Consider the following 220419-nt stretch of genomic DNA (forward strand, 5'->3'; position numbering starts at 1 on the left):
TCTACTTAGCGGCAACCCCGACGTTTGAACTTAGCAGCAACAACACATTGCATGTAGAAGCTTTTTAGATGGAACCCCGATATTTCAAAAAAGCCTCGACATTGACATGCACTGCGTCTTTGGCGTCGCGGCGTAGACCTGCGCGTCCGGCGATGGCCGGTCCCGCCGCACCATCCCATGCGACAATCCACGTCAGTTGGTGACGCCGGGTGGTGACCTTATGACGCAAACCCGCTGTGAGCGATGTCGCGCGGACAAGCCTGCGCACGATTTTGTGCGTGCCGGGTCGTTAGACGGCACTTGGCGCGTGCTCTGCAGTCGGTGTTTCAACGACGAGATGGCACAGTTCGCGGACCTTCGGAACTTCGAGCATCCGAACTTCACGCCGCTGCGCCTGCTCGATGCGCACGGCTACGAGCACGAGTTCCATTTTCGCAGTCTGCTACTCGGCGACCAGCTTTCGTTGGAAGCCTTCGAGCTCGTAGACGACGACTCTGTAGGCTACCGCTTCCAGAGCCTGGGTGATCCTGAATTGGAGCCGTTCGCGCTGTTGGCTCAGCTCATTCAGAAAATCAGGCGCGCATTGGCGACCACGCACCTCGTCGCGGAAGCTGGCGGGCTACAGGTCGCCGAAACGATGGTCAGAGGCCGGCTCGACCGGGACGGGGCCGAACACACCAGCCAACCCTGCGTGATCATCGACGGCCGGCGTGTCGACTGGCAGGATTTCGGCGCGATGCTTCTCGCCTTCGAGGGATGGCAATTTCGGCTTGAGTTGCTCGATCCCAGCGACGAAGCTTGATACCGTCGCGCGACACTCCCGACTGTACGCCTGCACTACAGGAGTTGATAGGTTACTGGATCAGCCGTCGTTCGATTTTATTAGGGTCGAAGCTGATTTGGTTTCACGGGAAACGCATCGGTGACCGTCTCGATCACAAAGATCCGTCGCGCTCCCCATGGTGCGTGATGTTTGATGTTTGATGCGGTCCAGCTGTAATTGTGGCATTTGCTGCGTCATGACAGGAGAGCCTCATGCGAACTACCCTCGATATTGATGACGATGTAATGGCAGTCGTACGCGCTCGCGCCAAGCGAGAGCACGTCTCTATCGGACGGGTGCTGTCAGCACTCGCTCGGGCAGCGCTGCAGCCGGTTGCCGCCTCACCAACGATGCGCAATGGACTGCCGGTCTTGCCAAACGCGCGCTCGGGACGCCCGGTGACCCTCGATCTCGTTAATCAGTTGCGCGACGAGACCTCCTGATGGCATATCTTCTCGACGTGAACGTCCTGATCGCGCTGCTCGACGCCTGCCACGTGCAGCATGAGGCGGCGCATGCATGGTTCGGCCAAGTCGGACACGCCTCGTGGGCGACCTGCCCACTGACCGAAAACGGCGTGCTGCGCATCATCGGCAATCCGCGTTACCCGAACACACTCGAGACGCCGGCCGCTGTCGCACCGCTCGTGGCGCAATTGCGAGCACATCCCAGCCACGATCTGGGCTGACGACGTAAGCCTGCTCGATCCACAACACGTCGATGCGAGCCGGATCCTTGCGACAGATCAAGTGACCCATACCTATCTGCTCGCGCGTGCGCATCGCGGCACGCTCGCGACGTTTGATCGTCGGCTGGTCGTCGATACGGTCCCCGACGGTGCTCGGCACGTCGAATTGATCACATAAGGGCCGACCACACCCCGAGGATTGGAAGCGCTCCTTCGTTGCGATGCCGAACACGAGACAGCCCTCCCGCTCTTCCTTTTGATTAGCTATGCTTTATAAATTCGGAAAATAGATTTATATCAAATACATAGGATTCCAAAATAGCTCAAATTGCTCTCCTGCCGCGCTTAGCACACGGTAGCGACCGGGTGGAAGCCTGCGCCTTCGATTGCAGAGGCAATCTGCCCCTGTTCCAGCGGGGACTCGACCTTCACCAGCTTCGCTGCGACATCGATCTCCACTTTGGCAGTCGCGTCCAGTTTGGCGATTGCCCTGCTGATGACGCTCGCACATCCGCCGCACGACATATCGGCTACCTTGAATTCCATTTGCACGCTCCTCGACTGGACTGTATTTAGCATGCACCTTCCCCCGGTGGGAAGGTCAACAGGAATTTCGTCGTCGACCTTTTAGCGCAACGCGACAAATGACTTGATGAACGTCAGAACGTGATGCGACCCGCGACCCTCGCGCGCGGCAGAGCGAACCGGGCGCCATACGGTTACACGCTGACATGTTCGCGCGCTTGCAGCGGTCTTAACCCGTGCTAGACTCTGCACCCATGTCTTACTGGCGCAAATTCATTCTCGTCGTGTTGCTGGCACTGAGCCTTCCGGTTCAGTCGTTTGCGGCCGTCTCGATGGTTTGTGCGCCCTCGGAGGTGGCCGATGACGAAGCATCGCCTCATCAACACCTCCATCAATCTGGGGCAGCAGACAGACACGCGGTCGTAGCCGACCATAATTACCATGCTGGTCATCATCACGACGGCGGCCGCCAAGTTCATGCCTGTTCGACCTGTGCTTCCTGCTGTGTCGGTGCGGCGCTACCCGTTGTGCCTACAGTGTCCGCTTCGACTGACCTGACGCATTTCTCCGTCCCACTGCCTCCGGATGCCGGTGTCGTGTTGTTCCTGACCGGCGGCATCGAACGGCCTCCCCGCTCCATTCTCGTCTAATCCGCGCACTCGCAGCCATTCGCTGCAGCCAGCTAGTTTTTCTGGGGTCCTTCACGGACGCCGGATGATTTACGACGAGAAGAATTCATGCGAACAATATCTGCGGCGCTCTTGGGCGCAAGCGCAGTGTTGCCGTTGCTCGCGCACGCCACGACGGCCGTACCCGAGCCGACAGATGCCGGCGTATCGGTTCCGGCCGTCACCGTGCAGTCCGCGTTTGACGGCTACAAGTCCTGGCAGGATGGGGAAGCCCCGAGCTGGCAGCAGTTGAACCGTGCTGTTGCGCCCAGCCGAGGCACGAGCGCCACGAAGCACAGTCAACAACCAGCTGCTACACCGGAAAGAAAGAGCGGTCACGAACACGGGAGCGAGTCGAAATGATTCGAACTCTCGCTCCACACCGTGTGGCATCCATCGCCATCGCGACGGTACTCCTGGCCGGCTGCACGACGTTTTCGAAAGACGGTGGATTCAACACGGTGTCGACGACCGCGACTGAGCGCCTTGGCAAGGAGGCGGTGTACATCAAGTCCGACGAAGACCGCGACGCCACATTCAAGCGCACTCAGGAGCTGCTTTCGAAGCCGCTCGGCATGGACGACGCTGTCCAGGTTGCGCTGCTGAACAACCGGGGACTCCAGGCTTCATACGGCGAGCTCGGTATTTCCGAGGCCGACCTCGTGCAGGCGGGCCGCCTGCCCAATCCGGGCTTTACATTCAGCCGGACCCACTGGAGCGATGGCTTTGGAATCAGCCGGACGTTCTCCGTGGGCGTATTGGGGATTCTCACGCTGCCCGTGGCGACGCGTATCGAGAGTAGCCGATTCGAACGGACGAAGCTCGAGACGGCCAATGCGATGCTCGTCGTGGCCGCCGACTCCCGCAAAGCCTACGTCAACGCTGTGGCTGCGGAGCAGGCGGCCCTTTACGCCGCCCAGGTCAAGGACTCGGCCGAGGCAGGCGCGGAACTCGCCTTGCGTATGCGCCACGCTGGCAATTTCAGCAAACTCGACTATGCGCGCGAGCAGGCCTTTTACGCGGAGTCGGTCGCGCAGTTGGCCAAGGCCCGGCAGCAGTCGGTCATGGCTCGCGAAAAGCTCACCCGCACGATGGGTCTATGGGGTTCGGGTACGCAGTACAAGTTGCCGGACCGCCTGCCTGACCTACCAAAGGACAAGCCCCGACTGGACCAGCTCGAGAGCTTTGCGATGCAGAACCGCCTCGACATTCAGGCGGCGAAGCTTCGGACACAAAGCGTTGCCACCTCCCTGGGGCTGAGCAAAGCGACCCGATTCATCAATGCGCTCGAAGTCGGCTATCTCAACAACTTCGAGACGGACAAGGGGCGCGAGCACGGGTTCGAAATCAGTGTCGAGATTCCCATCTTCGACTGGGGTAGCGCGAAGGTGGCACGGGCCGAAGCCATCTATTTGCAGTCGGCGAACCAGCTCGCCCAGACGGCAATTGACGCCCGCTCCGAGGTACGTGAGTCGTACTCCGCCTACGTGACGAGCTACGACCTAGCGAAGCACTACCGCGACGAGATCGTGCCTCTACGCAAGACCATCTCGGACGAGATGCTCCTGCGCTACAACGGCATGCTCACGAGCGTGTTCGAGCTGCTTGCCGATTCGCGCGACCAGGTCGCGGCCGTCAATGGATACATCGAGGCCCTGAAAGACTACTGGTCTGCGGAGACGGACTTGCAACAGTCGCTTGGCGGACGACTCCCACCCCTCTCCCTGGCACAGGGTCAAGGCGCATCCCAAGGCGAACCGACGTCTCCTTCCGCGCCGCAGACACCTCAGGCACCGATGCAGGATGCGCCGCTGCCCGCTCCCACGACACAACCGGCGTCGCCGACGAATTCAGAAGGTAATTGAACATGGTTTCACGTCGAAGTTTCCTCGGCGGCTCGGGCGCTGCGCTCCTCGGCGCGGCGTTGGTTAGCAAGGCTGGCGCGGCGTCGCTTCCAGAAGCGCCAACGATGCAAAAAGCCGCCACACAGCCACCGCTAGTGCCGCCCAATGGTCGCCCGTACACGCCCGTCGCAACGTTGAACGGCTGGTCGCTGCCGTGGCGGATGAAGAACGGGTGGAAGGAATTCCACCTGACGGCCGAGCCTGTGGTCCGTGAGATGGCGCCCGGCATGAAGGCGAACCTTTGGGGATACAACGGCCAGGCGCCGGGGCCGACCATCGAAGCGGTCGAAGGCGACAAGGTTCGCATCTTCGTGACCAACAAACTGCCGGAGCACACCACCGTCCATTGGCACGGAATGCTTGTGCCTTCAGGGATGGACGGCGTTGGGGGGCTGACGCAACCGCACATCCCGCCGGGCAAGACGTTCGTCTATGAGTTCCAAATCGAGAAGCACGGCACCTTCATGTATCACCCACATTCCGACGAGATGGTCCAGATGGCGATGGGGATGATGGGCACGTTCATCGTGCATCCGAGGCAGCGCAGCGTCATGCCGGTGGACCGCGACTTCGTGTTTCTGATGTCCGCCTACGACATCGACCCGGGCAGCTTCACGCCGCGAGTCAACGAAATGACGGACTTCAACATGTGGACGTGGAATTCGCGGGTCTTTCCGGGCATCGACCCGCTGCCCGTGCGCGCCGGCGAGCGCGTCCGCATCCGATTCGGCAATCTGACCATGACCAATCACCCGATTCATTTGCATGGGTACAGCTTCGAGGTCGCAGGAACCGACGGTGGATGGATTCCCCCCTCCGCACGCTGGCCGGAAGTGACTGCCGACGTTGCAGTCGGTCAGATGCGCGCCATCGAGTTCACGGCAGACCGGCCTGGCGACTGGGCGTTTCACTGCCACAAGTCGCATCACACGATGAACGCAATGGGACACCAGGTTCCGAACCTGATTGGCGTACCACAGAAAGACCTCGCGAAACGCATCAACAAGCTCGTGCCGGACTACATGGCGATGGGCAGTTCGGGCGGCTCGATGGGTGATATGGAAATGCCGCTGCCGGACAACACCCTGCCCATGATGACCGGTACGGGACCGTTCGGCGCGCTGGAGATGGGCGGCATGTTCACCGTCGTCAAGGTTCGTGAAGGACTCGGTCGCAACGATTACCGCGACCCGGGGTGGTTCAAGCACCCGAAGGGAACCGTGGCGTACGAATACACCGGTGAACTACCGGATAGCTGATTTGGTGGTGAGCCGTACATGACTTCGGCCGATGTTTGTAACTTCAACTATGGGAGAGAGCGTGATGAAGCACGCGATTGTTTCGATTGTGATGGGTTGTGCCGTGGCAATTTTCGGGACCGCCTCTGCGGCCGGTGAAACGGCAAACACGAATATGGCAAGCGGCGCGCAACCGAGCGCGGACGCAAAAAACAGCATGTCGCATGGCGAAGTGAAGAAAGTCGACACCGCCGCCGGCAAGCTGACCATCAAGCACGGCCCGCTCGAAAATCTCGACATGGAAGCAATGACGATGGTGTTCAAGGTCAGCGACCCGGCGATGCTGTCCCAGGTGAAGGTCGGCGACAAGATCGATTTCGTCGCAGAAGAAGTCGACGGCGCGCTCACCGTGACGAAGCTGCAGAAGCAGTGAAACTGAATGGGGCGCCAACGATATAGCGTGTCGAGCGCCCGAATCAATCTCGGGAGATAACAATCGTGAAAACCCAGACGTACAAGCTTTGTATTCGCGCAGCGGCGATCACTGCTATTGCGCTATCGCCCGCGCTTGCATTTGCCCACGGCAAACTCGAAAGCGCAACGCCGACGGCCGGCAGCACAATCGATGCATCGCCAGAGTCGCTTCGCCTGACGTTCAACGAGGACCTCGAGTCCACGTTTAGCACGATAAAGGTCGTCGATGCATCCGGGTCGCCTGCGACCAAGGAGAAGGCCAAGGTCGACTCGTCGAATCCGCGAGTGCTGACGATTGCGGTTCCGAAGCTTGCCTCAGGCTCTTACACCGTGCAGTGGGCCGCTATGACGCATGATGCCCACAAGACGAAGGGTATCTATACGTTTGCGGTGAAGTGATGGACGACAGTTCCCTCGGCGTTTTGCGGTTGGCGTTTGTGGCGCTTCAAAACCTCAGCTTGGCGATTGTTGTAGGCGCAATGCTGAGTGATACGTGGCTGTCTCGCCGCACGTCGCGATGGCAGACCCGACTCAGTTGGCACCTGCTTCTCACCTTGCGCCTAGCGTCGTTTGCAGTGCTTTTCTCCAGTGCAAGCGCATTCTGGATTCATTGCGCGCTGATGAGCGAATCAACGCTCGCGGAAGCGGGTCCCGCTGTCCGCTCGATGCTGGTGGAGACCGGCTTTGGTCACGCATGGATTGCAGGCGCAGGCTTCATGCTCGTCGTAATGATTCTGTCGCTTGCGCAGTCGGGCAATCCGATAAGCTTCAAGCGCGCAATCTGGCTCGCTCTAGGAGGGGTCGCATTGTCACGTAGCCACGCGGGCCACCCCGTCGATGCCGGCGTGCTGAGCGTTCCAGTGTGGGCCGACTGGTTCCATTTGCTCGCCATCAGCGTATGGGTCGGACTGGTACTGGTGGCAACGTATGTCGTTCTGCCACGCGTGCTTAGTGCACCAGCCCGTGAACGAGCGAACAGTGCAGCGTTCGTTCAGTCACTCTCCGACGCTGCGGCGGTCGCGCTGGTCATCCTGTTCGCCACCGGCGCCTACAACGGCTGGCGCGGAGTGAACACACCTGAGAGTCTCGGGACGTCGACGTATGGGCAGATATTGCTGCTCAAGTTCGCCCTAGTGCTCATTGCCGCTGCGCTTGGCGCACATAACCGGTTTGTCGAGATGCCGCGACTGCTTGCCTCTTTAAAGGAAGCACGTGCGGATGCCGCCGCTCGACCGCTGAAACGCTTTGCGGCTGTTCTGCATGTCGAGTCCGTCGTACTGGCTGGTGTGGTTGTCGCCGCTGCGGTTCTCGTCTACAGTCCTTTGCCGGGAACCACATAAAACGCTACGTGGTCAACCCTCGATGGCTCGCGTGACTGCTTGGCATCGAGACCGGTGCTTCGGCGTAAGGCACTGATCGAACTTGGCGCTTCTCGATGAAGAGTAGGATATGTTGCATCACCAATAGCCGGCCAGCAAATTCTGATGAAGGTGCTTATTATCGAGTGATTTTGGGCCTTCGGCAGCCTCATGGCTGCAAAACGAATGGTAGACGACCTGCTTTGCTGATGGAGTATCGCGATGGTTGGCGCCGCTCACAGTGTGTGCGTAGCGACCCACCATCCCGCCGCGGCCATCGCGGCGGACGCCGGGATCGTTAGCACCCAAGCCCACACGATGTTGCCCGCGACGCCCCAGCGCACCGCGCTCAGCTTTTGCGTCGCGCCAACGCCAACGATCGCTCCGGTGATCGTGTGAGTCGTGGATACTGGAATTCCGAGCCACGATGCGGTGAAAAGCGTCAGTGCGCCGCCCGACTCCGCACAAAAGCCGCCCACGGGCCTGAGCTTGGTGATCTTCTGCCCCATCGTGCGAACGATGCGCCAGCCGCCGAAAAGCGTACCGATGCCCATCGACAGATAGCAGCCGCCGATTACCCATACGGGAGGCGCATCGGCGGTGGCCGACGCGTATCCGGTTGCGATCAGCAGCATCCAGATGATCCCGATCGTCTTCTGCGCGTCGTTGCCGCCATGTCCCAGGCTGTAGAGGCCCGCCGAGAGCAATTGCAGCCGCCGGAAGCGGCGGTCCACCTTGCTGGGGGGTGTGCGGAAACACAACCATGACACGGCCAGCATGAAGCATGACCCGAGCACAAAGCCAAGCAGCGGAGAGATGAAGATGAACGCAACCGTTTTGAGTAGCCCGTCGTAGTTGAGTGCGCCCCACCCCGACTTCGCGAGTGCCGAGCCGACCAGGCCGCCGATCAGCGCATGTGACGAACTCGATGGAATGCCGTACACCCAGGTAATCACGTTCCATCCGATTGCACCAAAGAGCGCACCGAAGATCACGTAATGATCGACGATTGATGGATCGATCGTGCCCTTCCCGACCGTCTGTGCCACCTTCAGATGGAAGACGAAATAGGCAATGACGTTGAACGTTGCAGCGAAAGCCACGGCTTGTTGCGGCTTCAATACGCCGGTCGACACAACCGTTGCGATCGAGTTCGCTGCGTCGTGAAAGCCGTTCATGAAGTCGAACACGAGCGCGATCGCGACCAGCAGAACGACCACCCAGACTGCGAGCTGGACGGACTGCATCAGGCGTTTTCCAGTACGATGCCTTGAAGGATATCCGCGACATCCTCGCACTTGTCGGTGATGGTCTCGAGCAACTCATAGACTGCCTTGAGCTTGATCAGCGTCTTGACGTTGTCTTCTTCGCGAAAGAGCTTCGACATCGCTGAACGAAGGACGCGGTCCGCGTCCGATTCCAGCCGGTCGATGTCTTCGCAGGCCTTCAGGATCTGGGGCGTTTGCTTCATGTTCGATAGCAGGCCCACCGCGAACTGCACACGCTCCGCGGTCGCCGTGCAAATGTGCGCGAGCTGACTTGCTTCGGAGCCGAGAGCTCGTACGTCGTAGAGAGAAATAACGGTGGCGACGTCCTCCATCAAATCGAGGATATCGTCCATCGTGGTGATCAGCTTGTGAATGACGTCGCGGTCGAAGGGCGTGATGAAAGTCTTGTGCAACAGATCCATCGTCTCACGCGTGAGTCTGTCAGCCTCCTTCTCGGCCTTCTGCAGGTTCACCTTATAGATTTCTGCGTCCTGCAGATTGTCGACGAGCAACTCGAGTTCCTTGCCCGCCGCGACGATGCAGACTGCATGCGCGTTGAAGATCTCGAAAAACCTGCCCTCGGTGGGCATGAACTTACCGAACATGAAATCCCCCGATATAAGTCAGACCTTTGACTTTCACGAAAGGGACATATTGTAGCTGCTGAGTGAGGACGCCCTTCAAATCCGTGCCGATACCTTCATCCCGATTCTGAATGTGTCTCCCCACGCAGTCGTGGACTGATCATGCTCGTTTGTATCGAGCGTGAGGACGCTGTCGTAGGAAGAGCCGAGGCGAAGTCAGTGGGCGTCCTGGTACTTGAAAGACCGGCTTCACTCCTTGACGTGCAGCGTGTCGAGGGAGCGCCTGCGCAAGCGCGTATCATGCAATGCCCCCGCCGCGTCGAGCACGGGATACGCTGTCGAACAGAAGAGTGAGTTCAATCGCTTCATATTGCCGATCAGATCAAGGTGCAGCGCGCTGGTTTCCATGCTGCGCAGCGACTGTCCTGCGAGACGATCGAGATGCTTGTGCGAATACGCCCGCTCGAGATCGCGAAAGCGCTCCTTCTCGGCCAGCAACTGTTCGGCACATCGCAGGTCGTTGTTGAGAAAGACAGACAGTCCCAGCCGCAGGTTGCTGACGAGGCGTGCATGCAGATCGTCGAGTTCGCCGAGGCCCTGTTCCGAGAAAGCGAGGCGCTGGGAGATCTTCTTCTCCTCGATGTCGCTCACGATCCGTTCGATGATATCTCCCGCATGCTCGAGATTGATCGTCAACGAAATGATGTCGGTCCAGCGACGGCTTTCCGCCTCGTCGAGCTGCTCGCGAGAGATCAGCGTCAGATAGCTTTTTACTTCCGCATAAAGCTGATCGACATCATCGTCCATGCGCATCGTCTCGCGGGCGACGGCGAGATCGTTGCGTCTGAGGAGATCCGAAACGTTATCGAGCATGGCACGCACGATGTCACCGATGCGGAGCACTTCACGCGACGCATTCGCCAATGCCAGGCTCGGCGTTGCAAGACCGGCCGGATCCAGGTACAGCGGACGCAACTCACCCGTCGTCACCGTGCGATCGGGTAGTAGCCGGCAACTGATCGCCGCGACCCGATCGACGAGCGAGAGGCACGCGCAGCAGCGTATGGCGTTGTAGATCACATGGAATCCGACCACCGCTTCGCGTGGATTGGTGATCAGGACCGGCAATCCGCGTGCGAGCAGCGATGCAAACGGCAGAATGATGATCGCCCCAGCCAGCTTGAATGCGAAGCTGCCAGCGGATAGACGTCGTGCCGCCGCGTTCTGCGGCAACGCATTGAGCAAGGCGAGGAGGCCGCTGCCCAGATTCGCGCCGACAACCAGGCACAAGGCGACCTTCAGCGAAATCACGCCAGACGACGCCAGTGTCGCTGTCAGTAGCACCGCGGCGAGGCTCGAGTAGGACAACATCGCGAAACCGGCGCCCACGAGCGCGTCCAGCATCGTGTCGCCCGTGAGCGCGCCGAACATCACCCTGACGCCCGCGCCCTGCATCATGGGTTGCGCCGCTTCGACGATGAGATGCAGCGCCAGCAGGATCAATCCGAGTCCGATAATCGTGCGCCCCACCTGCCCCGCTCGCGTCTGTTTTCGAGTGAGGAAGAGCGGCACACCGACCAGGATCAGAATCGGCGAAAGCCATGACAAATCGAGCGTGAGCACGCGTGCCATCAGCGCGGTACCGACATCCGCGCCAAGCATGACCGTCAGTCCGGCCGCCAGCGGCACCAATCCCTGTGCGGCGAACGACGTGATGATGACGGCTGTAGCGTTGCTGCTTTGCACCAGGCTGGTGACGCCTATACCGGCCAGAAATGCCCGCATTTTGCTGCCGGTGCTACGTCCCAGAATGGCGCGGAGATCGGCGCCAAGTACCCGGAGAATGCCGGTACGGACGATATGTGAGCCCCAGACCAGAAGGGCGACGCCAGAGAGCAGATTAAGAAGAACCAGCACGGCGGATCGATTTCCTCTGAAATGGACGTGACGCTGACGCCAGGCTGTCGAAAACTGGATTGTGACAATAGTGTTACACAGTTCCCCCGCCATTTGAGTGAAGTTATCGGTGAACGCGTTGTGCGTGTGTTTCTCGAAGACAACACCGGGCGAGCCCGGCAGCCAGTCCAGCGGCTTCACGAAGCCCGATTTCTTCTTCAACGGATCGGCCTTGCCGACGTGCAGGACATGGATCACCGGAACGCGCGCTTCACGTGCGCCGCGGTCGAGGCGCAGCACGGCGTCCTGAAAGCCGGCAGATCGGAAGCGGATCAGTCGGGCATGTGTCGAAACGATTCCTGAACGTCGATGATGACGAGAGCGGAGCGGAGCGGCGCCGAGCAGTATCGGTCACTTTTGGCCTCGATGATTGAACGTGCGCTCATCTTAGTCCGGCTTACTGGAAGCGGGACAGGGCATCACGAGTCAGACCTGCGGACAAAATTCGCTATCGCCAGTGGTGTACTGCTTCGTTGCCTCGAAGCGGCGAAGGTTCGCGCGCGCGCGGCTCGTCGGCTATCTGAATGGTGCAACAGGCAGTCCTTCCGCGTCGTATGTCTTCATGGCCACAGCGCTGCTGGCGTCGGTCGTCCTCATGATGCTGGAGCCCGCACATATCGGCCAGCGCTCGACACCCAAGGGAGGCACGGGCAGCAAGTCCGATTCCGTGGCTTCTGCTCTCGTGAAACAACTCATGGCAACACTCATCACCGACATCAAGGTCATCCTGACTGCGCCAGAAGGCATCAATCTCATCGTCGTCAGGGTCGATACGAATCAGCCTGGCTTGTATGGACTCGGATGCGCGACCTTCGCGTATCGTCATCTTGCGGTCAAGTGCCTGATCGAGGAGTACTTGCGGCCTTTGCTCATCGGGCGCGACGCCGAGGCGATCGAAGAGCTTTGGCAACTGATGCATCAGAACGCATACTGGCGCAATGGACCGATCGAAAACAACGCGATCTCGGGTGTCGATATGGCGTTGTGGGACATCAAGGGCAAGCAGGCTAACATGCCCCTGTATCAGTTGTTTGGCGGCAAGGTGCGCGAAGGCGTACCGATTTATCGCCACGCGGATGGCCGCGATCTCAACGAACTCTGCGAGAACATTCAGCGATATCGCGAGCAAGGCATCGCGCATATCCGCTGCCAAAGCGGCGGATACGGTGGCGGCGCATTTGGCCGCGCGCCTTCGAATGCGCCCGAAGGTGCGGCCGAGGGCATCTATCTCGATAGCCGCAAGTACATCCGCGACACGCTCAAGCTGTTCGATGGAATCCGTAGCAAGATCGGGTTTGATGTGGCGCTGTGCCACGACGTGCATGAGCGTTTGAAACCCGTCGAAGCAATTCGCTTCGCGCGCGAGCTCGAGCCTTTCGAGTTGTTCTTTCTCGAAGATGCGATCGCGCTCGAAGAAGGCGAGTGGATGCGCCAGTTGCGCGGGAAGACCACGACGCCGCTGGCGCAAGGCGAGCTATTCAACAACCCGTACGAATGGCGGTTTCTGATCACGGAGCGGCTGGTCGATTTCATTCGCGTCCATCTGAGCCAGATCGGTGGAATCACGGCGGGGCGAAAGCTGCAAATTTTCGCTGAGCAGTTCGGTGTGCGGACGGCGTGGCATGGTCCGGGCGACATGTCGCCGCTCGCACATGCTGCGAACATTCATATCGACCTCGCATCGCGCAATTTCGGCGTGCAGGAATGGTCGGGCACGGCGCCGCCGAACTTCGTGATCCAGGAACTGAAAGGACCACGCGAGGCGCTGCTCGAGGTGTTCCCGGGCCTGCCGGAGTTTCGCAACGGCTTCGTCTATGCGAACGATAAACCGGGCTTGGGTGTCGATCTCGATGAGCGTGAAGCGGCAAAATACTCCTGCGAACGGGGTATCACCCGATGGACGCAAACACGCTTGATGGACGGTGGGCTGCAGACACCTTGACGCTGTCTTTCACGAACAGCAGCGCGTTCCAGCGGGCGCGCTTGATTACGACTCGCCAGCCCTCCTGCGCTAGCCACGACGACAGCCGTCTCTACTTCGCTACGTGGCGATCCTGTCTTCGTTCAACCAGATGGGGCTGATGCCGTTCGCGCAAATCTCTACGCGCGTCGTTCGGCCGCTTATTCCGCCGGCCCCGACAGCGGCCTGGTCGCCATCGCGCGCGTCAGGCCATGAACCGGACGGCGCACGGCCACATCGAACGGATTGATTTGCGGGCCGAGCGCCTGCGCCTGGCGCTTCAGCAGTTCGACCACCATCGGCAGGCGGTCTTCGCCCAGGCGCGTCGACAGCGTGCCGACGCTCAACGCGCCGAGCGCATTCCCCGAGCGGTCAAGAATCGGCACGGCCACGCCCGCCATCCCATCAATCAACCCGCTGTTGCGGCCCGCGTACCTACCCACAACGGCAGGGCGACGAGGTCCAACATGCCTGCGCAGTGGGAAATCATCAGTGTCATTATTCCGCGAGCACTCTCGATTCGTGGCAACTCGAGTACCTTCTGCATGATGACCTCCTGGTCAGAACGCATGAATCCAGCGCAGGTTCACGTGAGTGCCGGAGTACGTATTGCGCTCCACCACCGGGAAATAAAGGTTCGCAAACACGAAGTTCTTGCGATCGATCGTCCACTCGGCGCCGGGTCCCAGAGACAGGTTCGTCGTTCGAGCAGCGGGCTGGCTCGCCCCATTGACACGGTCATCCGTGATCTGGCGGAACCAGAAGCCGTTCAGGCCGACATCGAGGTTCGGCAAGACCTTGTACGATGCTGCAAAGTTGGCCCACACCGCCTGGCCGGCCTGGAAGTTCATCAGGCCCGGAACTTGAAACGGATTGTTGATACCCGGATTGGTGTTCTTCAAGTTGTACAGGTAGTGCATCCGCACCGACACTTCCGTCTTCGGCGTAGGCAAAACCGTCACCGACCAGTACGGGTTCAGCGACCAGAAGCCCGAACTCGGATTGACCAGCTTGTTCGGATCGTAGGCGCCGGTCGGCGCGATCACGTCGAATTCGAACCGCTGCACGAAGACAGGACGACCATCGCTGATCACCGGCGCCATCTGCAAAAACGGGCCGAACGTAACGTCACCGAAGCCCGAACGTGCAGTCAGCGTCGGCGCATAAGGATTGAATTCGGTCGAGTGTGCGTTCAACGACGTAACCGGCAGCATCGCCGTGAAGCCGAGTGCGCCTCCGAGTACGTGAATCGGCGACGTATACACCATCTGCGGCATCCACACGAACGCATTGAGTTGCGCATCCTTGAATGCGGAACTTTGCGCGCCCGTGTTCGTGTAGAACCTGGTGTTGTGCTTGTATTGCAGGAGCTGGATCGACGTCCAGCCCGGCTCCGTACTGCCAAACGCATCATTGAAAGTCGTCGCGCCGAGATCGATTCCTGCTGGCTGATAAGTCGATGCCTGCCCCGTACATGACATGGCGGTCAACGTCGCTCCAACAATGACCCGTATGGATCGCCGCATCCTGCTTTGATGATTAGACCCCTTTCCCATTTCGTCTCCATAATATAGGTGTACTACTTAGTTGTTATAAATCCATGCCTTGAAACATCTTCCTCTAACGCTCAAATCAAAAATATCGCGACGTAGCGTGGGACGCCTTCGTTATGCGTTGGGCCGTACATCGCGATGCCGTTTCAGGTTCGTCCTCTTCGAAACTCAGGCGGGCGCTAATCGATTCCGGCCCATTCGGCTGTCGTCAGCAAACCTTCGTTCATGTTCGGGCTGACGAAAACGGCAGCACGAGCCGCGACAGATGCGTGGCATCCCGATAGATCGTGTGTGTCACCGCCCGTCCAACGGGCAGATGAAATGCGTCGGGCGGCAACAGGGAATTGTGCTCATCCACCAGCGGCTCGTTGCACATGAGCTCGATTACCAGCTTATGGCCAGCCTTGAATTCATTCGCGAAGGGATAGAGCCGCACGACGTATTCATTGATCTCGCCGGGATCGACAGGCACACTGCGCGTGTGCGGGTGATATGGATTGCCTTCGCTGGATCGTTCGTCGAGTTCGCGATGCGATGCCTTGAGGAAGCCTGTCGTGACGAGCTGGCGCTTGCCGGTCGGCGCCTCGTCCCACACACGCAGGATCAGATTCGTATCGTCCTGGTCAATGGAAACGTAGAGATGCGCAGCGCTCACGCCATGGATCGACGTTGCGGCCTGGAACGGCTCCGTGGACCACGTCAGCTTCTCGACTCTGTCCACGATGGTCAGCGGCGCCTGATAAAAGCCTTCCGGATGCGCATGCTCCACGTCCAGGGGCTCCGGCTCGAACGCCAGCTTGCCACGGGTACGCAAGTACAGCGGCTTGTAGTCGACCGGCGTGACGGGCCAATGATCGGCCGTCATCCATGTGCGGCTGCCTTCGACATGCACCTTCACCGCCGGCTCGTCCATGATCCCGTTGTCGATGCCCTTCAACCAGTAGTCGTACCAGCGGAACATGGTGTCGTGATCATCGACCCAAGGGCGCGTCTGCATCGGCGGATAGGGCCCGATCTCCAGCTTCTTCGGGCCTTTCAGCACATCGAAGAGCTCGATCGTTCCGTCTACGGTCCAGCCGCGGCCCTGATTGATCTGCAGGTACACGGGGATATCGATGTTTCTGGCCAGATTGATCGGGTTCTGCGCTTCGTACCACTCGCCATCGAGATGATTCATGACGATGTCGAACCAGGACTCGTGGTGAATCGGATAGTTCAGCAGATGCACCAGGTTGGGCCAGGCCGCCACGTCGGGGTCGGCGAGTCGCTCGGCCACGCGCCGCTTGATTTCCTCTTTGGAGAAGGTCTCCAGCATGCGAGACTTGTGACGATGCGTGAAGGCCCAACCCGAGTCGCCACCACGCCCTTCTCGTGCAGCACGCGGCATGAACCACATGACACCGCCGTGATAGGTCGTCTCATAGAAATCAAAATGCCCCCCGCTGACGAAGATCGCCTTGAGATGCGGCGGGCGCTCGGCCGCAGCGAAGATCTGCATGGACCCGAAGTACGAAATGCCGATCATCCCGACCACACCGTTGCACCACGGTTGCGCGGCGACCCACTCGATGAAATCGTAAGCGTCCTGTCCCAGCGGAACGCCGCCGGCGTTGTAGTTGCCGATGTGCTCCCCCTCAGAACCGCCGGAGCCACGTACGTCGCCGATCACGTGAACGTAGCCTTCCTTCACCACGCGAGCGATGTCACCTGCCTCGATGCATCCGTCCCACAACGGTGAGGGACGTCGCTGCGGAGGAATGGTGAGCGCCAGCGCCTGTAATTCCTTGCCATAGGGGCTCAGCGCGACCAGTGCCGGGCGCGGCATATCGCCTTCGGCATGATAGGCGTCTGCAACGAGGTGAATGCCGTCGCGCATCGGCACACGCAGGTCTTTGTGTACAACCATCATGAGCGATAGCCCTTATTAAAGTATCCGTGCATCGTGGTAAAGAATGGCGAGGGTTCCAAGGTTGGATCGCCGTCGTAGCGCAAGTGATGCGCGATACAGCAAAAGGGCGAACAGACATCCATGGCAACGGCTGTGCCGTCGAGGCCGAATTGCTCGGTGGCGGCAAGCACCCTCGCCTCAACGTCGAGGCTTTCCTGGATCTTGGCTGCTGCCTGTTCGCGGTCCAGCACCACGCCCAGTGATTCGACACCCTGGCTGCGATAAGGATGACCGAGAAACAGGCGGTTCGGTTGGACGTGGTCGCGAAGGTGCTGCAGGCTGGCACGATACGCATCTGGATCGGCGTAGCTCGGAAATCCGTTGGCTGCACCGTGGATCTGCACGGCATCGCCGACGAAGACATCGCGCTGCCCTTCCACCACATACGCCACCGAACCTGCCGTGTGGCCGGGCACGGAGTGCACCGTAATCGTCACATCCGGCCCAAGCGATAGCTGGTCGCCATGGCGGACCACCTGGTGCGGTTCCATTTCACCGGAGATGGCGGCCTCACAGGCCGCCGTTATCCTGGCCTCCCCTTTCGGGTCGTCGATATAGCGGCCACGCGCTGCCAGATATTCCTCGACATGGGTGCGGCGTGAACGCAGGAACGGCGCATCGGCCTCGTGGATGACGACTTTGGCTTTCCGGCCTGTCAGCTCCCAAAGCGCATGCGCCCCACCGATGTGATCGATATGGCCGTGTGTAAGAAGAATCCAGCGCACATCTTCGATGCGCCGCCCCAGTTGCTTGAGCGCCGGCGCAATGCCAGCCGCTGGCGATGAGGCGATGCCGGTGTCGACAATCGCCGGCTCGCTTCCGTCGATGAAAAAGCTGTAGAGGCCGAACCGCCCCCACTGCGAAAACAGTGGCTGGATATCGACGGAGGTCATCGCTTTGCCTTCCTGATGAAGTCGGCGGTCTCGGCGAACACGCCCTGGAACTCGGGCAGCCAGGAGAAGTGCTGGACAAATCCATGCGCCGCCGATTCGTAGCGGCGGATCGTGGCAGGAACGCCTGCCTGCTCCAGCTTCTGGCCATACAACTCGCCTTCGTCACGAAGTGGATCGCATTCCGCCGTGACGATGAGTGTCGGCGGCAGCCCGGAAAGATCCTGTCTCTTGATGGGCGACACGAGCGGGTCAGCGGGGTTCGCACCGCTATCGATGTAGAACGCGTTGAATGGCTTCAGCATTGCCGTTTCCAGACCATTGCCGACGGCGTTGCTTGTCATCGACGCATAACGCTCGAGATCGAAGTCGAGATCGAGCGACGGGTAATAGAGCACCTGATGCGTGATGCATTTGAGGCCCGCGTCGACGGCCATCGCGGTGACCGCGGCCGCGAAGTTGGCGCCTGAACTGTCGCCGGCCACGACCAGGGTGCGGCCGTCCCAGCCGATGCCCCCGCTGGGACCGCGACCATGCTGTTCTATCCACTGAACCACGGCATAGCAGTCGTTCAGGCCCGCTGGAAAGGCATGCTCGGGAGCAAGCCGATAGCCGACCGAAACGACGACAGACTGCGTGGCACCGGCCAGTGCGCGCGCAATATGATCGTGGGTATTGAGGCTGCCGAGAAAGAACGCGCCGCCGTGGAAGTAAACCAGCACCGGATGGACGCCCGCGGCCGTCGGCTTGTAGACGCGTACTGGAATCTCACCGGCAGACGTCGACAGGTTCTGGTCGAACACGGAATGCGCGGGAAGCCGCTTCTCCAGCGGAGGAACGTGGCTCTCGTCCGCCGCTCGCATGGCCTCCGGATTGAGCGGCCCGGGTGACGGAAGCGGCAAGGAAGCAATGAACTCAGCGACTTTAGGATGCAGTGCCATGATTTAGCTCCTCGCGGCGATCTCGCCCTGATGCTGGTTGGGAAAGACACTCTGGACTTCGTCTTCGCTCCAGCCCTGGCGCGACAGGCGTTGCAGTTCATCGGTTACCGGCTTGCGGCTCGCCTGGAATTGCGCCAGTGCTTCGGGAATCGAATCGGCGTCGCGGAGTTTCTCGGCAAGCGCACCGGCATCCAGAACGGCCGAGTTCGCACCCTGCCCCTGGTGGTGCAACATCGCGTGAGACGCATCGCCGATCAGCACCACCGCGCTGGAATGCCAGAGGGGAACCGGGTCGATGTCATATACGGCTCGCAGGTTCACCTTGCTCATGTCGAGCCCCTCTGCGATCGCCATCAATTGCGGATCGAAGCCCGCCACGACGTTCATCAGCTGGGCCTTGCTGGCGATAGGCGCTGGCGTGGAGTCGGTCGCAAGACAGGTGACATCGAACGACACCTCGTTGCGATGGTGGAGCGGCAACAGGTAGATCTTGGTGCCGTGCCCGACGTACATGCGAAGGTTGCCGTCGGCCACCAGACCGAACGTGTCCGCCGCCGGGATCACTGCGCGATAGGCGTGTTCGCCGGCAAATATGGGGGGCTTGTCGCTGAACAAATGCTTGCGCACTTGCGAGCGAATGCCGTCGGCACCGACGATCAGATCGGCGTTCACCGTCACGCCGTTCTCGAAGATCGCCGTCGCACCGTCGCCGTTGTCGGTGATTCGGCTGAGACGGTGGTCCAGCTTCACCATGCCTGCGGGAAGCGTGCCCAGCAACGTCTCGATGAAGTCTCCACGGTGCACGAAATGCGTACTCGCACCAAACGCTTGTTTTTCCGGCCACTCCTCCATGGCGATTCGCTGACCGCGGGCGGTCAGAATCTCAAAGCAGTCGCTCGGCGAGGTCACGGCGGCGATACGGTCGAAGATGCCGAACTTGCGGAACTGGTCCATCGTGGAGGGACGTAGTCCGATCCCGGCGCCGACCTCTTTGATCTCTTGCGCCTGTTCGTACACGGTGACCGCAGCGCCCAACTGGCTGAGCGCCAGCGCTGCGGTCGCACCGGCGTACCCGGCGCCGATAACGGCGATATTCAAATCCTTTAAAGTGCCCGATGTCATGATGCGTCTCTTTGATCTGGTTCTTTTCACTGATTGGAGATCGGCGTCAAAGTCAGAAACTCGGCCGTGTTATGAACGAACAACTGGTCGATGACCGAGTCCTCGATACCTTCGGCGTGCAGATCCGGTATGAGCTGCTCGAACAGATAATTCACCGTGTGGCCTTTCACTCCAGGCCAACCCAGCGGTGAGCAGTTCGCATCCGCCGATGCAAGAACTTGCTCGACCAGGCCACTGTTGAGGAATCTCAGGAAGTGCTGGAGACGCTCCTGACGGTGGCGGCCCCAAAATGGCGGGTCGGGCAATTCGAGGTCATAGCCGAAAGTATCGAAGCCGATCCGCGCGCCCGCATCCAGAAGCGCTTTCTCGTTGATCAAGCCCTGACTCACGCCATCATCGGCATGTCCGAACAGCACCCTGTGGCAGGGCAATCCCTCTTCGGCAAAGATACTCAGTGCCGGCGAGGAGTCGACCGCGAGATGAGTGAAGATCGGCGCGCCGGTGATCCTGGAGGCACGTGCCGCTGCACGATAGATGCGCAGGTCGAGCTCTTTCATCTTGAAGCCGCGGCTGACCCCGACCTTGATGATCCCCGCCTTCGCACCGGTGTCGCCGATACCGACGCTGATCTCATGGACGAACTGAGCCGTCAGATACTCGACGCTCGCCCGCTCGAAGAACGGCAATGCCGTGTCGCCCCCGACGAAGCCCGTGCTGGCGACGATGTGCACGCCTGTCTTGTCGGACAGGGATTTGTAGTAGTCGATGTCACGACCGTTGCAGATACCGGTGGCTTCCACGAAGGTTGCGGCACCCCACGGCTTCGTGTTCTCGTGAAACTGGCGCAGTTTCGGCACCGTCTCTTCATAGCGCTGCTCCGGCGTCTTCCACCACTTGCTGTCGAGTTCGCAACCCGGCATGCCGTAGCCGATGTGCTCATGAATCGCGACAAACCCGAGCTCCGAAGCCGAAATCGTCCCCAATACCGTATTCACACGTGTCATTTGACTTCCCCATTTACGCTCAGCAGTTGCGCGGTGTTCGTGATCAGCATCTGTGCGATGTGCTCCTCGGACACTCCCGCCGCCTGCAGCATGGGCACGAACTTCGTCAGCACGTCGCTGTAGGGAAGGTCGTTGCCCTGTTCGCCGAATGCGGTCCCCGTGGCGCTTGACGACAGAAGAATTCGATCGGCATAGCCTGCGTCGATGAGCTCGGCGATCAATGCCGCCCGGTCGGAATCGCTGACGAAGCGCGCGTCGCTCGATCCAATGTGGTCGATGCCCACTCGGGCACCCGCGCGGGCCACGGCCACGGGCCAGCCATTTACAACGGCGTCACGGCGATCCATTCCGCCCATGACAATGCGTTCCGGCGCGAGGGCTTCGTCGATGGCCAGTTGCATGTCGGCCAAGGCGTCGGAGCCGCAACGGACCAATACGGGCACCCCGTAGCTTTCCCCGGCACGGGCTGCCCCGCGCACCAGGCTGCTATCGGTCGGCGTCATGCCGCTGTGGGAGACCGCCGTGACGACCATTCCGGCCGGAGCACGGCGTTCCCGGCGAGGAACCACCATGCCTTCGTTCACCTCTCGTCCGAACAGCTCGGCGAACTTGCTGGCCGGCCAGGGCGTGGGGGGATTGGTCTGCGGCGTAAGAAAATATCCGCCCAGCATGGACTCCGGGCCCTGCCCGGTGGACGCGACGATATGAACACCGGTGGCACGGGATAGCGCTTCGTACAGGCGCAGATCACGCCCCTGGAACATGCCCGTTGCATCGACGATCGTGCCCCCGCCTGCCGACTTGAACGCTCTCAGTTTGGCGGCTATCACCTCGAACACATCGGCGCGATCGATCCTGATGTCGTACGCGTACTGGGCTCCGGGCAGCACGTACATCAGCGATTCGCTGAAGAGCGTGACGCCAAGCCGCCGGGCATCGACCGGGCCGAGCACCGTGTTGACAAGGGTTGCATTGACGCCTTCGTCTTTGGGAGGATCAAGGATGAGGGACGTAAAAGGCGGCAAGGGTTCGAGAGCACCCTGACTGTGTTTAACGCACATGTGCGCCTCCCATAAGCGATGGGGCGCGATGCACGCTATCGGCAGTAGAAACGGTCATCTCACTCAAAACAATCTCTCCGATCTGATAAAAACAATGTTCTTTGTTATGCCAGTACGTGGGCCAAAAGCGGGAACCTATCGGTCGAATGTCGACCTGCATATGTTTCGCATACCTATGTAATACCGCGTCGTTTTATTGAGCTTTTTGTGGATTTATCGCCAACGCTTGCCGGCTACACGCTGCAGGCAGTCACGCGGCGCAGCTTCGGGATCGGAACGCGGTAGTCGAGCGCAACGGCAGTCACCGTGCCATCTGATTGCCGCCAGCGAAGCAGCCCCTTCTCACCGGTGCCTTCCACGATTTCCGCCCTACCCACAACCGGTGTTGGCCCGATGGCCTTTAGCGATATACCAAAAGCCTCTGTCCAAAAGTACTGCTGGAACGCGAGTTCGGGAGCATTCAGCCTGAGGAGCGCCGCAGCGGCCACTTTCGCTTGATCGATGGCGCTCGTCCACAGCGGAACACGTGCGACGCGTCCCGCGTGCGGGAATGCGGCGACATCGCCTACGGCCGCAATGTTCGGGCGAACCAAGCCGCGCCGGTCCACCACGAGCGCGCCGCCAGTGAGTAACCCGGTGGTGGCGAGCCACTCGACATTGGGGGCGTCGCCGATAGCAGAGACAATCACCTGCGCTTTGATTACCGTGCCGTCGCCAAGCGCGACCACGGATCCACCGTCGCGCATCACAAGTTCCGCGGAGTCAGTCGTGACAATCTTGAGGCCTTGCGCAAGAGCAGCATCGTGGAAGCGCGCCGCGACCAATGCACCCAGATGGGCAGCGAGAGGCACGCCTTTGGCGACGAGCGTCGTTGCACATCCCGCCCCGATCGCGCCGGATGCGATCTCCATGCCGAGCGGACCACCGCCCACCACTACGACCGAAGGCCTTGACGCGAGTCGTGCCCGCAGCGCCAACGCATCGGCGAGCGTACGAACGGTGTATTCGTCGCTACGACTACCAGGAGCTAGACGTCTGGCTCGTGTGCCCGTCGAGATAATGAGCGCGTCGTAGGGCACTTCATCGCCGTCCGCGAGCCGCACGCGCTGCCGATCGACATCGAGGCCAACGGCAGCGATGCCGCGCCGTTCGACTGCCTCGTGCGTCGCCTCCGGCAACAAGTGCGAGGTCAGATCATCCTCGTCGCGCAGCATGGCCTTGGACAAGGCAGGACGGCTGTACGGCGCAACCGGTTCGTCACCGATTACCGTGATTCGGCCATCGAATCCTTCGGCGCGAAGCGTGTCGCAAGCGGTCAAACCCGCGATGCCACTGCCCACCACTACGATCTCGCGTAGAGAATTTCGAAGGACGCTCATTAAGTCGCCTCGTCATCGACGAGCCTGAGCGCGGCTACCGGGCAGACGCGCGCCGCAGCCTGAGCGGTGGCCAAGGCAGCATCGCTGATCTCGTTCACATCGATGGCGGCATAGCCTTCGTCGTCGATGTGAAGAAGCTGTGTGGCCACCTCTTCGCACAGACCGTGCCCTTCGCAACGAGGGCGATCAAGAATCAGTTTGATCATGCGGCCTCCAACTTCAGGACGGGAACGATGTCGAACGACACCGTGACATTGCTCGGCACGCGAGCGACATCGCCGATGCTGAACGACTTGATTTGAGTCGCAAGCGCCTCGATGATTGCGGCACCCTCCATACGCGCAAGGCCTTGACCGGCGCAGCCATGCGGGCCATAGCCGAAGGAGAGGTGGTCTATCGGGTTGCGCGTCACGTCGAAGACTTCAGGGTCCTTGTAATGGCGCGGGTCATGGTTGCCTGCTCCCAGAATGATCGCAATGCGCGAGCCGCCTGGGATCCTCACATTCCTCACCTCCATGTCTTGCGTCGCAACGCGACTCCACACATGGACTGGCGAGTAGTAACGCAGCACCTCGTTGAACGCCGAGGGAACGAGCGAGAGATCGTCACGAACCTTGGCAAACTCTTCGGGAAAGCGCCCGAAGAGAGCGACGGTGTTGCCGATCGCGGCAAGGGTTGTGTCAAGGCCAGCGCCGAGATATTGGTGAATGATGTGGCGCGCGGCGCCTTCAGGAACTATCCCTTTTCTCTCCGCCTCGAAGACACCCCAGCCGACGGAGCCGGGGGTGAGCGCGTCCTGAGTGATCTGCGCGCAGTGGCCGTAAAGTTCACCCGCAATCGGAAAATTCTCTGCAGTGCGCCGATTCATCGGCCCGATAACTTCCATCGCGGCCTGCCCCCAGCGGAGCATGTTCGCCCTCACCTCACCCTGAAAGCCAACGAGGTCGGCGACAACCCCGATCGGAAAGCGCCGGGCGATGTCGTCGATTGCGTCGAAGGACTGTTGCTCAACCAGGCGGGCCACAAGTGCCTGCGCATCGGCCTTGATCTGCTCGCCGAGACCACGTAGTGCCCGTGGCGTGAGGTTCTCGGAAAGGGCAGCACGCAGCTGGGTGTGCTCCGGCGGATCGGAAGCGAGCGAGGTTCCCTGCAAAGCCCGGTTCACGCCGTCGTTGAAGCCGATGCCCTGAGCGGAAGAAAACCGCGTCGGATCGGCCAGCGCGTCCTTGATGACGTCGTAGCCAGTCAGGGCGTAGAGTTTCGAATGCGTGAGATAGACGACTTCGCCGAGTTCGCGCAATGCCCGATAAGCCGGGTAGGGATCGACGAGCACATCGTCGGCCCAAAGGTCGATGCCGGATTGGGGGACGCTAGTCACAGGCCATGCTCCACGTCGTTGATCATGGCCTGCATTATCAATTTGGCTTTACACCGTGTAAAGCCAAAGGATACCTTGATAGGGTAATCCCTTAAATCAAGGTGCGCCTAGCAATTTCCACCACAATTCGGTCAGCACCTCGAGCGCCGGTTCGGTGGTCAAATCCAGATCGCCGCGCATCCATGAGAGCGCGGTTTGGTCGAGCGCAACGAAGGCCAGTTCACCGCGGAAATGCCGCGTTTTCGGCTCATAGCGGTCAGCTGCATCAAGACCTTCGCGAATGTCTGCCACCACCTCTTCAATCCAACCGCGAAGCAGCGAACGCATTTCAGCATCGACAGCGGAAGCCTCGGTCGCCGCCAGCACATAAGGTTTGATCAACGGCCAGCGCGCAGCCTGGTCGCGCAGCCAGCCATCCAGTTTTTCGCGCGAGCCTTCACGCACCACCGCCACTAGCAAACTGGCCGTGGAGTTGCGACCGGGTTCCTCACGCCGCTCAAGGATGCCGTTGAGATCGTGAATCAACGCACGCATCAATTCGCGACGCGACTCGAAGTGAGAGTAGAAGGTGACGCGCGTGGTGTTGGCAGCCGCGGCAATGTCATCGACTGTAGTGACCACGTAACCGCGCGAAACAAACAATTCGAGCGCCGTTGAAAGGATGCGCTGCCGAGTCGCTTCCTTCTGAATTTCTCTTTGGTTTTTGGGTTGCTTTGTCATGGCGGCAACGATAACGCCGATCCTCGTTGTTCGACAACCCTCTCTGACCGCTCACACGAAAATCTCGGATGCGTAATCAAGCGCCTGAGCAATACCTCAATACCTGAGGGCTGGCGTAAGCCTTCGACGCCGGTACCGATATACAGGCGCCTCTGCGCTACTACGGCCGTTCGCCGATAGCCAGCCGCCGGTTGCAGACAAGATCGGTGCGTCACCACGAAGCGCTTCGGCGACAGCGAATCAGGGTTGTGCTCCCGTCAAAGGCGTCGGTTCGCCGTTCCGATAGTTATAGATTGTAATTGGCGAGTCTGTCAGATCGCGGTTGTTGTCGAACTGGTAGTGCCCCGAGACCCCGCGTGAATCAATGGAAGCGAGAGCCGCGCGATATTTGGAAGGTTCAATCGAGTTGACTTTCTGCATGGCCTGAGCGACGAGATTGACGCCGTCGTACAGCGCGGCGCTGTACGTCAAGGGTTCGGCATTGAAACGACGCTTGTAGTCCGCCTTGAACTGGCGGCCCTCTCGCGTTCGATCGAGCACCGGACCACCTTGCGGACAATACACGCGACTATCGACCGCATCGCCGCCGAGCTTCGCCAGCTCTGCATTACACATGGCGTCGCCGCCGAGCAGGTAGCCATTCATCGCGAGGCGCTTCATCTGTTTGCGAAGCGAGGCGGCCTGCGCATAGTAGCCACCGTAGAAAATGGCTTCCGCGTTGGCGCCCTTGACGTGCGTCAGAATCGAAACGAAGTCGGTGGCCTTGTCGGTCGTATATTCGCGATCGACGATTTCGAGGCCATTTGCTTTGGCCGCGTTAATGAACTCGTCGGCAAGGCCCTGTCCGTAGGCGGTGCGGTCGTCGATCACGGCGATGCGCTTGAGCTTCAATTGATTCGCGGCGAACATGCCCATGGCCGCGCCGAGTTGCGTATCGCTCGCGGAGATGCGAAACACGAAGGGATAGCCGTGCTGCGTGATCGATGGATTCGACGCGACGGTCGCCATCACGATGCCCGATCCATTCACCAGGCTCGAAATGGGGATCGCCACGCCCGAATTGAATGGCCCGAAGATGACCTTCACATCGGCGTCGACGAGGCTTTGCGCCACCGTCATGCCGGTGCGCGGGTCGGCGGCGTCGTCCTGCGAGATCAGTTCGAAGCGCGTCTTCTGTCCACCAATCACGACGCCCTCGGCATTCAGGCGCTCGATGGCCATTCTGACGCCGTTTTCGTCGTCCTTGCCGGTCGCCGCCTGCGGACCGGTGAGCGGCCCGGTCAAGCCGATACGGACCACCTGCTCACCGGCAATGGCGCCAAAGCACGCCATGCTCAATGCGGCCGCGATCGTCCATTTCGCACCTGCAAAACGCTGAGTCATGTTCCTCTCCTCTCGTCGTGACGCGCCATTTCGTGCGATCACCGTTATGGCGAGCCCACTCCGTTCTGACGCGCAAAATAGCCTTCTTGGGCCTGCTCGCCGAAACATCGGCGGCAAGGTGACCCAAGTCTCCGTAGCCAAATTCCCCAATAAAATGCACCATTGCTGAAACACATTTCGGTATTTGCCGAAGTAATCGCGAGGCCCCAACATGCAAGTTCAGGACACGGATCTGAAGCTGCTGCGCATCTTCGAAACCATCGTGCGGTGCGGTGGCTTCGCGGCCGCGCAACCGATTCTCAATGTCGGCGCGTCGAGCATCAGCGAATCCATGTCCCAGCTCGAGACCCGGCTTGGATTGCGCCTGTGCGAACGCGGCCGCGCCGGCTTCAGGCTCACCGATGAGGGCGCGGAACTGCACGCGGCCGCGCAACGTCTGCTCGGCGCCGTCGATACCTTTCATATGGAAGCGGGCGCGCTGCGCAACCAGCTCTCCGGCGTATTGCGCTTCGGCATGATCGAAGCCACGCTGACCGACAAGGATTCCCCGCTACCCATGGCGATCCGCGAGTTCGGCCAAATGGCGCCCGCCGTGCGCCTGCATGTGCAGATCGAGACGCCCGGCAGCATGGAGCAACACGTCCTCGACGGTCGGCTGCATCTTGCCGTCGGACCGTTTCCCGCGCAGATCCCGGGTCTCGACTACTCGCCGCTCTATCGCGAGGAACAGGGTCTGTATTGCGCGTCGACTCATCCGCTTCATGAACGGGCGCACGGCCGCGTCCCCGTTTCGTTGCTCAGCAAAGAACGGCTTGCCGCGCGTGCCTATCTCGGCAGCCATGAGCTAAGGCTGCTGCGCATTCCGCAGGCGGCGGCCATTGTCGACAACGTTGAAGGGCGCGCCATGCTGATCTTGTCGGGCAATTACATCGGCTTTCTGCCGCCGCATTACGCGCAGCCCTGGGTCCACAGTGGCCTATTGACCCGCATCGATGCCGCGCACTACGTGACGCACCTCGACTTTCACATCATCACGCGTAAGGGCGGCGAGCCGGCGCGCGTCGTGCGCGCCTTCTGCGACCGGCTGCGCGCCGCCGCAAACACGATCGGCAGCGCCGCGCCCCGCGGTGAATAGCCTTGGGCGGCGCTGTCGATCGATCAGGCTTTAGTTTTCCGGCAACGGCTCGCCGGCCGTCTCACGGCTCGCCAGCATCGCGATCAAGGCGACACCTGCCGCACCGACCAGATACCACGCGGGCGCGAGCTTGTTGCCGGTCACGTGGATCAGCCATGTCGCCACGAACGGCGCCGTGCCGCCGAACAGCGCATTGGCCGCGTTGAAGCACAGCGCAAAGCCGCTGAAGCGCACGCGCGTGGGAAACAGCTCGGTAAGGAACACCGGAAGCGTGCTGTCGTTCATGGTGAGAAGCGCGCCGAGTGCAATCTGGATCAGTACTACCTGCACGAAGCTGCCGGAAGCAAGCCCGCCGAACAGCGGCACGGTCAGGACGATGAACAGCAGCGAAGCGGCGATCAGCATCGGCTTGCGTCCAAACCTGTCGGACAGGCGGCCCATCACGAAGATCAGCGCGACGTAGGTCACGAGCGAAATGGTCGCAGCAACGAAGGACAGCGTCTCGCTCACGCCCAATTCGGTCGAAATGTAGGTCGGCATATAGCTGAGTACGAGGTAAAAGCCCACGGCGTTGAGACACGTCACGCCGAATGCAATCACCATCGCGCGCCGATGCGATTTCAGCAGCACCGAGACCGGCGCCGGAGCGACGTGGCGGTGCTCGCTCAACTCCCTGAACTTCGGCGTGTCCTCCAATTTCACGCGGATGTATCGCCCGATCAACCCGAAAGGCGCGGCCAGCAGAAAGGGCAGACGCCAGCCGAAGCTGTGCAGCTGGTCCGTGCTCAACACGGCATGAAGCACCGCGACGAACACCGAGCCGAACAGCAAGCCCGCTGCCTCACTTGCCGGCACGACGCTCGTATAGAAGCCGCGACGCCGCGCCGGCGCATACTCTGCGAGAAATGCCGACGCGCCCGCATATTCGCCCGACGCGGAAAATCCCTGCACGAGCCGAGTGGCCAACAGCAGGATTGGCGCCCAGATGCCGACTTGCGCATAGGTGGGCAGGAATGCAATGACGAACGTCGATGCCGACATGATCAGGATCGACAGCGACAAGGTGTTTCGACGCCCTACCTTGTCGCCGAAGTGTCCCCAGATCACGCCGCCGATCGGCCGCACGATGAACGACAACGCGAACACGGCATAGGCGGCCATGAGCCCGGTGGCCGAGTCCGATTGCGGGAAAAATACCGTGGCAATGATGGTGGCGAGAAAACCATACGACGCATAGTCGAACCACTCGACAAAGGTGCCGATGAAGCTGGCCGTCGCCGCCTTGCGCAACATTGGCCCGGCGTCCGTGCCCGAGCTCGCGGCCGCGCGTGAGCCGCCGCTCAGGCTTTCCCGCCGCTCTCGTGCCGATGTCAGATTACCGCTCGTCATACATGTCTCCATTAGTTGAGTGAGATGCCGGCGCGACCGAGTGCTTCTGATGAGACTGTCTGCGACGCGCGAGCGAGCAACCGGGCCGTGGCGATGCTGCCCGGGCGGCGTTAGCGTGTCGCGTGCCGTTTGACTTTGCGCTGGTGCATGACGCGACCGATTGTGTTCATCAGCAGTTGCGCCGCCAGAATCGAGGTGCAGGCGGAATGGTCGTAGTCCGGCGCAACCTCCACCAGATCGATGCCGATCACATCGCCCTGTTCGGCGAGGCCGGCAAACAGTTCGAGTCCTTCGTAGTACAGCAGGCCGCCGTGGCTCGGCGTGCCCGTGCCCGGCGCAATCGAAGGATCGAAGCCGTCGATATCTATCGTCAGGTAATACCGTACGCCCTTCGGAATCCGGTCCAGCACGCCCTGAACGCCGAGGCGACGCAGATCGCGCACCGAGATGATGTCCGAGCCCATTTCGCGCGCTTGCGCATAACCTTCACGCGCAGTGGACGAAACGTTGCGAATACCGATCTGCGTCATGCCGGACACGACGCTCTTTTCGGCCGCGCGCCGCAGCGGATTGCCGTGGCCATGACGCACGCCATGCCGCTCGTCGACGAAATCGAGGTGAGCGTCGATATGCACGATATGGAAAGGCGCCTGACCTTCAAACGCGTTGATGCAGGGAATGTTGATTGAATGGTCGCCGCCCATCACCACCGGCAATGCCCCCGCCGCGAGGATCTTGCGCACACCAAACTCGATGTTCGCGTGACTCTTCTCCGTGTCGGTGTGCACCATGTCCGCATCGCCGATGTCGACGATGCGCACTTCGCCGCTGGGCAGATAAACGACGTCGTCCTCGAAATCGTAGGCGCCGCCGTGCCCGAACGAGAAAAGTGTCGATGCATCGCGGATCGAACGCGGACCGAACCTTGCGCCCGCCCGCCACTGCGTACCGCAATCGAACGGCGCGCCCATCACGGCGACGTCGGCGTCGATCTTGTCCCAATCGAGACACAGCGGGGACTTCGCAAAGGTGCAGATTCCAACAAACGGCAAATTGAGCCGCCCTGTTTCGTAACTGTTGTCCGACATGATTGCCTCCGTCCTGTGAATGACTGAACTGGGTTTGGCGCCGGGGCACCGCCCGCATCGCGTTATCAGGGCGACCTGCGCGACGGGCCCGAACGGCGTATCCGCAACGGAGTCTAGGCAAACAAATTCAACGGAAAAATGCGAGAAACGAGAAATACACTTCAGGAAAGTGCGAAGTATCTGGCAGGAGCGCGAAGGCGGCCATGCGCGCCGCTCCACCGACGAAGCACGCGAGAGATCGTCCATCAATCATCAGCTACCTCTGTCTCGCCGCAGCAATGACGAGCGTCGGCAGCACGGTCCTTGCGAGCCGTCTTGCTGCCGACGGACTACCGCTCGACGTCGCTGCAACCCGGAGAAGAGCAAGTCGGGTTGAACGGCTCATCAGCCGACCTGTGCCCGGATTCGGGTCGTTGGCTCCCCATTGACCCGCTATCGGCGCCTGCCATCTTCGAAAAGCCGCATGAAGCCCGATTGCATCAATCAGCGTTGACGCCCTCTTGAAATCAGCCTATAACCATCCATATGGATGGTAAGGGAGGGTTCCACAGATGGCAAAAGAAGTGCCAGACCGCTCACGCGGCAGCGAGACCGAAAAAATCACAATCAATCTCGGTCCAATCGACCTGGGCCAGATCGATCTCCTCGTCGAAGAGGGCTTTTACTCGAACCGCACGGATCTGATCCGCACGGCCATTCGCAATCAGCTGTCGGTTCATGCTCCGACCGTCAAAGACACAGTGACGCGCCGTGAACTCGTTCTGGGTCTTCAGCATTTTTCGAAACAAGATCTCGAGGCCGCATGCGCCGCAAATCAGCGTCTAAGAATTCAAGTGCTGGGACTGGCGAGCATTGCGGCAGACGTCTCACCCGAACTCGCGCTGGCAGCGATCGACTCGATTCTGGTTCGAGGCGCGCTCCATGCATCGCCGGCGGTCAAGACCGCGTTGGCGGATCGAATCCGCTAAGGCTTCCGACACGTTTCCCGCTCACGGAAAAAACATGAAACTCAACGAAGGATTTCTGGACTCGATGAAAGAGGCATTCGCACTCTTTCGCAGCAACGATCCCGCTGCAGCCGCGGAGATCGTCAAGCGCGCCATGCGCGGCGAACGGACGGACGCTGCAGTTGCACAAGCAGACCCGCATGACGACACAACCACGACGCGCCTCGCCGACCTCCTGCAACCCCGGCGTAATGTCCATACGAGGCAAACCGAAGGGGACGTGCAGGATTGCGGGCACTTCAGCCTGCGACGCTACGCCGACGCCGCTGGTCAGCGTGACTACAAGGTCTACGTTCCCGGTCAATACCGCAGTGACCCTCTGCCGTTGATCGTCATGCTGCACGGCTGCACCCAGGATGCCGACGATTTCGCAGCCGGCACGCGAATGAACGCGCTTGCCGAAACGCACGGCTTTATCGTCGCTTATCCGACCCAGCCGCAGGGCGCGAATCAATCGAAATGCTGGAACTGGTTCAGGCCTGCCGATCAGCAGCGTGACCGAGGCGAGCCATCGCTGATCGCGGGAATCACGCGAGAGGTCATGGCAAATTACAACGTCGATCCGAAGCGCGTCTTCGTTGCCGGTCTTTCGGCCGGTGGTGCGATGGCGGCGATCGTGGCGCAAACTTATCCCGATCTTTACGCAGCAGCGGGTATTCATTCGGGTCTGCCCGTCGGATGTGCGCACGATCTGCCATCCGCGCTGGCGGCCATGCGCGGTGGCAAGGCCAAATCCAAAGCGCGAAACCCTGTGCGAGCGGACATTCACCACGCGCAGGCGCCTCAATGCCCGCTGATCGTTTTTCACGGCGATGCCGATGCGACCGTGCATCCTGCCAATGCCAACGAATTGATACGCGAGTTTTCGGCGAGTGAAACGAGCCCCGCTCGCGCGTCGAGCGGTGATAGCCGGGCGAGAAAGCATACGGTCCGACACATGACGTCACGAGCCGGAGTGGATGCCGAACTCTGGATCATCCACGGCGCACCCCACGCATGGGCCGGCGGCTCTTCAAGCGGAAGCTATACCGATCCATCCGGCCCCGACGCCAGTGCCGAGATGGTGCGATTTTTTCTCGAGCATCCGCGTCGTCCCTGAGCGCTCCGCACGCGGCGCTGCTGCTCAGTCCCGCGTCGGCCCCTCGCACGGAACATTGCTGCATCGGCGCGCCGTCCTTCCTCCGGTCCATCTAAGCGCTATTTCAGATGCGCAGAATTGTGCGTTTGGCAATGTATTGTTTTTCGAGCACGGGAAAATACCTGGACTTAGGCGCATATATTTTGAGGCTTCCAGCAGTACTTCAGATGACTCCCCGCCCAAAAGTAGGTATGTGAGAAACAGATTTTCGTGACGGCTGCACTCGCCTTGCTCGTCTATTTTCTCGTTGCTTCCTTCGCCCAAATTGAAACAGCGCGCGGGAAGCATCGTCATGTACGCATAGATCGTTCGCTGATACAGGAGCTCGTCGCGCAGAGTCTCGGCTTCCTTGACGTCGAGCCGGTTGCCGTTGTTGATCTGCTTCATCATTGGCGAGCGGGGCGCGTCGCTTTGCACCCAGGTCGCGGGCGCGATACACAACACGCTCGCGAGCAAACATGTGTCTGCAATTCGCCCTATAGCCGGCGTTCATGGAAGTTTCGTCGAACGCCACAGCGCAGCCTCTTCCCCGTTAGCGTGTCGAGCGGCTCGTACGCGGACATCTTTGCATGAAATCATCGGCATAGCGCGCGAGCAGATCTCCAAAGGTGGGCGTGAGCATCGACATCGCGCGCTCGATCCTCCGAGTGGTCTCACAACAGTGGTTCGACCTGAGCATCCCTCATCCAAACGTCTGCGCCGCTCGTATATCAGTGAGACTCGACGCCGCAATCGCCCTCCGTTCGCTTATTTCGTCGTGTCGTTGACTACCGGGAGAACAGAAATGAAAGTTTTCGCTTGCGCGATCCGTATGGCTTGCTTCGTGATCTTCGGGATCGGAGCGCTTGGTGCGACACCTGCTCGTGCCGGTGGCAACGGAAACGGAGGCAACGGCAGTGGAGGCGCACATGGCGCGGCCACGTCTGGGATGACTTATCACAGTGAGCCGATATCGAGTCCCTGGAACCGTCCCTTTGGTGAGGTATCGAAATCCTTAAGCCAGACCGAAGCTGAAAGGACCGCGGCCGCGCGCGGTGAAGCGAATCAGCCATCGAAGGTGGTCGAATGATCACGCGTGGTATGAATTGCTCGACGCAATAGCTCCTCTTCCGCGAGCTTTGCAACGCGAGCTCCAAAATCTGCGGTCGAAACCCTTCTCGGAACCGGGCCTGCCGATGCTTTCGAGGCTCGTTTTGCTCAACGCTCGCAATCTGGTAGCGGGCGTTGAGATCAAACACGGCGCACCTCAAACTTCACAAAATCATTCTTCCTCATTCCGCGGACATGGGCAGGCCGAGCCCTAACGTGGCCCCGATCAAGATCAGCCCCTGGATAGTTGGCCTGCGACACAATAAAGAAACCGGACCGGTCGACTTTACAGGTCGTTTCCATGGGCACATAAAAAGCGCCACGTAAGTATGGTTCCAAGTGAAAAAATCCGTTTCAACCTGAATCCAGTCCGCTTCTACGTGCGTACGCTGGAACGCGACGGAAATGAATCAAAGCACTAGATCGATACGCCGGGTTTCGCGAAAGGCGGACAATCGGCATCGCGCGTGCGTGGTGTCTAAGCTTTTTGTTTCGGAACGTCGAACTGGCATTCTTATCGACGCAAAGGAATAGACTGATGAATCGAATCTCTGGCCGCTTACTTATCATCGGTCTTTGCGCCGTTGCACTTTCGACCGCCGTTTCGCCGCTATTCCTTGAACACAGTGCACATCGACCGCCGGACCAGGCGTGGTCATCGCGCCAGCACGGTACCGTAACGCCTGACGCGTCTCCCACGGCGCCGCTGCCTGCGCCATCCGCAACGCCTGACGACGAGAAAAGGGCGCGTCAGCAAGCTCTCATTGATGAATTGACGAGGACCGGAAGAGCGGCATCCCAGCCATCAGAATCCGAGATCGATCTTAATTCCGCCTCGGATTCGCGTCGTCCGCAGGTGTACAAAACCGACTCTGCCCGATCAGCGCCGACAACACCGCCCGCGAAGAAGAAGAAACCGGCGGAACGCACGCGGAAACACAATGCAGAGTCATCGACAGTTGGCGAAACGAAGCCATCCGAGGCTCGAGTTGCGCCGGTCCCAGCGCCGGCCGCCCTTCAATCGGAAAGTGGGCAAACGGATCCAACAAAAGCGCCGACGCAATCGCGCGAGGAATCCGCAGCCGACGTGCAGGATCAGACGACCTCTCGAGCCTCGGACCCCATGGACCTGCCGACGGAAAGCGCGCAAAGCAGTGGCGGCGTCAAGGCAGAGACCCCTGTGCCGCCATCGACAAAATCCCGAAAAGACGTGCAAGACGAATTGCGCAGGGCCAGGTCGAATGGGTCCCTTCCGCGTTTTGGCAATCCGGATCCCTACGGACCTGGCGGCTCCCCAAGTACATCATCGAATGAGTAGACCGCAGCCGGCACACGGGCCGACGGCAGGACGAACGACCTGGCGTTCCGCGCTCGCTCTCTCGAACTCGTCCTGCCGATCGCCAAAGCGGTCTTCACGGGCGCCGCCGCGAGACCGCGTGAGCGTGACCCGGCTTCTGCCGCGCGCGCCGATCTGCGGGAGCACGCGGCCGCGCACTGGCTCTGCCACAGCACGGGCTCGCGTATGGCCGATCAGCAAGTCGACTTGCGATTGGTGCGCGACAACGTGGGACACGCGTCCCTGACAACGACCCGCCTTTACCTGCACCTCGATGATGACCGGCGCCATCGGGAAACCGACGAAACGCATTACATCGACCGGTGACCGACTTTGCAGGCGCGGTCGGTCATGCCGGCCTTGTCGCAACTCGTCATGCGTGAATCGTCCAGCGTTTCGGGCGCGAGGCTGCCGGAGTAGCCGCTCACGTTGCGCGGGATGCTTTCGTAGCTCCGCTCGTTGTCGCCCTTGGCATGCTGCTGCCTTGCACAAAAGTTGACTTTTTCACGCTAAGGACTAACCCCGATGCAAAAAAGTATCAGTCCGCGGTGTTATTTTAAGTAGTGAGATGACACCGAAAGGGCTACTTTTCAGTCATGGCAAGACGCGATGAAACGCGCTGCGCAAAAGCAAAAAGCAGTGGAGACGAGGCATGACAGCAAACCGGGAAACGACCGCGCGCAACGACGATGCCCGTCGCGCCAAAGCGACCGAGCCCGATCTGGAGCTGGTCGCCGTCCCGCGCGATGAGTCATTCAAGGTGTGGTCGCACGGCTATCCCTATCGCACCGTGCGGTGGCACTTTCATCCCGAGTACGAGATCCATCTCATCACTGCGACCACGGGCAAATACTTCGTCGGCGATCACATCGGCAATTTCGCGCCGGGCAATCTCGTGATGGTCGGATCGAACCTGCCGCACAACTGGGTCAGCAACGTCCCGGGCGGCGATCGCGTCGCCGAACGCTGCCTCGTGCTGCAATTCGATGCCGGATTCGTCACGCGCGCGACCGAGGCGTTTCCGGAGTTCAGGCGCATGGAGTCACTGCTCGATTCATCGCGCTGGGGCCTGCTCTTCGCACAGGAGACGGGCGCGGCCGCCGAACCGATCATGCGCGAAATGCTCGGCGCACAAGGCATGCGGCGCATCGGGTTGCTGGCGGCGTTGTTCGAGTTGCTTGCCCGGAGCGAGGAACCGCGAAGGCTCGCGAGCGCCGCGTATCGCGCCGATCCTGACCGTTACGGCGAGACCCGCATCAATCATGTGCTTTCGTTCATCGGGAAGAATCTCTCGCTGGAATTGCGCGAGACCGAGCTGGCGGAACTCGCTGGACAAAGCGCAAGCGCCTTCTCGCGGTATTTCCGCCGTCATACGGGAGTGCCGTTCGTCCAGTACGTGAACCGGCTGCGTATCAACCTGGCCTGCCAGTTGCTGATGTCGGATGAGCTGAGCGTCACCGATATCTGCTATCAGGTCGGCTTCAATAATCTTTCGAATTTCAACCGCCAGTTCCTGTTGCTCAAGCAAATGTCGCCGTCGCGCTGGCGCACCTATCAGCGGCTCAATGCCGCGAGCGCGGCTGATTCGATCGAACGGGTCGAGATACCGGAAATCGCCGGGTAGTGGCGCGATGGCGGCGTCAGGCGTCCGGTGACAGACCTCTTGAAAAGGATACCTAATCTGTTCAAATGCGCATGCGGTAGGCCAACCACGGTAGTACGACACTCAAATCCCAAGAACTCGGAGACATGCAATGAAAAAGCTCTCAACCCAATTGATCAGCGCGGGCGCGCTGAGTTTCGGCCTGTCGTGCAGCCTGCCGGCTCTGGCCGCGCCCAGCGGCACAGTTGCATTCCTGATGCCCGATCAGGCCTCGACGCGCTATGAGCAACACGACTTTCCCGGCTTCAAGGCCGAAATGGCGAAACTTTGTCCGGATTGCAAAGTGCTCTATCAAAACGCCAATGCGGCCGTCGCGACGCAGCAGCAGCAGTTCAATTCCGTGATTGCGCAAGGCGCGAAGGTAATCGTCCTCGATCCGGTGGATTCCACGGCTGCCGCGTCGCTCGTCCATATGGCGCAAAGTCAGGGGATCAAGGTTATCGCCTATGACCGGCCCGTGCCGTCGACGCCCGCGGACTATTACGTTTCCTTCGATAACGAAGGCATCGGCAAGGCAATCGCGACGTCGCTCGTCGATCATCTCAAGGCGACGGGTGTATCGACCAGCAAGGGTGGCGTGCTCGAAGTCAACGGCTCGCCCACGGATGCTGCAGCGGGTCTCATCAAGAAGGGCATTCACACCGGTCTGCAAAGCGGCGGCTACAAGACACTCGCGGAGTACGACACGCCGGAATGGGCGCCGCCCAAGGCCCAGCAATGGGTCAGCGGCCAGATCACGCGCTTCAGCTCGCAGATCGTCGGCGTGGTGGCGGCCAACGACGGCACGGCCGGGGGCACCATCGCAGCCTTCAAGGCGGCTGGCGTCAATCCCGTTCCGCCCGTGACCGGTAATGACGCGACCATCGCCGGCCTGCAGCTCATCATCTCGGGCGACCAGTACAACACCATCCTCAAGCCGAGCGAGATCGTCGCGGCGGCGGCGGCGAAGGCCGCGGTCGGCTTTCTCTCGGGACAGGCGCCGAAGGGCGACACCTCGCTCTTCAACACGCCGACGCAGTTGTTCAAGCCCGCGGTCATCACGGCGCAGAACCTGAAGGCCGAAGTGGTGGACAAGGGCTTCGCGAACGCGAAGGAGCTTTGCACCGACCGTTATGCGGACGGTTGCAAGAAGCTCGGCATCACGCACTGACCGGGACTGATCGCGGCGGACTCCGGCTGCCTGCGGGTTCCGCCGTACCGATGAGGAACATCATGAATGCAAACCCCACTCCACACGCCGGGCGCGGCGAGCTGGTGCTGAGCCTGCGCGGCGTCTCGAAGCATTTCGGCGCGGTGTCGGCGCTCACCGACATCGAACTCGACGTCCACGCCGGCGAAGTCGTCGCGCTGGTCGGCGACAACGGCGCGGGCAAATCGACGCTCGTCAAGATTCTCGCGGGCGTGCATCAGCCGAGCGCAGGCACCATCACCTTCGGCGGCAAGGAAGTCACGCTGTCGGATCCGGGCACGGCGCTCGACCTGGGTATCGCGACGGTCTTCCAGGACCTCGCGCTGTGCGAGAACCTGGATGTCGTCGCAAACATCTATCTCGGGCGCGAGCTCGCGCCCATGCGTCTCGACGAAGTGTCGATGGAAGTGCGCGCCTGGACCCTGCTGAATGAACTGTCGGCGCGCATTCCGAGTGTGCGTGACGTCGTCGCGTCGCTTTCGGGCGGACAGCGCCAGACCGTGGCGATCGCGCGTTCGCTGCTGCTCGACCCGAAGCTCATCATGCTCGACGAGCCGACGGCCGCGCTCGGCGTTGCGCAGACGGCGGAAGTGCTGAACCTGATCGAGCGCGTCCGCGACCGCGGCCACGCAGTCATCATGATCAGTCACAACATGGAGGACGTGCGCGCGGTCGCGGACCGCATCGTGGTGCTGCGGCTCGGCCGCAACAACGGCATCTTCTATCCCGATTCGTCGAACGCGGAGCTGGTGGCCGCGATCACCGGCGCGACCGAGAACGCCGTGTCGCGCCGCGCCGGACGCCGTCAGGCTCAACAGGACGCATGAAACAGAACATCGGGTCAAAGGATCGATCATGAGCAAGCACACTCCGGGCAGCGCGCCGCCCGACACGCAAAGCGCGCCCCAGCCTTCCACCCTGCTCGACCGCAGCGACGTCCGCGTCAAGCACGCGAGCGGCGTCGGTGAAAGCGTCTCCGCGTTCGTCGACCGCGTGCGCTCCGGCGATCTCGGATCGCTGCCGGTCATCGCGGGGCTCATCATCATCTGGACCGTGTTCACGAGTCTGAACCCGGTCTTTCTGTCCGCCAACAATCTCGTGAACCTGTTGTTCGACTGTTCGACGATCGGCGTCATTTCGCTTGGCATCGTCTGCGTGCTGCTGGTCGGCGAGATCGACCTGTCGGTGGGCTCGATGAGCGGCTTCGCCTCCGCGCTCGTCGGCACGCTGTGGGTCAATGAAGGCTGGCCCGTGCTGCTCGCATGCGTCGCGGCGATCGTGGTGGGCGGCGTGATCGGCGCGCTGTACGCGTTGCTGCTCAACCGGCTCGGCATGCCGAGCTTCGTCTCGACGCTCGCGGGACTGCTCGCGATTCTCGGAATGCAACTCTATGTGCTCGGCGCGAGCGGCTCCATCAACCTGCCGTATTCCACGACGATGGTGGACTTCGGGCAGTTGATGATCATCCCCGCGCTCGTCTCGCACGCGCTGGCGCTTCTGCCCGGGGCGACGATCCTCGTGCTCGGTCTGCGCACGCGCGCGCGCCGTCAGGCCGCGCGGCTCTCCGCGCCCTCGATGGGCGGCCTGCTGGCGCGCGCCGTCGCGATCACGCTGTTCCTGGAGATCGTCGTCGCCTACCTGAACACGGGGCGCGGCGTGCCGCTGATGTTCGGCGTCTTCCTCGGCCTCACCGTGCTCATGGACTACGCGCTCACACGCACGCGCTGGGGCCGCTCGATGAACGCAGTCGGCGGCAATCGCGAGGCCGCGCGGCGCGCGGGCATCAAGGTCGCCGGCATCTATACGAGCGCGTTCGTCCTGTGCGCGAGTTTGGCCTCGCTCGGCGGCATTCTCACCGCTGCCCGCCTTGCATCCGCGAGCCAGCAGGCCGGCACCGGCGACGTCAACCTGAACGCCATCGCGGCGGCGGTGATCGGCGGGACGAGCCTGTTCGGCGGCCGCGGCAGCGCGTATTCGGCGGTGCTCGGCATCATCGTGATCCAGTCGATCGCAAGCGGTCTCACGCTGCTGAATCTCTCTTCTTCGTTGCGCTTCATGATCACCGGCGCGGTGCTGGCCATCGCGGTGATCGTCGATTCGCTCGCCCGGCAATCGCGCGTGTCGCACGGTCGCGCCTGAGCGGACCCCTACAGGAGAATCGTCAATGTCAGTTTCCATCGCGGGAAAAGTGGCCGCCATCACCGGCGCGGCATCGGGAATCGGACTGGAGTGCGCGCGCGTTTTGATCGAGGAAGGCGCGAAGGTCGTGCTGATCGATCGCGCGCAGGACCGGCTCGCGGCCTGCTGCGCGGAACTGGGCGCGAACGCCCTGCCCCTGTCCGTGGATTTGCTCAAGCCGTCCGAAGTCTCGGCGATGTTGCCGAAAATTCTCGATCTCGCCGGCGGCCTCGACATCTTTCACGCCAACGCGGGCGCGTATATCGGCGGCGAAATCGTGGACGGCAATCCGGACGAGTGGGATCGCATGCTGAACCTGAACATCAACGCGGCGTTCCGCTCGGTGCACGCCGCACTGCCGCAAATGGTCGCGCAGAAATCGGGCGATATCGTGTTCACCAGTTCGATCGCGGGCATCGTGCCGGTCGTGTGGGAGCCGATCTACACCGCATCCAAGTTCGCCGTGCAGGCGTTCGTGCACACCACGCGGCGTCAGGTCGCGAAACATGGCGTCCGCGTCGGCGCCGTCGCGCCCGGCCCGGTCGTCACCGCCCTGCTCGACGACTGGCCGAAGGCCAAGATGGAGGAAGCGCTCGCCTCCGGCAGTCTGATGCAGCCGCGAGAGGTGGCTGAAGCGGTGCTCTTCATGCTGACGCGTCCGCGTAACGTGACCGTTCGCGATCTCGTGATCCTGCCCAACAGCGTCGATCTGTGACCAAGCATCGGGCGGGCGATGGCGCCTCGCCGTCATGACCCAACTCCACCACGGACAGAGAGATGAACGCAAGCAACCCGAGCGCAGGCGCACGCCATGTCATCGGCGTCGACGTGGGCACCGGCAGCGCCCGCGCCGGAATATTCGATGCCGCCGGCAATATGGCCGCCTCGGCGAAACAGGACATTACGCTGTTCCATGAGAGCGGCGGCATCGTCGAGCAATCGAGCGGCGAAATCTGGAGCGCCGTCTGCCACGCCGTGAAGGAAGCGCTCGCGCTGGCGGCAATCGCGCCCGAGTCCGTCGCCGGCATCAGCTTCGACGCAACCTGTTCGCTCGTCGTGCTGGGCGATGGCGGCATGCCCTTGCCCGTGGGACCGTCGGAGCGGGCAGAGCGTGACATCGTGGTCTGGATGGATCATCGCGCGCTCGAACAGGCGGCGCGCATCAACGCGACCGGCCACGAGGTGCTGAAGTTCGTCGGCGGCAGAATCTCGCCGGAAATGGAGACGCCTAAGCTGTTGTGGCTTCTGGAAAACCGGCCGCAGATCTTCGACGCCGCGTGGCAGTTCTTCGATCTCACCGACTTTCTGACATGGCGCGCGACCGGCGACCTGTCGCGGTCGGTCTGCACCGTGACCTGCAAGTGGACCTATCTCGCGCATGAGCGGCGCTGGGACGACAGTTATTTTCGGACCGTCGGACTCGGCGCGCTGGCGGACGAGGACTTCGCGCGCATCGGTCAGCGCGTGGTCGAACCGGGCACGCGACTCGGCAACGGGCTCACCGAACATGCCGCCGCGGAACTCGGCCTGATCGCCGGAACGCCGGTCGGCGCGGGTGTGATCGATGCTCATGCGGGCGGCATCGGCACCGTGGGCGCGCGAGGGAATCCGGAGTCTTGCCTGGCGTATGTGTTCGGCACTTCGTCGTGCACGATGACGACGACCGCGGAGCCGGTCTTCGTGCCCGGCGTCTGGGGGCCCTACTTTTCCGCGATGGTGCCGCAGGCATGGCTCAACGAAGGCGGTCAGTCGGTCGCCGGCGCCGCGATCGAGCGACTGCTCGCGATGCATCCCGCCGCCGCCGATGCCGGGAGGCGCGCGCAAGAGCGCGGCGAAACGCGCCCGGGCATGCTGGCCGGGCTGGCGGCCCAGGCGTCCCGAAGCCTGTCCGACGCGGTGAAGCTCGCGGACGGCCTGCACATCGTCCCCGAGTTCCTCGGCAACCGTGCGCCTTTCGCCGACCCGAACGCGCGAGCGGTCATTGCCGGTCTCGGCATGGAATCCGGCCTCGACAGTCTGGTCGCGCTGTATGTCGCCGGCGTGTGCAGCATCGGTTACGGTCTGCGTCAGATCATCGTAGCGCAGGCTCAGGCCGGCGCACCGATCGAGCGGGTGATGATCAGCGGCGGCGCGGGCCGGCTCGATCTGGTCAGGCAACTGCTCGCCGATGCGACCGGCAAGCCGGTGCTGGCCACACGGGCCGAGGAACCCGTGCTGCTCGGCGCTGCAATGCTCGGCGCCGTGGCGGGCGGCCTGTTCGACGACGTTCGCTCGGCAATGAGCGGCATGGCGCGCGTCAAGGAAACCTACTCGCCGGCAACCGGCGACCTCGCGCAATTGCACGAAGGGCGGTATCGCGCATTCATCCGCTTGCAGGATTGCGCCCGGGTGATTCGCGAGGGCTAGTGCTGGCGCGGCGCACGTGAGCAGACTGCCCTCGCAGGAAATCCGGATGACGGCCGATGCAACCCGCGCAACGCGGCGGCAGGAATGATGCACTGACAGGTTCGGCAGCCGACGCGTGTGTCATTGCGCGCGAGTGCCTATTCACTCACTTCGCCCCGATTGTCGTTACCGGCACCCATTTTCCGCCTTTGACTTGATATAGCGTTGAGGTCGGATTGTTCAAATCGCCATTCTTGTCGAATGAAATCTGACCTGTGATCCCGCCGTATTGACTCGAGCGCAGCGCCGGCATGAACACGGCAGGCTTTGTCGAATTTGCCCTTTTCATCGCGTCGATGGCTATCCATGCGCAGTCGTAAGAGAACGGCGAGTAAGTGAGGAGATCGGTGCCAAACCGTTTTTTGTATTTGTCGGCGAATGCCCGACCTTCGGGAGAGAGTCGATCGGGCGTCCGTACTCCCACGCCATGGCTCCTTCCGCAGCATCTCCGGCCGACTGAATGAAGACGGTATCCGCAATGCCTCCACTTCCGACGAACCGGGTGTGCATTCCAAGCTGCTTCATGCGCTTTACGATCAGACCGGCTTGAGCATTGCTGCCAGAGAAAAACAGAAGATCTGCATTGGCGGCTTTTTATTCGTCAACAGTGCATTGAATTCAACTGCCTTGTCGTTTGTATATTCCGGGAAGGCGACTCGACGGGGAGCATTGCAAGGCCGAATCGGACGTAACGGTCATGTATTCAGCAGACTCCGTGATGCGCTTTCGCAGCCGGTCCGGCTACTTCGTTTCGATTAAACCTTTAGATACGCAATACTGAACAATTTCGTTTTCCCAAAGCGCCAGGCCTTTTATCAACCTTCAAAGCATGAAATTCTTGATCGGACTAAACGCATGGCCCGACACCGGGCCCTGCTATCCGGACTTGTTCAGCCGTTCGACGGCATATCGGCTGATGATGAGATCCAGATACGCACTTCCGGCATTCTTGTAAACCGTTCGGTCCACGTCCGAGCGACGGACCGTCGACATCCGACACAGATCGAACAGATCTCCTTCGATTTGATCGGCTCGAATCACCTGCGCCTGCATCGGGATCTGGATGTCACCTGAATGTGCAGCGTTCTCGCGGTCATCCACGAAGATCCGAGCGCCCTCGAGCACATTGCAATCGGCCTCCTGCATGTCGGGCCGGTAACCGCCCACCAGATCGATATGGGTGCCGGGACGAACAAACTCACCCCGGATCCTGGGCGTGGATGCGCTGGTGGCCGCAGTCACGATGTCTGCGTGCGCTACCGCAGCGTCCAGGTCTTCGACGATGCGTACTTGAATGTGTCTTGCCTCGAGCGCCGAGCGCGCCGCATCCAGTCTCGACGGTGTGCGATTCCACAACAACACTTGGCGGATGGAAGGCCGAATGTGCAGGTAAGCATCCGTCAGTGACCGCGCGACCGGACCCGCGCCCAGCACGAGAAGCACCTCGCTGTTCTCGCGACTCAGGCGTCGTGCTGCAAGCGCGGAATCGGCCGCTGTCTTCCAGCGCGTGATTTCCGCGCCGTCCAGCATGGCGACGATGCCTTTCGTGCGCTCGTCCAGAACCAGAAACGCAGCCTGCTCGGTTGGCAGCGGCGGGCTGGCATAGCCATTGGCCGGATGGATAGAGGCGACTTTGAATCCTGCGCCCTGTCCCGGCAGAATGACACCCCGGCTGAACAGGCCAAAGCTGGCATCCCCGATGAAGTAACCATCGCCAATGGGCCGAGAACCCGAATGCCCCTTCTCCAGAGCGCCGAGAACGCCATCCCAGTCCAGCACCGACCTGATCTGCTCCGCTGAAATGATCTGCATGTTCAACTTTCCGACTGTTGCGGCCAGATGTCGCCCAGGGTGTAACCCTCGGGAAAAGGGTCGTCGTGGTCCAGCACGATGGTATTGATGCCATGGACCCAGCTCGTGCCGGCGAGCGTAGGCACGACAGCCGCCTTGTCGCCGATGTGGGTCTCGTCTTCCAGTCGGCCCGTGAAAACGGTACCCAGAATGCCCTGGTGCCTGAAATCCTGGTACAACGGCAATTCGCCCTTGGCGTGCAGCACCGCCATCTTGGCGCAGGTACCGGTGCCGCAAGGGCAGCGGTCTATCGCACCGGTCCAGGTGGAGGGATCATCCCAGGAGAGCGGTCCGGTGGGCATGGTGACCGCGTTCTTCCAGTCTGCCCGAGGGTCGTCCGCGGGGCCGGAAAGTTGAGAAATGGTGATGCCCACGCCGGGATATTCCGGGTGCGCGACAGGCAACTGCTCGATGGCCGCCTGCCGGATCAGGGCGGAAACCCGCGTGATTTCCTTGCCATGTTCGGGCTTGAGTTCGAGCCCGGGGAACTGGCGCACATCCGCAATGGCGTAGAACATGCCGCCCCAACCCACATCCACCCTGACCTTTCCAAGGTGCGGCACGTCGATCACGGCATCCAGGTGCGCAGCAAAAGCCGGCACGTTCTTGAACTTCACCTGCTTGACCTTGCCGTCCTTGCACTCGGCGGTGATGCGAATCAGCCCGGCCGGCGCTTCCAGCGTCAGTTCGGTCACCGGTTCTTGCATGGGCAACATGCCCATCTCCAGCAAAACCGTGGCCACGGAAATGGTGTTGCCGCCCGACATCATCGGGTATTCCACCTGCTCCAGAATGATGTAACCGGCATCCGCCTCCGGATGACAGGGCGGCACGATGATGTTGCAGCAATGCGCCGGGTAGCCGCGCGGCTCGCGCAGCAACAGCTTGCGCAAGCCGTCGTCATTGGCCTCCAGCCATTTCATCTTGGCCTGAACGGTGTTACCGGGAATGTGGGGAAGGCCGCCGGTGACCACGCGCATGGGAATACCCGAATGCGTTTCGACGGCGTGGATGGTTCTCTTGAATCCCATTGCTGATTTCTCTCTTGCGTGCCGCCGACCGAGTGCGGCGTGTGAGAGGAAATCTATGTCAGATTCGCGAATAATTTAAACGACATTTCCTCCGGCACTCCTTCAACTTTTAGTTGAAGGTCGACGCAGCAGAGGCAATCAGCCTCCCGACTTCCTGAGGACGGCGTCCGCCTCTTCGCCGGCGGCCGCCATGGCGAGTTGCTGCCTGATCCACCGGCAGAACTTCTCGCACACGCTGGCGTCAGCCTTGTCTTTCCGGACAGAAAGGTAGTGGCCGCGATTCTTCATAACGGTCTTATGCGGCAGGGGACGGACCAGATCTCCGCTCTCGACCCAGTGTTCCACGAGATGATGCCAGCCCAGGACGACCCCTTGGTGAGCCAAGGCCATCTGCACCAGAGCTGCGTAGTCATTGCTGGTGAATAGCTGACGCGGGATGTCGGCGCCCCAGCCGGTGTCTACATCATGAAGAGCCAGCCAGACTTTCCAGTCGATATGCTCCGAGATCTGCGAACGGCCGTAGGCGCTGATATCAAGCAGAGACATGTTCAGTAGTCCCTCGGGTGCTTCGATCGGGCCATGACTCTGCAAATATTGCGGCGTGCAGACAGGATAGACCTCGTCGTCGAACAGGTGCTCGCTGTCGTATCCGTAACGCATGCTCGCGAGCTTCGCGATGAATACATCCGGCTGCACACCGGCTTCCATCGAGATGAAGTTATTTGTGGCCAGCACCGTGAGTTCGATATCCGGATTCTCTTCAATAAATCCGGGCAGCCGTCTATGTAGCCAAAGCGCCGAAAACGCGGGTGAGCAGCAAACGATGAGCGTCTGACGCGCCGGCATTCTCTTGCGCAGCCGCTCGGCAGCCTGATGGAGATTGATCAATGACAGTTGGGCTGCATCTTTGAACATCTCGCCATCGGCAGTCAGCGTGACCGCTCTGCCTGAACGGACAAAAAGCTCCGTACCCAGATAGTCCTCTAGCTCCCGCACTTGCTTGCTGACCGCCGCCGGAGTCACACTCAATGCATTGGCTGCGCCTGTAAAACTCTTGAATTTCGCCGCGGCAAGAAATGACTTGATGGCTCGCAGGGATAGCGCACCGATCAACGTTTCGCTAATCTCAAATTGAGGCGCCATAGCGTTTTCTATCGACTCGAGGAAATGGGCGTAGGGTCCGAACCAAGGAATTCGCCTGATATTACCCGAGATAAGGACGCTGCCGGATATCGAGTGGCCGCTTGCCGAGGTGCATCGGCCACCTCGAACCTAAGGCGACGCACCGAATGAATGTCTCCTTCTGGCCGAGAGCACCAGATCGATATAGGTTCTACTGTCCGCCCGCCATCTTCCACTGCTGCGAAGCCGTGTCCCACGTGCCGAGCGGATGACTCGCCGCGTTCGGATCGATGACGATCTGCACCGTCTTCTTCCCGCCCGGCGCGAGCGCGACCTTCTGGAAGCCGACGAGGCGCTTCGGCGGTTGCCCAAGACCTGCCGGCCCTGATATTGCGACGCCGTGTTCGCGGCCCAGTCTCCCGCCTTCTTCGGGAACGTGACGGACAACTTGCCCGATGGATTCGCCATGATGCTGCCGTCCTCCTGTCCCGGGAACCAGGTCTCCAACACGGCGGGCACCTGATCGATCCACGGCATCAGCGCGGACGCGTTGTCCTTCATGACGGCCGCCGTGCGCGGATTCGCCACCGCAACTGCCACCGCAGCAGCCCGACACTGCCTTGCTCGCATACGCAGCCTGGCCAGTCAGCGACACGGAGCGAATCGCTTTCGCTTCACCCAGCGTTCTTCCACGCGCCGAACCGCGCGATATCGCCGACCGGCAGACGCTTGCGCGGCGCCTGCTCCCGTTCGGCCAACGCCTCCGATAAGACGCCCGCATCGCCATGATGCGCAACCGAGATCACAGCGAGCGGCGTGTAGCGCTCCGCAATGCCAAACTTGTTGCGCAAGGCACTCGCGTCGAAGCCGCTCATCGAATGCGCCGCCAGGCCGCGCGCATGTGCCTCGAGGAGCAACGCCAGCGCCGCGGCGCCCGTATCGTAGCTCGCGTTCGCATTGGATTCGCCTTTCGCGTTGAGCGTGTCCGCGAGCACGGCGATCAGCACTTGCGCGTGCTCGTTCCACGTCTGGTTGAACGGAACCAGCGTCGCGAAGGCGTCCTCGAATGCCGCGGCGTTCCCGCCCCTCTCGAACACGAGAAAGCGCCAAGGTTGCACGTTATAGGCCGATGGCGCCCAGCGCGCAGCTTCGAGCAGCGCAAGCACATCCGTGTGCGCGACGGGCTGTTCGCCATAGGCGCGCGGACTCCATCGTCCGGCGAGCAAAGGATGAATGTCGATATCGGTAGGTGCGGGTCGGTGCGTCATGGATTCTGCGATCGAAATAAAAGACGGCTTCCAGCATAAGCCGTGCGGAGCGAACGCGATATGACTTCCTGTGCTGATCAAATCGGCGCGGACGATAAGCCGCCCTTCCGCGCCGCGTGCATGTGCACGCATATCCTTAGCTCGATTCGTGCTTTCCGCTTGGCGATCCAGCCGACTATCATGATCAGTCTTAGCCGCCCGCTGAATAGTCGCTGCGTCGTGTTCCGCCTCATCCGGAGTTGTCATCTTGTCCCGTATCGAACCCATTCCCCGGCCGCTCGTCGTCGGCATCGGCGGCACTACGCGCCCCGCATCGTCAACCGAACGCGCGCTGAGCTTCGCGCTCAAAGGCGCGAAAGAATCCGGCGCTCGCGTGCGCCTGTTCGGCGGCACGTTTTTGCACAGCCTGCCCCACTACGCGCCCGAAACGCGCGATCTCACCGACGCCCAGCGCGAACTGATCGAAGCCGTGCGCGACGCCGATGCGCTCGTCATCGCGACGCCCGGCTATCACGGCGGCGTCTCCGGGCTCGTCAAGAACGCGCTCGACACACTCGAAGAACTGCGTAACGACGAACGCCCTTATCTCGACGGCCGCGCCGTCGGCAGCATCGTCACCGCTTATGGCTGGCAAGCGGCGGGCACGGTGCTGACCTCGCTTCGCTCGATCGTGCATGCGCTGCGCGGCTGGCCGACGCCCTTCGGCGCCGCCATCAACACGCTGGAAACGCGCTTCGAAAGCGCCGAACATTGTTCCGACCCGAAGGTCGTCGAGCAACTGCTTACCGTCGGACAGCAAGCGTCGAACTTCGCACTGGCGTTCGCTTCGCACCGGCCGGATGCGTGGCATGCAGTGACTCGCGAGGTCGCGCTCGCGCAGCGCTGAGACAAGCAACACATCGAAAGCGTACGGTTGATTCGTTCGCTTCGACGATCAACGATGTTTAGTATTCCGATTCATGATCTTCATGACCATCGCTTGAATCGACGTCAATACGGTTCTCATATCGATATCTCTTTTGCTCGCTTCGAATTCGGACGCGTGCGCGTCATCATGTTTCCTTCGTAAGCATGCTTCCCTAAACAGACGAGGGCACGCCCTCGCCCGGCACTCAGACCACCTATGCACACGCTTTCGTCAGTCTTTCGCGGACTGATCTTCGCCGCCGCCCTGTCCGGCGCCTTCATCCAGACCGCACGCGCGGCGAGCACCGCGCCCGCGGTCGATCGCGACACCGTCGTGATCGGCGTCGAAAAGGAGTTCTATAACTTGGACGGCCTCGTCGCCGTGAGCGGCGACTCGCTGCGCTACGGCTGGCAGATTTACGACACGCTCTACGGCTTCGACCAGAAAGGCAATCTCGTGCCGCGCCTCGCGACGAGCGTGACCGTTTCCCCCGATGCGCGCATCTTCACCTACAAACTGCGTCCGAACGTCAGGTTCCATAACGGCACGACGCTGACCTCGCGCGACGTGAAGGCATCGCTCGAACACGTGCTCGATCCGCGCAGCAAGAGCACCCGCCGTCCGTTCTTCGCGCCGGTCGTCGATTCGGTCGAGACGCCCGACGATCTCACCGTCGTCTTCAAGCTGAAGCAGCCTGACGGCGCGTTCGCCAACAAGGTCGCGGGTTATCTCTACATCATTCCGGCCGACTATCTCGCGAGCCTGACGGACCCCGATGCATTCGCGCAAAAGCCGGTCTCGCTCGGTCCGTACAAGTTCAAATCGCTTGCGCCGGGCGGCAGCGAGCTCGTGCTCGAACGCTTCGACGATTACTGGGGCGAGAAGCCGCGCGTGAAGACGCTGATCTTCCGCGCGATCACCGAACCGGCGAGCCGTGTCAACGCGGTGCTGCGCGGCGAGGTCGATCTCTCGGTCGCTCTGCCGTTCTCCGACTATGCCCGTCTCAAGAAGGAGAGCGGACTCGACGTGATCGCAAGCCGCGTCGCATCGCCGGTTTATGTGCGCGTCTATACCACCGACAAGAACTCGCCCTTCTCCAGCGTGCAGGTGCGTCAGGCACTCAGCTACGCGCTCGACACCAACGCGATCATCAAGAGCGTCCTCTACGGCGTCGGCGAGCCGCTCGGCACGATGATCTCGAACTACTATCCGTACGGCGCGGATCGCTCGATCAAGCCGTATCCCTACGATCCCGCTAAAGCGCGCGCCTTGCTCGCGCAGGCGGGCTATCCGAAGGGCTTCGAGACCACGCTCAACATTCAGGGCGACATGCCGCAAGGGGTCGCCGAAGCGATCGCGGCCTATTGGGGGCAAGTGGGCGTCAAGGTCAAGCTCAATCGCCTGACTTATGCCACCTTCCAGCGCCTTAACAACACGCACACGTCCGGGCCGCTCGCGCTGAGCCAGTTCACCAATGCGCTGTACGATCCAGTGCATCCGGTTGGCGGAGCGTTCGCATCGGCAGGAAGCTGGTCCGATTATTCCAATCCGAAAGTCGATGCGCTGCTCGCCGACGTCTCCCGCGTCAGCGACACGAAGCAGCGCGGCGAAGTGTTCCAGAAGATCGGCCGCGAACTGCACGACGATGCCGCCGCGTTCTTCATTTCCGAATTCACGTACGTGTACGCGAAGAAGAAAACGCTGCAATGGCAGCCTCAGCAAGGCGGCGGCTTCCTCAACTTCCGCACGATCCAGTGGGCGCCGCAGACGGTCGCCGGAAACTGAGCGATGCCGGCCTATCTCCTGCGCCGCATCGGGTCGGCACTGCTCACCGTGTGGCTGATGTCGGTGCTGATATTCGTGCTGGTGCGAATGGTCGGCGATCCCGCCTATCTGCTGATGCCGCCCGAAGCGACCGAAGCCGACCGTCAGCTCTTTCGCGAGCAACTCGGCCTCGCCGATCCGGTGCCGCTGCAATACGCGCGCTTTCTCGCGGGCCTCTTGCGTGGCGACATGGGGAACTCTTTCCACTTCGGCGCGCCCGCGCTCTCGATGGCGCTGAGCCGGCTCGCATCGAGCCTGCTGCTGGTGGGCGTGTCGCTTGCGCTGGCGCTCGCCGTCGGGCTGTCGCTGGGCGTGGCGTCGGCGGTGCGAAGGGGAACGTGGATCGACCGCATCGCGTCGATATTCGCGGTGCTCGGGCAAGCCGCGCCGCCCTTCTTCGTCGCGTTGCTGTTGATCCGCCTCTTCTCGGTGCAATGGGGCTGGCTGCCGACCGGCGGACACGGCTCCTGGCGTCATCTGATCCTTCCGGTCTGCGCGCTCGCGTGGTATTCCGCCGCGGGCATTGCCCGGCTGACGCGCGCCAATATGCTGACCGTGCTCGAAGCCGATTACATCCGCATGGCGCGCATCAAGGGACTGCCTTCGCGCGTCGTGATCGGCACGCATGCGCTGCGCAACGCAGCCCTGCCGATCGTCGCGTTCACGGCATCGCAGTTCGGCGTGCTGATCGGCGGCGCGGTCGCGATCGAAACGGTGTTCTCGTGGCCCGGCTTCGGCAGTCTGATGGTCGAAGCCATCAGCACGCTCGATTTCACCGTGGTGCAGGCCGCCGTCATCGTGTCGGTGCTGCTGTTCGTCTCGATCAATCTCGCGGTGGACGTGATCTATGCGCTCGTCGATCCGCGCATCCGGTATCGGCAATGAACGCGCGACACATCCTGTTCGGCAGCCTGCTCGCCGCGATCGCGGCGGCGTCCGCATTCGCGCCGCTCTTCTCGAACGTCGATCCGAACGCGATCGACCTGTCGGCCACTTTCCAGTCGCCGACCTGGCATCACTGGTTCGGCACCGATCAGATGGGCCGCGACGTCTTCACGCGCACGCTCTACGGCGGCCGCATCTCGCTCGCGATCGCGTCGTGCGCCGTGCTGCTCGCGGGCTTCTTCGGCGCGATCGCGGGATTGTTGTCGGCCTACATCGGCGGACGTTTCGATGCCGCGCTCATGCGCATCGTCGATGCGCAATACGCGTTGCCGCCCGTCTTTCTCGCCATGCTGATCGTCGGCATCTGCGGACCGAGCATGACCAACATCGTCATCGTCGTGACGCTCGCGAACTGGGGGCGCTTCGCGCGCATCATCCGCGCCGAGGCGTTGAGCCTGCGCGAGCGCGACTTCGTCCTGATCGCGAAGCTCGCTGGCGCGACACCGCTACATGTCGTGCTGCGCCATCTGCTGCCCAACGTGCGCAATACCTTCGTGGTGCTGCTGACGCTCGATATCGGTCTCGTCATCTTCATGGAGGCGGCGCTGAGCTTCGTCGGACTCGGCGTGCAGCCGCCCGATCCCTCGTGGGGCGGCATGATCGCCGATGGCCGCAACTATCTCGACACCGCGTGGTGGCTTTCCGCGTTGCCGGGCCTCGTGCTGATCGCGACGGTGCTGTCCAGCAATCGGATCGGCGGGTCGTTGCAGCGTGGCGACCAGGGAGTGCCGCGATGAGCGTATTGGCCATTCATGACCTCGTCGCGCAGGCCGGACCCGCGCGGCTCGTCGATGGCGTGAGCTTCTCCGTGCGCGCGGGGCGCACGCTCGGTCTCGTCGGCGAATCCGGCTCGGGCAAGAGCGTGACGTGCCTGTCCGTGCTCGGTTTGCCGCCACGCGGCGTGCAGGTCAGCAGCGGGCGCATTCTGTTCGACGGCGACGACCTGCGCACGAAAACGCCCGCCGAACTGAACGCGCTGCGCGGCCGCGAGATCGGCATGATCCTGCAGGATCCGATGACCTCGCTCAACCCGCTGCTGACGATCGGCCGGCAGATCACCGAGATGTTCCGGTATCGCGATGGCGTCACGAGTCGGAAGGAACGCGAGGCACGCGCGATCGAACTGCTGCGGCGCGTGCACATTCCCGCGCCGGAAAGCCGCCTGAAGAGCTATCCGCATCAGTTCAGCGGCGGCATGCGCCAGCGCGTGGCGATCGCAATGAACCTGGCATGCAATCCGCGCCTCTTGATCGCCGACGAACCGACGACCGCGCTCGACATCACCGTGCGCCTGCAGATTCTGGACCTTCTGCGCGAAGTGCAGGCGGAACGCGGCACCGCGATCGTGCTCGTCACGCACGATCTGCATCTGGTGCGCCGCTATTGCGACGATGTCGCCGTGATGTATGCGGGACGCATCATCGAACAGGGGCCGGTCGCGGACGTGTTCGCACGGCCGCGTCATCCCTATACGAAAGGGCTGATCGGCGCGGTGCCGCGCCTGCGTCATTCGCAGCATCGGCTCACGGTCATATCGGGCCAGCCGCCGTTGCCGGGCAGCATCGCGCAAGGATGCCGCTTCGCGCCGCGCTGCCCGCGAGTGCAAGCCGATTGCGCGAGCGTCTATCCGGTAACGCGCAGCGTCGACATGCATCGCAGCGTCGCGTGCTGGCATCCCGAGCCGGACCAGCAGACGGCCGACGCTCTTCCCGCGACGGCGGCATCATGAACGCACTCGAAGTTTCAGGCATCGGGCGGGCCTTTCCCGTGCGCGGCGGACTGTTTTCGAAACCGGCGCTGCTGCGCGCGGTGGAGAACGCCTCCTTCGCGTTGCCGCGCGGCGGAACGTTCGGACTCCTCGGCGAATCGGGATCGGGCAAGTCGACGCTCGCGAAAATCATCCTCGGCGCGGACCAACCGACGTGCGGCGACGTGCGCTTCGGCGAGCGCCTATTCGGCACGTCGCCGCGCGACGCGGATCGACGCTGGCGGCAACGCGCCGTGCAAGCCGTGCTGCAGGACCCGTTCGGCTCGCTCGATCCGCAGATGAAGATCGGCGATATCGTGCTCGAACCGTTGCGCATCCAGCGAAGCGGCTTCGCACGCGATGCGTTGCACGAACGCCTCGACGAACTGCTCGCGCAAGTCGGCCTGCCCGCCGAATTCAAGCGCCGCCGTCCGGGCGAGCTGAGCGGCGGCCAGCGTCAGCGCGTGGCCATCGCGCGCGCGCTCGTACTGGAGCCGGAGATTCTCGTGCTCGACGAACCCGTTTCCGCGCTCGACGTATCCATCCAGGCGCAAGTCCTCAACTTGCTGAGGGATCTTCAGGATGCGCTCGGCCTTTCGTATCTGCTGATCTCGCACGATCTCGCCGTGGTCGCCTTCATGAGCAGCCATATCGGCGTGCTCTATCTCGGGCGCTTCATGGAGCAAGGCACGCGCGACGACATCGTGGAACGCGCGGCGCATCCGTACACGCATGCGCTGATCGCCGCGTCCGAGCCGGATGCGCGCGATGTCCGCCCGATCGTCGGAGAGATTCCGTCGCCGCTCGCGCCGCCCGCCGGATGCGTCTTTCACACGCGCTGCCCTTCGGCGCGCGGCATTTGCGCAAGCACAGCGCCGTCCGAGCAGCGTCTTTCGTCGACGCATCGCGTGACGTGCCACTTTCCGCTCACTACGAAGGCCTGAGTCCATGTCAGAAGAGATTCGCATCAACGCGTTCCTGGCCTTTGCGCCGACGCACCTGTCGCCCGGACTCTGGGCGCATCCGCGCGACCGTGCGCTCGACTACAACTCGCTGTCGCTCTGGACCGATCTCGCGCGCACGGCCGAGCGCGGCGGCTACGACGCGCTCTTTTTCGCCGACGGCATCAGCCAGTACGACGTGTACGGCGGATCGAACGCGGCGGGCGTGCGCTGGGGCCTACAGTTTCCGCGGCTCGATCCGCTGCTGCTCGTCTCCGCGATGGCGCAGGTCACCGAGCATCTCGGCTTCGCGGTGACGAGCAGCGTGAGTTACGAAGCGCCGTTCCTCTTCGCGCGGCGCATGTCGACGCTCGATCATCTGACGCGCGGACGCATCGGCTGGAACATCGTGACGAGCTTCGGGCAAAGCGGCTCGCGCGCGATCGGCCAGGCCGACGCCCGTCCGCACGACGAGCGCTACGACCTCGCCGACGAGTACATGGCGATCGTCTATCGGCTGTGGGAAGCGAGCTGGGAGGACGGCGCGGCCGTGCGCGACCGCGATGCGCGCGTGTTCGCGGACCCGGCGCGCGTGCATGAAATACGCCACGAAGGCCGCTTCTTCTCGATGCAGGGCACGCATTACTCCGAGCCATCGCCGCAGCGCACGCCGTTGCTCTATCAGGCGGGCACATCGAATCGCGGCAAGGACTTCGCCGCGCGTCACGCCGAGTGCGTGTTTCTCAGTTCGCCGACCGCGCAATTAGTGGCGCGCGATGTCGCCGACGTGCGCGCACGCGCCGCCGCGCTCGGACGCGACCCGGCATCGGTGCTGTTCTTCTCGCTCGCGACCGTGATCGTCGCGTCGACTTCGGAGGCAGCGCAGGCGAAATGGCAGGACATTCAGCGCCACGTGAGCCTCGAAGGGGCGCTCGCGCTGTTCTCGCGCTGGAGCGGCATCGATCTGTCGAAGTACAGCCCAGACGATCCCTTGCAATACGTGAAGAGCGAAGGCATGCAGTCGGCGATCGAAGCCTTCACCGTCGCCGATCCCGAGCGCGTGTGGACCATCGGCGAACTGGCGATCTTCAACGCGATCGGCGGCAAAGGGCCCGTGTTCGTCGGCTCGCCGACCGAAATCGCCGATGCGCTCCAAAGCTGGAAAGCGCAGACGGGCGTCGATGGCTTCAATCTCAGTCACGCGCTGCTGCCGGGCACGCACGAGGATTTCGTCGATCTCGTGGTGCCCGAACTGCGGCGTCGCGGTGTCTACAAGAACGCTTATCGCGCAGGCACGCTGCGGGAAAAGCTGTACGGCGAAGGTCACGCGCATCTGGACGCACCGCATCCCGCGGCCACGCATCGCGCAGTATTCATCGAGGAAAACACTCATGCTTGATACCGCTTACGAAACCATCACGGTGCAGCCGCTCACGCGCCATATCGGCGCGCTGATCGGCGGGATCGACCTCACACGGCCGCTCGCACCCGAACAGGTGAGCGACGTGCGCCGCGCGCTGCTCGCGCATCAGGTGATCTTTTTTCGCGACCAGCCGATCACGCTCGATCAGCATCTCGCGCTCGGACGTCAATTCGGCACGCTGCACGTTCATCCCAACAGCGCCGGTCCGGACGGCTATTCCGAGATCCTGACGATTCATAGCGATGAAACCACGAAGCGCATCGCGGGCGACCGCTGGCATTCCGACGTTTCATGCGACGAAGCGCCGCCGATGGGCAGCATCCTGCATCTGCATACCCTGCCCTCGCACGGCGGCGACACGCTCTTCTCCAGCTCCTACGCGGTGTACGAATCGCTCTCGCCGGGTTTGCGGACGTATCTCGAAGGACTGAGCGCCACGCACGACGGCGAACCGACCTATCGGCACCGCAATCGCCTGCGCGGCATCGACGATACCGGCAAGCGGTTTCCGAAAGCCTCGCATCCGGTCGTGCGTACGCATCCCGAGACGGGCCGCAAGGGCGTCTTCGTGAACTCGAACTTCACGACGCATATCGACAACGTGCCCGCCGCCGAGAGCGAAGGCATCCTGCGCCTGCTGTTCGAACGCTTCGCGTCGCCGGAGTTTCAGGTGCGCTTCCGCTGGGATCCGCATTCGATCGCGTTCTGGGACAACCGCGCGGTACAGCATCTGGCCGTGTGGGACTACTATCCGGAAGTGCGCTCGGGATACCGCGTGACGATCAACGGAGACAAGCCTTTCCTATGAGCACGCCGAAACAGATTCGGGTGAACGCATTCGCGCTGCATAGCCCGGTGCATCATTCGCCGGGCATGTGGCGGCATCCGCGCGACCGCTCGCTCGAATACAACACGCTCGACTATTGGGTCGATCTCGCGAGGACGCTGGAGCGCGGGCTCGTCGATTCGCTTTTCATGGCCGACAGCATCGGCGTGAACGACGTGCATGGCGGCAGCATCGACACCGCATTACGGCACGGCGCACAGGTGCCGAAGCAGGACCCGGTGATGGCGCTCTCCGCGATGGCCTACGCAACGCGCGATCTCGGCCTGTGCGTGACGAGCAACGCCAATCACGAGCCGCCCTACGTGTTCGCGAGGCGCATGTCGACGCTCGATCATCTGACGCGCGGGCGCATCGGCTGGAATATCGTGACGGGCTTCGCACAGAGCAGCGTGAAGGTGCTCGGCAAGGACGGCATCGCGTCGCGCGACGAACGCTACGACATCGCAGACGAGTACATGGATGTCGTCTACAAGCTCTGGGAGAGCAGTTGGGAAGACGGCGCGAGCGTGCGCGACACGGCGAGCGGCATCTTCGCCGATCCGTCGAAGGTGCATCGCGTCGATCATCGCGGCAAGTATTTCAAGGTTCAGGGCATTCACATGACCGAGCCATCGCCGCAGCGCACACCGGTGCTGTTTCAGGCGGGATCGTCGGCGCGCGGGCAGCGCTTCGCGGGACGTCACGCCGAAGGCATCTATCTGAGCGGGCCGAGCAAAAGAGTTCTCACGCCGGTCGTGAGAGGCACGCGTGCCGAAGCGGTGAAAGCCGGCCGCGAGGCACGCGACATCCAGTTCTTCACGATGGCGACGATCATCACCGGCCGCACGACGAAGGAAGCGCGCGACAAATATGAGGACTATCGCCGCTACGTGACGCCGGAAGCCGCGCTCGCGATGTTCTCGGGCTGGACCGGCATCGACTTCTCAACCTGCGACCCCGACGAGCCGATCCGCTACATGCAGCTCGACGCGGGCACGTCGTCCGCGCTCGAAGGCTTCACGAAGCTCGACCCCGAGCGCGTGTGGACCGTGCGCGAACTCGCCTTGCACAACGCGATCGGCGGACGCGGGCCAGTCTTCATCGGCGCGCCCGATGAAGTGGCCAGCGCGCTCGAAGAATGGGTCGATGAAACCGACATCGACGGCTTCAACCTGAGCTATGCAGTCACGCCCGAAGCCTACGAGGATTTCGCGGATCTCATCGTGCCCGAGCTGCAGGCGCGCGGCCGCTACAAGACCGCTTACGCGCCGGGGACGCTGCGCGAGAAACTCGGCGGCGCGGGCAGCCGGCTGAACGACCGTCATCCCGGCGCGGCATTTCGTCTCCGATAACCACCTACTCCTCATATGAGCACCCAAAACACCAAGCTTTCCGACGCGCTCGCCGCGTTGCCCGCGCTGGCGCAGGAAATCGGCGTCGATGCCGCGCAACGCGAAATCCGCCGCGAGTTGCCGTTCGCGGCCTTCCAGGCCTTCCGCCGTTCAGGTCTCGGCGCGTTGCGCATTCCCGTCGAGCGCGGCGGTCTCGGCGGCACGCTCGAAGACGCGATCCACGTCGTGACGACGCTCGCCGCCGCCGAATCGAACGTCGCGCATGCGCTGCGCGTGCATTTCGATGTCGTCGAGTCCTTGCGGCTCGCGCCGCGCACGCCATTCCACGACCGGCAGATCAGCCGCATCGTCGAAGGTGCGCTCTTCGGCGGGGCATCGGGCGAACAGGGCACGGCGCGCGCGGGCGAGATCGAGACGGAGCTGCGGCGCGAAGGCGATCATTTCCGTGTGACGGGCAAGAAGTACTACACGACCGGCACCGCCTACGCCGATTTCGTTCGCACCAATCTCGTCGATGAACAGGGCAATGGCGTCACCGCGATCATCCCCGTGCGCGCCGATGGCGTGCAAGTGCTCGACGACTGGGACGGCATGGGACAGCGCATGACGGCGAGCGGCAGCACCGTATTCGACAACGTGCGCGTCGATGCGAGCGAAGTCGTCGAAAAGGGCTATGGCTCGCTCGCCGGGCGGCATGGCGGCGCCTATCGTCAGTTGCATCTGGTCGCGGTGGCGGCGGGCATCGTGCGCAACATCATCGCCGATGCATGGGCCTACGTGAGCGCGCATGGCCGCCCCGTCATGCACTCCACCGCGCCGAGCGCCCGCGACGACGTGTTCATCCAGCAGGTCGTCGGCGAGTTGTCGGCGCTGAGCCATACCATCGACGTGCTGGTGCGCGAGAACGCACGCACGCTCGGAGCGTCGTCGGATGCCATTCTGCGCGGCGACCCCGATGCCGACGAACGCGTGCTGCAAGGCGCGCTCGCGACGGCGCGCACGCAGATCGTCGTGGGCAGGCTGGCGTTGCAGGCGGGCGAGCGGCTTTTCGATGCAGGCGGCGCGTCGGCGACTTCGCGCAAGCACAACTTCGACCGCCACTGGCGCAATCTCCGCACGATCTTCAGCCACAACCCGCTGCATCACAAGGCCAGGGTCATCGGCGACTATGTGCTCAACGGCGTGAAGACGCATCTGGTGGAAGGCCGCACGTTCTGAGCGACGCCGCGCGCATCAGCCGCACGCGAAGAATCGGTTGGCCGGCCTCGGCAAGCCGAGATGCTCACGCAGTGTCGAACCCTCGTAAGCGCGACGGAAATTTCCGCGCCGCTGCAACTCCGGCACCACCTTGGCGACGAAATCATCCAGGCCCGCGAGCAGATACGGAAACATCACGTTGAAGCCGTCGCTGCCTTCCTCGACGAGCCACTGCCCCATCTCGTCGGCAATATCCGTCGCGGCGCCGACCATCTGCAAGCCGGAGTAGCCGCCTGCACGCTGCGCCAGTTGCCGCACGGTGAGCCCGTCGGCGCGCGCCATGTCGATCACGCGTTCGCGCGCGCCTGCTCGCGTCGGTTTCGGGTATCTCGGGCAACGGGCCGTCCGGATCGAACGACGAGACGTCGTGCCCGAGCGCGATCGACAGCGACGCGAAACCGCTGTCGTCGTGTACGAAGCTATCGAGCAACGCGCGCTTCTCCTGCGCTTCGTCACGCGAGTCGCCCACTACGACGAACGCGCCCAGCAGTATCTTCAGATGCTCGCGCGCGCGGCCCGCGCGTTCCATGCGGCCTTTGACATCGGCATAAAAGCGCTTGCCCGCCGCAAGATTCGGCTGCGCTGTGAAGACCGCGTCGGCGGTTTCGGCGGCGAGCTGCCGCCCGGCTTCCGACGACTCCGCCTGCACGACCATCGGCCAGCCCTGCACCGATCGCGCGATGTTCAACGGCCCGCGCACCGAAAGATACTCGCCTTTGTGGTCGAGCACGTGCAGCTTCGCAGGATCGAAGAAGAGGCCGCTTTGCGTGTCCTGCACGAAGGCGTCGTCGGCCCAGCTATCCCAGAGGCCGGTGACGACGTCGTAGAACTCGTGCGCGCGGCAATAGCGCTCATCGTGCTCCATATGTTCGTCGCGGCCGAAATTCAGCGCGGCATCGGGGTACGATGTGGTGACGAGATTCCAGCCCGCGCGCCCTTCGCTCAGATGATCGAGCGATGCGAAACGCCGCGCGATGTGAAACGGCTCGTCGAACGTGGTCGATGCCGTGGCGATCAGGCCAATGCGCTCGGTCACGGAAGCGAGCGCGGACAGCAGCGTGAATGGCTCGAACGGCGTGATCAGGCTGCGCGAGAACGCCGGCCAGCTGCCTGCCGCGCGATATCGCGAACAACCCGAAGCATGTGCAGATCAAGGAGCTGGACGCGGGTATCGTCGGCCGCGCGATCGGCGATGTCGACGCCGCCGTCGTCAACACCGATTGGGCGATCAAGGCGAACATCCAGATTCCGCAGGAGCGCATCGCGCAGGAAAAAGGTGACGAACAATCCATATCGCAACTTCATCGCGGTGAACGCGAAAGATGCGCAGGCGCCGTGGGTCAAGGCACTCGTCGCGAGCTATCAGCAGGCGAATGTCGCGTCGTCGATTCTTTCGGTGTATCGCGGGGCGACGTTGCCGGCGTCGGAAGGCGCGCCGCAGCATTGAACGTGACGGCGAAGCAGCGCCGTTCATCGGGACGCGGGGCCTGTTTTCGGGAGGAAGCAGGCCCCGGCTTCATTGTGTCCCCGGATCGCGGCGCGCGAAGAACTGTTCGTCCGGCACGACATTCAACGCGATGGTCAGCCGGTTCGCATAGTTGAAGAACGCCGATATCTCCAGCACTTCGGTCACCGCCTGTTGCGTGAAGCCGATCGAGCGCAGCCATTGCAGATGCTCTTCGCGGATGCTGCCCGGCTCGCGCGTGAGACGCTCGGCGATCTCGGCGAGCGCTGCCTCCTTGACGGACAGCCGCACATGGCGAAAACCCTGTGCGATGCGCTGCGCACGCACGGTATCGCCCGACACAGCCGCTAGCGCCTGCGTGTGATTGAAAACGCAATAGCTGCACTCGTTCACGGCCGACGTGACCACCGCGATCAGCTCGCGCTCCGCTGCCGTGAGATGGCTGCGGTGCGGATCGAACAGATGCTCGTAGAAGGTGACGAGCCGGTACGCGGTATCGGGATTGACCGAGAACGCCGCGAGCCAGTTCGGCACGAAGCCATACTGACGGCGAAACTTCGCGTGGATCGACGCGACGTGCGGCGGCAAACGCGCCTCGTCGGGCAATCCGAAACGCGAAACCGGTTCGCGTATTGCATCGGCGTCCGAATTCAGATGATCTGCGAATGGATCTGAAGGTGCGAGCGTGGACATCGTCTGGATTCTCCTGGCGCTATGTTCTGGCATCCAAATTAACCCACTCGCCGACGAGCGGTGTGACTGATTTTTCATAAGCTAATCGGTGTTTGTGCACATCGCGCTCGCCGAATTGCAAATCGCAAATCGATATTGGCTCGCACCGAAGATCGCTGCGCATAATGAGCCGCAGCTTCTCTTCACTCCTTCCAGGCGAGGCATGTGACATGGTCACGCTTCCGCAACTGCTGCGCGAGCAGGCGCGGCTCGCGGCCCGCGCACCATCGACGGCGCTTGCACTGAACATGCATCTGTACTGGGTCGGTGCGGCGTTGCATCTGTATCGGCGCGGTCTATTACGGCATCGCGAAGCGGGCGTTCGGCGTCGCGGTGGAATCGGCGAAGCAGCGTGCATCGCCGGCCATCGGCGGCAAGACCTATGCGTACAAGCCGCTGACGCAGCAGGCGGTCGCGGAGGCGGCCATCGAGGTTGCGAGCCTCGAGGCGCTGGTCGAGCGCGCGGCCGAGCGCTGGCGGACGGGCTACGGCGAAGGCGAACCGTGGATCGCGCACCTGCTTGTGGCGAAACAGCATGCCGTCGATGGCGCGCTACGCGTGGTGAACCTCGCGCTGAAGATCGCGGGCGCGGCTTCGCTGTCGCGGCATAACGAGCCGGAAAGGCTGTATCGCGATGTGCGCGCGGACGCGTTCCATCCGCCCAACGCGGATGCGGCGCATGAAGTCATCGGCCAGGCTTGGCTTGGGGTGCTCGGTCAGGCGCGAGCTTCGCGGCGCATGGTTGATCTTTCCATGCGCCGCGCTCGACCTTCGCCCCCCCATTCCAGGCGTTGCTTCTGCGTTCAGGCTTGCGCTCTGCGTGCTTCGCAAAGCATAGTGCTCACCGCTCAACCTCCACTGCAGGCGCGCGCGCCCGTCTCGCCGCTTTGCGAGAGCGCCTGCGTGACGGAAACGCCCGGCGCGACGTCGTGCGTGAGCCATACGTTGCCGCCGATCACCGCGCGTCGTCCGAGCGTCACGCGTCCGAGGATCGTCGCGCCCGCATAGATGACGACATCGTCTTCGACGATCGGATGACGTGCGAGGCCTTTTTCCAGATGACCTTCCGCGTCGCGCGGGAAGCGTTTCGCTCCGAGCGTTACCGCCTGATAGACGCGCACGCGATTGCCAATGACCGCCGTCTCGCCGATCACCACGCCCGTGCCGTGATCGATGAAGAAGCCCGAGCCGATGCGCGCGCCCGGATGAATGTCGATGCCTGTTTCCCCATGCGCGAGTTCGGCGACGATGCGCGCGAGCAGCGGCAGCCCGAGCCGATACAGCTCATGCGCGACGCGATGGTGGATCATCACGAGAATGCCGGGATAGCAGAGCAGCACTTCATCGACGCTGCCCGCCGCCGGGTCGCCCTGATAAGCCGCGAGGATGTCGCTGTCGAGCAGGCTGCGAATGCGCGGCAGGGTTTTCGCGAACGCGCGTATCGCATCGCTCGCGCGTGTCTCGACCGCGTGATCGTCGCGCGGCAGATGACGCGCCTTGTATTGCAGCTCGAGCTTCGCCTGCACGAGCAGTCCTTGCAGCGCGAAGTCGAGCGCGTGGCCGACATAGAAGTTTTCGCTTTCCTGTCGCAGGTCGGGCGGTCCGAGCCGCATCGGAAAGAGCGCGCCTTTAAGTGCGCCGATGATGTCGCCGAGTGCCTCTCGCGCGGGAAGCTCGCGGCCGCCCGGTTCGAGCGACCGCTTCTGTGCTTCGCGCCACTGCTGGCGGACCGTCTGAAGCGATTGGACGATGTCGTCGATGTCGAATACAGCCACAGTGCAGTCCTTTCCATAGTGAGCCCGCTCTGGTCCTGAACCGGGGGCAAGCTGAGTGTGGCGCGCGATACGCGAGGGGTGAACTCGTCGCCCGCGCTCATCGGATTGGTGCGAGCGGTTGACGCGCCGCCTGCATCGCAGCGAAACAGCGGCGGCTCGTGCGGCGGCCGAGACATGTCGACCGCGTTGCCCATGTTGAAGTAGCCCGCCTGCGCGAACAGCGCGATGTGTTCGAGCCGTTCCGCGTTGCAGCGCCAAGGGCCACGTGCCGATGTCGCGGCCCTGGCAAGACATCAAAACACGCGCCCTTCGGTCAGATGCGTCGTCACGCCGTTGAGCGCGTAATCGCCGATAACGCGCGCCTTGTGCAGCAGCGGATTGTGGCTGAAGATCGTGCGCAGATTGCGCCAGTGACGATCGAAGTTGTGCGCGCGCGCCGTCGCCGATGCGCCGCCCGCCTCGAACATGCGCTCCGCGGCGCTCAACGCGAGCTTGCTCACGACGATCTGCGTGCGCGCCGTCGCGAGCGCGCCTTCGAGCACGAGCGCTTCGGCGTCGGGATCGCCGTTGCGGATCGCCTGCGACGATCGTTCGAGCACGCGTGCGTTGTCACGCACGAGCGCATCGATCGCGTGACTGTTCGCGCTCAGTTCGCCTACGACCTGCTGAATGAACGCATCCTCGCGCGCCGACGGCGCCGTGCTGTGCAGCACAGGGCGTCCGTGTTTCAGCACATAGCGCTGCGCATCCGCGACGACGTTGCGTACGATGCCCGCCGCCACCGCCACCAGATGCAACTGACGCAGTGCGCCGCCGTGACGGCCCGTGAGCGTCGTCTGCACGCGCGGCGTGACTTCGTCCGCGTACACGACGAGATCGTCGAACTCGAGACTGCCGCTCGCGGTCATGCGCTGGCCCATGCCGTCCCAGTCGTCGAGCACGCGCAGTCCCTCGCGTTGAATCGGCACGACCGCTATCGCGGCTTCGCCGTGTTCGTCCTGCACGTTCAGGCGCGCGTAGTCGGAGAACGCGGTGCCCGTCGCGTAGTACTTGCGGCCGTTGAGACGGAAGTGATCGCCTTCGCGCCGCAGTTGCGTCGTGATTTCGCCGGGGCGCGACGTGCCCGCTTCCGTCGAAGCACCGCCGAAGATCGCGCCTTCCGCCACACGCCTGATCTGCAATGCGTTGAACGGCGTGCGCGGCGAAAGCAGCAGCGCTTCGGTCTGGTCGAAGTGAATGCGCAGCGCGTGCGCGACGTTGCTTTCGTGCGCGGCAAGCGTTGCGATCACTTCGAAGACGTCTTCGAGCGAGCCGCCGAGCCCGCCCCACTCGAGCGGGAAACGCAACGTGCCGAGGCCCGACCGGCGAAACAGCGTGAAGGCCTCGAACGGCAGTTCACGGCGCGCCTCGCGCGCGGCCGCATCTTCGCCGATGGCCTTCGCCAGTTCGGGCAATGCGGCGAGCGCGGCTTCGAGTTTCTGATTTTTGTTCGACATGTGACGTGACATCCTTATGGTCTTGATGCGTGCCCTACGCGGCTTGCGCATCGAATCGTTTGCCGGGAATCGCATCGAGCAGCGTGCGCGTGTATGCATGCCGCGGCGCGCGCCATATCTCGCGATGCCCCCCGCTCTCGACGATGCGCCCGCCATGCATCACATGGACGCGATCGGCGATGTATCGCACCACGGAAAGATCGTGCGATATGAAGAGATAAGCGAGCCCGAGATCGCGTTTCAACTCGACGAGCAGATTCAGGATTTGCGCCTGAATCGACACATCGAGAGCGGACACCGGCTCGTCGCAGATCAAAAGCGCGGGCTCCAGCACGAGCGAGCGCGCAATGCCGATGCGCTGCCGCTGACCGCCCGAGAATTCGTGCGGATAACGATGGAGCGCGGCGCTCGGCAGACCGACGCGATCGAGCATCGCGGCCGCGCGCCTGCGACGCTCGCGCGCATCGGCGATGCCGTTCACGGCCATCACCGTATCGAGAATGTCGCCGACGCTGCGGCGCGGATTCAGCGACGCGTACGGGTCCTGGAACACCATCTGCATCCGGGCCCGCAGCGGACGCAACGCGCGTTCGGACAGGGGCGCGAGATCGACGCCGCGCATGCGGATCGCGCCGCTCGACACGGGCACGAGACGCAGAATCGCTTTCGAAAGCGTCGACTTGCCGCAGCCGGATTCGCCCACGAGACCCACGGTTTCGCCGGGCGCGATATCGAACGACACGTCATCGACCGCGCGCAGCGCGCCCTCGCCGTGCCGATGCGCATAGTCGACCGTCAGATGTCGCAGCGAAAGCAGCGGCGCGGCGGCGTCGAATGGCGTTTCCGGGATGCTGATGGGCGCAAGCGGCGTCACGTCGAACGCGGGCATGCCGTCGGCGCCTTGCGCGTGACGAATCTCCGGCAGCTTCCAGTCGCGGTAATGCAGCTCCGTCGCCACGTTCAGCGATGCGCCCAGCAGCCCGCGGGTGTAGGCATGCTGCGGCCGCTCGAAGAGTTCGCCCACCGGCGCCTCCTCGACCTTCTCGCCCACGAGCATCACGGCGACGCGATCCGCATGCTCGGCGACGACGCCGAGATCGTGCGTGATGAGCAGCAGCGACATCGACAGATCGCGCCGCAATTCGGCGAGCAATTCGAGAATGCGCGCCTGAATCGTGACATCGAGCGCGGTGGTCGGTTCATCCGCGATCAGCAGGCGCGGACGACATGACACGGCCATCGCGATCATCACGCGCTGGCGCTGCCCGCCCGAAAGCTCGTGCGGATAGTCGAAGACGCGTCGATGCGGCTCCGGCATATGGACGAGATCGAGCAGTTCGACGGCGCGCTTCATCGCCGCCTGTTTCGACAGCGCTTGATGCCGGCGCAAGGTCTCGACGATCTGCGCGCCGACCGTGAGCACCGGATTGAGCGATGTCATCGGCTCCTGAAAGATCATCGAAATCTCGCTGCCGCGCACATCGCGCATTTCACGCGGGCTCATCGCGAGCACGTCTCGTCCGTCGAAGCGGACGCTGCCCGTCACACGGCCCGGCTCCGGCACGAGCCGCATGAGCGACAGCGCGGTCGCGGATTTGCCGCAGCCGGACTCGCCGACGAGCGCAAGCGTCTCGCCTTCGGCTATGTCGAGATCGATGCCGCGCACTGCGCGATGCGCGCCGAAATTCACGCGCAGATCGCGCACTTCAAGAAGATTCGCCACGGATAGGTCTTTGGTCAGGAACGTTCGCGCATGCGCGGGTTGAGTGCGTCGTTGAGGCCATCGCCGAGCAGATTGAGCGCGAGCACCGCGAGCACGATCGCCGCGCCCGGCACGGCGGTCAGATACCACGCCGTGCGCAACGAATCGCGCCCCGCGCCGATCATGCCGCCCCATGTGACGACATTCGGGTCGCCCATGCCGAGAAACGACAGCGAAGACTCGATCAGGATCGCGCTCGCGACCATCACCGATGCGGTCACGATCACCGGCGGCAGCGCGTTCGGCAAAATCTCGCCGAAGATGATGCGCGCGTCGGAAAAGCCCTGACTGCGCGCGGCGAGCACGAAGTCCGACGAACGCAGCGTGCGGAATTCGGCGCGCACGATGCGCGCGACCGTCGGCCACGAAGCGACGCCGATGGCCAGCGCGATCACCGTCACGTTCGGACGCCCGATCGCGACGATCACGATCACGAGCAGAAACGACGGCACCGTCTGAAAAAGCTCGGTGACGCGCACGAGAAGATCGTCGATGACGCCGCCGAAGAAGCCGCCGATCGCGCCGACGAGCGTGCCGATGACGAGCCCGATCCCCGCCGCCGACGCACCGATCAGAAGCGATACGCGCGTGCCGTGCGCGATGCCGGCGGCGACATCGCGGCCGAGCGAATCGGTGCCCAGTCGGTACAGCGGGTCGCTGCCGGGCCATTCGAAGGGCGCGGCGACCATATCGAGCGGATCGCCGGGGAAGAAATGCGGCGCACTCAGCGCAAGCGCGATGAACACGGTCAGGAGGACGATGCCGGCGAGCGCGGAAGGATTGCGCAGTAGCGCGCGCCACACGCCGCGCGAGGCGTGGGCATAAGGCGCGCGTTGAGCGCGCCGTGCGCCGAACAGCGCACCGGCAAGCTGGCGCCGCCAAGCCGAGCCGTGGCCGGATGAAGCAAGTTCGGTGGAATCGGAAGCCATGCGTTTCCAGGTTCGATGAGTCAGACGATGCGTGGATCGAGCCACGCCTGCAGCAGATCGACCGTCACGTTGGCGACGATCACGAGCAGTGACGAAAGCAGCAGCACGCCGAGCAGCACGCTGAAATCGCGCGCCATGACGGCATCGAGCGCGAGACGCCCGAGGCCCGGCCAACTGAAGACGGTCTCCGTCACGGCTGCGCCGCCGAGCAGCGTGCCGAAGTGAATGCCGACCATCGTCGTGAGCGGCATCAGCGCGTTGCGCAGCACATGACGCACCGTGACGCGCAGCGGATGCAGTCCCTTCGCGTGCGCGGTACGCACGAAGTCCTGGCGCTTCACTTCGAGCATCGCGGCGCGCGTGAGACGCGCATAGATGGCGACGAAGAAAGTCGCGAGCGTCACCGCTGGCAGCAGCACATGCTTTGCGACATCGGCGGCATACGCGAAGCCGTGCAAGGACGCGCCGACAGTGATATCGCCGCCGCTCGGCAGCCAGCCGAGATGCACCGAGAACAGCACGATGGCGAGCAGGCCGATCCAGAAGCCGGGCGTCGAATACAGCACGAGCGCGAGCACGGACAGCACGCGATCCGGCCACTTGCCCGCCCAATGCGCCATGACCGCGCCGAGCACGATGCCCGCGACGATCGCGAGGGCGAGCGCCGTGCCCATCAGCAGCAAGGTGTTCGGCAACCGCGACAGAATGAGTTGCATAACGGGCGCGTCGTAACGCGGCGAATAGCCGAGACTGCCGTGCGCGAGATGCGACAGATACGCGCCGAGTTGATGCAGCACCGGCTGATCGAGGCCGAACTTCGCGCGCAATGCCTGCAGCGTTTCGGCGGTCGCGGAGCCCGCTTCGCCCGCGAGCACATCGGCGGCGTCGCCGGGCATCAGCTTCAGCAGGAAGAAGTTCAGGACCACGATGGCGAGCATCGTCGGCAGGGCTTGCCATGCGGTGCGCCGCGCGATGGCGGCGAAGCGCGTGCGTCGGTTCATTGTCCGTCCTCAGGCGCTCAGCCACACATCGGCGAGATTGCCTTCCAGCCCCTGCGCCGACACCGTGTGATTGCGCACGCGCCGGTTCGCGAGCGTAACCATGCGCGGCGCGACGAGACTGAGGATCGGCAGCTCGCGATAAACGATCTGCTGAAACTGCTGGTAGAGCGCCACGCGCTTATTCTCATCCGTTTCGATCGACGCCGATTCGAGCAGCGTATCGACTTCCGCATTGCTGTAGTGCGGCGCGTTCGAGAACGGCACGCCGGGCCGGATGTTCTTCGACCAGTAGAGACGCTGCACGCCCACGCTCGGATCGAACAGCGTATTCACGCCGATGCTCGTGAAGTCGAATTGCCGATCCGCATACACGCGCTTGAGAAACGAAGGCAGATCCTGCGAACGCACGGTCACCTCGATACCCACGCGCGCGAGCGCCGACTTCACGTAATCGGCCTGACGTCGGTACATGTCGCCATAGGGCAGAAAATCGTGCGTCAACTGAAAGCGCGGGCCGCCGTTCTTGCTCGGATAACCCGCGGCGTCGAGCAGCTTTTCCGCGTTGGCGATATCGAATGCGTAAGGCGCGAGCTTCGCGTTGTGATACGGCGAGGCGGGCGTGATCGGCGTCGGGGAAATGTCGGCGTAACCGTACGCGATCGTCTTCTGCACGATCTGCGGATTGATCGCATGCGCGATCGCCTGACGCACGCGCACGTCCTTCAGGATCGGATGATCGAGATTGAAGTCGATCTCCGACAGCGGCTCCAGAAAGCGATAACCGCGCGTTTCCACGGCCAGTTGCGGCAATTGCGTGAGACGCGGCAGATCCGAAAGCGGCACGGGATTCTCGCCGCCTAAATCGAGCGCACCGGTTTCGAACGCGGCAGAGCGTGCGGCGGCATCGGGAATCACCTTGAACACGAGCGAATCGATATATGGCTTGCCCGCATCCCAGTAATCCGGATTGCGCTCATAGACGATGCTCGCGCCACGCGTCCACGACTTGAAGCGGAACGGCCCGGTCCCGATGGGCGCATTGTTGTGCGGGTTCGTCAGCGGATCGCCGTTCGCATAGAGATGCTTCGGCACGATCGGCGATTCGCCCGCCGACAATGCCTTCAGCAGATACGGCGCAGGCTTCGACAATTCGATGACCGCGGTGCGCGCATCGGGCGTCGATACGCGCGTCACATTGGCGAAGGTGCTGCGCCCGCGCGGATGGATCGACTTCAACAAGTCGATGGAAAACGCAACATCCGCCGACGTGAACGGCTCGCCGTCGTGCCACTTCACGTTCTGGCGCAGCGTGAACGTGTACTTGAGACCGTCCGGGCTCACGTTCCACGCGGTCGCGAGCTGCGCCTTCGGCTTCAGATCGAAGTCATACGCGAGCAGGCCTTCGAGCACCTTCGAGCTCGCGACGAGCGCGGGCCCCGTCGTCTGGAAGATCGATACGAGCACGGGCGGCTCGGGATTGATCAGCATGTTGAGCGTGCCGCCACGCTTAGGAGCCGCTTCCTGCGCGAAGGCGAGCGAAGACAGGCCGGCGGACGCGAGCGCCGCGCCCGATGAAACCAGAAAATCGCGTCGGTTGAAGCCTGCCATGTGGTGCAATTCCTCTCTGTTCGTTGTTCGGCGGCCGAATGTGACGCGCCGCGGCGATCACGATAAAGCGGCATCGCGCGCGCGTGAACGAACGGTTATGCATATGGAAAGCATGGCGACTCGAAAAGCATGTGACGTCGAATGCAATGCCGAAAGGGATCGACACGTTACGGGTACCGCTCCCCTACCGCGTACCTAATGCGTGTCGAGCACCGCGCCCTCCGGCACCGACAACCCCAGATGACTGCGCAAGGTCTTGCCCTCATATGCGCGACGGAAAATGCCCCGCTGCTGAAGTATCGGCACGACGCCTTCCGTGAAGGCTTCGAGACCATCGGGCAGTACGTCGGGCATCAGATTGAAGCCGTCGGCGGCGCCGTTCCTGAACCAGTGCTCGATGTCATTCGCAACTTGCTCGGGCGTGCCGACGATCACGCGATGTCCGCCGCCGCCCGCCAGCGCACGGATGAGTTCGCGCACCGTGTAGCCATGCGTGCGCGCCTGCGCGAGCGTCGCGTTGAAGAACGTGTGATTGCCATTGCCGCCATTGGGCAACGGCAAGTCGTCGGGCAAACGCTTGTCGAGCGAAAGCGAATCGACGGGAATGCCGAGCGTGCCGGCGATGCGGTTCAGGCTGTACTGCACCGGAATCAGATCGACGAGTTCGTCGCGGCGTCGCAGCGCCTCGCTCTCCGTCGAACCGATGATCGTGGTCAGCCCCGCGAGCACTTTCACCGCGTTCGGGCCGCGCCCGTAACGCGCCGCGCGCGCGTTGAGATCTTCGCGATATCCGCGCGATTCGTCGAACGATTGCGATGCCGAAAACACCGCTTCCGCATGGCGCGCGGCAAGCTCGCGTCCGTCGCCCGATGCACCCGCCTGCACCAGAACCGGATGACCCTGCGCCGAGCGCGGCAGATTCAGCGCGCCGCGCACGCTGAAAAATCGCCCACGATGATCGGCCGGATGCACCTTCTCGAGGTCGACGAAGCGCCCGCTTGATTTGTCCGCCACGAATGCGTCGTCATCCCAGCTATTCCACAGCGTCTTGACGAGCGCCGCGAACTCGTCCGCGCGCGCATAGCGCGTTGCATGGTCGGGGACCGTGTCGTGACCGAAGTTGCGTGCGGAGGGCAGGTCCGCCGTCGTGACGATGTTCCAGCCCGCGCGTCCGCCGCTGATCAGATCGAGCGTCGCGAATCGACGTGCGATGTTATACGGCTCGTTGTAACTCGTCGATGCCGTCGCGATCAGCCCCAGATGAGTGGTCGCGGCCGCAATGCTCGTGAGGAGCATCGTCGGTTCGAGCGCCGTGATGGGGCGCATGTCGAGCTGATCGGAGATCGCGGCGTTATCGGCGAGAAAGATTGCATCGAGACACGCACGTTCGGCCAGTTGCGCCAATCGCACATAGTGGTTCACGTCGAGGAATACGTTCGGATCCGAATCCGGCAGACGCCATGCCGAGGGCACGAATCCGGAATGAAGCGCGTTGATGTTGAGATGCAGTTGGCGCGGGGCATCGCCGCTCATGGAAAGCTCCGGAGAATAAGATAACTCTCCATCTTGTACGGGCGACACGAACGACGCCAAGAACGATTTCAACAAAGCATATGAAGAGCGGCGCTAAACGGATGAGGCGCGTGTAGCGCGATGAAGCGCCCTCGCCTATTTGATGATGCGAGCTGCCACGAGCCGGTCCTTCCAGCTTCGGTCTCGAATGAAGACGCGAGTCGCTCCTCACCTGATCTGCAACACCGCCTGGCGCACATCGATGCGGCGCGGAATCACCTTCGTACGAAAGCCAGATTCGCCGAGTCCTGCTGCGCGCGGATGCCCGAACCGCTTCATGCAGGGGGCAACGAAACGCACCGCCAAGCAATCCTTTGAAGTTTGCAAATCACCGGCGGCATCGATCCATCATTACGTCATGCTACGCATGTCGATTTGATGCTGCTGCTATCGGATAAGGACCCGTTACAGGCACGGCGTGAGCCGTTGGCATTCCGTTCAAAGGTGTCCCGGTCGCGGGTCTGAAACGAATCCAACGCGGTTCGGCATGCGAATGGCGGCAAGCGAATGTGCATCGAGGCGAACGTCGTCGGGAACGATGCCGTTCTGATTCAGGATCCACGCGCTCACTGCATAGACCTCGTCCGCGCTCAGCGATTGCGGCGCGTTGTAGGGCATCGCGCGGCGGATGTAATCGAAGAGTGTCGTCGCGTACGGCCAGTAGCTTCCGACCGTGCGAACCGGCTTCGCGCTCGCAAGCGTGCCGCGCCCGCCGATCAGCCGGTCGCCCAGCACGCCCTCGCCTTTCGCGCCGTGACACGCGGCGCACTTGGCCGCGAAGATCCGCGCGCCGGTCGCCACGTCGCCGCTGCCCGCAGGCAGGCCGTGACCGTCGGGCGCGACATCGATGTTCCACGCAGCGATGTCTGCCGCGCTCACGGGCGTACCGATTGTGCCGATAGCGCCGCGCGCCGTCGCTATATCCGCGGCCCGCTCGGGCCCGTCCCGAAACGGCCCCGAGCAGGCGATTAGACAGAGCGCCGTCAGGCCGACGATCATCGAACCTTCGAAACCGCCGACGCTGAAGCTGCGAAACTCGTCGCATTGTTGCGCGAGTCAGCCGCAAATACCAAGTCGTTCGACATAAGCTCGGAGGCTGGCCTGCTGGCCGACCAGTATGCGAGGTTGAAGGCAATGCCGCTGTCGACACCATCGGACGAGCTTTTCGGCGCTCATACAGCCCTCGTACACGCAATTTTCAAGTTCACTGCCGATTTGGCAGACAGGTCGACGCTTGCTCTTGACCCGGAGGCGACGACCTACTATCTCATGAACACGGTCGTCTTCTCACTGCCAATGTCTGCCGAGCTGGCTGCGATTACGCGCGGACGGGGCGCCGCGGCATTGGCCCACGGTTCGCTCGATGAAGCCGATCGTGGTGCGCTTGGTGTCTACGGTCATCTGCTGCGTGAGAAGATCGCGACGGCGCGTCAAGACCTGGATCGTGCACACCGGACAATCGGCGATTCAGATGGGAAGCAGGCGTTGCAATCGCTGAGTCTGAGCGACTTCGACGCCTTCAGTTCGTTGGTGATCGAACTCGCGTCCGGCAGCGCGGCTAAACAGGTGGACTCGACTGAGTACTTTAACGTGGGCAGCAAGGCCGTCGACGTCGTTTACCTCGCGCATGCGAGGCTTTCTATGCGGTTGCGCGACTTGCTGATTCAACGTAAGGCGGCTAACGCGCGATCCGTCGCCCTCATCGGTACGGTGAGTGCCCTGTCAGTGTCATTCGCGTTGTATCTGTTCGTAGCGTTCTCTCGACGAACGGCAGCCGATGTCAAAGAAATCTCGGATTGCATGCAGCGAATGAGCACAGGCGACCTGCGAGGACAACTTGAGATAAGCGGAATCGATGAGCTTGCGCTGATCCGACGAAGAATGAACGAGTTGTTGAGCGCGCTCAATCGAATCCTGCTGGCGACGAAAGCGAGTGCAGTATCGGTGTTTAGCGGCAGCGAGGAGATTGCCGCCGGTAACGTCGATCTGTCGACTCGAACGGAAGAGCAAGCAGCATCACTACAAGAGACGGCTGCAAGCATGGAGCAGCTCACATCCACAGTGCGACACAACGTGGAGAATGCTCGTCGGGCTGGCACCTTGAGTCGGGAGGCATCGTCAAAGGCCGAAGGCAGCGGCGAGGTAATCGCTCAAGCTGTTGAGGTGATGCGAGACATTGGCAGGCGTTCGGCCGAAATGGCCGAGATTATCGGCACGATAGAAGGCATCGCTTTCCAGACCAACATTCTCGCCTTGAATGCAGCCGTCGAAGCTGCACGGGCGGGCGAGCACGGCAGAGGCTTCGCAGTCGTCGCAACTGAGGTCCGCATGCTCGCGCAGCGCAGTGCTGTGGCCGCCAAGGACGTCAAAGAAATGATCGAACGCTCGGGGGCGAGCGTTGCGGGTGGAACTCGACTGTTCTCATCGGCGCATCAAGCGGTCGCGAACGTTATATCGTCGATCAATGGTGTCGACACGATCGTGAACGAGATCGCGGGAGCTTCGGTTCAACAGGGGGCGGGTATTGAGCAAATCAACATCGCGATCACGCAGCTTGATCACGCAACTCAACAGAATGCCGCACTTGTCGAACAATCGGCGGCTGCTAGCGCCTCGTTGAAGGAACAGGCCTTGCAAATGGAGAAGCTTGTTTCGACGTTCAGTTTCGACAATTAGTGCTACGCGGGTGGACTCCTTTGACTTTCGACGCGCCGCTCGCCTGCGCCCCCCCCGATGGCGAATACGAGAATTCCTCTCCGCTTCGTGGCGTAGCGCGCATGGACTTCAGGATCAAGAGCGCTGCGCCCTCGTGCCCAACCTGGCCGTGAGCTGTCGGCTTGCGTAGCGATGGCGTAGGTTGGCGCATTCCCAGTTCGATCGCGAGGGTGGCTGTCCGAAGCGGAAGCGCTCATAGCTATCAGCGGCAGGAAGACAGAGACGATCGCCGTTTCGGTGAGTTTCTTACATCAAGTGGCGCCTGCACGCAGTGGCTGCTGTCAATTCGATGATTGCGCGAACGGATTGATAGGGCGCACGCTGCCCCTATCTTTTACGTGCTCCAACATTTGTACCTTCGCCCAGTTCGTTACCATGGCCTCCAATCCACGCACGACATCCGCTTCCATTGCGCGCAATCCCGCGTCTCCTCTGAAACTTGTACTGAACGCGGCGTGCCATCGATATTGGAAATAACCGGAGACCTGCTGAACGCGCTCAAGCGAGCTCGAATCCGTGAACATGACGGAATGGGGGGAGAAGACATCGTAGAAGATGACGTTCGGTTGGTCAGTTTTCACTGCGACGCTCGGCTCTTCGCTAACCAGCAGCGACGCGGTGAGCTGTATCGAGCCCTTCATGCCTTTCGGCGTTTTGAAGACCCAAATCCGCTTAGGCAAGCGCTGTGAGAGCTCGACGATCTTTGGGCTACTCGAGCCAATCAAACCGACCGAACCGGCCTTGATATTCTGTTCGAAACTCTGCGCGTGGTAGAAAATGTCCATTAGCTAGTCGTGACCTCAATTTTCTTGTAATGCCTTGCGATCCCGCTATGGTATCAATTCCTTCTTCCAACGTCGGAGAAAGGTCCGATTGATCAGGCTCGTCCGAAGTGCCGCTCCGCTCGCCCTCTAAAATTCCACTGAGGCATCGCTTGTGAGATCAGGGAATTGCTCGCACAGGACGGGCATCGAAAATGCTCATCCGTGGCCGCGCGCGAGCCAGATACGCCGGCGCGGGAGTCTGTCCTTCTGTCGGAATTCGACGCGGATTGGGAAGCGCTGAGACGGATTGCGCTGCGAGCATGAGCGCGTCCGAATTTCTTCGAACTGTCAACGTCGCGGGGCCGCGCTCAATCGTGTGCAACGCGGCGAGCTGTTCGCCGTGATGCCCGTGCCTCGCGCGCGCCCACGCGGATGCCCTTGCTATAGCCGCATCCGCAGTACCTGTCTTGCAGCGATGGATTTCGCCGACTAGCGACTAGAGAACACTAAAGTTAATTAAAGACTTGCCGCAAACCGCTCCTGTTGAGCCTGTCATGCCGCATCGACAGCGCACGAAAACCAGCGCCGAATGAACGCGATAAAAACCAAACACCGAGGGGCGAATGTCAAACGCATCTGGCAAGACAAGGCCGCTATGACTAGCCACGATCACTATTTTTGTCGTGACGGGCTGCGCAATACCGGCGGGCTTCAACGAAGCGCTTGTCGACCGGTGCACGCACGAACCGCTCCGGGAACGGAGGCATCTCTTGGTCGCCCATGGTGTAGTTCTTCTGCTTGCGGGTGAAGCGTGCCTCGAACGCCATGAACGCATTCGGATCAAACAGTGGCGTCGCGCTCTCGCCCACGATGCCGGTCGCGTCGACCTTGTCGTTCGTGCAAAGGCAGTTCTTATTCTGGAAGCAACGCTTGTAAAGATCGCAATTGACGTCGCGGCGTTAGCCTGCTATGCGACTGAGCTGATGTAACTGATTTCGCGTGCCGCGGGCGTCAGCACACGGACCGGGGCACCGGCCATCCAGGCCCGAATGTTTTCGACCGATTCGCCGTAGTAGACGCGATAAGACGAGTCGGTTACATAACCGATATGCGATGTCGCGATCACGTTCTCCATCGATCGGAACGGATGATCCGCAGGCAACGGCTCCTGATCGAAGACATCGAGCGCGGCGCATGCGATTCGCTTTTCAGCCAGCGCATCGATAAGCGCTCGCTCATTGACGATCGGTCCGCGTGCCGTGTTCACCAGCAGCGCGTGCGGTTGCATCATCGTGAGCTCCCTCTCGCCGATCAGATCGCGCGTGCGTTCCGATAGCCGCACGTGAATCGAAACGATATCGCTCGATGCGAGCAACTCGTCCTTCGACACATGGAGCGCGCCGAACTTCGCGGCGGACTCGCGCGTCATGTTTTGGCTCCATGCGATGGTGCGCATTCCAAACGCCTGGGCGACGCGTGCAGTCGCGCCGCCGGTATAGCCGAGCCCGATGAGTCCGATGGTTTTGCCATGCAGATCGCCGCCCACCGATACCTGCCAGCCTCCCTTTCTGAACGATGCGACTTCACTCGGGATGTGTCGCGTCGCGGCGAGAATAAGCGCCCAGGCGAGTTCCGCCGCGGCAGTCGGCGACGATGCGGTCCCGCATACGGTAATGCCGAATTCATCGGCCGCTTCGATATCGATGGCTGCGTTCCACGGCCCCGTGCTTGCCAGCAGCTTCAGATTCGGCAAACGCGAAAGCACGCTGCGCGTGAACCATGTGCGTTCGCGCATCACGCAAAGGATGTTGAAGGGTTGCAGACGTTCGACCAGTTCGTTCTCGTCGCGGATGTGTTCCGTGAAAACGGTCATGTCGGCGTGCTCGCGCAAGCTGCTCCAGTCCCCGAAACGAAGCGCGGTGTTCTGGAAATCATCGAGAATGGCAAGGTTATGCATAGGGTTCACTCCGTGCCTGTCGTCAGTGCGGCTCGTGCCTGCGTTTCAGTATGACGTCTGAAGCCGAGCAGCATCACGAGAATGCCCGCCACGAGTATTGCCGTCATCACGTAAAGTCCGCTGACGAGCGTTCCCGTCGCGGTTTTCAGCCATCCGATGACGAACGGACTGCAAAAGCCGCTGAGCAAGCCGATGCAATTGACGAAAGCGATGCTCGTCGCCGCTGCCGGCGAACCGTTCAGATAGTCCGCCGCGAGCGACCATATGAGCACGTTGGTCGCGAAGATGCCGACGCACGCCACCGTCAGCAGCGCAACGGTCAATGCAGGCGAGTTGGTCGGATGCGAGACGAGCAACAACGCGATAGCGCCGACGAAACCCGCGATCGCAGCATGCCAGCGGCGTTCGAGCATGCGATCCGAGCTTCGGCTGATCGTGACCATGCCGATTGCGCCCATGCCGTACGGTATGACGGAAAGCCATCCGAGCAGCGACAGATTCGTGATGCCCGAGTCTTTCATGACGGTCGGAAGCCAGAACGTCACCGAGTAGGTTCCGCAGACGAAAGCGAAATCGATGAACGCGAGCATATAGACCTTCGGATCCGCAAGCGCCTCGGCGAGCTTCGCATGACCGTGTTGCCCGGCCCGGCGCTTTCGTTCCGTCTCGACATCGAAGCCCTGACGAAGTACGCCCTTCTCCGCTTCGGTCAGCCATCCGGCTTTGTCGATGTTGTCGTCCAGCAGGAGCAGCGTGATCAGACCGAGCACGACCGCCGGCAATGCCTCGACGATATAGAGCCATTGCCATCCGGCGAGATTGGCGACGTGCGCGAGACTCGTCATCGCCCATCCCGATACCGGACCGCCGACAAGGCCCGCCACCGGAAACCCGACCATGAAGCAGGCGATGATCACACCGCGCCTTCTTTCCGGAAACCATGAGCTCAGGTAGAAGATCACGCCGGGAAAGAAGCCCGCTTCGAACACACCCAGCAGCAAGCGGACGATATAAAACTGCGTGACGTTGGTGACGAACGCGGAGCAGGCCCCGACGATTCCCCAGCAGATCATGATGCGCGCGATGGTCTTCTTCGCGCCCATGCGTCTGAGCAGCATCGCGCTCGGCACTTCCAGCAAGCAGTACGAGAGAAAGAAGATGCCGGCGCCCAGGCCATAGACGCTGTCGCTGAAGCCGAGCGCGTCCTGCATCTGCAGCTTCGCAAAGCCGACATTGATGCGATCCAGAAACGCCACGACATAACACACGAACAGCAAGGGCACGATGCGCAGCGTGACGCGCCAGTAGAGCGCTCGCTCATCCGCGCTTGCGGTCGAGGGAATGTGCGCAGACTCGGCTGACGCCGGATCGGAATCAAGAACGGACGGGTTCACTCGCGCTCTCCATGATTTACGGCGTGGGCCGGGATTGCAGCAGTCGAGCCAGTCTAAGAAACATCGATGCGCGACGATAGTGAAAAGATCAGATCAGGTGAGATGCGCGGGTTATATCGGTGATAACCAGTAAGCGGCGATGTTCGCGGCATGTGCAATCGGTTGCGTGGCGGCCTCATCTCTGAGACGATTTGCCAACTCGCCAATGCGCGCACATCGATCAGGAGACCGACTTGAAAAGCCGTCCACAGAACGACATGCAGTGCAATTTCGTCCTGATTCACGGCGCCTGGCATGGCGGCTGGGTCTGGCGCTTCGTAGCGGATGAACTGATCGCGCGTGGACATCGCGTCGTCGCGCCGACCATGACCGGCCTCGGCGAGCGCCATCATCTGATCGCATCGGTCACGTCGCTCGATGTGAGCATCGAAGATGTCGTCAACGTCATCGAGGCGGAGGAATTGAACGACGTCGTGCTCGTCGGTCATAGTTATGGCGGACTCGTCGCGTCAGGCGTCGCCGATCGTATCGCGCACACGCTGCGCACGATCGTCTTCCTCGACAGCCTGCTCGCGCAAAGCGGCCAGTCCGCGTTCGATGTGCTGCCCGCGAGCGTCGTCGATGAGCGCATGGCATCGGTCGGGGCAAGCGGCCAGGCAATCGCGATGCCCGTCAACGGACTGAATGGCACCGGCATTCCGGACGATCATCCGCTTGCCGAATGGGTCAGCCGGCGGCTGACGCCGCATCCGCTCGCGACCTACACCACGCCGCTCCAGCTCGAATCGCCGCTCGGCAATGGGCTGCCGTGCACCTACGTGCATTGCGCGAATCCTTCATACGACACGCTCGCGCCCGTGCGCGAGCATGTCCGGTCGCAATGCCCGGACTGGGGCTGGGAGAGCATCGACACCGGCCACGACGCGATGGTGCTCGCGCCCGAGCTGCTCGCCGATCTGCTCGAACGGCTTGCGGCGGCATCTCGGGGCGCTGACTGAAGTCACGCGGCGACGGCCTCGCGATCGCCAAAGGTCGCGGGCAGTCCTGCGCGGGCGATCGCGCCCGTGAACGGCTCGCCCGGCAGCCACGCGGCGATCGTCTCGCGAATCGCCAGCAGCTTGCCGATCTCGATGCCCGTGCGCAAACCCTGCGCTTCGAGCATGAACACGGTGTCCTCGGTATTGATATTGCCCGTCGCGTTGGGCGCGAAGGGACAGCCGCCGAGCCCGCCGAGCGATGCATCGAATGCGCGCACGCCTGCATCGAGCGCGGCCATCACGTTGGCGAGTCCCAGACCGCGCGTATCGTGAAAATGACAGGCGACGGGCACCGGTCCCGCAAGCGCCACGACCTGGCGCATGAGCGCGCGCACCTGCGCGGGATTCGCGTAGCCGACCGTATCGGCGATCGTGATCTCCTCCGCGCCCGCTTCGATGAGCGTTTCGACGAGTCCGAGCACCGTGCGTTCATCGACCTTGCCCGCGATCGTGCAGCCGAACGCGGTCGCCACGCCTGCGCCGAGCACGACATCGCGATCGAGTTCGTCGCGCGCTGCCGCGATGCGTTCGAAGTCCTGCACCGATTCCGCCGTGCTGCGCCGCACGTTCTTCAGGTTGTGCTCGTTGCTCGCGGACAGCACGTAGTGCACCTTGCCCAGCCCCACGTCGAATGCGCGTTGCGCGCCCTTCAGATTCGGCACCAGCGCCGCCGCGTGAAGACCATCGATCGCGAGCGCGCCGGTCGCGACCTCGAACGCGTCCGCGAACTGCGGCACGATTTTCGGCGGCACGAACGACGTCACTTCGATATCGATCACGCCCGCATCGACCATGCGCGCGCACCAGTCGAGCTTCTGCCCGCTCGCGAGAATCGTGTGCACCATCTGCAAGCCATCGCGCAAGCCGACTTCGCGAATCTGCACGTCTCTTTCGTTCATGTCTGCTCCGGTTCAGATCGTCGCGTCCGCGACCGCATCGCTGCCTTCATCCTTTTGTCCTGCCCCGATCGGCGCCGCCGACGTCGACGGCGCAAGCACCACTGCCGCAATCGCGCCGATCACCATCAGCAGCGCGATCGCGCCGAGTCCGCCCGCCATGCTGTTCGTCATGGTCTTGATCGAGCCGATGATCATCGGGCTGACGAAGCCGCCGAGCAGGCCGACGCAATTGATCACCGCGACGCCGCCCGCCGCGCCGCTGCCGCGAATGTAATCGGTCGAGATCGCCCAGATCAGCGGATTGGGCGCGAGGATGCCCGCCGTCGCCACCGACAATGCCGCGAGCGACAGCGCGAGGTTGCCCGTCGTGAACGCCGCGACGACGAGACCGGCCGCGCCGAACACCATCGCGATCGCGCAGTGCCAGCGCCGCTCCATCGTGCGATCCGAATGACGGTTCAGCATGATGAGCGCGATCCAGCTCACGAAGTACGGGATCGCCGAATAGCAGCCGATCTGCAACGCGCTCGACACGCCCGCGCTCTTGATGAGCGTCGGCAGCCAGAAGCCGATCGCGAACACGCCGGCGATCTGCGTGAACCACACGAAGCCCATCACGTAGACGCGAAAATCCTTCAGCGCGCGGCCGAACGTATGCTCCGCGTGCTTCGTCGAGACGCTCGAACTCTTGCGGATGTCGTCGAGCACGATCGCCTTTTCGCTCTCGGTGAGCCACTTCGCCTGCTGCGGGCCGTCGTCGAGAAAAAAGAATGCGATCACACCGAGCACGCTCGCGGGCAGACCCTGCACGATGAACATCCATTGCCAGCCGTGCAGCCCGCCATAGCCGTTGAAATACGTCATCAGCGCGCCCGACAGCGGCCCGCCGAACAGGCCCGCGATGCCCGTCGCGCAGGTGAAGATGGCGATCACCTTCGCGCGCCGCTCGACCGGATACCAGCGCGTGAGATAGAAGATCACGCCCGGATAAAGCCCCGCCTCCGCGAGTCCGAGAAAGAAGCGCACGGTGTAGAGATGCGATGGCAGCGTGACGAACGCCGTGCCCGCCGCGATCAAACCCCACAGGATCATGATGCGCGAGAACGTGCGCTTCACGCCGATGCGCGCGAGCAGCAGATTGCTGGGCACTTCCATCAGCACGTAGCCGAGAAAGAAGATGCCCGCGCCGATGCTGTAAGTGAGATCGCTGAAGCCCACGTCTTGCTTCATGTCGAGCTGCGCAATGCCGATGTTGATGCGATCGAGAAACGCGAACACATAGCACAGGAACAGGAACGGGATGAGCCTGCGCGTGATCTTGCCGTAGGTCGCTTCGGCCCTGGGCCTGTCGAAGCTGCCGATGTCGGGTGTCATGTCTGTCTCCTCCGGTGAATCCGGTTTTCGGGTCGGCCTTGGTTCTGGATTGGTCTAGCGGCCTATGAATCGCGGTGAGCGCTTCTCGTTGTAGGCGCTGATGCCTTCGAGGCGATCCTCGGTCGGAATCAGCCGGTTGTATGCTTCGATTTCCAGATAGAGCCCGGTGCGCAGATCGCCCTGCATGCCGAGATCGATCGCCTTCTTAGCCTGCGCGACCGAAAGCGGCGCGCTCGTGCAGATGTCGCGCGCGGCGTCGATGGCGTCGGCGAGCACGCGCCCCGGCTCGCACAGCCGGTTGACGACGCCCCAAGCGAGCGCCTCCTGCGCCGTGAACTTGCCGCCGCGCAGAATCAGTTCCTTCGCCCGCCGCACGCCGATCGCGCGCGGCAGTTGCTGCGTGCCGCCGCCGCCCGGCATGATGCCGCGTTTCACTTCGGTGAAGCCGAATGTCGCGTGGCTGACGGCGTAGGCGAAATCGCAGGCGAGCAGCAGTTCGAGTCCGCCCGCGACCGCCGCGCCGTTGGCCGCGCAGATGACCGGCACCGGGCAATAGGTGAGCGCGCGGTTCATGCGCTCGAACAGATAGTGCTGCACGCCGAACTGCTCGTCGGTCATGCCTTCGCGCTGCTTGAGGTCCGCGCCGCCGCAGAATGCGCGCTCGCCCGCGCCCGTCAGGATCACGCAGCGATACAACGCGGGGTTCGCTTCGAGCGCGCCGAATACGCGGATGATCTCCTCGCCCATTGTCGTGCTGATCGCGTTCGAGACTTCCGGACGGTTCAGCTTGACGATGAGAATCTGTTCGTCGATTTCTTCGAGCGTCAGCGTGTCGAGCGCGCCGATCAGTTGCGATGCAAGTTTCACGATGTCTCCAGTGTTTTCTTCGCCAGCAGATGATTGTGTTCGCCGAGCTTCGGCGTAACGCCGGTGCGTGCGGGCCGTGCGCCGCCGAACGAAATCGGCACGCCGACGACCGTCGCCGCGCCGTCGTCGGTGGTGCGCAGCAGATCGAGCGCTTTGGTCTGCTCGTGCTCGACGACCTGATCGACGGTCTGAATCGGTCCGCACGGAATGCCGGCCTGATCGAGCGCATCGAGCCAGTGCGCGGTGCCCCGCTTGCGGAACTCGACGTGCAGCAAGTCGATCAGCGCGACGCGGTTGCTCACGCGCGCGCCGTTCGTGACGAAGCGCGCGTCGTCGGCGAGCGCGGCGATATCGAGCACGCCGCAAAGGCGGCGGAACAGGCGGTCGTTGCCCGCGGCGACCATGATGGTGCCGTCCGCGCATTCGAAGGCCTGATGCGGCACGATCGCGGCCGTCCCCGATCCCCAGCGCCCCGGCAGCACGCCCGAAGCCAGATAGTCGGCGATCTGGATGCCCGCCCAGCTGATCGCGGTCTCGTACAGCGACACGGACACGATCTCGCCCGCGCCCGTCGCCCGGCGTCTGAAGAGCGCGGCGAGCACGCCGATCGCAGCCCATAGTCCCGTGCCCATGTCGTTCACCGACACCGGAATGCGCGACAGCGGCTCGCCCGGCTGGCCGAGAAAGCTCATGAGACCCGAGAGCGCCTGCACGAGCGGATCGTAGCCGGGTTTGTCGCGCAGCGGTCCCGCCGCGCCGAACGCGCCGAGATTGCAGTAGACGAGCGACGGCTTCATGCGCAGCATCGCGTCGCCGCCGAGACCGTATTTCTCCGTGCCGCCCGCCTTCAGGTTCTGCAGCACGACATCGGCGCGGCGCGCGATCAGTTCGCGCAACGCCTGCGCTTCGTCCGGATTCGACAGCGACATCGCGATGCTCTGCTTGCCGTGATTCACCGCATGAAACAGCGCGGCCGCTCCATCGACGAAAGGCGGGCCCCAGTCGCGCGCGTAGTCGCCGTGTTCCGCGCTTTCGATCTTGATGACGTCCGCGCCGAGCGACCCGAGAATCATGCCCGCATACGGCGCGGCGAGACTGTGGCCGATCTCGATCACGCACACGCCCGCGAGCGGCGGAGGCTGGTTCATGGCTTCGTTCGCGCTCATTCGGCGGTGACTTCCAGCGGTGCGTCGACGGTTTCCTGCGTGCGGCCGTAGCGTTGCGCCGCCGCATCCGCGCTGATGTAGCCATCGGCGATATCGGCATCGACGCGCATCTGTTCGCGTTCGCGCGGATCGCCATAGCCGCCGCTGCCCGCGGGCTGAACCGTCACGCGGTCGCCGCGATACACGACCGTCTGCCCGCCCTTCGCCGCGACCTCGTGCTCGCTGCCGTCCGCGCGTTCGACGACGCATTGGAAGCGCGTCCCGGGCTGCCCGCCGAAGTGGCCTTCGGGCGCGGAACGTCCGCGCTCGCCCGACACGGTGAACGTGGCTTCGTCGTATTCGACGCGATACACGCGCCGCGATGTCAGCCCGCCGCGTTGGCGGCCCGCGCCGCCGCTGTCGGTGACGAGCGACCATTCCTCGACCATCAGCGGCGAAGTCGCTTCGATCATCTCGATCGACTGACTGCCCGCGTTGCCCACGTAGACGCGCACGCCGCTCACGCCGTCCTTCTGCGCCCGCGCGCCCATGCCGCCCGCGTGAACGTCGTGCATGGTGACGAATTCCTGGCCGGTGCGGGCGATGCGCGCCGCATCGGTATCGCGTCCGCTGAAAATGCCCGCGCACGACGCGCAGTTGCTTTGCCCGGTGATGCGCTCCGGCACCGCAGGCGCGAGCGCCTTGAGCAACAGATCGATCACGCGCGGCGACGTCTCCGTATTGCCCGACACCACCGATGCCGGATATCGGCAGTTCAGCACGCTGCCCTCCGGCGCGATGATCGTCACCGGCCGATAGCAGCCCTGGTTCGTCGGAATGCCCGGATCGGTCAACGCCTTCACGGTGAACCAGGTGCTGTTGCACGTCACCGACAGCGGGCAGTTGATGCCGCCGCGCGCCTGCGGCCCGGTGCCGGTGTAGTCGAAGGTGATGTGATCGGCCGTCTTCGTGATCTTCACCTTGAGCAGCGGACGCTCCTGTTTCCAGCCCGGCGCCTCGATCGGATCGAGATATTCCTGCGCTTCGTACACGCCATCCGGAATCCGCGCGATCTCCGCGCGAATCAGCTTCTCCGAGTGATCGAGGCTCTGGCTCATCACGTCGCGCAGCGCATCGGCGCCGTACTTCGCGACCAGTTCGCCGATGCGCCGATCGCCGACGAACGTGCCCGCGTATTGCGCCTGAATGTCGAGCAGCAGTTCATGCGCGTTGCGGCTGTTCCGCGTGAGCAGGTTGAGCATGTCCTGCACCGGCTCGTCGTTGCGATACAGAAACACCGGCGGAATGCGGATGCCTTCGGCAAACACGTCCCATGTCGTGACGGTATAGCTGCCCGGCGACTGTCCGCCGATGTCCGTCCAGTGGCCGCGCGTCATCACGAAGGCGACGATCTTGCCGCCCGCGAACACCGGCCGCGTGAACTGCACGTCCGGCTGATGATTGCCGCCGCCCACATAGGCGTCATTGCTGACGATGACGTCGCCGGGGCGCAGGTTGTCGCGCCCGACCGCTTCGACCGACACGCGCGTCGAGATGACGGCCGAGCCGAGCATCGTCGGGATGTCGTTGCCTTGCGCGACGAGCTGCATGTCGGCGTCGAAAATGGCGGCCGACGAATCGCCGCTCGCGTGCATGAGCGGGCTGCCGGCGGTGCGCATCATCGCGATCTTCATTTCACGGGCGATCGCGAAGAGACTGCTGCGGATGATTTCGTAAGTGACGATGTCCATGAATTCAGGCTGCCAGTTCGATGACGAGATTGAGATCGGGATCGACGCGCGCGACATGCGACGCCTTCAGCACCGCGCAACTGCTGTGCTCTTCGATGACCGCCGGCCCGACGATCGTCGCGCCAACCGGAATCTGCGTGCGCGCGAACACCGGCAGCGTGCGCGCGTGGCCGTCGAAATACACGTCGCGAGTGCGCACCGGCTGCGGCAGCGCGCCGCCATCGGCGCTCGCGACCGAGCCGCGCCAGCCGGTAGTCGTCACGAGTTGCAGACGTACGTTGGCGACCACCACGGGCTTGTCCTTGCTGATGAAGTTCCATTGCCGCAGATGCGCGTCCTCGAAGGCCTGCGCGAGCGCCGCGCGGATACCCAGCGCATCGGCCTGCACTTCGACAGTGATCACGTCGGGCTGGCCCGCATAGCGGCAATCGGCGAGACGCACGACCTTCACGCCCCGTGCTTCGACGCCGTGACGCTGTAGCTCGTCCATGCCTTGCGCGGCCAGTTCGTCGAGCGCGGCGTGCAGGGTCGCGTCGTCGATCATCGCGAGATCGCTTTCCAGCGGACGCTGATAGTCGTATTGCTGGTCCGCGACCGTCATGCCGAACGCGCTGAAAAGACCCGGCAGCGGCGGAATCACCACGCGCCGGATGCCCATTTCGTGCGCGAGATCGACCGCGTGCACCGGCCCCGCGCCGCCGTAGCAGATATAGGAGAACTCGCGAGGATCGTAGCCGCGCTCGACCGTCATGATGCGGATGGCCTGCGCCATCAATGCGTTCGCGACCGAGCGCACGACCTGCGCGGCTTCGGGCACGGAGACGCCCAGTGGTTTCGCGACGACTTCGTCGACGACGCGCCATGCCGCCTGCGCATCGAGCTTGAATTCGCCGCCGAGGAAACTGTCCGGATCGATATAGCCAAGCACCAGATTGCAGTCCGTGACGGTCGGACGCGTGCCGCCACGCCCGTAGCATGCCGGTCCGGGATCGGCGCCCGCGCTCTCCGGTCCGATGCGCACGCCGCCGCCCGCGTCGATCCACACGATCGAGCCGCCGCCCGCGCCGACCGAATCGATGTCGATGCTGGGCGACCGCACGGTGTAGGTATGCAGCAGACTCTTGTTGCGCAGTTCGGGGCGCGAGTCGCGGATCAGAGAGACGTCGAAGGTCGTGCCGCCCATGTCGCCGAGAATCGCGTTCTTCAGTTCGCTCTTCTCGCAGTTGCGGATCGCCGCCGAGACGCCGCCCGCCGGTCCGGATTCGAGCAGCACGATCGGTTTGTCCGCGACCATCGCCGGACTCGCGAGTCCGCCGTTCGACTGCATGAAGAGGAACTTGCCCGCGAAGCCGTGTTGCGCCAGCGCGCTGATGAGCCGGCCGATGTAGCGCCCGCAGACCGGGCCGAGCATCGCGTTGATGACCGTCGAGCTCGCGCGCTCGTATTCCATCGATTCGGGATTCACTTCGTGCGATGCGCACACGAAGCGCTCCGGCAACAGGCGGCGCAGCGTATCGACGGCTTCGCGCTCATGCCGCGGATTGACGTGCGCATGCAGAAAGCACACGGCGACGGCCTCGATATCCGACGCGCGGATCTGTTCGGCGAGCGCTTCGAGCTGCGCGTGATCGAGCGGCGTGGCGACGCTGCCGTCATGGCGCAGGCGCTCGTTCACTTCGAGCCGCCAGCGGCGCTCGACGAGCGGACGCGGATTGTCGAACAGCAGATCGTAGAGATCGGCGCGGTCGTGACGCGACACGCGCCTGAGCTCGAGGATGTCGCGAAAGCCGCGCGTGGTGACGAGCGCGGTCTTGGCTCCGGTGCCTTCGACGACCATGTTGGTCGCCATCGTCGTGCCGTGGCCGATGAACGACACGTCGGCGCTGTCGGTGCCCGACAGTTCGAGAATCTTGCGAAAGCCTTCAATCGTGCCGATGACGCGATCCTTCGGCGTCGTCGGCACCTTGGTCGACCAGATGCGCCCTTCTTCGTCGTCCACCATCACGACATCGGTGAAGGTGCCGCCGACATCGAGTCCGATTCTTTTCAATTTGCCACTCTCCTGTGGATGCGTGATTTCTGGTTCGCTTGCCGAGGCCGCGTGTGTTCCGGCATGATCGAGCCGCGCCGCTGAGCGCGCGGACCGTGACGAACATCGACCGAGCCAGTTTAAAGAGGCATCGGCGCGGCCAGATAATGAAACCTTCCGATCAGGTGAGACGCTGGAGTTATATCGGTGATAACCAGTATCGATGCGATATTGAGGCGGCTGCGCGGCAATCACGTCGCGCTTTTGATCGCGCTCGACGACCACGGCTCGCTGCGCAAGGCGGCGCAGCAGGTGTCGCTCTCGCAGCCCGCGACGACCAAGTCGCTGCGCGAAATCGAGGCGATGTTCGGCACGGAACTCTTCGCGCGCTCGCCGCGCGGCATCGTGCCGAACGAACTCGGGCGCTGCGTGATCCGTCATGCGCGCGCCGTGCGCTCCGAGATCGGCGCGCTGCGCGACGAGCTTGCGGCCATCATGCGCGGCGGCGGCGGCATGCTCGCCATCGGCGCCGTGATGGGCTCGATGCCCGAGTGGCTCGCGCCCATCCTGCGCGCATTGCGGCAAGTGCAACCGGACGTGTCCGTCGAGGTCTGGGAGGACAACAGCGCGCGCCTCCTATCGATGCTCGATCAGCGTCTGCTCGATCTCGTCATCGGGCGGCCGAGCATCAGCGTCCATCCGGAAGCTTACGATTTCATTCCGCTCGAAGTGGAGGAAGTGTGTCTGGTGGTGGACGGCGCCGATCCGCTGGCGAGCGTGCAGCGCCTGACGCTCGAAGCGCTCGCGGACAATCCGTGGATCGTGCCGCAAGCCGCGCTGCCGATGCGCTCGCTGCTCGAACAGCTTTTCGACGACGCCGACGTGCCCTTCCCGCGTTACGCCATCGAGACGTCTTCGACATTCGCGACGCTGTCGTTGCTGCGAGCCAGCGCGGGGACCGTCGCGCTCATGCCGCTGAAAGTCGCGCAGTACTTTCAGGCGCACGGAATGATGGCGGTGCTGCCGATCCGGATAGAACGACGGGGCGCGCCATACGGCATCGCGACACGTCGCGGCGCCACGCCGACGGCGCCGGTACAGAGGTTCATCGAGCTATGCAAGGAGAAGCGGGACGAGCAGCTTCGTCGCAGCGACATTTGACGATGCCCCCCCGACCGCCGATTCAATGCGACGAAACAAAGAATGACGGCCCCGCCTCCGGCACCGCGAAATGCCGCTTCATCCTTCGCAATTCTTCGGAAGGTGTGCCACCGAAGAGCCGCTTGAACTCGCGGCTGAACTGCGACGCGCTCTCATAGCCGACGCATGCGCTCGCCGCTGCGGCGGTCATGCCGTGCCGCGCCATCAATAGCCTCGCCTGATGCAGTCGCGTCGACTTGATGTACTGCAGCGGAGACGTCTTCGTGGCCGCCTTGAAGTGCACATGAAACGACGGCACGCTCATCGCCGCTTCCCTTGCGAGCGATTCGACCGTCAGCGCCTCGGCATAGCTCGAATGAATCTTGCGCAGCACTCTGGAAATGCGCCCGAAGGTTCCATCCAGGTCGAGCGCCGCACGCATCGAAGCGCCCTGTTCGCCGATGAACACGCGAAAGTAAATCTCCCGCACCAGCGTCGGTCCCAAAAGCGCGGCTTCGAGCGGGTCGCGCATAGCGTCGAGGAACCGCAAGATGGTTTCGCCGAGCGCCAGATCGAGCCTCGTCGTGACCATGCCGCCCGGCTCGCCCGGCACCACGCCGTTGCGCTCGTCGATTTGCAGCAGTACATCGGCGGCAAGCACCGGATCGAGACGCACGTACACCGCGAGCAACGGTTCGTCGGCGGTGGCGTCGGTCTCCATCGAGAACGGCAGCGGCAAGGCGACGGCCAGATAGTGCTGCGCGTCGTAGACATAGACCTTGCTGCCGAGATAACCGCGCTTGCGGCCTTGCGCGATCACGACGATGCCCGGCTCGTACAGCACCGGCGTGCGCGTCAGCGGGCGGTTCGATCGCAGCAGGCGAATGTCCGGCATCGGCGTCGCGTTGTAGCCTTCGTTCGGCGCCAGTTCCAGGAGCCGGCTCACCATCGAAGCGTGCACCCGCGCCAGTGCTGCGGCTTCGGTTTCCATCGTCGGCAATCCGGGAGAGCAATGCGTTTTCATGCTTCGAGTTCGATAAAGGCGTGTTCATAGAATCGGGCAAGCTTCGCAGACGATCACGCGTTCTCGTCACGTTGCGACATCCCTAACATTCGATCATGCATCCGCATCCGTGAATCACGATGCGCCGATGCGCTGGGAAGCCTCACTTACTTCGGAGAAAAACATGATCGATGTACTCAATCCCGCCGACGGCACGCTCGTCGGGCAAGTCGAACATCAATCGGAAGCGCAGGTGCGCGCGGCCATCGATCGCACATGCGCGGCCTTTCCGGCGTGGTCGCGCACCCTGGCACGCGAACGAAGCGAACTGCTGCGCAAATGGTTCGATCTCGTCAGCGCCGACAAGACCGCATTCGCCGAACTGCTTTGCCGCGAAAACGGCAAGTGCCTGTCGGAAGCGTTCGGCGAAATCGAGTATGGGCTGGGCTTCGTCGAATGGTACGCGGAGGAGGCGAAACGCGTGTACGGCGATACGATCCCCGCGCACGCGAAAGACGCCGCGGTGATCGTCACGAAAGAGCCTGTCGGTCCGGTCGCGTCGATCACGCCGTGGAATTTCCCGTTCATGATGATCACGCGCAAGGTGGCGACCGCGCTCGCGGCGGGTTGCACGATCCTCCTGAAGCCTGCCGAGGAAACTCCGCTGACCGCGTACAAGCTGCTCGAATACGCGCGCCGCGCAGGCATTCCGGAAGGCGTGTTCGAGATGGTGACCGGCGACCCGGCGCAGATCGGCAAGCTGATCACCGATGATCCGCGTATCCGGAAGATCTCGTTCACGGGTTCGACCGCGGTCGGCAAGTTGCTCGCCGCGCAGTGCGCCGGCACGTTGAAGAAGATGACGATGGAACTGGGCGGCAACGCGCCGTTCGTCGTCTTCGACGATGCCGATCTCGACGAAGCCGCTCGAGCGCTCGTGTCCGCCAAACTGCGCAACAGCGGGCAGGTCTGCATCTCGCCGAACCGCGTGTATGTTCAGGCGGGCGTGCACGACGCCTTCGTTCAGCGCGTCAAGGCGCTCGTCGAAACGATTCCGGTCGATCAAGGGCTGCAGGAACAGTTCGTCGTCGGTCCGCTGATCAATCGCGCGGCCATCGACAAGGTCGGCAAGCTCGTCGACGATGCGCGTGAACGCGGCGCCCAGGCCGTGCTCGGCGGACATCCGCACGCGAAGGGCGGACTCTTCTACGCGCCCACCATCCTCGTCGATGTCGCGGACGGCATGCCGATCGCCACGACCGAGATATTCGGCCCTGTCTTCCCGATCTATCGCTTCTCGACCGAAGCCGAAGTCATCGCACGCAGCAACGACAGCGAATATGGTCTTGTCGCCTATGCGTTCACGCGCGATCTGGGCCGTGCATTCCGGCTGTCGCGAAATCTCGAAGCGGGCATGGTGATTCTGAACTCCGGCTCGGTCGGCACGGCTTCGGTGCCGTTCGGGGGCGTGAAGCAATCCGGTTACGGACGCGAAGGCAGTCATCATGGAATCGAGGAATATGTGCATGTGAAATACACGCTGATGGCTGGTCTCGCCTGAGCCACGCGAGGCGCGACATCACGATGCCGCGCCTCGTGCGATCGCTGGCTCAGCGCACCGGTAACCGCACCGCGTCGGCAGGGCTTGCACACGGGACTTCGCGAATGCGCTGCCGGATGAGCCGATCCTGCCGCAGTCCCCAGAAGAACGTGACGGCGAGACAGGGCAACAGCGACGCGATCGAGTACCCGACGCCCGCGAGCGGGTTGCCCGTCAGATTGACGAGCGAGAGACTGATCAACGGGAGAAACCCGCCGAACAGGACATTGCCGAGCTGTTGCGACAATCCGAAGCCGGTGGTCCTGCTTTGCGGCGGAAAACATTCGGCGATGAACGAGGGCAGCGGCGCCATGATAATCGCGGTTAAAACGGCCAGCAACGCGACGAGCAGCGTCACCGTGGCCCAGCCGCCTGCGAGCGCATTCGTCCTGATGCCCGCGAACGCCGGATACGCCGCAAGTATCCACAGCACGATGCCGATCAACATCACACGCGCGCGGCCGATGGCATCGGACAGCCGGCCGAATATCGGATACAGCGGCGCGGCCACGACGATCGCGACACCGAGGCACAGATTCGCGCGCGCAGGATCGACCTTCAACACGTTCTGCAGGAAGTACAGCATGTAGACGATCGACGTATAGAGCGATACCGACGTTCCGCCTTGCGCGCCGAACATCGCGACGAGAATCGCCTTCCACGACGTCGCGCTCGACAACGTGTCCTGCAGCGGCGACTTCGACAGACGGCCGGCCTGCTTCATCTCCGCGAACACGGGCGTCTCCGTCATGCCGAGCCGGATCCATGTCGCCACGGCGACGATCGGCGCCGAGATCAGGAACGGGACGCGCCAGCCACAGGATTCGAATGCCGCTGCATCGAGCGCGAACTTCAGCGCCGACACGATCGCCAGCGCCAGCAGCAGGCCGAGGCTCGCGGTACTTTGCAGCACGCTGGTCGCCATGCCTTTGCGGCCCGCGGGCGCATGCTCCATCACGTAGACGACCGCCGAGCCGTATTCGCCGCCGAGCGCGATGCCTTGCACCACACGCAGCGTAATGAGCCCGATCGGCGCGAGCACGCCGGCCGCCGCGTAGGTCGGCAGGCAGCCGATGCCCACCGTCGCGATACCCATGATCGCGAGTGTGATGACAAAGGTCTTCTTGCGTCCGATGCGGTCGGCCATCGGGCTGAAGATGATCGTGCCCAGCGGCCGCGCGACATACGCGATGCCGAACGTGGCGACACCCGCCATCGCGGCGACGGTACGGTCCGTCGATGGAAGAAACAAGTGCGTCAGCGTCGATGTCAACGCGACGTAGACGAAGAAATCGTAGTACTCGAGCATCGTGCCGAGGCTCGATGTGGCGATGATCCGCAGCATGCCGGGCTTTGCATTTCGGGCGCCGGAAGTCGTGGACATGGTCGTCTCCTGTGATTCAATTTGTGAGGCCCCGCTCGATAGACGCAGTGGCCGTGTCGGCACATCACATGTGCGTGCGCTTCTTCGCCGCCTGTTGCTCCAGAAACCGGCCGACCGCCTCTTTGTGCTCGCGACCGCACAACAGAATGGCCTGCATGCTCGCCGCCATTTCGAGCGTCGCCGCGAGCGAAGCATCGGCCGCTTCGCGCACGAGCCGCTTCGTCATGCGCAGCGCAGTCGGCGGGTTTCGCGCGATGTGCTTCGCCAGCGAGAGTGCCTCGATGTCGAGCGCATCCTCCGGCACGACCTTCGACACGATGCCGAGGCCGAGCGCCGCTTCGGCGTCGATGAACTCGCTGGTCAGCGTCAGTTCGAGCGCCTTCGCATAGCCGACGATTCGCGCGAGGAACCACGATCCGCCGATGCCCGACACCAGTCCGAGCCGCAAGAAGCTCTCTGCGAACACGGCTTTCGTGCTCGCCACGCGGATATCGCACATCAACGCAAGATCGCAGCCCGCTCCGACCGCGGCGCCGCTGACCGCACACACCGAGGGCACGTCGAGACCGCTCAGCGCGCGCGTGATCCTGTGCAGGCTGCGATGCAAGCGGTCGCGTACGTCCTCGACGCTGCCGCTCATGAGGTCGCTGCCGCTTTGCATGTCTTTCACATTGCCACCTGTGCAGAAGTGCCGCGACGACGAACGCAGCAGCACGCAATGCACGTCGCGCCGGTCGTTGACCTGCTCGAGCGCTTCCGACAATGCCTCCGTCATCGCGACGTCGAGCGCGTTGCCGTCGCTCGGACTGTTGAGCGTGAGCATGAGCACGCCGTCATCGACGGACGACTCGACCCGTGAACCGGCATCATTTGGATAAGTTGACACGAAAAATTCTCCCGCTTGTTAGGATGCCTACCTGTTTTGAAATGCGGCCTGACGGCGTTCGAAAAACGCGGCCATGCCTTCTTTCTGATCGGCAAGCGAAAAGCCCGCATGAAATAGCCTTCGCTCGAACAACAGACCTTCCGACAGCGACGACTCGAACGCGCGATTGACGGCTTCCTTGATCGCGACGATCACCGGCAACGAATGACGCGCGATCTGTTCTCCGATGCGCATCGCTTCGTCGATCAATCGCTCCCGGGGGACGACCATCGACACGAGTCCGTAAGCCAGTGCCTCGCTTGCGCTGAGCGGCTCGCCGGTCAGACACGCGAGCATCGCAGTCGATTTGCCGACCGCGCGTGGCAAACGCTGCGTGCCGCCCGCGCCCGGCACGATGCCGAGCTTGATCTCGGGCTGGCCGAAAAGCGCGTCGTCGGCGGCGATGACGATGTCGCACATCATCGCCAGTTCGCAGCCGCCGCCGAGCGCATAGCCGCCTACCGCCGCGATGAGCGGCTTGCGCACCGTGCGGATGCGGTCCCAGTTGCGGCCGATGTAGTCATCCGAGAAGGCGCTCGCATAATCGAGCTTCGACATCGCGACGATGTCCGCGCCGGCGGCGAAGGCCTTGTCGGACCCTGTCAGAACGGTCGCGTGAACCTGCGAGTCGGCTTCGCTGCGCAACAGGACGTCGATGAGCTGATCCATCAACGCGTCGGTCAGCGGATTGAGCGGGTTGTCCGATGCGAGACGCACGAGCGCGACCTTCCCGCGTCGTTCTGTCCGGATCATCTCGGCGCTCATGCGGTCACCTTGCGGTCTTCGTCGCAGGACTCGCGCGGTGTGCGCCCTACGCGGATCGCGCCCGCGTTCAGCAGTCCCGCGATCTCGCTTTCAGCGAAGCCGTATCGCTTCAGCATCTGCAGCGTGTGCTGACCCGTCAGCGGCGCGGGCAAGTCCGGCGCGCTCGGCCGGTCGGACGGACCGAGCGCGAAGCCGTGCGCGCGCATGGCGCCCGCGACCGGATGATCGATCGTCTGCGCCAGTCCGCATTCGGCGTACTCCGCCGATTCGATGACATCGCCGTAAGTTGCGACGGGCGCGCAGAGAATGTCCCGGGCCGTGAGCCGTTCCATCCACTCCGTAGTCGTGCGTTCGACGAAGCGCGCCGCGAGCATGTGATGCAGTGTCGCGCGATGGCGCACGCGATCGTCGTTCGTGGCGAATCGCGGATCCGCTTCGAGTGCAGGCGTTGCGAGCACCTCACATAATGCGTGCCATCGTTCCGGATGGTAGGCGACGACCATCATCCAGCCGTCCTGCGTCGGGAACGCTTCGTTCGGGCACGCATAAGGCGCGGCGCTGCCGGTCTTGTCCGGCTCGCGCCCGGACGCGAAGAACGCAGCGAAGCCGATCTGCTGCATCATTAGCATCGCGTTGTAGAGACTCACGTCGAGATGCTGCCCGCCGCCGCCCGCGCGGATCTGATGCAGCGCGCCGAGAATCGCGATCGACGCGAGATAGCCGCCCATCATGTCCGCGACGGGGATAGGGACTTTCAGCGGCTCGGCGCTCGTCGTGCCGAGCGTGCTCATCAGACCGCTGACAGCCTGGATCACGCCATCGACGCCAGGCCGCGTGCGATTTGCGCCCGTCTGACCGAACGCGGAGATCGAGCAGTAGACGAGCCGCGGATTCAGTTGCCGCACGGCCTCGAAGTCGAGTCCCATCGATGCCATCACGCCCGGCCGGAAGTTTTCGACCAGCACGTCCGCCTCGCGCAGCATGCGGCGAACGGCCTCGCGCCCTGCGTCGGTCTTCAAATCGATCGCGACGCTGTACTTGTTGCGGTTGACGCTGATGAAGGCCGGGCTTTCCCCGCTTATCCACGGCGGCCCGATGCGCCGCCCGATCTCGCCGCCGGGCGGCTCGATCTTGACGACGTGCGCGCCGAGATCGGCGAGCGTCATCGAGCAGACCGGTCCGGCAAGGACATGCGAGAAATCGATCACCCGCACGCCGTTCAGGCTGTCTCTTGGCATTTGTGATTGTCCTGTCTGGAGACTCGCCACCGCGACGAATCATGCCGACGAGAATAGGGACTCACCGGCCTTCCGGACAATCGACAATTTAGAAACGAACCTTTGACTTTTTGTTAAAGGGTCGGCAGCTCGCAAGCATTATTCGTTGAGCAACGAGAGCAGCCATCGGCGGAAAATCTTCAGTGCATCGGATTGTGGACGCTCCGCTGGCCACGCGAAGTAGTAGGTGTGATGCCCGCGATCGAGCTCGAATGAAAACGGCGTGACGAGCAGACCGCTTTCCAGTTCGCCGCGCACCAGCGCCTTCTGCGCGATCGCGACGCCGTGCCCTTCTATTGCCGCCTGGTAAGCGAGCAGCGACGTTTCGTAGCGCATCTCCCGGCGGCGTCCGTTCAATGGAAGGCCCGCCGCCTTCAGCCACAACGTCCAGTCTTCCGGGCGCGCGAGCGTGTGCAAAAGCGTTTCGCCCTGCAACTGCGAGCGTGCCTTGACCTGTCTGGATGGCGCGGCGACAGGCACCAACTCGTTCGCGATCAGACGTTGCACGCGCAGGCCGGGCCACTTGCCGTCGCCTAGCTGGATGCCGGCGTCGATGTCCTCACGCGCAAAATTCAGCGGAGCCGGGGATGTCGTGAGTTGCACGTCGATATTTTCGTGCAACCGATGAAAGCTCGCGAGACGCGGAATCAGCCAGCGCACCGCGAACGTCGCGGGCGAGCGGATCTTGAGCACGCGCACACGCCGCTCGGACGAACGCAGGCTGTCGGTGGCTGCGCGCAGCGATGCGAACAGCGGCATCAGTTCGGCCAGATACCGCGCGCCCGCCGACGTCAACTCCAGCCGCCCTTTCACGCGCTCGAACAGATCGACGCCCAGGTAGGCTTCGAGCGTGCGCACCTGTCGGCTGACGGCGGCGGGCGTCACGGCCAGCTCGTCAGCGGCCTTGGAAATGCTCAGCAGTCGTCCGGTCGCCTCGAACGCCCGGGTCGGATTCAATGGGGGAAGCAGCGTGCGACGTTCCATGGCCTGTCCGTGTGGAAGCATTTCCGGATTGTGGCGCGAAATGCCCGAAGACAGGTTCGGCACGCGGCCACTCGCCGAATAGTGGAACATGGAAGAGCGGTCGCTCCAACTTCGGCCAAGGCTTCTGGGTATCGTGGCCGTTCCGACGGCAGGTACTTAACCAAACCCTGGGTCTGGCGCACGGTGACCGTTATCGCCGCAATCAGTTGCGGCCAGCCATCACGCCGCCATCCACATCCCAGATGGCGCCCGTGACCCAGCTTGCCTTGTCCGAAAGCAGGAACGTGACGACTTCAGCGACATCTCGCGGCGTGCCGACGCGGCCAATGGGATGAAAGCTATTGAAGCCCTGCAAGACGCCGTGCATTTCGGCTTTAGGAATGAAGCCCTCATAGATCGGTGTCTGCACGACTGCCGGCGAAACCGCATTGACGCGGATGCGCTTCGGAGCCAACTCCATCGCCAAGTGCTGGGTCAGCGAGTGAAGGCCCGCCTTGGCCATCGAGTAAGCAGACGACGGCGTGGCCGCGATCGCCTGCTTCGCCCACATTGAGCCGATATTCACGATCGCTCCCGGGCGGTCTTTCGAAACCAGATTGGCAGCGACCTTTTGCGTGATGAAGAAACATGCGCGGTTCAAGTTCATGTACTGGTCGTAGTCCGCGCGCTGGTGTTCCAGGAAGGGCTTCGGGAAAAACACGCCGGCAGCATTGACCAGAAGGTCGATATCCGCATGCTGCTCGTCGATCGCGACGAGCAGCGCTGCGAGTGCGGCGTCGCTCGATAAATCCGCCGTCAGCGCCCGAACCTCGCCCAAAGAAGCCAGTTCCTTGCGCGCCTCTTCCGTCTTCTCAGGGCGATTGCCGACGATCACCACGCTACCGCCCTCGGCGAGAACCATCTGCGCCGTCTGCAGACCCATGCCGCTGGTACCGCCGACGACCATCAGCTTCCTGTCTTTGAAGTGATTGCTCATTACGAAACCTTCCATGTAGTGGATGCTGACCCAGCTCCTTGCCGGGACACCTCCGTTTAAAAGAAAAACTATCTATCACCTCGGCAAGCTTCTCGTGGACAGATTGCTCATGCCCGACATTGCAGGAAGCACAGCCTTGTCAGATGTAATTCTTGGTCAATTTACTTTGGCGAGCAAACGAGATATTGTGTTTCGTACTAAAACAAAATCTTTGTCGCGATGGAAGTTCCCGCTCATCTGAATGCGCTGCGAGCGTTCGAAGCCAGCGCCCGCCATCAGAGTTTTTCCGCTGCTGCTATCGAACTGCATGTCACGCCCGCTGCCGTGGGTCAGCTTGTGCGCACCCTGGAGGAATGGCTCGGCGCGCCACTTTTTCACCGCAGCGCCAGCGGACGGGTCCGGCTCATGCCGACCGAAGCCGCGGAGCGCGCATTACCCGATATCCGGGCGGGCTTCGACAGGCTCGCGCTTGGCTTCGAGCGACTCAAGGAGGGCTCCGTCAACGGCGTGCTCACGGTGACAGTGAGTCCGGCGTTTGCGGCCAAATGGCTGCTGCCACGCATCGAACGCTTTCAGACGGCATGGCCCGACACCGACGTACGGCTGGACACCAATCTCAAGCCCGTCGACTTCGTGGCCCAAGGCGTCGATATCGGTGTGCGATACGGCCTCGGCAGTTGGCCTGGACTGATTTCGCAAAAGCTGATGGACGAAGAGGTCTATCCCGTGTGCACGCCCGAGCTGCTGCGCGAACATCAAGGCATGCGAAACCCGGCCGACCTCCGCCGCGTGACCCTGATCCACGATCTGTCGATGGACGGTCATACCGGCTTTCCGACCTGGGACAAGTGGCTCGGAAAGGCGGGAGTCACTGATGCATCGACCGGCCGCGGCTTGAAAATCAACAACTCCGCGGCCGTGTTGCAGGCAGCCATCGAGGGACATGGTGTCGCGCTCGCTCGCAGCGTGATGGCGCACGACGACCTGGCGGCTGGGCGATTGGTCCGCTTGTTCCGGGACGTCGCGTTCACGTCGCCATTGGCCTACTACGTTGTCTTTCGCGGCGAGTGTTCCGGTTTGCCGAAGCTGACGGCTTTCCGCGACTGGCTACTGGAAGAAGCAGCGACATCGAGCCATCAGCCGATCGCTCAGACGTCTGCTGATGGAAGCTAGACGGACGGTTGTGCGCCCAGACACCGAACCGGCGACTGACCGCTTGTGGCCGGTTGCCGATATCGCAGTCCGTGCCACCCGACTGTGCCGCAGACTGTGGCGGTCGACCCGTCTGTGCCGTGCGATGTCGACGGCCGCGCCCGAGCGGGAGCCGGCCGTCGGAAGGCTTGCTGAAGGCAGACTAACAGCACCCCTACTGCAACCCTGTTCGGCCCGCCCCGCTCCTTATTGCCGCAGGAAGTCCAGCAGCATCTGATTGAATCGCGCTGCATGCTCCCACTGCGCCCAGTGCCCGCAACGCCCGAACACATGCAAATCGGCATTCGGCAAACCCCAGATCAAGCGCAACCCGACATCCATCGGCACGAATCGATCATCACGCCCCCAGATCACGAGCGCCGGCGCCTTGATCTCGTTCAGCCGGTGACCATAGTCCGGAAATTGCTTCGGATTGGCCGCGAGACTCTTCACGAAGTTCTCGAGATGATCGCGCCGCGCGAGCATGTTATCGAGCCGCGTCTGCATCAGCTCTTCCGTCATCGTGCTCGCGTCGTAGACGAAAACGTTGAGCATCTTCTTCAGGTTCTCGAGCGACGGCTCGCGATACAGCGCCTGCAAGAGCTTGATGCCTTCGGTCGGCATCGGCACGAACTGGCTCGGGCCGCCTGTGCCGCCGCCCATCAGCACCAGCTTGCCGACGCGCTCGGGATACGACAGCGCGAACGCCACCGCGCTATGCCCGCCCATCGAGTTGCCGACGAGATGCGCGCGCTCAATGCCGAGCGTATCCAGCACGCCCTTCAGCACGCGCGCGTTGAGGTCGGAGCGCGAGCCCGTGCACACGATCGAATCGCTTTTGCCCCAGCCGGGGAAGTCGACGAGGATCACGCGATAACCCGCGTTCGCGAACGCATCCACGTTGCGATAGAAGTTGGCCCAGCCGCTCGCGCCCGGCCCGGAACCGTGCAGCATCACGAGCGTTTCCTTGCCCGCGCCGGTGTCGTTGTAATGCACGCGCAGTTCGGTGCCGCCTTCCATCACGTTCGCGAACTTGCTGGTTGCGCTGTCGGTATGAGTCACAGTGTCAGTCATGTCGATATCCTTCGTCAGATCGATTCGGTTCCAAGCGTGCGCGCGCCGTCGGCCGACTCGCGCGGAAATTTCGCGACCACCGCGAGCGCGCCGAGCGCCGCGATCACGATGAGCGGGATGCTCGAGATCACGAGCATCGACGCGCTCTGGCCGAGCGCGAGCAACTGCCCGGCGATCAGCGGTCCGACCATCGAGCCCACGCGGCCCACGGCCACCGCCGCGCCGACGCCCGTGCCGCGAACTCGTGTCGGATACGCGCCGCCGGCGAGCGCATACAGCACCGACTGCGCGCCGACGAGAAAGAGGCCCGCCAGCAATCCGCCGCACGCCATCGAGACGCTGCCCGTTGCCGCCGCGAGCGCGAGCAGCGCGGCGCCGATGCCCGCATACATGCCGACGACCACCGGCCGCTTGCCGATGCGATCCATCAGCCCCGCGATCACGATCGCGCCGATGCCGCCGCCGATGTTGAACATCATCTGCACGATGCTCGCCTGCACCGGTGCGAGGCCGCGCGAGAGCACCATCGACGGCAGCCAGTTCATCAGGAAGTACAGCACGATCAGCGTGCCGAGGTAGCTGATCCACAACGCGACGGTGGTGCCCGCACGGCCGTCGCTGAAGAGCGCGCGCGTGATGCCGTCCTTCGTTTCGCGCGTTGCACGCTGGCTCGCCGCGATGAAGTGCGTCGACTCCTTCAGGAAGAGCGCGAGCAGCGGCAAGGTCAGGAGCGGCCCGACTCCGCCGACATAGAAGATATGCCGCCAGCCCTCATCGCCCGGGCTGACGATGCCGATCACCGCCGCGAGCGCCGCGCCGAAGGGCATGCCGCAGTACATCGCGCCCACCGCCGTGCCGCGCTGTCCGGGCGGCGCCGCTTCCGCGCACAGCGCGATCAGGTTCGGCATCGCCGCGCCGAGACCGAGCCCCGTGAGGAAGCGCACGGCGAGCAGGCTTTGCAGATCCCACACCTGAGTCGTTGCGATCGAAAATATCCCGAACAGCGCGACCGACATCATCAGCACGCGCTTGCGGCCGATGCGGTCCGCGAGCCTGCCGCCGATCGCCGCGCCCGGCAACAGCCCGAGCGCGCCGATGCCGAATGCCCAACCGAGCTGTGCGACCGCGAGATGAAACTCGCGCGCCATGCGCGGCGCGGCGACGCCGGTGGATTGCAGGTCGAGCCCTTCGAGCAGCGCGACCGCAAGGCACAGGCCGATGGTGAGCGCGCCGCCAGCACGCGCGGATGAAGCGGTTGACGTTTTCATTGATGTCTCCAGGTTGAACGATGCGGCGCTCTAGATGGCGCTTCGCGTATCGGATGGGTCAGGCGCGCGCTTCGCGCTTCTTCAGATCGAGCGCGACGTCGACGATCATGTCTTCCTGACCGCCCACCATGCGCCGGCGGCCCAGCTCGACGAGAATGTCGACGGCCTTCAGGCCATACTTGTTCGCCGCGATTTCCGAATGCCGCAGGAAGCTCGAATAGACGCCCGCATAACCGAGCGCGAGCGTCTCGCGGTCCACGCGCACCGGCCGGTCCTGCAACGGGCGCACGATATCGTCCGCCGCGTCGAGCAGGCGATACAGGTCCGTGCCGTGTTGCCAGCCCATGCGCTCGGCCGCGGCGATGAACACTTCGAGCGGCGCATTGCCCGCCCCCGCGCCCATGCCCGCGAGGCTCGCATCGATGCGGTCACAGCCCTCTTCCACCGCGACCATCGAGTTCGCGACACCGAGGCTGAGGTTGTGATGCGCGTGCATGCCCGTTTGCGTCGCCGGATCGAGCGTCGCCTTGAGCGCCTTGAAGCGCGCGCGGATGTCATTCATGTTCATCGCGCCGCCCGAATCGACCACATACACGCACGTCGCGCCATAGCGCTCCATCTTCTTCGCTTCGACGGCGAGGTTCTCGGGCGTCGTCATGTGACTCATCATCAGAAAGCCGACGGTGTCCATGCCGAGTTCGCGCGCATACTCGATGTGCTGCTTCGAGATGTCCGCTTCCGTGCAATGCGTGGCGATACGCACGACGCGCGCGCCAGCGTCGTAGGCCGCCTTCAGATCGTGGATCGTGCCGATGCCAGGCAGCAGCAGCGTCGCGATCTTCGCGTGCTTCACTACATCGGCGACCGCCTCGATCCATTCGAGATCGCTGTGCGCGCCGAAGCCGTAATTGAAGCTCGAACCTTGCAGGCCGTCGCCATGCGCGACTTCGATGCTGTCGACCTTCGCTTCATCGAGCGCGCGGGCAATGTCCTGCACGTTCTGAATCGAATACTGATGACGGATCGCGTGCATGCCGTCGCGCAGCGTCACATCGGAGATATAGAGTTTCTTGTCCATGATCGTGTGCTCCTTGTTTCACGCGTTCACGAGCGATGCGGCCATGCGCTCGGCCGTCGCCAGCGCGGCGGAAGTCATGATGTCGAGATTGCCCGCGTAGGCCGGCAGGTAATGCGCCGCGCCTTCCACTTCGACGAAGATCGAGGTCTTGAGCCCGCTGATACGGCCGAGGCCGGGAATGTGCAGCGGCTCATCGGCGGCAATGTCGTCGAACTGCACGGACTGCTTCAGCCGATAGCCGGGCACGTAGGCCTGCACCGCCGCCGCCATCCGTTCGACCGATGCTTCGATCTGCGCGCGGTCCGCCGCTTCGGACAGCACATAGACCGTGTCGCGCATCATGAGCGGCGGTTCGGCCGGATTGAGCACGATGATCGCCTTGCCTTTCGCTGCGCCGCCGACCGCCTCGATCGCCTTCGACGTCGTTTCCGTAAACTCGTCGATGTTGGCGCGCGTGCCCGGTCCCGCCGACTTGCTGCTGATCGACGCGACGATCTCCGCGTAATGCACCTTCGCAACGCGTGACACGGCCGCGACCATCGGGATCGTCGCCTGTCCGCCGCACGTGACCATGTTCACGTTCGGCGCATCGAGATGCGCGTCGAGGTTCACCACCGGCACGCAGTACGGGCCGATCGCGGCGGGCGTCAGATCGATCACGCGAATGCCGGGCTTGAGCGTGCGCAGGAACGCGTCGTTCTTCACGTGCGCGCCGGCGGACGTCGCATCGAACACGAAATCGATCTCGTCGAACACGGGCAGGCGCGCAAGCCCTTCCACGCCTTCATGCGTCGTCGCCACGCCGAGCTTCGCGGCGCGCGCGAGTCCATCCGATGCGGCATCGATGCCGACCATCGCCGCGACTTCGAGATGCCGGCTGCGGCGCATGATCTTGATCATCAGGTCCGTGCCGATGTTGCCGGATCCGATGATCGCGGCCTTGCATTTGGGGTTGTCTGTTGCCATGTGGATGTCTCCGTCTGTCATTCGCTGAAACTGGCGCACACGCTGCCGAGCCCTTCGATGTGCGCGGTATAGGTGCCGGCCGCTTTCACCGCGACCATCGGGCCGAGCGCGCCCGTCAGCACGATGTCGCCCGCGCGCAGCGGCGTGCCGAGCCGGGCCATGCGGTCCGCGAGCCACGCGGCCGCGTTGAGCGGATTGCCGAGGCACGCCGCGCCATTGCCGCGCGACAGGACTTCGCCGCCTTGCGTGAGCGTCATCGCGCAAGCAGTCAGGTCGATATCGCGCAACGGCACCGGCCGGCTGCCGAGCACGAACAGCGCGCTCGACGCGTTGTCCGCGACGGTGTCGAAAAAGCGGATGTCCCAGTCGCGGATGCGGCTGTCGACGACTTCGATCGCGGCCACCGCATACGCCGTCGCGCCGATCAGATCCGCGAAGGTGTGCTTTTCAGCGGTCAGGTCGCGTTCGAGCACGAGCGCGATCTCCGCCTCGACCTTCGGCTGGATCAGTGAGGCGAGCGGCATCGGCTGGCTGTCGCCGTATGCCATCGACGCGAACAGCGCGCCGAAGTCCGGCTGATCGACGCCGAGCTGCTTCTGCACGGCGGGCGACGTCAGGCCGATCTTCCTGCCGACGACGCGCTCGCCGTTCGCGGCGCGCAGGTCGTTGTTGATCTGCTGGATCGCATAGGCGAGCGCGGCGTCGCCTTCGGGACACGACTCGCGCAGCGGCGCGATGGTCTGACGCGTGGACTGCGCTTCACGCAGGCGCGCGGCCATCGACTGAATGTTGTCGTCATTCGGCATGGTGCTATCTCCTGGAAAGAGTCCGTTCGTGCGCGTGCATCGCGCCGAAGCCCGCGATCCATTCGGGAATCGCGCGGTAGTAATCGATCGATGCCGCGTAAGGGCCGCTCGCCGCGAGCGCGCCGAATGCCGCGACCCACGTGCGGATCTCGTGCGCGGACTTGCCCGCGTCGCGCGTGATCGCGTCGTTCGTGAGGCCATCCACGGCGGTGAGTTCGCCGCGTTCGAGCAGTTCGAGAAACGCGCGGTCCCACGCGGGGTTGAGCGGATGCAGGCGGCTGTCGCCCGCCGCGAACGCTTGCGCCGCCGCGATCGTGCGCGACTGCCGTGCATCGCGCGATTCCGGCGATGGGTTGCGCCCCGCGATCAGCCGCTCCGCGACGACAGCGTCCGCGCCCGCGATCTCCGGCACCGGCGGCTCGTGCGATATGCCGCCCGAGCCGATCAGCAACACCCGCCTGTTCGTGCGCGCGACGGCACGGCCGATCGCATCGCCGAGCAATCGGGCGCGGCGGCATGAGGCCATCGGCGGCGCGACCGAATTGATGAAGACGGGCACCACCGGATAGCGGCCGATGCCGCCCGTGAGCACGTCGAGCGCCTGTGCGCAGCCGTGATCCACCTGCATGCGATACGACACGGCGACATCCATATCGCTCGCGAGCGCGGCATCGGCAAGCGCGAGCGCCACATCCTGCGCGACCGGTAACGGACCCGCCGCGCTGTTGAAATCGCCGATGGCCGTCGCGCTCACGCCGATGCAGAACTGCGGCATCACGTCGTAGAAGAAGCCGTTGTAGTGATCCGGCGCGAATACGATCACCAGCTCCGGATCGAACGCCTCGACCCGCTCGCGCGCCGCGCGCTGAATCCGCTCCACTTCCGCGACGACTTCCGGCGCGGGATCGAAATAGCCGTGCAAGGGCGTGTGCGACATGCATTCGAGATGGATCGGCATGTCAGGCTCCCACCATGTCGGCGGCGTGCACGAACGTCTCGTCGTTCGTCGCGGCTGCGTCCGGTGTCATGGCAAGCGCCAGCTTGTGCCCGAGCTGCGCAACGCAATCCGACACGCTTTGCGGCGAGCACATGCCGGCGACGAAGCGGTCCGGCCGCAACAGCACGACCGATTCCGGCACGCGCGCGAACCACTCGCGCAGTCGTGAATCGACATCGCCGATCGCGATCACGTCTTCGGGCACGTCATCGTGAAACGCGAGTTGCGGGTCGGGCTTCACGATCACGAAGCATCCACCGAGCGAAGTCCAGATGCGGCGCGCCTCGGGCGTCAGTCCGAAAGTCGGGTCCGCGCCCCAGCCGACGATAGCGAAGCGGTTGCCGATCGCGTCGTCGAGCCGGACGATGCCGCCATCTGCGAGACGCACGCGCGGCTGGATGAACATGCGGCCCACGGGCGTGCCCGCCTGCGCATCGCGGCCATGCACCACGCGTCCGATCAGCGATTCGCGCTTCTCGCTCATGAGGCCGACGAGGCGTCCGAACGCGCCGTGTCCGCGCTTGGCGATCATGTGGGCCAGCAGGCCGTCGCGACGTTCGCGCCGCGTCATGAGCACGACGCCCTCTTCATAGCGCGGCATCGGCTTGAAGCGCATCTCGACGAAATAGCGCTTCATGGAGGGCAGCACGTTGAAGCTGCGCACGAAGGCGTCGCGCACTTTCGACCCGATGAAGCTCGTCGGCGCGAAGATATCGCCGGCGACTTCGGAAAGGTGAATCATCGAGCGCGCGTGGGCACGCCGTTCCATCGTATAGGTATCGAGCAGCGCGTCCCGCGCCGTGCCTTTCACGACCATCGCGAGCTTCCAGCCGAGATTGCTCGCGTCGCGAATGCCGCTGTTATAGCCCTGCCCCTGCCACACGGGCATGATGTGCGCGGCGTCTCCCGCGAGCAGGATGCGCTTCACGCGGAACGTGCTCGCGAGCCGCGCATTGTGCGTATAGACGCGCTGACGAATGTAATCGACCTTGTCCGGATCGGCGACGACGCCGCGCATCAACTTCGCCATGTTCTCCGGCTTCGAGAGCGCTTGTTCCGTCTCGCCGGGCATCACCATGAATTCGAAACGCCGGATGCCGTGCGGCAGCGCCGCCGACACATAGGGACGCTGCGCGTCGCAATGCAGATAGACATGCGGCGAGCCGATGGGATCGTTGCGCACGTCGATCACGATCCATTGATTCGGCTTCGTGCGGCCTTCGAACGGCACGTCGAGCGTGCGGCGCACGAAGCTGTTGCCGCCATCCGCGCCGACCATGTACGCGGCACGGATCGTCGCCTTGGCGCCTTGTGCGTCGGTGGTTTCGATCGTCACGCCTTGATCGTCCTGCGCGAAGCTGTCGACGCCGTGACCGAGCAGCGTGTGCACATGCTCGAAACGCGCGAGACCGCGATAAAGAATCTGATCGGCGAGCGGCTGGATGAAGGCATTGCGGCGCGGCCAGCCGAACTCGTCGGTGCGCGGCTCGATCGACGCGAAGCACTTGCCGTTCAGCGTGAAACGCATCCAGTGATTGGGCGTCGTGTGCGGGAGCAGTTCGTCGACCAGACCGACCGACTGGAAGACGCGCAATGCTTCATCGTCGAGTCCGATGGCGCGCGGATAGTCGATGATCTGTGCGAGCTTTTCGATCACGACAACGCGCACGCCTTGCAGGCCGAGGATATTCGCGATCATCAACCCGACCGGGCCCGCGCCGATAATGGCGACGTCGGCATCGATCGGACGATGAGTCGTTTCGTGAGGATGAGCGCGGCCGTTGCCGGCCGCCGGTGCAAAGGCGGGGCGCATGCTTGTCTCCTGAATGGGCTTGTCCGATGTGCTGAACGAACGGCGCTGAATCCTTGCGACTCTCGTTCGTTCAATTTGTGAGTGCAGTCTATGGCCGGCGCAGAACGCCCTCAACAAAATCTCCGAAATGTGCATAGAATGCACATTGCTGAATTCAAAGAGTTTTTTGAGCGTGACGACCTATACGAATGTGCGCGGACTGGCGCGCGGCCTTCAGGTGTTGCAAGCGCTGAACGCGATGGAAGGCGGACGGGCGACCAGCCAGCAGATCGCCGATCTGACCGGCCTGCATCGCACGACCGCGCGCCGTTTGCTCGAAACGTTGATGGAGGAAGGGTTCGTTCGCCGGAGCACGTCAGACGACAGTTTTCGCCTGACGCTCGCCGTGCGCTCGCTGAGCGAAGGCTTCACCGATACCGAGCGCATCGCGACCGTCGCGCCGCCGATCATGGGGCAGCTCCTGCAGCGCGTCGCGTGGCCATCCGATCTCACCACGCCCGACGGCGACGCGATGATCATCCGCGAGACGACACATCGCTTCAGCCAGTTGTCGTTTCATCGCGCGATGGTCGGGCGGCGCTTGCCGATCCTGCTGACGGCGGCGGGCCGCGCCTACTTCGCGATGTGCCCCGACGAGGAGCGCGAAGACATTCTCGAATTACTACGCTCCGGCGCGGGCGGCGAAGAGCAGCAGGCACTCGCGAAGAACGATGCGCTCGTGCGCAAGCTGATCCGGCGCGTGCGCGAGGATGGTTTCGGATCGAATCACGGAGACTGGACCGCGCAGGCGAAGATCGGAGCGGTGGCGGTCGCGATTTGCGCCGACGAGCGCGTGCTCGCGAGCCTCAATGTCGTCTTCCTGTCGCGTGCGGTGCGCCTCGCCGATGCTACGCGCCGCTATGTGCCCGAGCTGCAAAAAGCGGCGATAGAAATTGCCGCAGCATTGAAGCAAGAACCAGCAACTCATCTCCATCCATCGGTGTAAGCGAATCCACAGCGGCCATTGATGCGCTTTCGCCGAGACCCGTTGGTGGCTCCCGGATTAGAAGTCACCCCGACGACGGGAACAAGTGAACACCTAATGCCTGCAACTGCCGACTGGAATCCGGCGTAATCGGCCATGTACGCCGCCCCTTGTCAGACGTTCGATACTCGACGATTTGAATGTCTTGAACCGGAGTCGAACGGTCGCGCGAATGACCATGCGCCGAACGCGCTCAAACCGGGGTGTTCGTTTCCATTCCAGCATTGCGCTGCGTAATGTCGTCGGGCATAGGCTCGTTGCGCCAAGTCTAAGGCGCACGGTCCGGCGCACCGGCCGCTCAAGCACCGTCCTTCATCTCGCGCAGATGCTTGTAGACTGTCGCGCGTCCCATGCCGAGCACCTTGGCGACATAGTTCGCCGAGCTCTTGCCTTTGAATGCGCCCTGCGCGTGCAGCGCCTCCACGAGCTCGCGCCGGTGGTCGCGCGTGAGCGAGTTGAGCGCGATTTGCCGCTCGCGCAGCCAGCGATGCAGGAAGGTGTTGATGCGCTCCTGCCAGTCGTCCTTGAAAAGCTCGACGGGTTGCGCGACGACGCCCGCGCCGCGCAGGAAGAGATCGAGCGTCGAGCGCATCTCCTCAAACGCCGCGATGTTGAAGTTGATGCACATCACGCCCGCGGCATTCCCCGCGTCGTCGAAGAGCGCCGTGCTCACGCAGCGCATGCGGCGCCCGTCCCAGTTGAGCTTCTCGTACGGTCCGACGAGGCGCTCGCGCGCCGTCTCCTCGATATCCTCCAGCGCCGAGTCATCGCCGATCTCGCGCTTGGAGAGATTGTTCGACAGATACGCGATGGTCTGGTCGGAGAGATCGTGGATCACCACTTCCGCATAGGGGAAGAAGAGCGTCGTGATGCTGTCCGCGATGTGCGCGTAGCGCGCGAGCAGCGCGTCACGCGCGGCGTCATCGGGCTTCGGCGTCTTGCGTCGTGGCATGGAAATAGGCATGAGTTCGGAACCGCGAAAGGCGATGATACCGCTAGGCCGCCGCGCGCTGCTTCGCGAGATGAACATATAGCGCGTGCGCGACCGCCATGTCCTCGAGACCGAGGCCGATCGAGCGGAAGAACACCGCCCGCTCATGCGAGGGCGCGGGACACGCGCCGCGCGCGAGCTCCGCAAGGTCGCCGCGAATGGCATCGGGAGACCAGCCGTGACGTTCGCGCGCGATCACCATTTCGCCGGCGCTCGCGGGCGTCGTCTGCCGGTAGTCGCAGTAGACCTCGAGCGAGCTCAGTGCGGCCGGGTCGATCTCGTGCGCGCGCGCGACGTTCGTGCTGACGGAGGTAATGAGCGCGGGCTTCGTGAGCGCATCGAGCGCGAGCACCGGCGTGCCCGAGGACGTGCACAGCATCACGACATCCGCGTCGCGCACGCACTCGGCAACCGAGGCGGCGATGCGCACGCGTGCGTCAAGCGCCTCTATCGCGCCCGCGCGCTCGCCGTCGCTCGCGAGGCGCGGCGAATGAATGCGGATCTCCGACCATTCGCGCAACGGCGCGACATGCCGCAGATGCGCGAGCGCGACGCTCCCCGAACCGATGATCGCGAGCCGCTCGCTCGATGCGCGCGCGAGCCGATCGACGGCAAGCGCCGTCGTGCCCGCCGTGCGCTCGGTGGTGAGGAGCGCGGAATCGCACCACATGAGCGGCGCGCCGGTTCGCATCGACATGAGCGCGGTCCACGCGGTGACGATCGGCGCGCCAGGCTGCGCGATATAGGGCGAGAGCTTCGCGCCGAACACTTCGTGCCTCGCGAGCACGCCCAGGTAGGTGATGAAGTCGCCCGCATCGCGCGGAAAAAGCGTGAGCGTCTGCGGCGGCTGCACGGCATCGCTGCCACCGAGCGCGGCGAACATGTCTTCGAGCGCGCCGCGGATATCGAGCGAGGGCAGCGCCTGCCGCACCTCTTCTTCGTGAACGATGAAGGGCGCCTGCGCAGTGCATGCGCCCTCCCGCACTTGTTCGGACAAGGAAATCATTCGAAAGCCTCCGGTTCGTCGCCGTTACGTGACGGCTATGTGCCGCTTCGCTGTGGACATTTTTGTCTATTCTAGACTTTTATTTTATTTTTGGTCTATATTTCGAGTGAGCGCGCGGTGATCTCCGCGCGCCTGGCGCAAGACGGACGGTGCGGGTTCACAAACGACTCTTGGTGACGACAATGAACTGGAAGATGATCTGCTTCGCGGGCGCGGCGAGCCTCGCGTTCACAATTGGCCTGGCGCACGCGGAGTCGCAGACCTTGCGATTCGGCGTCGAGGCATCGTATCCGCCGTTCGAGAGCAAGACGCCGGCGGGCCAGCTCGAGGGCTTCGACATCGACATCGGCAACGCCGTGTGCCAGCGCATCAAGATGAAATGCGTGTGGGTGGAGAACAGCTTCGACGGGCTGATACCGGCGCTGCAGGCGCGCAAGTTCGACGCGATCAATTCGGCGATGAACATCACCGGCAAACGCAGGCAGGTGATCGACTTCACACCGCCCGTTTATGTCATGCCGATCCAGATGGTCGCCAGGCGCGATTCGACCCTGCAGCCGACGCCCGCAAGCCTGAAGGGTAAATCGGTGGGCGTGCTGCAGGGCTCGACCCAGGAGGATTACGTGCGCAAGCACTGGGCGAGCGAGGGTGTGCAGGTCGTGACGTATCAGAGCCAGGACCAGATCTTCGCGGACCTGTCGGCCGGGCGTCTCGACGGCGCCGTGCAGGAAGTGCAGACCGCGATCGACGGTTTCCTCGCGAAGCCCGAGGGCAAGGGCTTCGATTTCGCGGGCGGCGCGCTCACCGATCCTTCCACGCTCGGCGAAGGCACCGGCATCGGCCTGCGCAAGGGCGATGCGGCGCTGAAGGAAAAGGTGGTCGCCGCGCTCGATTCATTGAAGAAAGACGGCACACTGAGCGCTCTGTCGCAAAAGTACTTCAAACGCGACATCATTGCGAAATAGGCACTCCAATCGGCACTTCATCAGGCATCGGAACATGGCTCAGGACGTGATCGTGCTCGGCGCGGGCATCGTGGGAGTGAGCGTTGCGCTGCATCTGCGGCAACGCGGATGGCAGGTGACGCTCGTCGATCGCCGCGCGCCCGGCGAGGCGACGAGCTTCGGCAATGCGGGGCTGATCGAGGCGTCGTCGGTCGTGCCTTATGCGTTTCCGCGCGACTGGGGCACCGTGCTCAGGTTCGCGACGAACCGCTCGACCGCGCTGCGCTACGACATGCGCTCGCTGCCCGCGTATGCGCCGTGGCTCGCGCGGTTCTGGTGGGAGTCGGCGCCGGCGCGTCTCGCCGCGGCCGCGCGCGACATGCTGCCGCTCATCCAGAGAAGCGTGGCCGAGCACGAGGCGCTGATCTCGCGGGCAGGTCTCGCCGATCTCGTGCGGCCCACGGGCTGGCTCGAAGCCTATCGCTCGCGCGAGCAGTTCGAGCGCGAGGCGCGCGCCGCCGAACGAATCGCGCGCGAGCACCGGCTCGGCATGAAGGTGCTCGATGCAGACGCGCTGCATCGGCTGGAGGCGTCGCTCGTTGGCGGATACGCAGGAGCGATCCACTGGACCGACCCGCGCAGCGTGATCGATCCGGGCGCCCTGACGAAGGGCTATGCAGCGCTTTTCGAGCGCGAGGGCGGACGCTTCCTGAGCGGCGACGCCGCGACGCTCGAACCGTCGGGCAGCGGCTGGCGCGTGATGACGGCGAGCGGGCCGGTCGAGGCGCAGGCGGCAGTGGTGGCGCTCGGCGTATGGTCCGGCGACCTCGCGCGCCGGTTCGGATACCGCGTTCCGCTCATGGCCAAGCGCGGGTATCACATGCATTACGAAAGCGATGGACGTGCCGCGCTATCGAGACCCGTGGTCGATATCGAGAGCGGCTATGTGGTGGCGCCGATGCGGCGCGGCCTGCGCCTGACGACCGGCGTCGAGCTCGCCTGCCCTGGCCGGCCGCCGAGCCCCATGCAACTCGAACGCGCGGAGCGGATCGCACGACCGGTGTTCGGCCTCGGGGCGCGGATCGACGAGTCGCCGTGGCTCGGGCTCCGGCCCTGCACGCCGGACATGCGGCCGGTGATCGGGCCGGCGGATCGCCACCCTGGGCTTTGGTTCGCGTTCGGGCACGCGCATCACGGGCTCACGCTCGGTCCGGTGACGGGCAGGCTTGTCGGCGAACTGATGAACGGGGAAGCGGGCTTCACCGATCCAAGGCCCTATCGCGCGGGGAGGTTCTAGCATTTTTATCCGCCCGGAACCGATAGACAAGCAGCCAGGCTTATTGCCGACGGTCGATTCGACCGGCGACCGCTTCCGACCCTGAACAGCCGTTCAGCCCCATCCAACCAGAACGCCCCCTTCCGAGGGGACAACCAGCACTCGCGGGGAGGGTTAGTGCCGACCAAGCACCCGCCATCTCGGTGCAGGCTCATGGAAGGCGCTGCGCCGTCTGCAGAAAGTGTCAGGAACCGCTGGAATCGTCCACCGGCTCCGATCAAGGCGATGCTGACCGAGCGGGACCGAAACTGGAACGTGTGTCGCGCCGCTTCGGTCACGCGGTATCTGTCACGCGCGAACGGCATCGCGCCGGATCGCCTCGTCGCAATCGGCAAAGGTTCGCAGGAGCTCGCGAAAGCGGACGAACCGGCCGCACCGGAAAATCGGCGCGTGACGATCGTACGACCAGGCGAGTGATATCGTCATCCGCCGCTTCCGACGAGCGTGAAAGGCGCCCAGAAGGCCGGATGCCCGTATTCCGACGCGTGCTCGTCCATGAGATGCAGCATCGAGCGGCGCAGCGCTTCGGCGCGCATCAGTTGCGGATTGGCCGCCTGTTCGCGAAACAGCGTAGTCGTGAGCATGCGTGCGGAATTCGACTCGACCGCCCAGTTCGATACAAGCACGCTGCGCGCGCCCGCGTAGAAAAAACCTCGCCCGAGACCGGACACCGCTTCGTTGCTGCTGCCGTCGGGGCTCGCTGTGTTGCACGCCGAGAGCACGACCCAGTCGGCGTTCAGACGCAGCGCGAAGACGTCTTCGAGCTTCAGGAAACCGTCGTCGCCGGGTTCATGCGTCAACGCGGGATTGGCCATGGCGAGCGCGGGCTGATCGAGACCGGCCAGCTCGCCGGCCTTCAATCCATGCGTTGCGAAGGCGACGACGCGATAACGCGAAAGGTCGATGCGCTTCACGTTGGCCTTGCTCGCCCGCGCGCCGAGGAAGACATCCGCCTCCCGATTCGCGCCGAGCGTGCGGGCGATGTCCGTCAGTTCGTCGGCGGTATCGGGTAATGCGGGCAAAAGCGCGAACGATTGTTCGAGAGTCGGCGGCGCGTCCTGATCCGCGCGTTTCACCGGTTCGTCCGATTGCAGCGCCTGCGCGACGACCGGCCCGACGCCATCGTCGGTCGCTGATATCCGCAACTGCCGTACGTTTGGCGCGCGCTCCGCGCCCTTGTTCGCAGCCGTCGAGAAAAGCGGATCGCCGAAGCCGACGAATGGCGCGCGCTCGTCGGTCGCGGCACGCATCGCGCGTTGCGCGACGAAGCTGCTCGTCGACGATTCCTGCACGACGGCGACGCGCCTGACGAGCCACGGCATCGCGGCGTAACCATTGCCGTCGGGCGGGGCGTCGGGCGGGACGGACGCCGTCAGCAGCACCGAGAACGGCAGCGCGCCGAGCGCGCTGTGCGGCACGACGACGAGCGTTCGGGCATCGCGCCAGAGCATCGCATCGGGTGCGAGAAGACGCGCGTACAGATCGTGCGCCGCCGCAACGTCGTAGCGCTTGAGCTTGCCATCGGCAAGATCGAGCGTCTCGCGAAGACGCGCGACCTCGTTCGCGATCTCGTCGCGGGAAATCGGCAGCACGCGCCAGCGGACATCGGTTGGCGTGATGGTCCAGACGTAGGTGTGACGCTCGCCGCAATAGATCGAAATCAGCGCCTCGCCGGGTTTCAGCGCGCGCTGGACATCGCCCGGCGTCGCGGTTCGCGGATCCAGCAGCGACGCGTAACCGGGATACCGGCGCGCGATTTCCTGACGCAGCGCCGTCTGCTCGTTCGACAGCGCGAGCAGTTGCTGACGCAGCGAAGCGATCGGCTGATCCGAGCGCTGCTGGTGATTCAACGCGCCATCGAGAAGCCTCGTCAGCACGCGAATGCGATTGGCGTCGTCCTGTTCGCGCCGCGCGAGTTCCGCGAGTTCGGCATCCGGAAGTTGCGCGCGCGCCGCGCTGAACGCTACGGCCTGCCGCACCGATGAATCCCGCGCGATATCCGCGACTCCGAACGCCTCGGTGGAGCCGTTCGGCCCGTTCGGATCGCCCTGGTTCATGCGTCCGAGCAACTCGAGGTACGCATCGAGGACGAGCCGCAGCCGGTAGAGCTGAACCGCGCCGCGATCGGCGCTGCCCGTGCGGCCGCCGAGTTGCTGAAGCAACACCGGAACCGCCTGCTGAAAAAGCCGAAGCGCGTTGCCGTCGTCGCCGAGCCGCGCCAGCGCGATGCCGAGATAGGCTTGCGTCTGCGCGACTTCCAGCGGCGGCACGAACGGACGGCGCGCCTGGGCATCGAGGATGCCGCGAAGCATGCCGGCCGCCCGGGTCGCCTTGCCCGTCTGCAGCAGCGCCATTGCCCATTCGATATGGCTCACCCCACGATATTCGAGCTGCATCGGATTGCTTTTCAGCCCGTCCGCGCGTGCCCTGAACACGGCCAGCGATTCGTCCCAGCGGCCCTGCATGTTGAGGATCAGCCCGAGCGTGCCGCGGCGGTTGCTGAACGCGGGCGCGTAAGGCGCGATATCCGATTTCGTCAGCGCGGCCAACGCGAGTTGTTCATAGCGCGCGGCTTCGGCAAGCTCGCCTCGGTTCATTTCGATCGTCGCGAGGTTGTCGAGCACGCGGCTGGTGTCGGCCGTCGCGAAGGCGTATGTCGACAAGGTCTTGCGCAGCGCATCGATGGCGTAGTAATCGGCCTCGCCCCACTCGCCCTGCTGCTGAAGCGATTTCGATAACGCGACAATGCGATTGATCACGGCGCTTTCAGCGGCTCGCCTGTCCTTCGAATTGACCGCTTGCGCGCGATACTGCTCCGCCAACGACAGACTCGAACGCCGCAGCTTTTCCGAGGCGGCGAAATTGCCGCGCACTTCCTGCATATACGCGGCGATGGCGTCATATTCGCCCTCCACCATGAGATGCAGGCGCGCCCAGTTGCGCTGCCGTCGGATCTCGGGCAGGGCGTCGTTGGCGCGGTCGAAGGCCTGAACGCCGTCATCGATCATGCCGAGCGTGATGTACAGGCGCATCAGCCACATCTGCGTGTTCGCGTAGCGCCGCACATTGAGCGGCCGCCATTCCGCTGCTGCCGCCTGAGCCGTGTCGATGGCCGCGAGCAGATCGCCGTATTGTTCCTGCGCGCCGGCGAGGTCCGTCTCGACGCGCCATCGATGACACCAGTCGCCGGTATCGTCGAAATCGGATGGCGGATCGGATGCGGCAGGCGCCGGCGACTCCGAAAACTGACGGCGCCGCTGCTTTCCAGTGCCGACACCGCCGAGACCCAGATCATCGCCGGGCGTGGTCAGACTGAACGCCTGTTTCAGATCGGCGATGCTCTGCTCGTAGCGCCCGAGACGCGCCTGCGCGACACCGCGTTTATGCAGCACGACGCAGCGGCGGTGCGCGTCGGCGGAATCCGGCAAGGCGAGTTGGGCTTGCTGTTCGAGCGTGGCCGTTGTGGACGCGTGTTCGGGCTGCGAAACGTCATCGGCAGACGGCGACTCCTGCGCGACACAGACCACGCCGGCGACCGACAGGAGCATCGAAGCAAGAAGTCTTGATGTCTTCGCAGACACGTGACGCCCTCCTCCGCGCAGGTTCGTGCTTGCCTGATATCACGCGCGGAGCAGACGGACCGTGCCCTTGCGTACAGATCTGTACGATTTCGGCAGCCCCAATGCCTTCCCGGCGATGAAGCACGGAATGCGCTGCGGGCTGACAGGCGCGAGTCGATGAATTCACGCCTCGCGCATGAATCGTTCGACGCACCCATACCCGAGACGGCGCTCGCGACCGAGCCTCGATGAACGAGTCCTGCCTGACGGCGAACGCCGGCGCGTCGGCCTTTGCGGACGTTTAGCCACCGATGCTCATCAGGCGGCTTTGCACAGAAGTCAAGGCAACGCCAAGTCGCTCGGAAACCAGACGTTCAGACACGTGCGAGACAAATCTGGAAACACCTACGCCAATCGTAGCTCCCGCAACACTTCAAGCACGTGTTGCGTGGAGCGCTCGACGTGCCCCGCACGATGTGCGATGCCAAGCTGACGCCACAACGCCGGGCGCAGCGGTCGCATGACAATGCGCTCGTCGGGTGGTGGCGCAGTCGCCTCATGAGGTAGCAGCGCGGCGCCATAGCCTGCCGCTACAAGGCTCTTGATCGCGTCGTTGTAGTTCAGCTGAATGCGAGGCGCGGGATGAAGCCCCGCGCTCGCGAACCACTCCACAGTCAGACGGGAAAGGCGCGTGCGCGTGTCATTGAGAATGAGTGGCCGGGCAGCGAGCCATTCGGGTGTAACGCGCGCCGGGCAACGCCAATGCGCCGGCACAAAGGCCATCATTGGGTCGCGCCTCCAAGGCGTTATCACGAGTCCGGCTATGGGCGGCTGAGGCAGTGCGACCAGCCCGACGTCCAGCCTTCCGTCCGCCAGCCTGGACAATGTTTCAGACGAAGTGAGCACGGACACCTGGACGTCGATAGCGGGATGGTGCTGGCGCAACACGTCAAGCGCCTGCGGCAGCAAGTGAGCGATTGCGCCAGTCGAAGCGCCGATCCGCGCGCGCCCTTCAAGCCCCTGCACTTGACGTTGAATATCATCGAGCGCTTGCTCCGCATCAGCAAGCAGTCGACGCGCGCGCTCCACCAGCACCTCTCCTATCGCCGACGGCCTTACCTGTCCGCGCTTCCGCGAAAGGAGCGGTGCCCCGATGCGCTCTTCGAGTTCGGCGATATGAAGGCTGACGGTCGGAGGCGCCAGATTCAGCGCGCGCGCTGCATCGGCAAATGAGCCACGCTCGGTGATCGCAATCAGAGTGCGCAAGCGGTCGAGGCTGATCTCTCGCATATCGGCGTCGTGATTCAGAAAAGCTGAATGTTCAGATTTGGAAAACCAGCTTTTCCTATTTTAGTCGTTGAAAGATCATTAGGGTTCGATCTTTCCCGATTACGACCACCCGGAGTATCCCGCTTATGAGCGCTCCCATTGTTTTCATCGATGGCGACCAAGGCACCACCGGATTGCAAATCCATGAACGTCTGCGCGAGCGGACCGACATCACGCTGTTCACGCTCGCTGCCGCGGACCGCAAAGATGCGCGACGTCGCGCGGAAGCGATCAACGCCTGCGACATCGCCGTTCTCTGTCTGCCTGACGTCGCCGCACGCGAGGCTGTGGAAGCCATCGTTAATCCTGCGGTCAGAGTAATCGACGCAAGTTCGGCCCACCGCGTACAGCCCGGCTGGACGTACGGCTTTCCAGAAATGACGCCGGAACAACCTGAGCACATCGCGAGCGCCCGTCGCTTGACAAACCCTGGCTGTTATCCCACGGGGGCAATTGGCTTGCTGCGTCCGCTTTCGCAGGCTGGACTCATACCAGGCGGCTATCCAATCAGCATTCATGCGGTGTCCGGCTACTCCGGACGCGGGCGCGCCGGCGTGGAAGAATATGAGGGGCCGGAAGCCGCCAGCGCGCCTTCATTCCAAGTCTATGGATTGCCACTCGCGCACAAGCACACGCCGGAAATCCAGACGTACGCTCAACTCGCTCAGCGGCCCATCTTCGTCCCTGCGATAGGTGCGTTTCGTCAGGGCATCGTGGTGACGGTCCCGCTGGAGTTGCGATTGCTCGCACCCAATGTGGACGGCGACACCTTACATGCTTGCCTCGCACGACACTATGCTGAATCGGCTCGCGTACGAGTCATGCCGCAAAGCCAATCGGGCGCCTTGAAGTATCTGGATCCAGAGGCGTTGAACGGTACGAACGACATGCACCTCAACGTTTTTCATAACGAGGAAAACGGTCAAGTCCTTCTGTCCGCTGTTTTCGACAATCTTGGCAAGGGCGCGTCCGGCGCTGCGGTTCAGAATCTGGATTTGATGCTCACGCGGCAATAGCGTTCGGCAGCACCTCCTCGCCGACGATCGTCGCCGATCTCGCGTATCCAGCGAATGTCCGGTGGTGGCCGTTCAGGGCGCCCTGACCGCGATCAGCCCAGTCACCCTGAACCTGTCGAGGAACCGATAGCGCGCCGTGCCCTCTTCCGGTCCCGCGGCCACCACGGCGCCGATACGCATGGTCTGACTTCCGGCGCCGGCGTAGCGCGGCCACAGCGCGAGGCCGGCGCCGTTCGGATCGCCGGTGCGCGCGAAATTCGTCCAGTAAGACTGAATCGTGCCGGACACCGCGATGTCCTGACTGCCGGGACTCACGCCGTTGATGGCCGGCAGATTGCCGAAGACATAAGGCACATCCGTGGCATGCGTCGCGACCGGGTTATACGGCGACGTTTGCTCGAAATGGTACACATACACGGGTGAGCGAATGCGGCGGCTTCGAGAGGCCATTCAGGCACTCGCAGATCAACTGATGGACAATATCGCCGCGTTTGTCGCGGGGCAGCCACGAAACATCGTTAGCGCACCGCGCGACGGCTTCCGTACGGATCTACCTTGGACTGATACGCCCCGACATTGCGCTCACAAGGGACTGCGTCCGTCGCCGGGCTGAGCCTGGCCCAGTATCCATCCTGTTCAGAACCAGAGGTCTCCGACTCGGGGAAGGTTGCGAACTGGACACACTGTCGATCGTCCGAACTCGCGAAGATGTCTTCGAGAGCGTCGCATCGTCCTGAACGACATCGTGCCTTGCGCGCAGGAAATCGTCGACCTGCCGATACGGCGCACGCAGATGGTGGACCGAGCTTCAGAGGGCCGTCAGGCGGCGCTCCGGAGCATCGTCGAGATTCGCGCGGGTCGTTGCGGCTCGCGCGATTTCGAGCCGGTTGCCACCGCGCGATTTTGCGCCATAGAGCGCGCGATCCGCGGCGGCGAGCACTTTTGCCAGCGTGTCTTCCTCGGTTCCGAAGCGCGCCATGCCGATGCTCACCGTCGCCTCGATCTCCACGCCGCCCGCCGTGCGCGTGACCGTCTGCGCGAATCGGCGAACGACGGCTTCGGCCAGGTCTTTCGCGCGGGCGCTTTCGTGCCCCGGCAACAGCGCTGCAAACTCTTCACCACCGATACGCGCCAGGATCGCATCGCGTCCGAGCACGCTGCGCAGAAGCCTGGCGAACGACTTCAGGACTTCATCGCCGGCTTCGTGCCCGAAGCGGTCATTGATCGCCTTGAAGTGGTCGAGGTCGAGCGCGAGACAGGACACGGGCGGAAAGGCGTTGCCTTCGCGGATGACGCGTGCGCCTTCTTCGAAGAACCATCGGCGGTTGCCCAAACCGGTGAGGTAATCGGTCTGCGATTCGCGTCGCAGATCGGCGTGGGCTTCGTCGCGCGCGAGGCGCAGGAGCGTCATCGGCAGGACGACGGAATAGAGCACCCCTTCGTACATCGTCACCTGACCGATGATCGCCAGCAAATGCGGTCCGAACGATGCCGCCAGCCACGGCAGAATGGTGACCCTGAACGCGTAGAAAAGCGCGTGACCGCCCGTGACGGCCACGGCGATGTTGCACGACTGCCTCCATTTCGAATCGCGCAGGCCGAGGAGCTCGCGCGCGGTCAGACCGCACACCACGGAGATGGGGATGGCGCTGAGGTACGCCCACATGACCGCTTCGCCGCGCTCGCCCGCGATGGCCCAGGCGAGTGCGAGCATCGACACAATGCCGACGGAGATCCGGCCGTACCGGCGTCCGTTAAGGAGCGCGACGCCCTGCAGGTTCAGCAGATACCCGCCGACGATGATGAGATTCGCCAGCGCGGAGCCCACGACGCCGGGAAGGCCGGGCACGCTATGTCGAATCGCGGCGGCGGCGCAGCCGAGCGCGAGCGTGGCGTAACCTGCTGCGAGCACGCCGAGCTCGCGCCTGCGCCGCGAATATGACCGGCGCTCCCAGAGCGTCAGGCCGCTGCTGGCGAGGAGCGTTCCGATTGCTAACAGGTAAAGGGTGATGAGGTCGACACGCATGCGCTCGTTGAGCTTTTCCCAGCCAAAGACGATCTGACATGACTCGTATACGGCAGAAAGATCGGAAAGTTGAGGGGAGCACGCGCACATTCACGCGCCACTTCCGTTGCCGCCCACGCGCTCGATCTCGCCTTCCTGCAACGCGCGCAGCAGCTTGCCCTGCGCGGTCATGCCGAGAATGCCGATTTCGTCCTGTCGCCCCGACAGGCGATGTGCTCGCGCCGCGCGATGCCCCGCCTCCCGGCCGCAAGCCGGCCCACTCCCGCTACTAGTGGGTTCCCTGATACCGATTTGATCTATGCGCGATGCGGCGAATCACGCGCGTTTCGAGCATTTCATCACGTCGATCGAACGCGCTGCGGCGTGCCGCTGCACGCGGGCGCTCATCGACCGATGTCGTCTTCTCCCCGCCGCACAAGGCTTTCGCCGGGGCGCGGCACGGCGATCATCGCGCCCGCGAGGATCGATTGGCATGCGTGTTGCCTTATAGGGTGCGCACGCCGGTTCCCGATCATTTCGTGCATCGGAAAAGCCGGCGATGAATACCAAACCCAAGGAGACAGCGATGCAAATGCCCGCGTATGCGCGGCCTCCGCGCGCGTTCGACATCACCCGGCGCTACGTGCGCTTCAGGGAGCAGCGGGACGACGGCTTCGTCGAATTCGATTTCTCGATCGGCGATCCGGCGCTGAGCGTCGAACTCGTGATGCCCCTGCGCGATTACCAGTCGTTCTGCCGCGCCAATCGCGTGATCTATCTCACGCGCGACGAAGGCGAGCTGCTCGATTTCGAAGAGTCCAAGTGGCGCTTCGGTCAGCCCGGCCTCTCTGAATGATCCCCATACCAAAGGAGTGACGAATGCAGATCGACATCAAGACTTCGGCGGTCGAGCAGGTGCGGCAGACCTTCTCGCACGTCGCGCGGCGCCTGGGCGCGGACAAACCCGCATCGCGCTACCAGGAGGCGACTTTCGACCTTCAGCCCGAGGTCAATTTTCACTATCGTCCGCTGTGGCAGCCAGAGTTCGAGCTATACGACAAGGGCCGCACGGCAATCGCGATGAAGGACTGGTACGCGTTCAAGGACCCGCGTCAGTACTACTACGGCGCCTACACGACCGCCCGCGCGAAGCAGCAGGACACGATGGAGAAGAATCTCGAGTTCGTCGCCAAGCGCCGCCTGCTCGCCGATCTCTCCGACGATGCGAAGGCGCACATCGCATCGATCATGGTGCCGCTGCGTCACGTCGAATGGGCAGCCAACACCAATAACTGCTTCGTGACGGGCTACGGCTGGGGCACGGCCATCACGCAGGCGACGATGTTTCATTGCATGGACCGGCTCGGCATCGCGCAGTACTTGTCGCGCATCGGGCTCGCGCTCGACGGCAATCAGGGCACGTCGCTCGTCGAAGGCAAGGCGCGCTGGATGAACGATCCGGCGTGGCAAGGGCTACGCCGCGTCGTCGAAGACATCATGGTCGTGCGGGACTGGTTCGAGACATTCGTCGCACAGAACCTCGTGCTCGATGGCCTGCTCTATCCGCTCGTGTACCGGCATATCGACGAGCGCATCTCGCGCCTGCATGGGCCAGGCCTCGGCATGCTCAACGAGTTCGCGAGCACATGGTTCGACGAAACCAGCCGCTGGGTCGATGCCACCGTCAAGACCGCGGCGGCCGAGTCGCCGGCCAACGCGGCCTTGCTCGCGCAGTGGGTGACGAAGTGGCGCGGCGCGGTTCTCGAAGCACTGAAGCCGCTTGCAACGGCCGCTCTCGGCGACGACGCGCATCACGCGCTCGAAGCAGTCGCGCAGACCTTCGATGCGCGCGTGGCCAAACAGGGCGTGGAGGTGAGCCATGGCTGATTCCGTGTTCATTGCGTTCCAGACGAACGACGATTCGCGGCCGATCATCGAGGCCATCGAAGCGGATAACCCGCATGCGGTCGTCAACGCGTTCCCGGCGATGGTCAAGATCGATGCCGTCGGCAGGCTCGTCATCCGGCGCGAATCGATCGAGGCGATCATCGGCCGCGACTTCGACCTGCGCGAGCTTCAACTGAACCTGATCTCGCTCAGCGGCAACATCGACGAGACCGACGACGAATTCATCCTCGAATGGAAAGCCTGAGCGGCGACACAAAGGAGACAAGGCAATGAGCACACAACAAACTGCGCCGAAGAAGCTGAGCATCAAGGAAAACTACGCGATGCTCACGCGCGGCCTCGGCTGGGAAACCACCTATCAGCCGATGGACGAGGTCTTTCCCTATGACCGCTTCGAAGGCATCAAGGTGCACGACTGGGACAAGTGGGAAGACCCGTTCCGTCTCACGATGGACGCCTACTGGAAGTATCAGGGCGAAAAGGAGCGCAAGCTCTACGCGATCATCGACGCGTTCCAGCAGAACAACGGCCAGTTCAACGTCACGGACCCGCGCTACATCAACGCGCTCAAGCTCTTTCTGACCGGCGTGAGCCCGCTCGAATACGCGGCGCATCGCGGCTTCGCGCTCGCGGGGCGAAACTTCCGCGGCGCGGGCGCACGCATCGCCTGCCAGATGCAGGCAATCGACGAGCTGCGTCACGCGCAGACGCAGGTGCACACGATCAGCCACTACAACAAGTATTTCAACGGCTTTCACGACTTCAAGCACATGCACGACCGCGTGTGGTACCTGTCGGTGCCGAAGTCGTATTTCGAGGACGCGATGAGCGCCGGGCCGTTCGAATTCGTGACGGCCATCTCGTTCTCGTTCGAATATGTGCTGACCAACCTGCTTTTCATGCCGTTCATGTCGGGCGCGGCATTCAACGGCGACATGGCGACGGTCACGTTCGGCTTCTCCGCGCAGTCCGACGAATCGCGCCACATGACGCTCGGCCTCGAAGTCGTGAAGTTTCTCCTGGAGCAAGATCCGGGCAACGTGCCGATCATCCAGAAGTGGATCGACAAATGGTTCTGGCGCGGCTATCGCCTGCTCACGCTCGTCGCGATGATGATGGATTACATGCTGCCCAAGCGGATCATGTCGTGGCAGGAGGCGTGGGAAACCTACTTCGAGAAGAACGGCGGCGCGCTCTTCCACGATCTCGAACGGTACGGCATCCGCATGCCGAAGTATCACGAAGTGGCGATGAAGGAGAAGGACCGCATTTCGCATGAAGCGTGGGGCATCTTCTACAACTACACGCACGCGGCCGCGCTGCACACGTGGATTCCGTCCGACGACGAGATGCAGTGGCTCGCCGAAAAATATCCGCGCACGTTCGACACGCTCTATCGTCCGCGCCTCGAACACTGGCGCGACGAGCAGAAGGCAGGCCGGCGCTTCTACAACAACACGCTGCCGATGCTGTGCCAGACCTGCCAGATTCCGATGGCCTTCACCGAGCCCGACGACCCGACGAAAATCTGCTATCGCGAGAGCGATTACCTCGGCAACAAGTTCCACTTCTGCTCCGACGGCTGCAAGGACATCTTCGACAACGAGCCCGAAAAATACGTGCAGGCGTGGATGCCGGTGCAGCAGATCTATCAGGGCAACTGCTTCCCCGAAGATGCCGATCCGGGCGCGCCCGACTTCGATCCGATGCGCGAAGTGCTGCGCTACTACCACATCCACCCAGGCGAAGACGGTCACGAGTTCGAGGACTCGCTCGATCGCGCGAACTGGCTGCGCTGGACCGGCAAGCCGAGTCACGGCGGCGAGGAAGCACCCGAAGCCCAGAAGGCCGCATAAGCACGGAACACAGGAGACGAATCATGTCAGTCATCGCATTGAAGGAAGGCTATACCGGCGAGATCCGGGACCGTATCGAGAACTTTCACGGCAAGCAGTTGCTCTTCGTCGGCTGGGAAGATCATCTGATGTTCTGCGCACCGCATTGCATTCCTGTCGAAGCGTCGACCCCGTTCGGAGCGCTCATCGACGACATGCTTCCGGCCATGTATTCCTCGCATCCCGATTGGCAAAGCGTCGACCTCAGAGCGGCCGAGTGGTTCAGATCGGGCGTCCCGTTCACGCCCGACTTCGACAGATCGATCGGCGAGAACGGACTCGGCCACAAGGCGGTGATCCGCTTCCGCACGCCGGGGCTGAAAGGCATCGGCGGATCGTGCAGCTAGAAGACGATGAAGGAGAGGATGCGATGAGCTATCAATTGACCATCGAGCCCATCGGGCAGACCATCGAGATCGAGGACGACCAGACCATCCTCGATGCGTGCATGCGCGCGGGCGTCTGGCTGCCGCATGCGTGCTGTCACGGCCTGTGCGCGACCTGCAAGGTGCAGGTCGTGGACGGCGAGATCGAGCACGGAGCGGCGTCGCCGTTCGCGCTGATGGACTTCGAGCGCGACGAGCGCAAGTGCCTCGCGTGCTGCGCAACGGCGCAATCCGATCTGACGATCGAAGCCGATATCGACGAGGACGAGGACGCGCGCCATTTCCCCGTGCGCGACTACACGGGACGCGTGAAAGACATGGTGGATCTCACGCCGACGATCAAGGGCATCTTCGTCGAACTCGCCGGAGACGGCATAGAGTTTCAGGCGGGACAGTACGTGAACGTGCATATTCCCGGCGAAGCCATGCCGCGCGCATTCTCGCTAGCGGACAAGCCCGCCTCGCGCACGGTGATCGAACTCAATGTGCGGCGCGTGCCCGGCGGCAAGGGCACCGGCTATCTGCACGAACAGATCAAATCGGGCGACGAGATCCGCTTCAGCGGCCCGTACGGACGTTTCTTCGTGCGCAAGTCTGATCCGCAGCCGGTGATACTCATCGCGGGCGGGTCGGGCCTGTCGAGTCCGAAGTCGATGCTGATCGACATGCTCGAAGCAAACGACGCGCGACGGATCACGCTCGTTCATGGCGCGCGCAATCGCGCGGAGCTGTACTACCACGAACTCTTCCAGCAACTCGAAGCACAGCACGCGAACTTCACCTATGTGCCCGCGCTTTCCGATGAAGCGTCGGACTCGACATGGACAGGCTTTCGCGGCTACGTTCATGACGCTGCAAAGGCGCATTTCGACGGCGTGTTTCGCGGCCACAAGGCGTATCTGTGCGGACCGCCCGTGATGATCGAGGCCGCGATCCGCACGCTCATGCAGGGCCAGCTTTTCGAGCGCGACATCTATACCGAGAAGTTCCTCACCAGCGCGGACGGCGCCGATGCGCTGGCGAAGAGTCCGCTGTTCAAATCGATCTGAACGATCAACGGAGACACGCCATGAACCACGATACGATCGACGCCCTTCTGAACAAGATCAACGACAGCGCAACGAGCGAGGGCAATCCGCGAACGAAGGCCATCGTCAACCGCATCGTCCGCGATCTGTTTCATACGATCGAAGATCTCGACGTTACGCCGAACGAGTTCTGGACGGCGCTGAATTTTCTGACCGAAACAGGCCAGCGCGGCGAATTCGGCCTGATCGCGGCGGGACTTGGCTTCGAGCATTTTCTCGATCTGCGGCTCGACGAAGCGGAGCGCAACGCGGGCCTCGAAGGCGGCACGCCGCGCACGATCGAAGGGCCGTTGTATGTCGCCGGCGCGCCGGAATCGTTAGGCCACGCACGCATCGACGACGGCAGCGATCCCGGCGAGACGCTCGTGATGCGCGGCCGCGTGCTGGGCGACGACGGCCAGCCGCTCGCGGACGCGCTGGTCGAAGTGTGGCATGCGAATCATCTGGGGAGTTACTCGCACTTCGACAAGTCGCAGCCCGCGTTCAACCTGCGCGGATCGATCCGCACCGACGCGCAAGGGGGCTATAGTTTCCGCAGCGTCGTGCCGGTGGGTTACAGCGTGCCGCCGGGCGGCAAGACCGAGCAGTTGCTCGATCAGCTCGGCAGGCACGGTCATCGCCCCGCGCATATTCATTTCTTCGTGTCGTCGCCGGGATATCGCAAGCTCACGACGCAAATCAATATCGAAGGCGATCCGTATCTGTGGGACGATTTCGCGTTCGCGACGCGCGAAGGTCTCGTGCCTGAGCTGAAGAAGGCCGAAGGCGCGGAAGGTAAGCCTTATGGCGTCGAGAGCAACTTCGGGCTGATCGATTTCGACTTCACGCTCTCGCGTGAGCGCAGCGACGTACCGACGACCGAGGTGGAACGGGCGCGCGCCACGGCCTGACCATCGATGCTTCAGACCATAACGAACATACAAGGAGACACGATGAAGCACCTCATCAGCGCATGCGCGATCGCCTGTGCAATGCTCGCGACTTCCGGCGCGCACAGCGCCGACAAACGGCCGAACGTCCTTCTGATTGTCGCGGACGACCTCGGCTACTCGGATATCGGCGCGTTCGGCGGCGAGATCGACACGCCGAATCTCGACCGCCTCGCGAAGGACGGCCTGCGCATGACCGATTTCTACGCGTCGCCGTTCTGCTCGCCCACCCGCGCGATGCTGATGTCGGGCGTCGACAATCATCGCGTGGGACTAGGCGGCATGGCGGAACTGCTCACGCCCAAGCAGCGCAGCGCAGCGGGTTACGAAGGCTATCTGACGCATTCGGTGGTCACGTTCCCGACACTGCTCGAGCAAGCCGGCTATCACACTTACATGGTCGGCAAGTGGCATCTGGGGTTGACGGAGGAATACAGTCCCGCGCAACGCGGCTTCGAGCAGTCGTACGCGATGGTGCAAGGCGGTGCGAGCCACTTCGACCAGACCGGCATCATCACGACCGATCCCGACAAGACGCCGAAGGCGATGTATCGCGAGAACGGCAAGCTCGTCGATCTGCCGGACAACTTCTACTCGACGACCTTCTACACCGACAAGATGCTGTCCTACATCGACAGCAATAAGGGCGACGGCAAGCCGTTCTTCGCCTATGTCGCGTACACCGCTCCGCACTGGCCGCTGCAGGCTCCCGACGAGTACATCGCGAAATACGAGGGCAAGTACGATGTCGGCTACGAGGCAATCCGTGCGCAGCGTCTCGCCCGGATGAAGATGCTCGGCATCGTGCCGAAGGACATGCAGGCCTACGAAGGCAACAATGCGTGGCCGAAATGGAGTTCGCTCACGCCGGTGCAGCAGCGCATCGAGTCGAAACGCATGGCCGTGTACGCCGCGATGATCGAAGCGATGGATGCGCAGATCGGACGCATCGTTGCGCATCTGAAGGAGACGGGACAGTATGACAACACGCTGATCTTCTTCATGTCGGACAACGGCGCGGACGGCAACAGCATCCTCGACGAAGCCGCAGATCGCGACTGGATCAGGCGCCATGCCGACAACAGCATTGCCAACACCGGACGCAAGGGCTCGTTCGTCGAGTACGGTCCCGGCTGGGCACAGGTCAGCGCGACGCCGCTGCATCTGTACAAGGCATTCGCGCACGAGGGCGGCATCGCGGTGCCGAACATCGTCGTGATGCCGCACTCGTCGCGCGTGGGGCAAATCAGCCGCGTGCCCGCGCACGTGACCGACATCGCGCCGACCATCCTTCAACTCGCAGGCGTGCAACCGCCCGACGGCAGATTCGACGGGCGTCCGGTGTTTCGCATGCAGGGCACGTCGATGCTGAGCTTCCTCTCCGGTCAGAGCACGAGGGTTCACGCGCAGTTCACCGAAGGCTGGGAACTGAATGGGCGCCGCGCGATGCGCAAGGGCGACTGGAAGATCGCGTATGCGAACAAGCCGTGGGGCAAGGATCGCTGGGAGCTGTATCACGTGAGCGTCGACCGTTCCGAGCTGCATGATGTCGCCGCGCGTTATCCGGGCAAGCTGAAGGAACTCGTCGCGGACTACGAGCAGTATCAGACTGCGAACGGCGTGCAAGACATTCCCGGTCTCGCGGATCGCCCCGGCTACAGCAACGGAACGCATTACTATCAAGATGAACTCGATACGAACCAGTAAGCGCAGCGTGCTCGTGGCGGCGTCGTTCGCGGCGCTTTGTTCGCAGGCGTTCGCGTCAGCCGACAAGCCGCTGTGCGAAGCGTATCGCGGCGTGCCCGACGGATTCGGTGCGATGCACGGCGACGCGCCCAATCGCGCGGGCATGATCGCGATTCCCGCGGGGCGCTTCCGCATGGGCTCGAACGAAGGCTATCCGGAAGAGCGCAACGTGCAGCCGGTCAGGCTCGACGGCTTTCTGATCGACGCGCACGAAGTGACGAACGCGCAGTTCGCCCTGTTCGTCCGCGCGACCGGCTACGTCACCGAAGCGGAGCGCAAGCGCGATCCCGCCGACTTTCCCGGCATGCCCGCCGAGCAGTTGCGGCCGGGGTCGGTGGTGTTCGTGTGGCCTGACGGCGCGCAACAGTTCGAGCAGTCCTATCGATGGTGGCGCTTCGAGCCGGGCGCGAACTGGCGGCATCCGTATGGGCCGGGCAGCGGCATCGTCGGCAAGGAGAATCATCCGGTCGTGCAGGTGACCTATCGCGATGCTCGGGCTTACGCAAAGTGGCTCGGCCATGATCTGCCGACCGAAGCGGAGTACGAATACGCCGCGCGCGGCGGCAAGGAAAGCGAGACATATCCCTGGGGCAACACGTTGAAGGCCGGCGGCAAGTACATGGCCAATACCTGGCAAGGCGACTTCCCGGCACACAACCAGGCGGCCGACGGACACAAAGACACTGCGCCCGTCGGATGCTATCCCGCCAATGGCTACGGATTGCTCGATCCGGTAGGCAACGTGTGGCAGTGGACGAGGGACGTCTACCAGGACCGGCATCCGGCGGACGAGGCGCAGAATCCCCTCATCGTCAAGGTAGCCGAGCCGTTCGACGATGAGCGACATCCGGCGCGCGTGATCAAGGGAGGGTCGTTCCTGTGCGCGCCGAACTTCTGCGTGCGCTATCGGCCTTCGTCGCGCCAGCCACAGGATCCGACGCTCGGCACGGTTCACATCGGATTCAGAACGGTGTTGAGAGCGCCTCGACACGACGCCATCACGCCGACTCCCGATGAATAGGCGTGGTCGGGAACGAATAGAACGCCACGGATATGCCGCCCCTTCGAATAAGGCGCGCTCGGCCGCAGTTCCTCAGGGTGTCGATGCTGGCCCCCCGACCGTCGCAGGCTTGCGCTTGCGTTCGGCATTCTGCACATTCTGGGGGTACGTTGCCTGTGCGCCAGCCGCGTTGTAGCCGTGCTTTTTCAGATCGCTCAACTCAGCATTCTTTTGGGCACGCCGCGCCTTGCTCTCTGCTTTGCGTTGCGCCTTGTCTGACGCAGTTGGTACGGCAGCGGACGCCTCCGCCATCTGCGCGCGAGCCATGGGAATAGCAACCGCCAGCGATGCAAGAACAACGATGCAGCGCGAGAGAATACGAACTTGACACATTTCGAAAGGCTCCTGTTCATTAGAAAGGCATTGATCGGCACAGCAAACCGTCAATTGAAGACGTGCCCGAGATGAACGGCTCGCAAGGTAATCGATGTCGAACTACCGTCCTCACGCGTGTAGGCCGTGCCGGGCATGCAGCTGCCGGGCTAGAACTTATGTCGGATTCCGACCATGACGAGGCCTTGAGTGCTTGCTCCAGAATCGATGTCCCAGGAACCGATAACCGCTTGGGCGGGACCACTACCGTTCGTGCCGCTGGCATGCGCATATCCCCCGAACGCGTATACATCGGTACGCTTGCTCAACAGGTAATCGACGGCCAGTCCGATTTGATTTTGCTTCGCGGACGAATCCCCGAGAGACTTCATGTAGGTGTAGCCAATTTCGGTCTGGAACGCCGGCGTCACGTTCCAGACCGCATAGACTGATCCGACGTGATATTTTTCCGTGCGTGTGAATGTCGACGCGGCGTCCGGACTGTATTCCGAAAAGCTGTAGTAGCCGCCCAGCACGACGGGACCGATCGTGTAGGCGCCGCCCGCGCGCGCGATGTTGATAGAACGCGCTGTCTTGTATGCGCTGTTGACCGAACTGTTGAACAAGGAGCTCGCCGATGAGGCGCCTCGCGTCGACAAACTGCTGTTTCCGTTGTCGATATGCAGGTAGCCCACCGCGGCCGTAGCCGGCCCGAACGTGTACGAGGCGGCACCGCTGTATGTCTGCCCGGAACCCACCGACCCGGCGATACCGCCGAACGAATACATCGCGCCCATTTGCAGACCGGCCCAGTTCGGACTCATCCACTGAACGCCGTTATTGATCCGGATGCTGCTGTCGGCATTGTCGATGTCGCCGGGGCTCGTGAATACGCCACCCAGATAATAGTCACCTTGAATCGGCTGCACGATGAAGGTGAGCGGTTCGTATTGCCGACCGAACGTCACGGTCCCCCAGGTATCCTTGGATACGCCCACGAAGGCCTGACGCCCGAACATCAGGCCGCCCTGCCCCAATTTCCCCGTATTGGGATCGAAACCGTTTTCGAGCGTGGCGACAACCTTGAATCCACCTCCGAGGTCTTCGCTCGTTTTCAATCCCCACCTGGACGGCTGCTCGCCGCCGTTTGTCATCGCGAACTGAGTGCTGTGTCCCGCGCTGTTGTGCACATACATCAAGCCGGTATCGACGATGCCATACAGCGTCACCGAACTCTGTGCATGCGCGCTCGCGCCCGCGGCCACAAGACACGTCGCAGCCACGATATTTGCGTAAGCTTTCATGATCTTCTCTTTAAATTAGTATGACTAACTATATAAATAAAACTTCGAGGAAATCGCCGGAACGGCGCCGTTCGCGATAATTTTTGGTCAACGGCATTCGCCGCGTTAAACGCGGCACGCGCGGTACGAGTCTCGTCAGCGTCTCATTACGCTTGCTCGTTCGGCAGGCAGGCCGGGAAACTTCCTGAAAGGCCGGCCACGCCCACCACGACGCCGCAAATCCGGGATGCGAGTCAGCCTTTGGCGCCGCTCAAACGATGTGCATGAATCTGTTTCCAGATGGACACTTCGTCCGTTACCAAGTATTCGTTAATGACTCGCCCTTCAGTGACTTCGAGATGCGTCATGCCCATCACATAGACCGGCGCGCCCGTGGGCTCGCCGAAATGGCCGAATCCCGTGTGCGTTCCTCTCAGGTTCCAGCGCAAAGCAAGGCGGACCGGTCTCTCGGCATCGCGATTGATTCTCACAGCGTCGATCTGATACACCGCGTCCGGGAACGACGCGAGGTATCCGACAACGAAGGCATCGATGTCGCTGTAGCCGTAGCGGAGATCGCCGCCCGGCGCATGGAGCGACGCGCCGTGAAAATATAAATCGCGAATCGCCGAGGTGTCTTTCTCGTTCCAGATGCGGCTCATTCGGTCCATGATCGCGAGAACTACACCGTCATCCGGCAATGGGTCTCTCAGGGCGCTGGGTCGATCATCTTCGGGAACGAAGAACGTCACAGACTGCCCGTTCCGAAGCTCCCGCTCGACCATTTCCAACGCGAGCGTGCAAGGATCGAGGCCCAGACAACGCGCAAACGCGGCCTAATCTCGCACCAGCCACTCCTCGACAACCTTTCCACCTCGCACCCAACAATCGGCAATGATCCGACTGCGCACCATGCGTCCTGTCGCCCGACCCAGGATGCCGTCTCCGGTATGCCGCATCACTGAGGTCAAGCGGTGTGACGACAGGAACGATCCGTCGTCATAGCCGGTCCAGATCACGTCCTCGCCAATCAACTGGCGGTCCGGAAACTGATGCAGCGTCTGCAGCGTTTGCGAGGTCACGCCATCGTTGCTGCCGGTGAAACCGGTGGGCGCGCGCAGCAAAATGTCCGCAGCATAGTATTCCTGCAACTTGCGCCCGACGCCTCGTTCTTCCCAGATCTCGCGCGTGATGCCGTAAATGTAATCGGGTACTGTCGCGTATTTTCCCAGCTCGTACTTCATCTTGTTTCGCCCCTCTTCCGTCCAATGATCGAATTCAACCTTTCACCGCGCCCTGTGTCAGTCCGCCGACAATCTGTTTCTGGAAGACGAGCACGAGCACGATCAGCGGCAAGGTGATGCTCACCGCACCCGCGACCCCCTGCATCAGCAACGAGGTGCTCTCTGTCGAGATGACGTTGGCAATCGCGGCGGGCATGGTCATCTTGTCGGAGTTGATCAGTGACGAGCTGAACAGAAAATCGTTGTACGCCAAAAGGAAGCTGAACAGCCCTGTCGTCACGATGCCCGGCCACATGACAGGCATGATCACCCGGTAGAACGCCTGAAAACGCGTGCATCCGTCTACCAGTGCGGCTTCGTCCAGTTCGTTGGGAATGTTCACGAAGAACGACCGCAACATCCAGATCGTGAACGGCTGGTTGGTCGCCACGAGCACGAAGATCAGCGTGAAATAGGTATTGCGAATACCCAGCGCGTCGAACACGGTGTAGAACGCCGGGAGCAGACTCGACTGCGGAATCGCCCGGAACAGCAGGGCGACAATCAGCAGCCAGAAGCCCGATACGCCCCGGTAACGCGACAGGCCATAGCCGGCCAGGCAACCGACGACGAGTGAAATGGTGATTGTGCAGGCGGTCACCAGCGCGGTATTGAGAAAGTTTCGATAAAACTCCTTGCCGATCCACAGATTGCGGTAGTTATCCAGCGTGAACGGCGCGAGCCATTTGACTGGCGTACTGAATGCGTCGACGTAGTGTCGGAAAGAGATAATCGCGGTCCACAGGATGGGAAGCGCCGAGATCAGCGCCCACAGGACAAGTCCTGTGTAGAGTGCTGCGGAAAGCGAGACGCTGCGCTTGTTCATCAGACTACCCTCCGCTGTTCGCGCCATGTTCTGACAAGCAATGGCGTAAGCAAGACAAGAATGCCGATCAAGGTCAGGACCGCCGATGCGCTCGCCTTGAACGGGTTGCGCTCCACCAGCAGCGTGTAATAAGTCAGGTACTGAACACTGGTGGTAAATGCACCCTGTGTGAGCACGACGACAGGCTCAAAGACCCGGTACGCGTCCATCACGTGGATCAGCGTGATGAAAACGATCAGCGGCATCAGATGGGGCAAGGTCACGTAACGGAATTTCTGGAAGCGTGACGCGCCATCGATCGTCGCCGCTTCGAGGGCGTCGACGGGCACCGATTGCAGACCCGCATAGAGAATGATGAAAGCGAACGGGACCACCTGCCAGATGCCGTACAGAATGATCAGTAGCCTTGCCGACCAGGCGTGCGCCATCCAGAACACGTGCACGCCAAAATGCGCGAGCAGGTCCGGAACCAGACCGCCATCCCGGAACAGCCATTTGATCGACAGCGCAGCAACAAGTGGCGTGATGACGAAGGGCAGCAGCGACGCGGTAATGAACACCCCTTTCAAGCGCTTTGCGGCGCCATTCACGCCCAGCGCGAGAAGCAGCCCGATGACCAGAACGAAAGGGAGCGTCGCGAAGGTATAAAACATGGTGAAACGCAACGCACCGATGAACTCGTTGTCACGGTCTTCGACGGGACCATTCATATCAACTGTCGTGGCGGCCACCGCTGTCATGCCACCCGGAGACGGCGTCTCACTCGTAGGCAGGCCCAGCACGCGACGGTAGTAATCAAGCCCGACAAAACGGCACTGCTGAACCGCGCGTCCGCCTGCATCGAGCTTGACCCGCTGGGACCACGACTCCTGCTTGCCGAACGGCGTCACTTCTTCGATTTTGACTGGCTCCATGACCAGCGTGCAGTTACGCACCGACAGGTAGAAGGTAATGACAAGGGGCGCTGCCAGTAACAGCACCATGATGGCTACGGACGGGCCGACAAACTGGAGGAAGGTTCTCGCTTTCATCTCAACTCTCGCCAGGGTTCAGGGATACCGCGATTACTTCAGGTATCCTTTTTCCGCGGCCGCCTCCTTGTAGGCTGCTGCCGCTGCATCGAGCGCCTGCTGAGGCGAGCTCGTGCCGGCAAGCGCGTCCGGAATGAACCGGCCGAGCGCTCCCGTCGCCAGACCGAGGTAGGGCTCGGTCGGCCAGATCGGCGCGCCCGCCTTCATCGACATCAGCACGCCGGTTCCGAAGCGCGTGGGCTTATACACGGAACGGACCCAGATCGTTGCATCGTTTCCGGCCTTCGTGTTGTTTTCGTCAAGCGCATTCATCAGCACCTGGAAGACCGTGTCACGATTGGCGGACATGTTGGCCGGAAGGGCAACGCCGTCCCACCACAAGTGGGTTGCGCTCTTACCGCCCGGCATGACGGCCGGCGCCGCGGCGAACGCCATCTTCCCCACGACCTTCGATGCGGCAGGATCGTCCATGCGCTGAGCCCGGCTTGCCCACAGCACGCCCATGGCAGCCTTTCCCTGCTGGAACTGGTTCATGACATCGTCTGAATTCGACGCGAGATAATTCGGCGTCATGTAAGGCAACATCGACTTCATCAGTTCGATCGTCTTGACGCCCGCCGGCCCGTTGAACGCGGGCGCGGCCGAACCGGGCTGAAACAGCTTGCCTCCGAAACCTTCGTACAGGTTGACGAACTCGGTGGAAATATCCCAGCCCTTCGAGAAGGTTTGTGCGATCGGATACGGGATCGACGGATCTTTCGCCTTGATGGTCGCAGCCGCCTGGAGCATCTCCTGATAGGTGGTCGGAACCTTGATGTTGTACTTGTCGAACAGGTCCTTGCGATAGAAAAGATTCTGCGCATTTTGCTGGAAGGCGATAGCGAGTACCTTGCCGCCCGTTTTCACCAGCATGCCATCTTCAATGTGGTACGTGTCCCGGTACTTGCTCACCAGGTCGGTCATCGGCTGCAACTGGCCCTTTGCCGCGAGACTGCTGTACACCTCGCTGGACATGATCGCGGCGTCGAAGACCGATTTCCCGTTGGAGGCAAAAGCAAGCTCCACCTCCGAACTGTCGTCCGGCACGATCTTGACCGATGCCTTGATCTTCCCGTTGTTGCATTGTTCGATAACCTTTGCAATATGCAGCGCCGAAGGCATCGCGCTCGAAATGATGCTGATGTTTCCGGAACCCTGGATATCCGTGCATTCCGCGAAAGCGGTTTGCGCCACGAGGCTGGTGGCAACGCACAGTGTCAGCAGCGTTCGATTGATAGGGAAGTTCATGCCGTCTCCGATATATCGTTTTCTAGTCAATGTGTCAGGCGAATGCGTTGAGTCGTTTCGCCGTCGAACAAAAAGCAGCGCTGCGCCTGCACGCCGAACCCGACCGGCTTCTCGATGTCGGTGCGGAAGTTCTTGTCCGCGCGCGCGGTGATGAACTGGTGATCGAGTTTCAGCGTCACGGTCGTGGCGTCACCCAGCAACTCGAACGAGAACACGTCGCCACGAATCTCTCCGGCGCCGTGCTCCACGACCGAGAGATCCTCTGCCCGCACACCGAGAACGACGTTCTTGCGCGTCATCGCGCCGAATCCCGGTATGGCGATCTCGCAGCCGGACGAACGGCTCGTGAATACGCCGTCGCGCAGCTCGCCGCTCACCAGATTCATTGCCGGAGAACCGATGAAGCTCGCGACAAACACGTTGTCTGGATCGTTGTAGATCTGCTCGGGCGTGCCGATCTGCTGGATCTCGGCCTTGCTCATCACGACCACGCGGTCCGCGAGCGTCATCGCTTCCACCTGGTCGTGCGTCACGTAAATGGTCGTCACGCCCAGGTCATGATGCAGATGCTTGATGTGCGCCCGCATGCTGACCCGAAGCTTGGCGTCGAGATTGGACAGCGGTTCGTCCATCAGGAAGACCTTCGGTTTGCGCACGATCGCCCGCGCGAGCGCCACACGCTGGCGCTGGCCGCCGGAAAGCTCCCGCGGGCGACGCTTGAGCAACTCGTTCAGTTCGACCTTCGCACAGGCCTGCATGACCGCCGGGTGGATCTGGGCGGAGGGCGTGCCGCGAATGCGCAGCGGAAAGCTGACGTTCTCGTACACCGTCATGTTCGGATACAGGCCGTAGCTCTGAAACACCATGGCGACGTCCCGGTCCTTCGGTTCGAGCTTGTTGACGCATCGGTCACCGATCCAGATCTCGCCATCCGTCGGACTTTCAAGCCCGGCCACCATGCGCATGGTGGTGGTCTTCCCGCAGCCTGACGGCCCCAGAAAAACCAGAAACTCGCCATCGGCGATATGGAGCGACATGCGCTTCACGCCGACCGTATCACCCCACTTCTTGACTATCTCTTTCAGTTGAATCGCGGCCATGATGTCCCTTCTCCCTGGCTGATCGGCGCGAAGCCGATCCTTGCGCCCATTGTCTGTCTGCCGTCGTGATTTCGGTTCAAGCGGCGGTCCAGCCTCCGTCCACCATCAGCGCCGATCCGGTCACCATGGCCGAGGCTTCGGACGCGAGAAACACCACCGCGCCCATGATGTCGCTCAACTGCCCCACCCTGCCGAGCGCGATCCGCGAGGTCACGAACTCCCTGAACCCTTCGTCGCGAAACATGCCTGCCGTCATTGCGGTTTCGATGAAGGTCGGACAAAGCGTGTTGACCCTGATCCCTTGCGGTCCGAGCTCCCACGCAAGCGCCTTGGCCATACCCTCCATCGCATGCTTCGTTGCGCAGTAAAGCGTGCGGCGCGGCCCTCCGACATGACCCATCTGGCTCGACACCGTGATGATCGATCCGCCGCGCCGCCCGGCGACCATGCCTCGCGCCACTTCCCGCGTGACGTACAGCGTGGACTTGAGATTGAGCGCCGTGACCGCATCGATATCCGAGTCCGGTGTGTCGGCCAGAAGCGCCGGGCGGTTCGTTCCCGCGCTGTTCACCAGGATGTCGAAGGGACCGCTCTGCGCGATCCGCTCGCGTACAGCCGCCGAATCCGTCACATCCAGCGGCAACACGGTTGCCCGCCCACCTCGTTCCTTGATCGCCGCCGCCACGGTCTGCAACTCGTCCCTCGAGCGGGCGGCGAGCGTCACCGCCGCTCCCGCCTGAGCGAGAGCGGCTGCGGCCGCAGCCCCGATACCGCGGCCGGCGCCCGTCACCAGCGCCGTGCGTCCATCGAGCCTGAATGATGGCAAGCTCGGCAAGACCGGCGTGGAAGAACTGCTGCTCATGCTGCTTTACGCGGAACGGGCGGCACCTTTTCGCCGCGGTCGAAGGCTTCCCATCCGTGGCCCTCGAACGGATCCACGCCGAGTTGTTGCATCACATGCGGGAAGTCCACCATGACCCAGTTGTCGACGATCTTGCCGTCGACCACTTTCCAGAAATCCATGTAGCGGATTTCGACGTTCCGGCCCGTTGGCGCGATACCCATGAACTCGCCGGAATGCACGGCGTGCTGGGCGCCGAAGGCCGCCATCCATTCGCCTTGCACGAGACGCGCCTCGTCGATGCAGACCTTGTCTGAGAACGCTGCCTGGAACGGCCGCTGCCAGTTGTTCTTGAACTCGCTCACGCCGCGTTTCGTGCCGCACCCCGCATTGCCCATCCAGCGGAACTCGCGCGCGAAGAAGGCTTCGATGCCATCGATCGTGTGATCATTCAATCCGTCGACCATGGACTCGATGACCCGCTGCGTTTGCGCAGTACGCGAGAGGTCATTGTCACGCGTCAGATAGCCCTGCTGGGGGCGCGCTCCCTTTCCGTCGCCCGCGACGAACGACGCTTCATCCGGATTCACCATCGAGATGCGAGCGCCGCTATCCAGCTTCTCCCAACCGTGCCCGCCAAACGGATCCACGCCGAGCTGCTGCATGACATGCGCAAAGTCGACCATGACCCAGTTATCGACAATCTTGCCGTCGATCACTTTCCAGAAATCCATGTAGCGGATTTCAACGCGCTTGCCCGTCGGCGCGATGCCCATGAACTCGCCGGAATGCACGGCGTGCTGGGCGCCGAAGGCGGCCATCCAGTCGCCCTGCACGAGACGCGCCTCATCGATGCAGACCTTGTCTGAAAACGCCGCCTGGAAGGGACGCTGCCAGTTATTCTTGAATTCGCTCACGCCTTGTTTCGTGCCGCAACCCGCGTTGCCCATCCAGCGGAAATCGCGCGCGAAGAAGGCTTCGATGCCGTCAATCGTGTGATCGTTCAGACCATCGACCATGGTTTCGATCACGCGCTGCGTGTCCGCCGTGCGCGACAGGTCGTTGTCGCGCGTCAGATAGCCTTGCTCGGGACGCGCCCCCTTGCCACGGCGTGCCGTCACGCGCGCAGGATTCAGCGCCTCTCGCGCGGGAACGGGCTCGTACCACGGCACGTCGGCGCGATCGCCGTAACGCCGCACCCGGATATTGGCCTGCTCACCGTGACCAGCGAAATTCTCCATGTGGCACAGGCGCGAGCAGTATTCGCCGATCATCGCGGAAGCGGCGTCGGTCGTGACCTTCTGATACGTGCAGGTCTTGAGGAACTTGCCCACCCACAGGCCGCCCGTATAGCGCGCGCTCTTGTTCGTCGGCAGCGTGTGATTGGTGCCGATCACCTTGTCGCCGAAGCTCACGTTGGTGCGGGGGCCGAGAAACAACGCTCCGTAGTTCGTCATGCGCTCGAGGAAATAGTCCGGGTTCGAGGTCATGACCTGCACGTGCTCCGAGGCGAGTTCATCCGCCTTTTGCACCATTTCCTCGTAACTGTCGCAGACAATGACTTCGCCGTACGTTGCCCAACTGGCCGCTGCAATCGAGGCGGTCGGCAGCTTTGTCAGTTGACGCTCGATCTCGCGCATCGTGTCCTGCGCGAGGTTTTCGCTATTGGTGAGCAGCACGGCCGGCGACGTCGGTCCGTGTTCGGCCTGACCCAGCAGGTCGACAGCGCACATCTCGCCATCGACGCTCTCATCGGCGATCACGAGCGTTTCGGTCGGGCCCGCGAAGAGATCGATGCCCACGCGGCCAAAGAGCTGGCGCTTGGCTTCCGCCACGAACATGTTGCCCGGCCCGACGATCATGTCGACGGGTGCGACCGACTGGGTGCCGAGCGCCATGGCCGCCACGGCCTGCACGCCGCCCAGTACGAGAATCTCGTCCGCGCCGGCAAAATGCATGGCCGCGACGATCGCCGGGTGCGGTGCGCCCTGATACGGCGGCGCCGTCGCAATGACGCGCTTCACACCGGCGACCTTCGCCGTCAGTACGCTCATATGTGCCGAGGCAATGAGCGGATACTTGCCGCCCGGTACGTAGCAGCCCACCGCGTTGACCGGAATGTTGCGATGACCGAGGATCACGCCGGGCAGCGTCTCCACCTCCACATCCTTCATGCTGTCACGCTGGATCTGCGCAAAGCGCTGGATCTGGGCCTGCGCGAAAAGAATGTCCTCCGTTTCCCGCGCCGACAAGGTACGCACGGCCTTCTCGATTTCCGCCGGCGACAGGCGGAAATCACGCGGGTCCCAGTTATCGAAGCGGCGGCTGAATTCCCGCACCGCATCATCGCCACGTTGCCCGATGTCCTTGAGAATCGACTCGACGGTCTGCCGCACCTGGGCATCGTCGTCCGCGCGCAACTGGGCATCCTTGCCACGCTTGAGATATCGAATCATTTCGTCTCCTTATATCACTATCCAAATTCAGTTTTGCATTCGTATGCAAAGCTTGTTCCGAAGTTGAGATTTCTTCTGCAACCGGGCCATGATTCGCCGTGATACGTGTTGTTTTCGCCCGGTCCACACTTTGTTCAACCCAAATTTCTGAAACGCGATGCATGCGTATGCAATCAAGATTGAAGGCAGGTTGCATCAGCCAATTTCGTTTGTCAATGCGGTTCTGCCATCCCTTCAATACGCGAGAGTCCGGCTTGCCCCTGAAGCTGCCTCGCCCAATGCGCGCGTGATCAACACGGTGCTCACGGTTGCGAAGTAGCGCGCGCCCCACGCCGCGTAGCGCGCCTCTTCAGCGGGGCTCAACGCAAGCATTCCAGCACAGCCGCCGCCGTCACTGACCGCACGCAGTGCACGCTCGATCACGGCCTGGACGGCGGGGGCAGACCAGTCGGGCCCATAGCCCATCGCGTGGGACAAATCGTTGGGCCCGATGAAGACCGCATCCACGCCGGGCACCGCGGCAATTTCACCGGCGTTCTCCAGTGCCTCCGGCGTCTCGAGCATCACGATCAAGGCGACCCCGTCGTTGCTGCGTGTGGTATGCCCGGCTCCGCCGAAAGCGCCATAACCGGCCGCACGACTGCTGAATGCGACGCCACGCTGACCACCGCCGGATTGCCCTGCGCGCATCGGATAGCGTACCTGCCGAACCAGGGAACGGGCTTGCTCGGCCGTATCGACCATGGGTATCTTCACGCCGCTCGCGCCCATGTCGAGTGTCCTGGCGATGTCGGCCTCGAAACAGCGCACGATGGCGGGTATCCCGCTCGCGCGCGCCGCGCGCAGCATATGTTCGGTCGTCTGCAGATCCGCCGAGCCGTGCTCGTTGTCGAGCACGATGAAGTCAAAGCCGGCGTAGCCGCACATTTCGACGATGGCTGGCGACGGGAGGCCATTGAAGATCCCTCGCAGCTTGTCGCCGCTCCTCAGCCTCGCCGCGACGCGTGTGTCGAGCGGACGGTTGTGTTCGAGCATGATGCGTTTGCTCCGCTTAACGTTGCGATCGGTCGATGAAGCGCTTGGGCGCGACAAAGCCGCTTGCGTCGAGCGCTCGATCATCGCGCGCGACGGCTTCGATCACGTCGTCATGCCATTCGATGCGCTTGCGATCATCACCCTCGGTGATCAGAATGGCGAACGCGTCGTCAGAACCGGTGTTGCGCAGCGTGCGCCAGCTCTCGCCCGGAATCGAGAAGCTGTCCCACCCTTCGCGTTCGCCGGTGAGCGTCTGCGTGACGATCCCGTCGCTCGACTGGATGCTCAAATCGATCTGTCCGGCTTTGACGATGAGGACCTGTTTGTTCGATATGCGGTGCATCGAGACGCCACCGCCCGCCGGAATCCTCAGCCACTCCAGGGAGAAACCGTGGGCATTCGCGATCGGTGACTGATGATCGCGATCCTGCGTCATGCCCAGCCCGATGACGGGAGCGAGCGACGCGCCGCATCCGTCGAGCACGGAATCCAGCAGCGCCTGTGGCGACCAGACCAGATCGGCGAACCGTACGATTCGCTGCTTCATGTCTTGCGCTGACCAATGACGCAGCGCCTTCACTTCTTCGGGCGTCATCGGCTGCAACGGGCGCATGCCCTCGGACAATGTCTGTCCGAGTTGCTCGTCGATGATCTCGTAGCTCTCGGTCAGATAGACGCCTTCTCGCGCTGCCGCTTCCAGCGTCGAGGGGCCCCACAGAATGCCGCCGGTATCGTTACCGCCCAGCGCGGTGAACATGAAGCCGTCTTCCGTTCCGATATTCCTGAAGCCCCGGTAGATCCAGGTCGGCACCGAGCAGATGTCACCGACGCCGAACGCTGCCGTCAGCTTTTCGGGATTGAAGCCCCAATGCAGCTCCCACTCGCCGCGCGTGCAGAGAAAAACTTCACAAGTGAAATGCATGTGCGGCGGGTTGGTGACGCCCGCGGGCATGGCGACGCCGCCAACCTGAAATCCGTGGGGCTCCCGCAGACTGACCGGCTGGTTGGGGTTCTGCGAGACCCCGGGGCCGATGAGCGCGTAGTTGTATTTCGGCGCGCATCCCGGAATCCGGTAGTCGATGAACGCATCGGTGCAATACCGGAGACTCGAAAACGGGATAAATCGCTGCTTGATGGCTTGAGCAGTGGTCAATTCAATACTCCTTGTTCAGAAACAACGGGCTCGCGCATCCATCGGGCGAGCGCCCGACCGATTTTTGCTGGTTCTTCCAGCGTGAGAAAATGACCGCACCGAGACAACTCGATCCAGTGCGACTGGCGACTCGCAGCGGCCATCAGGCGCTGCTGCCGGCGTGTACAGATGGAATCGTGCGCCCCGCTCAGGATCAGGGTGGGTCCGCCGAACACGGCCAGCGCGCCATACCCGGCCGGGCGCTCAGCAGCCCATGCGAACTGCGCCCTGGCCGATTTCCACCCTGCGCGTTCAGCCATTGCTCGAAGCAGCGCGCCTTGTTCGTAGCGCACGCGAGCGCGATGAAAATAGCTTGGCTCGAGCGCGGCGATCACGGCTCGGGCGCCGCCCGCGCGCCAAAGATGCCCGAGGCGGCGACTTTTCTTCTGTAATGCAGACGTTCCGGGCTGAGCGTTGCTTGCGATGAGCGCCACGCGTTCGATGCGTTCCGGGACCCGGCGCAGCAATTCGAGTGCAAACATGCCGCCGAGAGAAAAGCCCGCGACGGAGAAGCGTTCCGGCAAACCGTCGATCAGCGCGTTCAGCCACTGCTCGCGACACTTCATGGAAGAAAGGTCGGCCACACGAACCCGCGCAATCGCCCTTAGAGCCGGAATCTGCCGACCGAAGACGCGCTGATCGCACAACGTGCCTGGTATCAAGACAAGCGTAGATCGTGGCTCCGCTGCTGCATCGGCAGCATTCGCACACGACGTCCCGAGACCCTTCTCTACACCGTTGACTTCCCGACCGCAAAGATGACTGCGCGGACGAACCGGTCGTCCGGACAACGGTGCAATCGGGAATCGTCGAATCGTTGTCACCCGCATTCCGGCATTCATCTTCGTACTCCTATATTAATTACGTACATAAAAGATGGAACTGCGGGGCTCGTGGCGCATCTACATGGGCGAAGATGCGCGCAAGATGAGTTCGACTGGAATCACGGCGTCTTTGGCCGTCTGTGGCTGCTCCGAATCTCGCAAGTAACCGTGCAAAAGGCCCGCAGCCGCTTCGACCATATCCGGCACCGATTGCCGCACGGTGCTCAACTGATACGATTGCCATTGCGCCTGGGGGACATCGTCGTAGCCGACTACGCTGACATCTTCCGGTACGCGCAGACCAAGCTCATGCCGCAGCACATCCATGACGGCAAACGCCATATAGTCACTTGCCACAAAGACGGCATCCGGGCGCTCTGCCTTTGAGGCGAACAGCTCATGCGTTGCACGACGCGCCTCAGCCTGGCTATAGTTTCCGACGCCGCGAGCAAAGATCCGCTGCTCGTGTTTGGCGAGTTCCTCGCGAAATCCGCGCTCCCGTTCCAGGTTCGTCGAAGACTCTTCCTGACCGGCGATGTACGCGATACGCTGTCTGCCCCGCTCGACGAAATGGGCAGCTACGAGGCGGCCGCCTTCAACGTTGTCTGAGCGTACGGAGCTTACCGCGTTCTCGCTCCTCGAGGACATGACCCGGTTGAACAGCACAACAGGAATATCGGCGTCAGCGCACAGTCCCGCTAGCGTCGACGAAAGCGTCGTGTCCGCCAGCACGATTCCATCGACGTTGTACTGCAGGACTTCTCCGATCAGTTGGTCGGCATCGTGCATGTCCGTGACGAACATCAGGATGTGATATCCGTCACGTTGCAGGCGCCTGGCAAGCTGCTCCATCGCCACCGCGTTGAACAGGTTTTCGAAATGACTGAGTACCAAGCCGATGATCCGCGAGCGACCCGTGGTCAGGCTTCGCGCGTGTGCGTTCGGCCGGTAGCCAAGCTTGCGAGCAGCCGCCAGGACCTTCGCCCTGGTCGCCTCGGAGACACTCGCACCGGGCGTAAAAGTACGGCTGACCGCGGACTGCGAGACCTGCGCGAGGCGTGCAACGTCGACGGAGGTGGCTGGAGTTTTCATCTGATCAGTGGAAGTTCAGAACCGCTATTGTGAACAATTCGATGTCCGCATTTTGCATGCGTATGCAATTCAACTTGTCTTTCGCATTGGAGGCAATGTAACAAGCATATGCATCGAAGTAAATAGGTTTGACTACGTATTCATCGAGAGATTACGTTCGTCGCGCGCATCCAACCGGCGCCAGGTCCAAATCTTCTCCGCGCGCGGCTCGAAGCCGAAGAGCCTCGTCGAGGTTTTCGTTGGGCATGAAATTGATCGACAGGAATCCGCTCGTGTTCAGCGATGCGGCCTGCTCGGTCTCGAGCGCGCGTATCGACGGCAGGCTGAAAGGCGAACGCGATCTGGTCAGCGAACGCGCGGCCCCGTCCGTATCGACTTGAATCGATCGAGGCCCTGCTCCGGGCGTACTCGCCCGCGCGTACCGAAGCCATCCCCGAGGCATTCGGCGCATGTCCGCCGATCGAACGACGAGCAGACTCGGCCCCACGTTACAAAATAAGGGCACGCACCAAACGTTTGCCATTCCTCGTTCAGGTTTCGTTCATCTAAAACCCTGCGTTTCCCGTGCCGTAAGCAAGAGGGCGCAGGTTTCAAGCGACCTGTGCCTTCGCGCGGCGCCGCCGCGAGGCTGAAAGCATCCACCGAAACAGGGGACGAGGACAAAGTGAACTTCAAGAGAATGCGGGTGAAAACCAGACTGACGATCGGCTTCGGCATGCTCACGGCCGCCCTGCTGACCGTCGCGACGCTCTCAATCGAGGCGTTGCACGAATCGAATGAGCGCTTCACGTCGTTCATCGACGGCATCAACGCGCGTGCCAATCTGGCGGCCAGTGTGCGGACCGCGGTGGATCGTCGCGCGATTGCCGCGCGTAACCTCGTGCTCGTCACGAAGCCCGCCGATCTCGCGCTCGAAAAAGCCGCCGTCGTGCAGGCGCACGAAGACGTGCAGCGCAATCTGCGCGAGTTCAACGAGCGGGTCGCAAGCGCAACGGATGTGCCATCCGACGTGCGCGCGCGCGTTGCGGAGATCAATCGTGTCGAGTCGCTTTATGGTCCGGTCGCGCTCGGCATCGTCGATCTCGCGCTCAAGGGCAGACACGATGAAGCCATCACGCGCATGAACGACGAATGCCGTCCGCTGCTCGCCGCGCTCGTCAAGGCAACGCAGGACTACTCGGACATGACGCGCGCGCGCGAAGTGCAGCTCGTGGCGGAATCGGCATCGCATTACGCGTTCTCGCGCATGCTCCTGCTCGGCGTCTGCGCGCTCGCGGTGCTCGCGGCGATCGTCGCCGGTCTCGCCATCACGCGAAGCATTCTGCGCGCACTCGGCGCGGAGCCGGACACGCTGAGCGATGTCGCGAAGCGCGTCGCCGACGGCGACCTGCGTCCCGTCGCCGACGCGCAGAAGGCGCCCGCCAACAGCGTGCTCGCCTCGATGAGCACGATGCAGACGAAGCTCGTCGAGCTCATCGGCAACGTTCGGGCATCGGCCGACAGCATCGCGACGGGTTCGAGCCAGATCGCGACGGGCAACGTCGATCTGTCGACGCGCACCGAGGAACAGGCCGCATCGCTCGAAGAGACGGCGTCGAGCGTCGAGCAACTCACGTCGACGGTGCGCCAGAACGCCGATAACGCGCAGCATGCCAACGCGCTGTCGGCGGAGGCGTCGGCGATCGTGCAGCAGGGCAACGCCGCCGTGAGCCGCATGATCGAGACGATGTCCGATATCAGCGCGCGCTCCGGGCAGATCGCGGACATCATCGGCATCATCGAAGGCATCGCGTTCCAGACCAACATCCTCGCATTGAACGCCGCCGTGGAAGCGGCGCGCGCGGGCGAGGAAGGACGCGGATTCGCGGTCGTCGCGGCGGAAGTGCGCAGCCTCGCGCAGCGCTCGTCGAGCGCGGCGAAGGAAATCAGGGAGTTGATCGGCGCCTCGGTCGGACGCATTACGGAAGGCTCGACGCTGGCCGGCGTTGCGGGCACGACGATGTCCGAAGTGCTGCACGCCGTATCGAAAGTGCGCGACATCATGAACGAGATCGCCGCCGCATCGAACGAACAGAGCCACGGCATCGAACAGCTGAGCCTCGCGATCGCGCAAATGGATCAGGTGACGCAGCAGAATGCGGCGCTCGTCGAGGAAGCGGCGGCGGCATCGCAATCGCTCGACGATCAGGGGCGCCGCCTGACCGAGGCCGTGTCGTTCTTCCGTCTCGCGGCGCACTGATTCACGATGACCCACGAAAACAGCGCACGCTGGATCTGCAAGGTCTGCGGCAAGAACGCCGCGAATCCGCACGCGAACTGCGCGTCGGACATGGTGTACCGCCGGCTCGTGCAGAGCATCACCGATTACGCCATCTACATGCTCGACCCGGACGGCATCGTTTCGAACTGGAATGCCGGTGCGCAACGCGCGAAGGGCTATACGGCGCGCGAGATCGTCGGCAAGCATTTCTCCTGCTTCTACGATCCCTGCGACCGCGATCGCGGCCTGCCGCAACACGGCCTCGAAACCGCCCGCGCAACCGGTAAATTCGAGGCGCAAGGCTGGCGCATCCGCAAGGACGGCACGCGATTCTGGGCACATGTCGTGATCCAGCCGATCTACGACGACGACGGCGCGCTCTTCGGCCTCGCCAAGATCACGCGCGACTGCACCGAGCACGGAGAGCATCAGTCCGACGATGGCCGCTTCCATCACCGAAAAGCGGATGCCCAATTCGTCGCAAGCGACGCTTTTGCCTTGTATAAGCCGCAGTTACGTTCGAGCACTACGTTTGAATGTCGATCAGGGACGCGCGGTGATCGCCTTGATGTGGTCGCAGGCCTTCCGTCCTTCCAGATGCGGCTGTTCTTCGTGCCGCCGCTTCGGCAAGCGGGAGCCTGGCATGCGCTACCCATTCGCATGCGCGCATTGCTTTAAGTTCTTCGAGCCCCGCGGATCCGCGGGGCTTCGTCCCTCCTGTCTTATCTTAATGCGCGAAGTCCGCTGCGCCGACGCACACCGCGAACGAAGGCCCGCCTGATCCGATCGTCCGCCGTCGACGCTATTCGAACGGTCGCCACGGATGCGCGACCTTCCTTTGCGCGATCACTTCGTCGCAAAGACCGATATGCCTCCGCTTGCAAAGCCGGCCGAAGTTCCGGGCTGGAATGGCACATAGACCTGGCCGAGACCGCTGTCGACGGCTACCGAATGCGCGCCCGCTCCGACTGGCACCTTGTAGAGCAACTGCCGCGTCGCTCCGTCGATCACGCCCATCTGCGGACTGAACCCCGACGATGCCGCAGTACCGCTCGCAACGTAGTGCCGCGCCGGCAGGAAGTATCGATTCGAGCCGGGATCGTACGTCACCTGGTCGGTGCCGCCGAAGGGCACAGAGGCCAATTGCGCACCGGTAGTACGGTCGAGAATCAACGTGATAAGCGGATTTCCGGCGGAAGGATCGCATCCCACCAGCACGTCGTTGTTGGGTCCCAGCGCGATACCCGTAGGCGAGCACTTATCGAGCGGAAACGCCTTGCTGACGACCGGCGTGCCAGCGGTCACCGACTTGGCGGTGATGACGTCCAGTTCGCCATCGGGATGTGCCGACGTTCCATCGTTATTGATGTAGAAGTTCTTCGTCGTCGAATCATAGGTGCACGCCTCGAGCCCCGATGATCCGGTGAACGTCAGTTTCGACACCACGCTTTGCGTCGTCGTCGAAATGAAGGTGACGAAAGGCGGCGTCTCTCCGGGGCTGGCGTACATCACCAGATGGTCGTCCGGGTCGTAACAGCCTTCGTCCACGCGCGAGCCCGAATTGCTGACAGGGATCGTCTTGACGGTTTTGAGCGCGGCGGTATCGACGATCTTGACCGAGTTCACATCACCAACGTAAAGCGTATTCGTGCCCGTGATGCCGACAATGCCGTCGGGTCCCGATGCATCCGTCGACGCGCCGACGCCCGCGAAGGAGCCGGTAATCTGTGCGATCAGCGTGTTCGACTTCGTATCGACAACATCGACAGCCTTGTTATTCCGATCGGTCAGATAATATCGCCCCGCCTCCACATAGCCGATGTCGAAACTGAACGGCGGACTGGACACGTTCGGCACGGCGATATTCGTCAGCAATTTCGAGTTCGCGGGAGTCGGTGTCGAGGGCGTCGAACTGGAAGACGAGTCCGGGTTGTCGCTCCCGCCGCACCCCGCTATCACGGCAGTTGCGGCAAGCAGTAGTACGATCCAAGGCTTTTTCATCAATAGGCTCCTTTGTTGGTCCAGAACTGACAGCGCACAGATTCTTTTCAGCGGAGCGCTGGCCTCTTGCAGACCCTGCGCCCTGCGTGTCGCGATCGGCTTTAGAAACCGACGCGAAAGTCATGGACGTAAGCATGCGCAAGCATTCGTAAGAATGCACAGCAAAAGATTTGATGGTTCCTATAGGAAAATGTTGATGATCGTACGACTGCTGTAAGTTGCTAAGAGAAGAAAACTGAGTACCTTAGTAATCTTCAAAACGAATTTGAAATCCGTTTCGTGGCCAGGGCGTCGGGGCCGGCGTTGCAGGGCCGCTATTCGTCAACCTTGGCACAGGCCGCGTCCCTAGCTTTCCTCCGTAAAGCATAACTTTTAGAATTGAAAGTTATCTTAGTGGCGAAAATAGCCTAATCAAACTACCGCTAAGTGAAAACACCGACGCCACTTCTTTTCATCTGGATCGCTAACAAAATTCAAGAAATCTACTTGGACGAGTTAATTTCGCAGATTTCGTTAAGCGCGCTTCTTCTTAAGGATGCGATAAGATATGCCACATACAATCGCCACGGCGGAATGGTTTCCTCGAGTGGCGGAGCGATCTTGCTCGGGTAGCTTCGGCGAAGTTTAGATGCAAGAGGATCGCTTGGTTTCCTGGACTAACCTAACGACCATTGGATACCCTACCCTCTAGTGCACGGCAGTTCTTTGCAGGCCTAACCTGCTCGACAAAGCCGAACCCGGCAATTGAGTCCGCGGAAGGTGTTGGGGATGAGCTGCTGCCACGGGTTCTTAGAGAAAGCGCGACACAGGAACAGCGCTTTGCCAAGCCTAATCGGCAACAAGATAACGCGAATCGCCTGGATGCCGTTACTTCCGGACGCTCCATGCGCCGGTGCTTGCAACGTTCAAGCCAATAAGCATGTCTGCGATCTGTCCGCCGACAATAAACGATATCCGCGAAATCCTTAGGAAATGCTTAAGCGATACCATTGAAATGAGAAGCTTTCCAACGCAACAACCTAAAGCTTCGATCTCTTATTTACGTCTCGATGAAGAAGTTACAGTTTTTCGTCCATAAAGTTACAATCGTCGTACCAATTCAACGATAATCTGCCGTCACTTTTAACGACAAAAACGGTGTGGCGATGACTCGAGGATATTGGAGAACTTTTGCGCTGGCTGCGGGGACCGCAACAATACTTGCTGCTTGCGGCGGCGGCGGCGGCAGCGACGGATCAAGTTCCCCGAATGGGACTCTGCATGTTGCCCTGACAGACGCACCCTCCTGCGGTTTCGATCACGTATACGTCACCGTTTCGCAGGTGCGCGTCAATGCGAACGCGCAGGCGGCCGACAGCGACGCCGGCTGGACAACCATCGCATTACCCGCACCGCAGAAAATCGACCTGCTCTCACTCACGAACGGCGTACTCGCCGATCTTGGCCAGACCGCACTGCCGGCCGGTCAGTACCAACAGGTGCGCCTGGTCCTGACGCCGAACTCGGGCAACACGCTCGCGAACTCCATTGTGCCCAGCGGCGGCAAGGAACAAGCACTTGATACGCCCAGCGCGACGCAAAGCGGCTACAAGATCATTCAGCCCTTCACAGTACAGCCGAACACGCTCGTTGACCTGGTGCTCGACTTTAACGCCTGCAAATCCATTGTCACGCGAGGCAACGGGTCGTATGCGCTGAAACCTGTCGTGACGGCAACCCCGACAACGGTGAGCGGGCAAATTTCCGGCTATGTCGCGGGCGCGGAAGCGGGCGCGACGGTGTATGCCGAGCAGGGAGGAAAGATCGTCAGGGGCACCATCGCGGACAGCACCGGCAAGTTCGTGCTCTCACCTCTCATTCAGAGTACGACGCAGGGCAATTACGATGTCGTCATCGTCCAGAACAAGGTCGCCTCAGGCATCGTGCGCTCCGTACCGGTCGTCGTGAACACAAACACGGCCGTCTCCACTTCTGCGACTCCCATCGCACTACCCGTCTCGGCGATGAGCACAGTGAGCGGAACAGTGACTCCAGGGGCCGACGCTCTCGTGCGCGCGTTGCAAGTGAGCGATGCGAGCCCCTACGAAATTGCATCTGCCAACGCGAATCTCGACACTGGCGCGTACCAGTTGTCCTTGCCTGCGGCAGCGCCGCTGATCACCACGTATTCGGCGTCGCTCCCGCTCAGCTTCGCAACAGTGTCCGCGGCGGCCGGCCATTACACGGTGGAAGCAGATGCAGCTTCGGGCGCAACGCAGTCGACGTCCGTCAACGCAACGACGAGCCAGACCAACGTCAATCTCAGTTTCTGACAATCCAGGACGCGGAGCCTGAGCCCCGTACTACCTCCTTCCCAATTGGATCTCATGATGAAGATGAAGAAAGCCGTTGTTCTCGTGTCGTTGCTGGTTGCCGTCGGCATGATCGCCGGATGCGCCGTCTACGTACCTGATTCGCCATCTGTCGCGGTCAAGCCGCAAGGCGGCCCCGGCAACGGATTTTGCCCACCAGGGCAAGGAAAGAAAGGCAATTGCTGAGCACTCTCGGAGCGGGTATCAACGAGAGTCCGAATTGCACTGAGACAGCCCAATCGTGTCGCGCCGATCGGGCTGTTCCAATCGCCCGGGTTCGATGGCAACGAACGCGTATGGAGCGCGTTCACGCCACGCACCCTAAAGTTTCAGGCATTGCGGTCGTAGTCGTTCCTTATCGAGCCTACCTTCTTGCCAGGGAACCACGAACTGATGCACGGCCAACCACAACGATCCATGAAGCGTGCCCGACGTCACCGCGCGGGAAATTCAGCGTCTCTCAGGCGTCAGCGTGGCGCGATGGCAATTACCATGACTTTCGCATTGCTTGCGGCGCTCGCGGCGGGAGGCTTTGCAGTGGATTTGGGTCACATCTATCTTGTGCGCACCGAACTTCAGACAGCCGCCGACGCTTCCGCGCTCGCAGGCGCCGCCTCATTACTGCCCGGCGGTTCGACGCCAAACTGGAGCTTCGCGGAAACGGCAGCCGCGAGCGCCGTCAGCCTGAACGCGTCAGACGGCGTCCCTTTGACGAACGCGGCCGTGCAAGGCGGGTACTGGAATCTGTCCGGTTCTTCTACGAACATCGAGGCGAAAAACATTGCGCCCGGCGTCTATGATGCCCCTGCCGTGCAGGTCACCGTTACGCGCGCCGCAGGACTTAATGGCGGCCCGATCGGTTTCTGGTTTGCCAGGCTTCTCGGTGTCGACAGTGGTTCAGCGAGCGCGACTGCAGTGGCCGTTGTGGCGGCGCCGGGCTTCGTGGGTTCCGGCGGACTGTTCCCGATGGCGATCGGCGAATGCATCTACAGCCAGTACTGGGACGCGCAGTCGGGAACGCCCGCGATCGATCCTTCTACGGGCAAGCCGTTCACCATTCAGATCGGTAATGGCGCAACGTACGGCGGATGCGAGGCGGGACAGTGGACATCGTTCCAGACTAACAATAACGATGTGCCTACCGTGCGCGGCCTGATAAACGGCGGCAATCCGAACGGACTGAGCATCGGCGATGCGATCTGGATCGAACCCGGCGTCAAAACCTCCATCTACTCATATGTGCCGTCCAATGTCGATGTACTGGTGCCCGTCGTCGCGCAGGCGACGACGTCGAGTCAGCCGATCGTAGCCTTCGCGGCCTTCCACATCGACAATGCAGAGGGTGGAAATGGCAAGTACATTCAGGGGCATTTTGTCGCCGGCTACAAGATCACGACGACCGTCGGACAGGTAGGACCCTATTACGGCGCTTACGTGCCGCCCCGGCTGACGCACTGACACTCGATGTCGGACGGCGTTTGACTGAATGTAGCGGCCGACTCGCCGATTCACACCCTTGATCGCCGACCTGGACGATTATCACCAGCGCAAAAGAGACTGTACGTTCTCGATCGGGCACGTCGATTTCTTGATTTCCTTTGTGTGGAGCGTCTGCTTAAGCATTTCATAACCTTTCCGCGGTTAGAGTCCATCACCTCAGTGAGCGTCACGGATTCGCCGAAGGAAAAACAATATGCGCAGAGCCGAAAGCGGTTCCGATGCCATGGGTCTTCGCCGATTCTCGCCGCATCGGACTGCGCAGATGGGCAGCGTCTCTTTGGAGTTCGTGATCCTGCTGCCCTTCTTGATCATGATACTGGTCGGTATCCTCGATCTAAGCCTGTTGATGTACGACAAGGCCGCGCTCGCCACCGCTGCCCGCGTGGCAGTCAGGGCCGGGACGATGGTGAGTGTGCCCGCAATGACGACGACCCAAGTCGCTGCGGTCGCCACGGCCAATGTGAACAATTCGCTCATCAGCAGTGGCGTGGCAAGTCCGCCCACCGTCACCGTGACACACGCGAGCGGGACAAACCCCGGAAATCCGCTGACGGTCCAGATTTCCTACACGTATAAGGGATTGTTTCTCGGGTCCGCGCTCAGCGCGTTGACCGGTCCGGTCGTATTGAACGCGACTGCAGTAATGAATTACGAATGAGCCGCTGAGTTTCGCGTTGATAATCAGGCATCCAAATCAATAGCGAAATTCGCTCTCCTGTATCTAACGGGCCGCCGTCGGTCGAACGTAAGCCACATCCACCACACCCTGATCTCAAGACCATTCAGAATATAAATACCCCGCATTCGAACATTTAATTTGTCGATACCGCGCGTCTCCGATATTTTGTTCAGGTCCACCACACCGAGGACCCCACAACCCCGACGCCGCAACCGGTTCAGGACGCGTTGAAAAGGTCCCGAATCACTGAGGCATCAGCATGTTCGACCGCGTTTTCGTCAATGCCATCGACGCTCACGGCAATCCATTGCATCTCGCGGTAAAAGACGGCCGCTTCGCCAGCATCGGTTCGCAGCGCCCCGAAACGGGCGGCGGAGAGGTCGTCGATCTCGAAGGCCATCTCGTCCTTCCCGGCTTCGTCGATGGCCACATCCATCTCGACAAAAGCTTCGTCGGCGATCGCTGGCGCCCTCATCGTCCCGTCGCGAGCCTGCGTGAGCGTCTCGCGATCGAAAAGCAGGAACTTGCGGGCGCGCGCCCCATCGCCGAGCGCGCGGATGCGTTGATCCGTCAGGCCGCATCGTTCGGCACGATCGCCATGCGCAGCCATGTCGACGTCGACGCGACCACCGGGCTCAAGAACCTCCACGCCGTGATGGAAGCGCGCGAAAAATGGCGCGGCCTCGTCGATATCGAGCTGGTTGCGTTCCCTCAGGCCGGCGTCGTGTCCTGCCCCGGCACCGCTGACATTCTCGATGCCGCTGCGCGCGAAGGCGCTCAAGTCGTCGGCGGAATCGACCCGACGACACTCGATGGCGATGCCGACGGCCAGCTCGATATCGTCTTCGGCATCGCCGAAAAGCGCGGCGTGAAAATCGATATCCATCTGCACGAACCGGACCAGCAAGGCATCGCGCAATTGCACCGGATCGCAGCGCGCACGAAGGCATCGGGCCTGCATGGCCGCGTCAACGTCAGCCATGCCTACGCGCTGGGCGATGTCGCGCCCGACGCGGTCGACCGCGCCGCTTCGGCACTCGCGGATGCGGGCGTGTCGATCATGACCAACGCGCCCGGCGACCGGGCGTTTCCGCCGATCCTCCGGCTGCGCGAGGCGGGCGTGCGCGTGTTCACCGGCAACGACAACATCCAGGACGCGTGGTGGCCCTACGGCAACGGCGACATGCTGCAACGCGCCATGCTCATCGGTTATCGCTCCGGTTTCTATACTGATGATGAACTGCGCGTCGCGCTGCATATGGCGACCGACGCCGGCGCCGCCGTGCTGGGGAAAGACGCTTACGGATTGAAGGCGGGCAGCGACGCGACCTTCGTCATCGTCAAGGCGCCCAACGCCGCCGCGGCCGTTGCCGCCGTGCCCGCGGAGCGCGCGATCGTCCGTGGCGGACGGTTCCGGGGCGATTCGTCCCGCCTGCAATTCGAGTCCGTGAAAGCCGGACACCAACACGGCGTTGCCATCAGTACGACGGCGTGAACCTTAACGGAGACTTTCGTATGTCAAGCAATACGTACTACGCGCCTCACGGCGGTCATCCATCGCAGACCGAGCTGCTGACCGATCGCGCGATGTTCACTGAAGCGTATGCCGTCATTCCCAAGGGCGTGATGCGCGATATCGTCACGAGTCATCTGCCGTTCTGGGACAAGACGCGACTCTGGGTGCTGGCGCGTCCGCTCTCCGGGTTCGCCGAAACGTTCTCGCAATACATCATGGAAGTGGCGTCCGGCGGCGGCAGCGAAAACCCCGAGCAGGACCCGAACGCCGAAGGCGTGCTGTTCGTCGTGGAAGGCGAAATCGAAGTGACGCTGCACGGCACTTTGCACGTCCTGAAGACCGGCGGCTACGCGTTCATTCCACCCGGCACGAACTGGCAATTGCGCAATCGTCATAACAATACCGCGCGCTTTCACTGGGTGCGCAAGCACTATGAAGCCGTGGATGGCGTGCCGCTCCCCGAAGCCTTCGTGACGAACGAACAGGATATCGAGCCGATTCCGATGCCCGGCACCGAAGGACGCTGGGTAACGACGCGCTTCGTCGACACCAGCGACATGCGTCACGACATGCACGTGAACATCGTCACGTTCCAGCCCGGCGGCGTCATCCCGTTCGCGGAAACGCACGTGATGGAACACGGCCTCTATGTGCTGGAAGGCAAGGCGGTTTATCGGCTGAATCAGGACTGGGTCGAAGTGGAAGCCGGCGACTTCATGTGGCTGCGCGCATTCTGCCCGCAAGCCTGCTATGCCGGCGGACCGAGCCGCTTCCGCTATCTGCTGTACAAGGACGTCAACCGCCATATGAAGCTGACGCTCAGCGCGCCGCGTTGAGCGTCCGCGCGGGCCGTGGCTTCAATAGTGGCTGCGCGCCCATAAGGTCGCCGGCGCGTCCAGCAGATGACGCAGGCCGGCGCGCTCGAACGTGCGCTCCGCAACCTCGGAAACGCGTTCGAGTATCTCCCCTTCGTCGACCGACACCACGCGATACGCTTCCATCAGGATCTTCCCGCCGACCATCGTCATGCATACGTCGCCCGCATTCGCGAAGCAAGTGACGCGATAGACGGGCATGTTCATCGGCATCAGATGCGGCTTGAACAGATCGATGAGGATGATGTCCGCCATCTTCCCCGCTTCGAGCGAACCCAGTTCGTGATCGAGCGACAATGCCTTCGCGGCATCGATGGTCACCATTTCGAGCACCTTGCCGTGCGGCAGCACGTCCGGATCGCGAAAGTGCCTGCGATGGTAGTGCATGCACTGCCACATATGACGGAACATGTCGTAACCCCGGTCGGGCGCCGCGCCGTCCGAGGCGATCGCCACCGTCACGCCCGCATCGATCAGTTCCGGCACCGGGCAGCGTCCGATGATCGACATGATCGCGCTCGGGTTATGCACGATCGAAGCACCCGTCTCCACGCACGCCGCGATGTCGGCTTCGGTCAGATCGATCGCATGCGACATGAACGACTTCGCGCTCAGCAGTCCCAGCTCGCGATGCGCGAAATCGAGCGTGCCCGCGCGATGACCATCCTGCGTGAAACTCAGCCCTCGTTCGCGCGCCATCGACATGTAGCGCTCCGCTTCACGCCGATAATCGCGTTCATAGCGCGCGACCTCCGGATAGTGCTCCGGCGCGAACACGGGCAGCGTCAGCGCGATCTCGATGCGGCCGTCGGCGTCGCCGTGACAGGCATCGACGATGTCGCCGCATACATCGAACATGCGGTCGAAATCGACGTCGTATGTCTCGCTGCCGCGCGGTCCGTGCCGCGTATAAGCGCGAGGGGCGGGAGGCCGCGACGGCCCGACCGCGACGATCGAGCGCGTACCTGTTCTCACCACGGCGTCGCAATGACGCCGCGCATACACGGGATCGTCCACCCGCATGATCGAGTCCCCGCCGCCCAACAGCGAAACGCCCGTCGTCACGCCCGCTTTCAGACGCTCCAGCGCCGCGAGTTGCGACTCCGTTTCCCAGAACGCTTCGTCCGATGCGCGCGTATAGATCGTCTCGCACGCTGAGGTCCAGGCATCGCCGTCTGCGCCGCCGATGGTTCTGAGCATCGCATGGCCAGCATGCGCGTGGGCATCGATGAGCCCGGGCAACACGGCCTTGCGGCGAGCGTCGATCACGCGCGCCGCATGATAGCGCCGCGCCAACTCCTCCGTTTTTCCGACTGCGACGATGCGATCGCCCTTCACCGCCACCGCGCCATCGTCGATGACGCGGCGCGCCGGGTCCATCGTGATGACGCAGCCGTGCTCGATCAATATGTCGACCTGTTCGCGTTCGTTCATCACACGAGCGCTCCGTCACGCGCGACGATGCGCCCGTTCGACACGACGAGCTTGCGCTTCGGCCGCGCCACGACCGCATGGGCGACCGTCTCCGCGTCGACGAGCACGAGGTCCGCACGCGCGCCGGCATGCAGGCCGTAGTCGATGAAACCGCATCCTCGCGCGGCGGCGTCGCTCACGCAATCGAACGCGATCGTGAGATCGTCGTCGCGCCGCAAGTCGTAGCGCATGCCGATCAGCATCGCGCGTTCGAGCATGTCGGGCACGCCATACGGCGACCAGGTATCGCGGATGCCGTCGTTGCCACCGAACATCGTGATGCCCTTCTCGCGGCAAAGCTTGAGCGGCGGGACCGTGCGCGAGGGCGGCGCGCTCGTCAGGAGCGCGACGCGCAGATGAGCGATCCGGTCGAGTAGCGTATCGCGCTCGCGCTCCGGCAACGCGCCCAGACAGAAGCCGTGACTCACGACCACCTGACCCTGCATGCCCGTTGCTTCGACGCGATCGAGCAGAAGTTTCAGCGTGAATGCGCCGATTTCGCCGGGCTCGTGCAGATGGATATCGATCGGCTTGCGATAGCGTTGCGCGAGCGCGAAGGTCGCGTTCAGCGATGCGACAGGATCGCCGTCAATCAACGCGGGATCGAGTGCGCCGAGCACGTCCGCGCCTTCAGCAAGCGCGCTGCCGAGCAACTCGACCGTGCCCGGGCGAATCAGCATGCCCGACTGCGGAAACGCGACAATCTGCATGTCCAGCATGTCGCGCATCGTCTGCCGCGTCGCGAGCACGCCTTCGAGATAGCGCAGGCGCGCATCGGTGTCGATATCGACATGCGTGCGCAGACGCGTGGTGCCCGCCTGCACGAACGCGCGAGACAGCGCGAGCGATTGCGCGGCTGCATCGTGCCCCGATGTCCTGCGCCACTCGCGTTCATTGCCGATGCGATCGGTGAGCAGCGGGCCGACTTCGTTGCGATACCACGGGCGGCCCCAGTTGCTTTTGTCGATATGCGTGTGGCCTTCGACGAAACCCGGCAGCAGCAATGCGCCGCCGCCGTCTTCGACATGCGCATCGCGTGGCGCGGCGACATCGGCGCCGAGCGCTTCGATACGGCCATCGACGATGGATGTGCAAACGCGTTGGCCGTCGGCCAGCCGGACATTGGAGAGATAAAGTGACTGAGTCATGATTGTCATGCCGATTCGACGGCAGTATCGATACGCGCGCGCAGCATGCGTTGCGCGGCGCTGATTGCAACGAAGACCACGGCGTTCGCGAACAACGCGACGAGCCCCATGTTGATCGACGTGAATGCGAGCGGCGCGTTGGGGAACGCCGTCGCAAGCGTCATGCCGCCCCAACTCGACAGCCCGAGCACGATGCCGCCCGCCGCGATGCCGCCGAACGCCGCTTCGCGCGTGCCGAAGGGGCGCTTCAGGAAGCTCGACGCGAGCATCGGCACGAGTTGCGTCAAAAGGCTCGACGAGAAGATCGCAAGTGCGACGAACGTCGCTCCGCCGCGCAACACGAAGAATACGACGACCAGCGTGAAGAGCGGCAACGCGATGCGGGCGACGCGCGCCACATCCTTGTCGCTCGCCTGCGGCGCGAAACCTTCGCGATAGATGTTGCGGGCGATCGTCGTCGATGCGTTGAGCATGATCAGCGAGCCGGGCACCAGTGCCGTGAGCAGCCCCGCGCCGCCGACGATGCCGACGAACCACGACGGAAATGTCTGCTTCACGAGACGCAGCAACGCGAGATCGGTTTGCGCGCCTTCGAGTCCGTGCACGGTGAGCACCGCAGCAAAGCCGACGAGGAACAGGAATGCGATGAGCACCTGATAGATCGGCATCAGCACGACGTTCTTGCGCAGCGCCGATGCATCGCGCGCCACGTACACCGCCGTGAAGCCGTGCGGATACAGGTAGTAGCCGATCGACGTCAGCAGCAGCGTCGAGTTGTACCAGCTCAGGTTGAACCCGCGCTCGGGCATGCGCAGCAGTTCCGGATGCACGGCATCGATGCGCGCGAACATTTCGCCGAAGCCGCCGAAGTAATGCAAAGGCAGGTACGTGCCGAGAAAGATCGCGAGGCCGAGAATCAATACGTCCTTGAAGATCGCGATGCTCGCCGAGCCGTGAATGCCCGAAACAGTCATGTACGCGACCATCAGCAGCGCGCTGATCCAGATCGCGGTGTTCTGCGAAATGAGGCCATACGACATCTCGGAGACGATGATGCCCAGCCCGCGCAACTGGATGATGAGCAGCGACACCATTGCGAACACTGCGACCACCGACACCAGCACGCCGACGGCGCGGCTCTCGTACTTCGATGCGAAGTAATCGGCAAACGATACGAGGTTGCGATCCTTCGCGTATCGCCAGATGGCGGGCAGCATCCAGTAGCCGAGCACATACGCGAGGCAGCCGTACGACAGGATATAGAACGCCGGCACGCCCTTGCTGTAGGTCCAGCCGCTCGCGCCGAGGAAGGAGAACGTCGAGAAGGCTTCGCCCGCCATCAGCAGAAAGGTCAGCAGCGAGCCGAAACCGCGCCCCCCTACTGCCCATTGCTCGAGACTGAGCTTTTTCCCGCGACGCGCGTAAAGGCCCACGGCCAGCGCGAAGATCGCGAACAGGACGATGATGATCAGCGACGCGTTCATTGTCCGCCTCCCGCGTTCGCCGCTTCATCGCGGCTGTCGAGAAAATAGATGAGCGCGAGAATGGCTGCGGTTCCGGCCATCCAGAACAGATTCCAGACGAGCAGGAACGGCACGCCGAAGAGAAGCGGCGTATGCGCGGCGATCGAGCCGCCCGAATAGAGGCCGATGAACGGCAGCGCGGCAAGAAGAATGCGGAGTTTCATGAGGTTCCTCGCATGACCTGTCAGAACTTCTGACGCAGACCGGCGACGAACGCCAGTTGTGAAGTCGTCGACGATGGCGCGGCGATGCCATCGATCCAAGCATGACCGATGCCCGCCGAAGCCTTCTGATAAAGACCGTTCACATAGACGTCGGTGCGCTTGGACAAAAGGTACTGGAGACCGCCCGATACCTGATGATAGTGCCCGCTCGTATCGCCTTGCGACGCCTGCGTGTAGGTATAGCCGAGCGCCGCGATCAACGCGGGCGACAGCGCATAGCGCACGCTGCCCTCATAGTTTCCGAAGCGCAGCGCGCCGCCCGACGCCATGTTGAAATCGGAGCCCGTGTAGAGCAACCCGAACGTCGCGGGACCGAATGCGTAGGTTCCGCCCGCGCCCCAGATCTGCTGGCGCGTCGTGTCGACGAGACGCGTGCCGAAGATCGCGGCGCTCGGCGCGTAATAGTTGTCCGATGCGACCGCGCCCACTGCGCTGCTCGCGGGCTGATTCATGCGCGCGTAGGCTGCGCCGAGATTCAGCGGCCCGCGCGTGTAAGAAAGACCCGCGCTCCAGCTATTGTTGGCTGCAAAGCCGGTGGCATTCGAAAAGCCGTACATTACGTTCGCCTGCAATCCGGCGAGGATCGGCGAAACGTACTTCACCGCGTTGTTCGTGCGGAACGTGTTGTTGATGTCGTCGTTGTCGAACGGATGCGTCGAATACTGCACGAGCGTATTGCTGATCTGAATCGCGCCGAGAATGTCCTGGACCGTGTTGTACTGACGGCCCAGCGTGACGGCGCCGAGTGTGTCGCTGCTCATGCCGACCCACGCCTGCCGGCCGAACATGCGCCCGGCCTGCATCGCCGTGCCGTTCATCACGTTGAAGCCGTTTTCGAGCTTGAAATTGGCTTTCAGCCCGCCGCCCAGATCCTCCGCTCCGAGCAGGCCCCAGCGCGGTCCCGACTCGTTGCCGCCCGTCGCCTGCCATGCGGAATGGCCTTGCTGATTGTTCGTGTACGTGATGCCTGCATCGACGATGCCGTACAGCACGACGTTCGACTGCGCGCCCGCCGTTGCGGTCAGCGCCATGCCTGCGCCGGCTGCCACGAGCGATGTCCTCCAGTTGTTCACCTGCGCTTTCATCATCCTTGTCTCCGGGCTTTTGTCTCGTCACGGGGCTTTTCTGCGCCACGTCCGAGCCTTTTGTCTGACGTCGAAGCGTGATGGCAGGGCCGTTCGCATCGACGTGGACTGATGTTAGCCATCTCCCCTTGTATTCAAAAATTAAATGTTCGAATGAACACCAGTTGAAAAGCGAATACCATGCGATTGCCAGCGCCCTTCCCCGCGTGATAGAAGTCGATGTCCCATTCGAAGATCGACCCGGTCGATGAAACACGTTCCCAAAGCACGTACGCCGCTGTTCGACCTGGACCTGCTCAAAGCCATCGTCATGGTGGCCGATTGCGGCACGTTCACTGCCGCTTCCGCGCGCCTTCATTCGACGCAGTCGACGGTGAGTCAGAAAGTCCGACGCCTCGAAGAGATGGCGGGACACAGGCTGCTCGAACGCGGCAGCCGCGACGTTCGTCCGACCGACGCCGGCGAAACGCTACTTGCTTACGCGCGCCGGATGCTCGCGCTCAACGATGAAATGATCGAGGCGCTGTCGGGCGCGAATGTCGGCTTGACGGTGCGTCTCGGCGTGCCGGAAGACTTTGTCGGCGGGCCGACCACGCACATGCTGGCGGCCTTCAACCGGAAGCATCCGCAGGTGAAACTCGAAGTGACGAGCGGACTGAGCCGCGACCTGAGCAACAGCTACGATCGCGGCGATCTCGACCTGATCCTCGTGAAGCAGCGGCGCAACAGCCGCGAGGCCGTCGCGACGTGGCCCGAGCAGTTGAGATGGATCGACAGCGCGAAGAATCCTTCGTTTCAACTCGATCCGATTCCCCTCATCGCGTTCCCGCCGCGCGGGCTCTATCGCGACGACATGACCAACGCGATCGAAAGCATCGGACGGCGCTGGCGGCTCAGCTTCATCAGTTCGAGTCTGAGCGGCATTCAGGCGGCGGTCGCCGATGGTCTGGGCATCAGCCTGCTTCCGGCGCGCGCCGTCTCGCCGGACCACGTCGTATTGACGACGAAAAGCGGACTCCCGGCGATCGAGACGATGGATATCGCGCTGCTGCATCGCCCGACCGCCGATGCCGTCGTGAAGGAACTCGCGCGGGCGCTGTCGCGAATGTTCGGGCCGCAGCGCCGCTAGTCGCGGTGTTCAAGGGATGCGAGGTGAAAGGCGGTTAGTCGCATCGCTAGCTGACCCAGCCTCGCTCGATGAGCGGCACGTCCCAGGCAGGCTCGGGGCCCAGCCGCTCAGCGAGAAACTCGACGAGCGCTTTCACCTTCAGCCCTTGCCGCTGCGTGGCGGGATAGACGGCTGCGAAGTTCATCGGCGAGAGCGCATAGTCCGCCAGAACCGGCACGAGCGTGCCATTGAGCAGCGACGCGCTCGCGACCAGCGTCGGCAGGCAGACCACCCCGCCGCCTGTCAATGCGTAGTCATGCAGCAGGTGAACCGAATTGGAGCGGATGATGCCGGGCAGTTCGATTTCGACGACCTCGCCGCCGCGCGTCATCGTCCAGCGATTGCGCGACGGATAACCCGAATAGAGCGCCGTCCTGTGATCCAGCAGATCGCGCGGATGCCGCGGCGCGCCATGCTCGTTCAGGTACGAAGGCGCGGCGCAAAAGAGCCGCCGCACGGTGAAGAGACGCCGCTCGATCAGGGATTCGGAGATCGGCGGGAAGATCTGGAACGCGACGTCGAAGCCCTCTTCGATCGGATCGACGACGCGGTCATTGACGATCACGTCGAGCTGGATGCCGGGATAGCGCCGATTGAACTCGGCCAGCGATGCGCCGAAGTGGCCCAGCGCGAAACCGGGCAGCATCTGGATCCGGAGCCGCCCGGTAGGGGTCGCGCGCAGCTCGCGCATCTGGTCGGTCAGTTCGTTGACGCGTCCCACCACTTCCGCGCAGTCCCGGTAGAACGCCTCGCCGACATCGGAGAGCCTGACGTGCCGCGTGCTGCGATGAAACAGCGGCACGTTGAGGAACTTCTCTAGCTGCTGGATGCGGGTGGTGACGACCGAGCTGGCGACCCCCAACTGCCGCGCCGCTTCCGCGAAGCTGGAGGTCTCCGCCACCCGCACGAAGGCTTCGATGCTGAGAAAACGGTCCATGCTGGTCCCTTTCGGTCGTGTCCAGCATGTCAGTGTATCCGCGGCGCGCGAGGTTCCGGCGCGCCCGTGCTTACTCGGGCTGTTCGCTTCCGGTGAGCTCGGCCGCCCGCGCTTGTCCGCGCGCCCGGGCCGGCGCGGTTTCTTCGAGCAGCAGGCTCACGCCGATGCCGAGGAGCACGGCGCAAATCGGCAGCCAGAGAATATTCTGGATTCCGAAGTGTGTTGCGACGAACCCCGCGAGCGCGGGCGCCACGCCGCCGCCGAAGATCTCGCCCGCGCCGACGACGATGCCGATCGCGGTCGACACCATGCCGATGGGCGCGGCTTCCGTCGCGACCGGTCCGGAGAGCAGCGAGACGAGGCCCAGCGTGAAGAAGGCCGCCACGAACAGCACGATGAACAGGACGAGCGGCTGCGCGCCGATGCCGCGAAACACGTACAGCATGACCGCCGTCCCCGCGAAACCGGCGATGCTCGCGAGCCGCCGTCCGACGATATCGGACAGCCCCGGCAGACCGAACTGACCGACGAAGCCGCCGAAGCCGATCGCCGACACCACGATGCCCATGCGCTGCGTGTCAAGCGCGAGATACTCGGTGAGGTAAAGCGGCAGCATCGCGCCGAGCACGAAAACGCCCGTCATCGCACAGAACAGCGCGACCATGGCGACGGGAATGTTGCGGCTCTTCAGCACGTCGCGCCAGTTGCCGTGCGCGACGTGTCCGTCGTGCGTCTCGCGATGCGCGGATGCCGGAACGGTGGCGCGCGGCTCGCGAATCACGAAGAACATCAGCAATCCGAGGATCAAGCCGGGAATGGAAACGAGCGCGAAAACCCAGCGCCACGAGACCACATTGAGCAGTTGCGTTGCGATGATCGGCGAAAGCGCAAGACCGAACAGCGCGAATCCGCTTTGTTGCAACCCGAGGTTGAAGCCGCGCCGCTTCGGATGCGAAGCGTCCGCTGTCGCAGCGAAGCTCGTCGGGCAGAACGAGCCTTCGGCGACGCCCATCAGCGCGCGAACGGCCAGCAGGCTCGCGAGCCCGCCTGCCACGCCCGAGAACCCGGACAGCAACGAGAACGCGATGATCGCGGGCACCAGCACCTTGCGCCGCCCGATCTTGTCGGAGATGCCGCCCATCAGCGCGGCGAACACGCCCCACGAAAGGCCCAGAATGCCGATACAGTTGCCGACATCCTGTGCGGTGAGATGCAGATCCTTCATGATCGCCGGAAAGAGCGGCGCGATCAGCCATCGATCGAGGCCGACAAGGCCGAATCCGAGCGCTAGCAGCGTCACGGCTTTCCATTCGTAGGACGTATCCCACCGGTTCGAGGTCATCTTTGTCTCCTGAGTCAGAATCGGCGACGACTTCGTTGAATGGCAGCGCCGTCGACGAAACAGAGCGTGACCCAGACGCCGCACGAAAAGAACGGCCGAACCGGCGAATGCGTCATTTGCGAAATGCAAACAATGACGCGGCGGCAGCACTCGCCGGCTTCATGACACACGGATCGAGCGGAATTCGGCCCGACTAGGGATACTTCGGATGGACGCCCCGAATCGAAGGAAGACGCGACATGAACAAACGATCGATGATCCCGGCGCTGGCCATCGCGCTCGCCGGTTGCGCCGCGAGCGGCGCGCAGCAGGGCACGACGAACCTGAGCGCGGCGCAATGCCGCGATCTCACCGCGCTCAGGAATCACGCGCCACCCACGCGCGAGCGCAACATGAGCGAACTGGCGGCGCTCGAAAGAGCGGGATACGACCCGTCGAAGTTCTTCGATCCGTACTATCCCGATGATCTGCACGCGGCGCAGCGTCGGGTCGATCAGTGGTATCGGGCGGAATGCCCGCAGGCGCGAACGGATTGAGGCGCATGGCCTGTCGATATAATGGCCCTTCCGTTCAAAGAGGTTATCGCATGAAATCAGTCATCGCTTTGCTCGCCGCATCCACCATTGCATCGACCGCATTCGCCGCCAACACCACCGAGAAGCTGCCATCGGGCGTGGTCGTCGAACACATCAAACAAGGCACCGGCGCGCAACCGGCGGCCGACGACGTCGTCAGCGTCAACTATCGCGGCACGCTCGCGGACGGCACCGAATTCGACAGTTCGAGCAAGCACGGCGGCCCCGCGACCTTCCCGCTCAACCGCGTGATCCCGTGCTGGACCGAAGGCGTTCAGAAGATCAAGGTCGGCGGCAAGGCGAAGCTGACATGCCCGGCGGCGACCGCCTACGGAAGCCGCGGCGTGGGCACGATCCCGCCGAACAGCGACCTGACGTTCGAAGTCGAACTGCTCGGCATCAAGAAGTAATCGAGTGCGCGGCTCATCATCGCGATTGCAGCCGCGCGTCCGATTCAATTGCCTTCGTCGCGCAACTGCGCAAGCGATGCACGCTGCCTGCCGTTCGCGTCGAAGTTATCGTCGGCGAGCCAGCGTTCGAATGCGCGCCGGATGCGCGGCCAGTTGCGGTCGATGATCGCGTACCACGCCGTATCGCGATTACGCCCCTTGTAGACGATCGCCTGCCTGAAAATGCCTTCGAACTCGAAGCCGAGCCGAAGCGCGGTCTTGCGCGACGGCGCGTTCAGGCTGTCGCACTTCCATTCGTAGCGTCGATACCCCAGGTCTTCGAAGACATATCGCATCAGGAGATATTGCGCTTCCGTCGAGATGCGCGTCTGCTTGAGCAAGGGCGAGAACGTGACGCTGCCCATTTCGATCACGCCATGCGCAGGCTCGATGCGCATCAGCGCGAGTGTGCCGACCGCCTTGCCGCTCGCCGAATCGATGACGGTGTAATGCAGCGGGTCCGCGGACGCCGCCGCCTTCGTCAGATAGTCGCGGAAGGCGTCGAAGTCCGCGAACGGCCCGACGAACAGGTAAGTCCAGTCGCTGCCATCCGGCGCCCGGCCGTAGGCTTCGAAGAGGTCGGCGGCGTGGCGATCCACGTCGAGCGGCTCGATGCGGCAGTGCCCGCCTTCGATGCCGATGCGCGCGGGACGTTCGCGCGCTTTCCAGTCCGTCACCGGTTCGCCGATGGGCTGCTGATGCTCGTTGGTTCTCGTCATGCGTGAGGCCGCTCCGGTTGCGTGATGGGGAATTCGCAGTCTAAAAGCTCAGCCATCGAAAATCGAGCGATTCTGAAATTTCGGAACGGCCTGTGTCCAGCGAAAATCAGCAGAAAAAAACCCGCTTTAAATCAGTAACTTGGCGTATCGAATCCGTAAGGCTCGCTTGGCACGGGCCTTGCCTTGTCATGGGCACAGACCCGCCGCGAAGCCTTTTCGCGGCTCAAAGGCCAGCCGGCCGGCTCACGACCGGCCACGAACGGAGACGACATCTTGACCCTGCCATTGCCGCATCGCACGCCGACATTCCGCTAGCCGGCCCGCCCGCTTTCCCACACGCATCCCGAATCATCCGCACGGCGCGGCGCTGGACGCCCTCGTCCGCCGGTCGGATCGCAGCACCCGCATCGCCCAATCAGCAAGGAGACATTCGTGCATATCACCTCTCAACCCGCGCATCGCGACGACGCGCAGCAGACATCGACGAACAAGGAACGCTTCTGGCCCGAGGGCTGGTGGAAGCTGATGGAAACGCGCATCGGCATCATTCCGCTGCCGGTGTATGTGCTGCTGCTCGTGCTGATCGGCGGCTTCGCGGTGACGGGCAAGGTGCCGGGAGAAATCTCGATGGCGATCGCCGTGCTCGCCTTCTTCGGCTTCACGTGCGCCGAGATCGGCAAGCGCATGCCGCTCGTGCGCAACATCGGCGCGGCGGCGATCTTCGCGACCTTCATTCCGTCGGCGCTGACCTACTACCATCTGCTGCCCAAGCCGATCCTGAATCTGACGACCGAGTTCACGAAGCAGACGAACTTCCTGTATCTCTTCATCGCGTCGATCATCGTCGGCAGCATTCTGAGCATGGACCGGCGCGTGCTGATCCAGGGCTTCATCAAGATCTTCATTCCGCTCGCGGTCGGCTCGATCGCGGCGGCGATCGTGGGCACGCTCGTCGGCACGGCGCTCGGGCTCGGCGCGCGCCACACGCTGCTGTATATCGTCGTGCCGATCATGGCGGGCGGCGTCGGCGAAGGCGCGATTCCGCTTTCGATCGGCTATTCGGAAATCATGCATCTGCCGCAGGGCGAGCTCTTCGCGCAGGTGTTGCCGCCGGTGATGCTCGGCAGCCTCACGGCGATCGTGCTGTCGGGCGTGCTCGACATGGTCGGCCGCCGCTATCCGCATCTGACGGGCAAGGGCCGTCTGCAAGTAGGCGAGCAGGACGAGATGGACCCGGTGAAGGAAGAGATCAGCGGGCATATCGACGTGACGCACATCGCGGCGGCGGGCATCACGGCGATCACGCTGTATTTGCTCGGCCTGATGTGCCGCAACATGTTCGGCCTGCCCGCGCCGGTCGCAATGCTGTTCCTGGCCGTGCTCGTGAAGCTCGCTCGGGCGGTGTCGCCGCAGCTTCAGGAAGGCGCGTTCGTCGTGTACAAGTTCTTCTCGACGGCGGTGACCTATCCGCTGCTGTTCGCGATCGGCGTGGCGATGACGCCGTGGGACAAGCTGATGGCCGCGTTCACGCTGGCGAACATCGTGACGATCGTGGTGACGGTGGCGACGCTGATGGCCACGGGCTTCGTGGTCGGGCGGCTGATGAAGATGTACCCTATCGACACCGCGATCGTGAATGCCTGCCACAGCGGCCAGGGCGGCACCGGCGACGTGGCGATTCTGACGGCCGCCAACCGCATGACGCTGATGCCCTTCGCGCAGATCGCGACGCGCATCGGCGGTGCGATCGTCGTCACGCTGACCTTGTTGATCCTGGCGCATTTCGGATGATCGAGTATGACGATGCTGGGCGTTCCCCTGTGGGCAGTGGCGGCAAGCGCGGTGCTCTATCTCGCGGCTGCTGCGGGGGCAATGGGGGTGGCCTGGCATCGCGGACTCGATGCACTGACCGAAGCGGGCGCGCACCGGCTGGACCTGTACGCCGCGAGCCTCAGGAGCGAACTGGGCCGCTATGAGATCCTGCCCGCGATCGCATCGCGCCAGGACAGCATCAAGACGTTGCTCGAAGCTCCGCCCGAAGCGCGGCGCGCCCTGCTCCCCGCCGTCGACGACTATCTGGAAGCGGTCAACCGTGACGCGGGCAGCGTCGCCGTCGATGTCATCGATCTGAACGGCGATGTCATCGCCGCGAGCAACTGGAATCAGCGGGTGAGCTTCGTCGGCACCAACGTCGCGTATCGTCCTTACTTCACCGATTCGATTTCGGTCGGCAGCGGCCGCTTCTTCGGCATCGGCACGAACACGGGCGAGCCGGGGCTGTACTTCGCGAGCGCGGTGCGCAGCGGACACAAGGTGCTCGGCGCGACCGCCGTGAAGATCAGCGTCGATCCGTTGGAAGCCGCGTGGCGCGTGCCGAACGAAGCAGCCATGGTCGTCGATGGCAACGGCGTCGTCGTGATCTCGACGGTGCCCGCGTGGAAGTTCACCGCGCTAGCGCCCATCGCCGCGCACAAGCAGGAACAGATTCAGGCATCGCGCCAGTATGCGGGCCACAAGGTCGACAATCTCGGCTATGAACGGCTCGACGACTGGCGCAACGGCGCGTGGTTCGCGCGCCTGCCCGACTGGTCGCATCCCGGCCGCGAGCGGCGCTATCTCGTGATGTCGCGCAGCGCGCCGCAGGCCGGCGACGCGATCATGGTCGCGCTCGATCTTTCCACGGCGCGGCGGCAGCAACAGCTCGCCTTCGCGTTCGTGACGGGCGCGTTCCTGATCGCGGCGCTCTACGGGCTCTACGCCGTGCAGCGGCGCCGCGTGATCGTGGAGCGGCTCAAGGCGCAGGACGCCTTGCAGCGCGCGAACGACCATCTCGAGGCGACCGTGCAGCAGCGGACCGCGGCGCTGCAGCAGGAGATCGACGAACGCGTGCTCACCGAGCAGAAACTGCGCGATTCGCAACAGGAACTGGTGCATGCGGGCAAGCTCGCCGTGCTCGGGCAGATGGCGGCTGGCCTCACGCACGAAATCAATCAGCCGCTCGTCGCGATCCGCACGCTGTGCGACAACGCGCGCACGTTCTTCGAGCGCGGCCAGAGCGCGCAGGCGATCGCCAATCTGGCGCGCGTGGGCAAGCTCGTCGAGAACATGGCGCTTCTCACGGCGGAACTGAAGGCCTTCGCGCGAAAACCCGAGGCGAACACGGTGCCGGTCTCGCTCGCCGACGCGTTCGCGCACGCGCGGCTCATTCACGACGCGCGCATCCGCAACGAACGCGTGCAACTCGACATCGACATCGCGCCGGACGCGGTCGTCGCCGCCGAGCCGGGGCGGTTGCAGCAGGTGATCGTCAATCTGCTCGGCAATGCACTCGATGCGCTCGCCGGTCGCGAAGCGCCGTGCATCCGGATCGCCGCGAGCCGCGCCGACGACCCCGCTCGCGTGCTGTTCATCATCGCCGACAACGGTCCCGGCATCGATCCCGACGTGCTCCCGCATCTGTTCGAGCCGTTCGTCACGACCAAGCCGCGCGGGCATGGCCTCGGGCTCGGGCTCGCGATCACGTCGCGCATCGTCGAGGGCTTCGGCGCGCGAATCGCGGCTGTCAATCCCGCAGGCGGTGGCGCACAATTCACCATCGAATTCGTAGCGGCGAACGGCCGGAGCATCGAGAGTGAATAAAAACGTGAACCCGCAGGCAAGCGACGACATCCGCGTAGTGATCGTCGAGGATGACGAAGACGTCCGCCTCGGCGTCGAACAGGCGGTGGCGCTCGCGGGCTTTCCGGTCGAATCCCACGCGACGGCCGCGAGCGCGCTCGCCGCGGCCGTGCCCGGCGCGCCTGTCGTGTACGTTTCCGACCTGCGCATGCCCGGCATGGACGGCATGCAGTTGCTCGAACACGTGCTCGCAATCGATGCGCAGATTCCCGTGGTGCTCATCAGCGGTCATGCCGACATTTCCACGGCCGTCGGCGCGATGCGCGTGGGCGCCTACGATTTCATCGAGAAGCCGTTCTCGTCCGAGCACATCGCGGGACGCGTCGCGCGCGCGGTCGAGAAGCGCCGGCTCACGCTCGAGGTCGCCGGCCTGCGCGCCGCGCTGCAAAACGGGCGCGGCATCGAGGCGCTCGTGCTCGGCAAGTCGCCGGCCATCGCCGATGTGCGCAAGAAGATCCTGCGGCTCGCGGATACCTCGGTGTCGGTGCTCATCACGGGCGAGACGGGCACCGGCAAGGAGCTCATCGCACGCGCGCTGCACGATTACGGCCGGCGGCGCGAGCATCACTTCGTCGCGCTCAATTGCGGCGGCCTGCCCGAGCAACTCTTCGAGAGCGAGCTCTTCGGGCACGAGGCGGGCGCGTTCACCGGGGCGACGAAGAATCGCGTCGGCAAGATCGAGTGGAGCGACGGCGGCACGCTCTTTCTCGACGAGATCGAAACCATGCCGATCGCGCTGCAGATCAAGCTGTTGCGGGTGCTCCAGGAACGGCGCGTCGAGCGGCTCGGCACCAATGAATCGATTGCCGTCGACTGCCGCGTCGTGGCGGCGTCGAAGGCGGACCTCGCGCTGCTTTCGTCGGAAGGACGCTTTCGCGCGGATTTGCTGTATCGGCTGAATGTCGCGCTGATCGATCTGCCGCCGCTGCGCGAACGCCGTGAAGACGTGCCGCTGCTCTTCGAGCATTTCGTGCTCGCGGCGGCGCAGCGCTTCGGCCAGGATGCGCCGACGGTCACGGCCGCGCAGGTTTCCGAACTGACCGCGCATCGATGGCCGGGCAACGTGCGCGAGTTGCAGAACGTGGCCGATCGCTTCGTGCTGGGTCTCGCGGGCGAACAACTGATCCCGTCCGGCGACCGGCCGCGCGGCAACGTCCCGCTCAACGAGCAGCTCACGCAGATCGAGCGCGTGCTGATCGAGGACATGCTGCGGCGTCACAATGGCAATGTCAGCGCGGCGAGCGAAGCGCTCGGCATGCCGCGCAAGACGCTGTATCACAAGCTACGGCAGTTCAATATTTCCGCGCGCGACGCTCAGGCCGAACGCGACGAGGACTGATCGCGCATTCACGCCGCACGATCATCGCGCGGCCGTGTCCGGCTTCACGGTGCCGTCGGGCTGCGGCACTTCGATCGGCTTCACTTCGACGGGCGCGGTGCCGTCTTTCCTGATCCCGAGCTTGTCCGCCGTTTTGGGCGAGACATCGACGATGCGGTCTTTCACATAAGGACCGCGATCCCTGATCTCGACCACCTCGCTGTTGCCGTTGTCGAGATTGGTGACCCGGGCCTTGGTGCCGAGCGGAAGCGTCTTGCTGGCGGCCGCGTTGGATTGCGGATTCATGTGCGTGCCGTCCGCCATCTTCTTCTTGTAGAAGTTGCGGCCGTAGTACGACGCCTCGCCCTTGCGCGGCTTGCCGGACCGGTCGAGACCGGCTTCATGGGTCAACTTCACCTTCGCGTGCCGATGATTCGTCGGCGCGCTCTTGTGCGCCGGATACGCCGTGCCGAGACAGCACGACAGGATCACGCATACGAATGCCCGAAGCCGCTTCATGTTCCGTTCCCTCGAACTCGATGTCCCGACACGCTTCGGGTAGCAGGGATCGGACCATTTCCATCTGTTCAATACCTCGGCCGCTGCCGATCCCACACACGCGGAAGCGCAGCTTGTATAGTGCGAGAGCCTAAAAACTGTTGATCAGGGGAAGCGTATGAACCAGAAGAACAAACGGCGTCTCTTGTTGGCCGGCGGCATCGCAGCGGCGGCGCTCTGCGTGAGCGGATGCACCACCACGGGCCCATCGTCCGGTGAGACCGCGGCCGGCACGGCCGATCGCAACCGCGCCATCGACGCCGCCGTCGATGCGACGCTGCAACGCCTGTATGTCTCCGTGAGCGGCTCGCGCGAGCTCGTGAACAAGGCGCGTGGCGTGCTCGTCTTTCCCAGAGTGATCGCAGCGGGATTCTGGCTGGGCGCGCAATACGGCGAAGGCGCGCTGCGTGTCGATGGCCGCACCGACGGCTACTACAGCACCGCGGGCGGTTCGTTCGGCTTGCAGATCGGCGCCCAGTCGAAGGCGATCGTCTATGTGTTCCTGACCGACGACGCGCTCGCGCAATTCCGTCGACGAGACGGCTGGGCCGCCGGCACCGACGCGACCGTCGCGGTAGCGAAGCTCGGCGCAAACGGCCAGCTCGATACGACCACGGCGACGAACCCTGTCGAGGTTTTCGTCCTGACGAACGCCGGTCTCATGGCCGGCGTGTCGCTCGAAGGCACGAAGGTGAGCCGGTTGAGCCCCTGATGATTCGCATGGCGAATCATTCTATGGATGGGGCTCACAAATCCTTCACCAGACGAAGCGCATCGTAGATCGCGGCGTGCGTGTTGCGCGCCGATACCGCATCGCCGATTCTGAAGAGCTGGAAGCGCCCTTCGGGGTTTCGTTCGACGACTTGCGGCTTGCCGTCGACAAGCTGCTCGTAATCGACCGAGCCGAGATTCGACGACAAAGGCTTCAACTCGAAATACAGCTCGTCCATCGGAATCGTGCCGTGATTCACGACGATCTGATCGTGGCGCTGCTCCTTCTGAACGCCGCCGTAATCGCTGCCGATCGTCGCCACCAGATCGCCGCCCTCGCGACGAACCGATTCGAGGCGGAACGTCACGGTGAAGGTGGTCGCGAGCTTCTGCAGCGAGCGCATGTAGGGCACGAGATTCATGCTCATGACTTCGGGCGAGAACGAGCGGTCGGGCGTCATCACTTCCACCTTGCCGCCAGCCTGTGCGATGGTTTCGGCCGCCTGGAGCGCGGCGTGATCGCCGGCATCGTCGAAGATCAGCACGTTCGCGCCGGGCTTCACATCGCCCGAGATGATGTCCCACGACGAGACGACATGCTCGTTGCCTTCGCTGCAGACCTCCGTATGCGGCATGCCTCCGGTCGCGACGATCACCACGTCGGGATTTTCCGCGAGCACCGTTTCCGTGTCCGCCCACGTGTTGAACTTGAACCGGACGCCGAGCCTTTCACACTGCGCCATGCGCCAGTCGATGATGCCCATCATCTCCTTGCGGCGAACGTTCTGCGCGGTGAGACGAATCTGGCCGCCGGGATCGTTCATCGCTTCCAGCACGACGACGTCATGTCCGCGTTCGCCCGCGACGCGCGCCGCTTCGAGACCCGCCGGCCCCGCGCCGACGATGACGATCCTGCGCTTCGTCGCGGCGGGCTCGATGGTATGCGGCATCTCCAGTTCGCGGCCCGTCGCGGCATTGTGGATGCACAGCGCCATGCCGCCCTGATAGATGCGATCGAGACAGTAGTTCGCGCCCACGCACGGACGGATATCGTCTTCCCTGCGCTCGATGATCTTGCGCACGATATGCGGATCGGTCATATGCGCGCGCGTCATGCCGACCATGTCGATCTTGCCCGACTCGATGGCGTGACGCGCCGTCGCGACGTCCTGAATGCGCGCCGCATGAAAGGTCGGGAAGTCGGTCGCCCGCCGGATTTCGCCCGCGAAATCGAGGTGCGGGGCGCTCTTCATCCCCATGATCGGGATGACGTCGGTGAGACCGGCGTCGGTTTCGAGATGCCCGCGAATGACGTTCAGGAAATCGACGAGACCGCTGTTCTTCAGACGCTTCGAGATCTCGATGCCCTCTTCCTTCGTGATGCCGCCTGCGAGGAGTTCATCGGCCGTATAACGAATGCCGACGAGAAAGCGCTCGCCGACGCGCTCGCGAATCGCGCGCAGCACGTCGAACGTGAAGCGCATGCGATGGTCCAGCGAGCCGCCGTAAGGACCGTCGAGCGTATTCGTCAGCGGCGACCAGAACTGGTCCATCAAGTGACCGTAGGATTCGATCTCCAGTCCGTCGAGCCCGGCGGCTTTCATGCGCTCCGCCGCATCCGCGAAATCGCGGACGATGCGTTCGATATCCCAGTCTTCGAGCTTCTTCGGGAAAGCCCTGTGCGCCGGCTCGCGATTGTGCGACGGCGAAACCACGGGCAGCCAGTCGCCCTTGTCCCAGCGCGTGCGGCGCCCGAGATGAGTCAACTGGATCATCACCTTCGCGCCGTGCTCGTGGCATTCGTCGACGAGATCCTTCATCCACGGCACGACTTCGTCCTGGTACGCGAGGATGTTGTTGAAAACCGGCGGGCTGTCCTTCGATACCGCCGCGGAGCCGGCTGTCATCGTCAACGCGATGCCGGCCTTGGCCCGCTCGACGTGATAGGCGCGATAGCGCTCCTTCGGCATCCCGTCCTCGGCATAAGCCGGTTCATGCGACGTCGTCATGATCCGGTTGCGGAACGTGACATGTTTCAGCGTAAAAGGCTGCAGCAGCGGATCCGTGGACATGGGTGCCTCTTCGAGCAGGTAGGGACGAACGACCGTTGTGATGCAAAGAGTAGAACCTCTGTACACATGTGTCAAGTTAAGCGACTATGGTGTACAGTGTGCATGACAGACAAGGGAAACGACGCTATGGACGACACGCTCGACGTGGTGCGCGGCTCCGCCGACATGTGGCTGGACGCGGCGTATGAAGGCCTTCTGGAAGGAGGCGTGGAAGCGGTCCGAATACTTCCGCTCGCAAAAAAGCTGAATCTTTCGCGGACGAGCTTCTACTGGTTCTTCAAGGATCGGGAGGAGCTTCTTTCCACCCTGCTCGACCGATGGAAGCAGAAGAACACAGGCAACTGGATCGATCGTACGGAAGCGTATGCGGACAGCGTGTGCGAAGCGATGCTGAACGTCTTCGACTGCTGGTTCGACGACACGATTTTCGACTCGCGTTTCGAGGCCGCGATGCGCAGTTGGGCGCAGCAATCGCCGGAGATCGCGGAACACATGGCGCAGGACGACGCGCAACGCATCGCCGCATTGACGGCCCTGTTCGCGCGCTTCGGCTATGAGCCGCGCGCCGCCGATGTCCGCGCGCGCGTGGCCTATTTCACGCAGGCGGGCTATGTGTCGACGAAGCCCGATGAAGACATGGCGGTGCGCATGTCGCGCATTCCCGAATACGTCGAAGTATTCACGGGCGTGCGGCCGAAGAAGCACGAACTTCAGCGCTTCTACTCGCGGCGCAATTTCCAGTTCGGGTAAGCGATCACGCGTTGGCGGCCGCGCCGAGCTCGATCATGAACTTCGCCGCTTTCAGCGAATGAATTCCGCTCGAACGCTCAATCGGCGCCCATCGTCGTGACCGGTTCCCACTTGGACGACCTCACCTGATAAAGCGTCGAAGTCGGATGCTTCAGATCGCCGTTCTTGTCGAATGAGATCTGGCCGGTTATGCCGGTATATTGGATCGAGCGCAGCGCCGGCATGAAGGTGGCGGGCTTCACGGAGTTCGCCTGCTTCATGGCCGTGATGGCGAGCCACGCGCTGTCGTATGCGAAGGGCGCATAGGTCAGCGTCTCGGCGCCGAAGCGCTTCTTGAACTTCTCCGCGAACGCACGACCTTCCGGCAGGGAATCGACGGGGCGGCCATATTCCCAGGCCATCGCCCCTTCGGCGGCGCTTCCCGCCACCTTGATGAATACGCTGTCCGCAATGCCGCCGCTACCGACGAACTGCGCGCGAATGCCCAGTTGCTTCATCCGTTTCGTGACGAGCGCGGCCTGATTGTCGACGCCGCCGAAGTAAAGCAGATCGGCATTCGCCGATTTGATATTGGTGAGCTGGGCGTTGAATTCTACTGCCTTGTCGTTGGTGTACTCCTCGGCGACGATCTGTCCGCCCGCCGCCTGCACGGCCTTCTTGAATTCCTCGACCGCGCCCTGGCCGAATGCCGTTCTATCGTCCATCACCGCAATGCGCTTTGCCTTCGTCACTTTCACCGCATAGGTTCCGGCATTCCCGGAGTTCTGTGCATCGGTGGCGATGATGCGGAAGATGTTATCGAACCCCTGGCGCGTGATAGCCGGATTCGTCGCCGCCGGATCGATGAGCGGAATGCCCGCGCGCGCGAATATCGGCGAAGAGGGCAACGCCACGCCGGAGTTGTAATAGCCGACCACGGCCACGACGCCGTCGTCGACGAGCTTCTGTGCCACCTGAACGCCGATGCGCGGATCGCCCTGATCGTCCACCGAAGCGAGTTCGAATTGCACCGGCTGTCCCGCGATGGAAATGTGCTGGCTGTTCGCCTCTTCGATCGCGAGGCGCACGCCGTTCTCCATATCTTTGCCGTTGGCTGCGCCGATGCCCGTCAGCGGCGCGGAAATGCCGATCTTGACGGTCTGCTGCGCGCTTGCCGAAATCGATGCGACCGCCAATGCCGAGGCCAGACACAATGACAGGAGTTTTTTCATGGTGAGCCCGAAAGGTTGATGGACGAACGTTCATGGCGTGCGGCCGACATCGCCGCTAGCCTACCTTTTTCGAACTGAACAATCGTTCAGATAAGAAGCTCTGCACGAAGAAACTATATCCGCATTCTTGGCGATGGGGCTGATGCGTGACCTCCGGATCGCGCAACAGGCCGCGGCCACCGGAGATCAGACGTCAGTCAGGAGCGACGCGGATACTCCGGTGCGGGACGCCAAATCCTCAGGCCGATCGGCTCTCCACCAGCAACGCCCGCATTGCGTCCAGCGCCGCCGAGAAGTGCCCCTTTCGCCACACGAGCAGCGTATCGATGCGTCCGAGCTCGCCCATCGGATGCAGGTCCACCTCGCCGTCCAGACGCGCCAGTCCGAGCACCGAGCGCGGCGCCACGGCGACGCCCGCGCCTGCTGCCACGCACGCGACGATCGCGTGATAAGAACCCAGCTCCAGCACGCGCGCCGGACGGATGCCCTGTTGCTCGTACCAGCGCATCGCGTAAGAGCGGTACGCGCAGCCGCGCTCGAACGCCACCAGCGTGAGGCCCGCGGACTCGCGCGCCATCGTCACGGGCGTTTGCCCGCGCGGCGTGACGAGCGCCAGTTCCTCCTCGAACACCGGCACGGAGTCGAATTGCGCGGCCGCGAGCGCGTCGGGCTCGATCGGCCGCGCCATCACCGCCGCGTCCACTTCGAATGAACGCACGCTCTCGATGAGCGCGCGCGTCACGCCCGTCGTCAGTTCGAGCGTGACCTGCGGCCAGCGCTGGTGATACGCCGCCAGCACGCGCGGCAGCCGGCTCGCCGCCGTGCTTTCCATCGTCCCGAGCCGCAGGCGGCCTTGCGGGCGATTCTCGCTGACCGCGTGACGCGCTTCTTCCGCGAGCGCGAGCAGACGTTCCGCATAGGGCAGCAAGGTCTCGCCGGCCGGCGTCAGCACGAGACGGCGGCCATCGCGAATGAAAAGGTCCGTGCCGAGCGTCTCTTCAAGCTGACGAATGCGCGTCGTCACGTTGGACTGCACGCGGTTGAGCTTGGCCGCCGCGCGCGTCACGCCGTTCTCGCGCACGACAGCCCGGAAAATGGTCAATGCCGACAGATCCATGATCTTTCCAGAAGATTGATCGCATCTCGATTATTCATTTTTCAAGATACATCGGTCAAGCTAGGATGCGTGCATCGTCCCTTTGGTCTTTGCACATCGACTCATGGCATCGCCCGCTCAAGCCTCGTCGCTGCCTGCTCATCGCGCGCGAAACGCCGCGCTCGCGTGCGCAGTCGTGCTGGCGGTGGCGCTGGGCGTGGGCCGGTTCGCGTTCACGCCGCTCTTGCCGCTGATGCTGAAAAGCGGCGCGCTCGATATTCGCCACGGCGGCTGGCTCGCGTCGGCCAACTACGCGGGGTATCTGATCGGCGCGTTGTCGTGCGCGGCGATCCGCTTCGATCACGCGCGCATGGTGCGTCTCGCGCTCGCGTGGACCATCGTGCTGACGCTCGCGATGGGCCTGGTCCATCTCTTCTGGATGTGGGCGGCGATACGGTTCGCGGCGGGTGTCGTCAGCGCGTGGGCCTTCGTGTTCGCGTCGCAATGGGGCTTGCGGCGGCTCGCCGAACTCGACGCGCACGGACTCGGCGGCGTGATCTATGCGGGGCCGGGCGTAGGCATCGTCGCGACCGGCCTGCTCGGCGCGCTGGCCGCGACGCTCGGCGTGCCCGCGCCGTGCGTATGGATCGGCTTCGCGGTCTGCTCGGGCGTGGCGGGCATCGTCGTGTGGAAGACCTTCGCTCATCGGGAATCGACGATGCGTGGCCGCGCCCGTGCCGCCGATCACGTGGCGGGCGCTTCGGCGCGCGTCGATTCGATCGGGCTCGTCGGCCTCTACAGCCTCGCGGGTTTCGGCTACATCATCACCGCGACCTTTTTGCCCGTCATCGCGCGGCAGGCCTTGCCGGACTCGCCGTGGCCCGATCTGTTCTGGCCCGCGTTCGGGCTGGCGCTGATCGCCGGCGCGCTGGTCGCCGCGCGGCTGCCGCTCGCGTGGGACAACCGGCTGCTCTCGGCGGCGTGCTATCTGATTCAGGCGCTGGGCATTCTGCTCGGCATCGTGTTTCCGAGCGCGCTCGGCTTCGGAGTCGGCAGTCTGCTGCTGGGCTTGCCCTTCACCGCGATCACGCTGTTCGCGATGCGCGAGGCGCGCCGCCTGCGCGGCGAGGCCGCGGCGGGGCTGATGGGCTACGCGACGGCCTCGTACGGACTCGGCCAGATCGCGGGGCCGCTCGTCGCAGCGCCGATTGCCGCGCACACCGGAACGTTCTCCATCGCGCTATGGATCGCCGTGGCGGCGCTGGGCTTCGGTGCGGCGGGATTGACCTGGCTCGGACTGCGCGGCGCGGCGCGCGCTGCACAGGCAACAGGATCGTCCTAGCCGCGCAACCGCGCGCGTGTCAAAGTGGCCAGCATTCTCTATGTGGAGCATGCCGTGCCCGCCGCCGAAACATCCACGCTTGTCTATCGCCCCTTCGCCGCCGACGACATCGCCGCCGCGCACGCGCTTTCGGTCGACGTCAAATGGCCGCATCGCGCCGATGACTGGCGCTTCGTGCTCGATGCCGGCGCGGGGTTCATCGCGCAGGACGGCGAGCGCGTGGTCGGCACCGCGCTGTGCTGGAAGTACGGCGAGCACGGCGGATCGCTCGGCATGGTGATCGTCGCGCCGGATTGTCAGGGCCGTGGCATCGGCCGCAAGCTGATGGAACTGCTGCTCGAAGCGCTCGGCGAGCGCATCACGGTGCTGCACGCGACGCCAGCGGGCGAGCCGCTCTACGCGAAGCTCGGGTTCGAACGCATCGGTGCGATTCATCAGCATCAATCGGCCGACTTCAAGGTGCCTCGCATCGACCTGGCGCAAGGCGAACGATTGCGGGCGATCGAACCCGGCGACACGGGCACGCTCGTCGATCTCGCATCGCGCGCGAGCGGGCTGGACCGAAGCGCGCTTTTGCCCGCGCTGTTGAACGTCTCGCGGGGCATCGTGCTCGAACGCGATGGCGCCGTGGTCGGCTTCTCGCTCCTTCGTGAGTTCGGCCGCGGTCATGCCATCGGTCCGGTCGTATCGGTCACCGATGACCGGCAGCACGCGCGCCGCGCACAGGCGCTCATCGCGCACTGGCTCGCGCATAACGAAGACCGGTTCACGCGCATCGACATGCCCGATGAAAGCGGACTGTCGACGTGGCTCGAAAGCATCGGACTGAAGCGTGTCGATACCGTCATCAAGATGGCGCGCAACGGTACGCCGCCGCACGACGCGTCCGTCGCGCAATTCGCGATCATCAATCAGGCGCTGGGTTGAGACCGATGACGATCCTCTATAAAGCCGATCCCGAGCGCGGCAGACAATGGGCGCAGCAGTTCGCGCAAAAGGCACCCGACGTGCCGTTCCGCCTATGGCCCGATATCGGCGATGCCGCGGCGGTACGCTATCTCGCCGCATGGCAGCCGCCCGCCGATGTCATGCAGACCTTCCCCAATCTCGAAGTGATCTTCTCGGTCGGCGCGGGCATCGATCAATTCGATCTGTCGAGCGTGCCGCCGCAGGTCGCGGTCGTTCGCATGACCGAGCCGGGCATCATCGAAGGCATGGTCGAATATGTGACACAGGCCGTGCTCACGATTCATCGCGATCTCTTCGATTACGCCGCGCAGCAACGAGAGCGCGTATGGCGCGAGATGCCCGTGCGCGCGGCTTCGACGCAGCGCGTCGGCGTGCTCGGCCTCGGCATGCTCGGCACCGCCGTGCTGAAGACGCTGCGTCTGTTCGGCTTCGATTGCGCGGGCTGGAGCCGTTCGCCGCATGAGATCGAGGGCGTCGAATGTCATGCGGGCATCGAATCGCTCGATGCGTTTCTCGCGCGCACCGATATCCTCGTGTGCCTGCTGCCGCTCACGGACGCGACGCGCGGTCTGATCGGCAAACATGTGTTCGAGGCCTTGCCGAAGGGCGCGTCGTTCATCAATGTCGGGCGCGGCGCGCACGTGGTCCAGCAGGATCTGCTCGATGCGCTCGACAGCGGCCATCTCCATGCCGCGATTCTCGACGTCACCGATCCCGAGCCGCTGCCGCCGGCGCATCCGTTCTGGACGCATCCGCGCGTGCGCCTGACGCCGCATATCGCGAGCGCGACGCGGCCCGAATCCGCCGTCGACGTCGTGCTGGAGAACCTGCGCCGCCATCGCGCGGGAGAGCGCATGATCGGCGAAATCGACCGCACGCGCGGCTATTGAGTCGCCGGGAGACCTCGCAGCACAAAATGCTGCGAGCGCCCCGCAAAACGCCGCGGATTCGCTTTTTGGCGATTTTTTTGGCGATGCGCGCGATGCGGCTCTGCCGATACCATGAAACGGTCAAGAGCCATTCCGACCCCTTCGCGAAGAGAGAGCCGCATCATGTCGATCAAGTCGCTTGTCGAGTCCGACCGTAAGCATCTGATTCATCCCGTCGTCAGCTATCGCGCGCATGAGGCGCGCGGCGTCACCGTGCTCGATTCCGCCGATGGCGTGTTTCTGCGCGATATCGAAGGCCGCGAACTGCTCGATGCATTCTCCGGCCTGTGGTGCGTGAACACGGGTTACGGGCACGCGAGCATCGTCGAAGCCGCCGCGAAGCAGATGGCGAAACTGCCCTATGCCACGGGCTATTTCCATTTCGGCTCCGAGCCCGCGATCGAGCTGGCCGCGAAACTCGTCGAGCTCGCGCCGGCGTCGCTGCAACACGTGTACTTCACGCTCGGCGGCTCGGATGCCGTCGACTCCGCACTGCGCTTCATCACGCATTACTACAACGCGACGGGCCGTCCGTCGAAGAAGCATTGCATCGCGCTGCAACGCGGCTATCACGGTTCGTCGTCGATCGGCGCGGGGCTGACCGCATTGCCCGCGTTCCATCGCAACTTCGATTTGCCGCTGCCGACGCAGCATCACATTCCGTCGCCGTATGCGTATCGCAACGATTACGCCGATGACGCCGCGCTCATCGCGGCTTCGGTCAAAGCGCTCGAAGACAAGGTCGCGGAACTCGGCGCGGACAATGTCGCCGCCTTCTTCTGCGAACCGATTCAAGGCTCGGGCGGCGTGATCGTGCCGCCCGCGGGCTGGCTGAAGGCGATGCGCGAAGCATGCCGCAAGCTCGATATCCTCTTCGTCGCCGACGAGGTCATCACGGGCTTCGGCCGCACCGGCCCGCTCTTCGCGTGTGAAGGAGAAGGCGTCGAGCCGGATCTGATGACGGTCGCGAAAGGACTTACCGCGGGCTATGCGCCCATGGGCGCGGTCCTCATGTCCGATGCGGTCTATCAAGGCATCGCCGATGGCGGCGATGCCTCCGCGGCCATCGGTCATGGACACACGTACTCGGCGCATCCGGTGAGCGCGGCGATCGGCCTCGAAGTGATGCGGCTCTATCACGAAGGCGGCCTGCTCGCGAACGGTCAGGCGCAGGCGCCGCGCTTCGCGCAAGGGCTCGACGCGCTGCTCGATCATCCGCTCGTCGGCGATTCCCGTCATCGCGGCTTGCTGGGCGCGCTCGAACTCGTCGCCGACAAGGACAGCAAGCGCGGCTTCGATGCATCGCTCAAGCTGCCGGACCGCATCGCCGCCGCGGCCTATGCGAACGGCCTCGTGTTCCGCGCGTTCGGCGACAACATTCTCGGCTTCGCGCCGGCGCTCTGCTACTCGCAAGCGAACTTCGACATGCTGTTCGAGCGCCTCACGAAGACACTCGATGACGTGCTCGCGCACAGCGACGTGCGTGACGCACTGAAAGGCGCTTCGGGCTTCAGTTCCCGCGCGGCTGCGTGATAACATCGACCGACCGCCGACATGCGACACCGAACCCGCCGCGATGAGCACCGACAGCAAGCTGGACCGAATCGATCTGCGTATCCTCTCGCAATTGCAGAAACGCGGGCGCATCACGAACGTGGAGCTCGCCGATGCGGTCGGTCTGTCGCCCAGCCCTTGCCTGATTCGCGTGAAGCGGCTGGAGAAGGCGGGTTATATCGTCGGTTACGGCGCGCAGATTCAGCTCGAAAAGCTAGGCGACGTGCAGGTGGTTTTCACCGAAGTCACGCTCGCCGATCATCGCCGCGAAGACTTCATCAACTTCGTGAATGCCGTGAAGGATGTCGACGAGATCGTCGAATGTCATCTCGCGAGCGGCGGTTACGACTATCTGCTCAAGTTCGTCACGCGCAGCGTGAGCCACTATCAAAGTATCATCGAAGGGCTGCTGGAGCGCGGCATCGGCATCGAGAAGTACTTCAGCTACGTCATTATCAAGACGTCGTTCGTGAAGACACACTACCCGCTCGAAACGCTCTTCTCGCAGAATCATCACTGAGGCGCGCGCCTCTGACTCTTTTCAGCTCGAATGCACGCACGCGCTCTTTTTGCACGCGCGTGCTTTTTATCGTCGATCATTTTCACGCGGAGTAGCACATGTCCAGCAAATATCGTATTGCCGTGATTCCGGGCGACGGCATCGGCAAGGAAGTGATGCCCGAAGCATTGCGCGCGCTCGACGCCGTGAGCAAGCGCTTCGATATCGAACTGGAGTACCGGCATATCGAGTGGGCGAGTTGCGATTACTACGCGCAACACGGCCAGATGATGCCGGACGACTGGAAAGCCCAGCTTCAAGACGCCGATGCGATTCTCTTCGGCGCGGTCGGCTGGCCCGATACCGTTCCGGACCATATCTCGCTGTGGGGCTCGCTGCTCAAGTTCCGCCGCGAGTTCGATCAATACATCAATCTGCGTCCCGCGCGTCTGTTCGACGGCGTGCCCTCGCCGCTCGCGAATCGCAAGGCGGGCGATATCGATTTCATGATCGTGCGCGAGAACACCGAAGGCGAGTATTCGTCGGTCGGCGGCACGATGTTCGAAGGCACCGAGCGCGAGTTCGTATCGCAGACCTCGATCTTCACGCGCAAGGGCGCCGAACGCGTGTTGAAGTTCGCGTTCGATCTCGCGCAAAAGCGCGAGAAGAAGATCACCGTCGCGACGAAGAGCAACGGCATTTCGATCAGCATGCCGTGGTGGGATGCACGCGCCGCCGAAATCGCCGCGCACTATCCCGAAGTCAAATGGGACAAGCAGCACATCGACATTCTGTGCGCGCGCTTCGTATTGAACCCCGATCGCTTCGATGTGGTCGTCGCGACCAATCTGTTCGGCGACATTCTCTCGGACCTCGGCCCCGCGTGCACGGGCACGATCGGCATCGCGCCCTCGGCCAACATGAATCCGGAACGCGACTTCCCCTCGCTGTTCGAGCCGGTGCACGGTTCCGCGCCGGACATCGCGGGCAAGGGCATCGCCAATCCGGTCGCGATGGTCTGGTCCGCCGCGATGATGCTCGACTTCCTCGGCGAGCGCGAGGCGCACGATGCGATGCTCGCCGCGATCACCGCGGTGCTGAAGGAAGGCCCGCATACCGGCGATCTCGGCGGCAAGGCGAACACGGCGGAAGTCGGCGCGGCCATTGCGCGACTGCTCGCCTGATCTCTCTGGAGACCATCATGACGCAACGATACGAGTTGAGCGACCTGATTCGCGCCGACAATTTCATCGACGGGAAATGGGTTTCGGCCGCGAGCGGCAAGCGCTTCGCGGTGACCGATCCCGCGACGGGCGATGTCATCGCGCAAGTGGCCGACAGCGGCCCCGCCGATGCCCGCGCCGCCACCGATGCCGCCGCGCGCGCCTTCCCCGCCTGGCGCGACACGCTGCCGAAAGACCGCGCCGCCGTGCTGCATCGCTGGCACGCGCTGATCGTCGAGAACGCGGACGCGCTCGGGCGACTGATCTCGCTCGAACAGGGCAAGCCGTTCGCGGAAGGCCGCGGAGAAGTGATGTACGGCGCGTCCTACGTCGCATGGTTCGCGGACGAAGCCACGCGCATCTACGGCGACATCATCCCTCAGCAGCAGCGCGGCAAGCGCATGAGCGCGGTGAAGGAGCCGGTCGGGATCGTCGCGGCCATCACGCCGTGGAATTTCCCGCTCGCGATGATCGCGCGCAAGATCGCGCCCGCGCTCGCGGCCGGTTGCACGGTGATCGGCAAACCCGCCGAAGATACGCCGCTCACGGCGCTCGCGCTCGTCATGCTCGCCCATGAAGCGGGCGTGCCGGCCGGCGCGCTGAATCTCATCAGCGCCTCGCGCGAGAACGCGCAGGACGCGGTCGCCGACTGGCTCGAAGACGGCCGCGTGCGCAAGATCACGTTCACCGGTTCGACGCCGGTCGGCAAGTACCTCGCACGCGAATCGGCGGGCACGTTGAAGAAGCTGTCGCTGGAACTCGGCGGCAATGCGCCCTTCATCGTATTCGACGACGCCGATCTCGATGCGGCCGTCGCGGGACTCATGGCATCGAAGTTCCGCAATGGCGGACAGACCTGCGTGTGCCCGAATCGCGTGTACGTGCAGTCGGCCGTGTACGACAAGTTCGCCGATCTGCTGGCCAAGCGCGTCGCCGCATTGAAAGTCGCGCCCGCCACCGATGCCGACGCGCAGATCGGCCCGATGATCAACGCGCGCGCGGTCGAGAAGATCGAGCGCCACGTGAACGACGCCCTGCAGCGCGGCGCGCGCGCGCTCACGGGCGGCAAGCGTCTCGCCGAGATCGGGCCGAACTACTACGCGCCGACCGTGCTCGCCAACGCCACGGCCGACATGCAATTGAGCTGCGAAGAAACGTTCGGTCCGGTCGTGCCGCTCTTTCGTTTCGACGACGAAGCCGAAGCGATCCGCGCCGCCAACGACACACCGTTCGGTCTCGCAGCGTACTTCTATAGCCAGAACCTGAAGCGCATCGACCGCGTGTCGCGTTTGCTCGAATCGGGGCTCGTCGGCATCAACGAAGGTGCGATTTCGAGCGAAGCCGCGCCGTTCGGCGGCGTCAAGGAATCGGGCTATGGACGCGAAGGCTCGAAGTACGGTCTCGACGATTACCTCTCGATCAAATACCTCTGCCAGGGCGGCCTCGAATGAACGCCTATCCGATCGAGATCGCGTTCCCCGACATCGGCGCGCATGCGTCGGGCAACACGGGCGTGCCGTACGTGCATACGTTCGATTCGGGCATCGACGGCCCGCACGTGATGATCAACGCGCTCACGCACGGCAACGAAGTGTGCGGCGCGATCGTCGTCGATGCGTTATTGCGCGCCCGGCTTAAGCCGCGACGCGGCAAGCTGACGCTCGCGTTCGCAAACGTCGACGCCTACGCGCGCTTCGATGCGGACAAGCCCGATGCATCGCGCTTTGTCGACCAGGATTTCAATCGCGTATGGACCGCGCAAGCGCTCGACGACACGTCGCGCGATTCGAGCGAGTTGCGCCGCGCCCGCGCGATGCGGCCCGTCATCGACACCGTGGACCTGCTGCTCGATCTTCATTCGATGCACGAGAAGAGCAAGCCCTTGATCGTCGCGGGGCCGCTCGACAAGGGCATCGATCTGTCGGCGAAGCTCGGCACGCCCGCGACCGTGATCTGCGACGAAGGCCATCCCGAGGGCCGGCGCATGCGCGATTACGAAGGCTTCGGCGATCCGTCGAGCGGGAAGAACGCGTTGCTCATCGAATGCGGGCAGCACTGGGAAGCGAGCGCGGTCACGGTCGCGCGCGATGTCACCGCGCGCTTTCTGCTGCTGTCCGGCGTAGTCGACCAGGACGACTTGCCCGCCGGCTGGCTTCAGCCGTCGCCGCCGGAAATGCTCGTCGTGCGCGTGACGGAGCCGGTCGTCGCGAAGAGCATGGACTTCCGTTTCGCCGATGACTACACCGGCCTCGAAGTGTTTCCCGACGCGGGCAGCGTGATCGGCTGGTCGGACGGCGCAGCGGTCAAGACGCCCTACGACGATTGCATGCTCGTGATGCCCTCGCTGCGGCAGTTGCGGCCGGGCGTGACGGTCGTGCGGCTCGGCAAGATCGAACGGCGCATTCAATCCACTTAAAGGCGAGCGATGAAGGTTCAGCAGATCAGGCAAAGCATTGCAATTGAAGGACTCGAAGACTGGGGCACGGCCGGACTGCCGGGCACGCAGGAAATAAAGGTATCCGGCGTGCAGAAAGTGATTCCGGGCAGCGAGGCGATCGATACGGGCGTGTTCGAATGCACGCCGGGCACTTACCGGCGTTCGGTGAAGGAAGCCGAAGTGATGCATTTTCTGGCGGGCAGCGGCCGCTTCACGCCGGACGGCGAAGACACGATCCACTTCACGGGCGGCGATACGCTCTTCTTCGCGGCCAACACCGAAGGCACATGGGAAGTCGACGAAACCATGCGCAAGGTCTATGTGATCTTCTGAACGCGCGACCGGACGTGACCATTGCGCTGACATAACATCAGGTCATGGTCACTCCAACAATTCCGGCGTTGCTCCCGCGTATTTGACTCAATATATTTTCAGTCATCCACGCGCGCCGGTCGAAGTCAGGCGCGACCGCGATCCGCACGATGTCCACTGCTTCAACCTTGTCGAGGAAAACGCCGTGATGAAGATTGCAAGGTTCCGCTGTCCGCACCTTCCCGTTCGCCCGCTGGCCATGACATTGCTGCTCTCCATCGCGGGAGCGGCACCCGCGATCGCGGCGGGCAAGATCACGTTCGTGTCGCAGGGCGGCGCGTATCAGGAAGCGCAGACCAAGGCGATTCTCGATCCCGCCGCGAAAGAGCTCGGCATCACGATCACGCAGGACAGCATTCCGGACGCGTGGCCGCAGATCAAGGCGCAAGGTGCGACGGGCAAGCCGATCTGGGACGTCGTCGATACGCCCACGTCGAACTGTCTGCGCGGCGGACGCGAAGGCTTGCTGGAAAAGCTCGATTTCTCGAAGATTCCCAACGCCGCGGCCATTCCCGAAAAGTACCGTACGCCTTATTCGGTAGCCTACGAGTTTTATTCGACGGTCATCGGCTACAACAAGAAGACGCTGAAGAAAGTCCCGCAAAGCTGGAAGGACTTCTGGGACGTGAAGAACTTCCCCGGCACGCGCGCGCTGCGCAACGATCCGATGACCGTGCTCGAAGCCGCGCTGCTCGCGGACGGCGTGCCGCGCGACAAGCTCTATCCGCTCGACGTCGATCGCGCGTTCAAGAAGCTCGAAGAGATCAAGCCGAACGTCACGGTGTGGTGGACATCGGGCGGACAGTCCGCGCAATTGCTGCACGACGGCGAAGTCGACATGACGATGATCTGGAACGGCCGCGCGAGCGCCGTGATGAAGGATGATCCCGACGTCGCCTTCACGTTCAACGACGGCATCTTGCAGAACACGCAGCTTTGCATCTTGAAGAACGCGCCGAATCTGAACGACGCGGTGCGCTTCCTGAATGCGGCCGTATCGCCGCAATTGCAGGCGAATCTGCCGCTTTATATCGATTACGGCCCGGGCAATCCGGCCGCATTCAAGACGGGCAAGATCACCGACAAGCGCGCGGCCGAATTGCCGAGCGCACCGGCGAACGCGGCGAAGCAGGCGCTGCTGTCAGAGGAATGGTGGGCCTCCGAGCCGGGCATTCAGGCGAAGGCGCGCTGGCTCAAGTTCATGCAATAACGCGTGTTCGACTATCTGATTCTGGGCGGCGGTTCGGCGGGCTGCGTGCTGGCCGCGCGCCTTTCCGAAGATGCGCACGCGAACGTGTGTCTCGTCGAAGCGGGCCGCGATATCTCGGCACGCACGATGCCCGACGCTATTCGCAGCCGCTATCCGGGCCGCGCGTATCTCGACACGCGCAATATCTGGCAGGCTTTGAAAGCGCGCATGAGCGGGCACGCCGCATTGCGACGCTATGAACAGGCGCGGCTTTTGGGCGGCGGCTCGGCCATCAATGCGCTGATGGCCAATCGCGGATCTCCGGCCGATTACGATGAATGGGAAACGCTCGGCGCCGATGGCTGGAACTGGCAGACGTGTCTGCCCTATTTTCGCAAGCTCGAAACGGATTGCGATTTCAGCGGCGCATTGCACGGCGGCGACGGTCCTTTGCGCATTCGACGCACGGCATGGCCGCGCATTTCGCCGTTCGTCCGCGCGGTGCTCGGTTCACTCGCCGAAAGCGGCCATGCATTGCATGACGATCAGAACGGCCCTTGGGAAGACGGCACGTTCATCGGATCGATTGCGGTCAGTGCGAAGGGCGAGCGCATCCCGACTTCGGTTTGCTATCTCGACGATGCCGCACGCGCACGCGTCAATCTGACGATCCGAACCGGCGAAGTCGTCGAGCGCATTCTGTTCGAAGGCAAGCGTGCAATCGGTGCGCGCATCGTGCGCAACGATGGCACGAGCGAAGTGCTGAGCGCGCGACGCGTGATCGTCTCGGCGGGTGCGATTCACAGTCCCGCATTGCTGATGCGAAGCGGCATCGGTCCCGGCGATGAGCTCGCCGCACTCGGCATCGACGTGCTCGCGGATCGTCCGGGCGTCGGCCGCAATCTGATGGAGCATCCGTCGATTGCGGTGTCCGCGTTTCTGCCACGCGCCGCGCGCACGCCGTTTCCTGAAGAACATCACGAGCAGGCCATCGTGCGCTTCTCTTCCGGCTTGCCGGATACCGTTGCCGGCGACATGCACGGCGCGATCCTGTCGCGCTCGGGCTGGCATTCGGTGGGTTATCGGCTGGGCACGATCTTCTTCTGGGTCAACAAATCTTATTCGCGCGGGCGCGTGACGCTGCAGTCGGCGAATGCATTCGATGAACCCGCCGTCGATTTCGCGATGCTCTCCGATTCGCGCGATCTCGAACGGCTCAAGCTCGCGTTGCGCTTCGGCGCCTCCGCTCTGGCATCGCCTTCGATGGATGCGCAGCGCGATGTGATCTTTCCGTCCAGCTATTCACCGCGCGTGGCGGCGGTGGCCATGCCGGGGACATGGAATGCGGTGCAGCGCGGCGCGCTGAGCGCGTTGCTCGATATCGCCGGACCGTTGCGCGGCGCATTGATCGAGAGCGTGGTGACGCAGGGCATCACTATCGACAAACTGCTCGCCGATGACAACGCGATGACGGACTTCGTCATGCGCAATGTCGGCGGAACGTGGCATCCGTCGGGAACGTGCCGCATGGGTTCATCGAACGATTCGTGGGCCGTGACCGATTCGCGTGGCGCGGTCCACGGCACTGAAAACCTGCATGTGTGCGATGCGTCCTTGATGCCGTCGATTCCGTGCGCCAACACGAACGTGCCCACGATCATGATCGCGGAGCGCGTGGCGGATGCGTTGCGCGGCACGGTTCCGGGCGCGCAGGAACCGGCCGCGCGCACCCTGGACTACGCGCCGTAACCCACGATTCCCTTCACTTCGAGAAACGCTTCCAGTCCCCATTCGCCGTACTCGCGCCCATTGCCCGACTGCTTGTAGCCGCCGAACGGCGAGCCCGGATCCCAGGCCGGATAATTGACGTAGACACTGCCCGCGCGCATTCTCATCGCCACGCGCCGCGCGCGCGCCTGATCGTTCGACTGCACGTAAGCCGCCAAGCCATAAGGCGTGTCGTTGGCGATGGCGATGGCTTCTTCCTCATCGCGATACGGCATGATCGCGAGCACCGGACCGAAGATTTCCTCGCGCGCGATAGTCATCGACGGATTCACGTTCGCGAACACAGTGGGCTTCACGTAATAGCCGCGCTCGAGCCCGTCGGGACGCCCGGCGCCGCCCGTCACCAACGAAGCGCCCTCTTCGATGCCGATATCGATCAGCCGCTGCACGCGCCCGAACTGCACATCGCTGACGACGGGGCCCATCGTCGTCGCCGGATCGCTCGCCGGTCCGACGCGATGCTTCTGCGCCGCGCGCAACGCGATCTGCACAGCCTCATCGTGCCGCGATGCGGGCACGAGCATGCGTGTCGGCGCATTGCACGACTGACCGCTGTTGCTGAAGCACGAGTTGACGCCGGCAGTCACGGCCGCTTCGAAATCGGCATCGTCGAGCAGGATGTTCGCCGACTTGCCGCCGAGCTCCTGATGCACGCGCTTCACGGTCGGCGCGGCCAGCTTCGCGATTTCGACGCCGGCGCGCGTCGATCCGGTGAACGACACCATGTCGACATCCGGATGCGCGCTGAGCGCAGCGCCGACGGTCGGACCGTCGCCATTGACGAGATTGAACACGCCCTTGGGCACGCCGGCCGCATCGACGATTTCGGCGAACAGCACTGCGTTCATCGGCGAGACTTCGCTCGGCTTCAGCACCACCGCGCATCCGGCCGCGAGCGCCGGCGCGACCTTGCAGACGATCTGATTGATCGGCCAGTTCCACGGCGTGATGAGCGCGGCCACGCCCACGGGTTCTTGATTGACGAGCGTCGTGCCCTTCATGCGCTGCCACTGAAAGCGCTCGACCGTGCGCAACGTTTCCTCGATATGCCGCTTGCCGAGCGCGGCCTGCCACGCATGCGCGAGCTTCGTCGGCGCGCCGATCTCGCGCGAGATGACATCGGCCATCTCGTCATAACGCGCAACGTACGCTTCGAGCAATCGCTTCAGCAACGCGACGCGCTCTTCGACGCTCGTCTGCGAAAACGATGTGAACGCACGGCGCGCAGCCGCGACCGCGCGATCGACGTCGCGCGCATCGCCGAGCGCGACGTCGCCGATCGCTTCTTCGGTCGACGGATCGATCACAGGCAAACGCGTGCTGCCGGAAGGCTCGACCCAGTCGCCGTCGATATAGAACTGCTGCAGATGTCGCATATTTTTTCTGTAGTGGAAGGATCAGGCTCGCGCCGCCGCCGAAGAACGCCGGCTCACGACGACGATCATCACAAGGCACAAGGTCAGCGCCGTCAACATCGTGCTGATGGCGGCGATGGTCGGATCGATTTCATCGCGCAAGGTGACGAACATGCGGCGCGTGAGCGTCTGATTGTTGCCGCCCGAGATGAACAACGCAACCACGGTTTCATCGAGCGCCTGAATGAACACGAACACGGCGCCCGAAATCACGCTCGCCTTGATCTGCGGCAACGTCACCGCCATGAACGCGCGAAAGCGGTTCATGCCGAGACTGCGCGCGACCATCTCCTGCGTGCGATCGAACGTGCGCAAATCCGCGCCGACGGAAATCAGCACATACGGCAGACCGAGCATCGTGTCCGCGATGACGAGTCCGCCGAGCGTGTTCACATAGCCCATCTGCGTGAAGACGAAGAACACGCCGACCGCGACGATGATGATCGGCACCATCAACGGAAGCATCAGCAAAGTACGCATATAGCGCAGCGACCAGTGCGATCCGTACTGGATGCCGTACGCCGCCGCGATGCCGAGCGGCGTCGCGATCAGGGCCGCGCACGTCGACGCCGCGAAGGTGGTCTTCGCCGCATCGATCCACGCAGGGTTATCGAAGAATGCGTGATACCAGCGCAGCGAATACGCCGGTGGCGGAAACGTGAGAAAGCGCGCATCGGAGAACGACAAGGGCACGACGATGACCACGGGGATCATCAGGAACGCGAGTATCAGCATCACCGACGCGCCGAGCGTCACGCGGCCGAACGAGAAAGAACTCCGCATCTGCATCATTTCGCTCCCAGTGTCTTTTCGAGCGGAATCACGCGGCTCACGCCATAGAAGATCGCGAACACGCAGACGAGCAGCACCACGCTCACCGAACTCGCCGCGCCCCAGCTGTTGTAGATCTCGACGTTGCGGCTCACGATCATCGACACCATCATCGACTTGCCGCCGCCCATCAGCTCGGGCGTGATGTAAAAGCCGAGACACAGCACGAAGACGAGCGTCACGCCCGCGAGCACGCCGCTCATCGACAGTGGCAGAAACACCCGCAAGAACACGTGCAGCGGCGAACCGCCGAGGCTCGCGCCGGCCTGCGAAAGATTCGACGGAATCTTTTGCATCGCCGAATAGAGCGGCAGCACCATGAACGGCAAGAGGATATGCACCATCGCGATGATGGTGCCGAACTGGTTATACGAAAGCTGCAACGGGCGCTCGATCAGACCCATGCCGAGCAGCGCCTTGTTGATGAGGCCCGTGCGCTGCAGCAGCACGAGCCAGGCATAGGTGCGCACGAGCACGCTGGTCCAGAACGGCAGGATCACCATGCCGAGCACGAGCGCGCTCCATCGCGGCGATATCGATGCCGCGAAGTACGCGACCGGATAGCCGAGCAAGAGCGTGATGGCCGTCACGATGAAACTGAGCTTGAAAGTCAGCAGAAACGTGTCGAGATACGCGCCCGTGAAAACGCGCTTGTAGTTCACGAGCGAAAACACGCCGTCGTGATAGAACGACTGCCACGAGAGCCACGCGAGCGGCGCCACGAGCAGCACGACCACCACGAACAACGCGGGCGCCATCAGCAACAGCATCGCGCGGTCTTCGCGGCGCTGATGGCGCACTGAAGGATCGATCATCGCGGGCATCACGGCGGTGTCCTGGAGAATCCGTTTGGCTGTCGTCATCATGCACCTACGGCGTCGAGAAACTGATACCACGCTGCGACGAGCCTCACGCCCGGCGCGCGCAGCGCGTGAAACGGCACGGGCCGCAAGCCGTTTTGCGCAAGCAGCGCGAGCTCGGGCTTGTCGCCGAGCGCGAGCGCCGCGGCGTGCTGGCCGACCAGACTCGCCATCGCCACGCCCGCGCCGTTATAGCCGAGACAGAACGTGGTCGCATCGTCGCTGCGGCCCACATGCGGCAGCGCGTTGAAGGTCATGCCGACATAACCCGACCAGCGATACTCGACCAGCACGCCGCCCAGTTGCGGAAAGAGCGCGACCATCGCGCGCTGCAGCGCGTCGAAGCCGGTCGGCTCGCCTTCCTTGCCGAACGCGTCGCGGCCGCCGAACAACATGCGGCCATCGACCTTGCGGAACCACTTCATCATGCGGCGCGTTTCGGTATAGCTGCGGCGATTGATCATCAGTTGCGCATCGAGCTCCGGCGACAAGCGCGCGGTCGCGATCATCGCGCTTCTGAACGGCACGAGCTCACGATGATACGAAGCCGTGGCATCGGTCAGATTCGAATACGCGTTCGTCGCGACGATGACCTGCCTCGCGCGCACCGTGCCACCCGGCGCTCTCAACAGCACACGGCCGTCCTGCGCGCGCGACATTTCGATCACAGGCGTCGCCTCGAAGATCGGCACGCCGCGCGCGGTCAGAGCCGCCGCGATGCCGCGCACGTATTCGAGCGGCAGGATCGTGCCCGCATCCGCGCTCAACACGCCGCCGACGAAACCCTTCGAGCCCGTCTCATGCTGCACTTCCGCGCGCGATTGCACGGTCATCGACGAATCGCCGAGCATCGTGCGGACCCAGTCGGCTTCGGCGCATATCGACGCGAGCGCGCGCTCCGTATGCGCGCAACGCAGGCTGCCCGCATGCTCGAATCGAGCGCGTTCGAGCCTGAACTCGTCGATGAACGCCTCGACGGCGCGCACGCCATCGTGCGCGAGCCGATGCATGCGCTTCGCGACATCGATGCCATGCGCACTGGCGATCGCCGGAAACGACAGACGAAACTTCGACGACACCACGCCGCCATTTCGTCCGCTCGCGCCCCAGCCGACCGGATTCGCATCGAGCACCGCGCATTCGACGCCGCGCTTTTGCAGCGCATGCGCGGCGCTCAAGCCCGAATAACCCGCGCCGATGATCGCGACTTCCACGTCGATATCGCGTGCGAGCGGCGCGCCGGTGTCGACCGGTGCGGCCATCGCCCGCCATAGCGATTCGGGTTGCGGGCGCGACGGTGTCGTCGGGGCGCGCATCGTCAGGCGGCGGCGCGGACTTCGTCGTCGACGGCATCCGCGAGCGCGGCGAGCGTCGCGAACTTCCACGTCGGCGTCGTCACGCTCTCGGGCACGGGCGTCGCGCCGAATCCCTTCATGCCCTGACGCCGCTCGACCCAGCACGTCGCATAGCCGAGCTTCGTGGCGATGCCGATGTCGTGATACTGGCTTTGCGCCGTATGCAGGATCTCGCCGAACTTGTAGCCGAACGCGGCCTGACGTCCACGGTTATAGGCGAAGAATTGCGGATCGGGCTTCGCGACGCCGGTTTCGTCGCAGCACACGGTATCGTCGAACGGATCGCCGAGCGTATGTGCATACGCCGACAACGCGACGCGATCCGCATTGGTCATCGCAACGAGACGGAAGTGCTTGCGCAGACGCTTCAACGCCGCGACGGAATCCTCGAACGCGGGCCATTCGAGCACGTCGCGCTGAAATGCGGCGGCGGATTGCGCATCGTCGGGCAGGCCGAGTTGCTTCGCGAGATGCAGATAGACATTCGCCATCTCGTGACTCGACCGGCCCGGATACTTCGCGCGCCCGTCCATGTACGGCTCGAAGATCTGATCGTCGCTCAGGTCCTTCGCCTTCGGTCCGCCCAGCCGGCGCACGGAATCGAGCACGCCCTTTTCGAAGTTGATCAGCGTCCCGACGACATCGAACGTCAGGACCTTGAAATCGGTGAGATTCATTGCTTCATCCTTTACAGGTTGCGTATCCAGGTTTGCAGTCGAAATCGCCCGTGCACAGGCGGTAAAAGGAAATCAGGCCGACACGACGATCGTGTCCCGAGGATCGAGCGCCACGGTCATGTACGCACCCGGCGCGGGAATGCGGCTGCGCGCGTCGTGACTGCCGGGTTGCCGCAGACTGATCGCGGTGCCATCGGCGAGCGCTGCGAACACACGCAGGCTCTCGCCTTGATAAAGCACTTCGGTCACGCGGCATGAAAGGCGGTTCGCGTGCGCGTGACGATTCTCGGCGTCGATCACGAGCTTTTCGGTTTGCACCGCGAGCAAGAGCTTCTCGCCGCGCGGCAAGGGATGCGCGGTGCGCAGGACCGTATCGCCGAGACGCACGGCATCGTCGCCGGCGCGCGTGACATCGAGCATCGTCGCTTCGCCGATGAAGCTCGCGACGAACGCATCGCAAGGACGGTCGTACAGGCGCTCGGGCGTGTCGATCTGCACGAGCCTGCCGTCCTTCAGCACCGCGACGCGATCGCTCATCGTGAGCGCCTCGCGCTGATCGTGCGTCACGTTGACGATGGTCGCGCCGAGCTGACGATGCAATCGGCGCAATTCGATCTGCATGGTCTCGCGCAATTGCTTGTCGAGCGCGGAGAGCGGCTCGTCCATCAGGATCAGTTGCGGCTGAAACACCATCGCACGCGCGAGCGCCACGCGTTGCTTCTGTCCGCCGGAAAGCTGATGAATGCTGCGGCTCTCATAACCCTTGAGCTCGACCATCGCGAGCGCTTCGGCAACGCGCTTCGCCCATGTCGATTTCGGCTCGCGACGCGCACGCAGCGAGAACGCAACGTTCTCGCCCACCGTCATATGCGGAAAGAGCGCGTAGTTCTGGAACACGATGCCGATGTCGCGCTTGTGCGGCGGCGCGAATGTAATGTCACGCTCGCCGACCCACACGCTGCCCGAAGTCGGCTGAACAAAGCCGCCGAGAATGCCGAGCAGCGTCGTCTTGCCCGACCCCGAAGGCCCGAGCAGCGACACGAACTCGCCCGGCGCGATATCGAGCGATACGTCGTCGAGCGCTGTCACCGCGCCGTAGCGCTTGGTCGCGGACCTGATCGACACTCCCGTTTTAGCGCGTGCGTCCATGTCGTTCGTCTCGTCAGAAAGAGAGAGGTTGGGAAAATACTAAGTCGCGATGTTTTTGACGGCAATTCCAAAATTGTTGGATCGGGCATAACATGAAGTCATGCCAAACCTTCGCAAGAAACTGCCGAGCGCAAATGCGCTTTTCGTGTTCGAGGCGGCCGCGCGCTGCGGTAATTTCACGCGCGCCGCGCAAGAGCTGTATGTGAGTCAACCCGCCGTCAGCCGCATGCTCGCGCGCATGGAAGACCATATCGGCGTGCGGCTTTTCGAGCGCGTGCGCGGCGGCATCGAACTGACGGAAAGCGGCGAGATTCTTTATCGCAAGATTTCGGAAGGCTTCAGCGGCATCGAAAGCGCGATCCGCGAAATCGAAGCGCGCGCAACAGGCATCGAAACGGTCACGCTTTCCGTGTCCACCGGCTTCACCACGCACTGGCTCATGCCGCGCATGAGCCGCCTGAATCAGGCGTTTCCTTCCGTCGATTTGCGCTTTCAACTGATATCGGGACGCATCGGCGGACCGCTCGTCGATGTCGATCTCGGCATGCGCTTCGTGCACGACGAGGAAATCGACGAGCACGCCGTCCTCGTGATGCCCGAAACGCTTCTGCCGCTTTGCAATCCGCGCTATCACGAGCTAGCGCAAACGGAGGCGGCGCGCGCGCATGGCGATACGGTGATCGTGATGGACGACGAGGAGCGCGGCTGGCACGAGCGTTTTCATGCGTTCGCAGCAAAGGAACGCCATGCGGCGGGCATGTTGCGCTTCAACGATTACGCGATCGTCGTGCAGGCTGCGCTGCTCGGGCAAGGCATCGCGCTCGGTTGGCTGAACGTGACGTCGCATTGGCTCGCACAAGGCGCGCTCGTACCGGCCGAAGAGGAATTGATCGTCACGAGCCGGCGTTGTTGTCTGCTCACGCCGCCGAACAAACCCGTGCGGCACATCGTCGCCAGCGTGCGCGAATGGATTATTCAGGAAGCGTTAAGCGACATGCGCAGCGTCGAACGCCAATACCCGCGGCTCGGCCTGCGCGACGCGCTTCAACAGACCGGCATCGATCTCGGCTGAGCGCGCCTTCATGCGCGTGCGCTCGACAAAAGCGCTCGGCGTCATGCCGCACAGGCGCTTGAAATGCCGCGCCAGATGACTCTGATCGAAGAAGCCCACTTCCGTCGCGACGACCGATCCCGGCACGCCCGCGAGCAACAGCGTTTGCGCGCGCCGCACGCGCAGCTCGCACAGATACTTATAGGGCGAGAGACCGAATCGCTCGCGAAACACCGTCGCGAAGCGCGATACGCTCAGCGCCGAGAGATCCGCGAGTTGCGCGAGGCTCACGGTCTTGTCGAAATTGGCTTCGATATAGGCGAGCGCGTCGATCAGATTGGCTTGGCTCATGGCGAAGTCTCGGAGGTGACCGATTCCGCGTGCGTCGACGAAGCGCGCTGAAATCGTCTGATGGAAAACGATGACAGATCGATGGGCGTGCTGCCGGTATCGAGCAATTCCGCGAGCGTTTCGCCCACGCCTGGTCCGATCTGAAAACCCGATCCGCTGAAGCCGAACGCATAGAACAGGCCATCGGCTTTCGAGCTCGGGCCGATCACCGGCTCCGAATCCGGCAGATAACTTTCCACGCCGCTCCACACGCGAATCACATGCAGCGGGCGCATCGCGGGCACCATGCGGCGGAACTGCGCCATCTGCGCGACGGTGTTTTCGGGCAGGACGGATGCGCGCCGCGTGTCCGGATCGGCGGGACCGGACGGGCCGCCGCCGAGCACGATATTGCCGCGCTCGACCTGCCGGAAATAGACGCTCTCTTCCTTGATCGACGTGTACACGCCCATCGAGAACTTGAAGACGTAAGGCACGGGTTCGGTCACCGCCATTTGCGGACCGCGCGCGACGAGCGGCACGGGTTCGCCGAATTGCGTCGATAGCGTGTCGGCCCATGCGCCCGCGCAGATCAGCACTTGCTCCGCGCGATACACGTCGCCCGTTGCGCTTTCCACGCGAAAGCCGCCTGCTTCCTTCTCGACGCGCACGACTTCCGTGTTCTCGACGATGCGCGCGCCGAGCCGCGCCGCCGCGCGCCCGAACGCGGGCGCGGCGAGACGCGGGTTCGCATGACCATCGAGCGGCGAGATCGACGCCGCCAGCACATCGCGGCCGAGGAACGGCAAGCGCCGGAACATGGCCGCGCCGTCGAGCACTTCGAGATCGAGGCCGTAGGCGCGCGCATCGGCGGCATAGCGATGGAAGTATTCGGCATCGTGCGCGTGATAGCACACGCGCGTATGGCCCGATGGCAGGAACTCGATATCCTCGCCGAGCAGTTCGCGCGAATGCCGCCACGTCTGGAGCGCGCGATTCGACATCGCGAGTTGTTCGAGCGCGCGTCCTTGCCGGCGCACGCCGCCGAAATTCACGCCGCTCGCCTGCTGTCCCGTCAGCCCGCGTTCGAGCAGAATCACCGAACGCTGGCGGCGGCGCAGGAAAAGCGCAGTCGTCGTGCCGACGATGCCGCCGCCGATCACGATCACATCGGCGCGCTCGTTCATTCGCTCGTCTCCATGTCTTCGTGCGGCGCGAGCGCCATCGGCAAAGGCTTGACCGGCGCCTGCCCGCGCAGACGGCCCACTGATTCGAGCGGCACGCGCGCTTCGGCCGCGATGACCTCCGCACCCGCATGCGCGCAGAAGCGGCCCTGGCATCGGCCCATGCCGACGCGCGAAAACGCCTTCGCGCGATTCGCTTCCCGCGCGCCCATTTCGTTCACGACGCGTCTCAGCTCACCCGCCGTAATCGCTTCGCAGCGGCACACGATGGTTTCATCGGGCAAAGCGGCGGCGAGACGCGCGGGCCATGGAAATGCGGTGCGCAAGCCCGCGGCGAAGCGGGTGAAGCGGGTGAGTCGCAAACGCAGCCGCCTGGCTTCGTCTTCGTTGGGCGCGACACCGATATCCTTCAGCGCAGCCAGCGCAGCGAGACGTCCCGCGCCTTCGGCTGCATCGGCGCCGCGCACCCGCGCACCATCGCCCGCGAGATAGACGCCTTTCACGTTGCTGCGGCCGTCTTCATCGGCGATGGGGAGCCACTGTCGCAAAGCCTGATCGAAACGGAATTCACAGCCCGCGAGATCGGCGAGCTGCGTTTCCGAGCGCAGGTGATAGCCGAGCGCGACGGCATCGCACTTGATTTCGAGCATCGCGCCATCGGCTTGTCTGACGCGCACGCCTTGCACGCCATGCTCGGGCGTGCCCTGAATCTCGACCGGCGTAATCCCCCGATGAACCGGCACATGTGCATCCTTGAGCACGCGCATCAACGCGATGCCCTTCTGCAACGCCGATGGAATCGCGAGCAGTTGCGGCAACGCGCGCAGACGTTGCCCGAACGTCGATGTATCCAGCACCGCGCTCACCGTCGCGCCCGCCTTCACGTATTGCGCGGCGACGAGATAGAGCAGCGGGCCGGTGCCCATCATCGCGACGCGCGAACCGATCGCGCAGCCCTGCGATTTCAGCGCGACCTGCGCGCCGCCGAGGCTATATGCGCCCGCGTGATGCCAGCCGGGAACTGGCATCAGGCGATCGGTCGCGCCGCTGCAAACGATGAGCGCATCGAATGCGAGCTTGCGATGACGCGCGCCGCTCACCGTATGCACCGCGTTCGGCTCGATGTTCCACACGAGCGTGTCGGGCACGTAATCGATCTTCGGGCGCAATGCATCGAACGCTTCATGCAACGCGCGCGCGCGCTTCGCTTCGGTGCCGTACAAGGTCTCATACGTACGCGTGAAACCCTCCGGCTGACGACGATAGATCTGCCCGCCATCGCGTCGGCTCTCATCGATCACCACGGGACGCAAACCCGCTTCGACGAGCGCCTGCGCCGCGCGCACGCCCGCCGGACCCGCGCCGATCACGATCACGGTCGCGGCCATACGCCCTCCTGCGCTTCCGAAAGACGCGTGACGATCGACATGCCTTCGACCGCCTGCGTCGTACACGCGCGCACGCGCTCGCCGCTCTCCGTCCACACCCAGCAGTCCTGGCATGCGCCCATCACGCAGAAGCCCGCGCGGCGGCCATCGCCGAACTCCGAATCGCGCAGATCCTCCCGCGAGGTCAGCAATGCGACCATCAGCGTGTCGCCCTCGGCAGCCAGCGCGCGCTTGCCATCGATCAGGATTCCGAACGTCCTGCGATCTTTCTCCGCGACTCTCACGAAGCGCCCGCTCATGCCGTCACCGTTTCCGTCGATTGCATGCGGGCGAGATCCGCTGCGCTGTGATGACACAGAATCTGCGCGCCCGATGGCAAGGTCTTTTTCGCCGGCGGCGTCACGTTGCACTTGCCGTCGATGCGTGCGGCGCAACGCGAACGGAAGCTGCACAGCTCGCGTGCATCGCTTTCCGGACCGAGCGCGGGCAACGCGCCGAGCGCCATCGCGCGACGCGAATCGAGCCAGCCGGGACGCAACGCGGGCACCGAATCGACGAGCAAACCCGTGTACGGGTGATACGGCGGATGCGAAAGCGCATCGCGCTGGCCCGCTTCGACACACTGACCCGCGTAGAGCACGATGACTTCATCGCAGATGGCGCGCACCGTCGAGATGTCGTGGCTGATGAACATGTACGACACGTTCAACTCACGGCGCAACTCGGCAAGCAAATCGAGGATCGCCGCGCCGACGACCGTGTCGAGCGCGGACGTCACTTCATCGCAGAGAATGAGCTCGGGATTGGCCGCGAGCGCACGCGCGAGATTCACGCGCTGCTTCTGCCCACCCGACAAGCCGCCCGGCTGCCGCTTCGCGATCGAGGCCGGGAGCTTCACCAGATCGAGCAGTTCGAGCATGCGCTTTTGCGCGGCCGCGCCGCGCAGGCCGTGATAGAAGTTCATCGGCCGCGCGAGAATATCGGCGATGGTGCGGCTCGGGTTCAGCGCCGTATCCGCGTTCTGAAACACGATCTGCACGCGGCGATATTGCTCCAGCGTGCGCTCCGACAACTTCGCGGGCAAGGGCTTGCCGTCGAGCAGCACGTCGCCGTGCGCGCGATCGACGAGGCCCGCGATCACGCGCGCGAGCGTCGTCTTGCCCGAGCCCGATTCGCCGATCACGCCGAGCGTGCTGCCGCGCGCGATCTTGAGGCTCACGTCGTCGAGCACGCGCACGGCGGGCACGCCGTTCGCATCGATGCGTCCGTAGCCCGCGCTCAGATTGCGAATTTCGAGCAACGGCACTGCGCGCGCGGCATCGGCCACCGCGAGTTCGACATCGGGACGGCGCGTCGCCGCGAGCAGCTGACGCGTGTATTCGTCGGCAGGCGCATCGAGCACTTGCGCGGTCGTGCCGTTCTCGCGCACGCGCCCGCCGTTCAACACGACGATGCGGTCCGCCATCTGCGCGACCACGGCGAGATCATGCGACACATACACGGCTGTCGTGCCCAGCTCGCGCACGACGCCCTTGAATGCGGCGAGCACTTCGATCTGCGTGGTCACGTCGAGCGCGGTGGTCGGTTCGTCGAACACGACGACGGCGGGATCGGTGATCAGGGCCATCGCCGCCATCAAACGCTGCAACTGACCGCCCGACACCTGATGCGGATAGCGATCGCCGATGGTCTCGGGATTCGGCAACGCGAGCGAGCGAAACAGGCCGACTGCTTTCTGACGCGCGACGGCCGGCGTCATCAGCTTGTGCAGGAGCGCGGGCTCGGTGACCTGATCCATGATCGTGCGCGCAGGATTGAAGCCCGCCGACGCGCTCTGCGCGACATACGCGACCGTGCGGGCACGCAACGCGCGACGGCCCTTCGCATCGAGCGACAACACATTCGTGTCGCCGATCCTCACCGAGCCGCCCGCGATCGAACAGCCGCCGCGCGCATGACCGAGCAGCGCCAGCGCGATGGTCGTCTTGCCCGAGCCCGACTCGCCGATCAGCGCGAGCACTTCGCCCTTCTTCACCGTGAAGTCGACGCCCTTCACGATCTCGACGACGGGGTCCGGCGCCGCGCCCGCGACGACGCGCAAGCCTTTCACTTCGATCATGTTCGTAGTCATTGCCCGCCTCCGTGCGCGCGCGCGCCATGACGACGCAAACTGTCGATGAGCAGATTCACGCCGACGGTCAGGGTCGCGATCGCGACCGCGGGCATCAGCACCGCGGGCGCGCCTTCCGCCAGCCCGCCGATGTTCTCGCGCACGAGCGAGCCCCAGTCCGCGTTCGGCGGCTGCACGCCGAGTCCGAGAAAGCTCAGGCCCGAGAGCAGCAGCACGATGAACACGAAGCGCAGGCCGAAGTCCGCGAGCATCGGATGAATCATGTTGGGCAGCACTTCCACGCGTGCGATATAGAAGAGCTTTTCGCCGCGCGCCTTCGCCACCTGCACGTATTCGAGCGTCATGATGTTCACCGCGAGCGAGCGCGAGATGCGGAACGCGCCGGGAATGTATGCGAGCGCGGCGACCATCATCAGCATCGGAATGGACGAGCCGAATGCGGCAATCACGACCAGCGCGAGAATCTTGCTCGGGATCGAGATGAGCGCATCGAACAGACGGCTCAGCACTTCATCGACCCAGCGGCCCGACACGGCGGCCACGAGACCGAAGAACGTGCCGATGACGCTCGCCGCCACCGTTGCCGCGAGCGCGAGACCGACCGTGTACTGCGTGCCGTAAAGAATGCGGCTCAGCATGTCGCGGCCGAGATAGTCGGTGCCGAGCAGATGCGCGGCGCTATACGAGCCGAACACTTCCGTCGACGTGAACGCGCCGCCCTTGTAGGGCGCGACGACCGGCCCGATGAACGCGATCGCGAGCCAGAACACGACGATGAAGAGGCCGATCAGCCCCAGCACCGAGAAGCGGCTGACGAGGCGGCTCCACACACCGCGCTTGACGGCGACGGGCGCCTGCTCTTGCGGCGCATCGGCGGGCGGTTGATCGTATAGCACGGTGGTGGCGTGAGAAGAGACGTTCCGATTCATCGTTGACGCAGCCTCGGGTTGGAGACGATCTGAGCCAGATCGGCGATGAGCACAAGTGCGAGATATGCCGCGCAGAACACCATCACGCAGCCCTGCACGAGCGGCATGTCGCGATTGGTGACGGCATCGACCATCAGGCTCGCGAGACCGGGATAGTTGAAGATCGATTCGACGATCACCACGCCGCCGAACAGATACGACAGCGAAAGCGCGACCGCATTGGCGATCGGGCCGATGGTGTTCGGCAGCACGTGCCGCAACACCACGCGCATGGGCGAAGCGCCTTTGAGCAACGCCATCTCCACATACGATGCATTGAGCTGATCGAGCACCGCCGCGCGCGTCATGCGCGCCATCTGCGCGACAATCACGCAGCACAGCGTCATCACCGGCATCGCATACGTGCGCACGAGCGCGCCGAACGAAGAGACGTCCGACAGATACGAGAGCGCCGGCAGCCAGCGCAGCTTCACCGCGAAGATCAGCACGGCGATGGTCGCGACGAGAAACTCGGGCACCGCGACGGTCGACAGCGTGAGCACGTTGAGCGCGCGATCGACGAGCGAGCCGCGATACATCGCCGAGAGAATGCCGATCACGAGCGCGAGCGGCACGGACACGAGCGCGGTCAGTCCCGCCAGCACGAGCGAGTTCGGCAGACGCGTGGAGATCAGCTCGCTGACCGGCAGATTGTTCGACAGCGACGTGCCGAAGTTGCCCGTCACCACATGCAGGAGCCACTGGATATAACGCGTGACCGCGGGCTGGTCGAGGCCGAACTGATGCCGCAGCGCCGCCACCTGCTCGGGCGTCGCCGCCTGACCGAGCGCCTGCTGCGCGGCATCGCCCGGCAAGAGTCCGGTGATGCCGAACACCACCATCGACACGATCCACAGCGTAAGCAGCGCGAGGCCGAGGCGCGCGGCGACGAGTCGTTGCGCATGAGCTTTCATCGGATAAACGCCTCTTTTTTGAAGGGTTGAAATCGTGCGCCGCGCTCGTGGCCGCGGCGCACGCCCGCTGCTAGCGCACGCTCATGCTTCGAGCCACACGTTCTCCGCGAACATCCAGCCCATCAGGCCCGCGAGCGGGATGCCGCCCAGGCCCTTCAGCTTCGACGTATGGGCGTCGAGCGAGCTCTGGAACATCGGAATGCCGATGCCGCCATCCGTGTGCACGAGCTCCTGCATGTCGCCGTAGATCTTCTTGCGCTTCGCGTCGTCCGGTTCGCCACGCGCGGCGACGAGCATCTGGTCGAATTGCGCGCTCTTCCAGTTCGCTTCGTTCCACGGTGCATCGGACTTGAAGAACTGCGTGAAGATCACGTCCGCGCTCGGGCGCGCATTGATGTTGCCGAAGCCGAGCGGATGCTTCATCCAGTGATTCGACCAGTAGCCGTCCGACGGCACGCGCACCACCTGCAGATTGATGCCCGCCTGCGGCGCGACCTGCTGCATCAGCACGGCCATTTCGACGGAGCCTTCCGCCGCCGGCGATGCGTACAGTTGAATCGGCGTGCTGCCGAGCTTCGCCTTCTGAAAGTGGAACTTGGCCTTGTCGGGATCGAAGCCGCGTTGCGGCAGGCCCGACATGTAGTACTTGTTGCTCGGATCGATCGGCTGATCGTTGCCGATCGCGCCATAGCCGCGGAAGATCGTCTTGCGCATCTGCTCGCGATCCATCAGGTACATCATGCCGCGGCGGAAATCCGCATTGCCGGTGATGCCGCCATCGTCGCGCATGATGAGATCGGTGTACTGGCCCGTCTTCGTTTCCAGCACGTTGAAGCCCGGCGTGCCCTTGATGCGCTCGGTCGACCGCGCGCTCACCGCGTTGATGAGCTGCACGTCGCCGGACATGAGCGCATTCACGCGCGCGGGCTCGTCCGCGATGCCGATCAGCTCCACTTCGTCCAGGTGCGGCATGCCCGGCTTCCAGTACTTCTCGTTGCGCACGCCGACGGTACGCACGCCCGGCGCGAATTCCTTCAGCTTGAAGGGGCCCGTGCCGACCGCCGTCTTGAAGTCCGTCGTGCCGTCCTTGATGATGAGGAAGTGCGAGTCCGCCAGAATGACCGGCAGATCCGCGTTCGCGCCCGTCAGCGTGATCGTGAGCTCGTTCGGTCCGGTCGCCTTGATCTCCTTGAACTGATCGGCGAGCGTCTTCGCCTTCGAGCCGACCGCCGGGTCCTTGTGGCGCATCAGCGAATAGATGACGTCCTGCGGCGCGAGCGACTTGCCGTCGTGGAACTGGACGCCGCTGCGCAGCTTCACGACCCACACGGTCGCGTCTTTCGTTTCGAGCGATTCGGCGAGCGCCATCTTCGCGCCGAGGTGACTGTCGAGCTCGGTCAGGCCGCTGTAGAACATGAAGGCACGCGCATAGTCGGTGCCGAGCGCGCCCTTGGCGGGATCGAGCGTATCGGCGGCGGACGACGACTGCGTCGCCACGCGGATGCGTCCACCCTGCTTCGGCTTGTCCTGCGCAAACGCCGCACCGCTCGCGGTGAGGAGCCCCGCGCCCGTCACCGACAGCAGTCCGCCCGCGGCCATCGCGCGAAGGACGTTGCGCCGCGACGCGCCGCGGCGCGTCAGTTCTTCGAGCCGTTTGCCGGCATCGGCATGGGCAAGTGCTTCAGGCGATTGGTCGATGCTCATGAACTTCTCCGCGATAGGGGCTGTGAATGTCCGGCGGCTTGCTCATTGGATGAAGGCCGCCTGTCTTTGCTTCGGATGCTTCGATGCTTCAATAGAACACGTCTTTGATCGAGTAATACGCGCCGACGAGCGGCAGAAACCACGGCTTGCCCGTATGGCCCGGAATCGCGGGCCAGTCGAAATCGCGCCACGGGTTCGCATCGGCGTGGCCGTCCATCACGTCGGCCATGATCTGGCCCATGTGCGTCGCCATCTGCGTGCCGTGGCCGCTGTAGCCCATCGAGAAATAGATGCCGTCGTGCTGGCCCGCGCGCGGCAAGCGATCCGCAGTGATATCGACGAGACCGCCCCAGCAATAGTCGATGCGCGCATCGGCCAGGCTCGGGAAAATCGCTGCGAGATTGGCTTGCAGAATGCGTCCGCTCTTCGCATCCGACGGGCGCTCCGATGCGGTGAAGCGCGCGCGTCCGCCGAGCAGCAAACGTGAATCGGGCGTCACGCGAAAGTAGTTGTGCATCAGGCGGCTCGTCGTGTACGAGCGCCGGTTCGGCAAGAGTGCTTGCAGCCGGTCCGCGGGCAGCGGCTCGGTCACGACGATGAACGAGCCGACCGGCGCGAGCCTGCGCCGATACCACGCGAACGGGCCGTGCTTCGACGGTCCCGTCGCGATCAGCACCTGCTTCGCGCGCAACGTGCCGCGCTTCGAGTCGATTCGATACGCGCCGCCCTCCTTTGTGATCGCCGTGACTTCGGCATGCTCGTAGAGACGCGCGCCGTGCCTGACGGCGGCATCGGACAGTCCGGCGGCGAACTTGCCCATGTGCATCTGCCCGCCGTGGCGCTGCAGCAGACCGCCGTGAAAGGCATCCGATTGCACTTCATCGCGGACCTGCCCGCGATCGAGCAGCTCGATGTCCGGATCGACTTCGCGCCGGATCAGCTCGGCGGTCGTCGCGATATGGTCGAGATGATGCGGCTTCGCGGCGAGCTTCAGCTTGCCCGACGCGAGATAGTCGCAATCGATGTTTTCCTCGCGGATCAATCGCTCGACCGTGCTCACCGCGGCCGCATACGCGCGATAGCAGCCCTGCGCGCGCTCGACGCCGAGTTGCGCACGCAGCGCCGCGTAGTCCTGCGCGACGCCCGTGTTGCACTGGCCGCCGTTGCGCCCCGACGCGCCGCCGCCCATGCGTCCGGCATCGAGCACGGCGACCGACGCGCCGCGTTTGCCCAATGCGAGCGCCGCTGACAAACCCGTGAACCCGCCACCGATCACGGCGACATCGGCCTGACCATCGGCCGGGCCTTCGCACGTCGAGACGATCGCGGGCGCGGTGTCGAGCCAGTAGGAGTCGAGTTTCATCGGCATTGCTCGCGTGAGGTGGCTTCGATTACAGACCGAGTTGGCCGGCGAGATCGCCGATGGTGTCCACTTCGTAATACTCGTAGTACGGCGTGCCCGGCTCGTGGCCGCGCTTGACGAACGCCTTGTGCTTGATGCCCATGTCGTGCGCGGTCATCAGGTCGTAGCGCAGGCTCGACGAAACATGCAGCACGTCTTCCGGATTGCAGTTCAACTGGTCGAACATGTACTCGAAGCCCTGCATGCGCGGCTTGTACGACTGCGCCTGCTGCGCCGTGAACACGCGATGGAACGGCGCGCCGAGCTTGTCGACGTTGCTCTGGATCTGATCGTTCGATGCGTTCGACAGAATCACGAGCTTGTACTTCTTCGCGAGACGCGAGAGGCCTTCCGGCACGTCCGGATGCGGGCCCCAGGTCGGCACCGCGAGGTAGTACTGTTCGGCTTCCGCTTCGTTGAATTCGACGTTCATGCGCGCGCACGCGCGGCGCACCGAATTGACGATCACGTCGCGATACGGCTTCCATGCGCCGAGCACTTCGTCGCGGCGATAGCCCGCGAAGAACTTGACGAACTGCTCGAGGTCGTCGCCTTGCAGGCGGTCGGCGTACATCTCGCGGGCCATGTCGGCCATGCGGAATTTCGTCAGCGTGCCGTAGCAGTCGAACGTGATGTACTTCGGCTCGAAATCGATCATGGTGTCAGTCCTGTCGTGTAGGGGTGAAAACAAGGAACAGCGTTGCGTTGAGAAAATTTAAACAAGGCAAAAATGACTGATGGCGTTGAATGCGTGCCTCGCGACGACACAAGTGATGCGTTTTCATCCTCCGCCACAGCACAAAATGCGGTGTGCTTCTGGAACGATCGTGCGTGTTTGCGCGCCTCAGCCTTCCGTGTCGATGAGCACGCTCTTGAAGCGCAGATTCGCTTCATATGCCTGCCGCCCGAGATCCTTGCCGATGCCCGAGCGCTTGTAGCCGCCCGTGGGAATCACGAAGTCGCTCGTGCGGCCATAGCGGTTGACCCATACGGTGCCCGCTTCGATGCCGCGCACCATGCGCAATGCGCGGCCGATATCCGCGGTGTGCACGCCCGCCGCGAGCCCGTAGTCGGGATGCGCCGCGAGTTCGAGGGCTTCTTCTTCCGTGTCGAACGACTGCACGGTGAGCACCGGACCGAAGATTTCATTGCGCACGGCGTCGCTTTCCTGCGTGACGTCGCACAACAGGGTCGGTGAATAGAACGCGCCGGGCGTCGCGGCGTCCGCGCGCCTGCCGCCGCAACGCAGGGTCGCGCCCTGCGCGATGCTGCGCTGAACGATCGCGTCGATGCGCTGCGCCTGCGGCTCGGAGATGATCGGCGGCAAGGTCGTGCCCGCCGCCCATGTCGCGCCCGCCTTGGGTTCGCCGAATGCTTGCGCGATGCGATCGGTCAGTTCTTCGGCGATAGCGCGTTGCACGAGCAGCCGCGAGCCCGCGACGCACACCTGCCCCGCGTTCCCCGTGATCGCACCCGCGATGCGCCGCGCCACTTCATCGATGCGCGGTGCATCGGCGAAGACGATCTGCGGGCTCTTTCCGCCCAGCTCCAGCGTGACCGGCTTCGTGCCGCTTTCCGCGCACGCAGCCATGATTGCGGCGCCGGTGCGCGTCGAGCCGGTGAACGTGACCTTGCCGATGCGCGGATGCCGCACGAGCGCGTCGCCGGTCGTGCGCCCGTCGCCCTGAACGACATTGAAGATGCCCGGCGGCACGCCCGCTTCGAGCGCGAGCTCGGCGAGGCGCAATGCGCTGAACGGCGTCATCTCCGAGGGCTTGAGCACGACCGCGTTGCCCGCCGCGAGCGCCGGCGCTGTCTTCCACACGCCCATCACGAGCGGGAAGTTCCACGGGGCGATCGCGCCGATCACGCCGTACGGCTCGGCGATCGTCATGCCGAGATGCCGATGATCCGTCGCCGCGACATCGCCGCCGATCTTGTCGGCCAGCTCCGCATAGAAGCGGATGCTCTCGGCGGTGAACGGCACATCCCAGTGGTACGCATCGCGCACGGGACGCGTCGAGCCGATGCTTTCGAGCGGCGCAAGCGTGGCCGCGTCGGCGGCGACGAGATCGGCGAACTTGCGCAGCACGCGTGCGCGCTCGCGCGGCGCGCGGCGGGCCCAATCGCTCTTTTTGAACGCGCTGTACGCGTTCTGCACGGCGTAGTCGATCATCGCGTCATCGGCGACGGGCACCGATGCATACGCGACGCCATCCGACGGGCGCGCCACGTCGATACGCGACGCGCCCGCGTCGATCAATTCGCCGCCGATGAAATGCCCGCTCCTGATGACGATGCTGGCAGGATCGAACCGGTCCATATGCGTGAGCCCTCCTCCGGAATGTTGCGTTGACATGGCTTCATCGTAGGACCAGAGCGCCGGCATATTTCGCCGACAAAATTGCCGATTCAGCACGGCGCGCGCGTTCTTGCCGCGATAACCCGCGGTTTTGCGTTGCACCACGCGCGTGCGCCGCGCATCGCGCGGGGCAGGAAGATCGTCCTAGCCATGTGCGCGCTGCAATGTCACAGTCACGGTAAATGTCTTCAAAGTGAGGAGGCCGGCGTGCCCCGCTCGAACAACAACGACCTGATCGAATACCGGGCTTTCACGCTCGACGACATCCCCGCGGCGCACGCGTTGTCGGCGTCCGTCAAATGGCGGCATCGCGCGGACGACTGGCGCTTCGCTGCGCGTCTGGGCAACGGCTTCGCCGCCGTCGACAGCCAGGGCGCGCTCGTCGGCACGGCGCTCGCATTTCAGTTCGGCGCGGATGCGGCGACGCTCGGCATGTTCATCGTGTCGCCCGAGCATCAGCGGCGCGGCATCGGGCGCGGCCTGCTGGACCGGCTGATGACGAAGCTCGGCCCGCGCATGCTGCTGATCCATGCATCGAACGAAGGCAAGCCCTTGTGCGAGGCACGCGACTTCGAATCCATCGGCACCATTCATCAACATCAGGGCGCGGCGTTTCAGCCGCCGCTCGTCTCGTTGCCGCCCGGCGAGCGCCTGCGTCCGATCGGCGCGAAGGACACGCCGCGACTCGCCGCGCTAGCCTCGCGTGCGAGCGGACTCGACCGCACGGCGCTACTGCCGCCATTGCTCGAGGTCGCGAGCGGCATCGCACTCGACCGCGATGGCGAACTGATCGGCTTCGCACTGTTCCGGCGTTTCGGCGACGGCCATGTGATCGGCCCGGTGATCGCGCCCGAATCGCCCGACCAGAGCCGCGCCAAGGCGTTGATCAGCTATTGGCTCGCGTTGAACGCGGGCATGTTCGTGCGCGTCGACACGCCGTTGCGATACGGGCTTTCCGCGTGGCTCGAAGGGCTCGGGCTGCCGCTCGTCGATACCATCGAGCAGATGGCGGCCAACGGCGTGCCCTCCGCCGATGCAACGCTCACGCAATTCGCGCTGACGAGCCAGGCAGTGTGGTGAGCTGCGGTGTGATGACCGGTCGTCACGCCTTCGCGAGCCACGCGAACTCGTCGGGCGCGGCATGATCTAGCCGTACGTCATCGGGTACTTGATCCGGTACGTGGTCGAGTAACCGTCGGCGGCCACGCGGCGCACGTCGATATCGACGCCCGCCTGCTTCGCGGCCTGCCGGTTCATCATTGCGGAATCGAGCTTCCGGAACCTCGGATTGCGCGCGCCGATGCAGCGTTGCGCCGGCGTGAACCTCTCGCGCGTGAACGGACCCGTGCCGTTGCCCCTGGAGAATCACGAGGCCGTCGACGCTGAACGCTCGCGCTGCCAGCAGCGCAGGCCGAACAGCGGCACGACGCCATAGGCGTGATCGAGCATGTCCGACAACAGACTCTCGTAGCGCTCCCAGCGTATCTCGTCGACGAAGACGCAGATCTCCAGCGCGACCACGGCCGTCGTGGACTGCACGTGGCGGATCACGAGCGGCATGTCGAGGCGCACCGCCGGATGCTCGCGGAAATACCCGCTGAGATAGACACGATATAGACCGAGGTTCGTGCGGCGCTCGCCGCCGGGCGTGACGAGCGGCCGTTCGATCGCTTCCTGCAGCCGCGCGAGCAAGGCATCGTCGGGATAGCGGATGGTGTCCACGTCGAAGTGAATCGCGTGACGCAGGCGTCGCGCGCCCGAGGCGATCATGCCGCGCCAGTTCCTCACGCTGTTCGTGAGGAGAAGCTGGCTCGGCAACATCACGATCGTGTTATCGAAGTTGCGCACCTTGATCGTGTTCAATGCGATATCGATCACGATGCCATCGGCGACATAGCCCGGCACCTCGATCCAGTCGCCCACGCGCAGCATGTCGTAGGCCGCGAGTTGAATGCTCGCGACGAAGCCGAGCAGCGAGTCGCGAAAGATGATGATGAGCAGCGCCGTGACGGCGGACAGTCCCGTGAGCAGATAGACCGGCGAACGCTCCATGATCAGCGAGACCACCGCGATCAGCGCGACCAGATACACGACGATGGTCGCGATCTGCAGAAAGCTCTTGATCGGCCGCTCGCTCGCGGACGGAAAGTGGCTGTAGCGCTCGTCGATGCTGTCGCGCAATGCGAGCGCCGCGCGCACGAGCGTGTACACCATGTAGCAGGCTGCGAGAATGGCGAGCGGCTTGCCGAGCGCCGGGATGATCGGAAACGTGAGGCCGGTGAGCATCGGCGCCGACGCATAGACGATCGCCGCGGGCACGAGCGGCGCGAGCCGGTGAAACACCCGGTGACGCTCCGCCGCGATCAGCCACTTGCGCCCTTCCTTGCGCGCGAGGCGGCTGACGATCAACAGCATGATCGAGCGCGTCAAGTAATAGCAGACGACGCTCGCGAGCAGAATCCCCAGCAGCATGGCAGCGACCAGCAGGGTCGCGACGAGCCAGCTCTCGGTGGCGACGTGGACTTGCCAGTCTGGTCCCACTTCGATACGCAAGGTATTGCCGAACATGGACGCTCCCGTCATGGGCGAACCGATGTGATTGTTCAGGCGAATCGGACGTGACACTTGCTCTGCCGGTTATTGTAGTAGCGTCGAACTTCGGCACCGCGCTTCGCTATCGGATTGCGCTCGCGTCATGCCGATGCAGATGCGATGGATGAAGGCCCTTCGCATTCCACGATTTTCCCGCTACAATTCGGTCCCCTTGCCCAGGTGGCGGAATTGGTAGACGCACTATCTTGAGGGGGTAGCGCCGCGAGGCGTGCGGGTTCGAGTCCCGCCCTGGGCACCAGCCGCATTTGTATCGGCTTCCGTCTTCTTCTGTTCCCTGCGCCCCGAACGTGGCTTGTGCATCTCCGGCGGCGCGGTCAGGCCCGCCACGGCCGCTCCCGACTGAATCAGAAACTCCCTGAACGCATTGGCGACCTGAGGCAGACGCCGCTCCGACATATGCACGACATGCCATGCCCGCTCGATCGGCGTCGCCGGCACGGGCAGCGTCGCGAGCAGGCCCGCCTGCATTTCGAGCGCGCACGCGTGCAGCGAAAGAAACGCAACGCCGAGCCCCGCTTCGACGAGCTGCTTGATCGCCTCGTTGCTCGATAGCTCCGATGCGGCATGCAGCTTCAGCCCCGCTTCCTTGAACAAGCCCTCGATCGCGACCCGCGTGCCCGAGCCGCGCTCCCTGACGAGCAGATTCGCCGATTCGAGATCGGGCAGGCTCAAGCGCTTCGCGTGCATCAGCGGATGCGACGGCGCGGCCACGAACGCCATCGGATGCTTCGCGAATGCCGCGGCGCTCGTGCGCAACTCGCGCGGTTGACGCCCCATGATCGCGAGATCGATTTCATTCGTCGCGAGCATGCGCACGATGTCATCGCGATTGCCGATGCGAAACTGCAGCTTCACGCCGGGCCGATCCTTCGTGAAGCGCACCAGCAGCGGCGGCACGAGATACTCCGCCGTCGTGATCGCGCCGATGCGCAAGGTGCCGCCCAACTCGCCGCGCAACGCCGCCACCTCTTCGCCGGCTTCATTCCAGAGGCTCAGGATTTCGTTCGCATAACGCGCCATCACTTCGCCCGCGGCGGTGAGCTGCACTTCGCGCCCTACTCTGCGCAGAAGCGGCGTGCCCGCCGCCTCGCCGAGCAGCGAGATCTGCAGCGACACCGCCGGCTGCGTGAGATGCAGTTCATCGGCGGCGCCCGAGATGCTGCCCACGCGCGCCACGGTCTGCAGCGTGCGCAATTGCCGGAAGGTCGTCGTTTTTAACATTAGTGAAAACTTATGAGTCGGCGATAAATACTAAATAGCGCAAATGTTTTCGCGACCTTATATTTTTTCCAACGAGGTCGTCAAGCATTCGAACTGCACTTCCGGGAGAGCCATGATGTTGAATCCTTACGCACGACACCAGGTCGATTCGCCCCATCGCATCGTCATCGTGGGCGGCGGCGCCGCGGGTCTGGAACTCGCGACGCGTCTCGGCAATGGCGCCGGCAAGCGCAAGCGCGCCGAAGTGATCCTCGTCGATCGCTTTCCGACGCACTTCTGGAAACCGCTTCTGCACGAAGTCGCTTCGGGCCAGATCGATGCGTCGAGCCATCAGATCGATTACGCCGCGCACGCGAAGTGGAATCACTTTCGCTTCGAACAAGGCGCGCTCACGAACATCGATCGCGGCAGGCGCGAGATCGTCATAGACGAGACGACCGATATCGACGGCCGTCCTGTTCTGCCGAAGCGAACGCTCGCATTCGATACGCTCGTGCTCGCGCTCGGCAGCGTGACGAACTTCTTTTCGATTCCGGGCGCGGAACAGCATGCGCTGACGCTGGAGACCGTCGAGCAGGCGGACGCATTCAGGCGGCGTCTGCTGTCGAGTCTGCTGCGCGCGAGTCATGCACGGCAGGCGACGCCCGGCGCGGCCAGGACGCCGGTTTCAGTGACGGTGATCGGCGGCGGCGCGACGGGCGTCGAGCTGGCCGCCGCACTGCGCGGTTCGGCCGAGATGCTGCGCGACTATCACCTTGCGTCGCTCAATCCGGCCAGCGATATCCGCATTCGTCTGCTCGAAGGCGCGCCGCGCGTGCTGCCCGCGCTGCCCGAGCGCATCTCGGCGCGCGCTCAGGATGTGCTCGCGGGGCTCGGCGTCGAGCTTCGTCTCGGTTGCCGCGTGCGTTCCGTCGACGCGAACGCCGTATCGACCGCGGACGGCGAGACGCTCGAGAGCGATATCACGATCTGGGCCGCGGGCGTGGAAGGACCGCCCGTGCTGCGCACGCTCGAAGGATTGCCGTTGAACCGGCTCGGACAGGTGATCGTCGACGCGACGCTGCAAATCGAGCCCGGCTCCGGCATCTACGCTATGGGCGACTGCGCCGCGTGCGCGGCGTCGAAGGGCGATGCGCTGGTGCCGCCGCGCGCGCAGGCGGCGTGGCAGCAGGCCGTCTATCTCGCCGATGCCCTCGCGCGCCGACTCGACGATCGCGCCGTCGCGCATTTCGCATACCGCGATCAGGGCACGCTGATCTCGTTCGGACGCGCGGGTGCGGCGGGCGCGCTGATGAGCGAACTGCTACGCCGGCCGCTCTTCATCGACGGATGGTTCGCGGCGTCGTGCTACCGGCATCTCTATCGCCGGCACATCATGGGCCTCACGGGCGTCAAGCGCGCGGTGATGTACGCGGCGAGCCAATGGCTGCGTGAACGCGTGCGCCCCACGGTGAAGCTGAACTGACGCCCCGGTGCGCCAGGCGATGCGTTTCTCAGCGCATCGCCATGGCCTCGCCGGGCTGCGAGCGGCCCGACACGAGGCATTGCGATCTGAACGCGTCGCGCTGGCTGCTCGCGGCCGCCTGGCTGAAGCCCTTGCCCAGCGCGTCGAACTCGACCTGCGCTGCGCTCTGCGCACACGACGTCGCGGCAATGTCCCGTCCCTGCGCGTGAAGCATGGCGCGGTCGGCGACGAGATACGCAACGAGCGCGAATACGACGGCCTTGAATATTTTTTTCATGCTTATCTCCTTGCGTTCTAGGCTAAGGGCCGCGCGGCTCCGGGCAAATCAGGGCAAGCCCGGAGCGAACGGGCGGTTTTTTCGCCGCAGCACCCAACAATCCGATGATCGGTAAAAATGTCAAGGCCGCGCGGCGCAATGAATTTGATACGCCGCAACACCCCCAAAATCTTTTCTTTTGGGTTATGCTCGTTAACCCTTAGGAATACGCCTAGATTGCGCACCCGGAAGCAGACCTCCGCGCACTCGTCCCGCCTTACATTCCACTGTCACCGCGCCTTTCCAGCGAGCCTTCGGGCGCTGGCCGCGCTTTGCGCCCGATTTCGACCCAATCTATGCATCTGCCGTCCGTTCTCAGCTTTCTCATCTGGATTCCAGTGGTGTCGGGCATCTTCGTGCTGACGTTCAGCGCGTCGGCCACGCTCTCGCGCGCCGTCGCCCTGCTCGGGGCGATGCTCGGCCTGCTGCCGCTCGTGCCGCTGCTGTCGCGTTTCGATGCGGCTTCGAGCGCGATGCAGTTCGTCGAGCGCGTCGAGTGGCTGCCGCAGTTCGGCATTTCGTACCATCTGGGCGTCGATGGCATCTCACTGTGGTTCACCGTGCTGACGGCCGTGACGACGCTCATCATCTTCATCGCGTCGTGGCAGTCGGTCACGAAGCAGGTCGCGCAGTACTACGGCGCGTTTCTCGTGCTTTCGGGCTGCATGCAGGGCGTGTTCGCATCGCTGGACGGCATGCTGTTCTTCGTGTTCTTCGAGGCGTCGCTGATTCCGCTATATCTGCTGATCGGCACATGGGGCGGCGAGCGGCGCGTGTATGCGGCGATTCGCTTCTTCTTTTTCTCGCTGCTCGGCTCGCTCGCGATGCTGGCCGCGCTGATCTATCTGTGGACGCAGGCGCATACCTTCGACATCGACGCATGGCGTCATCTGAAGCTCGGCTTCACGCCGCAGATCATGGTTTTCGTCTGCTTTCTCGCGGCATTCTCGGTCAAGGTGCCGATGTGGCCCGTTCACACGTGGCTGCCCGACGTGAACTCGGAAGGCCCGACAGGCGCGGCGGTGCTGCTCGGCATGCTGAAGATCGGCGGCTACGGCATGCTGCGCTACGTGTTGCCGATCGTGCCCGACGCCGCCCACTTCTTCGCCCCGGCGATGATCGCGCTGTCGCTCGTCGCCGTGATCTACGGCAGCCTCGTCGCGCTCGCGCAAACCGACATGCGCAAGCTGCTCGCGTACTCGGCGGTCGCGCACATGGGTCTCGTGACGCTCGGCCTTTTCACCTTCGATCGCCTCGGCACCGAAGGCGCGGTCGTGCAGATGCTGTCGTACGGCATCGTGTCCGGCGCGATGCTGCTGTGTACGGGCGTGCTGGTCGAGCGCACTAAAAACGGCTCGATCGATGCCTACGGCGGCGTCGCCAACACGATGCCCCGCTTCGCCGTCTGCGCGATGCTGTTCTCGATGGCCAACGTCGGCCTGCCCGGCACGTCGGGTTTCGTCGGCGAGTTTCTGGTGCTGATGGGCGCGATCCGCCTGAACTTCTGGATCGGCGCGGCGGCCGCCACGTCGCTGATCCTGAGCGCGGCCTATACGCTGTGGATGGTCAAGCGCGTGATCTTCGGCGCGGTCCGGAACGAGCGCGTGGCCGGCCTGCGCGATCTCGGCAAGCGCGAGCTCGCGCTGTTCGGCGCGATGGCCGTGCTCGTGCTCGGGATCGGCGTTCATCCGAAGACCTTCACGGACGCGATGGGCCCGTCGGTGGAAAACCTGCTGTCCGCCGTGCAAGGCTCGACGCTGCCGGACGACGCCAGCGCGCCTTCGTACAATGCCCGTCGCGAAGCGGCTTCGGAGCGCACGCCGGGCTGATCGCGTCACGCCCCCGGCTAGCGCGCTTCCAGCAAAGATCCGGGAGCGACGCTAACATTTGATTGTTCGCGGACACATGCCGCCGCGCCGCTCATGCATAATCGACGGGCGTCGCCGGTTTCGTCTTGCATCGCCGTTCCATCCGAATTTGAAATTGCAATCGTTCGATATGCAGTCAATGGAGGCCTGGACATGAACAAGAAGAGTTCCGCAGCCATCTGGATCTTCGTTGCGATGATCATCGGCATCGGGGTCGGCTACATGATCTTCACGAGCTTCCCGGACAAGAAGACCGCCACGGAAGTCGCCGGTTACATCTCGCTCGTGTCCGATGTCTTCCTGCGCCTCATCAAGATGCTGATCGGGCCGCTCGTGTTTTCCACGCTGGTCGTCGGCATCGCGCACATGGGCGACGCCGCCTCGGTCGGACGCGTGTTCGCCAAGGCGCTCGGCTGGTTCCTCACTGCGTCCCTCATTTCGCTGTTGCTCGGGCTCTTGATGTCGAACCTGCTCAAGCCCGGCGACAACCTCGGACTGCCGCTGCCGGACATCGGCGCATCGGCGAATCTCGCGACATCGAAATTCACGCTCAAGGACTTCGTGAGTCACATGGTGCCGCGCTCGTTCGCCGAAGCGATGGCCAACAACGAGATCCTGCAGATCGTCGTGTTCTCGATGTTCTTCGGCGTCGCGCTCGCCGCGCTCGGCGAACGCGGCAAGATTCTGCTCGCGGCGATCGATCAGCTCTCGCACGTGATGCTCAAGATCACCGGCTACGTGATGAAGCTCGCGCCGCTCGCGGTGCTCGCCGCGATGGCCGCCACTGTCGCGGTCAACGGGCTGACGATCCTCCTGAAGTTCGCGGTCTTCATGGCCGACTTCTATATCAGCCTGTTCCTGCTGTGGGGGCTGCTCGTGCTCGCGGGCTTCCTGTTCCTGCGCCGGCGCGTGTTCAGGCTGCTGTCGCTCATCAAGGAGGCGTTCATGCTGTCCTTCGCGACTGCGAGTTCGGAGGCCGCGTATCCGAAGATCCTCGACGCGCTCGACCGCTTCGGCGTGAAGCGCAAGATCTCCAGTTTCGTGATGCCGATGGGCTACTCGTTCAATCTCGACGGCTCGATGATGTACTGCACGTTCGCGACGCTCTTCATCGCGCAGGCGTACAACATTCATCTTCCGCTCAGCACGCAGATCACCATGTTGCTGATCCTGATGCTGACGTCGAAAGGCATGGCGGGCGTGCCGCGCGCGTCGCTGGTCGTGATCGCGGCGACGTTGAACCATTTCGATATTCCCGAGGCGGGCCTGTTGCTGATTCTCGGCGTGGACACCTTCCTCGACATGGGCCGCTCCGCCACCAACGCAGTGGGCAACTCGATCGCGAGCGCGGTGGTCGCCAAGTGGGAAGGCGAGCTGCTGCCGGAGTCGGAAGCGGCGGCGAATGCGGCGCGTATCGAGGCCGAACAGGAAGCCTCACTGGCGCATCCCGCACAAGTCTGACGGAGGCGAGCCATGAAGACGCAGCGCTTCCTGGCGGCGCTGGCTTCGGCCAGCCTGATCGCCTTCGCCTTCGGTGCGCGCGCCGCCGACGACGTGCAAACCCCTGCTCCGAACGCCGACGCCTACGCGCCCGCGACGCTGACGGGCACGCTCGCCAAGGCGCGCGACACGGGCACGATCGCGCTCGGCTATCGCGATGCGTCGGTGCCGTTCTCCTATCTCAGTCCGCGCAAGGAGCCGATCGGTTATTCGATCGAGTTGTGCAAGTCGCTCGTCGCGGCAATCGGCAACGCGGTCCACAGGAAGCTGAACATCCGGTGGGTGCCCGTGACGCCGGAGACTCGTATCGATGCGGTCGTCGACGGCAAGGTCGATCTCGAATGCGGCTCGACCACGAGCAACATCGAGCGACAGAAGCGCGTGGCGTTCTCACCGATCTTCTTTGTGGCCGGCACTAAAGTGATGGTCAAGCAAGGCTCGCCGATCCGCTCGTTTCGCGATCTGGCGGGCAAGCGGGTCGCGGTGACGGCGGGAACCACGAATGAAAAGGCCTTGCGCGACCTCGACAGAAAGTTCGGGCTCGGCATGCAATTGCAGGTCGTGCCGGATCACGCGGAAGGCTTCGCGCGCGTGGCGAATGGCCAGGCCGATGCGTTCGCCACCGACGACGTGCTGCTATACGGCCTCATCGCGGAGAACGCGTCGAAGGGCGGTGCGTATCAGGTGATCGGCGATTATCTGTCGTACGATCCGTACGGCATCATGTATCGCAAGAACGATCCGCAGCTCGCGCAAGTGGTGAAGGACACGTTTCAGGAGCTCGCCGCCGATGGCGAAATCGAGCGTCAATACAAGCGCTGGTTCCTGCAACGCCTGCCGTCGGGCACGAGCCTCGACATGCCGATGAGCGCGCAGCTCGAAAGCATCATCGAGTCGATGGCGGGCGGCGAGGCGCAGTGAGCGCTGCCGCGGTTCACGCGGGACTCGCCTGCATGACGCGATTGCGTCCGCATGCCTTCGCGTCGTAGAGGGCCTCGTCGGCGGCGCGGATGAGCGCGCTCACGTCGTCGTCACGTTCGGGCCGCCAGCTCGCGAGGCCGATGCTCGCCGTCACGCGGCCGAACTCGCTGCCCGCGTGCTCGATCGACAGATCGCTGATGGCCGCGCGAATCTTCTCCGCGACTTGCGCGGCGCCATCGGCGGGCGTGTCGGGCAATACGACGATGAATTCCTCGCCGCCATAGCGCGCGGCCGTATCGACGGGCCGCCGGATGTTGTCGCCGATACAGCGCGCGACAGCCGCGAGCGCATCGTCGCCGGCCTGATGACCGTAGGCGTCGTTGAACGCCTTGAAGCGATCGATATCGACGAACAGCAGTGAAAAGAGACTGCGCGTGCGGCGTGCCCTGCGCCATTCCTGATCGAGGATCTCGCCCAGCGTGCGGCGATTGTGCAGGCCGGTGAGGCCGTCGGTGCGCGCGAGCAACTGCAGCTCCGACTCCGCGCGCATGCGCCGCCTGAACTGCGCGGCGAGCACGAACGACAAGGCGATGAAGCCGATCGCGAGCGCGCCCATCGAAGAGCCGATGATGATCGCGCGCCGCCGCCATGCCGCGTAGATATCCTCTTCGCCTTCGGCCACCATGATGATGAGCGGCAGGTTCGGAAAGTTGCGGAAGTAGTAGAGGCGGCGCCTGCCGTCGATCGACGATGTCTCGCTGAAGCTGCCGTGCTCCGCCGCGCGAAACTGCCTGAAGGTGTCGGCGTGGCTGATGTCGCGGCCGATCACGCGGGCATCGAAAGGTTGACGCATGATCATCAGGCCGTCGTGGCTGATCAGCGATACGGCGCCGTGCGGTCCGAGCGAAAGCCCCGCGAAAAGATTGCGAAAGTATTCGAGGTTGATGGCGAGCATCGCGACGCCCGCGAACGATCCGTCGGGATGCGATAGCCTGCGGCTGAGCGCGATGCTGGGCGCGCCGCCGCGCAGACGCGACGCGTACGGGTTGCTGATGTAAAGCCCGATGTTCGGGTTCTCGCGCTGGACGGTGAAGTAGCTTCGATCCGCAAAATTGCCCGGTCTGGGCTCGAGGCTGCCCGAATCGATGACGATTTTGCCGCTTTCGTCGAGCACGAGTATCGATCCCAGATCGCGGGCGGTCGCGGCGCGATCGAACAGCACGTCGTTGCGCAGCCGCGGCGGCAGGCTGATTACATCGTCGCGCTGCACCCCTTCGACGACAGCTTGCAGCGAGAGTTCGTACAGTTCGAAATTGCGCTCGATATCGCGCTCCGCGAGCAGCGCAAGATTGCGCGACGTGTCGCGCGCGCGGTCGAGCGCATCGATTCTGCCTTGATACAGCACCAGCGCGCAAAGCCCCACCATGACGAGCGCGATGAGGGTGCCGCACAACACGATGACGTTCGGAGTCGATGTTCGCGGGCGCGCCGGCGCGGGCGCATTGACACTCGGGTTGTAGATTTGTTCGGTTGCCACTATTTGGAGGTCCCGGAATCTGGCTCGCGAGTTAGCTTTGCTCTGTTCGGTCCTCGGTCAGCGAGCTAGGCCGCTATTCTCTCCTATTTGTCTGATTTGGGTGTGGGAAGGGAAGCCGCTCTGCACGCTTGAGTCTGTTGCTGTAGAAACGCTCGCGCGAAACGCGAATCGCCTTGTCGAAGTCCGTCTCCGTCGCGAGATGCTTGTGGTCCACGCTGACGAGCCATCCGTGCGCGGATCGGCACCAGCGGATTCGTCCTTCGTCGTAGAGTTCGGAGAACCAGCGCCAGAGCGTGGCGTCCTCCCTGTCGGCGAGTTGAGCCGCTTCGGTCCGAACCTTGTCTTGAATGATCGCCAGCATGGTTATCGTGGTCTCAGGCCAGTTCGTTTGCGAGCTCGGGCACGACGCTAAACAGATCGCCGACGAGACCATAGTCCGCCACGCTGAAGATCGGT

Annotated in this window: 195 protein-coding genes, 1 tRNA gene and 10 pseudogenes; 88 read left to right on the top strand and 118 right to left on the bottom strand. The window is 63.2% G+C overall.

All coding sequences use genetic code 11. The features are described from left to right. Window positions 1-220 precede the first annotated feature (220 nt). The 3 genes from U4Y90_RS13105 (at window position 221) to U4Y90_RS13115 (ending at window position 1511) form a co-directional block, all read left to right on the top strand. On the top strand, window positions 221-802 hold the full coding sequence (locus U4Y90_RS13105) for a hypothetical protein (protein ID WP_321794998.1): 582 nt from the start codon (window positions 221-223) through the stop codon (window positions 800-802). A 233-nt stretch (window positions 803-1035) separates the two neighbouring features. Next, window positions 1036-1266, top strand: coding sequence for a CopG family transcriptional regulator (locus U4Y90_RS13110; protein ID WP_321794999.1), 231 nt, complete (start codon window positions 1036-1038; stop codon window positions 1264-1266). Then, complete coding sequence (locus tag U4Y90_RS13115; RefSeq protein WP_321795000.1) at window positions 1266-1511, top strand: hypothetical protein; 246 nt, start codon at window positions 1266-1268, stop codon at window positions 1509-1511. The genes U4Y90_RS13110 and U4Y90_RS13115 overlap by 1 nt, the downstream gene beginning before the upstream one ends. Before the next feature lie 345 nt (window positions 1512-1856). On the opposite strand, the gene U4Y90_RS13120 is transcribed toward U4Y90_RS13115, so the two are convergent. Next, entirely contained in the window at window positions 1857-2057 is a 201-nt protein-coding gene (locus tag U4Y90_RS13120; protein WP_321795001.1) for a heavy-metal-associated domain-containing protein, read from the bottom strand. A gap of 716 nt (window positions 2058-2773) precedes the next feature. Here U4Y90_RS13120 and U4Y90_RS13125 point away from each other — a divergent pair. The 6 genes from U4Y90_RS13125 to U4Y90_RS13150 all read left to right on the top strand — a co-directional run bounded on the left by U4Y90_RS13125 (window position 2774) and on the right by U4Y90_RS13150 (window position 7660). Next, complete coding sequence (locus tag U4Y90_RS13125) at window positions 2774-3067, top strand: hypothetical protein (protein ID WP_321795002.1); 294 nt, start codon at window positions 2774-2776, stop codon at window positions 3065-3067. Further along, window positions 3064-4569: a TolC family protein gene (locus U4Y90_RS13130; protein ID WP_321795003.1), complete on the top strand. Its 1506-nt coding sequence runs from the start codon at window positions 3064-3066 to the stop codon at window positions 4567-4569. Before U4Y90_RS13125 ends, U4Y90_RS13130 begins: the two co-directional genes overlap by 4 nt. Window positions 4570-4571: 2 nt before the next feature. After that, window positions 4572-5867 (top strand): copper oxidase, encoded by a 1296-nt coding sequence (locus U4Y90_RS13135; protein ID WP_321795004.1) that lies wholly within the window; start codon window positions 4572-4574, stop codon window positions 5865-5867. A 64-nt stretch (window positions 5868-5931) separates the two neighbouring features. Continuing rightward, on the top strand, window positions 5932-6279 hold the full coding sequence (locus tag U4Y90_RS13140; RefSeq protein WP_321795005.1) for a copper-binding protein: 348 nt from the start codon (window positions 5932-5934) through the stop codon (window positions 6277-6279). Between the two features lie 65 nt (window positions 6280-6344). Further along, complete coding sequence (gene copC / locus U4Y90_RS13145) at window positions 6345-6719, top strand: copper homeostasis periplasmic binding protein CopC (RefSeq protein ID WP_321795006.1); 375 nt, start codon at window positions 6345-6347, stop codon at window positions 6717-6719. Continuing rightward, complete coding sequence (locus U4Y90_RS13150; RefSeq protein WP_321795007.1) at window positions 6719-7660, top strand: copper resistance D family protein; 942 nt, start codon at window positions 6719-6721, stop codon at window positions 7658-7660. The genes copC and U4Y90_RS13150 overlap by 1 nt, the downstream gene beginning before the upstream one ends. A gap of 254 nt (window positions 7661-7914) precedes the next feature. Here U4Y90_RS13150 and U4Y90_RS13155 read toward each other — a convergent pair whose 3' ends face one another. The 3 genes from U4Y90_RS13155 to U4Y90_RS13165 form a co-directional block, all read right to left on the bottom strand. After that, on the bottom strand, window positions 7915-8925 hold the full coding sequence (locus tag U4Y90_RS13155) for an inorganic phosphate transporter (protein WP_321795008.1): 1011 nt from the start codon (window positions 8923-8925) through the stop codon (window positions 7915-7917). Beyond that, window positions 8925-9551 (bottom strand): DUF47 domain-containing protein, encoded by a 627-nt coding sequence (locus U4Y90_RS13160; protein ID WP_321795009.1) that lies wholly within the window; start codon window positions 9549-9551, stop codon window positions 8925-8927. The genes U4Y90_RS13155 and U4Y90_RS13160 overlap by 1 nt, the downstream gene beginning before the upstream one ends. Before the next feature lie 228 nt (window positions 9552-9779). Further along, complete coding sequence (locus U4Y90_RS13165) at window positions 9780-11447, bottom strand: Na/Pi cotransporter family protein (protein ID WP_321795234.1); 1668 nt, start codon at window positions 11445-11447, stop codon at window positions 9780-9782. 733 nt (window positions 11448-12180) lie between these two features. On the opposite strand from U4Y90_RS13165, the gene U4Y90_RS13170 reads away from it, so the two are divergent. Together U4Y90_RS13170 and U4Y90_RS36125 are read left to right on the top strand one after the other, a co-directional pair. Further along, complete coding sequence (locus U4Y90_RS13170; RefSeq protein WP_321795236.1) at window positions 12181-13428, top strand: enolase C-terminal domain-like protein; 1248 nt, start codon at window positions 12181-12183, stop codon at window positions 13426-13428. 103 nt (window positions 13429-13531) lie between these two features. Continuing rightward, window positions 13532-13696 carry a hypothetical protein gene (locus tag U4Y90_RS36125; protein WP_415749339.1) on the top strand — a complete coding sequence of 55 codons (165 nt, stop codon included), beginning with the start codon at window positions 13532-13534 and terminating at the stop codon, window positions 13694-13696. On the opposite strand, the pseudogene U4Y90_RS13175 reads toward U4Y90_RS36125, so the two are convergent. From U4Y90_RS13175 to U4Y90_RS13235, 13 genes and pseudogenes are all read right to left on the bottom strand, one after another. Beyond that, window positions 13620-13880 (bottom strand): annotated as a pseudogene (locus tag U4Y90_RS13175) (IclR family transcriptional regulator C-terminal domain-containing protein); the annotation flags it as partial. The gene U4Y90_RS36125 and the pseudogene U4Y90_RS13175 overlap by 77 nt on opposite strands. A gap of 126 nt (window positions 13881-14006) precedes the next feature. Continuing rightward, window positions 14007-14927, bottom strand: coding sequence for a transporter (locus tag U4Y90_RS13180; RefSeq protein WP_321795238.1), 921 nt, complete (start codon window positions 14925-14927; stop codon window positions 14007-14009). Window positions 14928-15222: 295 nt separating this feature from the next. Continuing rightward, window positions 15223-16908, bottom strand: coding sequence for a CocE/NonD family hydrolase (locus tag U4Y90_RS13185; protein WP_321795010.1), 1686 nt, complete (start codon window positions 16906-16908; stop codon window positions 15223-15225). Next, window positions 16905-17840 carry an MBL fold metallo-hydrolase gene (locus U4Y90_RS13190; protein WP_321795011.1) on the bottom strand — a complete coding sequence of 312 codons (936 nt, stop codon included), beginning with the start codon at window positions 17838-17840 and terminating at the stop codon, window positions 16905-16907. Before U4Y90_RS13190 ends, U4Y90_RS13185 begins: the two co-directional genes overlap by 4 nt. Beyond that, window positions 17837-18778 (bottom strand): alpha/beta hydrolase, encoded by a 942-nt coding sequence (locus U4Y90_RS13195; RefSeq protein WP_321795012.1) that lies wholly within the window; start codon window positions 18776-18778, stop codon window positions 17837-17839. The genes U4Y90_RS13190 and U4Y90_RS13195 overlap by 4 nt, the downstream gene beginning before the upstream one ends. Before the next feature lie 3 nt (window positions 18779-18781). Beyond that, window positions 18782-19900 carry an FAD-dependent oxidoreductase gene (locus U4Y90_RS13200; RefSeq protein ID WP_321795013.1) on the bottom strand — a complete coding sequence of 373 codons (1119 nt, stop codon included), beginning with the start codon at window positions 19898-19900 and terminating at the stop codon, window positions 18782-18784. Between the two features lie 26 nt (window positions 19901-19926). Next, window positions 19927-20904: a phosphotriesterase gene (locus U4Y90_RS13205; RefSeq protein ID WP_321795014.1), complete on the bottom strand. Its 978-nt coding sequence runs from the start codon at window positions 20902-20904 to the stop codon at window positions 19927-19929. After that, on the bottom strand, window positions 20901-21965 hold the full coding sequence (locus tag U4Y90_RS13210; RefSeq protein ID WP_321795015.1) for a phosphotriesterase: 1065 nt from the start codon (window positions 21963-21965) through the stop codon (window positions 20901-20903). Before U4Y90_RS13210 ends, U4Y90_RS13205 begins: the two co-directional genes overlap by 4 nt. 233 nt (window positions 21966-22198) lie before the next feature. Continuing rightward, window positions 22199-23344: an NAD(P)/FAD-dependent oxidoreductase gene (locus tag U4Y90_RS13215; protein WP_321795016.1), complete on the bottom strand. Its 1146-nt coding sequence runs from the start codon at window positions 23342-23344 to the stop codon at window positions 22199-22201. Further along, complete coding sequence (locus U4Y90_RS13220) at window positions 23344-23550, bottom strand: ferredoxin (protein ID WP_321795017.1); 207 nt, start codon at window positions 23548-23550, stop codon at window positions 23344-23346. The genes U4Y90_RS13215 and U4Y90_RS13220 overlap by 1 nt, the downstream gene beginning before the upstream one ends. Continuing rightward, on the bottom strand, window positions 23547-24722 hold the full coding sequence (locus U4Y90_RS13225) for a cytochrome P450 (protein WP_321795018.1): 1176 nt from the start codon (window positions 24720-24722) through the stop codon (window positions 23547-23549). The genes U4Y90_RS13220 and U4Y90_RS13225 overlap by 4 nt, the downstream gene beginning before the upstream one ends. Before the next feature lie 96 nt (window positions 24723-24818). Continuing rightward, window positions 24819-25442 (bottom strand): TetR/AcrR family transcriptional regulator, encoded by a 624-nt coding sequence (locus U4Y90_RS13230; RefSeq protein ID WP_321795019.1) that lies wholly within the window; start codon window positions 25440-25442, stop codon window positions 24819-24821. A 240-nt stretch (window positions 25443-25682) separates the two neighbouring features. Then, window positions 25683-26825 (bottom strand): branched-chain amino acid ABC transporter substrate-binding protein, encoded by a 1143-nt coding sequence (locus U4Y90_RS13235; protein ID WP_321795239.1) that lies wholly within the window; start codon window positions 26823-26825, stop codon window positions 25683-25685. A 211-nt stretch (window positions 26826-27036) separates the two neighbouring features. Here U4Y90_RS13235 and U4Y90_RS13240 point away from each other — a divergent pair, with 211 nt between their 5' ends. Continuing rightward, window positions 27037-27960, top strand: a complete 924-nt coding sequence (locus tag U4Y90_RS13240; protein ID WP_321795020.1) for a LysR family transcriptional regulator — start codon at window positions 27037-27039, stop codon at window positions 27958-27960. Window positions 27961-27990: 30 nt separating this feature from the next. Here the strand turns inward: U4Y90_RS13240 and U4Y90_RS13245 are convergent, their stop codons facing one another. Both U4Y90_RS13245 and speB read right to left on the bottom strand, forming a co-directional pair. Further along, window positions 27991-29253 carry an MFS transporter gene (locus tag U4Y90_RS13245; RefSeq protein ID WP_321795241.1) on the bottom strand — a complete coding sequence of 421 codons (1263 nt, stop codon included), beginning with the start codon at window positions 29251-29253 and terminating at the stop codon, window positions 27991-27993. A gap of 206 nt (window positions 29254-29459) precedes the next feature. Next, entirely contained in the window at window positions 29460-30437 is a 978-nt protein-coding gene (speB, locus tag U4Y90_RS13250; protein ID WP_321795021.1) for an agmatinase, read from the bottom strand. 551 nt (window positions 30438-30988) lie between these two features. On the opposite strand from speB, the gene U4Y90_RS13255 reads away from it, so the two are divergent. Together U4Y90_RS13255 and U4Y90_RS13260 are read left to right on the top strand one after the other, a co-directional pair. Next, window positions 30989-31405: a CopG family transcriptional regulator gene (locus tag U4Y90_RS13255; RefSeq protein WP_321795022.1), complete on the top strand. Its 417-nt coding sequence runs from the start codon at window positions 30989-30991 to the stop codon at window positions 31403-31405. Between the two features lie 34 nt (window positions 31406-31439). Next, a complete protein-coding gene (locus tag U4Y90_RS13260) occupies window positions 31440-32543 on the top strand; it encodes a PHB depolymerase family esterase (RefSeq protein WP_321795023.1) in 1104 nt (367 codons plus the stop codon). 24 nt (window positions 32544-32567) lie between these two features. Here the strand turns inward: U4Y90_RS13260 and U4Y90_RS13265 are convergent, their stop codons facing one another. After that, window positions 32568-32972 carry a hypothetical protein gene (locus U4Y90_RS13265; RefSeq protein ID WP_321795024.1) on the bottom strand — a complete coding sequence of 135 codons (405 nt, stop codon included), beginning with the start codon at window positions 32970-32972 and terminating at the stop codon, window positions 32568-32570. 394 nt (window positions 32973-33366) lie between these two features. On the opposite strand from U4Y90_RS13265, the gene U4Y90_RS13270 reads away from it, so the two are divergent. From U4Y90_RS13270 to U4Y90_RS13305, 8 genes and pseudogenes are all read left to right on the top strand, one after another. Then, window positions 33367-33651: a hypothetical protein gene (locus tag U4Y90_RS13270; RefSeq protein WP_321795025.1), complete on the top strand. Its 285-nt coding sequence runs from the start codon at window positions 33367-33369 to the stop codon at window positions 33649-33651. 1416 nt (window positions 33652-35067) lie between these two features. Next, window positions 35068-35334: pseudogene (locus tag U4Y90_RS13275) on the top strand (tyrosine-type recombinase/integrase); the annotation flags it as partial. A 325-nt stretch (window positions 35335-35659) separates the two neighbouring features. Then, window positions 35660-36631: an AraC family transcriptional regulator gene (locus U4Y90_RS13280; protein WP_321795026.1), complete on the top strand. Its 972-nt coding sequence runs from the start codon at window positions 35660-35662 to the stop codon at window positions 36629-36631. Between the two features lie 130 nt (window positions 36632-36761). Beyond that, window positions 36762-37820 (top strand): sugar ABC transporter substrate-binding protein, encoded by a 1059-nt coding sequence (locus tag U4Y90_RS13285; protein WP_321795027.1) that lies wholly within the window; start codon window positions 36762-36764, stop codon window positions 37818-37820. A gap of 62 nt (window positions 37821-37882) precedes the next feature. Further along, window positions 37883-38686, top strand: a complete 804-nt coding sequence (locus tag U4Y90_RS13290; protein WP_061173665.1) for an ATP-binding cassette domain-containing protein — start codon at window positions 37883-37885, stop codon at window positions 38684-38686. Window positions 38687-38714: 28 nt separating this feature from the next. Next, window positions 38715-39998: an ABC transporter permease subunit gene (locus tag U4Y90_RS13295; protein ID WP_321795028.1), complete on the top strand. Its 1284-nt coding sequence runs from the start codon at window positions 38715-38717 to the stop codon at window positions 39996-39998. Between the two features lie 25 nt (window positions 39999-40023). Further along, window positions 40024-40752: an SDR family oxidoreductase gene (locus U4Y90_RS13300; protein WP_321795029.1), complete on the top strand. Its 729-nt coding sequence runs from the start codon at window positions 40024-40026 to the stop codon at window positions 40750-40752. Between the two features lie 62 nt (window positions 40753-40814). After that, window positions 40815-42443, top strand: a complete 1629-nt coding sequence (locus U4Y90_RS13305; RefSeq protein ID WP_321795030.1) for an FGGY-family carbohydrate kinase — start codon at window positions 40815-40817, stop codon at window positions 42441-42443. 145 nt (window positions 42444-42588) lie between these two features. Here the strand turns inward: U4Y90_RS13305 and U4Y90_RS13310 are convergent. The 7 genes and pseudogenes from U4Y90_RS13310 to U4Y90_RS13340 form a co-directional block, all read right to left on the bottom strand. Beyond that, window positions 42589-43129: pseudogene (locus tag U4Y90_RS13310) on the bottom strand (branched-chain amino acid ABC transporter substrate-binding protein); the annotation flags it as partial. Window positions 43130-43358: 229 nt separating this feature from the next. Continuing rightward, entirely contained in the window at window positions 43359-44294 is a 936-nt protein-coding gene (locus U4Y90_RS13315; protein WP_321795031.1) for an ornithine cyclodeaminase, read from the bottom strand. A gap of 2 nt (window positions 44295-44296) precedes the next feature. After that, on the bottom strand, window positions 44297-45364 hold the full coding sequence (locus tag U4Y90_RS13320; protein WP_321795032.1) for a proline racemase family protein: 1068 nt from the start codon (window positions 45362-45364) through the stop codon (window positions 44297-44299). A gap of 138 nt (window positions 45365-45502) precedes the next feature. Beyond that, a complete protein-coding gene (locus U4Y90_RS13325; RefSeq protein ID WP_321795033.1) occupies window positions 45503-46507 on the bottom strand; it encodes a LysR substrate-binding domain-containing protein in 1005 nt (334 codons plus the stop codon). 190 nt (window positions 46508-46697) lie between these two features. Continuing rightward, window positions 46698-47018 (bottom strand): fibronectin type III-like domain-contianing protein, encoded by a 321-nt coding sequence (locus U4Y90_RS13330; RefSeq protein WP_321795034.1) that lies wholly within the window; start codon window positions 47016-47018, stop codon window positions 46698-46700. Further along, window positions 46937-47116: pseudogene (locus tag U4Y90_RS13335) on the bottom strand (hypothetical protein); the annotation flags it as partial. The pseudogene U4Y90_RS13335 and the gene U4Y90_RS13330, both read right to left, overlap by 82 nt. Before the next feature lie 44 nt (window positions 47117-47160). Then, on the bottom strand, window positions 47161-47754 hold the full coding sequence (locus tag U4Y90_RS13340) for a nitroreductase family protein (RefSeq protein WP_321795035.1): 594 nt from the start codon (window positions 47752-47754) through the stop codon (window positions 47161-47163). A 247-nt stretch (window positions 47755-48001) separates the two neighbouring features. On the opposite strand from U4Y90_RS13340, the gene U4Y90_RS13345 reads away from it, so the two are divergent. The 10 genes from U4Y90_RS13345 (at window position 48002) to U4Y90_RS13390 (ending at window position 58937) form a co-directional block, all read left to right on the top strand. Continuing rightward, the gene (locus U4Y90_RS13345) at window positions 48002-48640 is read left to right on the top strand and encodes an NAD(P)H-dependent oxidoreductase (RefSeq protein WP_321795036.1); all 639 of its coding nucleotides are present in this window, start codon (window positions 48002-48004) and stop codon (window positions 48638-48640) included. A 237-nt stretch (window positions 48641-48877) separates the two neighbouring features. Then, the gene (locus tag U4Y90_RS13350) at window positions 48878-50446 is read left to right on the top strand and encodes an ABC transporter substrate-binding protein (protein ID WP_321795037.1); all 1569 of its coding nucleotides are present in this window, start codon (window positions 48878-48880) and stop codon (window positions 50444-50446) included. Window positions 50447-50449: 3 nt separating this feature from the next. Then, window positions 50450-51370, top strand: coding sequence for an ABC transporter permease (locus U4Y90_RS13355; RefSeq protein WP_321795038.1), 921 nt, complete (start codon window positions 50450-50452; stop codon window positions 51368-51370). Beyond that, complete coding sequence (locus U4Y90_RS13360) at window positions 51367-52167, top strand: ABC transporter permease (RefSeq protein WP_321795039.1); 801 nt, start codon at window positions 51367-51369, stop codon at window positions 52165-52167. The genes U4Y90_RS13355 and U4Y90_RS13360 overlap by 4 nt, the downstream gene beginning before the upstream one ends. Then, window positions 52164-53159: an ABC transporter ATP-binding protein gene (locus tag U4Y90_RS13365; RefSeq protein WP_321795040.1), complete on the top strand. Its 996-nt coding sequence runs from the start codon at window positions 52164-52166 to the stop codon at window positions 53157-53159. The genes U4Y90_RS13360 and U4Y90_RS13365 overlap by 4 nt, the downstream gene beginning before the upstream one ends. Beyond that, window positions 53156-54121, top strand: a complete 966-nt coding sequence (locus tag U4Y90_RS13370; protein WP_321795041.1) for an oligopeptide/dipeptide ABC transporter ATP-binding protein — start codon at window positions 53156-53158, stop codon at window positions 54119-54121. Before U4Y90_RS13365 ends, U4Y90_RS13370 begins: the two co-directional genes overlap by 4 nt. A gap of 4 nt (window positions 54122-54125) precedes the next feature. After that, window positions 54126-55517, top strand: a complete 1392-nt coding sequence (locus tag U4Y90_RS13375; protein WP_321795042.1) for an LLM class flavin-dependent oxidoreductase — start codon at window positions 54126-54128, stop codon at window positions 55515-55517. Beyond that, window positions 55510-56349 (top strand): TauD/TfdA dioxygenase family protein, encoded by an 840-nt coding sequence (locus U4Y90_RS13380; RefSeq protein WP_321795043.1) that lies wholly within the window; start codon window positions 55510-55512, stop codon window positions 56347-56349. The genes U4Y90_RS13375 and U4Y90_RS13380 overlap by 8 nt, the downstream gene beginning before the upstream one ends. Beyond that, window positions 56346-57719, top strand: coding sequence for an LLM class flavin-dependent oxidoreductase (locus U4Y90_RS13385; RefSeq protein ID WP_321795044.1), 1374 nt, complete (start codon window positions 56346-56348; stop codon window positions 57717-57719). The genes U4Y90_RS13380 and U4Y90_RS13385 overlap by 4 nt, the downstream gene beginning before the upstream one ends. A gap of 15 nt (window positions 57720-57734) precedes the next feature. Next, the gene (locus U4Y90_RS13390; RefSeq protein WP_321795045.1) at window positions 57735-58937 is read left to right on the top strand and encodes an acyl-CoA dehydrogenase family protein; all 1203 of its coding nucleotides are present in this window, start codon (window positions 57735-57737) and stop codon (window positions 58935-58937) included. Window positions 58938-58952: 15 nt separating this feature from the next. Here the strand turns inward: U4Y90_RS13390 and U4Y90_RS13395 are convergent. Then, window positions 58953-60057 (bottom strand): annotated as a pseudogene (locus tag U4Y90_RS13395) (LLM class flavin-dependent oxidoreductase); the annotation flags it as partial. On the opposite strand from U4Y90_RS13395, the pseudogene U4Y90_RS13400 reads away from it, so the two are divergent. After that, window positions 60047-60423 (top strand): annotated as a pseudogene (locus U4Y90_RS13400) (MetQ/NlpA family ABC transporter substrate-binding protein); the annotation flags it as partial. The pseudogenes U4Y90_RS13395 and U4Y90_RS13400 overlap by 11 nt on opposite strands. A 69-nt stretch (window positions 60424-60492) precedes the next feature. Here U4Y90_RS13400 and U4Y90_RS13405 read toward each other — a convergent pair. Then, window positions 60493-61134: a peroxidase-related enzyme gene (locus U4Y90_RS13405; protein ID WP_321795046.1), complete on the bottom strand. Its 642-nt coding sequence runs from the start codon at window positions 61132-61134 to the stop codon at window positions 60493-60495. Window positions 61135-61506: 372 nt separating this feature from the next. Between U4Y90_RS13405 and U4Y90_RS13410 the strand changes: the two are divergent. Next, window positions 61507-61770 (top strand): annotated as a pseudogene (locus tag U4Y90_RS13410) (acyl-CoA dehydrogenase family protein); the annotation flags it as partial. A gap of 251 nt (window positions 61771-62021) precedes the next feature. Here U4Y90_RS13410 and epsC read toward each other — a convergent pair. The 8 genes from epsC to U4Y90_RS13450 form a co-directional block, all read right to left on the bottom strand. Then, complete coding sequence (epsC, locus tag U4Y90_RS13415; protein WP_321795047.1) at window positions 62022-62948, bottom strand: serine O-acetyltransferase EpsC; 927 nt, start codon at window positions 62946-62948, stop codon at window positions 62022-62024. Between the two features lie 293 nt (window positions 62949-63241). Then, window positions 63242-64444 carry an acyl-CoA dehydrogenase family protein gene (locus tag U4Y90_RS13420; protein ID WP_321795048.1) on the bottom strand — a complete coding sequence of 401 codons (1203 nt, stop codon included), beginning with the start codon at window positions 64442-64444 and terminating at the stop codon, window positions 63242-63244. 34 nt (window positions 64445-64478) lie between these two features. Beyond that, the gene (locus U4Y90_RS13425; protein ID WP_321795049.1) at window positions 64479-66167 is read right to left on the bottom strand and encodes an ABC transporter ATP-binding protein; all 1689 of its coding nucleotides are present in this window, start codon (window positions 66165-66167) and stop codon (window positions 64479-64481) included. 14 nt (window positions 66168-66181) lie between these two features. After that, window positions 66182-67135 (bottom strand): ABC transporter permease, encoded by a 954-nt coding sequence (locus tag U4Y90_RS13430; protein ID WP_321795050.1) that lies wholly within the window; start codon window positions 67133-67135, stop codon window positions 66182-66184. Between the two features lie 20 nt (window positions 67136-67155). Next, a complete protein-coding gene (locus tag U4Y90_RS13435; RefSeq protein ID WP_250437299.1) occupies window positions 67156-68136 on the bottom strand; it encodes an ABC transporter permease in 981 nt (326 codons plus the stop codon). Window positions 68137-68145: 9 nt separating this feature from the next. Then, entirely contained in the window at window positions 68146-69744 is a 1599-nt protein-coding gene (locus U4Y90_RS13440; RefSeq protein WP_321795051.1) for an ABC transporter substrate-binding protein, read from the bottom strand. 195 nt (window positions 69745-69939) lie between these two features. After that, complete coding sequence (locus tag U4Y90_RS13445) at window positions 69940-71277, bottom strand: LLM class flavin-dependent oxidoreductase (RefSeq protein WP_321795052.1); 1338 nt, start codon at window positions 71275-71277, stop codon at window positions 69940-69942. 477 nt (window positions 71278-71754) lie between these two features. Then, the gene (locus U4Y90_RS13450; RefSeq protein WP_321795053.1) at window positions 71755-72315 is read right to left on the bottom strand and encodes a cytochrome c; all 561 of its coding nucleotides are present in this window, start codon (window positions 72313-72315) and stop codon (window positions 71755-71757) included. A gap of 45 nt (window positions 72316-72360) precedes the next feature. Here U4Y90_RS13450 and U4Y90_RS13455 point away from each other — a divergent pair, with 45 nt between their 5' ends. Next, window positions 72361-73992: a methyl-accepting chemotaxis protein gene (locus U4Y90_RS13455; protein ID WP_321795054.1), complete on the top strand. Its 1632-nt coding sequence runs from the start codon at window positions 72361-72363 to the stop codon at window positions 73990-73992. Window positions 73993-74312: 320 nt separating this feature from the next. Here the strand turns inward: U4Y90_RS13455 and U4Y90_RS13460 are convergent, their stop codons facing one another. The 4 genes from U4Y90_RS13460 to U4Y90_RS13475 form a co-directional block, all read right to left on the bottom strand. Beyond that, window positions 74313-74816, bottom strand: a complete 504-nt coding sequence (locus U4Y90_RS13460) for a hypothetical protein (RefSeq protein ID WP_321795055.1) — start codon at window positions 74814-74816, stop codon at window positions 74313-74315. Window positions 74817-75454: 638 nt separating this feature from the next. After that, window positions 75455-75664 carry a hypothetical protein gene (locus U4Y90_RS13465; protein ID WP_321795056.1) on the bottom strand — a complete coding sequence of 70 codons (210 nt, stop codon included), beginning with the start codon at window positions 75662-75664 and terminating at the stop codon, window positions 75455-75457. A 98-nt stretch (window positions 75665-75762) separates the two neighbouring features. Next, window positions 75763-76752, bottom strand: a complete 990-nt coding sequence (locus U4Y90_RS13470; RefSeq protein ID WP_321795057.1) for a D-2-hydroxyacid dehydrogenase family protein — start codon at window positions 76750-76752, stop codon at window positions 75763-75765. A 5-nt stretch (window positions 76753-76757) separates the two neighbouring features. Continuing rightward, complete coding sequence (locus U4Y90_RS13475; protein ID WP_321795058.1) at window positions 76758-78146, bottom strand: MFS transporter; 1389 nt, start codon at window positions 78144-78146, stop codon at window positions 76758-76760. Window positions 78147-78379: 233 nt separating this feature from the next. On the opposite strand from U4Y90_RS13475, the gene U4Y90_RS13480 reads away from it, so the two are divergent. After that, complete coding sequence (locus U4Y90_RS13480; RefSeq protein WP_321795059.1) at window positions 78380-79144, top strand: alpha/beta hydrolase; 765 nt, start codon at window positions 78380-78382, stop codon at window positions 79142-79144. A 2-nt stretch (window positions 79145-79146) separates the two neighbouring features. On the opposite strand, the gene U4Y90_RS13485 is transcribed toward U4Y90_RS13480, so the two are convergent. Genes U4Y90_RS13485 through U4Y90_RS13510 form a run of 6 tightly spaced genes read right to left on the bottom strand, consistent with a single transcriptional unit; the run spans window position 79147 to window position 87269 of the window. Beyond that, a complete protein-coding gene (locus U4Y90_RS13485; protein ID WP_321795060.1) occupies window positions 79147-80082 on the bottom strand; it encodes a hydroxymethylglutaryl-CoA lyase in 936 nt (311 codons plus the stop codon). A gap of 12 nt (window positions 80083-80094) precedes the next feature. Then, on the bottom strand, window positions 80095-81456 hold the full coding sequence (locus U4Y90_RS13490; RefSeq protein WP_321795061.1) for an MFS transporter: 1362 nt from the start codon (window positions 81454-81456) through the stop codon (window positions 80095-80097). Window positions 81457-81510: 54 nt separating this feature from the next. After that, the gene (locus tag U4Y90_RS13495) at window positions 81511-82323 is read right to left on the bottom strand and encodes an enoyl-CoA hydratase-related protein (RefSeq protein WP_321795062.1); all 813 of its coding nucleotides are present in this window, start codon (window positions 82321-82323) and stop codon (window positions 81511-81513) included. Further along, window positions 82320-83489, bottom strand: coding sequence for a CoA transferase (locus U4Y90_RS13500; RefSeq protein WP_321795063.1), 1170 nt, complete (start codon window positions 83487-83489; stop codon window positions 82320-82322). The genes U4Y90_RS13495 and U4Y90_RS13500 overlap by 4 nt, the downstream gene beginning before the upstream one ends. Continuing rightward, a complete protein-coding gene (locus U4Y90_RS13505) occupies window positions 83486-85219 on the bottom strand; it encodes a hydantoinase B/oxoprolinase family protein (protein ID WP_321795064.1) in 1734 nt (577 codons plus the stop codon). The genes U4Y90_RS13500 and U4Y90_RS13505 overlap by 4 nt, the downstream gene beginning before the upstream one ends. A gap of 4 nt (window positions 85220-85223) precedes the next feature. Continuing rightward, window positions 85224-87269, bottom strand: a complete 2046-nt coding sequence (locus tag U4Y90_RS13510) for a hydantoinase/oxoprolinase family protein (protein ID WP_321795065.1) — start codon at window positions 87267-87269, stop codon at window positions 85224-85226. A 186-nt stretch (window positions 87270-87455) separates the two neighbouring features. Here U4Y90_RS13510 and U4Y90_RS13515 point away from each other — a divergent pair, with 186 nt between their 5' ends. Then, entirely contained in the window at window positions 87456-88409 is a 954-nt protein-coding gene (locus tag U4Y90_RS13515; protein WP_321795066.1) for a LysR family transcriptional regulator, read from the top strand. Between the two features lie 22 nt (window positions 88410-88431). Here U4Y90_RS13515 and U4Y90_RS13520 read toward each other — a convergent pair whose 3' ends face one another. Further along, a complete protein-coding gene (locus tag U4Y90_RS13520) occupies window positions 88432-89379 on the bottom strand; it encodes an AraC family transcriptional regulator (RefSeq protein WP_321795067.1) in 948 nt (315 codons plus the stop codon). A 196-nt stretch (window positions 89380-89575) separates the two neighbouring features. Between U4Y90_RS13520 and U4Y90_RS13525 the strand changes: the two genes are divergently transcribed. Continuing rightward, window positions 89576-90952, top strand: a complete 1377-nt coding sequence (locus U4Y90_RS13525; protein ID WP_321795068.1) for an NAD-dependent succinate-semialdehyde dehydrogenase — start codon at window positions 89576-89578, stop codon at window positions 90950-90952. Window positions 90953-91001: 49 nt separating this feature from the next. On the opposite strand, the gene U4Y90_RS13530 is transcribed toward U4Y90_RS13525, so the two are convergent. From U4Y90_RS13530 to U4Y90_RS13555, 6 genes are all read right to left on the bottom strand, one after another. Next, entirely contained in the window at window positions 91002-92375 is a 1374-nt protein-coding gene (locus U4Y90_RS13530; RefSeq protein WP_321795069.1) for an MFS transporter, read from the bottom strand. Between the two features lie 64 nt (window positions 92376-92439). Beyond that, window positions 92440-93261, bottom strand: a complete 822-nt coding sequence (locus tag U4Y90_RS13535; protein ID WP_321795070.1) for an enoyl-CoA hydratase-related protein — start codon at window positions 93259-93261, stop codon at window positions 92440-92442. Between the two features lie 27 nt (window positions 93262-93288). Beyond that, a complete protein-coding gene (locus tag U4Y90_RS13540; RefSeq protein WP_321795071.1) occupies window positions 93289-94065 on the bottom strand; it encodes an enoyl-CoA hydratase-related protein in 777 nt (258 codons plus the stop codon). Next, window positions 94062-95303 (bottom strand): CoA transferase, encoded by a 1242-nt coding sequence (locus tag U4Y90_RS13545; protein WP_321795072.1) that lies wholly within the window; start codon window positions 95301-95303, stop codon window positions 94062-94064. The genes U4Y90_RS13540 and U4Y90_RS13545 overlap by 4 nt, the downstream gene beginning before the upstream one ends. Window positions 95304-95441: 138 nt before the next feature. Then, window positions 95442-96326 carry a LysR substrate-binding domain-containing protein gene (locus U4Y90_RS13550; RefSeq protein ID WP_321795073.1) on the bottom strand — a complete coding sequence of 295 codons (885 nt, stop codon included), beginning with the start codon at window positions 96324-96326 and terminating at the stop codon, window positions 95442-95444. A gap of 202 nt (window positions 96327-96528) precedes the next feature. Further along, entirely contained in the window at window positions 96529-97302 is a 774-nt protein-coding gene (locus U4Y90_RS13555) for an SDR family oxidoreductase (protein ID WP_321795074.1), read from the bottom strand. A gap of 219 nt (window positions 97303-97521) precedes the next feature. Here U4Y90_RS13555 and gcvA point away from each other — a divergent pair, with 219 nt between their 5' ends. After that, on the top strand, window positions 97522-98475 hold the full coding sequence (gcvA, locus tag U4Y90_RS13560; RefSeq protein WP_321795075.1) for a transcriptional regulator GcvA: 954 nt from the start codon (window positions 97522-97524) through the stop codon (window positions 98473-98475). A gap of 225 nt (window positions 98476-98700) precedes the next feature. On the opposite strand, the gene U4Y90_RS13565 is transcribed toward gcvA, so the two are convergent. From U4Y90_RS13565 to U4Y90_RS13595, 7 genes are read right to left on the bottom strand one after another with little or no spacing between them, the layout of a single operon-like run. Then, window positions 98701-99567: an alpha/beta fold hydrolase gene (locus U4Y90_RS13565; protein WP_321795076.1), complete on the bottom strand. Its 867-nt coding sequence runs from the start codon at window positions 99565-99567 to the stop codon at window positions 98701-98703. A 14-nt stretch (window positions 99568-99581) separates the two neighbouring features. Further along, window positions 99582-100835, bottom strand: coding sequence for a 3-(3-hydroxy-phenyl)propionate transporter MhpT (gene mhpT / locus U4Y90_RS13570; protein ID WP_321795077.1), 1254 nt, complete (start codon window positions 100833-100835; stop codon window positions 99582-99584). A gap of 58 nt (window positions 100836-100893) precedes the next feature. Continuing rightward, window positions 100894-101916 carry a 4-hydroxy-2-oxovalerate aldolase gene (gene dmpG / locus U4Y90_RS13575; protein WP_321795243.1) on the bottom strand — a complete coding sequence of 341 codons (1023 nt, stop codon included), beginning with the start codon at window positions 101914-101916 and terminating at the stop codon, window positions 100894-100896. A gap of 15 nt (window positions 101917-101931) precedes the next feature. Continuing rightward, entirely contained in the window at window positions 101932-102879 is a 948-nt protein-coding gene (locus tag U4Y90_RS13580) for an acetaldehyde dehydrogenase (acetylating) (RefSeq protein ID WP_321795078.1), read from the bottom strand. Window positions 102880-102896: 17 nt separating this feature from the next. Further along, the gene (gene mhpD, locus U4Y90_RS13585; protein WP_321795080.1) at window positions 102897-103685 is read right to left on the bottom strand and encodes a 2-keto-4-pentenoate hydratase; all 789 of its coding nucleotides are present in this window, start codon (window positions 103683-103685) and stop codon (window positions 102897-102899) included. A 4-nt stretch (window positions 103686-103689) separates the two neighbouring features. After that, window positions 103690-104643, bottom strand: coding sequence for a 3-carboxyethylcatechol 2,3-dioxygenase (locus U4Y90_RS13590; protein ID WP_321795082.1), 954 nt, complete (start codon window positions 104641-104643; stop codon window positions 103690-103692). Between the two features lies 1 nt (window position 104644). Continuing rightward, window positions 104645-106495, bottom strand: coding sequence for a bifunctional 3-(3-hydroxy-phenyl)propionate/3-hydroxycinnamic acid hydroxylase (locus tag U4Y90_RS13595; RefSeq protein ID WP_321795084.1), 1851 nt, complete (start codon window positions 106493-106495; stop codon window positions 104645-104647). A gap of 172 nt (window positions 106496-106667) precedes the next feature. Between U4Y90_RS13595 and U4Y90_RS13600 the strand changes: the two genes are divergently transcribed. Next, window positions 106668-107480 (top strand): DNA-binding transcriptional regulator, encoded by an 813-nt coding sequence (locus U4Y90_RS13600; protein WP_321795086.1) that lies wholly within the window; start codon window positions 106668-106670, stop codon window positions 107478-107480. Between the two features lie 337 nt (window positions 107481-107817). On the opposite strand, the gene U4Y90_RS13605 is transcribed toward U4Y90_RS13600, so the two are convergent. Then, window positions 107818-108483 (bottom strand): transcriptional regulator, encoded by a 666-nt coding sequence (locus U4Y90_RS13605; RefSeq protein WP_321795087.1) that lies wholly within the window; start codon window positions 108481-108483, stop codon window positions 107818-107820. Window positions 108484-108514: 31 nt separating this feature from the next. Further along, window positions 108515-109516, bottom strand: a complete 1002-nt coding sequence (locus tag U4Y90_RS13610; protein WP_321795088.1) for an ornithine cyclodeaminase family protein — start codon at window positions 109514-109516, stop codon at window positions 108515-108517. 182 nt (window positions 109517-109698) lie between these two features. On the opposite strand from U4Y90_RS13610, the gene U4Y90_RS13615 reads away from it, so the two are divergent. From U4Y90_RS13615 to U4Y90_RS13625, 3 genes are all read left to right on the top strand, one after another. Further along, a complete protein-coding gene (locus U4Y90_RS13615) occupies window positions 109699-110481 on the top strand; it encodes an ABC transporter substrate-binding protein (protein ID WP_321795090.1) in 783 nt (260 codons plus the stop codon). A gap of 34 nt (window positions 110482-110515) precedes the next feature. After that, window positions 110516-111757, top strand: coding sequence for an FAD-dependent oxidoreductase (locus U4Y90_RS13620; RefSeq protein ID WP_321795092.1), 1242 nt, complete (start codon window positions 110516-110518; stop codon window positions 111755-111757). A 192-nt stretch (window positions 111758-111949) separates the two neighbouring features. Further along, a complete protein-coding gene (locus U4Y90_RS13625) occupies window positions 111950-112213 on the top strand; it encodes a hypothetical protein (protein ID WP_321795094.1) in 264 nt (87 codons plus the stop codon). Between the two features lie 5 nt (window positions 112214-112218). Here the strand turns inward: U4Y90_RS13625 and U4Y90_RS13630 are convergent, their stop codons facing one another. Together U4Y90_RS13630 and U4Y90_RS13635 are read right to left on the bottom strand one after the other, a co-directional pair. Further along, window positions 112219-115377, bottom strand: coding sequence for a CHAT domain-containing protein (locus U4Y90_RS13630; RefSeq protein ID WP_321795096.1), 3159 nt, complete (start codon window positions 115375-115377; stop codon window positions 112219-112221). A 384-nt stretch (window positions 115378-115761) separates the two neighbouring features. Then, window positions 115762-116646: a LysR family transcriptional regulator gene (locus U4Y90_RS13635; protein WP_321795097.1), complete on the bottom strand. Its 885-nt coding sequence runs from the start codon at window positions 116644-116646 to the stop codon at window positions 115762-115764. A gap of 125 nt (window positions 116647-116771) precedes the next feature. Here U4Y90_RS13635 and argC point away from each other — a divergent pair, with 125 nt between their 5' ends. Beyond that, window positions 116772-117701 carry an N-acetyl-gamma-glutamyl-phosphate reductase gene (gene argC, locus U4Y90_RS13640; protein WP_321795099.1) on the top strand — a complete coding sequence of 310 codons (930 nt, stop codon included), beginning with the start codon at window positions 116772-116774 and terminating at the stop codon, window positions 117699-117701. A gap of 72 nt (window positions 117702-117773) precedes the next feature. Here argC and U4Y90_RS13645 read toward each other — a convergent pair whose 3' ends face one another. The 3 genes from U4Y90_RS13645 to U4Y90_RS36130 all read right to left on the bottom strand — a co-directional run bounded on the left by U4Y90_RS13645 (window position 117774) and on the right by U4Y90_RS36130 (window position 119898). Further along, the gene (locus tag U4Y90_RS13645; protein ID WP_321795100.1) at window positions 117774-118151 is read right to left on the bottom strand and encodes a carboxylesterase family protein; all 378 of its coding nucleotides are present in this window, start codon (window positions 118149-118151) and stop codon (window positions 117774-117776) included. Between the two features lie 358 nt (window positions 118152-118509). Further along, on the bottom strand, window positions 118510-119727 hold the full coding sequence (locus U4Y90_RS13650) for a GGDEF domain-containing protein (protein WP_321795102.1): 1218 nt from the start codon (window positions 119725-119727) through the stop codon (window positions 118510-118512). A gap of 90 nt (window positions 119728-119817) precedes the next feature. After that, a complete protein-coding gene (locus U4Y90_RS36130; protein ID WP_415749342.1) occupies window positions 119818-119898 on the bottom strand; it encodes a hypothetical protein in 81 nt (26 codons plus the stop codon). A 367-nt stretch (window positions 119899-120265) separates the two neighbouring features. Here U4Y90_RS36130 and U4Y90_RS13660 point away from each other — a divergent pair, with 367 nt between their 5' ends. The 9 genes from U4Y90_RS13660 to U4Y90_RS13700 are packed head-to-tail and all read left to right on the top strand — an operon-like array spanning window position 120266 to window position 128679. After that, window positions 120266-120562 (top strand): phenol hydroxylase subunit, encoded by a 297-nt coding sequence (locus U4Y90_RS13660; protein WP_321795103.1) that lies wholly within the window; start codon window positions 120266-120268, stop codon window positions 120560-120562. Window positions 120563-120585: 23 nt separating this feature from the next. Then, window positions 120586-121593 carry an aromatic/alkene monooxygenase hydroxylase subunit beta gene (locus tag U4Y90_RS13665; RefSeq protein ID WP_321795104.1) on the top strand — a complete coding sequence of 336 codons (1008 nt, stop codon included), beginning with the start codon at window positions 120586-120588 and terminating at the stop codon, window positions 121591-121593. Beyond that, window positions 121586-121858 carry an MmoB/DmpM family protein gene (locus U4Y90_RS13670; RefSeq protein ID WP_321795105.1) on the top strand — a complete coding sequence of 91 codons (273 nt, stop codon included), beginning with the start codon at window positions 121586-121588 and terminating at the stop codon, window positions 121856-121858. The genes U4Y90_RS13665 and U4Y90_RS13670 overlap by 8 nt, the downstream gene beginning before the upstream one ends. A 25-nt stretch (window positions 121859-121883) precedes the next feature. Next, on the top strand, window positions 121884-123470 hold the full coding sequence (locus U4Y90_RS13675; protein WP_321795107.1) for an aromatic/alkene/methane monooxygenase hydroxylase/oxygenase subunit alpha: 1587 nt from the start codon (window positions 121884-121886) through the stop codon (window positions 123468-123470). A 23-nt stretch (window positions 123471-123493) separates the two neighbouring features. Then, entirely contained in the window at window positions 123494-123856 is a 363-nt protein-coding gene (locus U4Y90_RS13680) for a phenol hydroxylase subunit P4 (protein ID WP_321795108.1), read from the top strand. A gap of 23 nt (window positions 123857-123879) precedes the next feature. Further along, window positions 123880-124944, top strand: a complete 1065-nt coding sequence (locus U4Y90_RS13685; RefSeq protein WP_321795109.1) for a phenol 2-monooxygenase domain-containing protein — start codon at window positions 123880-123882, stop codon at window positions 124942-124944. Between the two features lie 20 nt (window positions 124945-124964). Continuing rightward, a complete protein-coding gene (catA, locus tag U4Y90_RS13690) occupies window positions 124965-125873 on the top strand; it encodes a catechol 1,2-dioxygenase (RefSeq protein WP_321795110.1) in 909 nt (302 codons plus the stop codon). A gap of 42 nt (window positions 125874-125915) precedes the next feature. Next, complete coding sequence (locus U4Y90_RS13695; RefSeq protein ID WP_321795111.1) at window positions 125916-127619, top strand: arylsulfatase; 1704 nt, start codon at window positions 125916-125918, stop codon at window positions 127617-127619. Further along, complete coding sequence (locus U4Y90_RS13700; RefSeq protein ID WP_321795112.1) at window positions 127597-128679, top strand: formylglycine-generating enzyme family protein; 1083 nt, start codon at window positions 127597-127599, stop codon at window positions 128677-128679. Before U4Y90_RS13695 ends, U4Y90_RS13700 begins: the two co-directional genes overlap by 23 nt. Window positions 128680-128751: 72 nt before the next feature. On the opposite strand, the gene U4Y90_RS13705 is transcribed toward U4Y90_RS13700, so the two are convergent. The 15 genes and pseudogenes from U4Y90_RS13705 to U4Y90_RS13775 form a co-directional block, all read right to left on the bottom strand. Continuing rightward, window positions 128752-129051, bottom strand: coding sequence for a hypothetical protein (locus U4Y90_RS13705; protein ID WP_321795114.1), 300 nt, complete (start codon window positions 129049-129051; stop codon window positions 128752-128754). 149 nt (window positions 129052-129200) lie between these two features. Continuing rightward, complete coding sequence (locus U4Y90_RS13710; RefSeq protein WP_321795116.1) at window positions 129201-130334, bottom strand: porin; 1134 nt, start codon at window positions 130332-130334, stop codon at window positions 129201-129203. Window positions 130335-130567: 233 nt separating this feature from the next. Next, the gene (locus tag U4Y90_RS13715) at window positions 130568-131065 is read right to left on the bottom strand and encodes an ester cyclase (RefSeq protein WP_321795118.1); all 498 of its coding nucleotides are present in this window, start codon (window positions 131063-131065) and stop codon (window positions 130568-130570) included. A gap of 84 nt (window positions 131066-131149) precedes the next feature. Beyond that, window positions 131150-131557 carry a hypothetical protein gene (locus U4Y90_RS13720; protein WP_321795119.1) on the bottom strand — a complete coding sequence of 136 codons (408 nt, stop codon included), beginning with the start codon at window positions 131555-131557 and terminating at the stop codon, window positions 131150-131152. A gap of 34 nt (window positions 131558-131591) precedes the next feature. Further along, window positions 131592-132422, bottom strand: coding sequence for a carbohydrate ABC transporter permease (locus U4Y90_RS13725; protein ID WP_321795121.1), 831 nt, complete (start codon window positions 132420-132422; stop codon window positions 131592-131594). After that, complete coding sequence (locus U4Y90_RS13730; RefSeq protein ID WP_321795123.1) at window positions 132422-133453, bottom strand: sugar ABC transporter permease; 1032 nt, start codon at window positions 133451-133453, stop codon at window positions 132422-132424. The genes U4Y90_RS13725 and U4Y90_RS13730 overlap by 1 nt, the downstream gene beginning before the upstream one ends. A 33-nt stretch (window positions 133454-133486) precedes the next feature. Beyond that, the gene (locus U4Y90_RS13735; protein WP_321795125.1) at window positions 133487-134740 is read right to left on the bottom strand and encodes an ABC transporter substrate-binding protein; all 1254 of its coding nucleotides are present in this window, start codon (window positions 134738-134740) and stop codon (window positions 133487-133489) included. Between the two features lie 26 nt (window positions 134741-134766). Next, window positions 134767-135840 carry a sn-glycerol-3-phosphate ABC transporter ATP-binding protein UgpC gene (locus U4Y90_RS13740; RefSeq protein WP_321795127.1) on the bottom strand — a complete coding sequence of 358 codons (1074 nt, stop codon included), beginning with the start codon at window positions 135838-135840 and terminating at the stop codon, window positions 134767-134769. Window positions 135841-135916: 76 nt separating this feature from the next. Next, window positions 135917-136702 (bottom strand): SDR family NAD(P)-dependent oxidoreductase, encoded by a 786-nt coding sequence (locus U4Y90_RS13745; RefSeq protein ID WP_321795129.1) that lies wholly within the window; start codon window positions 136700-136702, stop codon window positions 135917-135919. Continuing rightward, window positions 136699-137853 carry an ester cyclase gene (locus U4Y90_RS13750; protein WP_321795245.1) on the bottom strand — a complete coding sequence of 385 codons (1155 nt, stop codon included), beginning with the start codon at window positions 137851-137853 and terminating at the stop codon, window positions 136699-136701. The genes U4Y90_RS13745 and U4Y90_RS13750 overlap by 4 nt, the downstream gene beginning before the upstream one ends. Beyond that, window positions 137827-139137, bottom strand: a pseudogene (gene hisD, locus U4Y90_RS13755) (histidinol dehydrogenase); the annotation flags it as partial. The pseudogene hisD and the gene U4Y90_RS13750, both read right to left, overlap by 27 nt. Before the next feature lie 234 nt (window positions 139138-139371). Next, window positions 139372-140172, bottom strand: a complete 801-nt coding sequence (locus U4Y90_RS13760; RefSeq protein WP_321795130.1) for an HpcH/HpaI aldolase family protein — start codon at window positions 140170-140172, stop codon at window positions 139372-139374. Between the two features lie 16 nt (window positions 140173-140188). Beyond that, a complete protein-coding gene (locus tag U4Y90_RS13765; RefSeq protein WP_321795131.1) occupies window positions 140189-141325 on the bottom strand; it encodes a hypothetical protein in 1137 nt (378 codons plus the stop codon). Further along, the gene (locus U4Y90_RS13770) at window positions 141322-142206 is read right to left on the bottom strand and encodes an alpha/beta hydrolase (RefSeq protein ID WP_321795133.1); all 885 of its coding nucleotides are present in this window, start codon (window positions 142204-142206) and stop codon (window positions 141322-141324) included. Before U4Y90_RS13770 ends, U4Y90_RS13765 begins: the two co-directional genes overlap by 4 nt. A gap of 60 nt (window positions 142207-142266) precedes the next feature. Continuing rightward, on the bottom strand, window positions 142267-143280 hold the full coding sequence (locus U4Y90_RS13775) for a LacI family DNA-binding transcriptional regulator (protein WP_321795135.1): 1014 nt from the start codon (window positions 143278-143280) through the stop codon (window positions 142267-142269). A gap of 245 nt (window positions 143281-143525) precedes the next feature. On the opposite strand from U4Y90_RS13775, the gene U4Y90_RS13780 reads away from it, so the two are divergent. The 3 genes from U4Y90_RS13780 (at window position 143526) to U4Y90_RS36135 (ending at window position 146218) form a co-directional block, all read left to right on the top strand. Further along, window positions 143526-143660 (top strand): hypothetical protein, encoded by a 135-nt coding sequence (locus U4Y90_RS13780; protein ID WP_321795137.1) that lies wholly within the window; start codon window positions 143526-143528, stop codon window positions 143658-143660. A 284-nt stretch (window positions 143661-143944) separates the two neighbouring features. Next, the gene (locus tag U4Y90_RS13785; protein WP_321795139.1) at window positions 143945-145519 is read left to right on the top strand and encodes a methyl-accepting chemotaxis protein; all 1575 of its coding nucleotides are present in this window, start codon (window positions 143945-143947) and stop codon (window positions 145517-145519) included. Window positions 145520-145609: 90 nt separating this feature from the next. After that, window positions 145610-146218, top strand: coding sequence for a PAS domain-containing protein (locus tag U4Y90_RS36135; protein ID WP_415749343.1), 609 nt, complete (start codon window positions 145610-145612; stop codon window positions 146216-146218). Between the two features lie 168 nt (window positions 146219-146386). On the opposite strand, the gene U4Y90_RS13795 is transcribed toward U4Y90_RS36135, so the two are convergent. Continuing rightward, window positions 146387-147541: a hypothetical protein gene (locus U4Y90_RS13795; protein WP_321795140.1), complete on the bottom strand. Its 1155-nt coding sequence runs from the start codon at window positions 147539-147541 to the stop codon at window positions 146387-146389. A gap of 1145 nt (window positions 147542-148686) precedes the next feature. Here U4Y90_RS13795 and U4Y90_RS13800 point away from each other — a divergent pair. The 6 genes from U4Y90_RS13800 to U4Y90_RS13825 all read left to right on the top strand — a co-directional run bounded on the left by U4Y90_RS13800 (window position 148687) and on the right by U4Y90_RS13825 (window position 154423). After that, window positions 148687-149853, top strand: a complete 1167-nt coding sequence (locus U4Y90_RS13800; protein WP_321795247.1) for a DUF4382 domain-containing protein — start codon at window positions 148687-148689, stop codon at window positions 149851-149853. A gap of 54 nt (window positions 149854-149907) precedes the next feature. Next, window positions 149908-150078 carry a hypothetical protein gene (locus tag U4Y90_RS13805; RefSeq protein WP_321795255.1) on the top strand — a complete coding sequence of 57 codons (171 nt, stop codon included), beginning with the start codon at window positions 149908-149910 and terminating at the stop codon, window positions 150076-150078. Between the two features lie 231 nt (window positions 150079-150309). Continuing rightward, window positions 150310-151350, top strand: coding sequence for a TadG family pilus assembly protein (locus U4Y90_RS13810; protein WP_321795142.1), 1041 nt, complete (start codon window positions 150310-150312; stop codon window positions 151348-151350). A gap of 265 nt (window positions 151351-151615) precedes the next feature. Continuing rightward, complete coding sequence (locus tag U4Y90_RS13815; protein WP_321795249.1) at window positions 151616-152050, top strand: TadE family protein; 435 nt, start codon at window positions 151616-151618, stop codon at window positions 152048-152050. Between the two features lie 280 nt (window positions 152051-152330). Further along, window positions 152331-153566 (top strand): amidohydrolase family protein, encoded by a 1236-nt coding sequence (locus tag U4Y90_RS13820; RefSeq protein ID WP_321795143.1) that lies wholly within the window; start codon window positions 152331-152333, stop codon window positions 153564-153566. Between the two features lie 20 nt (window positions 153567-153586). Beyond that, the gene (locus U4Y90_RS13825) at window positions 153587-154423 is read left to right on the top strand and encodes a bifunctional allantoicase/(S)-ureidoglycine aminohydrolase (protein WP_321795144.1); all 837 of its coding nucleotides are present in this window, start codon (window positions 153587-153589) and stop codon (window positions 154421-154423) included. 21 nt (window positions 154424-154444) lie between these two features. Here U4Y90_RS13825 and U4Y90_RS13830 read toward each other — a convergent pair whose 3' ends face one another. The 5 genes from U4Y90_RS13830 to U4Y90_RS13850 are packed head-to-tail and all read right to left on the bottom strand — an operon-like array spanning window position 154445 to window position 159918. Then, window positions 154445-155896: an amidohydrolase family protein gene (locus U4Y90_RS13830; protein ID WP_321795146.1), complete on the bottom strand. Its 1452-nt coding sequence runs from the start codon at window positions 155894-155896 to the stop codon at window positions 154445-154447. Next, window positions 155896-157083, bottom strand: coding sequence for an amidohydrolase family protein (locus U4Y90_RS13835; RefSeq protein WP_321795148.1), 1188 nt, complete (start codon window positions 157081-157083; stop codon window positions 155896-155898). The genes U4Y90_RS13830 and U4Y90_RS13835 overlap by 1 nt, the downstream gene beginning before the upstream one ends. A 5-nt stretch (window positions 157084-157088) precedes the next feature. Beyond that, window positions 157089-158567: a sodium:solute symporter gene (locus U4Y90_RS13840; protein ID WP_321795149.1), complete on the bottom strand. Its 1479-nt coding sequence runs from the start codon at window positions 158565-158567 to the stop codon at window positions 157089-157091. After that, window positions 158564-158770, bottom strand: a complete 207-nt coding sequence (locus U4Y90_RS13845) for a DUF3311 domain-containing protein (RefSeq protein ID WP_321795151.1) — start codon at window positions 158768-158770, stop codon at window positions 158564-158566. The genes U4Y90_RS13840 and U4Y90_RS13845 overlap by 4 nt, the downstream gene beginning before the upstream one ends. A 20-nt stretch (window positions 158771-158790) precedes the next feature. Beyond that, a complete protein-coding gene (locus U4Y90_RS13850; RefSeq protein WP_415749340.1) occupies window positions 158791-159918 on the bottom strand; it encodes a porin in 1128 nt (375 codons plus the stop codon). A gap of 244 nt (window positions 159919-160162) precedes the next feature. Here U4Y90_RS13850 and U4Y90_RS13855 point away from each other — a divergent pair, with 244 nt between their 5' ends. After that, window positions 160163-161044 (top strand): LysR family transcriptional regulator, encoded by an 882-nt coding sequence (locus U4Y90_RS13855; protein ID WP_321795153.1) that lies wholly within the window; start codon window positions 160163-160165, stop codon window positions 161042-161044. Between the two features lie 46 nt (window positions 161045-161090). On the opposite strand, the gene U4Y90_RS13860 is transcribed toward U4Y90_RS13855, so the two are convergent. Both U4Y90_RS13860 and U4Y90_RS13865 read right to left on the bottom strand, forming a co-directional pair. Next, on the bottom strand, window positions 161091-162020 hold the full coding sequence (locus tag U4Y90_RS13860) for a LysR family transcriptional regulator (protein ID WP_321795154.1): 930 nt from the start codon (window positions 162018-162020) through the stop codon (window positions 161091-161093). A gap of 70 nt (window positions 162021-162090) precedes the next feature. After that, the gene (locus U4Y90_RS13865) at window positions 162091-163362 is read right to left on the bottom strand and encodes an MFS transporter (protein WP_321795155.1); all 1272 of its coding nucleotides are present in this window, start codon (window positions 163360-163362) and stop codon (window positions 162091-162093) included. 239 nt (window positions 163363-163601) lie between these two features. On the opposite strand from U4Y90_RS13865, the gene U4Y90_RS13870 reads away from it, so the two are divergent. Together U4Y90_RS13870 and U4Y90_RS13875 are read left to right on the top strand one after the other, a co-directional pair. Continuing rightward, the gene (locus U4Y90_RS13870) at window positions 163602-163898 is read left to right on the top strand and encodes a DUF4148 domain-containing protein (protein ID WP_321795157.1); all 297 of its coding nucleotides are present in this window, start codon (window positions 163602-163604) and stop codon (window positions 163896-163898) included. Between the two features lie 50 nt (window positions 163899-163948). Then, on the top strand, window positions 163949-164347 hold the full coding sequence (locus U4Y90_RS13875; RefSeq protein ID WP_321795158.1) for an FKBP-type peptidyl-prolyl cis-trans isomerase: 399 nt from the start codon (window positions 163949-163951) through the stop codon (window positions 164345-164347). Window positions 164348-164406: 59 nt separating this feature from the next. Here U4Y90_RS13875 and U4Y90_RS13880 read toward each other — a convergent pair. Further along, window positions 164407-165105: pseudogene (locus U4Y90_RS13880) on the bottom strand (GNAT family N-acetyltransferase); the annotation flags it as partial. Between the two features lie 432 nt (window positions 165106-165537). Here U4Y90_RS13880 and U4Y90_RS13885 point away from each other — a divergent pair. From U4Y90_RS13885 to U4Y90_RS13895, 3 genes are read left to right on the top strand one after another with little or no spacing between them, the layout of a single operon-like run. After that, window positions 165538-166896: a 2-hydroxycarboxylate transporter family protein gene (locus tag U4Y90_RS13885; RefSeq protein WP_415749341.1), complete on the top strand. Its 1359-nt coding sequence runs from the start codon at window positions 165538-165540 to the stop codon at window positions 166894-166896. 6 nt (window positions 166897-166902) lie between these two features. Beyond that, complete coding sequence (locus tag U4Y90_RS13890) at window positions 166903-168744, top strand: sensor histidine kinase (RefSeq protein ID WP_321795159.1); 1842 nt, start codon at window positions 166903-166905, stop codon at window positions 168742-168744. After that, a complete protein-coding gene (locus tag U4Y90_RS13895) occupies window positions 168737-170122 on the top strand; it encodes a sigma-54 dependent transcriptional regulator (protein ID WP_321795161.1) in 1386 nt (461 codons plus the stop codon). The genes U4Y90_RS13890 and U4Y90_RS13895 overlap by 8 nt, the downstream gene beginning before the upstream one ends. 21 nt (window positions 170123-170143) lie before the next feature. On the opposite strand, the gene U4Y90_RS13900 is transcribed toward U4Y90_RS13895, so the two are convergent. After that, window positions 170144-170620 (bottom strand): septal ring lytic transglycosylase RlpA family protein, encoded by a 477-nt coding sequence (locus U4Y90_RS13900; protein WP_321795163.1) that lies wholly within the window; start codon window positions 170618-170620, stop codon window positions 170144-170146. Between the two features lie 157 nt (window positions 170621-170777). Here U4Y90_RS13900 and U4Y90_RS13905 point away from each other — a divergent pair, with 157 nt between their 5' ends. Next, window positions 170778-171371, top strand: a complete 594-nt coding sequence (locus U4Y90_RS13905; protein ID WP_321795165.1) for a YSC84-related protein — start codon at window positions 170778-170780, stop codon at window positions 171369-171371. A 34-nt stretch (window positions 171372-171405) separates the two neighbouring features. On the opposite strand, the gene U4Y90_RS13910 is transcribed toward U4Y90_RS13905, so the two are convergent. Beyond that, window positions 171406-173442: an NADH:flavin oxidoreductase gene (locus U4Y90_RS13910; protein WP_321795167.1), complete on the bottom strand. Its 2037-nt coding sequence runs from the start codon at window positions 173440-173442 to the stop codon at window positions 171406-171408. Window positions 173443-173568: 126 nt separating this feature from the next. Here U4Y90_RS13910 and U4Y90_RS13915 point away from each other — a divergent pair, with 126 nt between their 5' ends. Next, window positions 173569-174192 (top strand): TetR/AcrR family transcriptional regulator, encoded by a 624-nt coding sequence (locus U4Y90_RS13915; RefSeq protein ID WP_321795169.1) that lies wholly within the window; start codon window positions 173569-173571, stop codon window positions 174190-174192. A 77-nt stretch (window positions 174193-174269) separates the two neighbouring features. Here the strand turns inward: U4Y90_RS13915 and U4Y90_RS13920 are convergent, their stop codons facing one another. After that, window positions 174270-175403, bottom strand: a complete 1134-nt coding sequence (locus U4Y90_RS13920) for a branched-chain amino acid ABC transporter substrate-binding protein (protein WP_321795171.1) — start codon at window positions 175401-175403, stop codon at window positions 174270-174272. Window positions 175404-175641: 238 nt separating this feature from the next. Continuing rightward, window positions 175642-176520 (bottom strand): LysR substrate-binding domain-containing protein, encoded by an 879-nt coding sequence (locus U4Y90_RS13925; RefSeq protein ID WP_321795173.1) that lies wholly within the window; start codon window positions 176518-176520, stop codon window positions 175642-175644. Window positions 176521-176623: 103 nt separating this feature from the next. Between U4Y90_RS13925 and U4Y90_RS13930 the strand changes: the two genes are divergently transcribed. The 11 genes from U4Y90_RS13930 (at window position 176624) to U4Y90_RS13980 (ending at window position 188762) form a co-directional block, all read left to right on the top strand. Further along, window positions 176624-177841 (top strand): YbfB/YjiJ family MFS transporter, encoded by a 1218-nt coding sequence (locus U4Y90_RS13930; protein ID WP_321795174.1) that lies wholly within the window; start codon window positions 176624-176626, stop codon window positions 177839-177841. A 54-nt stretch (window positions 177842-177895) separates the two neighbouring features. Further along, complete coding sequence (locus U4Y90_RS13935) at window positions 177896-178768, top strand: GNAT family N-acetyltransferase (protein WP_321795253.1); 873 nt, start codon at window positions 177896-177898, stop codon at window positions 178766-178768. Window positions 178769-178773: 5 nt separating this feature from the next. Then, window positions 178774-179700, top strand: coding sequence for a glyoxylate/hydroxypyruvate reductase A (locus U4Y90_RS13940; RefSeq protein ID WP_321795175.1), 927 nt, complete (start codon window positions 178774-178776; stop codon window positions 179698-179700). Between the two features lie 162 nt (window positions 179701-179862). Then, window positions 179863-181272 carry an aspartate aminotransferase family protein gene (locus U4Y90_RS13945; protein ID WP_321795177.1) on the top strand — a complete coding sequence of 470 codons (1410 nt, stop codon included), beginning with the start codon at window positions 179863-179865 and terminating at the stop codon, window positions 181270-181272. A gap of 43 nt (window positions 181273-181315) precedes the next feature. Beyond that, complete coding sequence (locus U4Y90_RS13950) at window positions 181316-181813, top strand: Lrp/AsnC family transcriptional regulator (protein WP_008346961.1); 498 nt, start codon at window positions 181316-181318, stop codon at window positions 181811-181813. Between the two features lie 98 nt (window positions 181814-181911). Beyond that, window positions 181912-182976 (top strand): tartrate dehydrogenase, encoded by a 1065-nt coding sequence (locus U4Y90_RS13955; RefSeq protein ID WP_321795180.1) that lies wholly within the window; start codon window positions 181912-181914, stop codon window positions 182974-182976. Window positions 182977-182993: 17 nt separating this feature from the next. Then, window positions 182994-184466, top strand: coding sequence for an NAD-dependent succinate-semialdehyde dehydrogenase (locus U4Y90_RS13960; RefSeq protein ID WP_321795182.1), 1473 nt, complete (start codon window positions 182994-182996; stop codon window positions 184464-184466). Then, window positions 184463-185431 carry a M14 family metallopeptidase gene (locus U4Y90_RS13965; RefSeq protein WP_321795184.1) on the top strand — a complete coding sequence of 323 codons (969 nt, stop codon included), beginning with the start codon at window positions 184463-184465 and terminating at the stop codon, window positions 185429-185431. Before U4Y90_RS13960 ends, U4Y90_RS13965 begins: the two co-directional genes overlap by 4 nt. A 9-nt stretch (window positions 185432-185440) precedes the next feature. Beyond that, window positions 185441-185785: a cupin domain-containing protein gene (locus U4Y90_RS13970; protein ID WP_321795186.1), complete on the top strand. Its 345-nt coding sequence runs from the start codon at window positions 185441-185443 to the stop codon at window positions 185783-185785. A 187-nt stretch (window positions 185786-185972) separates the two neighbouring features. Beyond that, on the top strand, window positions 185973-187034 hold the full coding sequence (locus tag U4Y90_RS13975; RefSeq protein WP_321795188.1) for an ABC transporter substrate-binding protein: 1062 nt from the start codon (window positions 185973-185975) through the stop codon (window positions 187032-187034). A 3-nt stretch (window positions 187035-187037) separates the two neighbouring features. Next, window positions 187038-188762: a GMC family oxidoreductase gene (locus U4Y90_RS13980; RefSeq protein WP_321795190.1), complete on the top strand. Its 1725-nt coding sequence runs from the start codon at window positions 187038-187040 to the stop codon at window positions 188760-188762. Here U4Y90_RS13980 and U4Y90_RS13985 read toward each other — a convergent pair. From U4Y90_RS13985 to U4Y90_RS14010, 6 genes are all read right to left on the bottom strand, one after another. Continuing rightward, entirely contained in the window at window positions 188750-190177 is a 1428-nt protein-coding gene (locus U4Y90_RS13985) for an aldehyde dehydrogenase family protein (RefSeq protein ID WP_321795191.1), read from the bottom strand. The two genes, U4Y90_RS13980 and U4Y90_RS13985, sit on opposite strands and share 13 nt — an antisense overlap. 21 nt (window positions 190178-190198) lie before the next feature. Continuing rightward, window positions 190199-190999 (bottom strand): ABC transporter permease, encoded by an 801-nt coding sequence (locus U4Y90_RS13990; RefSeq protein ID WP_321795192.1) that lies wholly within the window; start codon window positions 190997-190999, stop codon window positions 190199-190201. A gap of 5 nt (window positions 191000-191004) precedes the next feature. Further along, on the bottom strand, window positions 191005-191913 hold the full coding sequence (locus U4Y90_RS13995; protein WP_321795193.1) for an ABC transporter permease: 909 nt from the start codon (window positions 191911-191913) through the stop codon (window positions 191005-191007). Continuing rightward, complete coding sequence (locus U4Y90_RS14000; RefSeq protein WP_321795195.1) at window positions 191910-193223, bottom strand: FAD-binding oxidoreductase; 1314 nt, start codon at window positions 193221-193223, stop codon at window positions 191910-191912. The genes U4Y90_RS13995 and U4Y90_RS14000 overlap by 4 nt, the downstream gene beginning before the upstream one ends. A gap of 2 nt (window positions 193224-193225) precedes the next feature. Beyond that, window positions 193226-193939, bottom strand: a complete 714-nt coding sequence (locus U4Y90_RS14005) for an HAD-IA family hydrolase (protein WP_321795197.1) — start codon at window positions 193937-193939, stop codon at window positions 193226-193228. Between the two features lie 72 nt (window positions 193940-194011). Continuing rightward, window positions 194012-195088, bottom strand: coding sequence for an ABC transporter ATP-binding protein (locus tag U4Y90_RS14010; RefSeq protein ID WP_321795199.1), 1077 nt, complete (start codon window positions 195086-195088; stop codon window positions 194012-194014). A 100-nt stretch (window positions 195089-195188) separates the two neighbouring features. On the opposite strand from U4Y90_RS14010, the gene U4Y90_RS14015 reads away from it, so the two are divergent. Further along, window positions 195189-196160: a LysR family transcriptional regulator gene (locus U4Y90_RS14015; protein WP_321795201.1), complete on the top strand. Its 972-nt coding sequence runs from the start codon at window positions 195189-195191 to the stop codon at window positions 196158-196160. On the opposite strand, the gene U4Y90_RS14020 is transcribed toward U4Y90_RS14015, so the two are convergent. The 11 genes from U4Y90_RS14020 to U4Y90_RS14070 all read right to left on the bottom strand — a co-directional run bounded on the left by U4Y90_RS14020 (window position 196074) and on the right by U4Y90_RS14070 (window position 208483). Beyond that, a complete protein-coding gene (locus tag U4Y90_RS14020; RefSeq protein WP_321795203.1) occupies window positions 196074-196490 on the bottom strand; it encodes an AraC family transcriptional regulator in 417 nt (138 codons plus the stop codon). The genes U4Y90_RS14015 and U4Y90_RS14020 overlap by 87 nt on opposite strands. Next, a complete protein-coding gene (locus tag U4Y90_RS14025; protein ID WP_321795204.1) occupies window positions 196487-197656 on the bottom strand; it encodes an FAD-binding oxidoreductase in 1170 nt (389 codons plus the stop codon). The genes U4Y90_RS14020 and U4Y90_RS14025 overlap by 4 nt, the downstream gene beginning before the upstream one ends. Further along, the gene (locus U4Y90_RS14030; protein ID WP_321795206.1) at window positions 197653-199041 is read right to left on the bottom strand and encodes an NAD(P)/FAD-dependent oxidoreductase; all 1389 of its coding nucleotides are present in this window, start codon (window positions 199039-199041) and stop codon (window positions 197653-197655) included. Before U4Y90_RS14030 ends, U4Y90_RS14025 begins: the two co-directional genes overlap by 4 nt. Next, window positions 199026-199340, bottom strand: a complete 315-nt coding sequence (locus U4Y90_RS14035; protein WP_321795207.1) for a (2Fe-2S)-binding protein — start codon at window positions 199338-199340, stop codon at window positions 199026-199028. Before U4Y90_RS14035 ends, U4Y90_RS14030 begins: the two co-directional genes overlap by 16 nt. Next, window positions 199337-201172 (bottom strand): ABC transporter ATP-binding protein, encoded by a 1836-nt coding sequence (locus U4Y90_RS14040; protein WP_321795208.1) that lies wholly within the window; start codon window positions 201170-201172, stop codon window positions 199337-199339. Before U4Y90_RS14040 ends, U4Y90_RS14035 begins: the two co-directional genes overlap by 4 nt. Beyond that, entirely contained in the window at window positions 201169-202101 is a 933-nt protein-coding gene (locus tag U4Y90_RS14045; protein WP_321795210.1) for an ABC transporter permease, read from the bottom strand. Before U4Y90_RS14045 ends, U4Y90_RS14040 begins: the two co-directional genes overlap by 4 nt. Continuing rightward, window positions 202098-203054 carry an ABC transporter permease gene (locus U4Y90_RS14050; protein ID WP_321795212.1) on the bottom strand — a complete coding sequence of 319 codons (957 nt, stop codon included), beginning with the start codon at window positions 203052-203054 and terminating at the stop codon, window positions 202098-202100. The genes U4Y90_RS14045 and U4Y90_RS14050 overlap by 4 nt, the downstream gene beginning before the upstream one ends. An 81-nt stretch (window positions 203055-203135) precedes the next feature. Continuing rightward, window positions 203136-204758, bottom strand: a complete 1623-nt coding sequence (locus tag U4Y90_RS14055; protein WP_321795213.1) for an ABC transporter substrate-binding protein — start codon at window positions 204756-204758, stop codon at window positions 203136-203138. Between the two features lie 88 nt (window positions 204759-204846). Continuing rightward, window positions 204847-206121 carry an FAD-binding oxidoreductase gene (locus U4Y90_RS14060; protein ID WP_321795214.1) on the bottom strand — a complete coding sequence of 425 codons (1275 nt, stop codon included), beginning with the start codon at window positions 206119-206121 and terminating at the stop codon, window positions 204847-204849. Between the two features lie 28 nt (window positions 206122-206149). After that, the gene (locus U4Y90_RS14065) at window positions 206150-206818 is read right to left on the bottom strand and encodes a haloacid dehalogenase type II (RefSeq protein ID WP_321795215.1); all 669 of its coding nucleotides are present in this window, start codon (window positions 206816-206818) and stop codon (window positions 206150-206152) included. Window positions 206819-207004: 186 nt separating this feature from the next. Then, window positions 207005-208483 (bottom strand): aldehyde dehydrogenase family protein, encoded by a 1479-nt coding sequence (locus U4Y90_RS14070; RefSeq protein WP_321795254.1) that lies wholly within the window; start codon window positions 208481-208483, stop codon window positions 207005-207007. 246 nt (window positions 208484-208729) lie between these two features. Between U4Y90_RS14070 and U4Y90_RS14075 the strand changes: the two genes are divergently transcribed. Next, a complete protein-coding gene (locus U4Y90_RS14075) occupies window positions 208730-209602 on the top strand; it encodes a GNAT family N-acetyltransferase (protein ID WP_321795216.1) in 873 nt (290 codons plus the stop codon). Between the two features lie 285 nt (window positions 209603-209887). Here the strand turns inward: U4Y90_RS14075 and U4Y90_RS14080 are convergent, their stop codons facing one another. After that, complete coding sequence (locus tag U4Y90_RS14080) at window positions 209888-211090, bottom strand: mechanosensitive ion channel family protein (RefSeq protein ID WP_321795218.1); 1203 nt, start codon at window positions 211088-211090, stop codon at window positions 209888-209890. A 198-nt stretch (window positions 211091-211288) separates the two neighbouring features. Here U4Y90_RS14080 and U4Y90_RS14085 point away from each other — a divergent pair. Then, window positions 211289-211373 (top strand) — tRNA-Leu (locus U4Y90_RS14085). Between the two features lie 65 nt (window positions 211374-211438). Here the strand turns inward: U4Y90_RS14085 and U4Y90_RS14090 are convergent. After that, window positions 211439-212356: pseudogene (locus tag U4Y90_RS14090) on the bottom strand (LysR family transcriptional regulator); the annotation flags it as partial. A gap of 112 nt (window positions 212357-212468) precedes the next feature. Between U4Y90_RS14090 and U4Y90_RS14095 the strand changes: the two are divergent. Further along, window positions 212469-213821: an NAD(P)/FAD-dependent oxidoreductase gene (locus U4Y90_RS14095; RefSeq protein ID WP_321795220.1), complete on the top strand. Its 1353-nt coding sequence runs from the start codon at window positions 212469-212471 to the stop codon at window positions 213819-213821. Between the two features lie 28 nt (window positions 213822-213849). On the opposite strand, the gene U4Y90_RS14100 is transcribed toward U4Y90_RS14095, so the two are convergent. Then, window positions 213850-214098: an adhesin gene (locus U4Y90_RS14100; RefSeq protein ID WP_321795222.1), complete on the bottom strand. Its 249-nt coding sequence runs from the start codon at window positions 214096-214098 to the stop codon at window positions 213850-213852. 335 nt (window positions 214099-214433) lie between these two features. On the opposite strand from U4Y90_RS14100, the gene U4Y90_RS14105 reads away from it, so the two are divergent. From U4Y90_RS14105 to U4Y90_RS14115, 3 genes are all read left to right on the top strand, one after another. Further along, window positions 214434-215966 (top strand): NADH-quinone oxidoreductase subunit M, encoded by a 1533-nt coding sequence (locus U4Y90_RS14105; RefSeq protein ID WP_321795224.1) that lies wholly within the window; start codon window positions 214434-214436, stop codon window positions 215964-215966. 192 nt (window positions 215967-216158) lie between these two features. After that, window positions 216159-217466, top strand: coding sequence for a dicarboxylate/amino acid:cation symporter (locus tag U4Y90_RS14110; protein WP_321795226.1), 1308 nt, complete (start codon window positions 216159-216161; stop codon window positions 217464-217466). A gap of 12 nt (window positions 217467-217478) precedes the next feature. Further along, window positions 217479-218426, top strand: coding sequence for an amino acid ABC transporter substrate-binding protein (locus tag U4Y90_RS14115; protein WP_321795228.1), 948 nt, complete (start codon window positions 217479-217481; stop codon window positions 218424-218426). Between the two features lie 13 nt (window positions 218427-218439). On the opposite strand, the gene U4Y90_RS14120 is transcribed toward U4Y90_RS14115, so the two are convergent. After that, entirely contained in the window at window positions 218440-219963 is a 1524-nt protein-coding gene (locus U4Y90_RS14120) for a diguanylate cyclase (RefSeq protein ID WP_321795230.1), read from the bottom strand. Between the two features lie 73 nt (window positions 219964-220036). Then, window positions 220037-220324, bottom strand: a complete 288-nt coding sequence (locus tag U4Y90_RS14125; protein WP_321795232.1) for a hypothetical protein — start codon at window positions 220322-220324, stop codon at window positions 220037-220039. Between the last annotated feature and the right edge of the window lie 95 nt (window positions 220325-220419).

The sequence above is a fragment of the Caballeronia sp. J97 genome, from assembly GCF_905220305.1.
Classification (GTDB): Bacteria; Pseudomonadota; Gammaproteobacteria; order Burkholderiales; family Burkholderiaceae; genus Caballeronia.

Coding starts and splice junctions, on each gene's coding strand:
- U4Y90_RS13105 (WP_321794998.1), top strand. CDS start 221: ATGACGCAAACCCGCTGTGAGCGATGTCGCGCGGACAAGCCTGCGCAC.
- U4Y90_RS13110 (WP_321794999.1), top strand. CDS start 1,036: ATGCGAACTACCCTCGATATTGATGACGATGTAATGGCAGTCGTACGC.
- U4Y90_RS13115 (WP_321795000.1), top strand. CDS start 1,266: ATGGCATATCTTCTCGACGTGAACGTCCTGATCGCGCTGCTCGACGCC.
- U4Y90_RS13120 (WP_321795001.1), bottom strand. CDS start 2,057: ATGGAATTCAAGGTAGCCGATATGTCGTGCGGCGGATGTGCGAGCGTC.
- U4Y90_RS13125 (WP_321795002.1), top strand. CDS start 2,774: ATGCGAACAATATCTGCGGCGCTCTTGGGCGCAAGCGCAGTGTTGCCG.
- U4Y90_RS13130 (WP_321795003.1), top strand. CDS start 3,064: ATGATTCGAACTCTCGCTCCACACCGTGTGGCATCCATCGCCATCGCG.
- U4Y90_RS13135 (WP_321795004.1), top strand. CDS start 4,572: ATGGTTTCACGTCGAAGTTTCCTCGGCGGCTCGGGCGCTGCGCTCCTC.
- U4Y90_RS13140 (WP_321795005.1), top strand. CDS start 5,932: ATGAAGCACGCGATTGTTTCGATTGTGATGGGTTGTGCCGTGGCAATT.
- U4Y90_RS13150 (WP_321795007.1), top strand. CDS start 6,719: ATGGACGACAGTTCCCTCGGCGTTTTGCGGTTGGCGTTTGTGGCGCTT.
- U4Y90_RS13155 (WP_321795008.1), bottom strand. CDS start 8,925: ATGCAGTCCGTCCAGCTCGCAGTCTGGGTGGTCGTTCTGCTGGTCGCG.
- U4Y90_RS13160 (WP_321795009.1), bottom strand. CDS start 9,551: ATGTTCGGTAAGTTCATGCCCACCGAGGGCAGGTTTTTCGAGATCTTC.
- U4Y90_RS13170 (WP_321795236.1), top strand. CDS start 12,181: ATGGCAACACTCATCACCGACATCAAGGTCATCCTGACTGCGCCAGAA.
- U4Y90_RS13180 (WP_321795238.1), bottom strand. CDS start 14,927: ATGTCATGTACGGGGCAGGCATCGACTTATCAGCCAGCAGGAATCGAT.
- U4Y90_RS13185 (WP_321795010.1), bottom strand. CDS start 16,908: ATGATGGTTGTACACAAAGACCTGCGTGTGCCGATGCGCGACGGCATT.
- U4Y90_RS13190 (WP_321795011.1), bottom strand. CDS start 17,840: ATGACCTCCGTCGATATCCAGCCACTGTTTTCGCAGTGGGGGCGGTTC.
- U4Y90_RS13195 (WP_321795012.1), bottom strand. CDS start 18,778: ATGGCACTGCATCCTAAAGTCGCTGAGTTCATTGCTTCCTTGCCGCTT.
- U4Y90_RS13200 (WP_321795013.1), bottom strand. CDS start 19,900: ATGACATCGGGCACTTTAAAGGATTTGAATATCGCCGTTATCGGCGCC.
- U4Y90_RS13205 (WP_321795014.1), bottom strand. CDS start 20,904: ATGACACGTGTGAATACGGTATTGGGGACGATTTCGGCTTCGGAGCTC.
- U4Y90_RS13210 (WP_321795015.1), bottom strand. CDS start 21,965: ATGTGCGTTAAACACAGTCAGGGTGCTCTCGAACCCTTGCCGCCTTTT.
- U4Y90_RS13215 (WP_321795016.1), bottom strand. CDS start 23,344: ATGAGCGTCCTTCGAAATTCTCTACGCGAGATCGTAGTGGTGGGCAGT.
- U4Y90_RS13220 (WP_321795017.1), bottom strand. CDS start 23,550: ATGATCAAACTGATTCTTGATCGCCCTCGTTGCGAAGGGCACGGTCTG.
- U4Y90_RS13230 (WP_321795019.1), bottom strand. CDS start 25,442: ATGACAAAGCAACCCAAAAACCAAAGAGAAATTCAGAAGGAAGCGACT.
- U4Y90_RS13235 (WP_321795239.1), bottom strand. CDS start 26,825: ATGACTCAGCGTTTTGCAGGTGCGAAATGGACGATCGCGGCCGCATTG.
- U4Y90_RS13240 (WP_321795020.1), top strand. CDS start 27,037: ATGCAAGTTCAGGACACGGATCTGAAGCTGCTGCGCATCTTCGAAACC.
- U4Y90_RS13245 (WP_321795241.1), bottom strand. CDS start 29,253: ATGTTGCGCAAGGCGGCGACGGCCAGCTTCATCGGCACCTTTGTCGAG.
- speB (WP_321795021.1), bottom strand. CDS start 30,437: ATGTCGGACAACAGTTACGAAACAGGGCGGCTCAATTTGCCGTTTGTT.
- U4Y90_RS13255 (WP_321795022.1), top strand. CDS start 30,989: ATGGCAAAAGAAGTGCCAGACCGCTCACGCGGCAGCGAGACCGAAAAA.
- U4Y90_RS13260 (WP_321795023.1), top strand. CDS start 31,440: ATGAAACTCAACGAAGGATTTCTGGACTCGATGAAAGAGGCATTCGCA.
- U4Y90_RS13265 (WP_321795024.1), bottom strand. CDS start 32,972: ATGATGAAGCAGATCAACAACGGCAACCGGCTCGACGTCAAGGAAGCC.
- U4Y90_RS13270 (WP_321795025.1), top strand. CDS start 33,367: ATGAAAGTTTTCGCTTGCGCGATCCGTATGGCTTGCTTCGTGATCTTC.
- U4Y90_RS13280 (WP_321795026.1), top strand. CDS start 35,660: ATGACAGCAAACCGGGAAACGACCGCGCGCAACGACGATGCCCGTCGC.
- U4Y90_RS13285 (WP_321795027.1), top strand. CDS start 36,762: ATGAAAAAGCTCTCAACCCAATTGATCAGCGCGGGCGCGCTGAGTTTC.
- U4Y90_RS13290 (WP_061173665.1), top strand. CDS start 37,883: ATGAATGCAAACCCCACTCCACACGCCGGGCGCGGCGAGCTGGTGCTG.
- U4Y90_RS13295 (WP_321795028.1), top strand. CDS start 38,715: ATGAGCAAGCACACTCCGGGCAGCGCGCCGCCCGACACGCAAAGCGCG.
- U4Y90_RS13300 (WP_321795029.1), top strand. CDS start 40,024: ATGTCAGTTTCCATCGCGGGAAAAGTGGCCGCCATCACCGGCGCGGCA.
- U4Y90_RS13305 (WP_321795030.1), top strand. CDS start 40,815: ATGAACGCAAGCAACCCGAGCGCAGGCGCACGCCATGTCATCGGCGTC.
- U4Y90_RS13315 (WP_321795031.1), bottom strand. CDS start 44,294: ATGCAGATCATTTCAGCGGAGCAGATCAGGTCGGTGCTGGACTGGGAT.
- U4Y90_RS13320 (WP_321795032.1), bottom strand. CDS start 45,364: ATGGGATTCAAGAGAACCATCCACGCCGTCGAAACGCATTCGGGTATT.
- U4Y90_RS13325 (WP_321795033.1), bottom strand. CDS start 46,507: ATGGCGCCTCAATTTGAGATTAGCGAAACGTTGATCGGTGCGCTATCC.
- U4Y90_RS13340 (WP_321795035.1), bottom strand. CDS start 47,754: ATGACGCACCGACCCGCACCTACCGATATCGACATTCATCCTTTGCTC.
- U4Y90_RS13350 (WP_321795037.1), top strand. CDS start 48,878: ATGCACACGCTTTCGTCAGTCTTTCGCGGACTGATCTTCGCCGCCGCC.
- U4Y90_RS13355 (WP_321795038.1), top strand. CDS start 50,450: ATGCCGGCCTATCTCCTGCGCCGCATCGGGTCGGCACTGCTCACCGTG.
- U4Y90_RS13360 (WP_321795039.1), top strand. CDS start 51,367: ATGAACGCGCGACACATCCTGTTCGGCAGCCTGCTCGCCGCGATCGCG.
- U4Y90_RS13365 (WP_321795040.1), top strand. CDS start 52,164: ATGAGCGTATTGGCCATTCATGACCTCGTCGCGCAGGCCGGACCCGCG.
- U4Y90_RS13370 (WP_321795041.1), top strand. CDS start 53,156: ATGAACGCACTCGAAGTTTCAGGCATCGGGCGGGCCTTTCCCGTGCGC.
- U4Y90_RS13375 (WP_321795042.1), top strand. CDS start 54,126: ATGTCAGAAGAGATTCGCATCAACGCGTTCCTGGCCTTTGCGCCGACG.
- U4Y90_RS13380 (WP_321795043.1), top strand. CDS start 55,510: ATGCTTGATACCGCTTACGAAACCATCACGGTGCAGCCGCTCACGCGC.
- U4Y90_RS13385 (WP_321795044.1), top strand. CDS start 56,346: ATGAGCACGCCGAAACAGATTCGGGTGAACGCATTCGCGCTGCATAGC.
- U4Y90_RS13390 (WP_321795045.1), top strand. CDS start 57,735: ATGAGCACCCAAAACACCAAGCTTTCCGACGCGCTCGCCGCGTTGCCC.
- U4Y90_RS13405 (WP_321795046.1), bottom strand. CDS start 61,134: ATGTCCACGCTCGCACCTTCAGATCCATTCGCAGATCATCTGAATTCG.
- U4Y90_RS13420 (WP_321795048.1), bottom strand. CDS start 64,444: ATGTCGAACAAAAATCAGAAACTCGAAGCCGCGCTCGCCGCATTGCCC.
- U4Y90_RS13430 (WP_321795050.1), bottom strand. CDS start 67,135: ATGGCTTCCGATTCCACCGAACTTGCTTCATCCGGCCACGGCTCGGCT.
- U4Y90_RS13435 (WP_250437299.1), bottom strand. CDS start 68,136: ATGAACCGACGCACGCGCTTCGCCGCCATCGCGCGGCGCACCGCATGG.
- U4Y90_RS13440 (WP_321795051.1), bottom strand. CDS start 69,744: ATGGCAGGCTTCAACCGACGCGATTTTCTGGTTTCATCGGGCGCGGCG.
- U4Y90_RS13445 (WP_321795052.1), bottom strand. CDS start 71,277: ATGAGCGGCGATGCCCCGCGCCAACTGCATCTCAACATCAACGCGCTT.
- U4Y90_RS13450 (WP_321795053.1), bottom strand. CDS start 72,315: ATGATCGTCGGCCTGACGGCGCTCTGTCTAATCGCCTGCTCGGGGCCG.
- U4Y90_RS13460 (WP_321795055.1), bottom strand. CDS start 74,816: ATGGACATTTTCTACCACGCGCAGAGTTTCGAACAGAATATCAAGGCC.
- U4Y90_RS13470 (WP_321795057.1), bottom strand. CDS start 76,752: ATGCATAACCTTGCCATTCTCGATGATTTCCAGAACACCGCGCTTCGT.
- U4Y90_RS13485 (WP_321795060.1), bottom strand. CDS start 80,082: ATGAACGAAAGAGACGTGCAGATTCGCGAAGTCGGCTTGCGCGATGGC.
- U4Y90_RS13490 (WP_321795061.1), bottom strand. CDS start 81,456: ATGACACCCGACATCGGCAGCTTCGACAGGCCCAGGGCCGAAGCGACC.
- U4Y90_RS13500 (WP_321795063.1), bottom strand. CDS start 83,489: ATGAGCGCGAACGAAGCCATGAACCAGCCTCCGCCGCTCGCGGGCGTG.
- U4Y90_RS13505 (WP_321795064.1), bottom strand. CDS start 85,219: ATGGACATCGTCACTTACGAAATCATCCGCAGCAGTCTCTTCGCGATC.
- U4Y90_RS13520 (WP_321795067.1), bottom strand. CDS start 89,379: ATGGAAACCGAAGCCGCAGCACTGGCGCGGGTGCACGCTTCGATGGTG.
- U4Y90_RS13525 (WP_321795068.1), top strand. CDS start 89,576: ATGATCGATGTACTCAATCCCGCCGACGGCACGCTCGTCGGGCAAGTC.
- U4Y90_RS13530 (WP_321795069.1), bottom strand. CDS start 92,375: ATGTCCACGACTTCCGGCGCCCGAAATGCAAAGCCCGGCATGCTGCGG.
- U4Y90_RS13540 (WP_321795071.1), bottom strand. CDS start 94,065: ATGAGCGCCGAGATGATCCGGACAGAACGACGCGGGAAGGTCGCGCTC.
- U4Y90_RS13545 (WP_321795072.1), bottom strand. CDS start 95,303: ATGCCAAGAGACAGCCTGAACGGCGTGCGGGTGATCGATTTCTCGCAT.
- U4Y90_RS13550 (WP_321795073.1), bottom strand. CDS start 96,326: ATGGAACGTCGCACGCTGCTTCCCCCATTGAATCCGACCCGGGCGTTC.
- U4Y90_RS13555 (WP_321795074.1), bottom strand. CDS start 97,302: ATGAGCAATCACTTCAAAGACAGGAAGCTGATGGTCGTCGGCGGTACC.
- gcvA (WP_321795075.1), top strand. CDS start 97,522: ATGGAAGTTCCCGCTCATCTGAATGCGCTGCGAGCGTTCGAAGCCAGC.
- U4Y90_RS13565 (WP_321795076.1), bottom strand. CDS start 99,567: ATGACTGACACTGTGACTCATACCGACAGCGCAACCAGCAAGTTCGCG.
- mhpT (WP_321795077.1), bottom strand. CDS start 100,835: ATGAAAACGTCAACCGCTTCATCCGCGCGTGCTGGCGGCGCGCTCACC.
- U4Y90_RS13580 (WP_321795078.1), bottom strand. CDS start 102,879: ATGGCAACAGACAACCCCAAATGCAAGGCCGCGATCATCGGATCCGGC.
- mhpD (WP_321795080.1), bottom strand. CDS start 103,685: ATGCCGAATGACGACAACATTCAGTCGATGGCCGCGCGCCTGCGTGAA.
- U4Y90_RS13590 (WP_321795082.1), bottom strand. CDS start 104,643: ATGCCGATCCATCTCGAATGCATGTCGCACACGCCCTTGCACGGCTAT.
- U4Y90_RS13595 (WP_321795084.1), bottom strand. CDS start 106,495: ATGCGCCCCGCCTTTGCACCGGCGGCCGGCAACGGCCGCGCTCATCCT.
- U4Y90_RS13605 (WP_321795087.1), bottom strand. CDS start 108,483: ATGCCTATTTCCATGCCACGACGCAAGACGCCGAAGCCCGATGACGCC.
- U4Y90_RS13610 (WP_321795088.1), bottom strand. CDS start 109,516: ATGATTTCCTTGTCCGAACAAGTGCGGGAGGGCGCATGCACTGCGCAG.
- U4Y90_RS13615 (WP_321795090.1), top strand. CDS start 109,699: ATGAACTGGAAGATGATCTGCTTCGCGGGCGCGGCGAGCCTCGCGTTC.
- U4Y90_RS13620 (WP_321795092.1), top strand. CDS start 110,516: ATGGCTCAGGACGTGATCGTGCTCGGCGCGGGCATCGTGGGAGTGAGC.
- U4Y90_RS13625 (WP_321795094.1), top strand. CDS start 111,950: ATGGAAGGCGCTGCGCCGTCTGCAGAAAGTGTCAGGAACCGCTGGAAT.
- U4Y90_RS13635 (WP_321795097.1), bottom strand. CDS start 116,646: ATGCGAGAGATCAGCCTCGACCGCTTGCGCACTCTGATTGCGATCACC.
- argC (WP_321795099.1), top strand. CDS start 116,772: ATGAGCGCTCCCATTGTTTTCATCGATGGCGACCAAGGCACCACCGGA.
- U4Y90_RS13645 (WP_321795100.1), bottom strand. CDS start 118,151: ATGGCCTCTCGAAGCCGCCGCATTCGCTCACCCGTGTATGTGTACCAT.
- U4Y90_RS13650 (WP_321795102.1), bottom strand. CDS start 119,727: ATGCGTGTCGACCTCATCACCCTTTACCTGTTAGCAATCGGAACGCTC.
- U4Y90_RS36130 (WP_415749342.1), bottom strand. CDS start 119,898: ATGACCGCGCAGGGCAAGCTGCTGCGCGCGTTGCAGGAAGGCGAGATC.
- U4Y90_RS13660 (WP_321795103.1), top strand. CDS start 120,266: ATGAATACCAAACCCAAGGAGACAGCGATGCAAATGCCCGCGTATGCG.
- U4Y90_RS13665 (WP_321795104.1), top strand. CDS start 120,586: ATGCAGATCGACATCAAGACTTCGGCGGTCGAGCAGGTGCGGCAGACC.
- U4Y90_RS13670 (WP_321795105.1), top strand. CDS start 121,586: ATGGCTGATTCCGTGTTCATTGCGTTCCAGACGAACGACGATTCGCGG.
- U4Y90_RS13675 (WP_321795107.1), top strand. CDS start 121,884: ATGAGCACACAACAAACTGCGCCGAAGAAGCTGAGCATCAAGGAAAAC.
- U4Y90_RS13680 (WP_321795108.1), top strand. CDS start 123,494: ATGTCAGTCATCGCATTGAAGGAAGGCTATACCGGCGAGATCCGGGAC.
- U4Y90_RS13685 (WP_321795109.1), top strand. CDS start 123,880: ATGAGCTATCAATTGACCATCGAGCCCATCGGGCAGACCATCGAGATC.
- catA (WP_321795110.1), top strand. CDS start 124,965: ATGAACCACGATACGATCGACGCCCTTCTGAACAAGATCAACGACAGC.
- U4Y90_RS13695 (WP_321795111.1), top strand. CDS start 125,916: ATGAAGCACCTCATCAGCGCATGCGCGATCGCCTGTGCAATGCTCGCG.
- U4Y90_RS13700 (WP_321795112.1), top strand. CDS start 127,597: ATGAACTCGATACGAACCAGTAAGCGCAGCGTGCTCGTGGCGGCGTCG.
- U4Y90_RS13705 (WP_321795114.1), bottom strand. CDS start 129,051: ATGTGTCAAGTTCGTATTCTCTCGCGCTGCATCGTTGTTCTTGCATCG.
- U4Y90_RS13710 (WP_321795116.1), bottom strand. CDS start 130,334: ATGAAAGCTTACGCAAATATCGTGGCTGCGACGTGTCTTGTGGCCGCG.
- U4Y90_RS13720 (WP_321795119.1), bottom strand. CDS start 131,557: ATGAAGTACGAGCTGGGAAAATACGCGACAGTACCCGATTACATTTAC.
- U4Y90_RS13725 (WP_321795121.1), bottom strand. CDS start 132,422: ATGAACAAGCGCAGCGTCTCGCTTTCCGCAGCACTCTACACAGGACTT.
- U4Y90_RS13730 (WP_321795123.1), bottom strand. CDS start 133,453: ATGAAAGCGAGAACCTTCCTCCAGTTTGTCGGCCCGTCCGTAGCCATC.
- U4Y90_RS13735 (WP_321795125.1), bottom strand. CDS start 134,740: ATGAACTTCCCTATCAATCGAACGCTGCTGACACTGTGCGTTGCCACC.
- U4Y90_RS13740 (WP_321795127.1), bottom strand. CDS start 135,840: ATGGCCGCGATTCAACTGAAAGAGATAGTCAAGAAGTGGGGTGATACG.
- U4Y90_RS13745 (WP_321795129.1), bottom strand. CDS start 136,702: ATGAGCAGCAGTTCTTCCACGCCGGTCTTGCCGAGCTTGCCATCATTC.
- U4Y90_RS13760 (WP_321795130.1), bottom strand. CDS start 140,172: ATGCTCGAACACAACCGTCCGCTCGACACACGCGTCGCGGCGAGGCTG.
- U4Y90_RS13770 (WP_321795133.1), bottom strand. CDS start 142,206: ATGAATGCCGGAATGCGGGTGACAACGATTCGACGATTCCCGATTGCA.
- U4Y90_RS13775 (WP_321795135.1), bottom strand. CDS start 143,280: ATGAAAACTCCAGCCACCTCCGTCGACGTTGCACGCCTCGCGCAGGTC.
- U4Y90_RS13780 (WP_321795137.1), top strand. CDS start 143,526: ATGAAATTGATCGACAGGAATCCGCTCGTGTTCAGCGATGCGGCCTGC.
- U4Y90_RS36135 (WP_415749343.1), top strand. CDS start 145,610: ATGGTGTACCGCCGGCTCGTGCAGAGCATCACCGATTACGCCATCTAC.
- U4Y90_RS13795 (WP_321795140.1), bottom strand. CDS start 147,541: ATGAAAAAGCCTTGGATCGTACTACTGCTTGCCGCAACTGCCGTGATA.
- U4Y90_RS13800 (WP_321795247.1), top strand. CDS start 148,687: ATGACTCGAGGATATTGGAGAACTTTTGCGCTGGCTGCGGGGACCGCA.
- U4Y90_RS13805 (WP_321795255.1), top strand. CDS start 149,908: ATGATGAAGATGAAGAAAGCCGTTGTTCTCGTGTCGTTGCTGGTTGCC.
- U4Y90_RS13810 (WP_321795142.1), top strand. CDS start 150,310: ATGAAGCGTGCCCGACGTCACCGCGCGGGAAATTCAGCGTCTCTCAGG.
- U4Y90_RS13815 (WP_321795249.1), top strand. CDS start 151,616: ATGGGTCTTCGCCGATTCTCGCCGCATCGGACTGCGCAGATGGGCAGC.
- U4Y90_RS13820 (WP_321795143.1), top strand. CDS start 152,331: ATGTTCGACCGCGTTTTCGTCAATGCCATCGACGCTCACGGCAATCCA.
- U4Y90_RS13825 (WP_321795144.1), top strand. CDS start 153,587: ATGTCAAGCAATACGTACTACGCGCCTCACGGCGGTCATCCATCGCAG.
- U4Y90_RS13830 (WP_321795146.1), bottom strand. CDS start 155,896: ATGAACGAACGCGAACAGGTCGACATATTGATCGAGCACGGCTGCGTC.
- U4Y90_RS13835 (WP_321795148.1), bottom strand. CDS start 157,083: ATGACTCAGTCACTTTATCTCTCCAATGTCCGGCTGGCCGACGGCCAA.
- U4Y90_RS13840 (WP_321795149.1), bottom strand. CDS start 158,567: ATGAACGCGTCGCTGATCATCATCGTCCTGTTCGCGATCTTCGCGCTG.
- U4Y90_RS13845 (WP_321795151.1), bottom strand. CDS start 158,770: ATGAAACTCCGCATTCTTCTTGCCGCGCTGCCGTTCATCGGCCTCTAT.
- U4Y90_RS13850 (WP_415749340.1), bottom strand. CDS start 159,918: ATGATGAAAGCGCAGGTGAACAACTGGAGGACATCGCTCGTGGCAGCC.
- U4Y90_RS13855 (WP_321795153.1), top strand. CDS start 160,163: ATGAAACACGTTCCCAAAGCACGTACGCCGCTGTTCGACCTGGACCTG.
- U4Y90_RS13860 (WP_321795154.1), bottom strand. CDS start 162,020: ATGGACCGTTTTCTCAGCATCGAAGCCTTCGTGCGGGTGGCGGAGACC.
- U4Y90_RS13865 (WP_321795155.1), bottom strand. CDS start 163,362: ATGACCTCGAACCGGTGGGATACGTCCTACGAATGGAAAGCCGTGACG.
- U4Y90_RS13870 (WP_321795157.1), top strand. CDS start 163,602: ATGAACAAACGATCGATGATCCCGGCGCTGGCCATCGCGCTCGCCGGT.
- U4Y90_RS13875 (WP_321795158.1), top strand. CDS start 163,949: ATGAAATCAGTCATCGCTTTGCTCGCCGCATCCACCATTGCATCGACC.
- U4Y90_RS13890 (WP_321795159.1), top strand. CDS start 166,903: ATGACGATGCTGGGCGTTCCCCTGTGGGCAGTGGCGGCAAGCGCGGTG.
- U4Y90_RS13900 (WP_321795163.1), bottom strand. CDS start 170,620: ATGAAGCGGCTTCGGGCATTCGTATGCGTGATCCTGTCGTGCTGTCTC.
- U4Y90_RS13905 (WP_321795165.1), top strand. CDS start 170,778: ATGAACCAGAAGAACAAACGGCGTCTCTTGTTGGCCGGCGGCATCGCA.
- U4Y90_RS13910 (WP_321795167.1), bottom strand. CDS start 173,442: ATGTCCACGGATCCGCTGCTGCAGCCTTTTACGCTGAAACATGTCACG.
- U4Y90_RS13915 (WP_321795169.1), top strand. CDS start 173,569: ATGGACGACACGCTCGACGTGGTGCGCGGCTCCGCCGACATGTGGCTG.
- U4Y90_RS13920 (WP_321795171.1), bottom strand. CDS start 175,403: ATGAAAAAACTCCTGTCATTGTGTCTGGCCTCGGCATTGGCGGTCGCA.
- U4Y90_RS13925 (WP_321795173.1), bottom strand. CDS start 176,520: ATGGATCTGTCGGCATTGACCATTTTCCGGGCTGTCGTGCGCGAGAAC.
- U4Y90_RS13930 (WP_321795174.1), top strand. CDS start 176,624: ATGGCATCGCCCGCTCAAGCCTCGTCGCTGCCTGCTCATCGCGCGCGA.
- U4Y90_RS13940 (WP_321795175.1), top strand. CDS start 178,774: ATGACGATCCTCTATAAAGCCGATCCCGAGCGCGGCAGACAATGGGCG.
- U4Y90_RS13945 (WP_321795177.1), top strand. CDS start 179,863: ATGTCGATCAAGTCGCTTGTCGAGTCCGACCGTAAGCATCTGATTCAT.
- U4Y90_RS13950 (WP_008346961.1), top strand. CDS start 181,316: ATGAGCACCGACAGCAAGCTGGACCGAATCGATCTGCGTATCCTCTCG.
- U4Y90_RS13955 (WP_321795180.1), top strand. CDS start 181,912: ATGTCCAGCAAATATCGTATTGCCGTGATTCCGGGCGACGGCATCGGC.
- U4Y90_RS13960 (WP_321795182.1), top strand. CDS start 182,994: ATGACGCAACGATACGAGTTGAGCGACCTGATTCGCGCCGACAATTTC.
- U4Y90_RS13965 (WP_321795184.1), top strand. CDS start 184,463: ATGAACGCCTATCCGATCGAGATCGCGTTCCCCGACATCGGCGCGCAT.
- U4Y90_RS13970 (WP_321795186.1), top strand. CDS start 185,441: ATGAAGGTTCAGCAGATCAGGCAAAGCATTGCAATTGAAGGACTCGAA.
- U4Y90_RS13975 (WP_321795188.1), top strand. CDS start 185,973: ATGAAGATTGCAAGGTTCCGCTGTCCGCACCTTCCCGTTCGCCCGCTG.
- U4Y90_RS13985 (WP_321795191.1), bottom strand. CDS start 190,177: ATGCGACATCTGCAGCAGTTCTATATCGACGGCGACTGGGTCGAGCCT.
- U4Y90_RS13990 (WP_321795192.1), bottom strand. CDS start 190,999: ATGCGGAGTTCTTTCTCGTTCGGCCGCGTGACGCTCGGCGCGTCGGTG.
- U4Y90_RS13995 (WP_321795193.1), bottom strand. CDS start 191,913: ATGATGACGACAGCCAAACGGATTCTCCAGGACACCGCCGTGATGCCC.
- U4Y90_RS14000 (WP_321795195.1), bottom strand. CDS start 193,223: ATGCGCGCCCCGACGACACCGTCGCGCCCGCAACCCGAATCGCTATGG.
- U4Y90_RS14005 (WP_321795197.1), bottom strand. CDS start 193,939: ATGAATCTCACCGATTTCAAGGTCCTGACGTTCGATGTCGTCGGGACG.
- U4Y90_RS14010 (WP_321795199.1), bottom strand. CDS start 195,088: ATGGACGCACGCGCTAAAACGGGAGTGTCGATCAGGTCCGCGACCAAG.
- U4Y90_RS14015 (WP_321795201.1), top strand. CDS start 195,189: ATGCCAAACCTTCGCAAGAAACTGCCGAGCGCAAATGCGCTTTTCGTG.
- U4Y90_RS14020 (WP_321795203.1), bottom strand. CDS start 196,490: ATGAGCCAAGCCAATCTGATCGACGCGCTCGCCTATATCGAAGCCAAT.
- U4Y90_RS14025 (WP_321795204.1), bottom strand. CDS start 197,656: ATGAACGAGCGCGCCGATGTGATCGTGATCGGCGGCGGCATCGTCGGC.
- U4Y90_RS14030 (WP_321795206.1), bottom strand. CDS start 199,041: ATGGCCGCGACCGTGATCGTGATCGGCGCGGGTCCGGCGGGCGTGCGC.
- U4Y90_RS14035 (WP_321795207.1), bottom strand. CDS start 199,340: ATGAGCGGGCGCTTCGTGAGAGTCGCGGAGAAAGATCGCAGGACGTTC.
- U4Y90_RS14040 (WP_321795208.1), bottom strand. CDS start 201,172: ATGACTACGAACATGATCGAAGTGAAAGGCTTGCGCGTCGTCGCGGGC.
- U4Y90_RS14045 (WP_321795210.1), bottom strand. CDS start 202,101: ATGAATCGGAACGTCTCTTCTCACGCCACCACCGTGCTATACGATCAA.
- U4Y90_RS14050 (WP_321795212.1), bottom strand. CDS start 203,054: ATGAAAGCTCATGCGCAACGACTCGTCGCCGCGCGCCTCGGCCTCGCG.
- U4Y90_RS14055 (WP_321795213.1), bottom strand. CDS start 204,758: ATGAGCATCGACCAATCGCCTGAAGCACTTGCCCATGCCGATGCCGGC.
- U4Y90_RS14060 (WP_321795214.1), bottom strand. CDS start 206,121: ATGAAACTCGACTCCTACTGGCTCGACACCGCGCCCGCGATCGTCTCG.
- U4Y90_RS14065 (WP_321795215.1), bottom strand. CDS start 206,818: ATGATCGATTTCGAGCCGAAGTACATCACGTTCGACTGCTACGGCACG.
- U4Y90_RS14070 (WP_321795254.1), bottom strand. CDS start 208,483: ATGGACCGGTTCGATCCTGCCAGCATCGTCATCAGGAGCGGGCATTTC.
- U4Y90_RS14080 (WP_321795218.1), bottom strand. CDS start 211,090: ATGTTCGGCAATACCTTGCGTATCGAAGTGGGACCAGACTGGCAAGTC.
- U4Y90_RS14095 (WP_321795220.1), top strand. CDS start 212,469: ATGATGTTGAATCCTTACGCACGACACCAGGTCGATTCGCCCCATCGC.
- U4Y90_RS14100 (WP_321795222.1), bottom strand. CDS start 214,098: ATGAAAAAAATATTCAAGGCCGTCGTATTCGCGCTCGTTGCGTATCTC.
- U4Y90_RS14105 (WP_321795224.1), top strand. CDS start 214,434: ATGCATCTGCCGTCCGTTCTCAGCTTTCTCATCTGGATTCCAGTGGTG.
- U4Y90_RS14110 (WP_321795226.1), top strand. CDS start 216,159: ATGAACAAGAAGAGTTCCGCAGCCATCTGGATCTTCGTTGCGATGATC.
- U4Y90_RS14115 (WP_321795228.1), top strand. CDS start 217,479: ATGAAGACGCAGCGCTTCCTGGCGGCGCTGGCTTCGGCCAGCCTGATC.
- U4Y90_RS14125 (WP_321795232.1), bottom strand. CDS start 220,324: ATGCTGGCGATCATTCAAGACAAGGTTCGGACCGAAGCGGCTCAACTC.